The organism is Streptomyces xanthochromogenes, assembly GCF_014650455.1.
GTDB lineage: Bacteria > Actinomycetota > Actinomycetes > Streptomycetales > Streptomycetaceae > Streptomyces > Streptomyces xanthochromogenes.
In genome coordinates this window covers 57209-226357 of sequence record NZ_BMUZ01000016.1, presented here as the reverse complement: position 1 = coordinate 226357, position 169149 = coordinate 57209, and the positions used below count along the sequence as shown (strand labels likewise).

Genomic DNA, 169149 nt, shown 5'->3' with positions numbered 1-169149 from the left:
GGACGGAATGCTGGCCCCTCCCTTATTCGGGAGGGGCGGATCACCCCCGCGTCGGCGGGACGGACGGCCTCGATGTGTTTCTCTCGCTGCTCTTCGACGGATCACCCCCGCGTCGGCGGGACGGACTCCTGGCTCGCTCGCGTACGCACATGCAGGAACGGATCACCCCCGCGTCGGCGGGACGGACAGGCGTTCCTGGTTCGCCGCGCCCGTGATGACCGGATCACCCCCGCGTCGGCGGGACGGACGGACGATGGCCTCGTCTACGGGTTCGACGAGGCGGATCACCCCCGCGTCGGCGGGACGGACGCCGTGACCGCCCTCGACCCCGACGAGCAGGCCGGATCACCCCCGCGTCGGCGGGACGGACCGCCTGATCCCGCTCATGGCCTGGCCGTGGCGCGGATCACCCCCGCGTCGGCGGGACGGACCGTTTCAGCGAGACAATCCGCTCGTGGTCGGCCGGATCACCCCCGCGTCGGCGGGACGGACTCTTCGTGACCTGCACTCTAGCGGGGGCTTTGCCGTTGCTTTAGATGAAGGGATGGGGCGGCTGCTGGGTTCATGGATGCACGGTACAGCGCTGGGCCGGGCGTGTTTGTCGGTGCTGGATGCTTGGCTGGGGGGCCGGGCTGTTGGGCCGGCTGCACGGGGAGGGTGCTGATGATGCGGTGGTTGGGCGAAGAGCCAGATGAGTCGGTGTGGGCGAAGTCGCGGGGGCTGGATCAGGCGTTGCCGTTGTATCCGCTGGTGCGTCATTTGCTGGATACCGCGGCGATGGCGTTGTGCCTGTGGGACCGCTACCTGTCGGAAAGTCAGCGGCGGAGGACATCGACTCCGCCCGCACCAACCACCTGGCGGCGGAGCACCCCCGCGTCAGCGGGGCAGACGCGGGCCACCAGGCCGGCCGCACTGCTGGGCCGAGCCCGCCCCCGCATCGGCGGGGAGGACCCCGAAGCTGGCCGCGCACGTGACGGCGAACACCTTCCACGCGGACACCGGGCAGCCGGACCTGCGCCCGGACTCACCCGCGTACTTCGCAGTTGCGCCTGACGGTTCCCGGATCGTCGCCGCGGCGAAAGACACTGTCGCCACCCAGGCGGTCAGCGCCGTCCGCGTCCTGCCGCGAGCGACTCAGAGGTGAGGTGCCGTACGGCGCTTGGCGCGCCCGCCTGCTGCGGATATCGCTCTCCGGCGTCCCGGTTGCCCTTCGCGCCTCTATTCATCGGCGTCGAGGTCAAGGTAGTTGGGGTTGTCGCCGGTCTCGGCGTGGAGGCGGGTGTTGAGGTCGGCTGTCCAGGCATTGGCCCAGGCCCGCAGGGTATCGAGCTCATCCGGGGTGAGGCCGTAGTCGTAGAATGCCTGGTCGTCCCACCATTCGGCGCCAGCGAGGTGGTCGCGCAGCTCGTGAAGATCGAATTCGGTGCGGGCGTGGCGGCGGCCGAGGGTTTCGAGGTCTGCGGTCGTGCGGTGGCGGGAGGCGGCGTGAACGTCAATGAGGTCACGGACCGCGCTTCGGTCGGCCAGCGCCCGGACCTTGGTGCCGATCACGTCGTCGAGAGAGAGGACCAAGCCGTACTCGGTCGCGGCGGGCGGCGCCCAGAACGCTTCTTTGAGGACGTCGACCTCGCATTCCTGACCAGAGTCGGGGTCGCTAACGATGAGCCGTCCGGACAGCGGGTCGGTCTCGATTTCCCGCACGGTCCAGCCGCGGCCGGTGAGGCCGGCGCTGACCGTGCGGATGATCTCGCCCATGGGGGCGGGATTCTCGGTGGCGACGTCGAGGTCTTGACTGAGGCGCTCGACCAGCCCGTGGGCTTGCACTGCATAGCCGCCGGTGATGACCAGGGGGTAGGGGGTGCCGATGGTGAGCACGTCGGCCAGCAGGCGACGGTGCAGAGCAGTCAGGTTCATACGGCGGTCGCGATCCGGACAGACCTCAGCTCGGGGAAGGCGTCCTCCCACACGTCACGCACCAGGCGGCTGATCAAGGTCCGCAGCACCGGCCACTGGGCGACGAGCAGGTCCCGGTTGAGGAAGTCCACCACGTCCTGCCGCTGCCCCTCGGCGAGGACGGTCCGGTACAGACCCATCCGCGGACGCAAGGCGCTCACGTCGAAGGAGCGCCTGCCCGACCAAACCACATGCAGCGGCAGGTCGACCGTGCCATGTGCAGGACCACGCAGGTCCTCCAGCCGGGCAGGCAGCCGCCGGGTGTACCGGGCGCGCAGGACCTCGCCGGCGTTGGGCACCTGCAAACGGGAGGACGTAACAGCCATACTTCGATTATCGCCTGCCGGACCGAGCCGACCACCACGAACACCAAACTGGTCCGGTGCTCACTCCCCGATCAACTACCGGAGCACCCCCGCGTCGCGGGACGGACACGGTCCGGCGCTGTGTGAGCTGAAGCTGGAACGGATCACCTCCGCGTCGGCGGGACGGACCGGGCCAGGGCGGCGGCCTGCTCCTCGGGTGGCGGATCACCCCCGCGTCGGCGGGACGGACGACCATAGGCGCCTGTGTGCGGCCCTGACGGCCGGATCACCCCCGCGTCGGCGGGACGGACCCGGACGGTTTCGGCGTGGGCTTCGGTGTGGGCGGATCACCCCCGCGTCGGCGGGACGGACGGGTCCCTCGGTTTCTCCACGTGACGAAATGGAGGATCACCCCCGCGTCGGCGGGACGGACGAAGCGGACCAGGTGCTCGGTGCCGTCGCTGACGGATCACCCCCGCGTCGGCGGGACGGACCGGTCTCCGGCGAGCGCCTGTGCCCAGATCTGCGGATCACCCCCGCGTCGGCGGGACGGACGACCCGTTAAGACGGTCGTCCAACGGCGTGAGCGGATCACCCCCGCGTCGGCGGGACGGACCTAGACGGCAGGCCGTTCCACCTCTCGCCGGTCGGATCACCCCCGCGTCGGCGGGACGGACGTGCGCCTCTGGGAACAGAGCGGCATAGCAAGCGGATCACCCCCGCGTCGGCGGGACGGACTGGGGAAGCGCCAACGTTGTCCATGCAGCTGCCGGATCACCCCCGCGTCGGCGGGACGGACACCCGCGGGAGCCGCCCGATGAGCGCCAACGGCGGATCACCCCCGCGTCGGCGGGACGGACTCGCCCATGGCCGGGTTGGCGGCCGCCCAGATCGGATCACCCCCGCGTCGGCGGGACGGACCCGTACGGGCTCGGGTAGCCGCGCCGCGGCGGCGGATCACCCCCGCGTCGGCGGGACGGACACCGGCAGCTTCTACGGCGCGCTCGGAGCGACCGGATCACCCCCGCGTCGGCGGGACGGACCCCGTAGCAGTCGAGGGCGAGGCGGGCCCAGGCGGATCACCCCCGCGTCGGCGGGACGGACTCACCGGGCACATCCTTTGTTTCCTGAGCCATCGGATCACCCCCGCGTCGGCGGGACGGACTGGCCGCAGGATCGGCAGGCTCCACCTTTCGACGGATCACCCCCGCGTCGGCGGGACGGACCTGCGCCGGATCGCTGAGGCGGGTCCGGACCGCGGATCACCCCCGCGTCGGCGGGACGGACCCTTGGACTGTTCCGGCATCACCAAGACCGATCGGATCACCCCCGCGTCGGCGGGACGGACCCGAACAGTCTCGACATCGCCGAGGCCCACAACGGATCACCCCCGCGTCGGCGGGACGGACATCATGATGGTTGAGACATTGCTCTCCAGTGACGGATCACCCCCGCGTCGGCGGGACGGACTCTTCGTGACCTGCACTCTAGCGGGGGCTTTGCCGTTGCTTTAGATGAAGGGATGGGGCGTCTGCTGGGTTCATGGATGCACGGTACAGCGCTGTGCTGGGCGTGTTGTCGGTGCTGGGTGCTTGGCTGGGGGTCCGGGTTGTTGGGCCGGCTGCACGGGGAGGGTGCTGATGATGCGGTGGTTGGGCGAGGAGCCGGATGAGTCGGTGTGGGCGAAGTCGCGGGGGCTGGATCAGGCGTTGCCGTTGTATCCGCTGGTGCGTCATTTGCTGGATACCGCGGCGATGGCGTTGTGCCTGTGGGACCGCTACCTGTCGGAGAGTCAGCGGCGGGTGATCGCTGCGGGTATGGGGTTGGAGGGTGAAGAGGAACGGGCGCGTGCGCTGGTGGGGTTGTGTGGTGGGTTGCATGATCTGGGGAAGCTGTCGGGCTTTCAGTTCTGCGACGCGCGTGGCAGGGATGGGCTCAGTGGTCGGTTGACCGGTGATGTGGGGAAGATCGGTGTGGAGCGGCTGCCGCATGATGTTGCGGGGATGGAGGCGCTTCCTGCGGTGTTGGCTGCGCTCGGTCTGGGTGGTGAGGACGAGCGTGATGTGGTGGGGCGCCTTGCTGAGGTTGTCGGTGGTCATCATGGGCGGTTTTCGTCGCTGGAGTGGGGCCGGTTGGGTGGGTCGGCTCATTCGGAGTTGCTCGGGGGTGTTTCGTGGGCTCGGCAGAGGGTGGTGCATGCGGCTGCGGTGTGTGGTGCGCTAGGTGATCCGCGGTTGCCTGGTGAGTTCAAGGCGTCTGCGGGCGTGCTGGTGACGGGGCTGGTCATTTTGGCGGACTGGCTGGTGAGTCAGGAGCATTACCTGCGGGGGCGTCAGCGGTCTCTGGGTGTCTCGCTTGAGCAGCATTTCGCGGTTTCCTGCCGGGATGCGGAGGGTCTGCTGGAGGAGGCTGGGCTGGCCTGTGTCGATCTTGAGCGCCGGGGGTTCGCTGAGGCGTATGGGATCGGCGGGTCGCCGAATGCGCTGCAGCAGTCGGTGATGGAGGATTTCTCGTCGGTCGTCGGTAGGGGCGCTGGGGCGGGGATCATGCTGGTGACGGCTGCGCCGGGGGATGGGAAGACCGAGAGCGCTCTGGAAGCGGAGCGGGTGCTGTCTGGGCGGTGCAGGACGCGGGGGTTCGCGTTTCTGTTGCCCACGATGGCTACCAGCGATCAGATGCATGAGCGGGTGGCTGGGGTTGTGGCCCGGCAGGGCGGGCGGGGTGCGGGGCTGACTCTGACGCACAGCATGGCCTGGCTCAGCAGCGCGTATGCCGACGCGGAGTTGGCTGTGGGCTCTCCGGTTCTGGTGGGGGATGGTGAGGGGCAGGCGGGTGGGGCGTCGCGGTATCAGGCTGAGATGCGGCCGAGGCGGTGGCTGCGTGGTGCCAAGCGGCCGTTGCTGGCGCAGTATGTGGTGGGGACGATTGATCAGGCGCTGATGGCGGTGTTGCCGGCGCGGCACAATGCGCTGCGGCTTCTGGCGTTGTCTGGGAAGACGTTCATTGTGGATGAGGCTCATGCTTATGACCCTTATATGCAGGTTTTGTTGGGGCGGTTGCTGAACTGGCTGGGGGCGTACGGGGTTCCGGTGATCTTGTTGTCGGCGACGCTGCCGGTGTCGGTGAGTGACCGTCTGATCAAGGAGTATCTGCGCGGTGCCGGTCAGGCTCTCTCTGAGCTGAAGAGGCGGTCGTTCCGGGCGCCGTACCCGGGCTGGCTGTACGTGGACGCGGTCAGCGGTAAGTGTCATGAGATCTCTGAGGGGTCGCGCAGGGCGCAGTCAGCCCAGCGGCGTATGGACCTCGACGTGCGGGTGGAGCCGGTCGGATCGGAGCCCGGCCGGGAACGGCTGGCTGTGATCGAGGGGTTGCTGGAGCCGGTGGTCGAGGACCGGGGCTGTGTTCTGGTGGTGTGCAATACGGTTCCTGAGGCCCAGTCCACCTACCGTCATCTGAAGAAGCGGTTCTTCCCCCGCGGCGTGGAGGATGGGGAGCTGGCGCTGTTGCATGCCCGTTTTCCGGGCGATGTGCGTGAGGCCCGCACGCTGGAGGTGACGCGGGGGATGGGGCGCGGTGGGCCGCGTCCGCGCCGGCGCATTATCGTGGCGACTCAAGTGGTCGAGCAGTCCCTCGATTTGGACGCGGACTTGGTGATCAGTGATCTGGCGCCGCTGGCTTTGTTGCTGCAGCGGGCCGGGCGGTGCTGGCGGCACGAGGATCACTGGGCCAGGCGGGGCCGGCCTGTCGGTGAGCGACCTGCCTGGGCTGTTCGCCACGGGCCGCGCCTGATGGTGCTCGATCCGCTGGCCGGGACGGGCTCGGTGCCGCCTCAATGGGGCACGGTGTATGCGGAGTTCTTGCTGGCGGAAACCTCCGCCCTGCTGGCTGAGCGTGCAGGTGAGCCTGTGGTGATCCCGGACCAGGTGCAGGAACTGGTGGAGGCCGTGCATGGCGATCGCCGGGACTGGTTCGACTGGGATAGACCACCTGCTCGATCGGCGGCGTGGGCAGCGCACGTGGGGGACGCTCTGGCTCAGCGCGGTGTCGCCGACATGGTGGCCATCCCCCGGGCCAGGAGCGTGACCAGCCTTGGCTCTCTGCACCATATGGAGGGCAGCGAGGACGAATGGGAGCTATCCACCCGCCTCGGCGCGGATTCTGTCCGTGTCCTGTGCATCTACCAGCAGGCCGATACAGGCCTCACGTTCGACGCGGAGGGACGGTTGCCGCTGCCGGGCCCTGGACCGGACGGGCGCATGGGCATCCAGGATGTGCGCGCGGTCATGAAACGCACCATCCCCATCAGGGCTGACTGGATTGACCGCAGCAATGAGACCCACCAGGTCCCTCCCGACTGGGCTGACCACCCGCTGCTCGCTGACCTCGCCGTGCTGCGGCAGCCGGTACACGACGGGCAGCCGCAGCCCGTGGTGGTGGGCGGGAAGCAGATCTGGCTGGACGACGAGCTGGGCCTGGTCCGCCGGTGACGCAAAGTGCTGTCCTGATCGATGCCCCTGCGTCGGCAGGGAAGCGGTACCCGCAGGCATAGCCCCGGCGCCGACTCACGAGACACCCTCACAGAGGTGAGGAGGACGGGGGCGGCGTCCACCGGCGACTTGCTGGATGCCGCCCCTGAGCAGCGGGTCAACGTTTGAAGCGGCGATGTGCCTCCGCAGCGCCGACAAGAATCACACCGCACGCGGAGCCCACTACGGGTGCAGGCTGCACGATCACGATCACGATGACGACTACGACCAAGGCGATGAGCACGAACAGATGCCAGGCGGCATCGGAAGGGCACGCCACTAAATCGGAGCGGCCTGAGCGGTCAGTCATAAGACGGTCCTGTCCCATGAGAGATGGCAACCGGGCCTTTGCGAGACCCAACTGCCCTGTGGGTATGCATGGTTGCTGCTACGGCTCTGTGATCACAAGGCGGTATGCGCCTACTCACTTGGAGAGGTGAATCATCGCGATCCGCGCCCGATTGTCAGTGGCGGCTGTTTCACTGTCCTGCACTAGCCCGCCTTGGCGGGAGCTGATGGCCTGTGGGCGGAGAGGGGAGCCGCGGGGTGGGTGTCGGGGCGGGTTTTGATCTGCGGGAGGAGCCGTGGATTCCGGTGCGGGTGGGGGGTGCTTCCTCACGTGTCGGGCTGCGGGAACTGTTCCATCGTGCCGGTGAGGTCGAGGATGTGGAGTTACCGGTGGCGCCTGCTGCCTCGGGGCTGCTGCGGATCCTGGCCGCGATCACGGCACGCATCGCCGGGCACGATGGTGCCCGGATGGACGACGAGGATCTGGCCGAGGACGGCGACGCCTGGTTAGCCCTGAGGAATAAAGTCCTGGCCGGCGGCAGCTTCGACCGCAAGGCGGTGGACTCCTACTTCGACGACGAGGCCCTCGTTGGGCGGTTCGACCTGTTCGACAAGGAGCGGCCGTTTCTGCAGGATCCGCGCCTGCTGCGGGAGTGTGTGGACGGACAGGGCCGGCCCAATCCGTCGGGGGTGAACAAGCTCGTCCTGGGCCGGCCCACCGGCGTCAACGGGGCTGTGCTGTTCGGTCATTTCACTGATACGGATCCGGTGCCGATCGATGCGGCGGAGGCGGCCTGGCATCTGATCGCGCAGTTGTACTACGGGCCGTCCGGGCAGTGCACGCCGCGCAGAATCACGCAGGTGAGGGCGGGCAGCGGGGACGCCGGCCCGCTGCGTAAGACGGTTTCCTTCCATCCGTGGGGGAGGACCTTGTTCACCTCCCTGGTGCTGGCTGTGCCGGTGCCCGGCGGGGGAGATCTGGAGGGGGAGGACCGGTGTCCGTGGGAGGAGGAGCTCCCCGACCCGTTGGGGCCGCCTCCGGTGATGACCTGGCCCGGACGGTTGCTGACGGGGCGAGCGCGCCATGCGGTGCTGCTGGTTCCCTCCGTTGACTGCCGACAGGTCACGGACGCGTACCTCACCTGGGCCACTCACCATCCGCCTCGTGCCGCGCGTGATCCGTTCGTCATCCTGGATATGCCGCGGGCCGGCGGCGAGCCGTTCGCTCGTCCTGCAGACGGGCAGCGTGCCTTGTGGCGTGACATGGATGCTCTGCTGCTGAAGTCTCGTACACCCACGGGGAAGCGGCCTCTGGCCTTGGAGAATCTTCCCCACGCTCTGCTGCCGTCCCTGCGTGTGCGTGCCTACGGGTTTGACCAGGACGGCCAGCAGCGGGACCGCAGCTGGTTTGAGGCCACCACCCCGGCCGTCCTTCAGTGGCAGCAGGAAGTCAACGAGGCGATGGCGTTGCATGTGGGCCGCTGCCGTCAAGCTGCTGAGGACGTCGCCCAGCGCCTGGAGTACGCGGCCCGGCTTGCCTGGAAACTCAGCAATGATCCGCCGGCCGACCTCTCAGCGAAGGTGAAGCTGGACCCGAAGAAGTACGGGCCCTGGGCACGTTCGGCCGCTGCGGCCTATTGGCCGGCCGCCGAGCGTCTCTTCTGGGACCTGGCCGCCCCCGAGCACGTGGACAGCCCGCCCCTGCGCCACTTCGTGGATGCCGGCCTGGACGCGCTTGACCGTGCGCTCGGCGGCGCCCGCGCCGACCTGCGCACCGCCCGCGCCCGCAGCAAGGCCCGCGCCACCCTGCGCGCCCTGCTGCGCAACTCCTGAACCAGTCCACCGCGCAATGGCAAGGACACGTGATGACCACACCCATGCCCCAATCCCCGGCCACTGCCCCCAAGGAGGGTGAGAAGCCGCGTGAGAGCGACACGTTCGTCGCCTCCATCCTGCGGCTGTGCACGAGCAACAACCAGGCCAGGGCCGAGCTGCGCCGGGGGCTGGGCCGCCCCGTCGAGCAGTGCACCTACCTCCACCGCTATCTCGTCCCGCGGATCAGGGAGGGGCTGCACCCCGAGGCCCTCCGGGCCCACTACGCGATCGCCGCACTGATCGCGGCCCGCCCCCGCGACGTCCGCGACCCCGGTCTCGCCGCGCCGGACGAGGACACCGGCACCGGCACCGGACAGGGGGGCGGTCCCGGGCTGTGGTGGAAGCGTCCCAATCTGGGGGCTTCGCTGGCCGAGGCCGTCAGTCAGGGCCTGTTCAAGCCGGACTCGGCCGAGGGCGACCTGCACCTGATGGCCCGCCAGAGCAGCCATTCCATCCACCCGCGGCTGCCGTCGTTGACCCAGCGAATCCTCAAGGGCGGCGTCCCGCTCGACTGGGCGGTGCTGCTGGAGGACCTCGCCTGGTGGAACCGCAGCCACGACAAGATCGCCACGCGGTGGCTGGAGAGCTACTTCCGCGTACGTACCCACGAAGAGCGCAGCGCGCAGCAGAAGGAGTCCAACTGATGTCCCTGTTCCTGGATTTGCATGCCCTGCAGTCGGTCCCGGCCGCGAACCTGAACCGCGATGACCTCGGCTCACCCAAGACCGTCCGCTACGGGAACGCTCCTCGCATCCGGGTCTCCAGCCAGTCCTGGAAGCGGGTCATCCGCCACGGTGTCGAGGAGGAGCTGGGGGAGATCGCGGCGCGGACCCGACGGGTGCCGGCCAAGGTCAAGGAAGCACTTGAGGAGGCCGGGTGGCCGGCCGAGCTGGCTGCGTTCGCCGGCAGCCAGGTCGCGGTGAGCGCCGGGAAGAAGGGGCTGGGTATCGAGGCGGCGGGGCACACGTCGGTCTTGCTGTTCCTTCCCGAGAGCGCGATCGCGGAACTGGCCGCGCTGTGCGCCGAGCACCGCGGCGCCCTGGAGCAGGCGGCAGGCAAGACGAAGCCGGGTCAGATTCTTCCGCCTGCCCAGGTGGAGGAGGTCCTCAAGCGGCGCACCGCCTCCATCAGCCTGCTGGGGCGGATGCTCGCCGAGCTGCCGGGTGCCAACGTCGACGGCGCTGCCCAGGTCGCCCACGCTTTCACCACGCACGCCAGTGAACCGCAGCGGGACTACTTCACCGCGGTCGACGACTGGAGCGGTGCGGCCGACACCGGCAGTGGTCATCTGGACACGGCAGAGTTCAGCGCCGGTGTCTTCTACCGCTTCGCCACCGTCAACATCGCGGACCTGGTCACCAATCTGGACGGCGACACCAAGGCCGCGCACACGGTGCTGGCGTCGTTCGCCGACCAATTCCTGATGTCACTGCCGCAGGCAAAGAAGAACAGCACCGCCCCGCACACCATCCCCGACCTCGCCTACGTTGCGGTGCGCACCCAGCGGCCCCTGTCGCTGGCGGGAGCCTTCGAGGCACCGGTTGCCGCCGACGGCGCGGGCGGCTTCGCGGGCCCCTCCCGCAACGCGCTGGCCGAATACGCCGCTGCCCTGAACCGGCTGACAGGCGAGCGGAACCGGCCCTTCCACGGCCATGCCTCCATCACCCCCCAACCCCTGGAGGGCCTTGGAACCCGTCACGACTCGTTCCCCGGCTTGATCGACGCGGCTCTGCAGGCCGCACCGCTGGAACAGGAGCGGGAGCAGTGAGCGGCCTGGTACTGCGGCTGGCCGGACCGCTGCAGTCCTGGGGCGAACGCTCCGCGTTCGCCCCAGACCGCGACAGCGCTTCCTTCCCCACCCGCTCCGCTCTGATCGGGATGTTCGCCGCCGCCGAAGGGAGAGCCCGCGGCAGCAGCCTGCAGCCGTATGAGGAGCTGGAGTTCACGGTGCGGGTGGACCGCCCCGGAGTGCGGCTGGTCGACTACCACACGGCCGGCGGCGGCTACCCCGACCCCCTCACCCCGGCCACCAGCGGCGGAAAACACAAGGGCGCTGCCGTCATCACCCGCCGCCACTACCTGGCCGACGCAGTGTTCGTCGTCGCCGTCACCGGCCCCGAAGCGGCCACCACCCGCATCAGCGACGCGCTCGCGGCTCCGTATTGGGCTCCGTTCCTCGGACGACGCTCCTGCGTCCCGGACGAACCGCTGCTTCTGCGGACCGGGGTCAGCGACCCGGTGGCCGAACTCCTCGACCAGGTCCCGCTCAGCGCCCCCGAACCAGGCCGCCGCCCATCAGGACCTGCGGATCCCGCAAACGTCGCGGTGGAGTTCGTGTGGGAAAGGCCCCCGAAGCCCCTGCCCGCAGACGCCGTGGAGATGGCCCTCCACGACAACCCGGTCAGCTTCGCCCCCCACAACCGTGTCCACGCCAAGCGCATCGTCCACCGCACCGTGGAACAGCTGCCTGCCCGTCTTTTCGACCTCCACACTCCGCTGCATCAGCAGCTCGTCACCTATGCCACCCAGGAAGAGTCCGTCGCGTGACAACCGCAGCCACTCTCGCCCGTGTCCGACTCAACCCCCACAGCCGCGATGTCCAGCGCGACCTGCGTGACGCCACCCAGATGCACAAAACCCTCATGCGTCTGCTCCCGGACGGCCTCGGCGCCAGCCCCCGTCAGGCCGGCGGGCTCCTCTTCCGCGTCGACCAGACCGATCACGCAACCACCGTCCTGGTCCAGGCCACCCACACCATCGATCCCAGCCGCCTGCCCACGGACTACGGATACACCGAACTCAAAGACCTCACCCCGATGTTCGCCGCCCTGCGTCCCGGCCTCGGCGTCCGCTACCGGATCACCGTCAACCCCAGCAAGACCGAACGCCTGCCCCTGGAACAGAAAGGCCGCCGCGGGAAAATCATCGCCCTAACCGGCGCCGAAGCCGACCAGTGGTGGCACCACCGCGCAACCACCGCCGGCCTGCACCTCAACACCCTCACCCCCACCACCGTCGAACCCGTACGGCCCCGAGGCAAAAACGCATCCCCCATGCGGCAACCACTCACCCGCTACGACGGCACCGCCACCATCACCGACCCAGACACACTCACCCACGCCCTGCTCACAGGCATCGGCCGGGCCAAACCCTACGGAGCAGGCCTGCTCACCCTCGCGCCAGCCTCCACCCGCGGGTGAGCGCCCCGCGCAGAGGCGGCGACCCCCGGGCCCGGCTCGCCGCCCCCACCCTCGCCATGCTGCCCCGCGTCGCGGACTCCCTGTCCTTCCTCTACCTCGACATGGTCCGCATCGTCCAGGACGACACCGGCGTCTGCGCGCAGATCCAGACCGAAGACCACCGCACCGACACCGTCTACATCCCCACCGCCGCCCTGTCCTGCCTCCTGCTCGGCCCCGGCGTATCCATCACCACCCGCGCCCTGGCCACCCTGGCCCGCCACGGCACCAGTGTCGTCTGCACAGGAGCCGGCGGCGTCCGCACCTACGCCGGCATCCTGGCAGACTCCCTCACCACCCACTGGCTCGAACAACACGTCACCGCCTGGGCCGACCCCGACCAGCGCCTCGCCACCGCCATCCGCATGTACCGCATGCGCTTCGACGACGAGGTGCCCAGCGGCACCACCCTGGAGCAACTACGCGGGATGGAAGGCCAGCGCATGAAGGCGCTCTACCGCATCCTCGCCCAACAGCACGGCATCGGACGCTTCCGTCGCAACTACCACCCCACCCAGTGGGACCAGCAAGACCCCGTCAACCTCGCCCTGTCCTCAGCCAACACCTGCCTGTACGGCATCGTCCACGCAGCCCTCCTCGCACTCGGCTGCTCACCCGCCCTCGGCTTCGTGCACACCGGCACTCAACACGCCTTCGTCTACGACATCGCCGACCTCTACAAGGCCAACACCACTCTCCCCGTCGCCTTTTCCCTCCACCAATCACCGAACCCCGAACAAGATGCCCGCCGCAAGTTCCGCGAAGAACTCCGTCTCTTCCGCCTCCTGCCACGCATCATCGGTGACATCCAGCACCTCCTCACCCGGCAAACGGACGGCGCTGATCCGCCCGAGCGGCACGACGTTCCTATGGTCCACCTATGGGATCCCCGCTCCGGTGTTCTCCCCGCCGGTGTCAACTACGGCACCGGGGAAAGCTGATATGCCGTCCATGGTCGTCCTCGCCACCACAGCGGTCCCCGACCACCTCAGAGGCGCCCTCAGCCGATGGACCACCGAAGTCGTCCCTGGAATCTTCGTCGGCAGTGTCTCCGCACGCGTCCGCGACGAACTCTGGGAAGCCACCAGCGCTGTCGTCGGCAACGGCGCAGCCATCCTCATCCACCCAGCCCCCACCGAACAGGGGTACGCCATCCACACAGCAGGGGCCCGGCGACGCGTCCCAACAGACTTTGACGGCCTCACCCTGATGAAAATGACAGCACTCCCAACCCGACACCTAGCAAAGGAATAGCAAAGGCTCCCTAACTGTGCAGGTCAGAAAGAGTTCTCCCCGCCGGTGCGGGGGTGTTCCGCTCCGCGTCCTTCGTTCGGGCGAGCAGTACCCGTTCTCCCCGCCGGTGCGGGGGTGTTCCGGACGAAGACCTCGATTCGCTTGCCGCAGAGGGGTTCTCCCCGCCGGTGCGGGGGTGTTCCGCCGTGGGACGGCGTGGCGGCGGGGGGTTGGGAGTTCTCCCCGCCGGTGCGGGGGTGTTCCGCCGCTTCCGAACGTGCTCAAGGTGGAGCGCGAGTTCTCCCCGCCGGTGCGGGGGTGTTCCGCCGCTTCCGAACGTGCTCAAGGTGGAGCGCGAGTTCTCCCCGCCGGTGCGGGGGTGTTCCGGCGAATTCTGATCTTCCCCGGCCAAGCCACGAGTTCTCCCCGCCGGTGCGGGGGTGTTCCGATCCTCACCCAGCTTCGCGAGCCGTTCGACGAGTTCTCCCCGCCGGTGCGGGGGTGTTCCGCCATCCAGAACCAGCGGGCCGGGGTCAGGAACGTTCTCCCCGCCGGTGCGGGGGTGTTCCGAAACCGGCGGCCGGCCCGCATAGCCGCCTAGGGTTCTCCCCGCCGGTGCGGGGGTGTTCCGGCCAAGATGGGCCCCTCCGGCACGGTGCTGATGTTCTCCCCGCCGGTGCGGGGGTGTTCCTTTGGAGTGCGCGTACCGGCCGCCCACCCGGGAGTTCTCCCCGCCGGTGCGGGGGTGTTCCTCGACCATGACCGGGGAGAGGTTGAACGGCCGAGTTCTCCCCGCCGGTGCGGGGGTGTTCCGAACTGGCTCGACTCGCTCGCCGGCCGCCGCCCGTTCTCCCCGCCGGTGCGGGGGTGTTCCGGTCGGGTACCTCGACCGCGCGGGCGAACTCGAGTTCTCCCCGCCGGTGCGGGGGTGTTCCGGATGTCCTGCGTCTGCAAGCGAAGGCGCCTGGGTTCTCCCCGCCGGTGCGGGGGTGTTCCGGTCCACGACATCGTGCAGAAGCCCGTCCAGTTGTTCTCCCCGCTGGTGCGGGGGTGTTCCGCCCAGCGGGATCGCGCCGGGCATCGAGGTCGCGTTCTCCCCGCCGGTGCGGGAGGAGGCCTCGTTGGCGGGCGACATCGAGCGCGCCCTGCGGGTGTTCCTGGACTCGGCTCTGTTCGGCGAGCTGGACGCCGATCCGATCGGCGCGGCGTCCGTGCTCGCCTTCGGCCCGCTGCGGGCGGTGGAGGAGGCGCTGGTGGAGTTCCGCCGCAGTGCGCTGGGGCGGCTGGCCCGGACGGAGGAAGCCGGCGTTGAGGTCCGGCGGGCCTACAGGACCGAGCAGGGGCGGCGCTGGTTGAGGCATAACCCGACCGGTGCGGACGCCGTCGCCGCGGCGACGAAGGCCGCCGACACCGCCCGCGAGCGCGCTGCCGAGTGCCTGCTCGCGACGCGCCTGCGCCAGCTGCGCGAGCAGGCTGCCGCCCGGACCAGACAGGCCGCCTCCGCGCCGCGGACGGACCGGCTGCCCGAGCTCGCCGCCCGCCCGCTGACCGACGACACTGCGGAAGAAGTGATCGTGTGAGCACCGAGATGAGCGGTGTCGACCTCGCCCGCCAGGCCCTGCTCGCCGCCCAAGAGACGGCGAAGAAGAACGGCGCCTCGGCAAGAGAGCCGAAGCGGCGCACCGGCACGACGGTGCGTCGCGAGGGACGCGAGCCTCTCGGGCTTGGTGCGGCGATCACGACGATGATGACCGAGCGCGGCATGGTCGCCCCGGCCGCCGGCGGCAGCGTCCTCGCCCAGTTCGACGCCATCGTCGCCGCGGCCGCGCCCGAGCTCACCGGACACGTGAAGGCCGTCGCCTTCGCCCCGGACACCGGACGCCTGGACGTCGCTCGCGACAGCCCCGCCTACGGCACTCAACTGCGGTGGAGCGCGCCGAAGCTGCTCGCGGCAGCCCACTCGCGGGTTAACGGTGCGAGGGTCCGCACCGTTCACGTCCTGGCGTCCGCGCGCGTGAAGGCCAGCCTCATCACTTCGGCCGCGCAGCCAACGATGCCCGCTGCCACGGTGGAGCGCCGGGCACCACCCGCGGGCTACCACCGCGCAATCGACGCGCACCACCAGGCATTCTAGCCCCCGCAGCTGGCCCCGACGATCGCGGCAGCCGTGGCGCGGCAAACCAACGCGATGCGCGAGCTGAGCCGCGCCTGCGGTTCCGGAGGGATGAGCCGGACCTGATCCGCCAGGCCCGCGTATAGCGCGCCGTCAAGCCGTCGCAAACGAGCCGCCGCGGTGCGCCGGGCCCGCGCCGAGGGTGCGAAGAGGTGCGGCCCCGCGAGTGCGAGCACTCGGGACTATCCCCACACGCGCGAAGAGCAGTCGTGCCACGGGGTGGGCTACATCCCAACGGTGCGTCCTCCATCCCCGCGTGCGCGGGGAGCAGTCCCGGGACGCTCGCGGCCCGCCGTGCCGGTCGGGCCCATCCCCGCGTGCGCGGGGAGCAGCCGGTGATCCGGATGCGAGCGATATCCCACCTGGGTCCATCCCCGCGCGCGCGGGAAGCAGAAGCGGCCCACGGACATCGCCCGCGCCCCCCCTCGGTCCGCTGTGCTGTTCGGTGTAGTGCCGCAAAGTCCGGGGGAGTTGGTCTGGTCTCGGGAGGTGACCGGCCGGGTTGTGGGTTAGAGGCGCCAGTTGCGGATGGTGTCGGCGCAGGTGAAGACGTCAGCTCCGGCGCGTACGTCGTGGGCGAGTTGGATGAAGCCGCCGTAGGGCTCGGTAAGTGTTTCGCCGGAGGCCTGCATGTAGGAGATGGCGATGAGTGCGGCGAAGGTGGGGTTGCGTGCGGGCAGGGGGCGCACGCTGACGATTTCGTGGAAGAGGGCGGCCGCGCGCCAGGAGGCGTCCGGCAGGTAGCCGAGTCGGGGCGTGTTTACCTTGTGGCGTGCGACCGCTGCGACGAGGCCGGAGAAGTCACTGACCTCCAGGGCCTTGGGCAGGAACTCGGCCTGCTGCTCAAGGAGCCAGGCCACGTCGATGTACAGCTCCACTGGTTCAGGCAGCCTTCGACCCGGATCCCTGGCTGGTGTCGGGTTCCTCCTCGGGGAACGCGGCCGCGAACTCAGCCACCAGGGACGACTTCTGCAGCTCGCGAAAACGCGCTGCCGCCAGCTCCAGCCGGGGGTCACGCTCGGCGACCTCGGTCAACAGCGCGGTGACCGTTGTCTGCTCCGCCTCCGCACGCAGCTTCAGCCGCTCAGCGGTCTCGGCGCTGACCCGAATGGTGATCTTCTCCGTCTTCTCACCCATACACCCCAACGTACAGCACCTGCCGTACGCCAACGAAGGGAATCGACACATCCGCACTTGTCCGTGCCTAGTACGGTGACGGGAAAGGTTCGCCGGGTCTGATGCTGTGCTGGCAGGATCGTTCCGTGGATCTTTCTGAGGGGCTGGCTGAGTGGACGGACTGGGACGGTGCCGCCTTCGGGGTGGGCCGCTCGCTGAGTATCTTCAGCGAGTCCCAGACGTTCACACAGGTCAAAGGAGTGTTCTGGACGGATAACCCGTTGGGGAACGCTCTGCATGAGGTGCTGTTGCAACTGGCTGCCGCGGGAGTGCTGGAGCGGCGGGAGGACCCGGACGAACAGTTCCGGTGGTCCGTGCGGTGAGGTCAGGCCGCTTCAGTACGGGTCCGTCCGCCGAAGCGGACGCCTCTCTCACTACGGATGCGGGCGCGTTCGCGTCGTTGGGCGGCGAGGACGTCGGGGTGGCGTGCGTCTCGGTTGCGCCAGCGCAGGTAGGCGTGCAGGGCCCGGGTCTGAGTGGACGTTAAGTCCGTTTCCGGTAGCGGCCTCGTCCGGGTTGGGTGAGGAAACCTTGGCGGGTGAGTCGTCCGAGGCGGCTGCGGGTGATGTTGACGGATGCTTCGTCGGTGGGCATGTCGAGGAGTTCGTGCAGCTCGCGGGCTCGGAATGCCTGGTCGGGGTGCTGGTTGAAGGCGTCGACGATGGCCTGGTAGGCGGTGCTCGACTCGGGCGGATCGGGGTCGGCCCCGGTAGGTGCGAGTTCGGCAATGACCTTGGCGGTGGTGGCCAGGTCCGCGGGTCGGCCCTCGGTCTCGGTGAGGGCGGCGGTGAAGTGCGCGATCTGACGGCGTAGTTCGTCTGCCCGGGCCGTGGTCTCGTTCTCCCGGAGGTGGAGGTCCACCAAGAGGTCGGTGATGTTCACGCGGCCAGCCCGATGGTGTCGCGCCGGGCCGGTGTGGGCGTGGTGAGGCGCCGGGCCATGTTGGCGGTGGAGGCCCAGTAGACGCGCGAGGCGGAGGTGTCGGGCCGGTGGTCGTACTCACGGGTCAGACGCCGGTGGAGCATCAGCGTGCCGTTCGTCTGCTCGACCACCCACCGCTTGGGCTGCGGGACGAACCCTTTGCCCTGGTCAGCGGGGTTGCGGCGGACGACCTCGACGCCGATGTCCAGCAGTGCGCCGTGAACGATGACCGCTTCCTTGAAGCCTTGGTCGACCAAGGCTTTTCTCCAGGCGCATTCCGCACCGCTCGGCGGCCTGGTCGAGCAAGGCGATGCCGGCGGCGTTGTCGTGCGCCGAGGCAGCCATGACGACGACGCCGATGATCAGCCCCAGCACGTCGACGGCCAGTCCCCGCTTGCGCCCCGAGACCTTCTTGTTCGCGTCCAGCCCCGTCGTGGTTCTGGGGACACCCGCCGCGGCGCGCACGGACTGGGTGTCGATGATCACGAGGGACGGGTCCTCTAATCGGCGGGCCTTCTCCCTGACCTGGCGGCGCAGGAGCTCCTGAATTCGCTGGTCAAGCCCGTCCTCGCGCCACAACCTGAAGTAGTAGAACACCGCCGACCAGGCCGGCAGATCATGGGGCAGCATCTTCCACTGACAACCCGTCCGGTTCTGATAGAAGATCGCGTTCACGACCTCCCTCAGGTCACACGACCCCGGATCCCCGGTCGCCGACCGCGCCACCCGGCCCTGTTTCCAGGCCGTGATCATCGGCTCGATCAACACCCACTGACCATCCGACAAATCGCTGAGATACGGCTCTCTCATCACGCCCCGCATCTCAACATGGACATGCCCATCGAGCAGCCCGGACCGCGATCAGTACCACGATCGAGCGATCACGAACGATGAGAAGTCGGACTTAACGACCACTGAAGGTGCTGATATCTGTTGATATGGAGGGCATCTCGGGGATCGTGCATCCCGCCGAGACGAATCCGGATCACTACGACTACGAGCGAGGCCGTGCGTTGATGACGGCTGAGACGAACTCCGTGATCGCAGGTGTCCTGGCCGCCGAGCCCGCGGCTGAGGTCTGGGTCACCGACGCGCACGGGCCTTTCCGCAACTTGCTGCCGGAGGAGCTTGACCGACGGGCTCGACTCGTTCGTGGAAACCCCGCCCCCTGGGCATGCTCGGTGGGCTCGACGAACACACGGACGCGGTGATGTTCTTGGGCTACCACGCCCGTGCCGGCGCCGGTCCAGCCGTACTGGCACACACCATGAGTGACGCCATCCTGGACGTACGCGTAGGCGGACATTCCATGGGCGAGATCGGCCTCAACGCTGCTATGGCCGGAGATTTGGGTGTGCCGGTGGTGTTGCTCAGTGGCGATGACATTGCCTGCGCCGAACTGAGTGATCTGGTGCTCTCGGCTGTCACGGTCGCGGTCAAACAAGCCCTCGGTCAGACCGCCGCGGTGGCACTTCACCCAGAGGAAGCCCGAGAGCGCCTCCAGCAGGCGGCTGCAGACGGCTATCAAGCAACAGGGGCTGGTCGCTCCTCTCGCCCTCGCCGGACCGCTTGAGGTCGAGGTCGACCTGTACAGCCCATATATGGTTGACCTGACGACACTCGTGCCAGGTGTTGAACGGGCTGAGGGAGCCCGGGCGGTCACCTTCATGGTCGCCGACTTCACCGACGCCTACAGGCTTGTCCTGCTGCTCGTACAGCTTGCGAGCATTAAGCCCAGCTAGTTCGGGGTTAGTGCGTACCACGCAATTTTCACTCGGGTTTGGCTCTTGAACTCGTAATCACTCACGAGCAGACGGAAGCGCTCCGGCCCGGTTCTGAACCCGCGCGTCCAGAGGCGGTCGCACGCCCTGTACCTCCTGGGCCGCCGTACCCTCCGCTCGCCCCGGGTGCGGCATCGGACGAGCGGCGTTCAGCGGAAGCGCGCCAAGAAGGATTCGCCAGCCTCCAGGCCCAGTAGGACGAGGCCACTGCCCAGCCGGGGAACTACGCAGCCAGATCGAAGACCTCACGGCCTCGCTGGCCGAGACCGAGGACCGACTCGCGGACCTGGCCATCAACCGGAAGAGCGCCTCGGAGACCGCACCGGTTGACACTGTCGGTTGGCCCAAAGCGGGCCGGAGTCTGCCATCGCCCGGGCACGTCAGCCACACGCAGTGATGCACCTTTATCAGACACCTGGACACTTCTATCGGACATCACCTGAGAAGCGGAACGAGATCTTCAAGGCGCGGCAATCAGGCCGCCCGGAGGGATGGATTCAACATGCGGATAATTAGGGGAGAGTGGAGGTCAAGTGCCGAGACAGGGGAACGAGGGCAGGAAATCGGGCGCTTGAACCGGACATTCCACCTCTGGATCGACGAGGGGGACTCGGCTTCTGTTTCGGGAGTATTTCAAGCCAACTCCCCTGCCATCCTTGTATGTCGAATCGTTCAATTCGTAGGCTTCTGGGGTCGCCGATGATCAGTCGGCCACTTGGATAGGGAAGGGCTCAAAATGGATAACTTCGTGCTGGACGAGGCCATTGTCTCGCAGTTCTCCTCTCTGCTGCACGATGAGGGCGTCATGCGTGGCGGGATCCAGAACGTGTGCATGTACGCCGGGATCCAGAACGTCTGCCGACACGAGGAGCCGCAGGCCTAACGGCCCCGGCGGTGCCGTGACTGCGGAATCGCAAGACCGCAGTCACGGCACCATCCGCGGTCAGCCTGAACCGAGGTGTTCCCGTAAAAGTGGAGCTCTTAAATGCATCGCATGACCTCAAGCCTCCGTGCCGCAACGCTTTCTGACACGTTGATTTGGGCCAGGGCCATGGCCTCCGAGCTCGGCATCACACGCGTCACCGACACAACGTGGCTGGACTGTGTCGGCATCCCCGTATTCGCCAGTATCCGACCTGGGGCGGCAACGGGCTCCCTGTGCGTCAATGCCGGCAAGGGGGTTCGGGTAGAGGAGGCGCGTGTCGGTGCCTACATGGAGGCCATCGAGTTCGCACTGGCGGAGCCGCGGGCGGGTGGCCCGGAAGTGGAACTCACGAGCCCGCGCAATTTCATCACGCAGCGCGGAGTCGATTTCTCGTTCGTCGATCTGTGTCCGCAGCTCGGGCATCCTGTCGACCCCGATGGTGTACTGGCCTGCGTGGAAGCCGAGGACGTCTCAACGGGGGCAAGCCTGCTGATCCCCGCTGAACTCGTCTTCTTCCCCTATCGGGAGAATCCGGGGCAGCAGATTTTCGGTACCAGCACCACGGGACTCGCTTCAGGAAACACCGTGGAAGAGGCTACAGTGCACGGGATCGCAGAGCTGATCGAGCGGGACATCCAGGCCCGTAACTTCTTCCGCAATACATCCCAGTATGTTCACTTCGATGAACAAGCTCCGGATATTGACCAGCTACGCCAGCGAATCGACGGCGCCGGACTGGATTGTGCCGTTCGGTATACGCCAAACGAGTTCAGCATGCCGTATTTCGAAACGTTCATTTTGGAACGCTCCTCCGACTATCCCGTTTCCATCTCCCAGGGGGCCGGCCTGCACGTCATCAAAAGCATCGCGGCGGTGCGGTCGCTCGCCGAAGCCGCCCAGTCACGACTGTCCTACATTCACGGGGGCCGTGACGACCTGATAGACCGGCACCAGTTCTTTGCCGAAAGGGGGGCCGGTGTGGAGCGCAAGGCCGAAGCCGAGGTACGCAGGCGCGCCAGGGATCAGAGCCGAAGTATCCGCTATTCGCAGATTGGGGACTCCTCCGCGGCAACAACGACCATCCAGGACGCGCTGAAGGCACTCCTCAATTCCCTGCGCGCTCAAGGGATACGCCAGGTTCTGCGGGTCGTACTCTCTCCTGCCGACTCACCGCTGGCAGTCGTGAAGCTTATTGCGCCCAAGCTGGAATCCTTCCAGCCCGGACTCAGGCGTGTGGGCCCGCGGCTGGCCGCACTGGCCACGACGGGGGACGCTTCACTGTGACTGCAACGCCCATCACCCTGTTTCTCGGCCCCACCGCGTACGGGGTGGACAAAGCCCTCCTGCAGCACGAGGACGTGATACTCAAGCCGCCGGCCCGGCGTGGAGACGTCGAGCGGCTCCTGGACGAAGCGCTGGCCCCCGGCGTCCTCGCCATCGCTGATGGCACGTTTCATGCCTTCCCTGCGGTCGGCCATGTCGAGATCCGACACGCCTTGGAGGAAGGCTGGACAGTGTGGGGCCTGTGCTCGATGGGGGCCATCCGGGCCGCCGAGATGCACACGCTGGGAGTCCGGGGATTCGGAGCGGTGTATCAGCACTATGCGGATGACTCCGATCTGGACGACGACGAAGTCGCGCTCATGCACGCTGTCGAGGCACCCCACCGGCCGATGTCCGAACCTCTGATCCATCTTCGGGAGTTCACCGGGTATCTCGTCCAGAAGAGTCACCTGTCCCCGAAGGACAGCGATGAGATCAATGCTTCACTGAAGAGGCGATGGTACGCAGACCGGACTATCCCCCTCATGAGATCTCTGCTGGTGGATTCCTTCGGCTGTGACAAGCAAGTCATCGCGCGCGAGATCGACGAGTTTGACCGGTTCCGCTTGAAGCAGAGCGACCTTATACGATTCTTGGAAGATGCGCCGTGGAAAAATACAACGGGGCACGGCGGAGATTAACATAAGGCGCTCACACGCCGGGACTTCAGAAGCCCATCGACGCGCAGAGCGAATGGAAAGGAATGACCGATGCATCCTGCCCTGTTAATCGGCCGGGGTGGAAGCCGAGGCTTACCCCGAAAAAACACGAGCAAAGTGCTGGACAGGCCCATGATGGTCTATCCACTGCTCGCCGCACAGCACAGCAAAAAAATCGACGAAGTGTACCTCAGCACGGATGACGCGGAGATCGCAGCAATCGGCCGCTCGTTCGGAGCCACGATCATAGATCGGCCGGCTGCGTTGGCCACCAGTGATGCACTGGTCGAAGACGTGGTGGTACATGGGCACCAGGAGATCATCAAGCGCCGTGGGTGTGTGGAGATCTTCGCCCTTCTGCTCTGCAACTCGGCGACGATAACCCCGGGAATCATCGACAGGGGTATCGGCATGCTGGAGGACGATCCGACGCTTGACAGCGCCTTGACTGTTTCCCGCTACAACGAATATTCGCCCGTACGCGCACGGCGTATTGATGGGAGCGGCCTGATCCAGCCGTTCGTGGACGTGAATGCCATTCCGGGAGCTTCGTGCGACCGCGATTCACAGGGCGACGTCTACTTTTGCGACGGGTCGGCCTGGATCCTCAGGGAGCGGTGCACAAATCTTGCTGTCGGCCAGCTGCCATTCCGCTGGACGGGAAACAAAATGGCTCCGCTCTTTCAAACCGGGGGCCTGGACATTGACAACCCGGACGGGGTCGCCCGAACCGAGTGGTGGTTGCGCGAGCACGGGTTCACCGAAACGTCCACGCCGTACGACCTGATGCAGGCGATCGGCGGGACCGGGCAGGGAACTGCCGATAGTCCTTCCATGAGGGGTGAGTGACAGTCATGGAGCACGCCAAGATCCTTGACCGTATCCTTCAGTTCCTGGCAGGCATGCCGGGCTGGCGCGGGGAGGTAGAGGCGGACACCCCTATCCTGGAAAACGGGCAACTTGACTCGCTGGGCATCGTTAGCCTCATGGGCTACATCGAGGAATCACTCGGGGTGGAGATACCCGAGAGCGAGTTCCAGTTCGAGCGATTCGCAACGCCCCGTTCCATCGCTGATCTCGTGCGTGACAGCGCCGATGGATCGGTGGCTGTGTGAGCCAGATAGAGGTGGCCTTCCCTGAGAGGATTCCGGCACGGCTGGGTCCCGAGCTCACTCGCCGGGTCCTCTATCTCGATGAGGACATCGACGACTTCGCGCTGATCGAAGACGGCGACGAGATCACTGGTCTGCGGCTTGTCGGCCCGATCACAAGGACTGCCCGACCGGAGAGTCTGATCGAGACCCTCATGCAGGAGGCGCAGGGGCTGCGGTCGGTAGAGCCCAAACGCGTCTGGAGCTCGCGACGTCCCAGCGGACCGGGCTCCGGGATCCGGGCCGACGACGTGATCCGGGAGCTGATCGACGCCGGCGATGCTCGCGTTCACGGACCAGGCACCATCAGCCTGCGGGGCGCCCACGCCGACCTCCTCACCGTCCTCGACGACATGTTTGCCGCCCTGTCGATGGACGTCGCGGGGGCGGAGCACCACCGCTTTCCGACCCTTCTGGGAACGTCCGTGCTGGAGCGGGGAGGCTACCTGGAGTCGTTTCCCAACCTTCTGCTGACGGTAAATCGCCTGCGCAACACTTCGGCTGACTTTGAGCGATTCCGCGACCACCGTCGCAGCGGCGGCTCGCTGAACGAGCTTGAGTCGGCGACTATCCCGGTGGAGTACTGCCTGCCGCCGACCATGTGCTACTACATCTATGACTCGCACGTCGGCACCCGCTCCGACGAACTGCGGGTCCTCACCGCCGTGGGCAGCTCCTTTCGGTTTGAGCACCGCTACGAGTCGCCCCTGCGCCGGCTGTGGGACTTCACCATCCGCGAGACGGTCTGGATCGGTGAACGCGACGACGTCCGTAGGGGGTTGGAGCGCTACCGGGGGTTGGTGACCGCGCTGTGCGACGAACTGGGCCTGGCCGGGTTGTGCGAGTCTGCCCACGACCCGTTCTTCCTTGCTGACAACGGTGCAGCCAAGGCCGCAGCCCAGCAGATGATCGGCTCGAAGACTGAGCTCCGGCTGTTCCTGGACGATGACGAGACCGTCGCCGCCGCCTCGTTCAACCAGCACGGACAGCATCTGGCCGCCCAGTACGACATTGGGCTGAGCGACGGGGCGCCAGCCTCCACCGCCTGCGTGGGCATCGGGTTGGAGCGCTTCACGCTGGCCTTCCTCGCCCAGCACGGCACCGACCCGAGGCGTTGGCCGAGCATCGTCGCCCGCGCCGTGGCAGCGCAGGCCGATCGGCCGGGCCGAGTGGCGGTGCGGGAGTGGGTGTCCTCGACATGACCATTACCGCACCGCCCGTGGCGTTGCGCACCGAACTACGAGGCGCAGTGGAGAGAATCGCCTCGACGGCACACACGGCTCCGCAACCGCTGCCGGCCGCACTCCTGCGGCAGATGTGGCAGACCGCCGCGCAAAGTGGCTGCCTCACCGCAGCCGCAGACAGCCAGCCGCAAGAGCGCCACCGCTCGCTTGCGATAGCCGAAGAGCTCGGTCGGCAATGGCTTCTCGACCTGCCCTTGTGGATGCAAAGCGATGTCGTGCCCTCGGCGCTGCGCCGCCACGGAACGGCGGACCAGAAGGGACTGCTGCCCGGCTGCGCAAGCGGTTCCACCCTCTTGGCTGTGGCCCTCAGCGAGGCAGAGAGCGCTTCATCACTCACCAATCTGACCACCACCGCCCGTTCCGTCGACGACGGATATGTACTCGACGGAGAGAAGCGTTACGTCACCAATGCGGTGATCGCCGACATCCTGCTGGTATCAGCGGCCGTGGCCACCACCGGTCGCACAAGTGTCGGCCTGTTCCTCGTCTCTGCCGACTCTGCCGGAATCACGGTGGAGCCAACCTCGATGGGGCGTGGGCTTGAACTTCTGGGAAGTGGCACCGTCAACCTGTCCGGGGTGCGGGTGCCTGAGACAGCCCTCCTGGGCGGGCGCCCCTTGGCCTCCTTCCAACTGGGGCCAGTGCTCTCGGTGGAGCGGCTGTTCCTCTCCCTCATGAGTTGTGCCGCCGCCTGGGCGGTGGTGGAGGGCGTGCAGCATGTCGGAAGCGCCCCGCGTCGCGCGGGAAGCCTTCTTAGCCACTCGGCCGTCCAAGTGCAGATGGCCGAGCTGGCAGAACGCCTCACCTGCGTAACCTCACTGGTCCAGAGCCTCTGCTCGACCTATGTGCAGCACGGGACGGTGCCAGCGGATCTCGCTGCGATCGCCAAGCACGAGACGGTCAAGGTGCTGATGGCTGCCCTGGGTGTCGAGCGCTCCCTCAGCGGGGCGGCGGCTCTGACAGCGGCCCAGGACAGCAGCCGACTCGACCTGGAGAACCGGTGCAGGTCGGCTTCAGCACAGGCCTTGGCTGGCGGAGCACCGCATGCCCTGCATGCGATCACGCTCGCCGGACTCGCGGGAAAGGGCGGGCATGTTCAGATCGTTTGACAGCGCGTGGCTGGACGAGCACTTCGGTCCGGTCCGATCGGTCGCGCTCGTCGGCAATGGCCCGTCAGCGGGACGCTCGCGCCTCGGGCCGGCCATCGACGAGTGTGATCTCGTCGTCCGCATGAACTCCTACGCTCTCGGAGGATTTGAGGAGCATGTAGGGCGGCGTACGGACTTATTCGTCACACACCTCCTGCACACCTACCCAGCCGAGCAACTGCGGGCCGACGGAGTCCGCGGCGTGCTGGCGTCACGGCCGGCGGGTACCAGATTCGCTCACAACGCTGCTCTGGGCATCATGCTGCGCCAGCGCCCCCAGCTGAAAGACCTGCCCACCGCGTGGATCGCAGACCGTGACTTCGCGGATCTCTACACGCTGCTGGGGATACCTTTCGACGATGCATCAGGACGAAACCCCTCGTCAGGCCTGGTGGCACTCCGCGTGATCACTCGGATTCCCACCGTCCAGCGACTGGTTCTTGCGGGATTCGACTGTTTTGCAGCAAGTCCGCAGATCCACTACTTCGTGGACCCGGTCTATGACGCGCCCGAGCGGCGTGCCGTCGTCGCCCACAGCCACAATACGCACGCGGAGAGAGCAGCAATCAGAACGCTGCTGGACTCCTTCAGCGGGGCCGTACTCATGCCTGACGAACTTACGGAGGCGCTGGCCGTGAAGAGCCCCGGCGAGATCTCCTAGCAGCTGCTCCCACTCCCAGGAGAGAGATGTCCAACAAACTTGACTTCAGCAACCGACTCCGCGAATTCTTCTACTACCCCAAGCTCAGTCGGCATACCGACCTGGTTTCCGACGTGAACTCCTTCACAGCATTCCTCAACGAGCCCAGCAGCAGGCGCGATCCGTACTCTCTGTACGTTCACGTGCCGTTCTGTGACTACCTGTGTCACTTCTGTCCGTTCATGAAGGTACTCAACCAGGCCACCCCGCCGGAGCTGAAGAAGCGGTTCTTCGATGCCATGGTCCAGGAGCTCCGCATGCTCGGAGAGTCGGCGTACCTTGAAGGACGGACGCTGGAATGGGTCGAATTCGGGGGCGGTACCCCGACCTCGGTGGAGCCGGAGTACATGGAACGAGTACTCCAGACCATCCATGAATCCTTCCCCCTCAAGAAGGACGCCGTCATCACGATGGAAGGGGATGCGCTGACCCTTGCCCGCCGGGAGAAGCTGGAATTGCTCCACTCTCTCGGTGTCAACCGGGTCAGTTACGGTGTGCAGACCTTCAAAGAAGAACTGCGCCGCAAACTCGGGTTGAAACCGACGGTTGAGGACCTACGCCGGGCTGCGGAGATGATCCGTGAGGTCGGGATCGCCGAGTTCGCCATCGACATCCTGTACAACCTCCCCGACCAGTCTCAGGAAACCCTGGACGACGACATTACCAAGGGGCTGGAGCTCGCTCCCGACTACATTGATTTCTATCCGCTGACCCTGTGGGAGAACACCACATTCAAAGCAAGGGTCGAGGAAGGAAGGGCATATACGCACCTGCCATCGAACGAGCAGAACCTCGCGATGTTCCGACAGATCGCATCCCGGATGGCCGACATCGGGTGGCGCCCCGCACGGTCCTACACCTTCGTCGCCCCAGCCCATCACGAGTTCATCGAGGTGAGCCAGAACCGCTTGCGCCAGCGAGGGGAGGCTCTCGGCGTGGGCCCGTCCTCGCGGGCGTTCGTCGGCCGCCGCCACTCCATCAACACCAGCTCCATCACGGACTACGTGAACATGCTGGAAGCTGGCACACTCCCTGTCGAGCTCGGCGCGCTGTGCTCACCGGAAGAAGAGGCCCACCGCCTCATGGTGCTCTTCCCGGCCATGCTGCTGGAGATCGATCTTCAGGACATCCCGTTCTACGAACCGCTCTTCGCCCCCCTCGTGGCTGATCTCGTGGAATCGGGCCACGTGTGGAACAACGGGAAGCGCATCGGCCTCACGGAGTCCGGCATGCTGTGGGCGGGGAACGTCTCACGCGAGTTCTTCAGCCCCGCGCAGAAGGCCCGCATGACGGATTCCTTCCTCTACGCAGTGCGCACCAAGGTCAACCCGTACAACCAGGATGCGACCGGCGTCCGCAAGGGTGCGAAGGCGCACAAGTGAAGCCGGGCACCTGGCAGGCTTTGGCCCTGCGTCAGTTTCAGCGCGCCGGCAGGGAACTCGCCACGGTGCTGGACGGGTTGGATGCCCAGGCGGTCAATATCCGCTCTTCGGAGCTGCCGAACTCCATCGGCTGGACGGCATGGCACCTCACCCGGGGCATCGACCGCAACCTCTCGGAGGCAGCGGGGTGGCCCCAGCTATGGACCACGGACGATTGGGCTAGACAATTCGGTCGGACGAGTGACCCGTCGGATACCGGCTTCGGCCATCGCGAGGAGGACGTCATCGCTTTCCAGTCGCCCTCCCCAAATATTCTTCTCGCCTACCACACGGCAGTTCAGGAGCTGGCGGAGCACTACCTCTCCTCCGCACCCGACACCGACGGGCTGCGTCGCGTCGAGAGTCCCACCTTGGGCAACGTGCACACGGTCGAGGAGCGCCTGGCGGCTCTCCTGGCCGACACATTCGCGCACATGGGACAGCTCACTGTTCTGCGTTCGTTGAACGACAAGGGACCCCGAGCCTCGTGATGGATGACACAGCACACTCCCGAATTACGCTCGGGGTCTCGAGTTACGGCGAGGGCCTGCGCAGCGGAACCATGTCCCGCCTGCAGTTCCTCGACGAGGCCCGGCGACTGGAGTTCCGTGCGGTGGAACTCTGCGACCGGACGGTGCCCTCTCCCTCGCACGCACCCGAAGCCCTGCAGGAGCTGGCCGCGAAGAACCTGACCACCCCGAGCTTCGCTATTCGCAACGACTTCACCGACCCCACCAGGCCGCTGGAGCTGGAGATTGACCGGGCACGGCAGGGGCTGCAGACCGCGAGCCAGCTGGGTGCGCACATCGTACGGATCTGGACCGGAACGGCCTCCCGCACACCAACGGCGCTGACGCGGGTGGAGGCGGCCTTCAACGATCTCGTCGCGTACGCCCATAGGCTCGGGCTGATGCTCGCAGTGGAGACACATGGCGGGCTCTCCAGCGACCTGGACATCCTGCCGAGGCTGCTCGGCCACGTCGGTGCGCCCGGGGTGGGCGTATGCATCGACGGCGGCTACCTTCCCGGCTCCTTGTTCGCCCAGGCCTTTGAAACCCTCGCCGACCGCATTGTCCACCTTCATGTAAAGGTCCACGACAGCGACGGTCCGGGTGGCCCCGACGCCACACGCCACGCGCCCCTGCTCACCTTCGTGCGGGACACGAACTACGGCGGCTACCTCGTGATCGAATACGAAGGATCAGGCCCCCGTGACCTCGGGGTGTCCTGGGCCCGCGACCTCGTGAGCACGGCCTGGACAGCGGGGAGCCTCCACTGACCAGGGAACGCACACTCCAGCCCTCCCCACCAGTCCATCTCCCCGCGCACATCTCCCGAGTCATCGAAACCGGCCCTGCGGCTCAGGCGCCGTCGGTCTACTACCTGGGGATTACCGCGCACGCCTCGGCCGGTGCACGATGCTTCCCGCTGTGGGCGCAAGCCATGGATATCCCGTTGAGGCTCGTCTGTATCGATGCCCCGTCCGGGACCCCCCGCGGGACACTACTGTCGCTGGTCCGCCAAGACCCCCAGGCCGCCGGGGTCTTGACAACCGGCCACAAGACAGAGCTGGGACGGGACCTGACCGGCTATGCCACCGTCACCAAGGACGTCCGCAGACTGCGCGAAGCCGGCACCCTCCGCGTTGACACGGACGGCCTCCACGCCTCAGCTCATGACGTCGCGGCCGGCGGGGACATCGTGCAGGAACTCCTCGCGGACAGCCGCTGGGAGACGGGCGCGCGGCACGCCGTCGTCCTGGGCGCCGGGGGCGCAGGCCTTGCTCTCGCCTGCGTACTCACGGAGGCCAGCGGGGTCCGCCAGGTCATCCTCACCGAACAGTCGTCAGCCCGCCGACGGGAAGTGCGCCACATCCTTGAGGCCGCTGGTCTGGACGGAGGCAGGGTCGCACTCGCACCAGCAACCCAGAACGACTCCCTCGTCGCCGAGGCACCACCGGGAACCCTGCTCGTCAATGCCACCGGACTGGGGAAAGACACCCCTGGATCCCCACTGGCCGATACCACCCCTCTCCCGGCACGCAGCCTCTTCTGGGAGCTGAACTACCGAGGACAACGCCCCTTGCTAGCCCGCGCGCAGGCCACAACCGGGTCGACCGGGGGACGGGCCGTCGACGGCTGGGACTTCTTCGTCCGCAGCTGGTTCGAGGCGCTCAAAACAATCCTGGAGACCAACTGGGGCCGCGACGAGCTGGCCACATTCTTCCGGTGCGCAGGAGAGGTACAAAAGCAGTGGTGACACACGAAACGATTCTGTGGCAGGCGGACCAAGAGCTCTGCAGCACCGCCCGTGCCGTACTCACGGACGACGGTTACGCCGTCCTTGAGGCCGAGCACTCGCAGGACGTACGCCACCCAGACCAGATCATTGGCATCATCGCCGACCATCGCGAACAGTGGGACCGCGAACGCCTCACACGCTTCCCCCAGGTTCGGGCCCTGGTCAGACTCGGCGTCGGCATCGACAACGTCAAGGTAGATGAAATCGAAGGCGCTGGCATCCGCTTCGACTCCGTACCGGCCTACGGCACCACCGATGTCGCCGACCACGCCATGGCCATGATCCTCGACCTCAGTCGCCAGCTCACGGCGCGCTCCGAGCGCCTACGCAAAGGTGGGACACGCGCTTGGCGCGCCGACCTGGAGAACGGCTTCCGGCTGCGGGGGCGCACGCTGGCGGTCGTCGGACTCGGACGCATCGGACTCAGCGTGGCCCGCAGAGCCGCCGCCTTCGGAATCGAGGTCATGTTCTTCGACCCGTTTCTACCCGAGGGAACCGAACTGGCACACGGATGGCCCCGCTTGCAGTCGGTGCGAGAAGTCGCGACTGCCGACATCTGCACCCTGCACTGCCCGGCCACCCCGCTCACCCAGCACATGATCGACCGGCACTACTGGGACGATGTCGCAGCCAGCGGCCCTCCCGACGGACAAATACTGATCAACACCGCACGGGGCAGCCTCGTCGACTGGCAGGCGTTCAATCATGCCTTCGACAAAGGGGTTGCTCGTGCCGCGGGCTTCGACGTCCTTGAGCAGGAACCGTTCCAAGAGGACGACCCGCTGATCAGCCAGTGGTGCAAGGAGGATCCCACCGTTCACGGTCGGCTTCTCCTGACCCCTCACGTCGCGTTCGCCTCTCCCGAGGCCGTGCGTGACCTGCACGAGGGAGCCGCCGCCCGCCTTGTGCGCGCCCTGTCCGAAACTCACGGCAGCCGACGTGGCATCCAGCACCTGGAGCACCTCACATGAAAATAGCCATCGGCTCGGACCACGTAGGGCTGGGTCTGAAGAACTACCTGGTGGAGTGCCTCAAACGCCGGGGTCATGAAGTCGACGACCACGGAACCCATTCGGACCAGCGGACCGACTACCCGCCGATCGTGGAGCAGGTCGCCAGAACCGTCGCCCGAGGAGAAGCCGACCGCGGAATCGTCCTCGGCGGCTCCGGCCAGGGTGAGCAGATCACGGCCAACAAAGTACGCGGAATCCGCGCCGCACTGTGCCACGACGTCTATCTCGCACGCATGAGCCGAGCGCACAACGACGCCAACGTCCTTGCCATGGGAGCGCGGGTGGTCACCCCCACGATCGCGGAGACCGTCCTGACGACATGGCTGGCCGAACCATACGAAGCGGGTCGGCACGCGCGACGAATCGAACAGATCGCCGAGCTGGAAGCGCGTGAGCGCGGCACTGCACCCACGGGTCCGCTCCCCGGTACTCGCCCAGGGGCGTCCCAGCATGCCTGAACACGCCCCGCTCCCCTTGACACTGGGCCAGAAATCAGTGTGGCGTGACATCTCCAGTCTCACCCCCCAGGACCGGTCCGGAGTCACGCTGTCAGCCTCCGTACCGCTTCCCTCCGGGATCGAGGACTCGGACGTCCGCACCGCGCTGTCCTTGATGATGCAGCGGCACGAAGTGCTGCGCACCCGGTTCTCCCCCGAAGGCCAACGCGGCCCAGTGCACCAGACGGTCTGCCCACCAGAAGGGGTGGAGATCCCCCTTACTCATGGCTCGGCCAAGGATGCCTCCGTACCTTCGCCAGCATCAGCTGACATCGAGGTAGTCGGCGGGCTCCCGTGGCGCGCCACCATCAACAGGGATGATCAAGGACAGTCGCACCTTGAACTGAGGATCCACCATCTGGCCACCGACTATCAGGGCCTGACTCTCCTGGCGGACGACGTGCACGACGCCCTGACGAAGCCCGGCGCACAGACCATTCCTTCCACTGGGCCCCGAACAATCCTGGCACTGGAATCCGGGGAACGAGAAAAGAAGATTACTAGCCGTGCGGTCAACAGATGGCAGGACATTCTCACCCGCGCAGTGCCAACACACCGCCTGGTCCGCCAACAGAACGTCCTGGAAGGCAAGCTGCGTTCGGCTCAACTCACGGCCGTCGTTCGCGAACGCTCTGCCAAATGCGGTGCCCCCCCTTCGGTACTGCTGCTCGATGCCTACTGCGCAGCTGTCCTCGAGATGGATGGGCCGGAGGACCGCCTCATCCGCACCATGGTGTCCAACCGCTTCGACCTGCCCCGGCAACGCATCGTCGCGTCTATGAACCAGTGGTCACCGCTACTCGTGAACAGAAACACCCACTCGCTCGCGGAGACAGCCCGGAAGGCCATGTTCGCAGCTCGTTACGGTGTCTACGACGCGGACGAGGTCGAGCGCGTACTCCTGTCCACCGGGCATCAGCGGGACGCGCTCGACCATGCCCCATCGTTCAACTATGTTTCCGCGCCTGTCAGCAGTCGATCAAGAGCCGCAGATGCTACGCCGCGCAGAGAGCTGACATTCACCGCCATTGGCGTGCCCGTGGGGCCAACGCACTATCTGCGTGCCGTGATGACCAGTGAACTGAGCCTCACACTCCGGATTCCCGACTCAGACAGTTCACGAGCAACAGCTGAACAGCTCCTGGAACACATCGAACGGAGAGTGCTTCAGGCATGAACGACGATGCGAGCAGAGCAGCAAAGACAGGCAACGGACGTCTACGAGCCCAAGCGACCCGGGACGAGGGAACCACCGCGCCCGACTCCAAGCTCCGACACAACGCCGATTTCATCAGACTGTGGTCGGGACAGTCGGTCTCCATGGTCGGGACGGTAGTGTCTCAACTTGCCCTCCCACTGGTTTCTGTGACGGTTCTGGGAGCAACCCCCAGCCAGCTGGGGTTGATTTCAGCAATCCAGCTGATCCCCATCCTGGTCATTGGACCGGCCTTGGGCCACCTCGTCGACGCACTGCCGCGCCGCCCCCTGCTGATCTGGGCCAACATCAGCAGATGCGCGGTCCTAGCGGTAGTTGCGACACTCATCTGGTGGGGCTCACTGCAGATATGGAACCTGGCGTTGTGCGCCCTGGCAATGGGCGCCCTTGCCGCAGTATTCGACATCGCGTGGTATGCCTACTTCCCGTCTGTGGTTCCGCAGCGTGATCTCGTGCCCGCAAACGCCCGCATGCAAGCGTCCTACTCAGTTGCCCAGGTTGGAGGGTCCGGGCTGGGAGGACTGCTGCTGAAGGTCGCGACTCCCGCACTCGCGTTCCTCTTCGACATGGCCACCTTCCTGTTCGCCGCAATCGCCTTCGCGCGAATACGTACCCCCGAACGTCGTCAACCACGGGCGGATCACGGCGAGCCGTTTTGGCCCAAGTTTACCTTCGGGTTCCGCGTTTTGTTTCGGGACAAGGTCCTACGCGCGATGCTCATGGAAGGCGCCTGGTTCAACCTTTGCGAGCAAGCTTTTCTCACGGTGTTCATGGTCTTCGCCGTGAGGGAACTGGGCATTCCCACCGACATCATCGGTGTGTGCATCGGCCTTGGCAGCATCGGCGCCGTCGCGGGATCCTTCGCTGCGACCGGCGCCGGCAAGCGGCTGGGTCCTGTCGGCGTGCTGGTGATTGCCATGGGACTGGCGTCCTTCGGTCCATCCCTCGTGCCGTTGGCGACAGGCAACAACCTGTGGTCGGCTGCCCTCATCGTGGCCTCGTTCTGCTTTTACGGCTTCGGACTGACGATCTACAACACACACAGCATCGCCCAACGTCAACTACGCGTCGACTCCACCGCCATCGGGCGTGCCAGTGCCGCGTTCCGGACCATTGCCATGGGAGCCCTGCCTCTAGGAGCAGCGGCCGGTGGGGCCTTGGCTGATATAATCGGATATCGATCTACTCTCTTCCTCATCGCACTCCTCTTAATCGGCGCATGGATCCCTTTCAGCTTGACCGTCAGCAAGGAAATGTGAGGTAGCTCCTGGGCGCCCGATTCCACCACTACCTGGAGATCAATGTAATTAGTCAAGAGGTGGCCGAGGGGCGGGCGAACATGTTTGTGGACCCGGCCGCTGGTTCCTGCGACGCGAGCAACCGCATCGCGGACTGGAGGCCGGAACTGATGACGTCGCATGTGAGGCTTCCAGCTGCGGCTGCCTCCTTCCCCCTCCGAGCTGTCGATGGTCAGCCGTAGGCGCATCGGCGCACCGTAGGCCGTTCAGGTCGCGGACCGGTGGTACCTCTGGCACAACCTGAGCGAGGCCGCCGAACGGGCTGTCGCCCGGCACCGCCAATGCCTGCGAGCCCCTGTCCTGGCGGCCTCCGAAACCCGAGCTGCCCCGGAAGAAGAACCGTCCGGCTCGCCCTGGCCGACAGGGGCATCGGTTCGCTGAGCTGCCACCTCACAGGGCTTTCACCGAGCCCAGAAAACAACTTCGCGATGGCTCTGGCAGGGGTCCCGGCCCATCGGCTACGCGGTCGCGGTGTTGGGTGGGGCGATGAGTTCGATTTCGAAGTGGTCGGTGTTTTCGAGGTAGGCGGCGTGTTGCTGGGTGCCGCCGGCGTGGGGGTGGCGGTCGGGGAAGAGGAGGGTCCAGCCGTTGTCCTGGGCTTTGTTGGTGAGGAGTTCGACGTGGTGGGGGGTGTCGATGTGGAAGGCGAGGTGGTTGAGGCCGGGGGCGAGGCGGTCGTGGCGGGTGTGGGTGAGGGCGGGGGACTGTTCGAAGACGAGGTAGGTGGGGCCGAGTTTCCAGCTGCGGCCGTGTTCCCAGGTCTGGTGGAGGGTGTAGCCGAGGTCTTCCAGGAGCCACTGCCAGTCGTCGATGGCGCGGGTGAGATCGGGGACCCAGATCTCGACGTGATGCAGTGTGCCGGTGGCCGGCGTGCCCATGTCTGTCACGGAGAGTGTGCTCCTTGGGTGAGTTGGGGGCGGCATCCTATACCGGATCGAGAGGGTTTCTACCAGGCTGCACCGTCGGTCATATGCCGTTCAGTTACGGACAGTTGACGGAAAAGGGTCTCTCCCGCTGTGCCGATCCGCTATCACGGAGAAGACGGCCGGGTCCGTGCACTGACGGCGGCCGCTGGGCGGCGTGCATGTCGTGGAGGGGGAGAGGGGGCCGAGGATGGCGGTGTTCGTGGTCTCCGCCGACACCGCGGCGGGCTCCCTCACGGTGACGGAGAAAGCCGGCCCCTCCTCCTACCGGCGGTCCGTATCGGTGGCGACGGGACGGGGACCGCTCGGGGTGGCCCAGTGCACTCCCGGCGGGATGCTGTTCGTGGCACTCGCGGTCTGCGACGAGGTCTTCTCGGTCGACATTCCGGCGGGCCGCGTGGCCGGCAGGATCCGGGTGGGCTGGGCGCCGCGCAGCCTCGCATCGGTCCCCGCCACGCCGTACCTGTTGGTTGCGAACGCGGGTTCGGACACCGTATCGGTTATCGACACCGTAGAAGGCCGAACGGCGGCGTCGATCGATGTGGGGCGGGAACCGGGCGCGATGGCGGTGAGCGCCGACGGGTGCACCGCGCTGGTGTGCGAGCGGGGAGCCGGCACGGTGGCGGCTCTGGACCTGGCGCCGCTGGCGAAGGGCTATCCCGCGCGGATCTCCCTGCGCTGGCGGACCGGAATCGGTCCCCATCCGCACACTCAGCCGCGGGCTGTCGCGCTGTGCGGGGGACGGGCAGTCGTGGCGTGTGCGCGCCGCGACGTTCTGCCTGTGCTGAACGTCGACGATGGTGTTCTGGTCGCGGACGTGGCGCTGCCCCTGCCGGGTGCGGCCCCGGCCGGTGTCGCGGTGACCGGCCGGGATGGCTTCGCCCTGGTGGCGTTGGAGCGCGCCGGGCTGCTCGCGGTGGTGGATCTGCTGGACTGGCGCGTCACCCGCCAGATACCCGTCGGGCCCGGTCCCCGGCACCTCGCGGTCGACGCGGATGACGGGACAGTGTACTGCGCCCTCGCGCAGCACAGCCGTCTGGCCGTGCTGCACCTGGACGGTGTGGACCTGTCCACCACCGACGGCGAGCCGCAGCTGGACACCCTGGCGACCGGGACCCGTCCCAGCGCCGTCGCGGTCGCCCGCACCAACGAGCCCGCACCGGACGGGACCTGACGGCAGATCGAGCAGCGCGGCCGGGCATAGGAGTGGCCGGTGCCCGGCCCCGCCGCACGGTTCGCGCGGGGCCGTCGAGAGGTCGGCCCGGGTTGCGGCGCGGCTGCGGGCGTATCCAGCAATCGCACGTCGGAAGGCCGAGACCATGTCTCCCACCAACGTCCTGTCCACCGGCCGCGGCCGGCCTGCTCCCGGGCCCCGGGCGCTGGCGGCCCTGCTCGGTACGACCCGCTCTCAGGTCCTGCGACAGGTCGCGAACAGAGCCCCTGCCACAACGAATGAGATTGTCGCGGCTCTTGAGGTGAGTGCGGCGACGGTATCGCACCACACCGGCGTCCTGGGCAGGTCGGGGCTGATCACCACACGACGCGACGGCGCCAGCGTCCGCCACACCCTCACGCCCCTGGGCCGCAGCCTCCTGGATGCCCACGGGCTGCCTTCCGCACCTCCCGCGCCCCCCAGACCCTGAGCCCCCTTCTCCCACGGCATCACCCGTGCGAGCGGCGCCCGCGCACGCCCCCTCCTCTCCCTGCCTGTCACCGCGACGGGCGGGGAGAGCGGGACAGACGGCTGCCACCGTGACTGCGGTGTGCAACCCAATGGCCCGTCGTTGACGAACAGGCCGCTCGCCGCACAGGAGTGAGGGTGCACGGCTGGTGCGTGCGCTCTTTTTGAGCAGGATCGAAAAGATTGCCAGGCCATTAATTCCGGGAAACACTGAGGGCTGCTCTCCCCAGAAATCTTCTTCAAATCACCGTGCAATTCGCTGACTTACTGTGGGGGTTACCACGCATGTCGGTATACGAGACAGCCCGCACGCCGCCCCCGCAACCGAGCCCGGATGAGGTCAGTGTGACGACGCGGGCGATGGTGTCGCAGTTGTTCGCGACGCCGGTGGCCCGTGTGCGGTGCCCGTTCGCCGACGTGGTGAACCCGTCACTCGCCGCCGCTGTGAGCGAGCGGGAGGGGGCACGGGTGAAGGACTTCGGCTACAAGCGGGAGACGGCCGGGGAGTTCACCGCCTGGGGTGGCAGTGACGCGGCGCGGCTGAGCGGCTGGGTGTGCTCGGTTGCCGGCAAGTTCGTGGAGTCCCTGACCGGCATGCCCCTGACCAAGGCGTTCACGCATTCCCTGGCCCGCGAGGGCGAACAGCTTGCCGGTGAGGCGTCCGTGTCGGTGGGGGTGACGCGGAGCTGGGCCTCGCTCTACCGGGAGGGTGATCTGCACGAGCCGCACTTCCACCCCAACACGGCGCTGTCCGCGGTCTACTACGTGGCCGCGCCCGGGGTCTGTGAGATCGATCTGTTCGACCCGCGGCCCGCGGTCGACTACTACGACCCGGGGATCTGCCTGGCGGGGGAGAGCCACCGGGTCCGCCTCGCCTGCGCACCGGGGGAGCTGATCGTCTTTCCCGGCTGGCTCAAGCACGCGGTACCCCCCTTCACGGGCGAGGGGACGCGTATCTCCATTGCCTGGAACCTGAACTATTTCACCGGCTGACCAAGCATCCCGTGTCGGCCTGCACGTCCACCCGCGGACCGGAAAAATTCCTGTCCCATTTCCTGGTCTGCTGTCCTCTCGAAAGAAAAGGAAAAAGTCGCCATGCGTAATATCCAGTTCTTCTCGACCGACACCGACGACGGCGTGGTCTCGGTGGTCGCCAAGACCGGTCCGGGCGAGCACCGCACCGTCAAGCAGATCCCGGTGGGCAACGCCCCGCGCGGCGGGGTGAAGTTCACCAAGGACGGCCGCGGCTTCGTCTGCAACACCTCCCAGAACACCATCTCGGAGATCGATGCGGTCGCCCTGGACGAGGTCCGCCGGATCGAGGTCGGTCACGGACCGCGCGGCCAGGGCCTGGTCCCGGGCGACAGGTACCTGCTGGTGTCCAACTCCGGCTCCAACACCATCTCGGTCGTCGATCTCGAACTCAACGTCGAGGTCCATCAGATCTCCACCGGCCGCGATCCCCGACACATGGGCATCAGCAAGGACGGCACCCTCGCCTACGTCTGCATCTGGGGCGGCGGCTACGTCAGCAAGCTCGACATCTCCTCGCTGGCCGACGGCAACCCGTTGGGCGTCTGCGAACTCGCGCAGATCCCCGTCGACCGCGAGGCCCACCCCTACAGCCTGGGCATCGACCCCTCGGGCCGGCGGGTGTTCGTCGCCAACACCCAGGCCGACTACACCACCGTCATCGACACCGCCACCGACCAGACCCATCGCGTGGACGTCGCCTCCACCGGCGGGCGCGGTGTCGCCTTCACCCCCGACGGCCGCCACGCGCTCGTCACGGTCGAAAACTCCTCCACCATCGCTGTCATCGACGTCGACACCCTCGCCGTGACCCGCCAGATCCCCACCGGATCCGGGCCGCGCGGTCTGGTCGTCGACCCCGGCGACCAGACCGTCTACGTCACCAACTTCGCCCGCGCAGGCATGATGGCCGCCCACCCCAACTTCGCCCCCAACAGCCTTACCATGGTCGACCTCACCTCCGCGCCACTGGACCGCGACGAAGGCACCTTCACCTACGAGGAGATCATCGTCGGCTACGGCCCCTGCTCCGTCGTCATGTTCGACCTCGACACCCTCTCCGAGCCCGAGCGCCTGCGCCGCCTCAACCGCGCCGACACCAGCGCCTGACCCCCGGCCGGGCCAGGGATACGCGGCCGTCGCCCCGTTTCCCTGGCCCCTGGCCGTTGCGGGCCCGGCCAGCCGTCGGGCCCGCAACGGCACCCAAACCCCCCTGCACCGCCTGTTTTCTCGTCCGGGAGCAGACCACATTGGCCGAGGTCACCTTTCACCCGCTCCACCCCTGGGCGCTGCTGCCCGAGAAGCCGAAGGCCGGCCGGGCCGAGGCGCGCGCGGAACGCGACGTCTACCGGGACTCGTTCCGCTACCTGCGCATCCCCCGTCTGCCCGCGGACTGCCCTCCCTGGGTCCTGGGCCGGGAACTGGGCTGGTCGCTGCGCTCCCCGCTCACCCTCACGATGCGGCCTTTGGAGGAAATCGGCCTGGCCGTCCCTGACGCCGAAGACCCCCAGCAGGTGGGCCGCCGACTCGGGGGGCAGCGCATGTTCCAGCGCGGCAAGGACTGGATCGCCACCGGGGATGCTTCCTGGCTCCATCTCGGCGACTACCGCACGGCCACCGGCGGTTGGGAAGGCATGTTCATCCCGAACGGGCAGGGCACCGTGGAATGGCGCCTGGGCTTCGCCGCCCGCATCCCGACCGGCACCTTCCTCATGGTCATGCCCCCACCCAGCCCCCGCACTCCGGGCCTGAGCGTGCCACTCGGCGTGATCCCCGCCAAAGCCGTCAACGCGATGGCTGAGCGGGGAGGCATGAGCATCGCCGTCCAGCCCGACCACCCCGTCCCCATCCACCGAGGGCAGGAGATCGCCCGGATCGTGCTCCTGCACCCCGACTCTCTGCGCGCCACCGCACACACCCTTCCCACCGCATCACAGACCACCCCGCCCCGGGCTGCCGCCGAGGCGCACAACGCTCCCGAGGCACCGAACGCTCCGGAGGGCTCGCCGTGACCGCCTCCAGCCCACCCACCGGCATCGACGCGGAACACCCCAGCACGCTGAGCCTGTTGACCGGCCGCCCGGTGCGTGGACTGCTCACGATCGCCTTCCTGACCCGCACCACCGCGGCGACCCTGCCCATCCTGCTGCTGCTGGCCCTCGCTGACGCCCACGGCTACGCCCGGGCCGCGACCGTCGGCGGCACCTACACCCTGGTCCTGGCCCTCTGCGCCCCGCTGCGCGGCCGTCTCCTGGACCGCTGCGGACCGCGCACGCTGCTGGCCATGGCCAGCGCCACCACCCTCCTGCTCGCCCTGGTCACAGCCAGCATCCACTACGCCTGGCCCTGGCCCACCACCCTCCCGCTGGTCATCGCCGCCACCCTCACCAGCCCCCCGCTCAACGCCGCCCTGCGCAGTTCCTGGCGGCGACTGGCCACCGGGGAGGCCCAGCTGAAAGCCGTCCACAGCGCGGACAGCGTGCTGGAGGAGGCCGGATTCGTCCTGGCCCCCCTGATTGCCGGAGCCGCCCTCGTCCTGCTCGGCCCCCGCCACGGCTACGAGACAGCGGCTGCCTGCTTCGTAGCCGTCATGGCCCTCTATCTCGCCGCAGCCCACCGCCACCACCTCACCCCCACCCGTACACCGCCATCGGCCGCCGCACCGCGAAACCGCGGGCGACGCTGGCTCGGGCCACTTGCCCTGCCCGGCATGCCGGCCATCCTGCTGCCGCTCCTGGTCATGGGCGCCCTGTTCGGCGGCACCGGCATCCTGGTCCCCGCCTACACCCAGCACGAACACGCCACCGCCTGGCTCGGCCCCCTCCTTGCCGCGACCAGCACCGGCGGCGTCCTCGGCGGCATCGCCTACGCAGCCCTGCCCTGGCGCAGCGACCTGTGGCATAAATACCGGATCCTCACCCTCGGCCTCACCATCCCCGCACTCCTGCTCTTCCTCGCCCGCCCCCTCTGGCTCCTCGCCACCCTCCTCCTGATCGCGGGCCTGTTCGTCACCCCGCTGTTCATCAACGCCTTCCTGCTGACCGACGCCACCGCCACCGACGACATGCGTATCGAGGCAAACACCTGGATCGGCGCCACCGCCGACGTCGCCAACGGCATCATGGCCACCATCACCGGAACCCTCGTCCAAGCACAGAAATGGGATACCGCCCTGCTCATCCTCACCTGCTGCGCCGCCACAGGAGCCGCCGTAACCCTCCTCCAGATGAGCCGGAACCGAGCTCGGCCCGCCCGGTCCGACGTGGGGGAGGGGCAGCCGGTACCGGCCGCAACAGCCCAGCCCACTGGGGCCGTTGACGCCCGGGCGGCCCAGGCCACGGCAGTGTCGGGTGCGACGGATCACCACCCGTGACCAGAACAGCAGGCGTGAGTGCTTCACCCCGTCCCGAGGCCGAACTCTCGCTTGCACAGGCACGGAACATCGCGGTCGCCGCGGCCTTCCCGCCCGGCGACCGTGCCGACGTCCCGTCGGTACTGGGGCATGTGCATGCGGTGCAGCTCGACAGCATCAGCGTTCTGGCCCGCGCCCACCAGCTCACCCTCGCCACCCGCATCCCCCACGCCACCACCCGTGACGTAGACGCCGCCCTCAACTCGATCAGCCGGCCCGCGGCGTTCGTGTATCCCGCCCACGCCCTCAGCCTGGTGCCCCTTGACGACTGGCCGCTGTGGGCGTTCAGACGCCGCCACACCCGCACCCGTCCCCAATACCCCGACCCCGGGCAGCGCGCAGCGCTCATCGCCCGCATCCGCGCCGACGGGCCCCTGCCGCTGCGCGGCCTGCGCACCGAACAGCCCACGACCACCGGCTGGGGCTGGGGGCCTACGAAGACCGCACTTGAGTTCATGGTCTGGGCCGGCGACCTCGCCTGCACCCGCTACACCTCAGGCCAACGCCTCTTCGACCTCCCCGAACGCTGTATCCCCCACCCGCTCCTCGGCGACGGCCTGGACGACGACACCTGCCAGATCCGGCTCCTCGAACACGCCGCCACCACCCTCGGACTCGGCACCGTCGACGACTATGCCGACTACCTCCGCATCCGCCCCGCAACCGCCGAACGCCTCCTGCCGCGCACGGCGCTCGCTCCGGTTGCCGTCGAGGGATGGGGGAGCGCCTGGGCCGACGCGTCCACGCTCGCCGGACCCGTAGCCGCTCCCCGGGAGCCGGTCTTCCTCGGTCCGTTCGACAACCTCATCTGGCACCGCCCCCGCGTCCAGCGGCTCTTCGGCTTCACTCAGGTCTTCGAGGCGTACAAACCCGTGGCCCGCCGCGAACACGGCTACTACGTCTGCCCCCTGCTGGCCGACGGCCGGCTCATCGCCCGCGCCGACCTCGCCTCCACCCCTGCCGGACTCACCGTCCGCCAAGCCTCGTTCGAGCCGCACGCAGGACCCGAGACTGCCGTCCACTTCGCCGGCGCCTGCCGCAACCTGGCCACCGCCACCGGCACGAACTGCATCAGCATCGAGGCCGACGCCGCCGACCCTCCCACAACAGCCGCATTGCGCAAGGCGCTGCGGTAGACAGGGCCGACCAGGCCACCGGAAGCCGACGCGAGACCGAGAAGCACCTCACGGCCGCGGGAACCTTTCCACCTGCATCGCATGAGCGTGCGCAGCTGACCGACCGCGCACGAAGCCCGCGCATATGAGGACCGTCCCGGAGAGGTGGTCCTCGAAGAGGCACACCCGGCAGGGGTTCGAGACGTCCCTACGGAGGGCCTGGCCCTCCAGGATTGCCAATCCGGGCTGGCGCCACCGGCATGTAGGCAGAGTTCCTCCCTCCGCGTCACCAGCCTCGTCCACGCCCTCCTCAACCGGAACCTGGCCAGCCCAGAGTGAGGAGGGGAAAGGCTCACTGTCACCAAGCTTTGGCCATCGGGCCGTTCGTGGCAGCGCAGTCTGGCCTGGTGAATGTGTCAGGGTGCGTCCGTTGCCTCTGGTTCCGGTCCCGCCTCGGTGTGCCACAGATGAAGCGAGTCGGCGTTGCGGAGTCCTTCGGCGATCTGGTGGCGTTCGGTGTCGTTGATGTCGAGGGCGTTGAGCCGGCGGCGCCATTCGTCGACGTCGGCGGTCTCCTCCAGGGCGGCGGCGAGCTCGATGAGGTGAGCGAGGGCGTGGGCCACCTCCACGGGCGGGGCGGTGGCCCCGTGTCTGCGGAGGGCCGTGGTGATCACGCGCAGGGCGGTGCGGTCGTCGGTCTTGAACTCGGCGAAGATGCGGGCGTGGTCGAGCGCCTTGGCCAGGCCCGTGAGGTGCTTGGAGCCGCCGTATTCCAGCTCGGCGGGTTCGTCCCGCTGGATGAAGATGATCGAGTTCCCGGACGGGTCAATGACGGTGAACCGGCTCGCCCCGGGCCTGTACCGGGTGATGCGCGGCCTGCCCTTGGTCAGGACCTTGCCGTAGGCGGCACGCATGGCCCGGGTGAATTCCGCGTGGTACGGCGCGACCGCGTCGACTATGACCAGGCAGGCGCCGGCGTCCTCCTGGTCCGGGTCGATGGTCTTCGGCGGCGTCCCGAAGTGCAGCGCGAAGCCGCTCCACTCCAGCACGAGGTAGATATAAGGCCGGGCCTGTTGGTAGGTGACCTGAAATCCCAGCGACTGGTAGAACTCCAGCGTCTCCTCCACCGACGCGCACGGCATCACCGGCACTATCGTCTCGTTCGCCCGCACCATCGGTTCTGTCACGCTCGGCACCCCTTCGGTTCCAGTCCCGCCTTAGACCTCCGATCCTGCAGCAGAGCCGATCCCGCCGCCTATGAAGCTTCAGCCGCACCTTTACCAGTGCAGGCCGAGGGGAAGAAAACCGGTCCGGCCGTTCCGACGGGTACCGCTGAGGCCGGCTGCGACGTGCATCACGATCACGGCGTGGTCTTCTCTGCGGACCAGCGCGGCGCGGGCCGGATCCTTGCACCTGGCCAACAACACCGAATTCCCACGCGGGAGTTCGGGATCGCGCGGTAGCCTCACGGTGTCGCCGTCGTGCCGGGGGTCTGCCATGGGTATCCGAGCCGCTGTTGTCCCCGCTGTGTCGCTGCTGCTCACCGTCACGGTGGCGGGCTGTTCGGCCAGCACCTCCTCCGATACCAGTGCCAAGCATCCAGCGGCGCCGACGTCCAGCGTTGCCCAGAGTTCGGTGACCGGGACAGGCGGTGCTCCTGCGTCCCTGCCGTACGGGCCTGGTCCGCAGGCGAAGTACACGGTGCAAAGCCAGCCGCCGACCGGGTCGTGCCACTTCGGATACACGGCGGACAAGCAGCCCCTCGAGGACAAAAAGTGCACGCCCGGTGCCCTCAATCCGAAGGTCACCCCGGCCACGTTGAAGACCACCATCTGCGCATCCGGCTACACCTCGACGATCCGGCCGCCCGAGAGCGTCACCGGGGTGGAGAAGACGGCGAACGCCAAGTCCTACGCCTACACCGGCGCCCTGCACGACGCCGAGTACGACCACCTGGTCAGTCTGGAGTTGGGCGGCGACCCCAACGATTCCCGCAACCTCTGGGTCGAACCGCCTTCCCCGGGTCACAAGGCCGGTGCGGGCCCCAACAACCCCAAGGACAGTGTCGAGTCCAAACTCCACACCGCCGTCTGCTCCGGAAAGGTGCAACTCGCCGCGGCGCAGAAAGCGATCGCGGCCGACTGGACCACCGCACTGGCCACGCTCGGCCTCAGCTGAGGGCTGCGTTTGCCGTCGGCTTCGCCCGCGCTGTCGCTGCTGCTGGAGATAGCCGGCCCCGATGCGGGGCCGTTTCCACGCATGTTCTGTCCTGCTGACCGGCAAGGTGTGGTCAGAAGCCTCCGTTGAAGCCTGTGCAGGGGGAGTGCTGGGACGCCCACTCCGTCCGTGGACTATGGACGGCGCCGTCCTTCCCGCCGGAGGGCTTTGGGCCCCCTCGCGCCGCCGCCCATGTGACGACACGCCCCTCGTCGACCGGACCTGAGCGAAACCGCCCCTTCCTGACAGTAAAACGGCGGCCCGCTCATCCGGCACAACGAGGCCACCCGCAATGCTTCCGTCCTCGCCGCTGCAATTCCGGACGGCACCTGGTCTCGTGCACCGCCTCTTCGGGTCAGGCTGAGGCCACTGACAACCTCGCCATCAACCTCCTGAAGCGGGCCAGCAAACACCTCCTTGCTGAGGGGTGCCATTCGGCCGCCGCTCCCGGCCCTTTGCCAACGGCGATCATCAGCTGCCGCCCATTGGCCTTGCCGCACTCCGCTCGGGGAGCGTGGTCGATCCAGCCTCAACGCCGAGTGGATTACCGTCACCAACACCGGCCGCGGCGGCGTCAACTTGAAGGGCTGGACTCTCACCGACCGGTCCCGCCACACCTACACCTTCCACAACCTGCGCCTGGCTGCCCACCAGTCGGTCCGGGTCCACACCGGCATCGGCCGCGACGTCTACCAATACCGCCGCGACTACGTGTGGAAGAACACGGGTGACACCGCGATCCTGCGCGACAACCACCAGCACATCGTCGCGGCGAAGTCCTGGGGACGCCGCTGAACCAGGGCCCGCATTCGTCGCGACGATGGTGAGCCGTAGAGGCCGGCACCCTTCGGGTGCCGGCCTCGGCCGTCGCCGGGCAGCAGTCCCGGCCTGGGCGGCCGGCGAGCCATCAGACGCAGGCTCCCCGGGACGGCGACAGAGGCGAAGGGCAGGAAGCTGATGCGGGCGTGGCGATGTGCGGTGCGCATGGGCGGGCGGGGCTTCTGGGTATCGTCAGGGCGGATCGCCCAGATTCAGGGCATCGGTTCGGTGTAGGGAGTGGATGGTGGGTCGTCAGCCCAGCGTGGTCACAGGGTGTTTGGCCGTCGTACTCGTTCTGGGAGCGAGCGGGTGCTCTGGAGGGACCGGCGATAGCCGCGCGGCCGACGGCAAGCCGTCACCGTCGGCCTCCGACTCCCGGAGTTCTGGGGCTGGTGCGTTGGGTGCGCCGGGGGACGTGAAGCAGCTGCCGGGCATGCCGACGGTGTCGGTGGCCCGCGCGCAGCTGGCAGGGCTGAAGGTCGCGGCAGCGGGATCGATGGCTGGCTACAGCCGGGAGAAGTTCCCTCACTGGGCCTCCCAGGGCGCTAAGTGCGACACCCGCGAAATCGTCCTGGAGCGGGACGGCACCGACGTGACGAAGGGCGCCGACTGCAAGGCCGTCTCCGGCAGTTGGATCTCCCGCTACGACCACCTCACGTTCACGAGCGCGGCCAAGATGGACATCGACCACACCGTGCCGCTGGCCAACGCCTGGCGCTCCGGCGCCAACACGTGGACGACCGAGCAGCGAAAAGCGCTCGCCAACGACCTCACCCACCCCCAGCTCGTCGCGGTCTCCGCCACCTCGAACCGTGCCAAGGGCGACCAGAGCCCCGACCAATGGGCACCGCCCGCTAAGGACTACTGGTGCGCCTACGCGGAATCGTGGACCACCGTCAAAGCCACCTACCAGCTCACGGTCACCGAAGCGGAGAAAGCCAAGCTGGCCGACATGCTGTCCACCTGTCCGGCCTGACACTGCCCACGACGGCAGTCGGCAGCCACTGAGAAAGCCCGAGCGGTTCGGGGCAGGATGGAGCATATGAACGACACACCACAGCCCGCCTCCCGCGGCACGACCTCGGAGCACTACACCGGACAGGTCACCGCGGGCCCGGGTGGCGCGATGACGGACGAGGTCGGCGTCATCACCGGCGACCTCACCCTCACCACCAGCGTCGAAGATGATGGCTTGGCTCACTCCCGCATCCAGTACACGGACGCGGACGAATGGTACACCCTGACCGGCAGCCCTCAACCTCTGCCCGGCGCTGGGCTGCAGGCTCTGCACGAACAGACACTGGAAGCCGTCCGCTCCGGAGGCGCGGCTGAAGCCCGCACCCCCTCGGCTCCGTAGCCCCGATGCATGCGCAGGTGCGGGAGGGGAGCCCTCCCAGCGCCGGACGTGCACGAACCACCGTCGGCCCGACTCGGCATGCGGTGCCGGACCACCCGCCTCCACCTGCGCTCGGTCGGCCAGTGCACCCGTCCGGCGATCCAGCGTCGTCCAGTTCCGTCCAGTCCTCGCCCAAGTGCTCGCCTACGGACGTGCGGACGCCGTGCCCGTGTTCGTGTAGCGGTCTGAGCCGGCCATCGAACCAAGTCAACGGGTGGGGCATTACGTGATGCCGACGGCCTGGACCGTGGGGAATTGCATCACCGCCGACAGTGCGGGTGCGGTTCATGGGTCCCCCTGCGGTGAGGGGGCTATTGCCCTGCAGAACGGTCGCGCTGGCGAACCGTGTTGCCGAGTCGTGACGCTCGGGCGCGGCTCCTACAGGTCGATCACGGCCCACAGCCGGCGTCCGTCGGAGGCGGTGTCGGCGCCGCAGCTGGATGCGCCAAGGTCTGCAATGTCGTGGAGCAGAGCGTCGCTGGTGACGTCCCGGCGGGGGGTGTGGGAGAGGACCATGACGAGTGCCTGCTGGTCCTGGTCGGCGAGGTGGAGGCTGACGCGTCGGCCGCCGTCGGCGAGGGCAGACCGGGCCAGCAGTTCGGTGATCCCGGTCAGCCGGTCGGCGAGAGAAGCGGGGGTCTGGTAGTGCCAGGCTTCGAGCTGGCCGAGGATGTGGCGGCCGGCTTTGGCTGGGGACCAGGGGGCGTTTTCCAGCGTCCAGTTGGCTGCGCGCCGGTTGCTGATGACCGCCCGCGGTCGTGGCCTGGTCGCAATCGCGGAGTCCGCTTCGGGGCGGGGCGATTCGACGGGCCGCTTTGGCGGGGGCGGGGTTTTCGGCGGGTAGTCCGGGCGGTGAGTCTGGTCTGGGGTCGGCGTCACGGCGGCCTCCCGGCACTGGAGTTGCACTCGCGCGGCCATCGTAGACCTCTGGCCAGGGCGGCGTGCCGGGTTGCGTAACCAGCCCGGGTGGCGCGGAGTTGACCTGTCATGGATGATCTCGCTGCCCCTGTGACGGGTACGTATTCCGACGCCCCGCGCGAACCGTTGATCACTCTGGTGGAGGCGCGGGATGTCGTGCGGCTACTGCGCCACTTCGCCGAAACCCACAGGCAGGGCTCCGACGAAGAGCTCGACGCCTACGCCCTGGCCACCGAGCTGGCAGGCCGGCTCCCGTCAGAGTGAAGTGGGGAAGTCCGCCGGGTCCGCGCGGCGGGCGCCTCTGTCTGGCCTCGCGGACTCCACGCCCGCTGGAGACGAAAGGCCGCGCCGGATGAGCCGTCGAATTCCTCCCCGGGCCACACCGGGCGGAGTTGAGCGCTCCGAGAACAGGCCGCGGCCGGGCCGGCGGGGGCTGTGCGTCCCGGCCCCAGCCCGTGCTGGCCGCAGGCCTGCGGGCTCTGCACGAGCAGACGCTGGAAGCCGTCCACGCGGGCGGCGCCGCCGGAGCCGCTACCACCTGACGGCACCGCTCCGAGCACAGCGCCCCGGAGGCTCGTCGGCCGGCTGTGGTCGCCGCGTGTTGCGGGACCGCGGCGCATCCGGTCGGCGACGCCGTGGACGTCGGCCCGGAACTGCCGGATATCGGTGATCAGGTCGCGCCATGGCTCGTAGGCGGCGGTGACCGTCTCGCCCGACGCCTCCAGGTACGCGATGGCGATGCCGTAGCCGAAGAACTCGTCGTACTCGGGCAGCGGGCGCAGGAGCACCAGGGCGTGCAGGAGCGCGGCGGCCCGCCAGTGAGCGTCGGGCGCGTCAACGTCGAGGCTCGGGGGTATTCACGCGGTGACGTGCCACGGCGGCGACGAGAGCGGAATGGTCTCGCACGGATACGTCCTTGAGTAGTGCCTCCTGCCGTTCCAGTAGCCAGCGGGCATCGACGTGCAGGTCCACCTCGCTCACGTGGCCCGGGTCGTCGCAGAACCCTGCAGGCCGAAGTCGTGCACGAACGCTTCCCTGATACCGGGCGTGCTGGTGACCCGGTCGAAGGCTTGGGCGCCGCGGTCCAGCGCGAGCTGGTTCTCCGCCGTGTCGGAGAGGGCTGCGAGGTAGGCGCTCACCGGTACGTCGCCGGCGAGCGCGATGAGCCGTTCGGCGGTCGCGGTGTCCACTTCGATCTGGGTGGTGTCGACCATGCACCGAGTATCCACCCGCGGGTTCTGCCCAGGGGAGTGTTCGCCGAGGGCGGCGGGGTGTGCACGGGGTCGTGCTCGCCGGCCCAGCCCGGCCTGGCCTCGCCGCCATGCCCCGGGTGCCGCCGTCGCCTCGCTCTGGGCCCGGTCTTCGGGCGAGGTGTTCGGCCTGCGGCCGCGGGGTGCGCCATAGGACGCCACTAGGAGCCACGTTGACGGCACGCACCTTGACCTCATACAACGGTGAGGCGTTCCCGCGCACCGGAATCGACCATATTTACGTACTTGGATTCTTTTGCGATTACACAACGAGGCTTCGTATGTGTCGTGCAGTATGTGTGCCTTGGGCAACACTGCGATGGACAGGGAGCGTTGGTGGTCAAGGAGTTAGCCGGGGTCGGTGGTCTTGATGATGGTGTGGAGCCGTCGGCGGGCCGGCGTGGAGTGGTGCGTTTCCTCCACGAGGAGGCGGCCCCCGCGGCTGCGCGCATGGTGCTGGGCAATGCTCTGCGTCATTTCCGCGCCGATGCCAAGCTAAAACAGGAGACGGTCGCAGCGCTTCTGGGCGGCTCGACGTCGAAGATCAGCCGTATCGAGACCGGTGTTTTCAGGCTGAAGCCGGCTGATCTCGAGACTCTCTTGAGGGTCCTTCAGGTGACGAATCCGGCGGATAAGCGAGTGCTGCGCGAACTTGCCTCTTTCGCCAATGAGCGTGCGTGGTGGCAGCCGTGGTCACCGGTGGCGCAGCCCTACCTGCTGGCCGTGGTCAGCTACGAGGATCTGGCGAAGCGGATCAGGTCGTTCGAGGCGCTGTATCTGCACGGTCTGCTGCAGACCGCCGAGTACGGGCAGGCGTTGATCCGGCGCGGGCGCGGAGGCCCGCTGGACCACGAGCGGCTGCTGGAGTTGCGCGAGGAGCGGCAGAAGCGGTTCGCCGCGGTGCCGGAGAATCGTTTGGTGTGTGTGATCGCCGAGGGCGCTCTGCGCAATCCGGTGGGATCGGGCCTGGTGATGCGCCGCCAGATCGAGCACCTGCTGGACCTCATGAACGATCCGCGCTATCAGCTGCGGATCGCGGCGCAGGGCGACCCGCGTGTACATCTGGAGATCGGCACCACCACGGTCTTCGACTTCAGCGAGAAGATCCTGCCGACCCTGGTCTACGCGGAGTCCTTCGAGGGCGGCCTGATCATCGACGACGAGATGATGGTCGACCGGCGGGTCAAGGCCTTCGACGCGCTGCGGGCGGTTTCGCTGGCTCCGCCGGCGACGCGCCGCAAGCTACAAGATTTGCGCAGCCTCTACCGGTAGGCCACGCCCGCTCGTCCGTCCTCGCGCCGCAGACTCAGGGTTTGCGGCCAATGCCGGCGTAGAGCGAGACCAGGCGGTCGGTGAGGATGCCGGGGCCGCTGCCGGCCTCCGGCTTCCACTGGTGGGCAAGCACCACGCCGGGGTCGACCAGGTCGAGCTGGTCGAAGAAGCGCAGCACCGATTTCCTGTCCCGGACCTGGGCCGGGGTGCCTCGCTGAATGTAGGTGTCGATGATCGCGTTCCAGGCTGCGGGGTCGAAGTCGCCGGTGCAATGGGTGAGGCTGAGGTAGGAACCGGAGGGCAGCTGCTCCATGAACTCCCCGACGACGCGGTAGGGCTCCTGGTCGTCGGGGACGAAGTGCAGCAGGGCGTGCAGGCTGAGCCCCACGGGCTGGGAGAGGTCGAGGATGCCTTCCTCGCGGACGGCGTCCAGGACCTGCTTGGGGCGGGTGGCGTCCGCGTGCACGTAGCTGGTTCGTCCCTGGGGGGAGCCGGCGAGGAGTTCGTCGGCGTAGACGAGGACGATGGGGTCGTTGTCGGCGTAGACGACGCGGGACGCGGGCTCGACGGCCTGGACCACGTCGTGGAGATTGGGCGCCGTGGGGATGCCTGTGCCCACGTCGATGAACTGCCTTACGCCCTGCTGGGCGAGGTAGCGCATGGCCCGCTGCATATATGCACGATTGACGCGGGCGACGGTCTCGATCGCCGGGAACACCTTCATCACTTGCAGGGCGGCTTCCCGGTCGACGGCGTAATTGGTTTTCCCGCCCAGGTAATAGTCGTACATCCTGGCGCTGTGTGCGCGGTCCTGCCGTAAATCGAGGTCGTCGTTTCCGCTGTCGCCGTGCCCCTGCACGGAATCGTCCCCCACTGCGGCTCCTCCAAGGTTGCGTGTCGGCGTCTGCCCACGTCAGGGGCGAGACGCACTTGCATTATCCCTGTCCATACTGGCCGTTCGCCGGTAAATGTCCACCCTGGAGCAGATTTCTCGACATAGCGCCAGGGGCTCCGTATCCACGAGGAAATCGGCAAACGCGCCGGTGTTTCCGCACCTCGCAGAGCCTCTGGTTTGCGGAAGCGGATAGATCATCGGCGGCCACTTAGCTGTGCATGCTCACAGAGTGCCCTGGACCAGTGCGTCCGCGAACAGCTCGACTGCCTGGGCCGCAGCCTCGATCACCGGCCCGCCGACAACCTTGGAGTCGCGGAAGAGGACCCGGCCGCGGCTGGGGCGCGCGATCTCCACGCAGGATCCCTCCGGGAGGCTGTACGAGCTCTTGCGCCATGCCAAGCCGTCACGCGACGGCGCACCGTGCCCCTGAGCCGTGCCATCCACCGCTGAGTCTGCGGGATTTTTCACTGGATGCCCCCTGTGGTGACCAACTCTTTCCTGCCGAAACGCAATTGCGTTTCGGCCCGACCCTGTCAGGATCACCGCCCCTGGCCGGGTCCATGCAGCGAGCACCGACAACGTCTCGTTTTCAACAGACGGGGGCCAGACGCAAGTGCACTTGGCAAGCGGACCGATTCATCACACAGTCCGACCGTCTCCGGTGTCGGCCCCGCACGGGCGCTGGCCATTCGCACTAGCCGCCGCTCTCACGGGCTCTCGCCGCTCACGCGTGGCTCTCATCAGGAGCGTTTCGGGCGCACGCGCCCGCACGAAAGCCGAAGCGTGAATCGAACGCCACCCGCCCGTCGTCCGCGGACGACGGTGAACAAGACGCCTTGAATGAGCCATCTGGCCGACCAGGACCGTCTCAACCGGGCCAATCCGCACACGAGTTGCGCCTACCGTCAGCCTCGCCCGCCCCTGGAGCGGGCAGCACAAGGGCCCCAGCTCACCGATTCCACTCAACGGCTGGGGCCCAAGTCCACGAACACCTCGAAGAGGAGAACGCGATGGCCCCCTCCCCGCACCGGACCCGCCGCAAACCCCGCCACGCTCGCCCCCGCCGACGCCGTCTCCCGCGGCCGTGCACCTGGTGCCTGCACGACGCGGCCGAAACCGCTACCGGCCCGGCCAGCCAAATGCTCCTCAACCCCGTCGGCACTGACTGGCGCGACGCACTGCTCATCCTCGCTCTCACCCTCGCGCACCGTCTCGTCCAGCCGTGCCCCCACACCCTCTCCCCACCCACGGCTGCGCCCACCGTCCACGAACGGCCCTGCGACCTGTGATGCGACGAGAACCCATGCCCCCAGAACCCCGCAATCCCAGCGACGACCCCACCCGCATCGCCCACCTCCTCAATCACATCCGCGTCCACGCCGGCGCCACCGAGATGTCCCTCGCCCGTACCACCGGCGTCGAACTCGGCTACATCCACGACGTCCTGGCCGGCCGCCGCTTTCCCACCCGCTCCTTCACCCACTGCTACGCCAGAGCCTGTGGAGCCGACCCCCAGGTCCTTCTCATGGTGTGGCAGGACGAGCGCGCTCGCCGCCAGCGGCCGCGCCCGTAGCCCAACCCGGACGTGTTGGGGACTGTCCGGTTGAGGAGACCGGGCGCTGAAGGCGAGCCGTCCCGGCAAGTACCGCGCCCTGAACGGCGCGGCCGCAGAATCGGCCGACGGCTTCCGGTGTGCGCTACCCCGGTGCTTGGCAGGTATCGCACGGTGCGCCTCTTTCGGGGGATAGAGGTGCCGGCGCGCGTCGAGGAGGCTCGCGCGGGCAACCGGCCCGGTACGGGGACGTGGTGAACATGAGAGGTGGCCGGGTGCTTAAGGATCAGGACTGTTCCAGCTGCGCGGACCTGCGAAGCGAAGCCGCCGCGAACAGCGCAGATGTAGACGATCTGCTGCTTGCGTGGCACAACCGGGAGCGCCTAGTAGTGCTTCGTTAGGTTCACGGTCTGGGTCTGCTGGTTTCCAGGGGGCGGCCGCAGGTGGTGCAGGTGCCGGTCCAGCACCTCAGCAGGTCTTGTAGTGCGTCGAGGGTCTGGTAGAGGCTCGGGCCGGTGCCTGGACTTTTGGGTCGAGTCTGCGCAGGGTGAGGAAGGCCTGGGCGGCGGTGACGAGGGTGACGTGGTGGTGCCAGCCGCGCCAGGTGCGGCCCTCGAAGTGGTCCAGTCCCAGGCCGTTTTTGAGCTCGCGGTAATCGTGTTCGATCCGCCAGCGCATCTTCGCCCCCCGCACCAGGTCCGCGACCGGCGTGAGGGCGGGCAGGTTACTCATCCAGTAGCCGGTCGGCTCTGCGGCGTCCCAGGGCTGTTCGACGAGCAGGGTCCGTGACGGAAGCTCCCCGTTCCAGCTGCCGTGGCCGCCGGCCTGTTCCTGGCTGGTGCGGGTGGCTTCCTTGCCCGAGGGCCTTATCTCGAGCACCGCGAAACGCGAGGTCATCATCCCCTTGCTGCTACCGGTTTTGCCTGTCCTTGACCTCTCGCTTAGAGTGATCGCCGCGTGACCGGCTTGGCCGGTCTGCCAGGGGGCTCATAAATCAATGGGGGGTTGTTTCGGCATGGCCGACGAAATGGTGCTCAGAGCACAGAGATTCATCAATCTGACCTACAACAACGGTGCGGCACTGGGGATGTCCAAGCTCGCCGAGGATGGCAAAACCGGCTGGCCCGTCATGTACGCCCTGACTCGTGCGTTGCAGTACGAGCTGGGTATCACCAGCCTCTCGGATTCCTTCGGGCCGACCACACTGTCCGCGCTCCAGTCGAAGTACCCGAAGCTGAACGACTCCACGGTGCCATCGGCAAACTTCTGCCGCGTCCTGCAGTCGGCCCTGTACTGCAAGGGGTACGACGGCGGTGAGATCGACGGAACCTACAACGGGCGCGTCAAAAACGCGGTGGCCAAGCTGAAGGCCAACATGGGCGTCGACACGGTCTACGCGGGAAGCTCCTTGGAGCCGAAGGTCGTCAAAGGCCTCCTCAACATGGACGCCTACGTCACCGTCAGCAACGGCTCCAATGAGATCCGCTCGATCCAGCAGTGGCTTAACAGGCGTTACGTGAGCCGTAGGGACTTTTACCTGATCCCATGCGACGGCCATCACTCCCGCGACGTCGCCAAGTCCATGCTCTTCGCGATCCAATACGAGCTCGGCATGGCAGACGGCACCGCCAACGGCGTCTTTGGCCCCGGCACCCAGTCCGGCCTGAAGAACCACACGGTCGCGGCCGGCACCACCGGCACCTGGGCGTCCCTGTTCACCGCAGCATTGATCCTGAACAAGCGGAACGTACCCTTCGGCGACTTCACCAATGACGTCAAGTCTGGCGTTGAGTCGTTCCAGTCGTTCGCCAAGCTCCCGGTTACGGGCGTCGGCGACTTCCAGACTTGGGCGTCCCTGCTCGTCTCCTACGGCGACCAGACCCGCAAGGGCACCGCCTGCGACGGTGTCACCATGGTCACTCCGGCTCGCGCGCAGGCGCTGAAGGCCGCCGGGTACAAGTACATCGGCCGCTATCTGTCCAACCCGTCAAGCACAAGCCTGCCGGAAAAGCAGATCCAGCCCGGCGAGCTCGCGACCATCAAGCAGTACGGTCTGCGCTGCTTCCCGATCTACCAGACCTGGTCCCGCTCGGCCAGCTACTTCAGCTACCCCCAGGGCTGCATCGACGCGACGAACGCCATCGAATGGGCCCAGATCCACGGTTTCAAGCCGGGCACGATCATCTACTTTGCGGTCGACTATGACGCCCAGGACGGCGAAATAACCGACTACGTTCTGAAGCATTTTCGGGGCATCTACCGCACCGTCGGCGAGAACTCCGCCTACGGCGTCGGCGTCTACGGCCCGCGCAACGTCTGCCAGCGTGTCTCCGACGCCGGATACGCCGCCGCCGGCTTCGTCTCCGACATGTCGTCCGGTTTCTCCGGCAACCTGGGCTACCCGCTGCCCACCAACTGGGCGTTCGACCAGATCGCCACCATCAAGGTCGGCTCCGGAGACGGCGCCATCGAAATCGACAACAACATCGCCTCCGGCCGGGACACCGGACAGGGCGACTTCGATCCCGGGGTCCCGGTCAGCTCCGACCTCGACGCCGACTTCAACAAGGCGACGTACCGGGCGGCGGCGCTCAAGGACGTCCAGGCATATCTGACGTCGATCGGTGTCCCGGAGACCGGTGGCGAAGGCTGGACCCTGGACGACGACTGGGTGACGTACGGCGTCGTCTCCACGACAGAGGCATTCAACAAGGTCATGGACGCCGACTGGCTGTTCACCAACCTGGCCAGGACCCTGAAGCTGCGCAAGGCGCTCATCCAGGCACCAGTGCTGTGGGAACTGCGCAAGCTGAACCCGCTCGACGCGGTCGCCGACGAGGCGGTGAAGGCTGGTGCGAAGAACGACTGCAGCACCGGCTGGGGGCAGATATTCGCCTGGGTGACCATCGCCGCCCGCAACTACTGCATGAACCAGGGCATCATCCACGGCACTCCGCTCACCGGCTCGGACACCCGCACGGTGTGGGACAACCTCCAGGACCCCGAGTACAACATCCCCTCGGTGGCCTACCTGACCATCTACAACGCGCAGCAGCTCGGCATAGCCCGCCCGTCGCTGACCACCAGCCAGGCAGACAGCCAGAAGCTGCTGGCCCGCTACAACGGCACCGGCGACAAGGCCGAGAAGTACGGCCGCGAGCTGGTCGGGCTCTACAACGTGCTGGAGAACTACAACAAGCTCAGCCGCGCCAAGTAGACCGGAATGATCGTGAAGAATGAGCGCATGCGGAAGCTCTGTGTCCCCGTCGTCGTGAACCTGCTGCTCGGGGTGCCGGCCATCGTTCCTCTGTTCCTGGCGTGGTACATCCTGGCCAACGGGCCGCTGGCGGCGATCGGCTGGACCATGCAGGACCCGAACGAGAACGACGGGATGCTTCTCTGGCTGGTCATCGCCGCCCCGGTGTTCTGTCTGTTCGGCCTGGTATGGGGGCTCATCAACGCCTGGCTGCGGCGCCGGACGCAGGTACGGGGCTCCCGCTACTGGCCGGTGTGTGCCGCCGCTTCCATCGCGCCATTCCTCATGATCTTCGGTCTGCTCTGACAGCTGATTCAGCTCACAGGGAGACAGGAAACGTGGATCACAACATGACACGGCGTACGGTCGTCCAGGCCTGCGCCGTCATCGGCGGGGCCGCGGCCATCGGGTCGATGCTGCCCGCCACCGCAGCGGTGGCCGGCGAACGGCGCGGGCCCCGGCGTCCGGCAACTTCCGCCAACGGCTGGACGACCCAGCCGAACGCGGACCTTGCTTCACAGGTGTGGACCCGCCCGGTGGCCGGTACGGGACTGGACGTACAGGTATGGATCGGCGATGTGGAGGCGGTGCTCGTACACATCGTGCGCCGCTTCCACTACGAGGTGCAGGAGCTCGCGGCGGTGGACCTGGCCGGCTGGCGCCCGGCCAAGGGCCTGCGACGAGGCCTCCCGGAGTCCAACCTGGCCTCGGGCACGGCTGTTCGTATCCGGCAGGGCGCCGGGGCGAAGGGCTCGCTGTTCCCACTCCAGGTCGCCGCCGTGCGGGACATTCTCGCGGACTGCCAGGGCATCGTCCGCTGGGGCGGCGACGACAAGCCGGTCGACGAATCGCTCTTCTACATCGCGGTCGGCCCGCACGACGAACGATTGCCCCGGCTGGCCACCGCCATCCGCGAGGCGACGTTCCGCTAGGCACGGATCGAAGAGTCTCAGCCGGCACCCGCGTGACGTCGGGGGCCGCGCGGTCGTTGAACAGCGAGAACCCACACCGGGCCCCGGGGATGTCAAGGCTGAATCCCCGGGGCCCGTCGTGCGACCGGGTCACGATCAGGCCGTCCCGGCCCCCGTGGCGGTGAGCCGGTCGACAGCTTCGGCGTCGGTCATGCGCAGCACTCGCACCAGGTGGGCGGTGCCATCCTTCGCGACGTGCGCGCGGCCCGGGGGCGCTCTGCCCTTGGCGACAGGGCCGGCTATCGAAACGAGGCGCTGCCAAGTGCCCACGCCCACCTGGGCGAGGACCCACGGTGACGGACTGCCCGCACGCGGCCGGGCCGAGGCTGCCGCAGGCGCCCCGATGTGAGGCACCTGCGGCGGATCAGTCTCGGTATTCTCGGCGGCCGTAGTTGTCGACGGTCACGGTCGGGTGCGCGGGCACCGACTTACCGGCAACTGCTGTCGACAACTCGGTGGGCCACGACGCACCCGGATAGACACCGACCACGGGGGTGTCGATGTGGAGCACCACGTCGAACCCGTCAGGTCCCGTGACATGGACGTCAGCCCGGTAGAACGCGCGCTCCGCACCGGTGTTGACTATACTCACCGGCACGGTGAGGACAGACCCCTTGTGGACGGGCGGATAGACGGCAACGTCCCCGCGAACCACGAGAGGGGTGCCAAGACCCTCGTTCCGGTCACCCGTACGGCTCTTCGAAGCCATAGGTGTACCCGGAGGAGCGGAGGACAGCGGCGTGGCCGGCTGCGCGCTGGGCATACCAACCGCCCTCGCCCCTTGCCCGCTGCCCTGCTCCTGCCCGCAGCCAACGAGGAGTGACGCCATCAGGGCAGCTATGCCAGCCGCGGCACGCGGTCTCAGCCGCGGCCGGGACGGCTCGCGGTTTCCGTCCATCGTCATGGCGTCACTCTCACTTGCACGGGGGGACGAGCCGCTTGCGGTCGATGACGGCCCACGCGCTTGCCTTGTCAAGCTTCATGATCGCGGTGACTTCGCCACATACGTCTTTGACGCGGAGCGGTCCGGCGTACTGCGTGAAATATCCCTCGTCGGTGACACACGCATCCTGCTTGCCCGTGCTGGTCTCGCACAGCTTGAGCTTCATATACCGCTTCTGGCCCGTGTTGTTGTCGAAGAGAACACACGAGCCCACGCCGTTCTTCCGGTAGTGGAAGAGAGTGCCCTGACGGCTCGCATCGGGAAGCCTCTCGGCAAAGGTCAGCTCATAACCAGTTCCGCACAGCGTGGCGGTCGCTTGAACCGCCCGAGGCGCGGCCAAAGCCACGGCCCGAGTCTCAGCGTCAGCGACAGACGCCACCCGTACACCCCCAACCGTCGAAGGCCCCTCGACGGCAGATGCCTGCGGCGCCGCAAGGCCCACACAGACCAAGGCCAGCGCCGCAACTGACACACGCTTGGCCGAACCCAAAAAAATACCCGACATGACTCTCCTGCATTCCGTTGTGCAGGGTTTTACGGTTCCACAAAACGGCAGCCCGAAAATGCGCACCTCCGCGCATATCCATAAACGCCGTTTCGTTGACAGTCGCAACCCGGTCGCAGGACCGAGAAGCGACACCCCCTAAACCCCCCATATGCAAACTCTTTGCCTCTGGTAAACCCAAGGCGGACCCCATTAGATCATCAATACAGATCTTAAAATGTCACAGACTTGGACAAAAGGTATGATAACAAAATGGATACATTCCACCCGTGCTCTGCACAGCCAGGTGAAATGCGGTAACCCGAGGGCCGGCATGAGGCAGCGTGACCGCAGCATCCCGTGAACGCTGCCCGGATCGCATCCGCGCAGCCGGGGCTCCGGTGCAGGACGACCGGCCCCACGCGGGCCGTCGCGGAGTGCCGTCCGCGGGGCACGGCATCCGCTACTTTGCGTAGAGCTCCCATCGAGGACCGCCGGGCGTGTCCGTCTGAGCGCAGACGAAGTCGACCCAGTGAGCGGAGGCCTGGTGCGCGTTTCCGTAGTCCACGCCGACGACGCCTCGCGCTGACTATGCGAACACAGCGCCGGACGCCGATGGCCGACAGAAGGTCGCACCGGTCGGTGGCTGGCACACAGTCGTCGCCCTGGAACACCCGCTCGTATCGAGCGTGGCGGCCTTCACCTCCGCTTCGGCGTTCTCCTCGGGCGCGGTTGGCAGACGGGCGTGAAGAGAACCGTCGACGGGTGGCGCAGGCACTCTGCCGGATACACGCAGTATGTTCCGAGCCACGCGGGAGAGTCTGGGATAGCCCTGATGTCAGGGACACGGGCGCCAGGGCCGAGAATCACCACTCAAGGCGCCATGGCAACAGGACAGTTACTTGCGCGTTGCTGACCAGGCGGCGCTGAGCTCCGCGAGCTGTCGGCGGAGGTGGCCTCGCTGCTCCTCCAGGTCCAGGGATGTGGGTGACAGGAGGAGAACGTTGTCGCGGTAGGGGCGGAAGCCGATGTGCTGCCATCCCATGCTGATCTTGGCGGTAACACGGTCCCACTCGTCCGACCGCCGGATGTTTGTGCCCAGGTCGGAGATGCCGGGCGCGTTCGCAACAGCCCGGCAGCCAGGCATCAAACGGAAGATGGCCTCGCCAGCCAAGATCGGGCCGAGTCCCTGCCCTCTCCATGCCTCGTGGAGCGTGACACGGTCCATGACGAGCAGAGCGGACCCCGCGTACTCCAGCAGCCCGCTGGCCTCATCCGTGTAGTAGCCCGTAGCGGGGTCGAGGACGGCTTGGGCAATCTCGGAGAGGTCTTCCGACTCCTCCTCCATCGCGGCGAAAGCGTTCCGGCCGCGGTCGAGGTGGACCCTATAAAAGACCATCGACCCGACGTCGGCATCTTCCGTTGTGCACAGCAGGCAGTCGACACCGCAGCAGTCGCCGTTCGCGTCCCCGCGCAGCTCCCTGTCGTGGATGCGCCGGCGGTGGAGGATGGCCACATCCCATCGCTCCAGCGTGTCGGCCTGCCCGGTGTCCCACAGTCCATCGTCGTGGCAGATCCGCAGGTGCAACTCGCTGGGATCACCCGGGAGGCGGTTGAGCTCGATCACCACCGGAGCCTACTCAGTACGCGCCACGACCGTGAACCGCCCGCCTGGACAAGCTGCATGACCGCCACCGTGACATGAACGGGCGCGGGTCGACAGCCCCCTCCCGGGGGCGTCGAGCTGTGCAGGGCCAACTTCCGGGCGGGGCAGGTCGCCCTGCCGGGCCCGGAGGAGCCTTTTGGAAGTCCAGGGATGGTTTCGCAGCCGATCGGGCTCTCGTGGTGGCTTCTGGCGCCTCTGTTGACCGCGGTCGAAGTCGAGTTAGACCTTCGCTGGTTGCTCGGGCTCGAGCTCGAGCTCGGGTGCTGGCACGACTCGCGGAGGAGTGGTTCAAGGCAGGGGGCAGGTGAAGGGGAGGGCGCGTTCGGTGAGGCGTCCGGTCACACGCGTGCTGCTCACGGTGCTGTTGGCAAGCCAGTCTGCGGCGGTCAGTTGGTCGAGCAGTCCGGGCAGTTCACCGGCAGGGATCGCGGTCTGCGGGAGCAGCATCTCCAGGGCAAGGCCTTCGCCGCTGGGACCGAGGCGTCCCTCCAGGCTGGTCCGGGTGGCCAGGACCAGGGCGAGCAGGCGGGCGCTGGCGGTTGCCTTTGTCTTGCGGAGGTTCTTGTCGGTGACGGCTTTCTGGGCCCAGCCGCTGAGCTTCGAGCGCGTCGTCCTGCCGAACCGGAACGGATCGGGGCCCTCCCCGTCAGGAAGGAGGGAAGGGATGGTGACCGGTGTGGGGTTTTCCGGGCGGGACTCGAGAAGGCTCTCGACGCGTGCGGGAAGCGACAGCCAGCCGCAGTCGGCCATTTGCTCCACCACGCCTCTGGGGTCGCTCAGGCCGAGTCCGGTGAGGTCCTGGCCGACCAGGTTGCCGGTCCCGGAATGGGCGGCGCGCAAGGTCAGCAGCACCACCACCAGACGCGCCTCCGGTCCTGGCAGCGGACAGTGTCCGGCGCAGTACTCGAGGGCGGTACGGGCGTGTTCCCACAGCGCGGGACCGGTCAGCACACGGATCACGGCCGGCTCGCCGCTGTCGGTGCAGTGGGTGCGCTGCTGGTGCTGGAGGCGGGCGGTCTGGGCGGCCTGCTCAGCACGACGGGCCTCCCGCCGCAGGTACGGGTCGTCGGTGAGGGCAGACCAGGTGGTAAACGCGGTTGCTTTGCGCGCATGCAGGCCGGCAAGGAAGGCCAAGTCGGGTTCGGTGCGCTGCTGATAGGCGCGGTACAGGTCACCCAGTTCCGTCAGTTCATCGCGCAGCTCGACGGGCCGCAGGCTGTGCGGGACGACCTGCCCGGCAATCCGTCTGTCCCGCGGCGGCCGCGGACGCCGCGGGACAGAACGGGCGGTCGGCACCGTCAGCGAACTACCGGCGGAGGAGGGGTCAGAGAACTGTGGAGCGCACGCAGCCGCAGCGGTCGGGTGAACACAGATGTCGGCGGGAGTGGCTGCGGCCGTGGCGCGGAGGGCGGGAGGAGCGGTGCCGATGGTCCTGGCGCCCGGGGTCGCGGCTGCACAGCGTGAGCAGCATTCCATGACGCGCCACCAGCGGCCCTCCCGGTCGGTGACGACGGCCAGGACCACCGGCCCGCCACACCTCCACGGCTCCCCACGCTCAGGCCGATCGTCGCGCCGGGCGAGGCTGTGGGCCTGACAGTTCTCGACCTTACAGGCGCAGAACGCCTGTGCCCGCGGCCCGGATGCCGCTTTCAGATGGGCCTTCAGGTGAGCCACCGCGGCCACACGGCCAGCCGCCGCGGACGGCAGACGCTCCGTGGGGCAGGCCGGACGGCTGCACGAGACGCGCACGGCCGCACTGCCGCGGCCGGCGGAATCCAAGCGCACCGTCCATGTGCGCCCCAGCACCCGGTCATCAAAGTCGCCCGTGGAGATCTGCGGCATTCAGTCCTCCTGCGCACTCGTCCTCAACTGCCCGCGGCAACCCCGCCATCGAACAGGGAACAGGCGGCGCGGGGAGATCCCACCGTAGGCCTCACCACGGACAAACACCGGTGAACAAGCTCTCTCCACGCCGTACCCGGCCCGCAACGGCCGAGCGCCCACACTCTGGCCGGTGAGCTGTGTCGTCGGCAGCTGGATCATCGGCTGTCCATCCCTGCCGCTGCCGGGAGCACCCAAGATTCAGGAATGGGCCACGGCGTTGGCCCGCAGGTGTGCGAGCAGGGCTTGTACCTCTCGCGGGTCGTCGCCGTCCGTTGTGAACGACAGGAGAGCCCTCATGACCTGACGGGCAAGCTCGCCTGTCGCCCGGACATCGTCACCGGCCGTGTGCGCCCAGCCGGCCATCATGCTCAGGGCGATCGTCGTCATGTGCGAGATGAGACCCTCACGAAACTCGGACAGGGCCTCCTGGAGGTCGGGCCCGTCCAGGCGGACGATGCCGGTGACGACCAAGAGCATGCTCTGCAGCCGGCTGGCGCCGTAATGGGTGATCAGTTGCGCCAGCGGCTGTTCGCGGTGACCACCGCGCACCAGAGCGGCCAGCGCGTCCTCATCACCGCCCCAGGCTGCTTCCAGCGCAGCGACCACGCGCAGGATTTGATCTGGAGTCAGCTCCGCAGACATGGACAACACCTTAGCCACCCCAGCGACCAGGCGGGGCGGGAGATCATGGTGGAGTCCTTCCGCCGAGTCCGCTGGCTGTGTGGTGTCGCGCGTTCTGCTGATCCAAGGCCGGCGCCGCAGTTGATGTCGGTGCAGATCCGGCTACCAGCGGGAAGGCTGGCTCCGATCCGCGTGGGGCCGCCCTCGTTCCGCCCGGCGGACATACGAGCCGGGAAGACTGCTCCCCTGGTGATTCGAGAAGACTTTCAATCAGCGACGCCATGTTGCGTGGCCTGATGGGCACCCGATCGTTACTCTCGAAGCTCCCGCACAATCCTGTGCGGGATGGACCCCGATCCGACTTTTACCCGCAGGGCTCACCTCCCCGCACTCGCGGGATAGTGACCGGGTTCAGGGGCTTATGGCTTCCCATGAGGCAAATGACGGCAAAGGCCCTTCAACACCGCAGGTGAAAAAGGGTCTCGCCCCGCACTGCGGGATGTACGGGCACCGGCCTGGTAGAGCAGGATCTGGACCTTGTCTCGCCCCCGCACCGCGGGATGTACGGTCTCCGGCGTGGAAGTTGCCCGTGGCGCCGCCGTCTCGCCCCCGCACCGCGGGATGTACCGCTGCTCTGAATCGCCTGGGAGAGGCCGCCGCTGTCTCGCCCCCCCACCGCGGGATGTACGGGAGTCGCGATGGACCGCGTCTTCAGCTTCCCCGTCTCGCCCCCCAACCGCGAGATGTAGGGGTAACGCCGAGGTAAGCCCAAAAGCCGCCAGTACTTGATCTTGGCGCCCTGTGCGGTAGCAGCCGTCACCCATTCGGCCCAAGGTCGTTGGTGCTGGTACTGACTGATCTCTGGGCCTGGGGCGGGACTTGTGACCTCGATCGAGCGGACCGCGTATCCGCGGTTCAAGCGGCTGATCACCGCGCATGAGCTGCATCTCTTCTTCGCGCCGACGCGGGAGGAGGCGGTGTGGGCTGCTGAGCGGATGGACTCCGACGGGCATCAGCTCGCGCTGTTGCTGGCGCTGAAGTCGTATCAGCGGATGGGCCGGTTCCCGAAGCCGGACGAGTATCCGGAGATGGTGGTCGACTTCGTCCGCCGTACGGTCGAGCTGCCGGAGGGCACGCTCCCGTTGTACGAAACGGGCCGCACCGCCGAGCGGCAGCGTGCGGAGGTGCGCCAGCGGGTGGGGACGAAGTACCAGCAGTCCCAGGCCCGGCAGATCGCTGAGGTGGCGATCCGCAAGGAGGCCGCTGCGAAGAACCGCCCCGCCGACCTGATCAATATCGCGCTGGAGAGGGTGGTGGCGGCCGGGCTGGAACTGCCGGCGTTCTCCACCTTCGACACGATGGCCTCCACGATCCGCACGGAGGTGAACACCTCGATCTGCTGCGGCATCCATGACCGGATGAGCCTCGCCGAGCAGACGGGGATGCTGCGGCTACTGGAAGAGCGTGACAGTGACGGCACCACGCGGTTCAACCGGCTGAAGCAGACCGCTCAGGGCCCGATCTGGTCGCACGTCAAGCGCCTGTTCACGCACCTGGAGTGGCTGGACGAGCTCGGCGACACCGCGGTGCGGGTGGACGGCGTCGCCGCACCGAAGGTCACCGACTTCGCCGGGGAGGCGGATGCGGCGGACGCCTCCGAGCTGCGGGGCTATGCGGCCATCAAGCGGATCGCGCTGCTGGCCTGCCTCGCCCACAAGTCCCGGATGCGGGTACGGGACGATCTGGCGACGATGCTCTGCAAGCGGGTCGCCATGAAGATCAAGAAGGCCAAGGAGGAGCTGGAGGAGATCCGGCTCGCTGAGCGGGACATCGTCGAGTCCCTGATCGGGAACTACCGCACCGTGCTCAAGAACCTAGACGACGGTGGCCCCGCCCAGGAGGCATTGGCGAAGGCTGCGGCGATGACCGCCGAGGCCGTGAAGGCCCTGGACGGGCTGGACGAGGCGGCGCCGGTGGAGGAGGTCGCCCGGCGCCTGGGCGGGGAAGTCTCCCCGGCCGTGCTCGCCCTGGCGAAGGCCCAGTTGGTGCAGGCCGGTGGCCTGGGGGCGGTCACCAAGGCGGTGGAGGGCTTCGGCGGGTTCGCGGGGCAGTACGAGCAGATCGAGAAGGTCTCCGCGCATCACGGCAACTTCTGGGAGGTGCTGCTGTACGGGCAGCTCGGCCGGGACCGGTCGGTGATGTTCGACCTGGCGGAGAAGCTGGAGTTCACCACGACGTCCGAGGACGGACGGGTGCTGATCGCGCTCGCGCACGCGATGCGCCACGAGAGCGCCCGAGGCGAGTACATCACCGCCCTCGGCGAGGACGGCAGAGCCGTCGACATCTCCTTCGCCACGCAGAACTGGCGCAAGGCTGTGCTCGACAAGACGCGCCCGGGCCGGTTCGTCCGCAAGCACTTCGAGGCGATGGTCTTCACCCACCTCGCCGAAGAGCTACGCACCGGGGACGTCGCCGTGGTCGGCTCGGAGGAGTACGCCGACTGGTCCGAGCAGCTGCTCGCGTGGGAGGACATCCAGGAGAAGCTGGCCGACTACCTGGTGGAGGTCGGGCTGTGCGAGGAGGGCGAGGCCGTTACCTTCGACGCGGCGTCCTTCCGCCGGCAGCTGGAGGACAAGCTGCGCCGCGCCGCCGCCGCGGCCGATGCCGGGTATCCGGACAACGAGGGCCTGGTCATCGACCCAGAGACCGGCATCCCGTCACTCCAGCCGCACCGCTCCGAGGGACAGCGGCCCTCGGCGAAGCGGCTGGAGCAGGAGGTCAAGGCCCGGATGCCGGAGCGCACGCTGATGGGGATCGCGGCCCGCACCGCGTACTGGGTGGAGTGGTGGCGACGCTTCGGCCCGCCCTCGGGCAACGACCCGAAGCTGAAGGACCCGTTCGGCCGGTACGTGCTGACCACGTTCGTCAAGGGCACCAACATGGGGCCGTACGAGGCGGCCAAGCACATCCCCGGGGTATCCGGGCACGAGCTGTCGTGCGTGGCCAACCGGCACTTCTCCATCACGCTGCTGAACGAGGCCGTCGCCGACCTGGTCAACGCGCACGCCCGCCTCGACATCTCCCAGGCGTGGGGCGACGGCACCGCCGTGGCAGCGGACGGCACCCACATGGATACCTACCTCAACAACCTGCTCGCCGAGACGAGCGTGCGGTACGGCAAGGCGGGCGGCATCGCCTACCACCACATCTCCGACACCTACATCGCGTTGTTCACGCACTTCATCCCGTGCGGGGTGTGGGAAGCCGTCTACATCATCGAGGGCCTCCTCAAGAACACCAGCGAGGTCAAGCCGACCACCGTGCACGCCGATACCCAGGGCCATTTAGTTACATGGACACCTTGCCCCTCGTTGAGGGTCGGGGGCGGCCGTCCGGGCTGTCGGGTGCGACGGCTCGGGGAGTGTCTGTGCGGGTTCAGCAGCGGCGGCAGGAGGACGGCTCGACCCTGGTCGAGCTGCTCGACGAGGACGGGACGCCAGTCGAGGTCGTCGCCGGATTCCTACGTTTTCTCGGCGCGCGGGACTGCTCGCCGAACACGCTCATCGCGTACTCCTACGACCTTCGGCACCTGTGGCGCTTCTTCGCGACCAGGGATCTGACCTGGGAGCGGTTCGGGCCTCCGGACGCGATCGCGTTGCTGGAGTACCTGCGGTCGGTACCGTCCTGCCGCCCGCGTCGGCGGATGACGCTGTCGGTGGTGACGATGGCCGCTGACGGTCCGGCGACCAAGCTCGCGGGCAGCACGGTGAACCGGATTCTGGCTGCGGTGTCCTCGTTCTACGAGTACGCGATTTTGTCCGGGCTGCTGGAGCGGGCCAACCCCATCGAGAAGCGTCCGGACCCTGCACTTCTGCACGTCTCCGAGCGGCATCGCCCGTTCATGGGACGGGCCAGCCGCCAACGGCCGGTCCGCCGGGCCGTGCGCGTCAAGACCGTCCAGCGGGTGCCTCGTCCGCTGGACGACGGCCAGGTCGAGTTGCTGCTCGGACAGCTTCGCGGGCTGCGGGACCGGGCGATCGTGTTGCTGATGCTCCACGGCGGGCTGCGGCCCGGCGAAGTGCTCGGCCTGCACCTGGACGACCTGGCCTACGGGCGGCGGCGCGTCGTGGTCCGGCATCGCGACGACCATCCCAAGGGCGTCCGGTCGAAGTCCCGGGTCGAGCGGGTCGTCGACCTGCACGAGACCGCGACTCTGGCGGCGGTCAGTGCCTACGTGATGAACGAACGCCCCGACGACGCCGACACCCGGCTGGTGTTCCTGATCGGCGGCCGCGGAACCAGACGCTTGGAGGCGTTGGGCTACGACGGCCTGGTGCGGATGTTCTCCCGGGCCTGCACCCGCGCTGGCATCCGCGAGCCCTGGGTAACGCCCCACGCGCTGCGTCATACGCACGCGACCGCGATGTGGGAGGGCGGCATGCGTGAACTGACCTTGCAAAAGCGCCTCGGTCACGCCTCGCCCGAGTCCACTCGTCTTTACACCCGGGTCTCCGATCCAGCAGTCGTCGCCGACTACCACCGGGCCCTGGACGTGCTGGGCAAGCCGGCGGAGGGACATTCGTGAGGGGCGTCACGGCTTCGACCGCCGCGCTGGGCGCCGCGCCGGAACCGGTCCGCCGTCAGCGCCCCAGGCACTGCCCCGAGGGGCAATACGTAGCGGCCGTCCGCGGCCAGGACAGCTTCAATCGTCAGTACCTCAACGCGAAACTGCGCTACTACCGCGACTTCCGGACCCGGTGGCCGGACCTGGAAACCTGGTTCGCCGAACCCCTGGTGGAACGGGCGGGCCGGCTACCCGGGGAACCTTTCCACCGTCCGTCGTTCCCCACCTCCCACCGGGCCCGGACCTACCTGACCTATCTGGGCCTGCACGGGTACGCGACATTCGACTACCCGTGGATGTTCGCCGTCGGCCAGCTGCGCGTTCACGACCAGGCCGCCCTGCTGGGAATCGATCCGGGCACCATGACACTGGTCGAGGAAGCCGTCGCGCTCGGCTACAACCGGCTGTCCGCGAAGCAGGCCATGCACTGGTCGGTGGCCCGGATCGCGTTGCGCAACGGTCTGACCGACGTCGCCGACATCACCGGCGATCACGTCGCCGAGGTCCTGGAAGCCATCCGTCTGTTCCCTGAGGACCCGGAGTTCGCGTCCTTCTACCCGTCGGCGCAACAGTTCTACGAGGGCCCGGCAAAGAGCTGGATCACGCACCTGCACCAGCTTGAGGTGGTGCTCTTCCACCGCGGCCAGGTCGCCAAGCAGCCACGCAAGCTCATGCCGTCGTGGAAACCACCGCTGACGCTTCCTCCCCGGATGTTGGCCGTCGCACAGAAGTGGCTGGCGGCCCGCAAACTGACCGACGCTCCCTCGACAGTGGACAAGCTGGAGCTCGCGGTGCGCACGTTCTGCCGGTGGCTTGAGGCCAACCACCCCGGTATCACGACGTTCGCCGATGTCACACGTGACCACTGCCTGGGCTGGATCGGGCACATCGCCGAAGCGCCGACCGAGAAGACCGGCAAGCCGCTCGGTGTCATGTCACGGATTCAGCGGATCTCCGGGCTGTCGCAGTTCTTCCGGGACACCGCGCTCTGGCAATATCCGGACGTGCCCGGCCACACCCTCATCGGCGCCGGTGACGCACCGAAATTCCCGCTGAAAGTGCCCCGCTTCATCCCCGACGACGAACTCGACCAGTTGATGCCGGCCATCGACGCGATCGCCTGCCCGTTCCAACGCGCCGCACTGCTCGTGGCCCGCTGGTCCGGTGCCCGACGCACCGAGATCCAACGTCTGCCCATGGACTGTCTGGACCGCTACCCCGACGGCACCGCACGACTGCGTCTCTCCGGTCGCAAGACCTACAAAGAACGCGTCGTCCCCCTGCACGAGGACGCCGCGACAGCCCTGCAGCACGCCATCGACCTGCGCCGGAACGCACCCGAGAGACCGTTCACCGACGAACGCAGCGGGGAGGAGATCCGCTACCTGTTCATGAGCCACGGCAAGCTCCTGTCAACCTTCTACCTGTTCGAGACGCCGATCCAGGACGCCTGCAAAGCTGCCGGACTGGTCCGCCCGGGCGGTCGCGCTGGCACCGGACGTGGCACCGTCTCGGCCCACCGGTTCCGGCACACCGTCGGCACCCAACTCGCCGAGCGCGGCGCGAAGCTCCACACCATCATGAAGGTGCTCGGCCACACCTCCGTCAGCATGGCCCTGGTCTATGCGCAGATCAGCGACCAGGAAGTACTGCGCGACTACAAGGCCGTGCTCGGCCCCGGCGCCACGATCGCCGGGCCGGCCGCCGACGAACTGCGCAACGGCTCGCTGCCGGACACCGCGGTCGACTGGCTCACGACGAACTTCTTCAAGACCGAACTCGAACTCGGCCGCTGCCTGCGCCTCCCCGCCGAAGGCCCCTGTGAATGCGACCTCTACTTGACCTGCGCGAAGTTCGTCACCACACCCGAGTACGCACCACGTCTGCGGGCCCGACGCGAAGTCGAGCAGACTCTCGCTCTCGATGCCGCCCAACGCGGCTGGGAGCGCGAGGTCGAACGACACCGCTGCACCAGCGACCGCATCGACAAGCTTCTCGCGGACCTCGGTCAACCCGCCCATCCGGAAGAGGAAGCCGAGAGCACCGGTGGCCCGTGACTGCTACCTGGGGGTTATCGGACCGGTCCTTGCTCATCGACCAGCACCGTGGGCGGAGACAAGAACACGTCAGCTTTCACCGGTCCGTAAGCGATGTTGAAGGTGTCGAGCCAGTACGACCAGCCCCGCACTCCCGCCGCGCTGCTGAAACGGTAGTTGAGCTGCCAGCGGACCCACTGTCCGGGAACAAGCCGTACGGCCGGGGGCCGTCGTGGTCGAGGGGGTATGGCAAAGAGGGGCTGGACCCGGGGCAGGACTCGCAACCGACCCTTGTCTTCGCGGAGCTGGACGTCGACCTTGCGCAGGTCTTCCTGGCCGTCGAAGCGGTCGAAACCGTCGCTCTCATGCATGCGAACCACGTGCGCGACCGCGGGCGGCATTGGCGGGACGCGAAAGCCGACCGGGACGGCGTTCCTGCGAGCCGCGGCCTCCCCTCCACGAGACTCCTTCGTCCAGGACGTCCGTATCCATTGAACGGTCACCTCCACAACGCTCCCCCCTGCCACCTCGTCGAGAGCTTCACCCTATGTCCGCACGACCTGACGACACCTCGAAGGGAGATCAACTTGAACTGTCCAGATAAACTCGGACATCGTGTTCGGCCTGTTCAAGATCCTCGGCTACAACTTCAGCCCGCGGTTCCGCGACCTGGACGACCAGCGGTTCTGGCGGGCCACGATGCCCGGCGTCGAGACCGGCACCTACGGCGCGGTGGAGGACCTGGCCCGCAACCGCGTGAACCTGAACAAGGTGATCACGCACTGGCCGGACATGCTGAAGGTCGCCGGTTCCCTGGTCACCAACCAGGTCCGCGCCTACGACCTGCTGCGCATGTTCGGACGTGACGGGCGCCCGACCCCGCTCGGGGCGGCATTCGCGGAGTACGGGCGGATCGCCAAGACCGAGCACCTGCTGCGGGTGGTCGACCCGGTGGACGACACCTACCGCCGGCAGATGAACCGCCAGCTCACCGTTCAGGAGTCCCGCCACAAGCTCGCCCGCGACGTGTGCCACGGCAAGCGCGGCACCATCCACCAGGCGTACCGCGACGGCATGGAAGACCAGCTCGGCGCGCTCGGCCTCGTCCTCAACGCCATCGTGCTGTGGACCACGAAGTACATCGACGCCGCCGTCGCCCAGCTCCGCGCCGAGGGCCACGAGCTGCGGGATGAGGACATCGCTCGGCTCTCCCCGCTCAAGCACGCGAACCTCAACGTGCTCGGCCGCTACAACTTCAGCGCCTCCACCCCGGCCGCTGGCGCCCTGCGCCCGCTGCGTGACCCGGACGCGGCCGGGATCGGGCCCGACGAGGACGACGTCGACCTATGAGCGGCCGGCCGTGAGGGTGTGGGTGGTTCAGGCGCTGTGGCGGCGTACGGCGTCGAGGAGCTGATCGATGTCCTCGGCGCTGTGGGAGAAGGCGGTCACGAAGCGGACGACGCCCGGCTCCCAGCGGTCGTGATAGAAGGCGTAGCCCTCGGCGAGGAGGCCGTCGGTGACGTGCTGGGGCAGGCGGCAGAAGAGGATGTTGGCCTGCGGGACCGCCAGGAGACCGGTGTCGGGGATGGCTTTGAGGCCGTCGCCGAGCCGGGTGGCCATGGCGTTGGCCTGGCGGGCGTTGTCCAGCCACAGGTCATCGGTGAGGTAGGCGTCGAGCTGAGCGGTCTGGAAGCGCATCTTCGAGGTGAGCTGCCCGGCCCGCTTGGTGCGGAAGGCCAGCTCCGTGGAGAGCGCCGGATCGAAGGAGACGATCGCGTCCGCGGTCATCGCGCCGTTCTTCGTGGCGCCGAAGGACAGGACGTCGATGCCCGCCTTCCAGGTCATCTCGGCCGGGGTGGTGTCGAGGTGCACGAGGGCGTTGGCGAAGCGGGCACCGTCCATATGGGTGCGCAGGCCCGCGTCCTTGGCGACGGCGGTCAGTTCGCGGATCTCGGCGACGCTGTAGACGCTGCCGGACTCGGTGGCCTGGCTGATGCTCATCACCGACGGCTGCACGCTGTGCACGTCCCCGGCCCTGCGGCCGGCCGCCGCCCGCAGGGCGGTGGGGTCGAGCTTGCTGTCGTCGCCGTCGAGGCCGACGAGCTTGGCGCCGCCGGTGAAGAACTCCGGTGCCCCGCACTCGTCGTGGTGGATGTGGCTGTCGCGGTGGGCCAGGACACTGCCCCACGGCGGGGTCAGGGCCGCCAGGGCCAGGCCGTTGGCGGCCGAGCCGGTGGTGACCGGGAAGACGTCCACCTCGCGTTCGAAGACCTCGGCGAGCCGCGTGCGGGCGCGTTCAGTGAAGGGGTCGTTGCCGTACGGCAGGACCTGGCCGAGGGCGGCGTCGGCGACAGCTTGGGCTATCTGCGGGGAGGCGCCGGCCATGTTGTCGCTGATGAAGGACAGGCCGGAGGGCGTGGTGGCGGGGGTCGTGCTCATGGGGGGGGGCTTCCTTGCTGGTCAGGTGATGATCGGGGAGGCGAAGACGACCGTGATGTCCACGGGCTCCGCTCCGGTGCGGTAGAAGTGCGGGGCGTCCCCGGCGAAGGCGAGCATGTCGCCGGGCCCGAGGTCCTGGGGTGCGTCGACGGGGCCCGCGGTGACCGAGCCGCTGGAGATGAGCAGGTGCTCGATCGTGCCGGTGGCGTGGGGCACACCGGCCAGCTCCGTCTCGGGCTGAATCCGCAGGCGCCAGATCTCCAGGCTGTTGCCGCTGCTGATGCGCCGCAGCAACTCCCGGGTGACCTCGCCGGGCTCGGCCTCGGTGGCCGGCCGGTAGACCGGTCCCGTGTCCGCGTCCCGGGCCAGGAGGTCGGCGATCGGGATGCGCAAGGCGATCGCGATCGCGTCCAGGGTGTCGATCGTCGGATTGCCCTTGCCGGATTCGAGCTGCGAGAGCGTGGCCTTGCTCAGTCCGGCACGCCGGGCCATCTCGGCCGCGCTCATCCCGCGCTGCTGGCGGCGCAGGCGGATCTTCGCTCCGACCGCGGCCGCGGTACTGCTGACCGGCTGCCGGGCGGGCGGCGGGGGCGTCATCGGCAATCCCCGACAGTGCGTGAATGAACCATACGTTCACTATAACGTACGGGTTGATATGGCGCACTCCGCGTTCATTAAACTGAACGGACTAGGGATTTTGTCCAGGTAGCGGCGGTAACGTCGGGATCATGTTTGCTGCCTACGCTGCCCGAATCGACCGTGACCAGCCGCTGAACGGCCTCGTGCTGGGCGATCTCCCCGCCCCGCAGGCCCGCCCCGGCTGGGTGACCGTGAACGTCAAGGCCGCCTCCCTCAACCACCACGACCTGTGGTCGCTGCGCGGAGTCGGCCTCGGCGAGGACAAGCTCCCCATGATCCTCGGCTGCGACGCCGCCGGGATCGACCAGGACGGCAACGAGGTCGTCCTGCACTCCGTCATCGGCCAGAGCGGCCACGGGGTCGGCCCCGACGAGCCCCGCTCGATCCTGACCGAGCGCTACCAGGGCACCTTCGCCGAGCAGGTCACCGTCCCCGCCTGGAACGTCCTGCGCAAGCCCGCCGAGCTCTCCTTCGAACAGGCCGCCTGCCTGCCCACCGCCTGGCTCACCGCCTACCGCATGCTCTTCACCAACGCCGGCGTCCGCCCCGGGGACTCCGTCCTGGTCCAGGGCGCGGGCGGCGGGGTCGCCACCGCCGCCATCGTCCTCGGCAAGGCGGCCGGCCTGCGGGTCTTCGCGACCAGCCGCGACGAGGCCAAGCGCAAGCGCGCCGTGGAGCTCGGCGCTGTGGACGCGTACGAGCCGGGTGCACGGCTCCCGCAGCGCGTGGACGCCGTGATCGAGACGGTCGGCGCCGCCACCTGGTCACACTCCGTGAAGTCCTTGCGGCCGGGCGGCACCCTGGTGATCTGCGGTACGACGAGCGGGGACCGCCCGGCGCACGCCGAGCTGACCCGGATCTTCTTCCTGGACTCAAGGTCGTCGGCTCGACCATGGGCTCCAAGGACGAGCTGGAGGACCTGCTGTCCTTCTGCGCGGCGACCGGCGTCCGCCCGGTGATCGACGAAACCCTCCCGCTGGACCGCGCCCGCGCGGGCTTCGAGAAGCTCGAATCCGGGAACCTCTTCGGCAAGATCGTGCTCACGACGTAGGCCCTGTCCTCCCGAAGCTGCCGCGAAGTGACAAGTAGCTCTCTGTAGCAAAGCGGGGGTGCGCTTGTCCGGGTTTTCGATCTTCTGGGGTTGTTGAGGGGGCCGTTCCGCGATGTTGGTCCGGTCACGACGACTGGAGGGAGCGCGGGGTGCGGCAGGACTGGGAGCCGGAGGACCTGATCGAGGTCTGGACGCTGCTGGAGGAGGACCAGGAGCGGTTGCGGAACAAGTCGGGGGCGAACCGGCTGGGGTTCGCGTTGTTGCTGAAGTTCTTCGAGGTGGAGGCCCGGTTCCCGGAGGATCACGGGGAGATCCCGGCGCCTGCGGTGTCGTACGTGGCTCAGCAGGTGAAGGTGCCGGCCGAGGAGTGGGCTGCGTACGACTGGTCAGGGCGGGCGATCAAGCGGCACCGGGTGGAGATCCGGGGCGCGTTCGGGTTCCGGGAGTGCACCGCGGAGGACCAGGCCCAGCTCGCCGAGTGGCTGGCGGCGGAGTTGTGCGGGGTGGAGCTGAACCGGGACCGGCTGGCGGAGGCCGTGGTGGTGCGCTGCCGGGGTGAGCGGATGGAGCCGCCGACGCCGGGACGCATCGCCCGCCTGGTCGGGTCGGCGGTCACCACCTTCGAGGAGCGGTTCTGTACGGCCACGGTGGGCCGCCTGTCGGCGGCGACCCGTTCCCGGCTGGACGACCTGGTGGCCGAGGACGCCGGAGGTGAGGAGTCGGCGGGCGGAGGTGTGTCGTTCTTCTCCGAGCTGAAGGCGGACCCGGGCGCGCTGGGCCTGGACAGTCTGCTGGCGGAGGTGAACAAGCTCCAGCGGGTGCGTGCGCTGGAGCTGGCGCCGGAGCTGTTCGGGGACGTGTCGGAGAAGCTGGTGGCGGCGTGGCGGGCGCGGGCGTCGAAGGAGTACCCCTCGGACCTGCGGGCGGCGGCGCCGCCGGTGCGGTACACGCTGCTGGCCGCGCTGTGCCACGTGCGGCAGACGGAGATCACCGATTCGCTGGTCGAGCTGTTCATCCAGCTGGTCCAGCGGATCAACACGCGGGCGGAGAAGAAGGTCGAGGGCGAGTTCACCAAGGACCTCAAACGGGTGCGCGGCAAGGAGGGCATCCTGCTGCGGCTGGCGGAGGCCGCGGTCGCGGAGCCGGGCGGCACGGTCCGCAAGGTGATTTTCCCGGTGGCCGGGGAGTCCACGCTGAAGGCGCTGGCCGCGGAAGCGGCGGCGAACGAGGCCCGCTACCGGGCCCGGGTGCGCACGGTGCTGCGGTCGTCGTACTCGGGGCACTGGCGGCGGATGCTGTCGCCGCTGCTGGGGGCGCTGGAGCTGAAGTGCAACAACACCGCGTACCGGCCGGTGATGGACGCCATCGACCTGCTGAAGCGGTATCTGGACCAGCCCATCGCCAAGGAGGGGGCGTTCTTCGACGAGTCGGAGAGGATCCCGCTGGCCGGAGTGGTGCGCGAGGAGTGGCGCAAGGCGGTGGTGGACGAGCGCGGCCGCGTCGAACGCATCCCGTACGAGCTGTGCGTGCTGGTGTCGCTGCGGGACGCGCTGCGGCGCCGGGAGATCTGGGTGCCGGGCGCGGGCCGGTGGCAGAACCCGGAGGACGACCTGCCCCCGACTTCGAGGACAACCGCGACGTGCACTACGACGCGATCCGCCAGCCGCAGGACCCGGGGGCGTTCATCGGAGCCCTCCAGAAGCGGCTGCGGGAGTCCCTGACCCGGCTCGACACCGCGCTGGAGCTGGGCACGACGGGCGGCGTGGACATCGTCAGGAAGCACGGCGAGCCGTGGATCAAGGTCTCGCCGCTGGGCAAGCAGGTGGAGCCGGAGAACCTGGTGGCGTTGAAGGCGGAGATCGAGCGGCGCTGGGGCACCATCGACCTGATCGACATCCTCAAGGAGGCCGAGTTCGCCACCGGGTTCACCTCGGAGTTCGCCTCGGAGTTCGCCTCGGTCGCCACCAGGGAGGCGGTCCCGAAGGCGAAGCTGCGGCGCCGGCTGCTGCTCGTGCTGTTCGCACTGGGCACGAACATGGGCATCAAGCGGGTCGCGGTCACCGGCAAGCACGGCGAGAGCGAGGCCGTCCTGCGCCGGGTGCGGCACCTATTCGTCACCCGCACCAACCTGCGCGCCGCCCTGGTCCGCCTCGTCAACGCCACCTTCGCCGCCCGCGATCAGGCGTGGTGGGGCGAGGGCACCGCCTGCGCGAGCGACTCCAAGAAGTTCGGGTCCTGGTCCAGCAACTTCATGACCGAGTGGCACCAGCGGTACCGGGGGCCCGGGGTGATGATCTACTGGCACGTGGAGAAGAAGTCGCTGTGTGTCTACTCCCAGCTGAAGTCCTGCTCCGCGTCCGAGGTCGCGGCGATGATCGAGGGTGTGCTGCGGCACTGCACGGACATGGAGATCGACCGCCAGTACACCGACACCCACGGCGCCTCGATCGTCGGGTTCGCCTTCGCCCACATGCTCGGCTTCAACCTGCTGCCGAGGCTGAAGAACGTCGGCTCGGCGCGGCTGTACCGGCCGGCGGCCGGTGAGGACGATACGTGGCCACACCTGGCGCCGGTGCTGTCGACCAAGACAATCGACTGGGACCTGATCGCCCAGCAGTACGACCAGATCGTGAAGTACACCACCGCCCTGCGCCTGGGCACCGCCGAGGCCGAGCAGGTCCTGCGGCGCTTCACCCGAGGCGGGCCCAAGCACCCCACCTACCGGGCGATCGAGGAACTCGGGCGGGCGGTGCGCACGGCGTTCATCTGCGACTACCTCGCCGACGCCGAGCTGCGGCGCGAGATCAACGACGGGCTCCAGGTCGTGGAGAACTGGAACTCCGCCAACCACGACCTGTTCTACGGCAAGGACGGCGACCTGACCGGCTCCGACAAGGAGTCCCAGGAGGTCTCAATGCTCGCCCTGCACCTGCTTCAGTCCGCGCTGGTACACGTCAACACCCTGCTCCTCCAGGACATCCTCGCCGAGGAGAAGTGGCAGAAGAAGCTCACCGACGCCGACTGGCGGGCCCTGTCCCCGCTGTTCTGGACGCACGTGAACCCCTACGGCCGGTTCGAGCTGGACATGAACTCCCACCTCGACCTCGTCGCCGCAGTGGCGGCCTCGGTGCCCGGCCCGCGCAGCAGCGAGCCGGTCACGGCCTGACGGGGTACGCCGGGCCGGCCGTGTCCACGCCCTTCCGGGGCGGCCTCGGGCAGCCCGGGAAGGGCTGGAAGGGCTGAGCGGTGTTCGGCAGCGTCCGCCACAGCAGCGGCATGAGCGGACCTTCGAGCCGGGCGCCCCCGGACTGGATCGTGCCCACCAGACGCCACGCTCGTTGAGTGGACGGCACGCCGGTCGTGCTCTGGTGGAGGTGGTGCCCGCCGCCAGGTCAGCGGCCGTGATCGATGACGTCGTGGAGGTACTGCACGGCGAGTTCCTCGGCATTGCGGTGCCGTTCAACGACCGCTGCGTCAGCATCGGACCATCGGCGGTAGAGATCTACAGTGGCCAGGAGCGCCCGTCCGGCCTCGTGGCGGTCGTAGCCGCACAGCGTCGCCTGAAGCTCGCGCGCCTCGTCGGGCGCGATGGACTCCAAGTGGCGCACACCGCGGGAAGGCGCACCCACCCGTCGGGCGGCCAGTGGGCCGAGCACGCTGTCACGCAGGTAGGCGAGGAAGCCGATGGTCTCGAACAGCTCCCCGCGGCCGAGCTTCGTCGCGCCGTAGTGCACCCAGACCCAGAACCGGTCCTCGATCCACTGGAGGTCGAACGCCGGACTGGCCGGCGGCTGCTGGGCGAGGGCACCCGTCAGCTGGCCGTCGCGGTCCCACAGGATCTCCGGGTCCTCGATCCGCTCGGCGAAATCGGAAGCCCGCACGAACTTGAAGTCCACGTGCAGGAGGGGCGGCCCGACCAGCGTGATGATCACGCGCGGCTCGCCGACATGCTCCCCGGTGAATCCGGCTACCAGGGAAGCCCAGGAACTGATCAGTACGAGCCGCTCCCGCATGACCGCTTCGTACGCCTCGTCATCGATGACCAGGATCAGGTCCACATCCGAGTAGACATCGGGGCGGCCACCTACGAACGACCCGGTGATCGCCACACCGGCCACACGCGCATCCTTTTGGATCCGGGGCAGTACGTCGCTGAGGAACTGGCTGTGCAGGGAGGGGACGTCCATCTGCTTTCCTTCCGGTCGGAGCAAAGCAGATCAAAGTAACACTTAGGCGGGCGAGAATCACAACTCAAATTTCTCACAAACGGTCCTTTGCCCGAGCAAGATCGGAAACGGGCGTCCGGACCGCCGCCGGACCCGGTTTCGTTCTCAGAACCCGTTCTCACGCGAAAGCGGCGCGGACCCCCTTCTGAGACTTGCATTGTGCGAAAATTCGACCTCATGACGGACCCTCAGCAGCCCTCCCCGACCGGCCAGCCGGACGCGAACGACGTCGAAGCGCACGCCTGTCCGAAGTGCGATGCCCAGCCCGGATCACCCTGCCGCTCGCGCGGCGGCGCCGTCGCCTCCGCCTACCACACCCGCCGCTTCACCCTGGTGCCCCGACTGAAGAAGGCACTGCGCGTGCCCACCCCGGCCGACCGCGGGCCCGGACAGCCGTGGCGGGCGGGCACCCCGCCCCCGGCCCCGGTCGACCCGGACTTGCCGGGCGCGGACATCCGCATCGGCTACGCCCGCTGCTCGACCCTCGGCCAGGAACTCGACTCCCAGCTCGACGCGCTCGCCGGACACGGCATCCCCCGGGACAAGATCTTCAGCGAGAAGATCAGCACCCGCGTCCGGGTCCGGCCCCGCTTCGAGGAGGCGCTGCGGACCGCGCGGGAGGTCAAGGCACACGCCCCGCACTGCCGGGTCATCTTCACCGTGTACGAGATGAAGCGGCTCGGCCGCGACGCCGCCGAACTCACCGCGCTCGCCGACCACCTCACCGCCCACGGCCTCATCCTGGAGATGCTCGCCGGACCCCTGCCCGGCCTCTACGACCCCACCGGGCCGGGCAAGCTGCTGTTCGCGTTCTTCGCCGCGATGGCGGAGACCGAGCGGGAGAACATCCGCGAGTCCACCCTGGAGGGCCTCGACACCGCCGCCCGCAAGGGCAAGCACGGCGGCCGGCCCCCGGTCATCACCGACGACATGCTCCACACCGTGCTGCGGCGCCGCGCGGGCGGCGAGTCCGTCGAGCAGATCCAGCCCGACCTGTTCATCCCCACCGGCAAGCGCAAGGGCCACAACCCCTCGGTGGCCAGCGTCTACCGGGCCCTCGCCGAGCACGCCAAGCGCGAGGCGTACCCCGAAGCCGTCGAGCAGGCCCACGCCGACTTCGCCGCCGGCCGGACCGCGACGGTCCCTGAGCCCCGCCCCGCTACCCCTGACCGAGCGTCACTCTGATCACAGAGCGCTACATGTCACTTCGCGGCAGCTTCGGGAGGACAGGGCCACGTAGGCATGGGGATCCGCCACGCGCCGGACGCGCCTGTCGTCAGACGATCGAATGACGACAGGCTCGACGGGCGTCCAATGAACCCGGACTTTCCGCGGCCTCACGGCGGCGAGAATCCAATCGGATCCGATGACGGCTGACGACAGGGTTTTATGACAGTCCGGGTCCGATGCGCCGACAGGAACGAGGAAGAACGTGGCCAACCTGGTCTACAAGCGGGTGTCGACGGACCAGCAGTCGACCGACCGTCAGAACCTCGTCCTGGACGAGGCCGGGAACGAGGAGCCGGTCGTCTTCGAGGAGGAGGGCGGCACCTCCAGCCGTCTCCATCCCCTTGAGCGCCCGAAGTTCGGCGACCTCCTCGTGTACGCGCGGCCGGGCGACACCGTGCACATCTCCGAGATGTTCCGCCTCGTACGGGGCACGGGCCACATTCTCGACGTGCTCGACGTCCTGCACCAGGGCCGCCTCGCCCTGCGCATCCACGACGGCGCGTTCTCCGCGATGGACCTCACCGCCCGCCACCCGCGCACCGGCGAGCTACTGTCCACCGTGAAGTTCACGGTGCAGACCCTCGCCGCCGCAGGCGAACTCCAACGGGATCTACAGCGAGAGCTGACGTACGACGGGCTGCGGGCCGCCGAGGCCAAGGGCAACAAGGGCGGACGCCGCCCCGCCATCCCGGCTGACAAGACCGACGACGTGCGCACCGCCTACCTGGAAGGCCGGTCCATCGCGGCCCTCGCCCGCGAGCACGATGTCAGCCGCGGCGCCATCCGCACCGCCGTCGCCGATCTCCCGCCCGAGTGCACGGCCAGCGACCCGGGCACCCCGGCCCCGGAACTGCCGGTCGTCCTCGACATGCCGGGCAAGGTCGCCGACTTCCTCCACGCCGCCGAGCTGGAGCCCGCCGAGCGCGTCACGCTCGACCAGGGCGTGACCGTACGGCGCGGCCAGGGCTACACCCTTCGCGTCACTGCCGTGCCTGCGGTCCACCGTCAACTCCTCGACCGCTGCCAGCCCCTCGACGGCACCGCCGCGGTCCCGGCCCAGCGCAAGGCCCGCCGCGAGTACGAGAACCGCGTCAACGCACTCCCGGTTGCCAGCCTGCGTTGAGCGGACCGACCACCGCAACCCGCCAAGATCAAGTACTGGCGGCTTTTGGGCTTACCTCGGCGCTACCCCATGTACCGCCGCACAGCATCGCGGCCACGTCCAGCGAGACGTCGCGTCCCCGCCCCGCGGGATGTACGGACCCAGCCCAGGGGAGCGGTCCTCGCCGGTCTGTTTCATCCGCGCCCTGCTGGATGTACCGTCCTCGATGGGGCTGTAGACGAGCGGGTTGGAGTCTCGCTCCCGCACCGCGGGAGTACCGCCGCAGAGCATCGCGGCCACATCCAGCGAGACGTCGCGTCCCAGTCCCGCGGGGTGTACCGATGAGGGTCACCCTGATTGCAGAGGACTGCAAGTCTCGCCCCCGCGCGGCGGGATGTGCCTGCCGCCATGAACCTTGCCGTGGTACAGGAGGGACTTAGGGGGAACCTGAGCGCCGCTCTGTTGTCCCCATCAGCTTCGTAAGTTGCGGGCCGAGCTGTGGTGATGCGCAGCGTGGTGCCCTGGCGGGTACGGGCGGCGCAGGGCCTGTGTCGGCCCCGGCGGAGCCGCTGACCACGCCGCAGGCGAAAGCGACCCCGAACGAGGGGCCAGCCGTTCTGTGTGATTCCGCCCCGCGACCGGTTCGCTTGCGCCAGCGTGGTTCCTGCACACCCGTACCGGCGTGCAGGCGGGGATGATCGAGTGGAGGGGTGTCATGCGCGAGCGGGAGACGTGGACGACGGAGGAGTTCGGTTCCTCGCATACGGGCTGGGTCGGTGTGCTCCTGGCCGACGGCAGCGTCCCGCCCGCGGTCTTCGTGCCCATGATGAGTTCGGGCGACGGGCATCAGGTGTCGCAGTGGAGCATCTACGACGGCGCGGGCCTCGGCCACGGGCCGCGTGCGGCCGTACTGCGCGCGGTGTGTTCCTGCGGCTGGAACGGTCCGGAGCACCAGTTGGACTGGGAGGAGATCGGCGACCAGCCCCTGGCCGAGGCGGCCGAGGCAGTGGCAGAGACGTGCAGCATGGACTGGGACGGACACACGCAGGACGTGGAGCGTTCGGCCATCCCCCTTCCCGAGAGCGTGAGCGCACTGCTGGAGCAGCTGCGGGGCGAACTCGAGAAGCTGGAGAAGACCTCCCCGCTGGCGGCCCTGCGCGCGGCCCGTCGGCTCGAGGTGACGGCGGTCGAGGTCGGCTACTGGTCGGCGCACGCCGGGCAGCGGGACGCGACGGTCGAACAGGCCGCGGCAGCCCTGGGGCTGAGCAAGGACGAAGCTCGCAAGACGCTGGCCCGCTTCGGCCGCTGGAGTCTCTACCGCTGACCACCCCGCATCGGCGGCCATGGAGGGGATCGAAGGCAGGACGGCGCTGGGTTTCTCCAGCGGACCACGGTCGATCCGTGGCCCGCCAGGAATGCCAGATAGGCAAACGAAGGCGCAGGCACGCTTACTTGAGTGTGATGCAGGGCTTGGTGGTGGCGCCGTAGTTGAACTCCACGCAGATCCGGCTGCCTGCGGGAAGGTCGGGTCCCACACGGTCGTGGCGGCCGCGACCCCAGGTGATCTCGGTCCAGGACTCCACTGCTTTGCCTGCCCGCCAGCTTCCGCCGACATGGCGGGGTCCGCCCGGTGTTTGATACCACCAGCGTGCCAGATTGTGGGATCTGACCGGGCTGCGGTTGGCGTAGATCCAGCTCAGGGTGCGCTGCCGGGAGCCGGCCCGGTGCCAGTAGGTGACGACCATGCCGTAAAGGCACGGGTTGCCGGCCTCGGCGTGACAGGTGTTGGCGCGCTCATCGACGTAGGAGTCCGACGAGGCCGGGACTACCGCAACGGCAAGAGCAGCCGCAGCCAACAACCCGGCCCATAACGCATGGACTCGCGGAGCCTTCGGCATGAGTGAACCTCCTGAACGACGGATCATGCTGAGTTCAACCGTGCGCGGGATCGGGCCGTCACCGTGAATGCCGTGCCCCAGCGCCCGTAGACACGTCGGCCCTGACGCCGGCGGGAGGAAGGGGCGTCAGGGCCGGAACACGATCCGCCTCAGGGGGGAGGGCGGGAGTCCCACGTATCGTCCTGCCCAACGGTGAGGCGGCAACAAGGGTCACGCACCTTTGTCACAGGGATCCGGGCGAGCGGTTCATCGGCCGAGCTGTTGACGGCAGGCGCGCACCACGGACGGATCGAAGCCCGTCCCCTGCGCCCAGGAACAGACCGCCCCGGTGTTATACGGCGGAGGGACTTGATGCGGGCGATGCCGTGCAGGGGAGGAGCGCCGGATGACAGCCGGGGGCCGGCCGGTTACGCGGTGAGGGTGCCGTGACGGGGCGACAGCCGGTTCGTGCTGGGGCTGGCCCGGTCCGGGGCGGCGGGCCGCAGGGTGGGAGGTAGCGGCCGAGGTCGCGGTGGCTGGGCCGTAGGCGGGGGCCAGGGTCTCCCGTGCGGGCGGCTGGACGGGGTCCGGCCACCCTGGGCCCGGAGCCACCGTGGCCAGACGCTCCCCCCGGGGAAGTAATCCCCCGGCAGGGGAGGCCGCGTTGGGGGCGATGGTCACACAGCCTGCGCTGAGGACCAGCACGGCCAGCACGGTGGGCAGCAGGAGGGGAGTACGCATCAGGAGGTGCGGGCGAGTGATTCCTTGGCCGTGGAGATCAGGTGCCGCTCCACCCAGCCGTCCACGCCCGACCCCTTCATCGTGATGTGCGCCCAGTTCACGTCACGGGTGTAGCCGTGGAAGCGGCACTTCTGGTCGCGGTACCCGATCCCCATTCTTGCCGCCGTTGTTGAAGGGGCCTGGCGGATGACGGCCGCATCGGTGTCGATCCGGCACGGCTCCTCACCCGACAACGCCGCGACCGACGACGCCATCGGCCCGACAGCAAGGACTCCCAGCACACCGGCAATCCCGACAGCCCACACGGCCCTGGTGCGCACCCGCATCCCTCCAAAGATCACAAACAATGGAGGCACCTTCGTAGCGAGACTGCGGCGGTCAAGTCGAACCAGAAAGCGCGCCGTTCATCCATGGGCGTGGAAACTGCCATCATCACACCGCGCGCTGATCACCGGTGCGGCCGTACCGGCCCCGTGATCTCGAGGTGCCCGGGCCAGAGGCAGAAGGGGACTTCAGTGACCTCCTCGTCCGCAGACCAGGCTCAGGCGCGGGCTGCACGCCGGCCGCCAGATGGACGCGGCTTGTGCGATGACCGCTCTTCTCATCCTCAGGGATGAACTCGACGGGGAACAGCTCGACTTGAATGTCACCGCCCCGATAGGAAGATCACCCGAGACTGTCGATCTTCCCGGGGGATCCCGTGCGCGTACGCCTCACGACGTTCAGCCTGACCACGGCCGCCGCGCTCAGCGCGCTCACGACGCTCCTGGCACCCGCGGCCGCGGCCGCCCCGCAGAGCGGCCCGTTCGGCAGGGCCGGTGACGTCATCACGATGCCGACCCGTGATGCCCTGGCCGCACTGCCGATCCAGGCGAAGGACCGGACCGGCTACCAGCGCACCGCGTTCAAGCACTGGGTCGACGCGGACAAGGACGGCTGCAACACCCGCGCCGAAGTCCTCAAGCGCGACGCCCTCCTCGCTCCCCAGCAAGGCGCCAGGTGCGCACTGTCCGGTGGCCGCTGGTATTCCGCCTACGACGACCAGTACCTCGACGACCCCAAGGCCCTCGACATCGACCACCGCGTCCCCCTCGCCGAAGCCTGGGACTCCGGCGCCGGCCAGTGGACTGCCACCGAGCGCGAGGCCTACGCCAACGACCTCGGCGACCGCCGAGCCCTGGTCGCCGTCTCCGCGAAGTCCAACCGGTCCAAGGCCGACCAGGACCCCGCCACGTGGATGCCCCCGTTCGCCGGCGACACCTGCGAATACGTCACCGACTGGATCGCCATGAAGGTCCGCTGGCAGCTGTCCATCGACCCCACCGAACAAGGCGCGCTGGACGCCAAGTCCGCCGACTGCCCCAACACCCCCCTGCACGTCACCCTCGCACGATGACCACCCCGAGTGCTGAGCGCTGCCTTCCGCGGTGACCCGGGGCGAACGCCTGGCGCTGGGCCGCGCGTACGTCGCCGCGCGGGGGAGCGGGAGCGGCCTTACCGTGAAGCGGAGTGCTCCCGAGGGCGCTTGAGCGGCCGGTCGTCTCCCGCACGTTGGCGACCGGCCGCCTGCACGCCCCGGCAGCCGCCGAACAGCACACGAAGCCAGGCGAGCTTGCCGCATCACCGGCTCACCGAGCTCTGCCTGGGGACGGGGCATCGAAACAGTGTTCCCTTTGTTGCGGTTGGTGAGCTACTGTCCCCAGACGCACCGCAAGGGGGACACCGTATGTATGCCGTTGATGCTGTGACCCGACCCGGTCGCCCGCCCGGCGTTCGTACCGGACCCAACGGACTCACCACCCGCCAGGCCGCGATCGTCGACTTCATCGAGGCGGAGGTCGCCCGGCAGGGATACCCGCCGTCGATGCGCGAGATCGGTCGGGCGGTCAAACTCAAAAGCACCTCGTCGGTCGCGCACCAGATGATGGCCCTGGAAAACAAGGGCGTCCTCTACCGCGATCCGCACCGCCCGCGCGCCTACCGCGTCCGGCACCGCTGGAGCGAGCACCTTCCCCCGGAATCTCCCACCACCACAGCAGACGTGGTCCACGTCCCTCTCGTCGGCCGGATCGCCGCCGGCACCCCGATCCTCGCCGAGGAATCAGTCGAAGACGTGTACGTCCTGCCGCGTCATTTGGTGGGCGAGGGTGAGCTGTTCGCGTTGAAGGTGATCGGCCAGAGCATGGTGGAGGCGGCCATCTGTGACGGCGACACTGTCGTCGTCCGCCGTCAACAAACCGCTCTGCCAGGAGACATCGTCGCTGCCCTTCTCGACGGTGAAGCCACAGTCAAGCGATTCCAACGCGATGCTGCCGGCCACGCCTGGCTTGTCCCTCACAACGCCGAGTTTGAACCCCTGTCGGCCGATGAGGCGGACATCCTCGGCAAGGTAGTCACCGTCCTCCGTGCCCTCTGATGACCTGATGCTGCCGCAGGAGAGCTGGTCGCGTCTGCGCGCGTCCGTGGCTCGTGCATGATGATCGGGAATGTTGCGGGTTCCGGGGGGCGTGTGAGTGAGGACGACGGGGTGGAGCTGATCCATCTGAGCGACCCGGACAGCAGTGTCCGACTGCGTGTACTGGGTCGGAACAGGCCCGGGGGCACGCCGTACAACGACTACCTCGACGCCGAGCTCATCATCACGAGCGCCTTCGCCAACGGACGCCTCGGGCTGTGTCTGTCGCCCGAAGCCATGGATGACTGGTCAATGGCCGTGTCCGAACTCTGCGACGGGCAGGGTGCCCGCTGGACGGCCGTGGGCGGAACCGAGATTCGGATTGAGATCGACAGGCACTTCTCGATGCCCCGTCCCATCGTCACTGTGGACGACAGCGGCACGTCCGGGGTCTCGGTTCGGGTGGTCCTGGATCCGGGGAACGGCTGGGATGACAAGCTACGCGAGCAGCTTGGCCGGGTCCGGCAGGCGTGGCCGAACGAGGTAGTGACGACGCCGCGGTCAAGGAACTTCTGGCAGTGACTTCAGGCGTCGCCAGCACATGAGTGCGCAGGCGAGGGCCAGGAAGGTTCGTGAGTGTCATCGCGGATCTCCCAGCGGATCCGCAGTCGGCGGAACCAGTGGAGATGGGCGAACGCGCGCTCGCCAACACAGCGTTGAGCGCTCAGCCGCGAGCCGTGCCCGGTGCCCCGGCGGGCGATCGACGGCTTCACTCCCAGCCTCCAGACCAAGCGACGGTATTTGTCGTGGTCACAGCCGCGATCGGCGAGGACAACGTCCGGGCGGTGCCGGGGTCGGCCGTGCTTGCCCCGCACTGGAGGGACCGCTTCAAGTAGCGGGATGAGCTGGGTGACGTCGTTGCGGTTACCGCCGGTCAGCGTGACCGCAAGTCCGGATGCCGCTTCCGTCCTGGATGGCGAGGCGAAACTTGAGCGTGCCAGGTCAGAAGCTGCTTTGGAGGCGGAAGGGGCTGCGTCCACGGTCCTGTTCGGCCTTGGCGGTGTGGACGAACGGCAGGTACAGGCGTGCTCCGTTGTGGAGGATGACGCCGAGACCTGGATGCTGGGCGGGCTGGCCGGGTCGGCTGCTGTAGCCGTAGGCCTGGGCGATCTCGGTGCTGTCGGTGTGGGTGAGGGCGGCGGTGAGGTACGCCTCGGCCCGCAGCGGGCTGACCGTGCCCGTCTCGTCGAACAGTGCGGGTAGCGGCACGGGTTCGAGAACTGCTCCGCTCGGGGGTGTGGTGGCCTCGCCGGCTTGTGTTCCGGGCGCCAGGCCTCCGGTGATCTGAAGCCAGAGACGGCTGCCGGACGAGAAGGTAACCGTGATGCCGTACGTCGGGGCGTCGTCGCCCTGCCAGGGTTGGACGGCGGTGATGTCCGGGCCGCTCGAGGGCAGGGCCTGGACGCAGAACTGGGTGAAACGATCCAGCAAAGGATGTCTCCTCAGATGGTTCAGATGGTGCGGTGACGGCCGGCGCCGCGCGCGGTGGCGGGCGGGTCGGCGAGGGTGGCGGGGCGGATGGCGTTGGGGCCGAACTTTTGGCGGGCCGCGTCGGCGACGGCTTCGATGCGGCGTTGCTTGTCGTCGGCGGGGTCCAGGAGCAGCTGGTGGAAGGCCTCGTGGGCGGGGGCGAGGCCTTCGGCGCGCAGCGCGATGTTCTGGACGCGGGCGCGTTGCAGCCCCAGGGACCGGTAGAGGTCGAGGCTGGTGCGGGTGAGCGCGGCGGTGTGGGCGGTTGCTTCGGGCAGGCGTCTGGTGCGCGTTGTGGAGGTCTGGTCGGCGTAGCGGACCACGATCGCCAGGCCCCGGCACACCTCGTGCGAGGCGCGCAGGCGCTGGCCGAGTTCGTCGGCCAGGGCGAGCAGTGCGCGGTGGTGCTGGGCGGGGTCGAGTTCGTCGCTGGTGAAGCGGTGGCTGCAGGTGGTGGAGCGGACGAGGGCTTCGCGCTGGACGGGCCGCTCATCGACACCATGGGCGAGCGTGTGGAGTTCGCGGGCGGGGGTGACGCCGAGGATGCGGGCCAGAGTGGTGGGCGGAGTATCGGCCAGCTCCCCGACAGTCCGGATCCCGAAGCTTTTCAGCGTGCGGGCGGTCGCCGGCCCGACCCCTGGCAGCAGAGCGGTGGGCTGGGGGCGGAGGAACGCTTCGACCGCTACTGGATCGGGGTCTATGACGGTGATGCGGCCGGGCGGCGTGAGCGCGGCCGCCATCGCCGCGACCATCACCGACGGGCCGGCACCGATCGTCGTCGCCACTCCATGGAGCGCAAGCGCCCGCAGCGCCAGGACCTGTCCTGCCTCGTAGGGGGTGCGATCGAGGTAGCGGAGCGCGCCGGTGAGGTCGACGTCGACCGCCAGGTCCTGAGGACGCGGCTGGAAGCGCGGAGTGAAGTCCTCCACCAGCGTCACCAACTGGCCGAACAACGCGTCCTGATCGTCTTGGCACTCGGATCCGGGCTGGAAGAAGACCCGCATGATGCACCGGCCGCCCCTGCTGTGATCGTTCATGGCGCCGGTCACCCCGCGCTGCCCTGGCTGGTGTGGCCAAGGGCTTTCAGGTCGGCCGACCGTGTCCCTGCGGGCTGAAGATCGGCGTAGGGATGCAGCTTCGCTCCCGCTGTTCCGTTGACCAGGGTCCGCTGGCCGCCAGCCTCAGCGTGCTCCCGGTTCTGGCTGTTGGGCTGGGGCTGGGCGGGGGTGGGTTGGGGTGTGGTGGCGCCGATGAGGGCCAGGGCGGCGTCGAGGCCGTTGTCGCGGCGCTCTGCGGCGAGCTCGTCAAGGTCCCAGACCCGGTGGCCGACGACGGTGCGCCGTGGACCGCGCCGCTCCACGGTGCCTTGGATGAGGAGGAGTCCGGAGTGGAAGATCGTGTGGGCGCAGTCGGCGTGGCTGTCTTCGAAGAAGGCGATGTCGACCAGGCCGGTGCCGTCTTCCAGGGTGACGAAGATGACGCGCTTGCCCGAGGCGATCGGCGGTGTCTGTGTCGAGGCCCGCACGCCGGCCACCAGGACCCGTTGGCCTGCGTGCAGCTGGGCCAGGCGCCGGGAGGGGATGGCACCAAGTTCGGACAGCAGCCGGTGGTGGTAGTCCATCAGGTGCCGCGACACATCCATCGACATGATCTCCAGCTCGGCCCCGAGCTGTTCGCGGCCGGTCATCTCGGGCAGGCCGCTCGCGCCCTGGGTCAGCGGGCGGGTGTCCAGGGGCAGTTGTCCGCTGCTGGGGCGGGTGCGGGTCTGGCGGTGCAGTTCGGTGAGCTGGAGCAGCAGGTCGCGCCGGGAGGCGTCGCCGGCGACGGGGGAGAGGGCGCCGATCTGGGCCAGGCGCTGGGCGGTGGGCAGTGTGGGGCGGGCTCGCTGCCACAGGTCGGCCACCGACCCGTAGGGCTGGCCGTCCTTGATGCGGGCGGCTTCGTCGTCGCGGATGCCCTTGACCGCCGACAGCGCCAGGCGCACACCGAACCTGCCGTCGGTGTCGGCGGGTTCGATGCGGTAGCTGGTGTGGGAGTGGTTGATGTCGACGGGCAGGATCGGCACGTCGTGACGGCGGGCGTCGGCGAGGATGACGCGGGCCGGCCACATCCCAGGGTCGTGTTCCAGCAGACCCGCATACAGGGCCGCCGGATGGTGCGCCTTGAGCCACGCGGACTGCAGTGCGGGCACGGCGAACGCCACCGCGTGCGCCCGGCAGAACCCGTAGGCCCCGAACGACTCGACCACTGACCAGACGTCGGCCAGCACCGTGGGGGAGTAGCCGCGGGCGCCTGCTTCCCGCTCGAACCACGCCTTCAGCTTCGGCAGCCGGGCCGGGTCGGCGAGGGCGCGGCGGAAGACTTCGGCCAGGGCCCGGTCGCAGCCGGTGAGGATCGCGACCATGTCGATGATCTGCTCGTGCCAGATCGTCACCCCGTAGGTGTCGGCGAGCACCGGCTCGAGATCGGGGTGCGGGTAGACGGGAGCCGCTCCGTGCCGCGCCGCGATGTAGATCGCCGGCATGCCGCCAGCCACCGGCCCTGGTCTGAACAGGGAGATGTCGGCGATCACGTCCTGGGGGCCGCGAGGCTGGAGACGTCCCAGGAGGTCCTGCTGGCCGGGTGACTCAAGCTGGAACATGCCGACGGTGTCGGAGTTCTGGATCATCTTGAACGCCCAGAAGTCGTCGAGCGGCACCTGGCCGGAATCGTCGAGGTCGATGCTCTGGCCGCTGGTGCGGTGGATCTCTGAGACGGCGTGGGCCATCGCGGACTGCATCCGCACCCCGAGCACGTCGAGCTTGAGCAGGCCCAGATCCTCCACATCCTCCTTGTCACCCTGGACCATGGGGTAGCTGCCGCCCGGGGTTGGCTGCACCGGCAGACGGCCGAGCAGGCTGCGGTCGGAGAGGATCACCCCGCACGGGTGCATGGCGTAGCCGCGGGGGAGCGCGTCCAGCTGCTCGGCCAGCTCGAACAGCGGCCCGTACCGGCCGGCTTCGGCCGCAAGACCCCGCAGCTCGGGCAGCTCGGCGAGCGCGCCGGTGATGTCGCAGGCCCGCAGGTGAGGGAACGACTTCGCGATCCGGTCGACCTCGTGCGGCGCGATGCCCAGGGCCAGGCCGGTGTCGCGCAGCGCGAAGCGGGCCCGGTAGGTCTCCGGCATCCCGGTCACCGCGACCCGCTCCGGCCCGAACCGCTCGAAGATCCGGTCGTAGACCTCCAGCCGGCGCGCGGACTCCACGTCGATGTCGATGTCCGGCAGGCTGGAACGACGGACACTGATGAACCGCTCGAACAACAACGAATGATCAAGTGGATTGGCGGTCGCGATGTCCAGCGCGTGGTTGACCATGCTGCCCGCGCCCGACCCGCGGGCCGCGACCCGGATCCCCATCTCCCGCACATCCGCCACGACCTGCGCCACGGTGAGGAAGTAAGTGCCGAATCCGAGCTTGGCGATGATCGCCAGCTCTTCCTCGAGCCGGTTCATCGCGTCGCTGTCCTTGTCCAGGCGGCGCCGGGCCATGCCGGCGAGCGCATGCTCCCGCAGCAGCCGGTCGACGTCCCCGTCGCCGCGCGCCCCGACCGCCTCCGCTTCCGGGAAATGCGCCCGCCCCAACCCAAGGTCCGCCACGGGGTCGACGCGGCACTCTTCGGCCGTGGTGATGGTGGAGGCCAGCAGGGCGCGGGCCCGCTCCGGGCCGGCGCCGGCGGCCTGGGCGATGCGGTCGGCGGCCGTCGCCATCGCGTCCGGGCCCTTGAGCCAGCGCTCGCCCGGATCCAGGCCATCGGGCCGGCGGAAGGGGATGGGGCGCAGCAGCCGGGCCGCGTCCAGGACGTCGGCGACCCGCGACCGGGCCGGGTCCGCGTAGCGCACGGCATTGGTCAGCACCGTCTCGATGCCGAGTTCGTCGCCGAGCTGCACCGTGCGTCCGGCGAGCCGCAGCGACCCGGGACCCGTGCCGCTCAGCCCGTACCAGAGCGCCTCCAGTCGCAGCGCGGGACCGAAGAGCTCCCGCCATGGCGTCAGCAGGCGGGCTGCGAGGTCCGGGCGGCCGGCCGACAGCGCGCGGACCGGCTCGGAGACCGGACCGAGCAGCACCGTCAGCCCCGCACCGGCGTGAGCATGAAGCATCGGCCACGTCACCACCGGCGGACCGCCGTCAGCGTCGGCGTGTGCGGCGGACACCAGGCGGCACAGACCCGCCCACCCCGCCTTGTCCCGCGCCAGCAGCGTGACCCGCAAATCGGGCTCCTCTACGTGCGCACCCCCGCGGACCGGGGTCCGCCGAGGGGCCGCGGGGGTCTCGGGCCGGGCGCTCCGGTGCGGCGCGACCGCGACGTCGACGCCCAGGACCGGCCGGACACCATGCGTGGCGCAAGCCTTCACGAACCGCACCATTCCAGCCACGGTGTCCCGGTCGGTGAGCGCCAGCGCGGTCATGCCGCGTTCGGCGGCGCGGGCCGCCAGGGCTTGCGGATGAGAGGCGCCGTACCTGGCCGAATAGCCCGACGCAGCATGCAGATGCACGAACCCGCCCATCCGCTCCTCCAGCTCTCGCGCCCCCTTTACCCCTTCTGTCCCAGTGGCCAGATATCCACCATAGCTCAAGCTATCGAAACTCTGTTCGAACAAAACGTAAGGGCTGCTGTCCCTGTCCCGTCCCACGTCACCCTGTCGCTGTCCCAGGTGAAGTTGTTCAGTTCACTCTTCGTCCTGGGGCAGGCTGTCGCTCGCCGCGTACACCGGGGTTCGGTGGCCCGGCGTGTCTTGTCGCTCGCTGTTGTCTGTCCCGCTTCGTTTTCGCTCTCAGGGGCGGTTTGGACGCTGATCCGTTGCCTGCTGGCGGGCCGTGTGGCTCTCTCGTGATCAGGGCTTGTGTGTTCGCTGTGGTGAGAGGGGCGGGTGACTGTCGAAGCGCTCTCCGACGCGACGTTTTCGAGGTCGAGTACGTCGATGAGGGCCGCGTACGCAGGCATGAGCCTCTGGAGGATGTCGCCCGGCTTCGAGGTGCTCGGTTCCGGCAACCGGAAGGTGCTGCCCACGGGGCTGCTGGACCAAGTTCCGGAGGACCAGGCCGAGGAAGCTTTGTGGTGGCACCGGCACATGGTCCGTCGAACGCAGCCATCTGCTGCCCAAAGCTGTGGCTCATCTTCGAGCCCGCAGTCTTCCTGTCGAGTTCGCCGCCGAGTTGACCGCCCTCCACATCAACGAGCCTCCACACTGGCCGACCGTGACCGTGCCCAGCGGCCCGCGCCTTTCTCAGTAGGTGCGCTATCCCGACTGGAATCTCGACGAGCCAAGCCCTCTCCACTTGAACCTGGCAATCCAGGTGAGGTGACGCCGCCCCGTGCGACCTGAGGGGTAGGCATCCGCAATCCGGGCGTCATGCTCGTCCTCCGGGCTGGTCGGGGCCCGAGGTGAGAACGATGTTGCCGGGGCCGCTTCAAGTCTTCGGCGTCCCCGGCAACATAGCGGCGCATGTGTCCGCTAGGGGACAGGCAAAACGGCTTCGATGGCCATCGTGACTTCGTCGGCGTCGGGTTCGGTCTGAGGGGCGAAGCGAGCGGGTGACGGTGCCGTCGGGGCTGATGAGGAACTTTTCGAAGTTCCAGCGCACGTCGCCGGTGTACCCGTCGGTGTCGGGGGTGTCGATCAGCTTGTCGTAGAGGGGGTGGCGGGTCGGGCCGTGGACGTCGGTCTTCTCGGTCATGGGGAAGGTGGCGCCGTAGGTGGCGGAGCAGAACGTGGCGATCTCCTCCGGGGTGCCGGGTTCCTGGCCCATGAACTGGTTGCAGGGCACGCCCAGGACGGTGAAGCCGCGGGCCGCATAAGTCTGCTGGAGCTTTTCCAGGGCGGCGTACTGGGGGGTGAGGCCGCATTGGGAGGCGACGTTGACGATGAGGACGGCCTTGCCCTGGTACTGGTCGAGGTGGGCGGGGCCGCCGCTGAGGGCGCCGATCACGACGTTGAAGACAGTCATGAGATTCCTTGTGTGTGGTGTGCTGCGGGACTACGGATGGGATCAGTGCCGGGCGGCGGGAACCTTGCCCGGCTCGTCCTGCCGGGTGGTACCCGGGTGGGGCCTGGGGTCGTGGGTGATGAGGAGGGTGGCGGCGAGGGCGGCGAGGGTGAGGATGCCGGCGGCCCACCACAAGGCGGTGCTGTAGCCGTGCACGAGGGCCTCGCTCTTCTTGCCGGTATGGCCGGTGAGGTATGTGGTTGTGGAGGTGGCGGCGAGTGTGTTGAGGAGGGCGGTGCCGATCGCGCCGCCGACCTGCTGGGAGGTGTTGACCATGGCGGAGGCGATGCCCGCGTCTTCGGGGCGGGCGCCGAGGGTACCCAGACTGAAGGCGGGCATCAGCGCGGTGCCCAGGCCCAGGCCGGTGATGAGCATGCCGGGCAACACGATCGCCCAGTACGAGCTGTGCGGGGTGATCTGGCTGAGGATCAGCAGTCCGCCGGCGGCGATGAGGAAGCCGGGTCCCATCAGGGCGCGGGCGGGCAGGCGGGGGGCGAGGCGGGGTCCGATCTGGGTGGAGGCGAACACCGAGGCGGCGGCGATCGGCAGGAACCCGGCCCCGGTCTGCACGGGGCTGAGTCCCAGGACGGTCTGCAGGTAGTACGTCAGGAAGAGGTACATGCCGAAGTTGCCGATGACGGCCAGGCCCACGGCGAGGTAGGCGCCGCCGCGGTTGCGGTCGGCCAGGACGCGCAGGGGCAGCAGCGGGGACTTCGCCCGGGTCTGCCATCCGGCGAAGGCGGCCAGCAGGAGCAGTCCGGCGCCGATGGGGCCCAGCGTGGCGGCGGAGGTCCAGCCGTCTTCGGAGGCATGGGAGAGGCCGTAGACGAAGCCGGTCACTCCGGTGGAGGCGAGCAGGACGCCGGGGACGTCGAGGCGGGGGCCGGGGCGGGGCCGATCGGCGGCCGGGGCGGGCAGGGTGCGCAGCGCGCCGAGGGCTGCGGCGAGGCCGATGAAGATGTTGATGAGCAGGGTCCAGCGCCAGTTCAGTGCCTGGGTGAGGAGCCCGCCGAGCATGAGGCCGATGGCCGCGCCGCCGCCGGACAGGGCTCCGAAAACCCCGAATGCTTTGGCGCGTTCCTTGGTGTCGGTGAACATCACCGACATCAGGGAGAGCACAGCGGGCACGAGCATCGCGCCGAAGATGCCCTGCAGAGCGCGGGCGCCGATCAGCATGCCGGTGTTCAAGGCCGCGCCGCCTAGGGCGGAGGCGGCGGCGAAGCCAATGATGCCGGTCAGCAGGGTCCGCTTGTGTCCCCACAGGTCCGCGAGGCGCCCGCCGAGCAGAAGCAGGCCGCCGAAGGTGAGGGAGTAGGCGGTGATCACCCACTGGCGGGAGCCGTCGGAGAAGCCAAGATCGGACTGGACCGAGGGCAGCGCGATGTTCATGACGGTCACGTCGAGGACGACCATCAGCTGGGCCAGGCAGATGAAGAACAGCGCCTCCCAGCGTCTGGGGTCTGCCGGTGCGGGCGTGGGGGTGGACATGGCGGATTCCTGTCGAATCGAAGAACAGAGCAGGTGAGGGCGTGTTCCACCGTCACAACAGGGGAGGGAGATCCCTAAGCCGTACGCTGAAACCCGAAGGAATCCGGCACTCAGGCAGGAAGAACCAATGGTTTCCGGCGGTGTCCCTGACGAGGTCGACCAGCGCCTGGTGCAGGAACTGCTGCGGGATGCTCGGGCGCCTTTCGCCCGTATCGCCGAGGCGATCGGCGTCTCCGAGCACACCGTCGCCCGCCGCTACCGGCGCCTGCACCACATGGGCCTGCGCGTCATCGGAGTCCCCGGCCCCCAGCTCAGCGGACCGACCCGGTGGATGCTGCGCGTGCACTGCGCCCCCGACGCCGCAACCAAGATCGCCGACGCGCTCGCCCGCCGCGACGACACCAGCTGGGTCGTCATCGCCTCCGGCGGCACCGAACTCCACTGCGCCGTCGACACCTACAGCACCCGCGAACGCGACGCCCTCCTCCTGGACAAACTCCCGCACACGCCCCGCGTCGTCTCCGTCCAGGCCCACCTGATCCTGCAGACCTTCGCGGGAACCTCCGACATCTGGTACGCCCCCCTTCCCAGACCCGACATCGCGCCCCCGCATGAGACCCGCGCGGCAGTAACCGTCGAGGCATCGATACCGGATGCCGTGGATGCGCAGCTCATGGCCGAGCTCGCCAAGGACGGACGTACTTCGCTCACCGATCTCGCTCACGCCACCGGGCGCTCACCGGCCAGCATCACCCGGCGCCTGGAACGCCTGCGAGATACCCGGGCTCTGCACCTCGCCGTCGACTACGCCCCCGAATACCTCGGCTTCCACGTCTTGGTCCGGTTCTGGCTGCGGGTGGCACCCGGACAGCTCGGCACGGTCGGCGCCGCCCTCGCTGACCATCCGGAAATCCCCTTCGTGGCCGCCACCACCGGCGCCTCCCACATGGTCGCCATCGGCATGTTCCACGACACCCACGAGCTCTACGAGTACCTCGACCACCGAATCGGCACCCTGCCCGGCGTGGAATCCATCGACACCGCCCCGATCCTCCGCGAAGTCAAACGCCTCACCTACCGACACGCAGCTCGATAGGCGTCACCTTCCGTAGGGCTGTATGGGAACGGGGCCTTGTACGCGGTGCCGCCCGCCGACATGAAGTAGCGGACCAAGGACACATGCCCGCTACGGCCGAGTTGATCTTGTGCGCATCGACGATGGGCTACATGGACTCGCGCCTTGCCGGCCTCCTCTTGCAGGTTCTGCCCGGTGCGCAGCGGCGACGTTCCCGACATGCTGCCGTCCGAAGGCGGCACACCTATCGCCACGCGTGTCGCAGGTCCAGTAATAGGTCTCCGAGCGGGGGCAGGACGGCACCGGGAAAAATTCGAAGGGGCGTGAACCAGCCCCGTAATCTCCTGGCCGACCGTGGTACAGGCGGCGGCCCGTCGGGCAGCGGGGCGGCGCAGGCAGGTCCGGTCATAGGCGGGCGCACGCGTTTGCTTATTCAACGCCTCTCTGCACGCCCGCCGTTCGAGTGTCCTGTCGACTGTCGCGGGCATGGATGTACTCCGCGGCTGCGCGACTTGCCTGTCTCGTTGCCTGGGCACCCAGTGTTCCTTGCGCGATACAGCACGCTCGAGGAGACGAGTCCGGCAGCAGGCCAGGCGATCGCAGCTACGACTCGTCGAAGGCGCGCCACGCTCACACGCCGAAGGCCAGGTACCCCATGTTCCTACGAGGCCGCAGCCTCACCTTCTGGGCCGTCCTCCTCATACTCCTGTACCTCGTTGCGACCAGTCCGCACGAACTCGCCTCCTTCGTCCTGGATTCCATCCACGCCACCATCGGCTTCCTGCGATCCGTCCGGGAAGTCTTCCTCGATCTCCGCACTTGAACGACGGCGCCGACCGCCTCACTTATGAAGGAGCCGAAACGTTGCATCCCATACGCACGGGCCTGCTCGCCCTCCTCACCGCTATCACCGGGGTCTTCACAGCCACTGCTGTCCGCCTCCAGCACCCCGAGCCGGCCCCGCCACCCACCACCACCAACGTCACCATCAACATTCCAACCCCGACATCGCCGCCCGTGCCCGTCGCCACGTCCACGGCACCCCCCGATACGCACGCCCCCTCAGCCCCGCGCACGGCCGCGGCTCGCAGCGAATCCAGTCCCGCGCCCACCTCCACACTCTCCCCAGGGATGGACCCCGTACCCAAATGCCCCGCACCGTCTTCAGCTGGCGGAGTGCAACAGCCCTCACCGTCCGCCTCGCTCATCCCGACGTCCGCCCCTTCCCCATCCGCTGGTCGCGACGGCATCCCTCCGGCCACCACGTCACCCCAGCCGGGGAACATTGACCACCCCGCACTCCCCGCCCCGCCGACCACCGGCGCAGAGCGGACGTGATCGGTGGCCTCGCCTTTCAGGGCGGATCCAGCTCCCGCTTGGTCAGCTGCAGCAGCAGCCCGTCCTCCCGGTGAGCTGCGGCCCGTCCGTACGAGCGTGATCGAGCAGCGTCGCGATCAACTGCTCGCCCGACACCGCCTCCGCAGCCTGACCCTCTACCAAGCCCTCGACAGCATGCAGGACATGCTGCGGTGCTGGACCGGTACCTGTACCGCCTGCGGACAACCCCTCGAACCCGTAGACCCAGTATCTAACGGAGCGCTACCGGGGCAAGCGCCGCAGTGCGGGCCAGTACGACTTCATCGCGCTGGTCGGGGGCATCGACCGGTTCGTTCAGGCGCCGATCGGTGCTGGTGTAGGACCAGTGGGACACCATGCCTCCTATGCCATCAGTGAGTTGATCGTTCTGCGTGAGTGGCTGACGGTGTTCCTGTTGTCGGCCTGCTCACATTCGTGGACCTGGTGGAATGGGTGCGGGCGCAGGTCAAACTCAGCCTGATCAGTCCCGTCGACCGGGCAGACACTCGTCCGCAGCCGGTTCGAACGCCTTCAGTGCCGGGCTGGCATCCTGGGCGGCTTCATCACCGGAACCGGCCTAGCGCTGGACATCCCAGCGTCCCCCCTGGCAAGCCCATGTCAGTAACCGGCCGATCGGCCGAGCGGGTGCCGTTTTCGCTCTCTGCTGTCCCGGGACATCGGCGATCCCACCGTCTGCGGCCAGCACTCATCGCCGTCGAATCCACAGTTCATCGAGCATCGATCGTGCCGCTGGTCATGTGCAGCAGGACGGTGACTTCCGTATATAGCCGACGTGGGTCCGCGACCCTGCCAGCCGCATAGCCGATCTCAGCCGGCGGCCCTATGTGCGCGGGGACTTCGGGGCTGCCGCGCTACCGGGTGGTGCGTCCCAGGTCGTGTCAGGACTCGGACTGAGCATTGGCTCGGCCTACGTCCCAGGAAGACTGATCACCTCGAACACGCGTCACGAGGGCTTCGCGAACTCTCTCTCCGAAACAGCCGCCCGGCCTTGGGCGGCTGCTGGGTCGCAGAGCTGTTACCTCGCCACTCCGCTGTCCCTGGTTCGCCGGTCCCGGCTTCCACGGAACCGGACTCACGTCGCGCAGCGTAAAGCTCTGCGGGAAATACGCGCAGGCCGTTGACCGAACCGAATTGGGCGAAGGAGTTCCGGAGTTTCATCCAGCCGTGCCGTGAAAAGTGGATTCGGCCACGTGCCGCCCAAATCGCGCTGCAGCATAGCTGTACCCTCAAGCGCGTTTGCCCGATGTGTCACGCTCAGACCATGCGCAACATGCATTCCTGCGGGCTGAATTTTAGTCGCCCGAAGTAGGTAATCGAACGCGGCATCAAATTTGTGCGATTTTCCGTGCTTCGGCGCCCTCGTTCGTACCCTTTAGATACCGACGTGGCTTGGTAGGCCAAACGGGATCACGGAGACGCGAGAGATCTCCGTCATTGAGTGGCCGCATTTGGGTCGAAATGAAATGGGAACACTTGCGTCATTCCGGCGGTTTGGCCGAAAAGCGTGGTTGTCGCCCTGCTCGTTCACTTCTAAATTGAAATTGGTGACTGCAATCGACACCAAACCGGCTGATGCTCTGCGGGAAATATCGCACAGCTCGGCATTTTCACACAGGAGGATAGATGTCACAGGAAACTGCCATCGGTGAGGGAAGCGGCCAAATCAGCGGCACGACCGTTCTGCCGCCGAATGGTGCTCACAGCAGGTTCAGGAGCAACTACCAGGGCACTGGGACCCTGGCCGGACACCAGGTGCAGGTGCTGATCACCTACGAGGCCGAGTCGGTGGGCCCGGACGCGTTCGCCGGTACCTCGGATGCCTTGATCACCACGACTGACGGCTCGGACAGCGCTCTGTGGCGCGGCGCCGGCGCCGGCTTCCGCGCCGCGGGAGCCACTCAGGTCGTATGGCGAGGTTATGCCGCGCTGGAAAGCCAGTCCCCGCGGTTCGCCGACCTCAACGGCGCCCTCCTGGACGTCGTAGTCAAGGTGGACGACGACGGAAAGGTGAGCTATCAGGCCACAAAGTGGCGGTAGCGGAACGGTCTGGTGCGGAACGTCGGACCCCGTCGCGCGTCAGCTGGCGAGCGGGCCTCGGCTGCGGTCGTGATTGTCGAGCGGCTGGTGCCGGATGAGAAGCGAGGCGTGTTCCCGTGCGGTCGCGTCGAACTCCTCACGGTCAAGTGACGTCGTTCCGCGCCAGTACAGCATCGCGAGACCGTGGCTGCGATCGTGGTCGTCGCCCCCTTGGACTCTCCCGACACACCAGACGGCAGATGTCCGGGCCACCTCTAGGGGCGATAACCCGGCGTGACACCTCGAACAGGCCCCAGCGGGCGCCGTTGCGCCACCAACAGTGCCAGGACCGGGGCTGACCGGCTGAGCGAGGGTCTCACATCTCGCTGCACCTGCATCGATGGCCTCGCTCCGCCCCGCATCCGAGTTGTCATTCTCCCGCCAGAATCGCGTCGACTGCCCCGCCCCATGGAGTCCGACGGCTCAAGCGTCCACCCCGCCGAGAGAATTCAGCTATAGGGCTCCGACGGATGACCAAACAGTCGCTGCGTAAAATCAACGCAGATCTACATCGCATCGAAATATTGTCCCGCTGGGTAAACGCGAGTGCTCCCCGTAGCTCAGTGATCTCGCGTTTCGATGACCAAGAGGCCAGGCCGGACCCGACAATTCTCGGAATTGCGATTTCCGGTGCTGCCTAACTTCCCTCAATAGTGGCGAGGGAACCACCTGTCTTTTTTGCGTGGCTGTCGCTATGTCATTTCATTGCGGGTATCCGACCCGCCGCTCAGGGACGGCAAGGTCCGTCCTGCTCCGCTAAGAGAGAGTTCAAAGGCAATGAGTGAGACCGTGGACATGCAACTTCCCGAAGGGTGCGCTGAGCCCGTCGCCGTGGTCGGCGCTGCGTGCCGATTGCCTGGCGGCGTCGATTCCCTCGCCGGGTTGTGGCGGCTTCTGGAGGAGGAGCGGGAGACGGTCCGTACTGTTCCCGAGGACCGCTGGGACTTGGAGGTGATTGCGGCGGGGCTTCCCGACGAGGTTGCCCGCCGGCTCCGGTTCGGAGGGTTCCTCGACGGGGATCTCGGCGCCTTCGATGCCCAGGCGTTCGGAATCTCCGGAGCCGAGGCAACCTGGCTCGATCCCCAGCACCGCCTTCTTCTCATGGTGGTCTGGGAGGCGATCGAGCACTCGGGCATCCCGGTCGACCGGCTGCGGGGGACCCAGACAGGCGTATTCAGCGGCATGTACGCGATGGACAACTACCTGCGCGGACACCGCCGGCCACAGGAGTCCGAGGCGTACTGGTACTCCGGTGGCATGCACGGCGTCGGCGTGGGCCGCGTGTCGTACCTTCTCGACCTGCACGGTCCGAGCATCTCCGTCGACACCGCCTGCTCGTCGTCACTGGTCGCAGTGCACCTGGCCTGCCAGGCCCTGCGCGCGCAGGAGTGCCAGACCGCGCTGGCCGGCGGAGTCTCGGCGGGCCTCGGCCCCGAGCTGGGAGCTGCCACATCCCGCTGGGACATGCTGTCCCCGACCGGCCGCTGCCACGCCTTCGGCGCGGACGCGGACGGCTACCTGCGGGCCGAAGGCTGTGGGGTGGTGGTCCTCAAACTCCTCAAGAACGCCGTGCGTGACGGCGACCGGATCCTCGCCGTGCTCCGAGGATCAGCGGTCAACCAGGACGGAAGGTCGATCCGCCTGACCGCTCCGTCCTCACAGGCGCAGGCAGCCGTTTTCTCCGAGGCCCTGCGCGTTTCTGGGGTGCGGGCGGGCCAAGTGGGCATGATCGAGGCCCACGGTGCGGGCACGGCGGTCGGTGATCCGCTGGAGTTCACGGCCGCCAACCAGGTCTACGGCGCCGGCGACCAGCCCTGCGCGCTGGGGTCCATCAAGACCAACATCGGCCACACCGAGCCTGCTTCGGGTGTCGTAGGCCTCCTCAAGGCCATCGTGAGCCTGCGCCAGGGCAAGGTCCCGGCAACGCTGCACTTCAACGGCTGGAACCCGCAGATCGACGCGACCGGGTCCCGGCTGTTCGTGCCGACCTCCCTGCAGCCATGGCCGGTCACGGAGGGCCCCCGGACCGCCGCAGTGTCCTCGTACGGAGTGGGCGGCACCAACGCCCACATGATCGTCGAGGAGGCCCCCGCCCCGAAACCCAGCCCCCCTCGCCCCGTTGGTACGACAGACGACAGCGAGCTGCGCACGTACCTGGTCAGCGCCGGCTCGCCGCAGGCTCTCGCAACGACCGCTGGGCGGATCGCCGACTGGATCGAGGGGGAGGGGCGCGAGGTGCCCCTGGTTGATGTGGCCCACACCCTCGCCACGCGCCGCTCCCACGGACCCAGCCGGGCCGGTGTTGTCGCGGCGTCACGGGACCAGCTCGTCGACCGGCTCCGTGCGTGCGCCGCCGGGGAGACCGGGCCCGGCATCGCCACCGGCACGGTCATCCCCGCCGGACCAGGACCCGTGTTCGTGTATTCGGGCCACGGCTCGCAGTGGTCCGGCATGACGCAAGGACTCCTCGACCACGATGCCGCCTTCACCCGCGTCATCGACGAACTCGAGCCCCTCCTCCAGGCCGAGGGCGGCTTCTCGCTGCGCCAAGTCCTGAAAGCGGACACGGTCGTCACCGGCGTGCAGCGGGTCCAGCCCACTCTGTTCGCCGTGCAACTCGCACTCACCGCCATGTGGAGGGAAGCCGGCGTCGAGCCGAGCGCCGTGATCGGCCATTCCATGGGTGAGGTCGCCGCCGCGGTGACCTGCGGAGCACTCAGCACCAGCGACGGGGTCAAGGTGATCTGCCGCCGCGCCGGCCTGCTGACCCGTGTCGCGGGCGGGGCCATGGCCGCGGTCAGGCTTCCCGCGGAGCAAGTCGGCTCCGCCTTGGCCGAGAGCCGGGCCGACTGCGTGGAAGTAGCCGTCATCGCCGCACCCGCCAGCACCGTCATCTCGGGCGACGCCTCCCAGGTCGAGGACCTGGTCGCGCAGTGGGAACAAGCCGAGGTGCCCGTGGCCCGGGTGCAGGTCGACGTCGCCTCCCACTCACCGCACATGGATCCCATCCTCGACGAACTGCGCGACGCTCTCGCCGAAGTGACCCCCCACAAGCCCCTGTGCCGCTTCTACACCACCGTGTGCGACGACCCTCGCGACGAAGTCGGCCTCGACGCCACCTACTGGGCGTTCAACCAGCGCCGCCCTGTCAAGTTCTCCGCCGCCGTGGCAGCCGCCGCGTCGGACGGCCACACGCAGTTCATCGAGGTCAACGTCCACCCCCTTCTCGCCGGCGCCATCACCGCCACGCTCGGCGACACCCAGGCCGCAGTGGTGCCCACCGTGCGCCGCGACGGCAACGAACGCCTTGACTTCGCCACGCATCTCGCCGCCGCGCACACCACCGGCCTCGCCCTGCCCTGGGACCGCCTCTACCGCAGCGGAACGCTGGCAGACCTTCCCGGCACCTGCTGGGCGCCCGAACACCTGTGGATTCCCAACAACGCTCTGGCCGACCCCACGGGCGGGACGGACACGCCACAGAGCACCGGGCATCCCCTGCTCGGCTACGGCATCGCCGACCCGGCGCAGCAAGGCCGCCGCCTGTGGCAGGCAGAGGTGTCCGCGCCGCTGGCAGCGTGGCTGGCCGAGCACCGCGTCGGCGAGGTGCCCGTGATGCCGGGGGCTGCCTGGTGCGAGATGGCGCTGACCGCGGCGGCGCAGACTCTCACGCCGTCCGCCGGCAGTGTCCGCGTCCAGGACGTCACCTTCGACTCTCTCCTCGTCCTCGATCCGGACCACAGGCCGCAGCTGAACGCACAGACGCAGCTCCAGGGCACCAGCGCGCGCTTCGAAGTCCTTACCCGGACCCCCAACGGCACCGAGACGCACGCGCACGCAACGCTTATCCCTGCGCCCGAACTCCCGCCGGCTGTGCCGCTGGACATCACAGATCTCGACCGGGACTACCCGGTGGAAGTGGACCTCGACAGCCTGCGCACGTCCTGGCAGACCAGCTGCTCCGTCACCTTCGGCCCGGCATTTCGTCCCCTGCGATCGGTATCTCTCCACACGGGATCCGACAAGCCGGACGCGCTCGCCCGCCTCGTCCTCCCCGACACCGTGCGGGCCCTGACTAAACAGTTCACCTGGCACCCGGTGCTCCTCGACGGCTGCCTGCAGACCCTGCTCGTCCAGTGGACCGACACCACGGATCTCCCGGCCGGGCACGCGATGCCCGACGGCATCGGCGCTCTGCAGGTCTACGGCGACACGTCCAAGGGCGTGTACGCCCGCGCCCGGGCGGAGAGCATCGACCGGCGGCACGTCACCGGCACCGTCGACCTCTACGACGCCGACGGGCAGCTCGTCGCCCGCGTGGAAAAGATCCGCTTCACGCACGTGCCCAAACAGATCACTCCCCAGGAACGTCTGGGCAAGTACCTCAACGGCGTGCGATGGGAAGGGCAGCAGCTCGCAGCAGCGCCGCGCACCGAGACCCGATGGCTCGCGGTGACCGAGGGTGCCGAACCTGCCTGGCACGAGCAGGTCCTCGCCGACCTCGCCACCCAGAGCGCGGTCACCCGACTGCCAGTCCCGTTGGGCATGAGCCCGTCGGCGGTGGAGGACACGATCCGCGGCGCCTTCGACACCTCCGAGCCCTTCACCGACATCCTCCTCATGCCGACCGAGGCTCCCGGCCAGGCACTGGCCACGACGGTCCCGGAGACGGCCCAACACCGGGTGGAGCGTGCGCTCACCGCGATCCGCTGCCTGGCCCATCAAGACCAGCCCGCTCGCCTGCACCTCCTCACCTGCTGCGGGCAGGGCACCCAGTCCGCCGAGACCATTGACCTCGCCCAGTCAGGCCTCAGCGGCCTGCTGCGCGTCGCCGCCTACGAACACCCCGACATGCACCCCGCCCTGTGTGACACCGACACCGTCACCGCGCCCGCCGACATCGCCCGCCAACTGCTCGCCGACGACCCCGAGGACCAGGTCGCCTGGCGCAGCGGAACCCGCCACGTCGCGCGCCTGGCTCCGACCCCGCTCTCCCCGGACGACCTTCCCACCACCCTGTGCAGGCCCGACCAGACACCCCTCGCGGCCGACGGAACCCGCTTCACCCGCATCCCCGACCCCGCTTCCACCGCGCATACGGTCGACATCAGCGTCACCGTCACCTGCCCGCCCCCACCTGACCTGCGGATCCCGCTGAGCGCCATCGCCGGCACCACTACAGGATCCGGCGCAGAGCCCCGCACGGTCGCCGCGCTCGTCCCGGCCGGGATGCCGGTCAGCCGGGTCACCGCCGAAAGGCGGTGGACCGTTCCGGTCCCCGCGCCCGAACATGCCACCGCCACCGCCGCGTCCCTGCTGCCCTACCTTGCCGCGCATCTGGCCGTCCACCGCCTCGCGCGGGTCACCTCCGGCGAGAACGTCCTCATCCGCGGCCAGCGCACACCGATTCTGACGGCCCTGCAGTACACCGCCGAAGCCGCCCGCACCCACGTCACCCTTCAGATGCCCGACCAGGAGCAGGCCCCTCGCACGGCATCCCCCGGCCTGTCGTGGGACGTCATCTTCGATGTCAGCAGCGACGGGCCGCCGGACGCGGCCGGACAACCGCTGACACCGGGCGGCCGCCACATCGCTGTCACCGGGACCGGACAGACGGCTGCTCCAGCACCTCACAACGCCCTGGCCTGCCGGCTCGATGTGCCTGCCGTCCTCGAGAGCGACCCCGACTGCGTCGCCGAAGCCCTCACCCGCATCGCCGCCGACCTCGCCGAGCAGCGGCTGCCTTTCCTGCCCCACACCGGCATCGACCTCGCCGAGAGCCTCAGCAACGACAGCAACGACACAGCTGGGGAACAGACTGTCGCCCTGCTCTGGCCCGCCGGCCCCGTCCCTGTCGCCCTGCCCCCGGACGCCGCCCGGCTCATCCGCCCCGACGGTGCCTACCTCGTCACCGGCGGGCTTGGCGGCCTCGGACTGAAAATCGCCGTATGGCTCGCCCGACGCGGCGCGGGCACGATCATCCTCAACAGCCGTTCCCAGCCCACACACGAAGCCACAGCCCTCATCGACAGCCTGCGCCGAGAAGGCCACACCATTGAGGCCATCGCCGCAGACGTCGCCGAACCCGGCACCGCCGAGACGCTGTGCACGGCAGCCGAACGCCACGGCCACCAACTGCGCGGCGTCCTCCACGCCGCGGCCGTCGTCGACGACGCGGCCATCACGAACGTCACCCCCGACCTCCTGAACCGTGTGTGGCGCCCCAAAGCCACCGGAGCCTGGCTCCTCCACCACGCCAGCAAGGCCTACGACCTCGACTGGTGGGTCGCCTTCTCCTCTTTCGTCCCCCAGGCGGGATCGCCCGGACAGAGCGCGTACGCGGCCGCGTCAGCCTGGCTCGACGAACTCGTCACCCACCGCTGGTCCGCGGGCCTCCCCGCCCTCGGCATCAACTGGGGTGCATGGGCGGAAGTCGGAATCGGCGCCCGCACCATCGGATCCCGCGGCTTCGAAACCGTTCCCCTGGACGACGCCTTCGAAGGCCTCGAACTGCTCCTTTGCCACGACCGGCCGCGCAACGGCTTCATCAGCATGGATCTCGCACGATGGCTTGAGCCCTACCCCCAGACAGCCCGCCTCCCCTTCTACACCGACTTCCTGCACGACAACGACCAGCAGGCCGCCCCGGACGGCGGCGACGCCCAAGCCGCCCGGATCATCACCGCCCCCGCCGACCAGCGTTCCGGCCTGCTGACGGACTTCATCACCCAACAGGCCGCCGACGTCCTGCGCTGCAGCCCCGACCGGATCGGCGCGCACGCATCCCTGACCGCACTGGGCATGGACTCCATGATCACCGTGCAGCTGCGCAACCGCCTCCAGAAGGCGTTCGACATCACCATTCCCCGCGTCATCCTGTGGACCAAGCCCACGGTGACCTCGCTGCGGAACTACGTCCTGGAACGCCTCCCCGCCGTCCACACAGCACCCCCCACCACCGAAGACACGACGCGCGGCGACAGTTGATCGTGCAGCGTCAGCCTCACCTGCCGACGTGCCCGAAGGAGGCACCCATGAACGCGCGCCACGTCCTCCTCGAAGGAGGCCCTGCCGACATCCCCGAGCAATACCCCCAGCCCGACGACGACTCAGACCGTCTGAGGGTGCCCCACCTCAACGGCTACGAGCACTACGAGTTCACGGGAACCTACCGCGCCGACACCGCCGGCCCCATCCCCGTCTACCGCTGGATATACACCACCCTCATCGCCGAGTGATCCCCGGCAGCAGCGCATCCACGCACGGCGCGCGGCAATCGCTCCCAACAGTCGACGGTGAGAACCTTCGCCCCGCCGCCAGCCGGTTGTCACTACCAGGGAACTCATCCACCATCCGGACTACCCCGAGGAACGGCATGCCGAAGCTTCCACAATCCACCCGCGGGTGGATCCTCAACCGCCGCCCCGTCGCAAGCCCTTCACCGGACGACGTCACCCTCACTGACCTCCCGCTGCCCGACCTGCAGGACGGACAGGTCCTGGTCCGCAACACCCATATGGCCGTCCTGCCGTCCATGCTCGGGCTGATGCGCGCAGGGCCCCTCGACCAGCGGCTCGGCGTCCACGGCCCCCACAACCCCCACTCCGCCTACCTGCCCTACACGCTCGGTGATCCGATGACCGGGCCCGCCCTCGGCGAAGTCCTCGCCTCCCGCGCCGACACCCTGCAACCCGGCGACACCGTCCGCCACATGCTCGGCTGGCGCGAGCACGCCACCGCCCCCGCCGACACCATGGAACACATCCAGCCCAAAGGCCTGCCGCCCTCCCTGTTCCTCGGCGCGCTCGGTCTCAACGGCCTGACCGCCTACGCCGGACTCACCCTGGCGGCGACCCTACGCACGGGCGACACCGTGTTCGTCTCCGCGGCGGGCGGCTCCGTAGGAAGCCTCGCCGGACAGATCGCCCGCCTCAAAGGCGCAGCGCGCGTCATCGGCAGCGCCGGAACCTCCGGCAAATGCGACCGGCTGAAAGCGGAGTTCGGCTTCGACGCAGCGATCAACTACACCGACGACGACCTCACCAAGCAACTCCACCAGGCGGCACCCGACGGCATCGACGTCTACTTCGACAACGTCGGCGGAGACCACCTGCACGCCGCCATCGAATGCATGCGCCACCACGGCCGCATCGTGCTGTGCGGCATGCTCTCGCAATACCTGTCCGGGGGGGGAGAGGCAGGCGGCCTGCCCGCCAACGTCTCCGCCGCCATCGGCAAAAGCCTGACCCTCACCGGCTTTCACGTCTTCGACCACCTGGACGGCGTCCCCGGCTTCGCCGAGGACATGCCCTCGTGGATCGCCGCCCGCCAGATCACCTGTCCCCAGACCGTCTTCGACGGCATCGACCGAGCACACGAAGCGTTCCAGGCGCTCTTCCACGGCCACACCACCGGCCAGACTCTCGTCCGGCTCTGACACAGGCCCGGGCCGCCCCGGGCCGGCGCCTGCCGAACCAGAACCAACCGTGAGGAACAACCATGTCTCCTCCCCACTCCACACCCCCGACACCGGCCGACCCTGCGCCGCGAACCGAGACAGCGGCACACGACGGGCACCGGAACGCCGTAGCCGAATACCTCGACACGGTCATCCGTCCACTGCGTGACCTGGACCTGGGAGACACCTGGCCCGACGCCACCCCCGGGACCGACCAGGAGGCAGCCCATGGAAGCCTGTGAGCTCACCCTCACCGCGGCCTCCACCGCACTGGCCAAAGGCGAGCTGTCCGCGCACGAGCTGACAGAGTCAGTGCTCAGCCGCATGGCCAGCATCCAAGAACACCTGCACCCCTACGCAACCGTGACCAGCCGGATCGCGCGGAAAGCAGCCGCACAAGCAGACCGGGAGACTGCGGCCGGCCGCCGGCGCGGCCCGCTGCACGGCATCCCCACCGCCTACAAGGACATCATCGACGTCCGGGGGATCCCCACCCTGGCCGGCTCCCACGTCCGGGACGGTCACGTCGCCACAAAGGACAGCACCGTCGCGGCCCGTCTGTCGGATGCCGGCACAGCCCTCCTCGGCAAGACCCATCTCCACGAATTCTCCCTCGGCGTGACGACCCCCCAGACCGCCAACGCCTGGGACTGCGAACGCATCGCCGGAGGCTCCAGTGGCGGCTCGGCCGTCGCGGTGGCCACCGGCGCAGCCACCTTCGCCCTGGGCACCGACACCGGCGGATCGATCCGCATTCCCGCAGCGCTCAACGGGCTGGTGGGACTCAAACCCACCTACGGCCTCATCCCGCGGACCGGAGTCCTCCCAGCAGCCTGGTCCATGGACCACGTCGGCCCCATCACCCGCAACGTGCCCGACATGCATCTCATCCTGCCCACCCTCACCGGATACGACCCCCACGACCCCGCCAGCATCCCCATCACCCCCCGCCCAGAGCCCACCGCTGCAGACAACTCCCTCAAAGGACTGCGCATCGGGGTGCCCACCAACTACTTCTTCGACCGCATCGACGCCGAAGTGGAAACCGCCGTACGCGTCGCAATAGACGACCTCACGGCCCTGGGCGCCCAACCCGTCGAGATCGAGATCCCGATGGCCCGCTACATCCAGGCAACCGCATGGAGCCTGCTGGCGGGAGAATCCGCGGCCTACCACGAAGCAACACTCCGCACCATGCCCCAGCGATACAGCCCGGAAGTACGCCTGTTCCTGGAAGGCAGCCAGACCCTCACAGCCACCGACTACCTGCGCGCCCGGCGGGCACGCACCCTCATCCGGCAAGCCTGGGCCCGCACGCTCAACGCGGTCGACCTCATCGTGACACCCACCGTGCCCCTGACCGCCACCCCGATAGGCCAGGAAACCATCCACTGGCCGGACGGCACAGCAGAGCCCCTCCTCGACGCCTACACACGACTGTGTGTTCCCGCCAACATCACCGGACTTCCGGCACTCACCCTCCCGGTCGGCCGCGACCACGACGGCCTGCCCATCGGCATGCAAATCATCAGCCGCTGGCTGGGAGAAAGCATCATCCTGCAGGCCGCCCACGCCTATGAGACCACCCATGCTGTGGCACATACCTGGCCACTCTGATCGCTAGCTGGCCACATGCTTGGCGCGCGGCCACGACCGAGCGAGACCTTCAGGGAAGCCTGGGAGCTGCTGCACGGCAGCAGGGCTGTCGAGCTCCTCAGGTGCATCTGGGGGTCAGGACCCGGACAGTGGCGTCCCGATTCCGCGGCAGATTCGCAGTTCAGGTGAGGTGTGGAGATACGCAGCTCGGCGACAACATCAAGTGGGACGCTGTCGAGGAAGTCTCGGGGGCTGCGGTTCCCATTGTCGAGATCTCGGTCGGTTGGGACGTTCCCGAGGCCGTGGTAGAGGAACTGCGCGCAGATGGCGCCGACTGACCGGCCTCAAAGGCGGCAGCACGTGGCCGAGTGGGCCACCGGTCGGCCCTTCTCACTTGGCCCGCCACAGCTGTATGCAGGTTGTATGCTGCGGCCATGGCTGACACAACGATCCGTATTCCGGTCGAGGTCCGAGACCATCTGGCCGCGCTGGCCGCGGACCGGGGTACCACGATCGGGCAGCTGGTGGCCGCGCTGGCCCGGCCCGCCCGAACCCGGGAACAGATCCGCGAGTCCTATGAGCACGACCGGGACTACCTTGCCGGGCACCTCGTTCCGGGACTGAGTGACGACGACGCGGAACGCGGCCTCGCAGTCCTCGCCGACATCAAGCGCTCGGCCCGCGCCGCGTGACCTACCTCTTCGACCACACCGCGATCGTCTCCCTGGGCTCCGGCAACCCAGACCTCTCCCGCATCGTCCTGGCAGTCAACCTGGAAGACGACCAGATCCACGTCCCAGCCCTGTCACTGGTCGCCGCATTCCAGGAACGCCCCGGCGCTGCCCACCACGTACTGATGCTGGACGCCTTCGCCGTCACCGCGCTGGACGCCGTCGGGATCGCCGCGGCCGAGGAAGCCATGGCCCAGGGCCGAGACTGGCGATTCGCCCAGGCCCGCGCCCTGGCCACCGACATCACCACACCCCGACCCGTCTTCGTGTTCACCTCAGCCCCCGAAGCCTACGAAGGCACAGCTGCTGTCCCGGTCCCGCTGGGTTCCTAGCCGGCAAGAGCCCGCCACCATTCGATCTGCGCTGAGTCTCCGCCGTTCATGACTTCCGTGTTCGTTTTCATCGAGGCCTCTCCGGCGGAGGAAGTCGATGGGGCCGAGGTCGCAGTGGGCGCCTGGCCGAGGGCCGTGACGTGCCGCCCGCCGGTCGGACCCGGTTCACGATGACCGTCGGATCCGTGGGCCTAGCCTCATCCGGGCGGCCGGGCGGCCGGGCGGCCGGGCAGCGCATGCCAGGCGGTGACGGTGACCGTAGGCTGAATTGTAGGGTCTCCCAGCTCGCGGCATTGGGTGTCCCGTTGACCAGCAGCTCCTCCTCAGTCTGAAGTTGAGGCCACTGACGGCCTGTCTCACGACCGCGTCATTTCCTCGTTCGCTTCGTTGCGCTGGGCGCAGGTCGACCGGGCCCGCGCTGAGTCTGTGCGTGAGGCAGGTAATCCGTTGCTGACCATGGTTGCGTCGGAGGGCTTCGCAGGGTGGCCGTCTCAGGCCCCGGCAGGTTGGTGGCGGTACCGGTCTGCCGGGGGAGCGCTGGCGGTCCGGCGAGGCCGACGGTCGCGGACGGGTGGTTGACCGCCCGGCCGTTCTATCGTCGCCGATATGGAGCGCGTCCTTCGGCAACATCCGTCCGGGAACCTTCCGTCACCGGAGGGCTGGGTCTTGACTTACCCTCGCTTCTTCGACGCGTTGCCCTCGATGGCCTCGACGACCTTCTTTGCTGTGGCCTTGGCCGAGCCTGGGTTCTGGCCGGTGACCAGGTTGCCGTCGGTCACGACGTAGGAGACGAACGGCAGTGTCGCCTTCTCGTAGAGTGCGCCGCGCTGCTTGGCCTTCTCCTCGGCGTTGTAGGGGACCAGTTTGTCGACGCGGGCGAGGACCTCCTCGGTCCAGGCGAATCCCGTCATCTTGCGGCCGGCGATGAGGTATGAGCTGTCGGAGAGCCGGGTGTTGAGCAGGCCGCAGTAGCCGTGGCAGACCGAGGAGACGATGCCGCCGCGCTCGTAGATCTCGCGGGTGATGCGCTGCAGGCCCTCGCTGTCGGGGAAGTCGTACATCACCGCGTGACCGCCGGTGAAGTAGATCGCGTCGTACGCGGACGGGTCGATCTGGTCCGGGCTCGCCGTGTTCTCGAGGATGGCCATCTTTCCGGGGTCGGCGTGCCATGCCTTGGCGGTCTTGTCGTAGTTCGGGAATTTCAGTGCACGCGGTTCGAGCGGCACAGGGCCGCCGGCCGGGCTGACGAGCGTCTGCTCGTAGCCGTGCTCCTCGAAGATGTGCCAGGCGTGCGTGAGCTCGGAGAGCCACAGGCCGGTGGTGTGGGACGGGTCGTCGTAGTGGCCGACGTTGGTGACGACGTTGAGGACGCGCTTGGTCATGGCTGATCTTCCCTCGTGCGGACCGGGATGGCGTGGAGGCGGGCCGTCGTAGCCGGAGCCAGTGGTCGGTCAGCGGACGCCCAGGGCACGCAGCGTCTTGAACGCCCGGGTCAGGATCCGCGCCCACTGCTCGTGCTCGACTCTGCTGGGCGGGGTGAAACCCTGGAGGCGCTGGTGGGCGACCGTCTGGGCTTCGGTGTACTTGAGCAGCCCGTCGGCGCCGTGACGGCGGCCGAGGCCCGAGTCGCCCATGCCGCCCATGGGGGCGTCGATGCTGCCCCAGGCGGCGGCGAACGCCTCGTTGACGTTGACGGTGCCGGCGTGCAGCCGTGCCGCGACCTTGCGGGCCTCGGTGCCGTTGCAGCCCCAGACGCTTGCGTTGAGGCCATACGGCGTGGCATTGGCCATCGCCACCGCCTCGTCGGCCGACCGGTAGCGGTAGACCGACACCACGGGGCCGAACGTCTCGTGGTCGAACAGCGTCATCTCAGGGGTCACATCGGTCAGGATCGTCGGCTCGTAGAACAGGGGCCCGAGGTCGGGTCGGGCTTTGCCTCCGGCCAGTACGGTCGCGCCCTTCGATACCGCGTCGTCGACGTGCGAGCTGACGGTCTCGAGCTGCGAGGGGGTGGTCAGCGAGCCCATGTCCATCGAGAAGTCGTAGGCCGCACCCAGGCGCATGGCCCGGGCACGGTCGGCGAACGCGGTGACGAACGCGTCGTGGATCTCATCGGCGACGTAGAGCCGTTCGATGGACACGCACAGCTGGCCGGCCGAGGGGAAGCAGGCGGCGACCGCACCGGCGGCGGCCTTCTCGATGTCGGCGTCGGCGAGGACGACCATGGCGTTCTTGCCGCCGAGCTCCAGGGACGCGCCGATCAGCCGCTCACCCGCGTCGCGCGCGATCTGGCGCCCGCTGGCGGTGGAGCCGGTGAACATCATGTAGTCCCCGCTGGCCATGAGCGCGTCTCCGATGGAGCTGCCACGGCCGACCACCATCTGCCAGACGTCGGGTGGCAGGCCGGCCTCGCGCATCAGGGCCAGTGCCCACAGCGCGGTCAGGGCGGTCTGGGTGTCGGGCTTCTGGACGACGGCGTTGCCCGCCATCAGGGCCGGGATGGCGTCGCCGGCGGCCATGCTGAGCGGGTAGTTCCAGGGCGATATGACGGTGACGACGCCCTTGGGGTGGTGCAGCTCGGTGGTGTGGGTCAGCATCGGGATCGCGCCCTTGCGGCGCTTGGGTGAGAGCAGCCGCCGTGCGCTGCGCGCGTAGTAGCGGGCGGTGATCGCGATGTCGCTCACCTCGAGGAACGCGTCGCGACGGGTCTTGCCGCTCTCGGCCTGCATCAGGTCGAGGGCTTCCTCCTGCCGCTGGAGGACGAGGTCGTGGAAGCGCAGCATGATGCGCTTGCGGTCGGCCACCGGGGTGGCCGCCCAGCCGGCCTGCGCGGCGCGTGCCCGGGCGAAGGCGTCCTGGACGTCGCCGGGGGTGGAGATGGGCAGGTCCGCGAGCGGTGCGCCGGTGTACGGGGAGGTCGTGGTGACCCGCTGGGCGCGAGTACCGGCGGCCACCTGGGCGGCCAGGCGGGCGAGACGGGCCGGCGTCAGCGATGTCGGGAGGCCGGCCTGGAGATGGCTGGTGTTCGTGGTGGTCATCCTGTCCTCAGCTCCGGTCCTGGATGGAGGTGGGCACGGGCATGTGCAGCGCCAGCTGTCCCTCGGTGGTGACGTCCAGCTGGATCGTCCGGAGCGGCTTCAGCGAGCGCAGGTCGTCGCTCATCCGTCCCTCACCGAGCCGCAGGTCCAGGCCACGGGGGAACCGCGTGGTTCCCGAGGAGAGCATGTTGATCTGGCTGGTCGTGGAGTGCCAGGCGCCGTCGATCGTGGTGTAGGAGGTCAGGGTCGAGACGTGTGCGCCGGTGGGCCGCGCGGTCTGCTTCGGGGTGGGCGCCGACAGAGCGAGGTCAAGGCCGCCCCGCTCGTTGGCGACCCTGGCGGAGGTGCGCGCGGTGTCGATGTTGACGTCGAGCCCGGTGACCCACTTGGGGAACCCGTAGCCGTCGTGGCCACGCACCTGCGCGATCTCGGTGTTGACCGGGAGCGAGAGGACGTAGGAGTGCAGGGAGTCATTCTTGAGCCCGGCGACCAGGTCGAGCAGGCCCAGCCCACCGTGTCGCGCCGGCTTCACGGCGATGCCGACCGCGGCCTCGGTGTAGAAGTCGATGTCGCACACGTCGTACCGGAAGGCCATCACGGAGACGATCCCGAGCCCCGGGGCAAATTCGAGCGGGTCCAGCTCCTGAGGGAGGCGAGCCCGGATCGCCTTGCTCGGCGCGAGCATCGTGAGCCGGGTCGTGGAGATGCGGTAGTAGAAGTTCGGCGTCAGCGTGGGCCCGATGCGGGAGTCCACGCGGCTCTTGGGCATCCGGCGGAAGAAGTCGACACTGCTGACCCGCGGGTCCCGCTCCACCTCGTCGAGGTCGGTGTCCATGCGGAACCGGTCATAGAGGCCGCCTTCGGGGACGGTGATGAGACGCCCTCCGAGAGCGACCTCTACGGTCCGGTCGGTCAGCTTGCCGGTCGATGCCATGAGCCCTCTCCTCCGATGTAAGCGGTGTCAACACCGAGGATCGCACGACATGTGAGCACCGTCAACACTGGAGGGCGCCAGGCGTGCGCCGAGTGAGCGCCATGCGTCAGGGGCCGACCGACGTGATGGCGAGGAAGGCGCTGCGCACCCGGTCGGCGACCTCCTTGCTCGACGCGGCCTGCAGCTTGCCGTCGAGGTAGAGGCAGGCCAGCCCGTGGGCGAGCCCCCAGCCGGCCGTGGCCAGGGCCGAGGCGTCCGCGTCGGGGAGGACGCGGTCGAGCGCGTCGGCCAGCAGCTCGTGCAGGGCGTCCGCGGCCTTGACCCGCTCGTCGGCGGCGTCGTCGCACGGCTTGCCGAACATCACGCGGAACAGGGCCGGGCGCCGCAGCGCGAAGTCGACGTAGGTGACGGCGAACTCGGCCAGGTCCGGGAGTGCGGCGGGCAAATCGCGCCCGCCGCCCAGGTCGGCCAGCAGGTTCCGGAAGCCCTCGACGGCGAGTGCGGACTCCAGGGCGTCGCGGTCCTTGAAATGGCGATACGGCGCGGTCTGCGACACACCGGCCCGGCGTGCGACGGCGCGCAGCGAGAAGGGCTCGCCGCTCTCCAGCATCTCCATCGCGGCCGACAGCAGCGCCGCCCGCAGGTCGCCGTGATGGTAGCCACTCTTTTCCAATGTTGACATTGCTTACTTCGTCCTCCTACGCTGTGTTAGCGCTGTAAACATAGCTGACGTCCGGTGGAACCAGGTGCCCCCCCAGGCTCGATCAACGACCACATCGGCTGGGTTCGCATCCCCGGCCACGTTGGTCGACCGCATCGTCACGTGGCGGTGCGACGCTGCTCGCAGGTGAGCTGTCGCCACCACCCCCGCCATCCACCTCAAGGAGACCCCATGCAGACCGTCCTCGGCGCCGGCGGACCGATCGCCGATGAGCTCGTGAACGAGCTCCACCGCAACCACACCAAGGACATCCGCCTCGTCAGCCGCAAGCCGTCGAAGGTGAACGACACCGACGAGCTCGTGGCCGCAGACCTCACCGACGCCGAGGCCACCAGCCGCGCCGTCGCGGGCAGCGACATCGCCTACCTCACCGTCGGCCTGCCCCTGGACTCGGAACTGTGGGAGCGACAGTTCCCCGTCATGATGCGCAACGTCATCGACGCCTGCGCCGATCACGGCACGAAGCTCGTCTTCTTCGACAACACCTACATGTATCCCGGAACGCCGACGCCCCAGACCGAGACGACAGCATTCGCGCCGGGCGGACGCAAGGGACGGGTCCGCGCAGAGCTCGCCACCATGCTGCTTGAGGCCATGCGGGCCGGACGGGTCGAAGCCCTGATCGGCCGCGCGCCCGAGTTCTACGGTCCCGGCCGGACGAAGAGCTACACGAACTCGCTGGTGTTCGACCGGATCAAGGCGGGCAAGCGGCCGTTCGTCCCCATCGACGCCCAGGCCAAGCGTTCCCTGATCTGGACCCCCGACGCGAGCCGCGCTCTCGCTCTGCTCGGCAACACGCCGGATGCCTACGGCCAGACGTGGCACCTGCCCATCGACCCGGACCGGCAGTCCTACGCCCAGCTCATCAAGACCGCCGGCGAGGTCACCGGCCGCAAGATCGGCTACACGGTGCTGCCGATGCTCGCCTTCGGCCTCGGGCGCCGCTTCGTCAAGCCGCTCGACGAGATGTACGAACTGCTCGTCCGCTACCGCGACGACAACATCTTCGACAGCTCGAAATTCGCGGCCCGTTTTCCCGAATTCCAGGTCACGAGCTATCGGGAGGGAGTGGAGCGGATCCTCGCCGGCTGACCCGCCGACGAGTACTCCCGCCGATCGACGCGCGCCGCGATGCCGAACCGGCGCCGGTACTCCGACGGCGTCACGCCCGTGGCGCGCTGGAAGAGCCGACGGAAGTTCGACACGTCCAGGTAGCCGACGCTGCGGGAGATCTGGGCGACCGGCTCACTGGTCATCTCCAGCAGCTCGCGAGCCTTGGCGATGCGCGCCGCCTGGATGTATTCCGTCGCGGTCAGGCCCGTGGCCTCCTTGAACCGCCGCTGGAAGGTGCGCGGGTGCATGGCCGCGGCCCGTGCGAGGTGTTCGACGGAGTGGGGCTCGCGGAGGCAGGCGTGCAGCCGGGCCTGCACCTCACGGATGTCGGTGTCGCCGTGCTGGAGTCGGGGCGTGAACTCCCGGTAGAGGGACTGCCGCCGGCGCGGCGGGTCGGCGAGGACGAAGCGTGCCGTGTGCAGCATGACGCTGGGGCCGAGCATGCGGTCCACGACGGTGAGGCCCAGGTCGACCCACGCCAGGATCCCCGCGGCCGTCATGATGTCGACGTCATCGATCACCATGCGTGAGGCGTCCACCCGAACCTTCGGGTATCGGCGCGCCAGCTCCTCGGCGAACGCCCAGTGAGTCGTGGCGTCCCGGCAGTCGAGCAGGTGCGTCTCGGCGAGGACGAAGACGCCGGCGCACACGGCACAGAGCGTGGTGCCCTCGGACCGGAGGCCGACGAGCCAATCGGTGAACTCGCCGGCCGACGCCATCAGCTCGGGTACGACGAGGCTCGGCGGGATGACGACGTGGCTGAGCCGGTGCGCGAGCTCAGGATGAGTGTCCGAGGTGCACACCATGACCGGCCCATCGTCGGTGGCAGACACCGCCCAGGTGCTGACCCGGATCACGCTCGGAGGGTCGGCCGACGCCACGGCGAACTCGCTGGCGACACGGAAGATGTCCCTCAGGCCGTGGATCGCCGACTCCTGGCACTCGGCGTACTCCAGCAGACCGACCTCACCGACGACCCGCGCTCCGGTCTCGTCGACGTGCGGACCTGTCGCGGTCGGGCTCATCATGCCCTCTCGAAGTCCGTGGTGGGCACAGCGATGGGCGGCAGACCCTGTCGCGTCTGCCGCCCATGTTCATCGATGCGGTCACTGCTGCTGGAGCGCCTCTCGCAGCGCGTCTACGGACAGCTGGCGCGCGACGTTGGTGGCCGGGGTGTCCCGCAGACTGTCCAGCAGCATGAAGTCGTGGACGGTCCCGCTGATGCGGACGGCCGTCACCTCGACGCCGGCCTCACGGAGCTTGTTGGCGTACAGCTCGCCCCCGTCCCGCAGGACGTCGGCCTCCGCCGTGATGACGAGGGCGGGCGGCAGCCCCTCAAGGTCCTCAAGGGTCGCCCGCAGCGGCGAGGCGTACTTCTCCTCGCGCTTGGTCTCGTCGGTCGTGTACGCGTCCCAGAACCACTTCATCCCGTCGCGGGTGAGGTAGTAGTGCTCCGCGAACTGGTGGTAGGACTGCGTGTCGAAGTCCGGCCCGGTCACGGGGTAGAGCAGGATCTGCGCCTTGAGCGCGAGCCCGCCGCGGTCCTTGTTCATCTGCGCGAAGACCGCGGACATGCATCCGCCGACCGACTCGCCGGCCACCGCGACGCGGGAGATGTCGAGACCATGCTCGGCGCCGTTGTCCCGCAGCCACTGACCGACGGCGTAATTCTGCTCGACCTGCGTGGGGTACCCCTTCTCGGGCGCCCAGTCGTAGACCGGGAAGACGCCGGCGGCACCGGCCCCGACGGTGAGCTCGCGGAAGAGCCGGTCGTGGGTCTTGTCGTCGCCGAAGACCCACCCGGCACCATGGATGTAGAAGACCACGGGCAGCGGGCCCGTGGCGCCCTTGGGCTTGATGATGCGGGTGCGGACAGTGCCCCACTGGCCGGCGTCGACGTCAACCCACTCCTCGTCGACGTCCGGGCGCTCGACGCCTTCGCCGCTCTGCAGGTCGCTGAGGATCTTGCGCCCCTCCTCGGGCGGCACCTCGTAGATCCGCGGGTGCGGGTCGGTGGCGTCGGCGAGCTCCTTGGCCTCGGGCTCCAGGTACGGCGTAGTGGGGGCTGGAAGGTCGGACATCGCTGATCCTCTCCTCGAATGCCGGTTGCTTGCCTCATCGACGCTACGGACGGTTCGCACCCAGGCCGAGTGCCGCGAACGACTCCCTTCGAGGTGATCGCGACACCCACCCCGAGGTGTGATCCGATGAGCGGAAAATCGGGCGAGCCGAGAACAGGAGCCCGCGGAAGGTGGCCCGACGGGGGCTCTATCCTCAGCAAGCCCCATTCCATGCACAAGCAGCGCCCATGGGCGCTGCTTGTGCATGGAATGGCCATGGTGCATTTCCGGTGGAAGGCTCCCCTTCCCTACAGGGTCCGGCTCATCGGCGTTGATCGCATTCGCTGATGCGGGTGGGAGTGGTGTGCCGCATACACACTGAGCAGGGCCGGCCGTGCCGATCCTGAGTCTTCTGTGCACCATCCTCTGTTCACAGTCGGCGCCGGAATCCTCCTGGTGGGCGGATCGGTACATCGTTCTTGAGGAAGGCGAGACGCACGGTAGCCAGGCTATTCCGGGCCGGCGTCAGATGGAGGACCATCGCTCCGCTCTGTCAGTGCGACCCCGGTTCTTGTCACTTTCTCCTGGGGCGGCCCGGATAGAACCCGGCGGGGCGGAGTTGGACGTCATTCTTCAGCAGGGCCAGGCGCACGGTGGCGAGGGTTGTTCCTTCACGGTCGGCGATGTCCTGGAGCGACAGGTGGTCGTGCTCGTACCAGGTACGCCATTGCTTGATGCGGCGGGCGGTTTGCTGGGTTCGGCGAAACCGCGGCGGGCTCCAGTCCACCGGGTGCTCGGCAAGCAGGTAGGTGACGTGCGCGGTGGTGGTCTTCAGCGTGTGGGCGAGCCGGGCGACGGAGAAGTCACCCACGGGCGTTGCCCGGTGGAGCTGGGCGGCGGTGATGCGTGCGGGGTCCGGCCCGGGGAGCACGAGGTGGCGCAGTGCGCGGGCAGGGAGGCACGGTGTCCATTGGAGGGGTTCGTTGATGTTGTGTTCGTCGAGGAGGGTGCGTGCGGTGTGGCGGAGCAGTTCGACTTCGGCGGGCAGGATCCGCCAGCGGAAGCGCTGGTACTGCTGGCGTTGGGAGGCGGTGGCGGGTGCGACGTCCGGGTGGGCGAGGTGTGCGGGGGAGCCGGTCAGGGCCTGGAAGATCCAGCGTTGCGCGTGTGCGGCACTGGGGATGAGGTTGGAGCGGAGTCGGCCCTGTAGTTCTTGCCAGACTTGGGGATCGAGGAAGCGGTCGCAGGTGGTGAACAGGGTGCGGCGGCGGGCGTAGTCGATTGGGGCGCCCTGGGTGTCGAGGTGGTCGGCCAGCAGGATCAGCGCGTTAAGGGCGTCGGTGGAGTCGGTGCGTCGGGTGAGCTCGGCCAGGAGGGTGGACACGTTGTGGCTGCTGACGGTGGTGCCGGTCAGACGGGTGGCGGCGGCGATGGGGGTGGTGTTGCCCACCAGCAGGCAGGCGACGGTGAGGAGTTCGTCGGCGCGTCGTGCCACCGGCTTGCCGTCCAGATGGCGGGGGGAGAGCCGCAGGGCCCAGGCGGGCCACAAGGCGGTGGGCAGCATGCGGGCCCTGGTGTCCTGGTTGGCCGGTGGGCGGGTGGAGTGGACGGCGGTGCGGTGACGCAGGCGGGCGACCGGCATGAGCTGGGCTTCCCGGCTGCAGCGCAGGGCCGCTTCGAGCACCGGGGAGACGGTTCCGCCGAGTGCGGCGAGGTTGGCGGGGTGGAGCTGGCGGCCGGTGGCGGCCACCCGGTCGGTGAGCCACTGCACGGCCCTGCCCGCAGCGCGGATGTTCTCGGCCTGCAGGATACGGACCGCTGCCGTGACCGCGACGGCAGTCGCTGCGGCGTCGGCGGGGGCGAAGTAGCTGTGCTGGTCCATGCGCCGGGTTTCCGGTGTGCGCTGCGATGTCCCGGGCAGCGGGTTGGTGCGGTAGCGCTCTATGCGGTCCAGAACGTCGGCCGGTGCCAGCGCTTGCAGATCACTGGACGTTGCGTGGTTGAGGATCAAGGCTCCCAGGCACTTCGCATCGTGCAGTACCACCCCCAGCGGTGCCCCCGCCCGCCCGTACAGCGGCCAGCGCACCGCACGGTCCGGGTCTGTGAGGAGGCTGTCGATCAGGCGCTGGGTTTCCTCCAGGGGGCTGCCGGGTGCGAGCGCGGTGACCGGGGTGGCGGAGAGGGGGTGGTGGCAGCGGCGGGGGCGTGGTCCGGCGCCCTGGGGTGGGCTCGCGCACAGTCCGGGTCGGGGTGTTTCTGTGCGGGGGTGGGAGCGCAGGCGGGGGATGTGCCCGCAGGCGGGGCAGCGGTCGGCGAGCAGGACGTGGTGGCGGGTGCAGGCGAAGGACCAGCCCAGGCGCCAGGTCACTTGCCAGCGTCCGCCGCTTTCGGCCAGGCAGGCGGGGCAGAACCGGGAGCCGGAGCGCCCCCACAGCAACTGCCGGTGCACATGGCGCCGTTGCGGCACGATCACGACCGCGTGCCCGTCGAAGGGCTGCAGCGTCATCGCGGCGAGAACGTCTGGGGGCACTCCGGTGACCTGAGCGATGGTGGCCAATTCGTCGGGGGTGGCCAGGGTGGTCCAGCGCGGCAGGATGGGGTCGGTCAGGGCCGGGTCGCGGTTCGGCAGGCCCAGGGCGCGGAGCACGTCGGTGAAGGGGCACTTCAGACGGTGGGCGAGGAACTCCTGCCAGGAGTCCAGCGCCTCGCCGGGATGCGGCGGGTACCGCAGCGGCAGGGTCCGTCGCACGGCCGTCACCCGGCGCCCCCCGTCCGGCGGGGTCGGCTGGTGGCCTTCCCCGACTGCAGGGCGTAGGCCAGTTCCTGGCGGGCCTGTTCGGCGGCAGCGTCGTTCTTGACCCGGTCGAGGAGGTCCTGGGTGAGGCGTTCGGTGCCGGTGCGCTGGGCACGCTGGCAGCCGCGGTTGATCAGTGTCATCAGCGAGCCGATGTGTCCGGTGCTGCGGGCGAAGAGGTAGTCCGACAGGTCATCGGCGAGCATGCCCGGGTGGGCGTCGGCCAGGACGATGCGCTGCTCCAGGGCGAGGAGGAGTTGTCGCCAGTGGCGGCGGCCCAGGTCGGTGTCGATGGTGAAAGGCGGCATGTCCAGGCGGGTAGTGCGCCTGCCGGTCTGGGCCAGGACCGTCTCGCCGACGGTCTCGCCCTCGCTGAACAGGCCCTTGTCCGCCAGGCCCACCCCGACCTTCAGGAGGGTGACGGGGAACTCGTTGGCGATCCACTTCAGATGGTTGCTGACCTCGACGCCGCTGGTCTTGTGCCACTTGAGGAAGTGCAGGTCGTCCAGGATGAGCAGCCTGACCTCGCAGGACAGGACACAGTCCAGGGCCTGCAGACCGAGCTGGGCGGCCGTCGAGGTCTGCCGCCCGGGGTGACCGAAGAACTCCAGCATGGCCCGGTTGAGATCCTTCATGCCCGTATTGCCGGTGAGCCCCACCCGGCACACCGGCCACCGCTCGTGCCCCTGCGCGGTGAAGGCTCCCAGCTCGGCGATCTCCCTGCGGTGGAACTCGCGGGCGAAAGCCAAGACCGCGGTCGTCTTCCCCAGACCAGGAAAGGCGTCCACAGCCACGGCTCCCTTGGCCTTGTCACCGTCCTGCACGTTGCTGTCGACGATGTCCCACAAGTCCTCGTGCAACGAGGCCAGTTGCGGGGTCCGCAACGGTCCCAGGTTCGCGTGCCATTCCCGCCGGACACGGTCGTACGCGGACCGCCGCTCGCCGGGGAGTGCGGCCAGCTGAGCCCGGAGGAGAAGGTCCGGTTGTTGACGGCGGGGAGCGTCCACGAATGTCTGGAAGTCCTCCTTCCGCGACAGCGCAAGGTTCTCCAGGCCCCCTCGGGCAGCGGGAACGCTCACACGTCCTCCAGGGCATCGGCGTAGAAGCCGTCCTCACCCAGAAACTCGTCCGCCTCATCATCGTCGCCGCCCTCGACCGGCTCCTCCCTTGCCACCGGTTGTGCCTCGTCGTGGCCCAGGGCGCGGCGTACGGACGGCAGGGAGCAGGGGTCCGGCCCGTTGGTGGGCGGGAGTTCGATGGCGGCCTGTTCACGGGACAGACGCAGGGCCATGCGCCGTTCGGCGAGGGTGGTGCCCAGCCCCAGGTTCCACCGCTCCAGCAGGTCAGCGACGGCGAGCCGGTCGTCAGGGTAGTGGTACTTCGACGCGGCCAGCTTCCGGGCGAAGGCCAGGGCGCCCTCGCTCAGCGGCATCCGCGCCGACGGTGCGTGTTCCCAGACCAGGGTGTGCCACGCGCGGGTGTCGGGGTGGCGGAAGTAGATCCGGGTGACATCGTCCGGGTCGACCTGGAACGGCCAACGGTTCTTCCCCTGCCCGTGGAAGGGACTGCGGGTGCCCGGGGCGGGGAGACCGGGCCCGCTGTAGCGGCGGCGGTCGATCTCGATGCCGTAGTGCTGGATCGTGCGCCACTTCGTGGCCAGGAACTCAAAGGCGAGGTACGGGTCCCGGGGGACTTCAATGTATCCGGCGCGTGCCATGCCGTGCTCGAACATGTGAGCCGGTGACATCCGTAGTCCCGGCACTCCCGGGTCGACCAGTCCGGCATGCGGGCGGCAGTGGTACACCGTCGCGGTCCACTCCCGGATAATCGCCTCCAGCTCGTCGAGGAAGAAGAACGCGTCGCCCTCGGGACACTCGCCGCGGGAGTGGATGTCCGGGCCCTTGTAGCCGGGCAGCGCCTCCAGCAGCCCTTCCCGCAGAGTGCGGAAGAACCGCTCCACCGGCCCTTTGTCCCGGCCCGTGCGCAGCCGGGCCGGCTGCAGGGAGATGCCCATCCGGCGGCACACGCTGGTCAGATGCTCCGAGACGTACACCTTGCCGTGATCGACCACGAGGGTCTCGGGCACCACCGGCGGCGAGGCCAGTCCCGTACCCGTCGCGCCCTCGACGTCGACCAGGACCGTGCGCGGAATGCCGTGCTCGGGCCAGAGCGCACCGCGAGCCCAGTCCCGCCCCGCCGGCCGCGGCCGGAAGCACTGGAACAGCACCGCGCTCACATCCACCGCCTTCGTGGACACCGGCGTCACCCGCAGGCCGGTGATGCAGCGGGTGTACCAGTCCATCGCCACCGTCAGTTCAGCCTGCACCCACCGCAGGGTCAGTGGGTCGAACGCGAACACATCCAGCCGGGTGGTGTCCATCAGCACGTACTCGCCCGGCCGCGTCGGCCGCAGCTTTCCGTACGGGGTCTCCGGACGGTCGGCGATGTCCCGGTTCCGCTTCGCAGCCAGCCGGAACAGTGGATGGCGGCGCTCCAGCTCCGACAGGATCCGGTAAGCCGTTGCCTGGCTCGGAAGGCGCACACCCCCGGGACCGTGGCGGGCGATCACGCGTGCGCGGGTGCGCTCGATCACGATCCTGCGCGTGGGCGTCGACTCGCCAAGGTGCTCGGCCATCACTTCCAGAGCGGTTTCCACCCAACGTTCATCGGCCCTTGCCACAGGCCCTCGGGACTGCTGCTTCTTTGCTACCAGCCCGGCCTCGCCATGCCGCCGGAAGTCCGCCACCCACTGCTTGACGGTGCGCACGTGGACCCCCATTTCCTGCGCCTTGGCCGCGTACTTGGGTCCTACCGGCCCGCCCGGCGCGTACTCGCAACGAGGTTCCCCGTCGCCTGCCAGCTCAGGGCTCCCCGAACGGAACCCCGTCAGCAACTCGCGTACGTGCCCGGCCCGTTCCAGGACATGGCTCCGTTCGCTCGCCCGCAGCTGGTCCAGCACCACCGAGGCGAGCTCTTCGTCATCGTCAGCCGCAGGGCCGGGCTGATCGGTGATCAACGATGCCCGGTCGGAGAACAGGAGCTCCTTCAACGACAAACGCAGCAGCCGCCCACGCCCGTCCTTGAGAACCACCTCGTTACCCGCTGCCGTCGCAGCCATCTCCACCACCTCGACGCTCTCGCCGTCGTAGCGGAAGCGAGTGCCGACCCCCACCCGGGCCCCGGCCCCACTCACGCTGCCCGCCGCAACAGCCGCGAGGGGATCAGCGGTTCGCTGAGGTCTGCCCGCAGGTCATGCGCCCACAACAGGTGGTGGACAGCAGCGTGGACACAGGGCTTCGGCCAGTGCGGCAACTGCTGGATCGCAGCATCCAACGGCAATCCGTCGAGGTCGGCCAGGCGCAGTTCATCGAGCAGTTCAGGACGAAAGAGCCAGTCACGCCGGTAGCCGGCCAGGAAGCGGATGTTCTCCAGCTCAGCTTCTGGCGGTTCGCTCCAGACCTCGTACCGCCAGCCCCGGGCCTCCACCGCCCGCCGGGTCCATTCGAAGGTGATTGCCACCTCTGGCCTGGTCAACTGCCGGTGAGGCTTGACGTCGACCACCACCGGGCCCTGGGCGGTGATCAGCAGATAGTCCGGGATGTGGCTTCGGACCTTGGCCCCTGCCATGGTCTTCATGAGGAGCGGCTGGGCCACGATGCCTTGGACGAGCGGGTCGAAGTCGGCGTGGAGAAGCCTCGTCAGTTCCAGCCGCGACTCGTAGATCACGTGTCCGCGCATGGTCGCTGACCAGTAGCTTCCGGAATAGTGCTTCTGTCCTCTGTGCCATCGGAACGTCCGCCACGGAGTCGCCGACCGCAGCACGCCGACGGACACTGTTGTCCACGGCAGGTCCTCCACGAGCTTGCCGTCGAGGAAACGAACACTGACCACTACGGCGGGATCGTCCATGGTGCACCCTCAGCTCGGGCCGTACCTGCTATTCACATGATCCCGGCCTCGGTGAAGCGGGCAGGAAGAACCGATCTTCACCGCCCGAAAGAGTGAGTCCCCTGAACAGCGATTCTCAGTAGGTCACCACATGTGGCCTCGCTGTGCTGTCGGCGCTGAGAATATGGCGCCGGTTTTGAGAACCCACATGAATGTCCGACATTGGGGGCCTTGGGAGGCCTGCATGCCCCGCCCCATTTGGTCCGGCGCGATCTCATTCGGCCTGGTCACGATACCTATCAAGGTGATCAGTGCGACCGAGAGCCGCAACATCGCCTTCCACCAGGTCCACCTCGCGGACATGGCCCGCGTCCGCACCAAGAAGGTCTGCGACATCGACGGCCAGACGCTGGACTGGGACGACATCGGCCGCGGCTACGAAGTCTCCAAAAACACCGTCGTCGCGATCACGGACGCCGAGCTCGACTCGATGCCGCTGCCCACGGCGAAGGCCATCGAGATCGTTGCGTTCGTTCCCGTCGACAGCATCGACCCGATCAGGGTGGGCGCCGGCTACTACCTCCAGGCCGACGGGCAGGTCGCAGCCAAGCCGTACACGCTGCTGCGCCAGGCCCTGGAACGCTCCAGCAAGGTGGCCGTTGCGAAATTTGCGTGGCACAACCGCGAGCGGCTCGGCTTGCTGCGAGTCGTGGACCGCGCGATCGCGCTCCACGCGATGCACTGGGACGACGAAGTGCGCAGCCCTGAGACGCTGGCGCCGACGACGGTCGAGCTGACGGACGAGGAAGTCGACGCCGCGATCCAGCTGCTGGAGACCATGGCCCGCGATGACATCGACGACTACACCGACTTTTCCGACTGCGCAGATGTCTGTGTCGGCTCCGAACTGGGCTGTCGCGTCACGTAGGTGTCCGTGACGCGACTCGGCACGTCCAGTCTCAGCTCTGGCAGCCGCAGCCAGAAGCCGCCTTGGCTTCGGTGACTGTGGTGGTCGTATCGACGGCGTGTTCGCCGTCGGTGCAGCAGGCGGTGACGCCGCAGCAGCTGCCGTCATCCACGACAGCCGTGTTGGGCGTGATGCTGGGCTTGATGGCGCGGACGATGGCGGAGTGCATGCCGTCGGCGACCGCATGGGTCGGGGTGATCTCGACGTTGGTGAACCCGGCGGCTTCGAGACCCTGGCGGTATTCGGCGAAGGACAGGGCGCCGGCGATGCAACCGACGTAGTCGCCGCGCTCGGCTCGCTGTTCGGGGGTGAGGGTGTCGTCGGCGACAACGTCGGAGATGCCGATCCGGCCGCCCGGGGCGAGGACGCGGTGCATCTCGGCGAACACGGCGGGCTTGTCGGTGGACAGGTTGATGACGCAGTTGGAGATGACCACGTCGATGGTGTTGGCGGGCAGCGGGATGGCTTCGATGGTGCCCTTGAGGAACTCGACGTTGGTGGCGCCGGCCTTCTTCTGGTTGGCCAGGGCAAGGGCGAGCATCTCCTCGGTCATGTCGAGGCCGTAGGCCTTGCCCGTGGGACCGACGCGGCGGGCCGAGAGGAGGACGTCGATGCCACCGCCGGAACCGAGGTCCAGGACGCTTTCGCCTTCGTGGAGGTCGGCGACGGCAGTGGGGTTGCCGCAGCCCAGCGACGCAGCGACGGCCTCAGCGGGCAGCTGATCGCGCTCGCCGGCAGCGTAGAGGGTGCCGCCGAAGTTCTCGTCGACCTCGATCGCGGCCGGTCCGCAACAGGCGGTGCCGCCCTCGGTGACCTGGATGGCGGCCGCGGCGTAACGCTGGCGGACGGTCTCGCGCAGGTCGTCTGTCTGCTCGGTCATGACCTTCACTCCTCGATGGCAGGACCTGGCGGGGCCCGGATCGGGTTGCATTGACGTTTCTCGATGCAACCTTGCGCTCTGGATTGAAAATCGTCAACATAGAAGCATGTCGAAACAAGAGCTGGTGGTACTCGGCCAGGACAGCGCCGAGGGGTGCTGCCCGACCCTGCTGACCGCCCCCATGGCCGAGGACCAGGCCGTCGAGCTGGCGAAGGTGTTCAAGGCCCTGGGCGACCCGGTGCGGCTGCGGCTGCTGTCGATGATCGCCTCGCAGCAAGGCGGAGAGATCTGCGTCTGCGACCTGACCCCGGCCTTCGACCTGTCCCAGCCGACGATCTCCCACCACCTCAAGCTGCTGAAGCAGACTGGTCTGATCGCCTCCGAGAGGCGTGGGACGTGGGTGTACTACCGGCTGCTGCCCGCGATGACTGACCACCTCTCGGCAGTGCTCTCCAACCCGCAGACTGAGCCCCTTCAGCCCCTGGACGTCCCGGCCGGAGCCGCCTCGTGAGCGAGGTGACCACCACGGCCGCCTCGGGACCGGTCTCGGCCCGGCTGTCGTTCCTGGATCGTTTTCTCGCGGTGTGGATCCTCATCGCGATGGGCGTAGGTCTCGGCCTGGGCCGCCTGGTGCCCGGCCTCGGCGACGCGCTGGCCAAGGTCACCGTCACCGGCGTCTCACTGCCGATCGCGCTCGGCCTGCTGGTGATGATGTACCCGGTCCTGGCCAAGGTCCGTTATGACCGGCTCGGCTCCGTCACCCGCGACAAGCGTCTGCTGATCCCCTCCCTGGTCCTGAACTGGGTGCTGGGGCCGGCCCTGATGTTCGCCCTCGCCTGGATCTTCCTTCCGGATCTGCCGCAATACCGGACCGGCCTGATCATCGTCGGGCTCGCCCGCTGCATCGCCATGGTGATCATCTGGAACGACCTGGCCTGTGGCGACCGCGAAGCCGCCGCAATCCTGGTCGCCCTCAACTCCGTCTTCCAGGTCATCGCGTTCAGCCTGCTGGGCTGGTTCTATCTGTCCGTCCTGCCCGGCTGGCTCGGACTGGAGACGACCGGGCTGAACGTGTCGGTGTGGGAGATCGCCCGCAGCGTCCTGATCTTCCTCGGCATCCCCCTCGCCGCCGGGTTCCTCACCCGCAAGCTGGGCGAGAAGGCCAAGGGACGAGCCTGGTATGAGGCGAACCTGCTCCCCAGGATCGGCCCGTTCGCCCTCTATGGCCTGCTGTTCACGATCGTCGTGCTGTTCGCCCTGCAGGGCGATGCGATCACCTCGCAGCCGGTCGACGTGGTGCGGATCGCCCTGCCACTGCTGGTGTACTTCGCCGTCATGTGGGCCGGATCCATGGCGCTGGGCAAGGCCGTCGGCCTCAACTATCCCCGGGCCACCACTCTCGCCTTCACCGCTGCAGGCAACAACTTCGAACTCGCCATCGCGGTCGCCATCGCGACGTTCGGCGCCTCCTCCGGGCAGGCCCTGGCCGGCGTCGTCGGCCCGCTGATCGAGGTGCCGGTGCTGATCGGCCTCGTCTATGTCGCCCTCGCCGCCCGCCGCTACTTTCCCAGCCCTCACCCACTGTCGGCCCCTGCCGCTGCCGCCGAGGAAGGCCCCGCCCATGTCTGAGCCCGTCACCACTAAGCCGTCGGTGCTGTTCGTGTGCGTCCACAACGCCGGACGCTCCCAGATGGCGGCCGCCTTCCTCACTCACCTCTCGCAGGGCCGCATAGAGGTCCGCTCGGCCGGCTCCGCCCCCGCCGACGCAGTCAACCCTGCCGTCATTGAGGCGATGAAAGAGGCCGGAATCGACATCTCCGTCGAGATCCCCAAGGTGCTGACCACCGAGGCCGTGCAGGCATCCGACGTGGTCATCACCATGGGCTGTGGGGACGCCTGCCCTGTCTTCCCCGGCAAGCAGTACTTGGACTGGAAGCTGGAGGACCCCGCTGGACAGGGAATCGACGCAGTCCGGCCGATCCGGGACCAGATAGAGGCCCGAGTCCGGGTCCTGTCCGCCGAACTGCTGTCCCTGTGAACTGACTCGGCCGGCCAGGCAGGGTCACTGTCCATTCAGGCCGCGGGCCTCAAGGAGCTCGTTTTCCAGACCTGCGATGCGTTTGTCCCCGAACCGTAGGTTCGAGCGAGCGCCTTCGAGTCGTTCCTGGAGCTTGCGGTGCTCCTGGGTGAGCTGGTGGACGCGGTGTTTGAGGGTGGTGTTCTCGGTGGTCAGCGCCTGGACGGACTCGCCGGGGACCATCTGGTCGAAGTCACGGATCTGGCCTATGAGCTCGCCGATCTGCTGTCGTTGAGCGAAAACCTCCTTCTGGGTGCGCGTCAGCTCGGCCTCAGCGTTCAGCGCTCGCTCACGCCAGGATGCTTCGACGCGATCATGCTGGTTCTGGCCGTGACGGTCCTGCCGAGCTCGGGTTGCGGCGGCCTCGTCTTTGATCAGGGTGCGGGCGGCTGGGTTCTCATAGAGGAACGTGGCGGACACCCCGGCCCGTTCGGCGACCGCTCGGACGGTTGGCCGGCCTCGTTCGCGGCGGAGCTGGGCGATCGCTTTCTCGACGGCAGCGAGTTTTTGCTCGGTCTGGCGTCGGCGGGCCGCGACGGCGGCCTGGGTTGAGGTGGGGTTTGAACTCATGAGGTCTCCTCGCCAGCGGCGGCTAGGTCGTTGGCGCGGAAGGCAGTGGTCCAGACCTTGCCGAAGTAGTCCTGGGGCCTGCGCAGGTCCAGGGCCAGTGCCTCGTCGAGAAGACCGACGGCGGCCAGGGCCTTCTCCAGTCCGGCGATCGCACGGGAGGTCGGGTCGAAGAGGCCGTGCAGGTAGTCGGCGGCCGCACTGTCGGGTGCTCGTTCGGCGAGCATCCGCCACTGCTCGCGTTTGCGGTGCCAGTAGACGAGGTCGGCGCCGGACATCACGAACTTGTCGCAGCCGTGGCAGTTCAGATTCCAAGGGCAGGTATCGCCGTTGACGACGGGTTGGAAAGTGCAGAAGCCGCCCTCCGCGGGCGTGGACTTGCGGGTCAGATCGACCAGCATGGCCTCGGCTTCCTCCCGCGTCATCGGCTCGCCGCTGGTCAGAGCAAGGCCTGGTTGCGGGGCTCCGGGGCCGGCGACCCAGACTGCGTTGAGGGCGTCGTTGAGCCGCGGGTCGGTGTGAGCGAGGTGGACGTAGTGCTCTGCCATCCTTTCGGAGACCTGGCCGAGGTAGCGCTTGATCTGCGAGAGGTTCGCTCCGGCCTTCAAAAGGTTCGTGGCCAGAGTATGGCGGGCCTGATGGGGGACAGCCGTACCGACGTCGAGCGAGCAGACCCAGGCCTTGAAGTGGGTGTGGAACGCGCAGTAGCTGATGCCCTTGCGCAGTTCCCGGTTACTGACCTTCAAAGCGTGGTGTCGGCAGGGCTGACGGTTCATGATCCCTGCGGTACGCCGGTGGCATGAGGTATGCGCAAGGGGGCGGGCTGACCGACGAACGGCGGGCTTTCCGCGAGAAGTTGAGGATGGAGGCGGCCGAGCGGTTCCGGCAGGGCGACGAGAACCTGGTGATTGCTCACGACCTGCGGGTCAGTGTCCGGTCAGTGCAGCGCTGGCGCAGGGCCTGGTCGCAGAACGGGCCCGGAGCCCTGGCGTCCAAGGGCCCGGCATCGCTGCCGCTGCTCAGTGACGAATTGTTCGCCGTGCTCGAGCGGGAGCTGGCCAAGGGGCCGGTGGCACACGGCTGGCCGGACCAGACCTGGACCCTGTCGCGGATCAAGACGCTGATCGGACGCCGCTTCCACAAGAGCTACACCGTGCAAGGGGTGGCCGCCCTGCTCAAGCGGCACGGCTGGAGCTGCCAGGTCCCCGCCCGGCGTGCGATTGAGCGGGACGAGACCGCGGTGGCCGGCTGGGTGAAGGAGACCTGGCCCCAGGTGGAAGGATCGTGGCGGCGCTCGGGGCCTGGCTCGTCTTCGAGGACGAGGCCGGATTCTCGATGACGCCGCCGACCACCCGCACCTGGTTCCGCCGCGGCCACACCCCGGTGATCCGCGTGCGGGGCCGATCCCGCCGCTTATCCGTCGCCGCCCTGGCCTGCTACAAACCCGGCGAACCCTCCCGGCTGATCTACCGGCCCTGTCCCGATGCCCGGCCCGACGGGCGCAAGAGCTTCTCCTGGAAGGACTACCGCGACCTGATCCAGGCCGCCCACCAGCAGCTCGGCGGCCCGATCGTGCTGGTCTGGGACAATCTCAACACCCACCTGACGGCCAGAATGCGCCGCTACATCGCCGCCCGCGACTGGCTCACCGTCTTCCAGCTACCGCCCTACTCGGTTCAAGGTCAGTAATCTTCAAAGATTAACGCGATCGTGGCGATGGCTCTGGCGCCCATCTGAGCCTGGCTGGAGTAGTCGCCGGTCGGCTGGGGTCGCGCCAACCACGCCGGCCTCGGCGACGGTGATGTCCTCCAGGCCGTCATCGACGAACCGGCCCTGCCCGCCGACAACGAGGCGAACACCGACGGCAACAGCCGCTTCTACGGCACCGAGCTGATCAACTCGGGCGACGCAGCGATCCGTGGCCCGAAGCCCAGGTGGACGCGGCAGCCCGCTGGGCCGCCGCGCTGTGCCGGGCCCACGGCTGGGGCGAGCGGTCCGTGATCGGCCACAAGGAATGGCAGCCCGGCAAGCCCGACCCCTCTATCTCCATGAACGACTTCCGCGCCCGCGTCGCCCGCTACCTCAAGGGCGGCTCCTCGGGCGGAAAGCCGACGCCCCCGAACGTCCCCGCGTTTCCCGGCGCTGCGGCCTTCGGGAACGGGAAGGCCAACGACTCGATCCTCCTCCTCGGCCAGCAGCTCGTACGCAAGGGATACGGCCGCCACTACAAGGTCGGCCCCTCCCGGGACTGGGGTGAGGCCGACCGCCAGAACACCGAGGACTTCCAGCGCGCCCAGGGCTGGACCGGCGCCGACGCCGACGGCCACCCCGGCCCCGAAACCTGGCGCCGACTCTTCACCTGACCCCACCCCCTGAACAAGGAGCACCGCACGAATGTGTACGCCTCACTGCTGCGCACGGGGGTGCCCGTTGCGGTCGGCTGGCTCATCGCCGTGACCCTGCGCTATGGGATCGACCTCGATGAGACGGCCGTGACCGGAGTCCTCACGCCCGTGGCCACCTTCGCCTACTACGCGGTCTTCCGTTTCGCCGAGGAGCACCTGTCGCCGCGCTGCGGCTGGCTCCTCGGCTACGCGCGGCCGCCGAAGTATGAGACGGAACCGTATCCGCTGCCGCGCTGATCAACACAAGAGACGCGACACGATGGGCCTCTTCAGGAAGCGTTTCGTGGTACGCGCGGGAGTAACCGCATACTGCAGGCTCGCTCCCTGCAGCGCCGCGTCGCTCCACTGTTTGAACCGTGATCTCCCCTCAAGCGGCATCCCGACACCTCCTTGGATCTGCCTCTCGCACTCAAATTGATGCTTCTCGCAACTTCATGGAAGTGCGTCAGGAGTTGTCAATAGCGGAGCCTTGAAGAAGATCTCTCGATAGATCCTAAAGCGGCCTGCCAGACTGCAGATATCGATTGAGTCTGGCAGGCCGGGATCAGTTCAGAATAGGAGTTCTGCTTGCGGCAGGATACGTCCGCGCTCGGGGCTGAAGGGCCTCGGCTGGTCGGCCATCCGGCTCTCGGCGGCCGCATGGGAGCACGATGCTGCCACCGATTTGGATCACGGCTCTGCGGCTGCGCTGATGCGGATCGCCTTCAATTCGTAGTGAACGATAGAGCACCGCGTTCGGTGGGGGGCGTGGGAGCCCCGCCCTGACGACCCCTTGGTGCGGCACCCGGTGCGGCCCGGCGCGTCGGAGCAGCCCTGAAACGGCCGGAGCCAGGTCGTCGTGGCTGCTGGCGAAGATCATCTGATCCGAAAAGGTCGGAAAGCGAGCGGACATGCAGATGCCTCCCGCTGGGGAGGGGAGGCATCTGCATGCAATGGCCGTTTCGCGTTCCGCCACTGACTCAACGTCGAGTTCAGCGGAGGCCGAGTCCATACGTCTGCTCAGTTGTCGGCGACTGACGATTCATCCGCGATCTGATTCGCGGCTTTTCTTGGTGACGGACTCTCGGTTCTCTTCACGAGTCGGTAGGCGGCATGTCGAGTTTTCTGAGTCGCCCACTTCGCTTTGGAAAGTTCACGGAGGAGCTCCAAGTGTGCTTTCTGGTTCGTTCGATTCGACAGCCATGAGACTGCGCGTTCTGCCCAATGATCACTCTCGCTTAGAATTGCTATCGTGAGTACTTCATCAACGGGCACGTGCTCCTGAAGCTCGCCTTCCGAGATCCTATGTTGCTGAGCGCCCGCTTTGAGGTTCTGCCGGAATTCTGCTTCATCCACATCAAGGATTGTTACCCAGGAGGTGGGCAAATTCATTGCTGAGGGCTGGACTGGTCCGTCAAGGCGGCCGATCGCCCAACTGCCGTTCCGGTCTACACCAAGCCAGATACCTGTTTCACTGACCTGTGCCAAAGGGAGCCAGGTGATCGTTCCTGGATCCCCCGAGGAGGGAGATGTGAGCCAATTCTTCTCAGGCACAAGAGAAAGTTCGGTAAGCAGGTCTTTGGATGGCATGCGGTTCACCACTCTGCGGTTGGCGTGTGAGTTTGATCGATCCCAAAGCGTTTCATGAAGTTGTCGAAAGATTTCCGATTTGCTTCATTCCAGTTCATTCCGTAGTGGCCCGACCACTCGTTAGTCTCAAGCTTACCGTCAGAGCCGATTCTGAGACGCCCACCGACCATCTCGGTTTTGTCTGATTGAATTGCCCAACCAAGCTGATCATGACCCATAGGCTGCTTGGCGCCTGTCGCGAAACGTTCCGTGAGAGGGTCGTAGACGAAGTCGCGCGCCTCGCCCGGCTTGAAGTTTCGCATTGCCGCTGTTGATTTTACTCGATCACTTACTTCAAGGATTCCCTTCGCGGTTCCGCTTCCCGAAATTACTTTTCCTCCGGCCGGTTCTCCCTCTACCCCGGGCGGCTTACCTACCTCCCCAGGAAGGAACGGAACTACGGCCTCCTTCAGGCCGCACATTTCTCCAGGATCCGCGATTTCGCAAGGAATTTCCGCGTCATCGGTTGTGTGACGGAAAATCTTCTGCCACCAGGCTGCTTTATCCCAGCGGTGCTTGTAGGCCCACCTGAGCTTCTTTCGCCTTATTTCCTTGGCGCTGTCATTCAGGCCCTTGTCGGGATAGTTGTGGAGCGTGTCCGGGTCGTGCGTACTGGCGGTGGTGCCATCGAGCTCTCCGTCGCTGGGCGCTACGTTGTCCTCGTACCACTGCGAAGGCCCGGTGGATTTTCCGGTTTTGGGATCCCGCTTCTCGGAGTGGCCAGTGCCGTCGTCGATCCATAGGCCGGTGGGGTCGGCGTAGGCGAGGGGGTTGTTGTTGCCGTACGTGTAGCCGTGCGCCTGTTGGGGATCCTTCAGGTCCATGACCGGGTCGACGGATATGAAGCGTCCGGTGGCGGGGTCGTATTCACGGGCGCCGAGGTGCGTGAGACCAGAGTCCGTGTCCCGGGTGCCCCCGATGAAGCCCTTGTCTCCGGCCCAGTTGGTGGGCTGGTTGCCGCGGGGGGCGCCGAAGATGGTGGATTTGCGGCGGGTAATGGTCTGGGTAGCGTCGGCGGTGATCTGGGTGCTGGCGGTGCCGTGGGGGTCGTTCAGGAGGTAGGTGAGTTTGGTGCCGGTGCGCATGGCGACGGTTTGGCCACCAGCGGTGTAGTAGCGGGTGCCGGTGACCTGGCCGGCCTTGTCGAGGTGGAGTTCATTGCCGCCGGGGAGGTAGAGGGTGGTGCCGGTGGAGTCGCGTCGGATGAGGCGCTGTCCGTCGGTGTCGTATAGGTAGTTGCTGGTGTTGGTGCCATCGGTGAGGGTTTTGAGGTGGCCCTCGTCGTCCCAGGTCAGGGTCTGGCTGCTGGGTCCGCTGGTGCGGGTTTTGGTGTTGCCGTCCTGGTCGTAGGTGTAGGTCTCGTCGTGGGCGGCGGTGCCGGCCTGGCTGACCTTGGGAAGGTTGTGGGTTCCGGGGGTGGGTGCGGCGTAGGTGCGCGTGGTGTCGATAGCGGGGCCGGCGGGGGTCGTGTGCTGGGTTTCGGTTTTGCGGTTGCCGACCGCGTCGTAGGTGTAGCTGGTCCAGTACGGGTCTTGGCCGCCGACGACCCCACTGGAGGGGGTGATTGCACACTGTTCGCCGGTGTTGGTCCAGGCTTCGGTGATGCGGCGCAGGGCGTCGGTGGTGAAGCACTGGGTGTCGGTGGTGCGAGTGGTGTCCTGGCCGTAGGCGGCTGCGATGGAGCTGATGTTGCCGGCGCCGTCGTAGGTGTAACGGGTGTCGTCGATGCGCTTGGGGCTGGTGTCGCGGTCGTTGGTGACGCGGGTGAGCCTGCCGGTGTGGTCGTCGTATTCGGTGGTGGTCCACACGTGCTGGTTGAACTCGCCGTATTCCTGCCGGACCGGGTTGCCGTAATGGTCGTACGTGCTTGCTGAGATCAGCGCGTTGTTGCCAGCGGTGACAAAGTTGACCATGCCGTGGACCGCGGTGTAGGCCGTGGAGACCTGCTCTTCGGGCAGGTCTCCGAGGGCCGGTTGGTAGACGTATTCCTGCTGCCCGCTGTTGCCGTTGTATCCGGCGAACCACTCGTAGGTGCCCGCGAGTTTGCCTTCACTGGCGGGGACGGTGGCAACAGTGTCGTTCGGGTTGTAGAGGTCGTCGTACCCGGTTATCTCGGTGGTGTAAGCGTCTGATCCGGCGTAGCGGGTCGACTTGGTGAGCTTGCCCTTGGCGACGGTGTCGTAGGTCCAGGAGGCGAGAGTACTCGTACCCTTCTTCAAAGCAGTCTTGCGGCCGAGTGCGTCGTAGTCGGTGTGGAGGGTGATACCGCGGGCGTCGGTGGTATCGGTGACTCGGTCGCCCTGGTCATAGGCGGTGGTGGAGCTGCCCCTGTCCGGGTCGTCGACGTGGGTCTGGCGGCCCCGGGTGTCGTAGGTGTAGGTCCACTTGGCACCGGAGGGGTCAGTGACCTGTTCGAGACGGCCGTATTTGTTGTAGCTGAACAGGGTGGACTGATACGTGGTGCGGTCGGCGTTGGTGTACTGGCGCAGTTCGCTGGTGCGGCCGAGGGCGTCGACTACCGTCGTGGTGCTAGTGCCGCCTTGCGGCGGGATGACGGTGGTGGTGTCACCGGTGTAACTGGTGGTGGCTTTTTCCTTCACGTCGCCGAACCGCTTGCTGAGCAGAGAGGTGGTGCGGCCTGCTCCGTCGAACTGGGTCTCCGTGGACGCGGGGTAGTCGGTGGACTCCGCGCCAGTGACCAGGACAGGTTCTGCCTTCCCGGTGGCGTAGTAGGTGCCGGAAGTGCGGTTGGCTTCGCCGCGGGTGTTGTAGAAGGCCTCGCTGATCAGGCGCCCCGAGCGGTCGGGGGACTCAGACTGGGTCTCCCTAGCCCGCAGCAGGCCGTCGTAGAAGGTGTAGGTGGTGTCGAGCTGGTTGTCATGCGTGAGGGTGGTGCTGGCAATGACGGTCGGCGCGTCGTTACGGATTTGGTATCCGAAGGCGTAGTTCGGCGAGTCCTTGTACGTGACCGCGGACCGTGTGGGAATCCAAACTTTGGAGATCCGGCCGAGCCCGTCGTATGCCGTGGTCGTGACCTTGCCATTGGCGTCAGTGACCTGCGTCGGTTGGCCGCGCAGTGGCTCCAGCACGCTGGTCAAGGTTTGGCCGAGCGGGTTGGTGACGACCGTCTTTGTGGGTGTTTCACCAGTGGCGGGTGTGTAGGCGGTGCTTGTGACTTTGCCGTATGCGTCGGCCGAGGCGAGGTTTCGGCCGTACTGGTCGTAGCAGAGCTGGAGGTTGAGGGGGCCGCACGTACTGGGGACCGAGGAGGTGGTCTCGTAGGCGGTGCCGTCGCCGTTGAGCTTTTCGGTCTTGGTGATGTTGCCCTTGGTGGGTGCTGCCGTTAGGTCGGTGTTGTTGTCGAAGTAGGTGCGGGTGTCATCCGTGATGTAGCCGTGCACGCCGCACGCCGTTGGGATGGTCCGAACCTGCGAGACCTTGTTGAGGAGCCAGATCCCGGTATTGCGCACGTAGGTGGTAGTGGTGCACTGCTCGTCACCGGTCTTGCTGGTGTCGCCGCTCTGGAAGACAGTGTCGACCATGCCGTAGTCGTCGAAATGCCGCGTCAGCTCGGTGGTCCGCGAGCCGCCAGTGATGGTGGTGCGGGTGGATTCCTTCTCGGTCCCGGTCTGGTACGCCTCAAGGTCCGGCAGCCCGGGCCGGGTGCGCGCGGCCCTCTTGTCCGACCGCCACGGAGTGTAGGAGGTGCGCGCGATCAGGTCGCCGCCGTCGCCGTTGAATGTGGCGGTGGAGCGGATCATGCCCCCGAACTGTTCGCGGTCAGTGACCGGGGTGGCGTCGACGTCGTCACTGTCCTTAACCTGCGCCCCGTCGATGCCCCGGAAGTAGCGCGATTCGCTGAGGGTCTTGGAGTCGCTGCCAGTGCCCTTGCGGGTCTGGACGCGTTCATAGCCCCGAGCTATTGAGTAGCTGCGGTCTTCGGACTTAGTGAACTCGTCCGTGCTCTTGGCCCACTTGGCGCCGCCGAGGTAGCTGTACTCGGTGACGGTGTCAGGGGTTCCAGCGAGGTTGTCACCTTCAGTGACCCGCTGGACAACGTAGGAGTTGAACCAGTCCTGCTTGGCCTTATCTCCTTCATAGGCCCACTTCACCGGAAAGCAGCGGGTGGTGTTGGAGCCGTCAGCCGGCGGCAGAGTGGTGGCGGTGCAGTCGGGATCGAGGTAGTCGATACCGATGGTGCCCCCGGACTCGGTGGTGATCTGAAACATGCGCAACCGGATGAATGGGGCCAGGCCGTCGCCGAGTTTGTCGACGCGGTTCGGCTTCTGCTTGCCTGCGAACGTCACCGGAGGCAAGTCCGCCTTCCCCGAGGCGTAGCCTGTCCGGGTGATGGACTGCAGCCACATGGGCGTGGACACGCCGTCACCGGCAGGAGGGAAGCCCTGGACCAGCGCCCAGGAGTCAACATCCTTGTAGGCACCGGAGGTCAGAGCCTTGGTGGTGATGTTGAGTAGGCGCTTGCGGGACCAGAACGTTGGTGAGTACTTGTCCTTGCATTCGGTGGCGCCGTCTTTGCAGTACAGGTCGAACGGGACATCGGGCCAGCTAGTGGCGTGGGTCTCGTCGAAGGTTCCGCATGCGGTCAGGCACCGTTCGGTGACGTCGAACTTGACCTGACCCATGGCCTTGGCGCTGTAGACGGCGTCCGAGCGCAGACCGTAGTCGATGTGGTCGAGCCAGCCGCCCCGGATGTAGGGGGTCACCGTGGACTTGCCGGACGTCTCGGATACGTTGCGGCCGTAGTTGTTGGTCTCGGAGTTCCAGTAATACGCCATGGCGTTTCCGCGGACGTCGACGACGTAGTCGAGCTGCCACCGCCAGGCTTGCTGGCACCAAGCGGAGGAGAAGGTCGCGCTGTAGCAGGGCTCCCCGGACTGGTTGCCGAACACCGGCACGGTCCAGACGGAGTTGGTGGTCGCAGTGGTCGAGTCCTTCCAGCCGGGCAGTCGGTTCAGGCCGAAGTAGTACTGGGTCCCGTCGGTTGTGGTGATTTTCCAGTGCTCTCCGTCGTTGTCACCGTTACTGGCGCCGGTCAGCTTTTCGACCTTCTCACCCGAGTCGGCCGCAGCGTGCCATCCGTTCTTGGCGTCGTGGACCAGTTCGATGCTCTTGCCGTTCAGCGACATCGTGGCGTTGTCGTTGAACCAGCACAAATCACCCACCTTGGTGGTGTTGGTGCTGCCTTCCTTGTCGTCGTTGCATGGCTTGTAGTGGCGTTCGATGAAGCCGGGTTCCATCGACCAGCCATCGCCGAGCCAGCCGGACTGGGTGTTCGACGCGGCCGTCAGGCCATCGACTGACTGGGAGCTGTAGTCCAGAGACAGCTTGGGCTGCATGTTTCCGGGAACGGACGGGACGCCGATCGGGTAGGACCAGTTGAAAGCACCCGTCGAACCGCCGGCATTCCATGACCCGGAAGACTGCATTGGGGTGGCCTTGTAGTCACCCGTGCCGCCGGAGGATCCCGCGGTGGCTGCCAGAACCGTTGCCCCAGTGGTGGCCCGGGCCATCAGCGGTTGAGCTCCTGCCAGAGGAGCGTTTGCGGCCAGTGTTCCCGCCCGCGTGTTGTTTGTGGTCGAAAGAGGCTTCTCCGTATGGCATTTGGCCACCTCGGGGGTGGTCAGTGCGCAGGCCGGGAGTTCGACGAGGTGCAGGCGGGCGGCCCAGTCGCCCCCGTAAGCGCCCTTGAAGGCGGAGTAGTCAACTTGAACCGGGACCGTCCCCGGCTGGGTGGCGCCGTCGGTGCGCCTGAGGGAGAGGAGTAGTCCGTCGACACCGGCCTTCTGGGCGGTAGTCCGGTCGGCGACCGAGACCCTCACCTTGGAAGGCGCGCCACCGGCACGGTCCTTGGCCCCGCCTACCGACACGGGCAGCGAACCCGCCTGCCGCTTACCGGTGACGGAAGTTGACTTGGCAGCCGGCGACGTGCTCGCGAACGTGCTCCCCATCGCCCCGGAGAGGTCGACGTCGACCGAACCCGCTGCCGGCCAGACGACCTTCGGCTGCTTCCAGGGATTGGCGGCTGCGTCGTCCTTCTTCTTCGGCCCGCCAGCTAGGGCCTTCGTCACTGCGACAGCCTTCGGCTGCTTGAGACCGGGCAGTGCCGGCCCTTCGCTGCCGGCTGCCACTGATACGGCGGGTAGCAACCCCACCGTGACCATAGCGGCTATGGAAGCCGCCAATCCACGCATGCCGAAACGGCTCACGCCCCACCCCTCGCCCATTCTAAAAATGACCGCCGGAGCGTAACAGGGCTTGTAAACGAACTGTCAAGTATTTGTTTTCACAGAACGCTATCAAACGATCCAAATAGCCCCTTACGGTCTGCTGCGACACACCGGAGTGCATCCAACCACTGGACAAGATGCAGGTCAGCTGCTTCCTGTAGGGCCCGGGTAAGTACTTCCTGTGTGTCCGCTTTGGGTGTCAAGTCGCGAAAGTGGCAACTTGGGAATGTAAAGGATATGTGTCTTGGGTCAGATCTCGGGCATCCCCTGAGTCCCAATTCTGGGGCTATAGAGTCACCTGAAATCGCCGAGCGAATAAGATGGAAGAGGCGTACATGAGACGAGATAGAAACTGGCCGCGGGGGCGCTTTCGCGCCAGCGCCACGGCCGCTTTCCTGGCCGGTGTCGTCGTGGCACCGGTCGTCGTGGCCCTGCCTGTGGCAGTGGTCATAGCCGGCGCGGCTCCGGCCGTTGCTTCTCAGCCGCCGTCTGACCCGGTGTCGCGGGGGGTGATGAGCGAGGAGGATTATGCGCTGCAGCAGGCCAAGTCCACTGGAAAACCGTATGAGTTGGTGTCGGCGCGCACGGAGGCGACCGATACGTGGGCGCAGCCAGACGGCCCGTTCACGGTGCGTCAGTACGGGCAAGCCGTACGGGTCTGGCGCGCCGGTGCATGGGTCGCGACCGACCCGACTCTGGTGTTCGCGGCGGACGGTTCGGTGGTGCCGAAGGCCGCCACGGTGCCGGTGAAGTTCTCCGGGGGCGGTACGGGGCCGATGCTGTCGGGCGTCAAGGACGGGCGCACGTTGTCGCTGTCGTGGCCCAAGGCGCTGCCCAAGCCGACCCTCAGCGAGAACATCGCTACCTACCCGGAGGTACTGCCGGGGGTGGACCTGCAGCTGAAGGCCGAGGTGGAGGGCTTCTCACAGCTCCTGGTGGTCAAGTCGGCGCAGGCGGCGCAGAACCCGGAGCTGACGACGCTCAACTTCGCCACCAGCACGGTCGGTCTGGACATCCACAAGGACAGTGACACCGGGACGCTGGTGGCCACCGACCCCGCCGGACAGACCGTCTTCACCAGTCCCGCCCCGATGATGTGGGACTCCACGCCGCAACCGACCGATGCGGGTGCGGCCCCGGCCGCCAAGTCTGCGAAGCGCGCGCTGGCGGCCGGGGAGGACGCCAGCGCACCCACCAACGGCTTCGAGCCCGGCAGCGGCGCCAAGGACGCGGTGATGGGCACGGCGCTGACCTCCAACTCCATTGCCATCACGCCGGACCAGAAGCTGCTGACCGGACCCGACACCACATACCCGGTGTACATCGACCCGAGCTGGGGATATGGCGACCACCAGAAGTGGAGCTGGACCCGCGCCTACGCCAAGTATCCGAACAACTCGTACTGGAACGCCAACGAGGACGTGCGAGTCGGATACGAGAGTGAGACCAACGGCCTGTCGCGTTCCTACTTCCGGCTCGATACGAGCTATGTGAGCGGTGCGCAGATCCAGTCAGCGACCTTCCGTATCCGCAACACCTGGTCCTGGTCCTGCACGAAGGCAGACGTGGTCCTTGGACGCTTCGGCGACATCTCACCGAAGACGACCTGGAACAACAAGCCGTCGCAGATCGGCGGCGATCTTGCGACCGTGCACGATGCGAAGGGCTGGAGCAGCACCGTTCCGGGCTGTGCCGCGGGAAATCTGGAGTTCAACGCCACCTCTGCGCTGCGCGACAGCGTCGCGGCCGGGCAGAAGAGCCTCACCCTCGGCCTCAAGGCGGGTGACGAGACGGACCACGACGGCTGGAAGAGGTTCGACCCCAAGACGGCCGTGCTGGAAGTGCAGTACAACCATCTGCCGGAGAAGCCCGACAAGCTGGGCACCAGCCCTCAGACGAGTTGCGGGGCGGGCGGTGTCATCGGGAACACCCCGATCAGCGTGTATGCCCATGTCAAGGACCTGGACTCCGGCAACCTCACTGCGCACTTCCAGGTCTTCAAGTCCGGCAGCACCCAGCCGGTGGTGGACACCAGCATCCCGGCCCTCAACGACCGCGTTGCGACCCTCGTCCTGCCAGGTACTGCCACCCCCAGCGGCGTCTACACGTGGAAGGTGCAAACCACGGACGAGGATCATGCCACCTCGGACTGGAGTGATACCTGCACTTTCACCACGGACCGTGACCGTCCCAGCCATCCGCCGGCCATCACCTCCACGGTGTTTCCCAACGGGGATCAGGGCTGGCCGGACGAGCCCAACGGCGATGTCAACGACAACGGCCACTTCACCTTCGGGCCCAACGGCGTCATCGACGTCGCCTCCTACAACTGGTGGACCGACTACGACCCGCAGGTCAACCGGTCCGACCCCAGCGCCCCCTTCACCGATGAGATCAGGCCTCCGGTAACGGGCCCGCACATGGTCTACGCGTACAGCGTGGACAAGGCCGGCAACCGCTCCGACACCGCCAGCTATCTCTACTACGCCGACGGAACCGGTCTGCGCGACGGTGCCGGTGACCTCAACGGCGACGGTTTCAAGGACATCTGGAGCGTCGACTCCAACGGCACGCTTCTGACCTACGCCGGGCACGGCAACAAGGAGTTCTCCGTCGCCGCCAACGGCGGCGGCGCCTTCCCCGGCCAACAGGTCGCAACCAGCGGCGACTGGGGCCAGGACGGCAAGAACGACCTGGTCTCCCTCGAGTACAACGACACGGCTCAGCAGAACCTGCTGCGGGTCTATCCCAACAACGGCCGCGGCGTCATAAACCGCGACGGGTACACCTCCTTCGACCTCAAGGTCACCTGCCCCAAGCCCACCACTGGTGGCCTCTGCAAGGGAATCACCGACGACCACTGGTCCAACGCCGACCAGATCCTCACTGGTGACTTCAACGGCGACAGCAAGCCCGACATCCTGGTCAAGCAGGGCAAGCAGCTATGGGCCTACTACGGCGACCGCTCGGACTACCTCACCCGCGGCCGCAGCCACCCCGTCCTCGTCGGCGGCACCGACTGGGACCAGTTCACCCTCATCGGCCCCGGCGACCTCAACCACGACGGCCTGCTTGACCTACTGATGCGCAACAACGAAACCGGCGACATCTACCGCAGCTACGGTGAGGCCGATCCCAACGGAGCGTTGAACGCCGCCACTTTCGGCACCGCGCCGCGCCGCACCAAGCTCGCCGGACTCACCCTGAAGAAGGCCGACTACCCGACCATCGGCTCCTCCGGAGACTTCGACGGCGACGACATCACCGACCTGTGGGGCCGCAAGACCGACAACACCGTGACCGGCTGGCCCGGCCAGGCCACCGGCGGCAACCTCACCGGTTTCGGGCAGCCGTTCACCATCGACGGCTCCGTAGGCGGCCGCCGCATCACCCCCGGCACCCGCCTCACCTCCGGCCAGTCCGTCATCTCCAACTCGGCCAAGCTCACCATGCAGGCCGACGGCAACCTCGTCGTCACCTCCAACGCCAACAAGGTCATCTGGTCCGCCAACACCGGCGGAAACCCCGGCGCCACCGCACTTGTACAGAGCGACGGCAACATCACCGTCAACAAAGCCGGCGACGACTCCACCTCACTGTGGAGCACCAACCAGGCCACCACCGGCAAACCCGAACACCTGGCAGACGGCTACGCCATGCTCCAGGACCGCGGCAACCTCATCATCGACAACGCCAAGGGCCAGACCCTGTGGTCCAGCGGCACAGCGATCCGCCACGACTACAACGGCGACGGGCGCAGCGACATGGCTTCCTGGTACACCTACAGCGACGGACATGCCGCGTTCCAGTCGTTCCTGACCAACTCGGACGGCACGTTCAACGCCCCGTTCGGTTCCTACAGTTCGGGCATCGGCAGCTGGAACGTGAACAAGATGCGGTTCGCGACCGGCGACTACAACGGGGACGGCCGCGGGGACGCGGCGATGACGTACGACTACGGCGGCGGCCTGATGAAGGTGTTCACCGCCTTCGGCAAGCCGGACGGCGGCTTCCAGGCCCCCGTCGTCTCCTACACCTCCGCCAAGGGCAGCTGGTACTCCGAGAGCATGAGCCTTCAGTCGGGAGACTTCAACGGCGACGGCCGCGACGACCTCGCCATCTGGTACTCCTACGCCGACGGATCCGACCGCCTGTTCACCCTCACCGCTGACGTCCGTGGCGGCTTCAACCCGCCCTTCGAAGGCACCGCACTCCCCGCCGGGTGGTGGGACGTGAAGCAGAGCAAGGTCGTCACGGGCGACTTCAACGGCGACGGCCGCGACGACATCGCCGCCCTCTACGGCTACGGTGACGGCACCCTGAAGATGCACACCTTCCTCGCCGGCCCCACCGGAGCCTTCCAGCCGGACCTCACCTCATGGGGCAGCACCATCACCTCCTGGGGCGACTGGAGCCGCACCTACCTCCAGGCCGGCGATTTCAACGGCGACGGCATCGACGACATCATCACCTGGTACGACTACTCCGACGGCAGCGACGCCATGCACACCCTGGTCGCCACCAGCACCCGCGACGGCAAGTTCAACACCCCCACCCAGGCCTGGAAATCCGACCCCGGCAACTGGGACCACAACCACATGATGATCACCACCGGTGACTTCAACGGCGACGGCCGCGACGACGTCGGCGCCATATACGGCTACAGCGACGGCACCAGCCGCATGTTCACCTGGACCACCAAGCCCGACGGCACCCTCAACGGCGCTGCCCCCGGCTACACCTTCAACACCCCAGCCAACTGGAGCTACGCAGCCAACACGATCCTCAGGCCCTACAACTAGCCATCCTCGCAAACTCGGCGGCCCCACCCGGACTCTGCTTCCGGTGTGGGGCCGCCGCGTCGGCGGGTGCGCTTGTCACACAGTCCGGTGCACCCCAGCAAGTGTTCTAGAAAAAGTTAGTGACATCTCCGAAAAAAGTTAGTGACTTTCTACCTGAGTATGTCGACTATTGCTATGGTGATGGGTAGTTGAGGACTTAGGGAGTTGGGTGAGCCAGTCACACGATGCGGCTGTGATGAACGCGACCGACGCTCGCAGGGAGCTCTTCGCTCTGGTGAGACGCGCCGAGAAGGACGGGCTCACCACCCTGATCCACAAGCACGGAGAGCGCGTAGTACTCGCCCCACTCGACCGCCTTCCGGCGGCCCGGAAGGCGGATGCGTTCCCCTCCCACGCACTGAGTGCAGCTCAGAAGGACTTCGGCGAGCTCGTGACGCTGGCAGCTCAGGGACGGCCGCAGGTGCTGAGGCGCAGCAGTACCCCTATTGCCGTACTGCTTCCCGCCGACGCCACGTCGGGTTCCCCGTCATCCGAGACCGCCGCGCCCCCTAGTGCGGTACTCGCAGGAGGTGCAGTGACCAGCAGCAATGATCAAGATCGTAGAAGTGTGCCGCGTCGGCTTGCCTCGCTGGGCGATGCCATTGGTGCTGTCCTCGCGGCCGGGCCGGAGACGGGCCCCACGTTCGGGCTGTCGGGCCTTGATGCGGCCACGGGTGGTCTGCAGTCCGGGCGCCTGACACTGGTGGCGGCCGCCCCGAACGTCGGCGGAAGTCTTCTGGGACTGGCGACCGCGCGGCGGACGGCGCTCGTCGACAACCGCCGTGTCCTGTATGCGGCGTCGGGCCCGAACCAGGCCGACATCATGCGCCGGATCATCTCCGCCGAGACCGGCGGCGACTACCCGCGACTGAAGCAGGGCCGCCTCACCCCGGACGAGCAGCAGGTGGCCCGGGAGCTGGCCCACGCGCCGCTGATGATCGATGACGGCAGCGAACTGACGGCCGAAGCCATCGCGGAGACCGCCCCTTACGTCGAGGACCTGGCCCTGGTCGTGGTCGACCGGCTCCAGGCCGCCCACAACGCGCGGCTTCCGCTCTCCGGTGACCGCCTCCCCAACGCCTCCCAGGCACTGGCCGGCCTCGCCCGCGCGCTGCGGGTCCCGGTGCTCGCCATCGTGGACAGCGCCGACCCCGCACTGCTGAAGCTGCTGGACGCCGATGTCCTGCTGACGCTCGCACCCGCCGACGACCCCGGAATCGTTCAGGTGACGATCGCTGAACGCGACTTCGGCGTGATCGGCACGGCCTGTCTCACTCCCGACCTGCTGCACGCCCGCTTCCTCGACACCCCCGCAGCCACTCACGCGGCCGGCGCGGGTAGTGAGGAGCCCGCGCGGGGGAGCGGCAGCGCCGTGGAGCGGGAGCTGGCCGAAGCGGCCCTTCCCTACACATCCGGCGCCCGACAGGGGCTGCCGGCTTCCCTCACCCATGAACTGGCCGCGCTGCGCAGCACGCTGGCCAGTGGCGACCGGGCGGCCCTTGACGAACTCGCAGCGCCCCTGGCCGAGGCGGCCGCCACATCGCCGCGGCTGCCGGACACTGCCGAGGGACAGCGTCTTGCCGCGGCCCTGCACGCCTACGCCATGGCCGCCGGCCGGCCCGCATCTGCCCAGCACGCCGAGACCGGCGGGCCCGCAGTGTCCGGTAACACGCGAGCAGAGTCTGAACGTGAAGCCGACGCTGAGGCTGAGGTGGAGGTGGAGGTGGAGGGGGAGGTGGAGCTTCAGCCGGGAGATGAGCAGGATGAGCCGGAAGGCGCCCCGTTCCCCGCGTTGAAGCTTCTCAAGGACGCGGTGGGCCGCTCGAAGATGCACCCGATCAAGGTGATCCGCGGTGAAGAGCGGGAGGGCGGGCCGTGGCCTTTGATCAGTGAGCACATGGACGGTGAACCACGCTGGGTCCATCCCGACGTCACCAGCACGCGCGTCCCCTACGACCGGCCGAACGGCAAGCGCGTGCGGCGGGACCAGCTCGACGTCCCGGACACGTTCGGCGACGGTGTGCTATGCCTGATCGACCGCAACGGCAGCTATCCCTCGGCCTGTTCGGCCGTTCCCCTGGCGCCGAACAAACTGCTGCACACCGGCCCCCTCGAGGAATTCGACAGGGCCGGGGCCGGCATCTACCTCATCGACATCCCGCAATGGTCCCGCACGGACATGCCGCACCCGCTCGGCCGGATCACCGACCGGCCCGACGACGCGGGCCGCGTGTGGGTGACCACCCCGCACATCAAGCAACTGGCCCGGCTCGTACGCGACGGCCACCTTCCCGCGATGCCGGCCATCCATGACTCCTGGACCGGCAAGGCCAATGAGTCCCTGTTCAAACCGTTCTACGAAGCGGCCCGCACCGCCCGCGCCGACCTCATCCAGACGGGCGGCGAACCCTACAAGGCCTACAAGACCCGCCTGTCGATCGCGCTGCGCCTGCTGTGGCCCAAACGCCAGGAGCAGAAGTCCCCGTTCTGGCGGCCGGACTGGCGCATGAGCATGGTCGCCGAGGCCTCCGTACGCCACTGGACCGTCGCCTTCAAAGCAGTCCAGGAAGGCCACCGGCTCATCGCCCTGCGCAATGTCGACGCGGCCGTCTTCTGGACACCCCCCGGCACCGCACCGGACACCTACCGGATCGGGACCGGCTTCGGCGAGGTCAAGGCCAAGTTCATCCAGCCCGGCCAGATGATCCCCGAAGGTGACGACTGATGGCCGGCCCCACCGGCCGCGGCCCGTCCCTGGGCGCCGCCCTCAACGACCTCCTGCGCACCCGCGTCACCCCACGCCACCGCCTGTCCTCCTACAGCGCCCAGCACTGGCACGCCCAGCTCAGCCAGCTCACCGGAACTCACCGCGGCTACCAGGCCCTGGAGGAGGCGGGGCTCGAGGTGACGGCCAAGACCCTGGTCAACTGGCTGTCGGATCCCGAGTACAACGTGCGCCGCGGCTACCGCGACCTCATCCACACCGCCTACGAGAACGTCGCCGTCGTCCCCGCCGACCCGATCCCGCGTCAGGTTAAGGACGGACAGTACGAGATCAGCGGTTACGTCACCACCGGCACCGACCGCCGCAACCGGGGAACACCACACGCGGCCCCCCTGCGGATCGACGGAAGCCGTGGCCACTGGACGACGATCGAGGACCTCTGGACGGCCGGCGAGCTCACCGACGACGCGTTCGAGGACCAGTTCATCGACGACGTCATCGTCGAGGACATCGGGGAAGGCACCGACGGCTGGGAATTCGACGGCAGCACCTACTCCGTCGAACTCCGGTAGTAGGGCTCTCCCATGGGAGGCGGCCCCACCAGACCAGGCGGAGCCGCTCTCCGGTCCGGGATTGGGTTGCCATCGTGGCGAGGAACGGCTTTCTGGCTGAAGGTCCGATGGAAGGCCACGACAGCTTCCGGAGGGCCTAACTGCCGTCTTAAACAGCGCTCTTCCAGTTCTCTCGCCATCGTCTCCGTGGTGTCGGGGCTGTGGAGGGCTGGCTGATGTCTCTGAGGCGCTTGGGTTTGGCGATGGCGAACCTTCAGGACACGGATGATCCGCATCTGCGAGGAGCTGCTGCTCCATGCAGGTCCACCGGGTTGATGCCCAGGGCGTAGGCAACGGCCTGGCGCGCCCTGTGGGTCAGGGCTTCCATGCCGCGCCGGCGTAGCACGCGGCTTCGGCGTCGGTGAGGGTGCTGTGGGCCTCGTCGGGGTCGGGGCGCCAGCGCAAGACGGGCTGGAGTCCGGGGTCGAGGAGCTGCCAGCCGTTGAAGAAGCGGGCGATCTGGTCCCGGGTGCGGGCCTGGAGGAGTGTTCCGGCGACCGTTTGCCATCGAAGTTGGTCTGCGCGCAGGCGCTCCTGCGGTGTCTGAGCGGGTAGCCGCTGGATATGGGGCGGTGGTGGAAGCGAATCGGTGCAGCGGTAGCTACTGGAGTCGCCATGAGCGCTGTCATGACGTGGGCGGGCGGCATGGCGTGGGGGTGGGACTTCGTGGCCCGATGCCTGATCATCTCGGCAGTGTGGGCAGTGATGGGCCCCCTGATAGCCCGGTCTCGGCAGCACGCTGAGCAGCGAGACGCCCAACACATGCGCGCCATCCGGGAGGCACGGCGCGGTCGGCGCTGACCACAGAGTGCGCCCCCGAGTCGCTCGATCGATGGCAAACGGTCAAGGTTCAGTGAGACGGGTCGGATGGCGGATGAGCGGGTGAGTTGGTTCTGACCGCGCTTCCGTGATGGCTGCGCCTGCAGGAGGATGCGGGCTCTGAGTAGGGCGAATGAGGCTCTGCCGTACATCTGTCGCTTGATCGTTTTGATCCTGTTGACGTGGCCTTCGACGATGCCGGAGCTGTAAGGCAGGGTGAGGCCGGCAGTGACGGCTTGGAGATCCTGGCGTATGGAGTCGGCGAAGACGCCGATGGCATCTGGGCCTCCCAGCTCGGCCTTCTGAATCCAGTCCCGCAACAGGTGACCGCGGCGTTGGCGAAGCATTCCGGTGAAGTCCCGCGCTAGGTCACAGGCCAGGGCGATCTCCGGGCAGGCACTTCGCACGGCGTCGAGCTGGGCAGCGTCGGAGGTGTTGAGTGACTCCTGGGGGCGCATGATCCATGAGGTGATGTCGCGAGGGCGGGGAGTCGCCGAGCGGGCAGGAACCGCGACGCCGTTCCGGATGGTCACCACGTAGCGGTGCACAACGTGGTAGCCGCCGGTGTAGCCGAGGGCGAGTACCTCGCGATAGAGCTGCATCGAGTTGGTGCAGCCCGCATGGAACCGGTGCTGTACGTGCTCCATGAACGGCTCCAGGACCCCGTGCCCTCGATCCTGAGCCGAAGCGAGAAGCCCTGCCAGATCCTGGTTCCGGTAGCGGCGGATCGTCTTGCGGTCCAGCTGCAGACGGCGGCCAATGGCGCTGAACGACAGGCCGGCGTCAGCCAGCTCGTTGACCTCCGCGTGGCGTCGTCGAACCCGCTGTAGGAGCGGGGTATCCGGCGTGGCCAACGGTGGGTTGGCTTCGGGTCCGGCTGATCGCCGTAGACACTCCCGGTGTCGACGGCAGGTCTTCTCCACGGCCGTCGAGAGGTTTTGGAGGAGGTGCCAGCGATCTGCCACCTCCAGGACGTCCGGGGAGGCCTTCCTGATGGCCTTGGTGAAGGCCATCAGGCGGTCTCGGCAGATGATCTCGGCACCAGGATGCTCCAGGAGCCAGGCAGCGACCGTCCCCGTTTCTCGATCCGGCAGCACGTCTACAGGCTTGGACGACTCGACATCCACGAGGACGGTGCCGTAGGTCCGGCCCTTGCGGAACGCGAATTCGTCGATGCCGAGGATCCTTGGGGCCTGTGCCGGCACAGGCTGAGCGGCCAACTGCTGCAGGAGGGCAGTCCGCCGACCATGCATGCGCAGTCGCGTGCATAGGCGTTGGCCCGGCCGGCCACCGAGCTCCGCGGCGACTGCTCGCATCGCCGACCGGGCCGCCGTCGAGGTACGAAGCCGGGGCTCAGTCAGGCCCGGCACCTGCTCCGCGTACGTCTGGCGTCGACACTGGCTCTGATCACAGAAGAAGCGACGCACGCGGAGACGAACGGTCATCTGACGGCCCCCAACAGGCATCTCGGCGATGTGGCGCCAGTACCGGCTGTGAACGCGTGCGCCAGGGCACTGACACCCAGGACACGGCCCCGGCGGTCCGCAGCCTGCCGCGTCGATCATCAGGTTGGCGTCTACGACCGTGGCCTGGCGCACTACGAGGTTCAAGCCCGGGAACAGGATGTCGCGAAGCGTTTCCGTCTCCATGAGGATGTCATCCCCTGGAGGAACGATCCGGCAGTCCTTGCTCTTGCTGGTATCGGACGGTTACGAGGTGGGCCGACTCGAGACGGGGTCTGCCTCTTCGAGCAACGCCAAAGGCCGTTCAGTCAGGGCACGTGTACGGAATCACTGCGTGCCGAGGCAGGTGCCGATAGTACGGCGGGCCGTTCCTCGCCGGCCGCGCGGCTTTTTGGCCATGCGGTGGTCGTGGTGGCGGGATTCAACGTGTCGCCGTGGTCCCCCAGGCCGGTAGCGTCCAGGCGGGAGGGCGTTTGACCTGGGCAAACCCTAGTTCGAGCGCACTGACGGGGACCTTGTCCGGCCGGTGGAAGGTTCACGGCCATCGGAGCACGTCCCCATTCCAGCCCTCCCAGACCTGATGGAACATCTCCCCAAGGAACCGAAGAAGATGACGGACTCGAACGCCCACCCGCAGTCCCTTCCCGCGCCGTCCATTCCCGACGCACTCCCCCCGGAGGCAGGGGATGCCCCGGTGAGCCTCCTGCGCGCGGCCCAGAGGAACGAGGATCTCCAGGTCCAAATCCCTGTTCCCGACGCCCTCTCCCAGGACCCCGACCTGGTGGACATGTTCCGGCTCCTCCTCGACGGCGAGCCGGGAAGCGACTTCTTCCACGTCAACTGCGTTTCTGGCGAGTCCATCTGGATTCCGATGCGCCCCGTGGTGCGGGAGGAAGAGAAGGTGTACACCCTGGGCTACGAGTACAAGCCAAGCTCGGCGGACAGCCAGTACAGCAAGACCATCCAGTTCGAGACCCGCTTCACGCCGCCCGGCGGCCCTTCCCCGGCCGCGCCTAAGCTCGACGACGACACCGCGAAGAACGGCGTCACCGGCTCCCGCAGCACTCCGGTCACCGTCACCGTCCCGCCCTACACCAGCATGGCCAAGGGCGACGTCATCGCGATCTTCCTCCTTCCCCCGGGCAACGAAGAGAGCATCTTCTTCGAATCAGCGCCCGCCGTGTCCGTCGCTGTGAGCGCCGGCGACGTCGGGAAGGCGGTCAGCGTGAAGCTGCCCGCCGAGGCGATCACCGGGGCACCCGCCGGACCGCTGGAGGTGCGTTACGTCCTCGTTGACCGTGCGGGGAACCCGGCCCTGCCGTCCCCGGCGGCAAGGCTCACCAAGGCCAACTGACGCGGTCTCGCAGCACCCGATTGACGACGATGGTGTCCGGCCCTGCCGTGGGGGTACCGGGCACCCTCGCGTTGCGGTGGCATGCCCGACGTCTCCAGATCTGCGGGGTTGTGCCCGACTCCGCTCGTCCGGGTCGGCTGCGAAGTGGGCCTTGCGGGCCGGTGGGGCCGTTCTTTCTGTCCCGGTGCGCTGACACGGAAAGTTGGTGGCGGAGACGTTGGACAGGCCGAAGAGCTCCCTCAGTCGGACGGCATCTGCGCTGCTGGGGTGTCTCGCCGTAGCGTGCTCGGGGCCGAACCTGCGGAGGCACCTCATTGTTCTGGCGTAGCCATCACGGAAGCGCGGTCAGAACCCTTCGGTTGGCGTATGCGGCTGTCCTGGGGAGCTGCACCAGGCGGCCGGTGAAGGGGCGGATCCTGTGACGGTGGGAAGCGGTGACTCGGCAGCCATGAACCGGACCGAGATCCGGGAGTAGGTTTCGGCGGCTGCTCAGGCCCTGGGTGATACGGGCGTTGCGCGAGGAGAGCGGTGGGACGAGGCCGGGGGAACAGCGCTCTACTGGAGGAAGGGCGACCCGGCTCTGGGGTCGGGGCCCTGGGCGTACGGTCTCCTGGTGTTCTGGGGGACGAGAGGGGGCGCCACGGTTGGGGATGTGCACCTCTGGACGCCGCCGGCGACCCCACGCTCGACGCGGTGACCTGGCTTCCGGTCACTCCCATCCTTGCGCCCGCTCTGCTGGTCGCGCATGTTCAGCGGCTTCTCGCTGAAGGTCCGCGCGCCCTCGGGGGAGACCATGGCCTACCTGTTGCGCCATCTCCTGCGCTGTCTGTTGCGCCCTGGATCTGGTGGTGGGCATGAGCGATCACGAGCAGCAGCCGGCTTTGAGCCGCAGCAAGGTCCTGGATGCCCTCGCGCGGGCGGAGCGGAAGGGTTTCACCCGGCCCGCGCCGAAATCAGCCAAGGCGCAGATGAAATTCCTCCTCACGCGCGCGAAGGGATCGACCCAGGCCGTGGCGGAGCGGCTCGGCGTCTCGCGCCGGACCGTGGAGCGCTACCGGGCCGGGAAGCTGACGACCCCGCAGAAGCGCCTCCAAACCGCCTTGGTGGAGGAGACCGGATCCGACTGGCAACCGCAGGTCAGAGCACAGGTGCGCGCGGCGGCGGCCACGCCCAGGGGGACGATGGTGGAGGTGACGGCATACTTCGGATTCACGTGCACGGGCAGCTCGGACGACGGCCGCGAACGCCAGATCACCACGGACATCTCACCCACCTACGTGAAGCAGATCCTGGAGCTCCAGGAAGCCGGTGCGACAGAGGAAGATCTGCATCCGATCGTCGCGGAGGCCATCACCGAGTCGTATTTCACGGAATGGGGCACACGGGCCGACGGGCTGCAGGATTTCACGTCCGTGTCGTCAATATCCTTCCGGTACTGACCCGGCTGAATTATCGCCTGCTATAAAACGTATCGGTGAGCCGCAGCACGATAGCTCTCACAGAGGCGGAGCATGTTGTCACCGGGATTTTCTCCAGCTACGGCAGGCTCACCGCGCATACCACTCCGGAGTGCGAACCTACGGCGCGCCCCCGGAGGATCGCGATCCTCCGGGGGCGCGCCTATGTGACGCCCTGTCAATTCGGCTCCAGCTACTCAGCAACGTAGCCACGGGTGCTGGGAGCACGCTCAAGTCAGTTGCCGTCGAAGTGAATCAAGTTCAGCCGTTCCCCCTGAGTGGCTGTGCACCAGTTTCGGGAGATGGGGTACTTGGTTCCCGAAGTGCCCCGCACCCATCCCGTGTAGCTGTTCGAGCACACCCTGGTGGAGCCCTGGATGTCCATCCAGCCTTCGTTGGCGGGCCCGCCATCCCAGACATAGCAGTAGGTATGGTCAGTCGGGCTGCCGTAATGGACCGTGACGACTGACGACAGGTTGCATGTGGAGTTCACGACCGTGGCGCTGGCCGGGGTCGCAGCGAGGATGGCAGCGGTGGTGAAGCCGGCCGCCATGGCTCCGGCTGCCAGCTTGCGGGTGAGATTCATGTAGTACCCCCTGAGGTCCGTGCCTGGCGGGTTGTTTCTCATGCGAGCAGTGCCGCCGAGAGAAGCGCGAGCTCCGTGATGCGCTCTACGTATGACGGGTTGTGCGAGCTCGTGGTGCAAGATCGACGCTAAGGCCTGCTGTCCTAGGTCCGTCCTAGATCTGTCCTTGCTGGTTCCGCTCGGGCATGTGACAAGTCGAATGCCGTGTGGGTGACAACCAGACTGCTTCGAGCGATCCCAATCGCCAGCTCAGCACTCTCAGCTGGTGGCAAAGCGGCCCGGCGGAACTCGCGGAGTGGGAGCGCATCGAGCAGCTGCTCGCCGCCGCGCCTGCGGGCGCCGTCTACGACCCGGACACCGATCCCGTCGTCCGGGCGGAGTTCGAAGCCGACGCCGCGGCCGCCGCCGCCCGGGAGGCCGAACTGCGCGAGCTCGGCACGCTGGAGCAGGCCGAGCCCCGCGCCGGGGACGAAGCCGTCCGTGACGAGCTGACCCGGTGAGCCGGCGGCTACGTCCAGGCCGACGTCGACGGCTGGCTCGCCCGCGCCTTGGCCGCGCATCGCGGGCACGCCCGCGACCCGGCCGCCCGCGAGGAAGCCGCCAACCTTCTCACCGCACCGGTCTTCGCGCACGCCGCCCATGACGCGCCCTCCTCGGCCTATATGCATGCCCCCAACCTCGGCTGGGCCGCCTACCTGTTCCCCGACTTCAAGTGCGGCTTCGACGGAGACCGGGAAGCAGAGGCCGTCTCCTTCCGGCGCAACGACGCGTACAACGACCTCAACGGTCACAGCGGCCGGGCAAAGCGGTACGGCTACTTCTGGAACAAGGGCAAGTGGACGAGGGACAAGCGCTGGGGTGTGACCGAGCAGACGCTGTACCTCAACGACCGGGCTGGCTGCGTATCCGTCGGATCCTTCCAGAACATCGGCGGGCTGCGCCCCCACATCGACGGCGACATGTAACCGACCGGATGGGCGCGGGACAGCGGACAGTACCGCCCCGCACCCAGCCGCGGTGACGGCCTCGGCTTCAACCGAGGCAACCTGTTCCTGTGCCGGTAGCCGGCGGGTCATGAGCGTGATGTAGGCCCATTGGTTCGGTGGGTGTGGTCGCGGTGTCGCGGGAGAAGTTTTCCCGCTGTTTCCGGTGAGCGGTCACCGCCTGTGCGGCGCGGGATTGTTATCGCGCGATCATCGCCGCCAGGCTGCCGCCGATCAGGAATGGGCCGTAGGGGATGGCGGTTTTCGGGTGGGCTTTGCGCAGGGCTATCAGTCCCAGGCCGTAGGCGGCGGCGAGGAGTTGGCCGGTGATGGTGCCGAGGGCGAGTGTGGGCCAGCCGTGCCAGCCGAGTATGGCGCCGAGCGTGACGGCGAGTTTGACGTCGCCGAATCCCAGGCTTCTGGGACTGATCAGGAACAGCATGAAGTAGCCGCCTCCTAGGGCGAGAGCGCCACTGAGTGCGGTCGGCCAGGATCCGTCTGCGTTCGGGAAGAGGGCTGCGGTGCCGAGCAGGGGCAGGGTGGCGGCTGTGAGGGGGAGGGTCAGGACGTCGGGCAGCCGGTGCACGGTGGCATCGACCCAGGCGAGGAGGACCAGGATCGGTGTGAGGAGCAGCCAGATGGCCAGTTCGGGACGGGGCCCTGTTCTGTGGGCCAGGATGCCGCACACCAGGGCGGTGATCAGTGCGGCGACTGGGGTGGAGGGCCCGTACCAGCCCCGGGTGCCTAGGGTGTTCTGCTTCTCGGTGGAGCAGGGCTTGCAGTGGGGGAGTCCGAGCCATGCCTGGGCTGGGTGTCCGGCTGGGCAGCGCGACCGCCAGCTTTCGTTTGCGGGTACGGCCAGCTTGTACACGGCGCGTGGCAGAAGCAGACCGGCAAGAGCACCGTAGGCGGTGGAGAAGGTCACGAGCATGTGCACTGGCCGGCCTCGCGGGTTGCGCTGATGGCACAGGCGCCGCAGCTCCCGTGGGCAGCGGACCTGCGCAAGGCCTCGATATCTGGATCAGGGGTCGTTGGAAGACTGCGCAGGTCCTGGCCGGCCGGACGAGTACGGCGCACGTGCGACTGCGCACCGACGGATCGGGCTGCGCACTCGCTCGCGGCGCACTGACGCCCCCCACCGTCCGTCGAGGGCGCCAGCGGGCCGGCTTGTGGCCGCCGGATGTTCCCGGTTGTCCTAGAACCCCTGTGCACGCTGACCTGCTCCGAGAAGGCTGTCGATGAGGTGTTCGGTCTCGGGGTCCAGGGGGATGCGGTTGTGCCGGCTGATCTGCTGGACGCGGGTGGAGGCGGTGAACAGGCCGGGACGGTTTCCCGCGGCATGCTCGATGCGCAACCACGCGCGATAAATGATCTCTGCCCCCTCGTCTACCTCGAGCCCCGTGGCGACAGCCTGCCGGGCGGCGGCGAGGTCGTGGTGGGGGCCGGGGGCCAGTCGCCAGGTGGCGATGGTGTGGGCGACGTCGACGATCCGGGTGCTCATCTCCTGCTGGTGTGGCAGGGCCCAGGGCAGGGGGTTGTGGCCGAAGGGCCTGCCGCGGACCAGGCGGAGGGCGCCTTCCAGGTCACCCACGCAGGCGGGTCCGCCTGCCAGGGCCCGTTCGGCGAGCTGTGTGAACCGGGTCCAGTCGCAGTGCACGTGGGGGGAGAGGCTATAGGGGTCGTCGCGGGCGGTGCGGCGCGGTACGTAGGGGGTGCCGTGGGCGTCGTCGCCGAACCCCCTGCGGAGATCACCCAACCGGGAGTCGAGGGTCTTCTTCGACCAGGGATTGAGGGGGTCCATGTCGACGCAGAGGGTGTCGGCGCTGCGGCCCGGCTTGAAGAACAGCAGAGCGGCGAGCTGGGCGGTGCGCGGGCCGTGGCCGGAGCTGGAGAGGCCGGCGACGTGTACGGGGCCAAGGACGCTGATCTCGGGCGCGTTCGGATCGCGGTCGACCTCTTCGTCTTCCGCAGCCGGTGCGGCATTCACGGTGGAGGGAGCCGGATCGGATCCCGGTTCGGGGTCGGAGACGTCGGCGTTCTGGGGCCTGGCCGCCAAGGGTTCTAGGGGCACGAGGTGGAGGGCGGCGGGGTCAGTGCCGGCGCTCACCAGTGCGGGGTACGCTCCGAGGCCGGTGGGGGCAGGGGCCTGCTGCGCGGCCTCGTTGTCCGGGGCGGCGGAGGGGGAGTCGGTCGCGGCAGACATAGGCGTGGCGGGTGAGATTTCGGGTTCGGCCGGCACGTTCTGCCAGGCACCTTCAGCGGGGATGGGTGGCTGACCGGAGATCCGGAGTTCGGTTGCGATCTGCTGGAAGGCCTCGTCGTCGAGGCGCTGGAGCCGGATCGGCCCGAGGGTGTCCATCTCCTGGAGCTCGCAGGAGGAGGCGTCGAGGATCTCGGCGTCGGGGAAGTGGTGTCTGGTTCGGGCGGCGGATGCGACCAGGGCCACCGGGAGGTCGCCGGCTTTGTCGAGGGCTTCGGCGAGCTGCCAGGCGGTGTCGCTGTCCAGGTCTGTGGCACACAGCAGGAGGTAGGGCTGTGCGGCATCTTCGGCTTGTTGGTAGGCGGTGAGCATCCATTCGCCGAGGTCGCGCACGGCGTGGGCGGGCTCGCGCTTGTGCGCGATGCGCGAGGTGGGCAGCAGGTGTGGCAGTTCGTCACCGAACCCGAGTGTCACGATCTCCACATGCTCGGCCCAGGGGCTCATCCCGAGTTCCAGCGCGATGGAGGTGCATGTTTCCCTGATGTGTTCCGCGGTCCCCTCCAGGAGGACAGCGCGCGAGCGGGCCAGGTTCAGGAGCACAACGCTGTTGTCTGCGGCGGCGCCGATGGTGGTCAGCAGCGGGTAGGGGGCCGCGACGGACGCGGCCTCGTCAGCGCGGAGCAGCGCCGCGCCGGTGGGCAGCGCCCACCAGCCGTCCGCTCCTTGCACGAAGGGGCGTTGGGGGGCGTGGTCCGCAGTGTCTGGCAGAACCTCGATGTCCTGCTCGCTGAGGCGGGCGGCCTGGATCACCGGGAGTGGGAGGTTGTCGGCCTGGGCGTGGTGGGCCAGGGTGCGTAGCGCGACGTCGAGTTCGTCGACGAGGGTGGGCGTGGAGGCTTCGGACAGTTGGGCCGGGGCTTGCGAGGTTTCCTCGGCGATGGCGATCGTTTCGCCGGGTGCGCGGCGCCGCTGTTGGAGGGTGCGGCGCAGCGTGAGGGCACCGGTGACGGCGGCGGCCAGGAGCGCGAGGGCTCCGGCCACGGTGGTGAGCTGGATGGGCTGGCGTGCTGCGGGGGCGGGCTGCGCGGCCGGGTTAGTTGGCGGGTTGGAGGGGCCCGTGGAGGGGGTCGAGCTGGCTGGACTGCTGGTGGAGGCAGTGGCAGGTGCTGGAGCGGAGGGGGCCTTCTGCGTTGGTGGGGTGATCGGGACTGCGGGTGCGGCCGAAGGGGCCTGCGGCCGGGGGGTGTCGTGCGGTGGGGCGGGGGCCGGCACGGCGGGGGCCGGGTTGTCTTTGGCGGGCGGTGCGGCAGTGTCCCCGGGGCCTGCGGGCGCGGCAGCCGCGGGGATGTCGAGGCTCCAGCCGACTTCGAGTTCGTCGGGGTGGGTCAGGGAACCGCCGGTGGGTTGGGGCTTGTTCCGGTTCGCGTCGAAGATCTCCTGGTAGCGGGCGCCGTCGTGGTACTCGCGTTCAGCGATCGTCCAGAGACTGTCGCCGGCGCGGACGGTGTCGCGGTGCGGCGCGCCTGCCGGATTAGCGGGGGCGGTCTGCGCGGTCTGGGTGTGGAGGGCGGGGTCGAGTAGCGGCAGGTCGGTGGGCAACTGCAGGATCCAGCCGGGCTGGATGGGAGCGTTGGTGCGGAAGGTCGTGCCGTCGGCCATGGTGCGGCCCTCGTTTGCGGTGGCGATCTTGGTGTAGAGCTCGCCGTGGCCGGTGAGGTGTTCGGCGATGCTCCACAGGCTCTCCGCGGGACGCACCGCACGCACGGTGTAGGTGTGCTGGGCCGTGGGCGCCTGGGAGGTGCCGGTGGCTGGTGCTGCGGAGGGTGCAGGCCCGGTGGAAGGTGCGGTGGCTGCGGGGGTGGCCTGGCCGGGTAGACGGGCTGCCGTGACGGCGTGCGCGGTGGCTGGGGCGGCCAGGGCGGTGCTGGTGGGCAGCAGTACCAGGATGCTGCCCACCAGTGTGGCCGCAGCACGCTGGCTCAGGTGCAGCCCCGGCAGTTGGGGCGTGGTGCGGCCCCTGAGCCGGGCCGGGATCTCCACGAGGAGCGAGATGACGAAGGACAGCCAGCCGGTCCAGCCGATGATGGCGACGGCCAGCAGTGCCACGCTGGTGGTGTCGGTGCGGGTGAACAGGTGACGCAGCCCGTCCAGACCGCCGGGTAGAAGCGCGGCGGTGGCCTGCCACAGCAGCCAGGGCAGGCCCGCGAGGAGGGCTGCCAGCGCAAGGAGCGCGGCCAGGGCGCGCAGGGCGGCGGACAGCGTGCGCCGACGGCGAACAGGGCGGGGGAGGGCCATGTGCAGTCCCTATCGGTCCGGTTGGGTGATGCCGTGGAGCAGAGCGGCCGAGCTGGTGGAGTGCACCAGGAATGTCGTGGGCCAGAACACGGCGGGGTAGCGGCCGGTGACGGTGACCGTGACGGTGCGCCCGCTGTCGGTGACGTGGACGACTCCGGTGTCTCCGGTCTTGGCGAGGTAGGCCCGGGCGGCTGCCGAGGCGCCGGCGGGGTCGGCGACGAAGGCCTTGCCGGGGATCGCCTGAGCGGGGTCGATGGCCTGTTGGGCGGCACGTGCCGCCTCCACGGAGAGATCGTCGGCGTGCTGTTTGGCGCGCAGAACCCCGAACGCGTCGATGGTGAGCAGCCCGCACAACAGGAGCAGGGGTCCGATGACGAGGGCGACGAAGACCGGCACGGCACCGCGGTCATCCCACCGGGAGGCTCCAGCCGGTGCGCGGGGCCGCAGGATGGGGCTCATGCGCGCCCCCGGTAGGCGTCGACGATCGAGGTGAAGGTGGAGCGGACGGTGCGCATGCCGGGCCCGCCGCCGATGAGGACCAGGTCACCGATCGGCACGGTGCAGGACACGGTGACTGTCACCGTGGCCACCTGCCCGACCGGCACGGCAAGGCCCTCCACCTGAGCCTGGACATTGGTGTGGCCGCAGACCTGGCCACTGGAGGCAAGCGCGTCGGCGGCCGCGGTCTTGGCATCAGTGCCTGCGGCGGCGGGAGTTCGCGCCAGGGATGCGGCGCGGGCGGCGGCCTGGGCGGCAGCGTCCGTCTTCTGCCCGGCCAGAGAGAGACGGGCGCCGGCGACGAACAGCAGCACGAGCACGATCAGGACCGGGACGATGATGGCGGCTTCGACGGCGACGCTGCCCTCGTCCGCCGGGCGCCCTGGCCGGGGTGCAAGGGCCATCAGGGTGCTCCCGCCGTGGTCCACCGTTCGATGGGCCCGGACACGGTGGCCTGGACATGGATCCCCGGTATGCCCGGAATCATCGACAGGGCCCGTGCATCGACGCGGACCCGCAGCCGCTCGGGTGTACTGCCGTCGGTGGACACCGCCCGGTCGGTGAGCAGGCTGGAGCCCACATCGTCGAGTACGTGCTTCGCCTTGGCTGCACCGTCGCCGGGGGTGGAGCCGTACAGCCGCCCGGCCGCCACGCCGGCCCGGGCGGAGCTGTAGGCGACGTTACGGGCATAGGCCCACATGATTCCCTGCAGAAGGATGAGAATCAGGATGATCACGAAGGGGTAGATGACGGCCATCTGGATCGGGTTCGAGCCCCGGTCCGAACCCCAGGGCAGGCGGGATGCGTTCACTTGCCGTCGAGGTCCACGTTGTCCACCTTGGTGGACGCCTTCGTGCCGAGCGCGACCAGCGCCGCCACGATGCTGAGGGCGATGCCGATACCCGCAACCCACAACAGCACCGTCACGACCGGGTTGTCGCCGCGCTCACCGCGCTCGCTCATCTCCTCGTACGCGTCAGCGATGTGGGCGCGAGCCTTGCCCGCCAGCAGCGACAGGCCGATGCCGGCCTTCAAGTAGGCGTCCTTCACGGCCTTTTCTCCTTACACGATGGGGGTCGGCGGGCTGAGCTGGCCCTGCGTTCAGGACAGCGCGAACAGTTTCAGCACCACGGGGAAGCCGAGCAGGCACATGATGAGGACACACATCACGGCGCCGGGGATGTGCATCTTCTCGCTGTCGGCGTTTGCCTTGGCCACGGCCGTGGCCAGTTGCTCATCGCGGGTGCTCTTGGCACGGGCCCGGACGGGCGCGTAGATGGAGGCGCCGTCCTTTCCGGACATCTGAGCGAAGTCCGCGACGTCCCGCAGGACGGGGATCCTCAGCTGGGCACCGAGGCCCTCGAGGACCTGCCAGGCAGAGGCCCTCTCCATCCGGGCGCGCAGCAGGGCTTCCTGCAGACGCACGAACGACCAACTGCTGCCCACCTGGGCTGCTTCCTCCAGCGCCTGGTCGACGGCGATGTTGGAGGCCAGGCGCAGGGCAACCAGCTCAAGGTAGACGGTGACGGCGTGCGTGAACTCCTCCCGTGCGCGGCCCGCATCGCGGCGCACCATGAGGTCGGGCACGAACCACAGGACGAACGCGGTCAGCACGCCGGCCACCGCGGGCACGAACAGGGGCAGCGTGATGCCGAGCAGGATCCACGCCGCGCTCAGCACGGAAGGCAGGACCAGCCCGACGAAGGCGAGCAGCACCTTGTTCAGCAGGAACTGTTCGACCGGCTGGTGCAGCAGGTCCAGGTCGGCCCGGGGGAGCGGCGCCGGGATCCGGGCCACCAGCCACGCGCCCATGAGATTGTCCGCACGCTGTTCCGGCAGGGCGGTTCCGGCCGTGGGAGCGGGTGGGCTGAGGCGCTTGAGGGCCGGACCCAACTTGGGCGGCGCGGGAGCGAGTTCCCACACCACCAGGGCCAGGCCCGCGCCGATCAGGCAGCCGAAGAGCACCACAACCACTGTGGTCGTCACCGTGAGGCCTCCACCCGGACAGGGGCCTTGACGGGGCTGCGCCCGTCCGGAACCAGCACCCGGGCAGTGCGGCCGCGGGTGGCGTAACTGCGCGACCACACCAGCACGGCGACGAACGCCGCCGAGAGCAGCCCCAGGACCAGCTGGCCGAGCAGCGTGGTGAAGACATTGGTGATCTGGGGGACAGTGAAGCCCAGCGGCACCAGGGCCAGAGTGATGAAGGTGAGCGTGCGCACGACGGTGCGGGACTTCTCCCGCTCCGCCTCAATTTTCTGACGCGCACTCACCTCGTCCCGCAGGGAAGCGGACATGTCCTGCATCGCCTGCGCGAGCCCCGGCCCTGGGTCGGTGACCGACAGCCTCAGCGCGGCACACACCTTGTCCGCGGTCGGATCATCCAGCGCGTGCCCGAAGTCCTCCACCGCCTCACCGAGGGGCCACCCGGCATCCACCTTGTCCACCAGCTCCTCGATCTCCAACTCCAGTGCCTGGGGGGCATGACGGCGGCTGGTCTTCAACGCCTGCTCGATCGCGACGCCCAGGCGCAGTACCTCCGCCAGGCGCTGCGTCCACTCGGCGAGCGCATCCCGCTTGGCCATCTGCTCCTTGGCCGCCGCCACCGGCGCGGTCAGCCACGGCACGCCCACCACCGCGGCCGCCGCGATCAACGCGACCACGAACACCCCGCTCACCAGCCACACCCCAACCCCGGCCACCAGCGCCGCGCCGAACAGGACACGCCGCCGGGCCGCTGTGCGGGACGTGCGCCCCGACCGGGACCGCTGGCGCCAACCAACCAAGAATCCGGGCCCCTTGGGCGTAGTCGTACCGGCCAGCCCGGCCACCAGGGCGCCGAGACCGCCGCCGAGCAGCGCCCCGGACAGCGCCCACCACCATCCGGTGATCATGCGCCCACCTCGTGCGGCCAGCCAGAAGGCTGCGCCACCAGGTCCGCGCGCAGGCCGGCGGCCTCCAGCTTCTGCCGGTTGCGGACCGACAGCGAGGCGTAGGGCACTGCCCGCTGGTCCCACTCGCTGGCCGGCCGGTAGATCTCGTTGTAGGTGGGGCGGCCGTCCGGACCCACGGGCTTGATCTCCCAGATGTGAGAGACGAAGCGCCGCTTGACGGGCCCGGATTCATCGACCGACAAGAACACCACGAAGTGCAGACCGTTGGCGATCTGGCGGTAGGCCAGCTCTGGGGTGAAGTTGGACTGTGCCAGCAGGTACAGCTCCGCGATCCGGTCGAAGATCGCTTCAGGCTCGGAGGCATGGATGGTGCACATGTTGCCGGGCCTGTCCGACGTCATCGCCTGCATCATCGCGGTGATCTCCGGGCCACGGACCTCTCCGACCACGACGCGGGTCAGCGACATGCGCTTCGCGCTCTTGAGCAAGTCCAGCAGCGTGATCTCGCCCGCCGCCCGGCCATCCACCCGCTCGCCGTTCGACGCGCGGGCTTCCATCGGCACCACATGCTGGTGATAGCCGTTCTTGTGGGCCCACAGCTCGAACGTCGTCTCGAGGGTGCCGAACCGCTCATGGGCAGGGATCTCCCGCAGCGTCGCCCGCAGCATCGATGTCTTTCCCGCGGACTGCTCCCCGGCGAACATGATGTTGCGCCGCGCCCGGACACAGGCCCGCAGGAAGTCGGCCATGTGCTCGTCGAGGGCGCCCAGGCGGACCATCATGTCCAAGTCGGCGTGCTGGATGCGGTGACGGCGGATGGTGATGTGCGTGAACTCGCCGGTGACCTGCGGGCCCAGGGCCTGGACGCGGGAGCCGTCCTTGAGCCGCAGCTCGACATCCGGGCTGAACGTGGAAAACGTCCGGCCGCTCTGCCCGCTGGCCCGGATCAAGTCTCTGACGAGCTCTTGCAGTTCTTCCTCGGAATCGGCGACCGGTGCGACCTGGACCGCTTCCGTATCGTCGCTGTACTTGAGGAACACCCGGTGCGGGCCCTCGATCCAGATGTCCTCCACCAGATCGTCGTCCAGATAGCGCTGCAGCCGCCCGGCCCGAAAGCACATGTCGAAGGCGAGCGCGGCCACCTCCCCCTCCTCGACCGCTGAATATCCGCCGCCGCGGCCGGTTGCGTCCGACCAGATCGCCACCTGCTCATTGATCAGTGCGCGGCCACGCTGCTCTTCCGCTTCCCCGGTCAGCGACGGGGCGTTCTTCTTCTCTTTCAGCAGCTGTTCAACGACGATCCGCTTGATCTCCTGCGCCGCCCGGTAGTCGATCCGCACCTGCGGGACCGCTCCCTGGCCCACCATGCGCGGCAGGGCTGCGCCCGCCGGCCCGCCGGACCGTGTTGACGTTCCGGCCGGGGCCACTGGCCGACGCGAGGGGTAGAGCTCGCCGTTGTAGACCGGTTCAGCGTGCATCGGTGCCTCCCATCATTCGCTGGTGCAGGGGCGAGGCGACCCGGGCGCGCTGGCTGGCCACCCGCTGCCGGATCGGGGTCGAGGCGTCCAGGACGGCCCGCATCAGCCTGCTCTCACGGAACCGCTTGCTCTCCGCGGCGCCATCGGACAGCACGGCGGCCTCCTGCGGCCGAAACGGCAGGCTCGCCACCACCGGTACCTGCAAGTACTCCTCCACCTCACGTGCCGCGTAGGGCCCCTCGGTAATCAGCAGGACTCCCAGACGTCCGGAGCGCCGGCCCTCGCCGTCCAGCAGCGCAGCGAGCATCCTGGCGCGTGCGGAGGCCATGTGCAGGCTGCGCAAGGTACTGCGCATCACCAGCAGCACCAGGTCAGCCCGCTGGGCCAGGACGCGGGCCGGACCGAAGGCTCCGTTGCGCCCCAGGTCAAGCAGCACGTCGTGACCGTGCTGCTCGATGCGGTCGATCCCCACGAACAGATCCGCGATGGCCCCCCACTCCGGTGCGAGCCCGGCCGCCTCCGAGGGACTGGTCAGGCCGGGCAGCAGCATCCTGGCAGGGTCATCACGCCGGTCCTCGTCGGAAATCCGCACGAGCTGGGTCCAGAAAGCATCCTGCAGGCTGACCGTGCGGCGGGAGGCCGCCAGATTATGAAGACCACGGTCGGCTGTCAGCCTGCTCTGCAACGCTCCCGCCAGCACGGCGCCCCCGTCCGGGCAGCACTCGGCCAAAAGCACCCGCCGGCCGTGCTCCACTGGCCACATCCGCAGCAGCGCCAGTGCCGTTGACGTCACCCCGGGTGCCCCCGGAACCCCCACCAGAGCGATCACGGCCATCAGGAACCGGCCCCGCTCGCCGCCTTCACAGCCAGCGCGACATTCCCGGCCGCAGCCTGAGCTGCCAGCCGCGGTCCGTCCGCCGACTTGACCGCTACGTCGATCACTTGCTGGCCTGTGCTGTCCTGCTTGGCGCCCACACGGACGATCCGCGCATCCACGGTGACAGGGCCACCGTCCTGGCCCGGCCTGCCGTTCCTACCGGGGGCTGTGACCGTACTGTCGCCGGTGAACACGACCTGGACCTGATCCTCCGGTTTCAACGGAGAGTCCGGCAACTGCCCCGGCTTCAGGTTCAGCCCGACCAACTGCTCGTCCTGGTGCACAAGCGTGCGGCTGGTGATCTGACCTGGAGCCAGCAGCGCACCGGGCAGCAGCTCGACAGCGGCGCGCTTGCCGACTACCTGCGTGCGCTGCCCGGTCCCGATCGCCTTGAGCGCCGGATCCAGCGCCACCGAAGCCTCCGCCAGGTCGGCGTCCTGGATCACCGTGCCTGCTGCCACATCCCGGGCCACCACCAGGACGGGGGTGCGCTGGCCGTTCTGCGTCCAGTACCAGTAGTTGCCCACCGCTCCGGCTGCGATCAGTGCCGCAGCCAGGGCGAGCACCCCCGGACGCCGGCGTCGTGCCTGCCACCGCAGGGACGGCGGGCCAGGCTGTGCCGGAATCTGATCCGCCACTGAGGCGGGCGCTGCCGTCTTGCTCACGCTGTCACGCCTTTCGCTCTCATGCTCAATTGCCGACGGCCTGGAGTTCCCCGACTCCGATCTGAGTCTGGGACTGTCGGATCTCCGTGAACTGGCCCGTGTCCCGGGCGCCGGCCGTGACCGTCCAGTCGACCTGCCATGTCGCCGTGGCCGTCAGCGCGAACCTCTGACCGGACTGCCCCGCCGAGGACTTCGCGAACGTGTGACCACACGTCGGCGACGGCTTCATACCGGACGACGCCTGGTACACAGTGCCGGGACCATTGCAGATCAGAGTGGCGCCGTCGCCGAACTTCCAAGTGATGGAGGCGACCTTGGCCGTCGCTGACACTGCTACCGCGCCTTCGGAGGCCGTGGCGGTGTTCGGGCCGAAGGTGGTGGGGGACTGGTCCACCCACAACCACATCGGCACCCCGACCGCGTAGGTGCTCTCCGAGTGAGGGCTGGCGATGTCCGGCCCTACGAGCTTCATCGAGTCGACAGCACGATGGGCCACGACTTCTGGATCGACAGGGGATGTCGCTGGGCCACCATCTGGGATCCACTGCAGCGACAGCCTGTCAGTGTCTGGGCAGAACACCTGGAACACTGCACCCTTGGTTGTCTGGCCGTCCCAACCAATTCCGGTTCCGGAGTTGACAGACTCCGGTGGCGGCTGCGGTTCCAGCTTCGTGTAGGTGCATGGCGATGGAGCGCTGCCCCCATGGGCGCTTGATGGGGCAGACGCCCGTTGAGCGCTTCCTCCTGGAGCTGATGGAACTCGGTGTGTGTCCAGGGCGCACGTTGTCACTGCCATCCATTGACCCCGGCAATTGGGGTCGTTGCCGATGGGATCCTCGGCCGCCAGCGCGACAGCGGTGAGCGCCCAGGCCAGCAGCATCGCAATAGGTGTCGCTCTGAGGAGCCTTCTCAGCACCTTCGGCTCCCGGTGGGAATGAACTTGGTGATCATCCAGCCTGACGGCCATTTCTCAGCTGTGGCTGTGGCGATGTATCGCATGGGTTGTGCGGTCGGGTACGGGATCACCTTGTTGCCAGCCCGGGTGTCAATGGTCTGCGACTCGGAGAGATCCATGCAGTCGCTGAGCTCCGCCGTCGGAGTCTGCGTCGTGAGATTGAGAGAGGTCACTACAGGCGTGTGGCCGAGCTCTCCCATCACCGCAGTGCCGGCCTTCTTCATCTGTGCCAGGTCGATGCGGAACTTGCCCAGTGCATCCAGCGAGGCGTACTTCTCGAGTTCGGTACCCGCCGCATCCGCTTTGCGGTATGCCTTCATCTGTTCCACCCACATCGCGTTGTACGACGCGAGGACGGCCGCTTTCTCGGCGGCATCCGCGGACGGGGTCTGCGGTGTCTTGCGGGGCGCGGTCGACGGTGTGACGGCAGTGGTGGGGTTCTTGTCCCCGCTCTGGTCGGTCTTGTTGTCGCTGCAGGCGCTCAGCAGGACCAAGGCTGCGGCTGAGGCGGCGGCGGCCCGCCGGCGCAGGGCCGTGTGACGGTGACGTCGTGGTGCGAGGGTCAACTGGTCCTCCCCGTAAGGTTCTTTGGGATCCACTGGGGTTCTGGGGCTGGGCTCGGAGCGTGAGTCAAAGCGATTCCGGCTTTGCTGTAGACGGCACCGTAGCGCCACTCTCCGTAGATGAGCCAAGTGCTATGCGTATGGACGTGGGGTGCGTTTGTGCATGTTCGTGCCGATTTCCGCGCAGGTCGTGTGGTCGAAACTGTCGTGATGAGGCCGAAACCCTTCACTGTCCCTGCTGTTGTCGGCGTCACGGTCCGTGATGGTGGATTTGCATGTGGAATCTGATGCATATGCGCCAAGTCCCTGTTCTGTGGCACGAGTGGCGTTGGTTGCGGAGCCGGGCCGGCTTGGTGAGGGTGGCCGGAACGCCCGAACCCTCACCCTCTATGGGGAGAGGTGGAGTGGGCTTGTGTGAGAGATCCGGCCAACCTTGGTCCCGTGGGGCTGCTGGAGCGGCCGCACATTGACGCCGCCGGGGAAGCCGGGTCTCACTGCCGGGGCAGCGTGGAGACGCGAGCGTTGTTCGCCGGGTTTCTCGCGCGGTTGAGGCGGCGGGGCGGGTTCAGTGGCTGGCACTTTCACAGTTCGGTCCAGGAGCGGCGTTCGCCCTGTCCGTTGAGAGGGGTCCAGAGGGGTCCGGTGGGGCCGTGCTGTTCGAGGTCGTGCAGGACGGCGGCGCCGAGTGGCACCGTGCGTGCGAGGTGAGCGACGGCTGGGTGTTCGGCGGTCATGGCTTGGAGGTCTTCGATGCGGTGGGTGAGGGTGACGGGGCTGGCGCCGGTGAGGATGAACAGGACGCGGGGGAAGACGGGGTACCAGCGCTGCCAGGCCGGGCCGGAGTTCGCCTGGGAGGCGCGGCGTCCGGGCGGGGCGGGGGTGTAGGTGTGCAGGCGGGCATAGTCGATGAGCTTGGTGGCCAGGCGCTCGCTGCTGGTGGTGGCGCGGTCGACCTCGACCAGGGACCGGAACTTGGTGCGGCTGCCGTCGTCGTTGTGCCGGACGTAGTACATCAGCGCGTCCGCGATGACGCGCTCACTGTCCCCGAGCGCGTGGGCGACCTCGGGGGTCCAGTCGAGGTAGCCGTGTTCGTCGCCGCGCCGTCGCGCGTCAGCTACGAAGGCCAGGTGGGAGCGGACCACGGTCAGGACGTGTGGCGTCTTCAGGGAGGCGGCTGAGGCCGACGTGAGGGGGTATGGGGGGCGGCCGCGCAGCTGGGGCCAGTCGCGGGTGATGCGGGCCCCGTCCGGGGTGAGGTACCAGGCGCGTTTGCCGTGCGAGTGGGGCAGGGCCGTGTAGCCGATCAGCCCTTGCTTGTGGAGCCGGTTCAGCGGTCGGGAGATGGTCTGGCGGGCCGCCTGCGGGCGCAGCAGGTCCTGGAGTTGCTGCGTGGTGGCCATGCGGTGCTGGGCCACGGCCGCGAGCAGCTGGTGGGGCAGGGGCTCGTGGGGGCTGGGCGTGAAGGGACGCGCGGTCGTCTGGTCGGAGGTAGGCGGCAGGTGGGTCACTGGAACTCCTTGGTGGACTTGGTGAGGGGGGAGGCACTGGGCGTGTGCTTGAGGAGGAAGGCCTGGATGCGCTGCTGCTGGGCGGCGGCGCGCGCGGTCAGTTCGGACAGTGGCCGTGCCCCTGCCGTCTTGTCGGCGGCCGCCTCCAGGGCCCGACGGTTGCCGGGCTCGTAGAGGTCGGCGAAGACGTCCTCCAGCACCGGGCCGTGGACCAGGACGGGGCCGACGCGCCGGCCGCCGACGGTGAACTGGGCGTAGTGGTCGTAGCGGTCCAGGTGGGCGACGTGCGTGGCGCTGGGCTGGTCGCCCCATTCCTCGGTGATGGCCGAGACGGCCCCTCTGGAGCCGGTGGTCGTCGACAGTGTCGATGCGTTCTGGAGCAGCGACTGGCGTACGGAGACCGGGAGCCGGGCCAGGAGCTGGGTCATGCCATGGATCTGTACCTTGAACTTCCGCAGGTCTTCGAACATCGAGGCGATCGAGTCGGCGGCGGTGCCGGTCAGGGTGATCAGCTCGTCGAGGTAGACCCGGAAGAGAACACGCTGGTCCTCGGGGACATCGGTGCGGGAGCGGCCGGCCCGCAACAGGTCGCGGGCGAGGAGGGCCACCAGCAGTTTGTCGCTCGGGCCGTTGCCCGCCGTGCACACCCACACGATCATGCGGCGGTCCATGGCGGCGCGGATGTTGTAGATGCCCTGGCCCTGGCCGAGGAAAGCACGGGTGACCGGGTTCGCGGCAAGCCGGGCGAGCGGGTTGATCAGGATGTTGAACGAGTCGGCCGGGAAGGTGGGGAACACGCTCTGCCACCAGGCCGCCGACTCCTCGCCCAGGCGCTCGCGTACGGCAGCCAGCGCGCAGGTGCGGAATCCGGCATCGGTGAGCAGGCTGCGGACCTGAAAGACCGTCGCTTGGTCGTCGGGGCGTCCTGCCTGACAGGCCAGTTCATTGGCCGCCGTCAGAGCGGTGAGTGCCTCGGTGAAGATGGCAATGGCGCGCGGGGCGTTGGCGTCCTCCCAGCCGAAGGCGCTTGCGAAGGCATCGACGGTGTCCTCGACCACTTCGTGTCGGGGCCGTCCGTGGTCCATGCCGATCAGGTTCCAGGAACTGATCAGCGACTGGGGGCCGGTGGCTTTCAGGTCGATGCGGGCGATGCGGCCCATGAGGTGGTCGTGCGCGAGGTAAGGGGCTGCGCGCTGCCAGGAGTCACGGTGCGGGTCGACGAACAGGAAACCGCCGCCCGCATGGGCGTATCCGACCGATTGGACCAGGGCGCGTTCGGTCTTGCCGCCGCCCGCCTTGCCGACACCGACCTCGAAGAGGGTCTCTGCCGTAGGGGTGGCCACCAGGCGGCGCCG

Annotated in this window: 136 protein-coding genes, 12 pseudogenes and 3 CRISPR repeat arrays (1 of these 151 running past the window's edge); of the genes and pseudogenes, 83 read left to right on the top strand and 65 right to left on the bottom strand. The window is 68.0% G+C overall.

Features of this window, described 5'->3' with window-relative positions; genetic code table 11:
- Positions 1-36 precede the first annotated feature (36 nt).
- A CRISPR array of direct repeats spans positions 37-492; the repeat unit is 29 nt; unit sequence CGGATCACCCCCGCGTCGGCGGGACGGAC.
- A gap of 72 nt (positions 493-564) precedes the next feature.
- Positions 565-1053 carry an HD domain-containing protein gene (locus tag IE267_RS40535; RefSeq protein WP_373304627.1) on the top strand — a complete coding sequence of 163 codons (489 nt, stop codon included), beginning with the start codon at positions 565-567 and terminating at the stop codon, positions 1051-1053.
- Positions 1054-1218: 165 nt separating this feature from the next.
- Here the strand turns inward: IE267_RS40535 and IE267_RS34660 are convergent, their stop codons facing one another.
- Both IE267_RS34660 and IE267_RS34655 read right to left on the bottom strand, forming a co-directional pair.
- A complete protein-coding gene (locus IE267_RS34660) occupies positions 1219-1914 on the bottom strand; it encodes a nucleotidyl transferase AbiEii/AbiGii toxin family protein (protein WP_189765907.1) in 696 nt (231 codons plus the stop codon).
- Positions 1911-2279 (bottom strand): hypothetical protein, encoded by a 369-nt coding sequence (locus tag IE267_RS34655; protein WP_189765905.1) that lies wholly within the window; start codon positions 2277-2279, stop codon positions 1911-1913. The genes IE267_RS34660 and IE267_RS34655 overlap by 4 nt, the downstream gene beginning before the upstream one ends.
- Positions 2280-2418: 139 nt before the next feature.
- A CRISPR array of direct repeats spans positions 2419-3728; the repeat unit is 29 nt; unit sequence CGGATCACCCCCGCGTCGGCGGGACGGAC.
- 170 nt (positions 3729-3898) lie between these two features.
- Between IE267_RS34655 and cas3 the strand changes: the two genes are divergently transcribed.
- Positions 3899-6745, top strand: a complete 2847-nt coding sequence (gene cas3 / locus IE267_RS34650; protein ID WP_229861592.1) for a CRISPR-associated helicase Cas3' — start codon at positions 3899-3901, stop codon at positions 6743-6745.
- A gap of 157 nt (positions 6746-6902) precedes the next feature.
- Here the strand turns inward: cas3 and IE267_RS34645 are convergent, their stop codons facing one another.
- The gene (locus tag IE267_RS34645) at positions 6903-7094 is read right to left on the bottom strand and encodes a hypothetical protein (protein WP_189765903.1); all 192 of its coding nucleotides are present in this window, start codon (positions 7092-7094) and stop codon (positions 6903-6905) included.
- A gap of 236 nt (positions 7095-7330) precedes the next feature.
- On the opposite strand from IE267_RS34645, the gene casA reads away from it, so the two are divergent.
- The 9 genes from casA to IE267_RS34600 all read left to right on the top strand — a co-directional run bounded on the left by casA (position 7331) and on the right by IE267_RS34600 (position 15553).
- Positions 7331-8905, top strand: a complete 1575-nt coding sequence (casA, locus tag IE267_RS34640) for a type I-E CRISPR-associated protein Cse1/CasA (RefSeq protein WP_189765901.1) — start codon at positions 7331-7333, stop codon at positions 8903-8905.
- Between the two features lie 32 nt (positions 8906-8937).
- A complete protein-coding gene (gene casB, locus IE267_RS34635; RefSeq protein WP_229861591.1) occupies positions 8938-9591 on the top strand; it encodes a type I-E CRISPR-associated protein Cse2/CasB in 654 nt (217 codons plus the stop codon).
- Positions 9591-10715, top strand: a complete 1125-nt coding sequence (gene cas7e, locus IE267_RS34630) for a type I-E CRISPR-associated protein Cas7/Cse4/CasC (RefSeq protein WP_189765900.1) — start codon at positions 9591-9593, stop codon at positions 10713-10715. Before casB ends, cas7e begins: the two co-directional genes overlap by 1 nt.
- Positions 10712-11494, top strand: a complete 783-nt coding sequence (gene cas5e, locus IE267_RS34625) for a type I-E CRISPR-associated protein Cas5/CasD (RefSeq protein ID WP_189765899.1) — start codon at positions 10712-10714, stop codon at positions 11492-11494. The genes cas7e and cas5e overlap by 4 nt, the downstream gene beginning before the upstream one ends.
- Entirely contained in the window at positions 11491-12147 is a 657-nt protein-coding gene (locus tag IE267_RS34620; protein WP_189765898.1) for a type I-E CRISPR-associated protein Cas6/Cse3/CasE, read from the top strand. The genes cas5e and IE267_RS34620 overlap by 4 nt, the downstream gene beginning before the upstream one ends.
- A gap of 56 nt (positions 12148-12203) precedes the next feature.
- Positions 12204-13127, top strand: a complete 924-nt coding sequence (gene cas1e / locus IE267_RS34615) for a type I-E CRISPR-associated endonuclease Cas1e (RefSeq protein WP_189765936.1) — start codon at positions 12204-12206, stop codon at positions 13125-13127.
- A gap of 1 nt (position 13128) precedes the next feature.
- Entirely contained in the window at positions 13129-13440 is a 312-nt protein-coding gene (cas2e, locus tag IE267_RS34610; RefSeq protein ID WP_189765897.1) for a type I-E CRISPR-associated endoribonuclease Cas2e, read from the top strand.
- 32 nt (positions 13441-13472) lie between these two features.
- A CRISPR array of direct repeats spans positions 13473-14477; the repeat unit is 29 nt; unit sequence GTTCTCCCCGCCGGTGCGGGGGTGTTCCG.
- Positions 14478-14540: 63 nt separating this feature from the next.
- A complete protein-coding gene (locus IE267_RS34605) occupies positions 14541-14999 on the top strand; it encodes a hypothetical protein (RefSeq protein ID WP_229861590.1) in 459 nt (152 codons plus the stop codon).
- Positions 14996-15553, top strand: coding sequence for a DciA family protein (locus tag IE267_RS34600; RefSeq protein WP_229861589.1), 558 nt, complete (start codon positions 14996-14998; stop codon positions 15551-15553). The genes IE267_RS34605 and IE267_RS34600 overlap by 4 nt, the downstream gene beginning before the upstream one ends.
- A 548-nt stretch (positions 15554-16101) precedes the next feature.
- Here IE267_RS34600 and IE267_RS34595 read toward each other — a convergent pair.
- Both IE267_RS34595 and IE267_RS34590 read right to left on the bottom strand, forming a co-directional pair.
- Positions 16102-16470, bottom strand: coding sequence for a toxin Doc (locus tag IE267_RS34595; protein ID WP_189765896.1), 369 nt, complete (start codon positions 16468-16470; stop codon positions 16102-16104).
- A 4-nt stretch (positions 16471-16474) separates the two neighbouring features.
- The gene (locus tag IE267_RS34590) at positions 16475-16729 is read right to left on the bottom strand and encodes a hypothetical protein (protein ID WP_189765895.1); all 255 of its coding nucleotides are present in this window, start codon (positions 16727-16729) and stop codon (positions 16475-16477) included.
- A 125-nt stretch (positions 16730-16854) separates the two neighbouring features.
- On the opposite strand from IE267_RS34590, the gene IE267_RS34585 reads away from it, so the two are divergent.
- The gene (locus IE267_RS34585; RefSeq protein WP_189765894.1) at positions 16855-17091 is read left to right on the top strand and encodes a hypothetical protein; all 237 of its coding nucleotides are present in this window, start codon (positions 16855-16857) and stop codon (positions 17089-17091) included.
- Positions 17092-17093: 2 nt separating this feature from the next.
- Here IE267_RS34585 and IE267_RS39950 read toward each other — a convergent pair.
- From IE267_RS39950 to IE267_RS34575, 3 genes and pseudogenes are all read right to left on the bottom strand, one after another.
- Positions 17094-17246 (bottom strand): annotated as a pseudogene (locus tag IE267_RS39950) (IS630 family transposase); the annotation flags it as partial.
- A gap of 5 nt (positions 17247-17251) precedes the next feature.
- Positions 17252-17650 carry a hypothetical protein gene (locus IE267_RS34580; protein WP_189765893.1) on the bottom strand — a complete coding sequence of 133 codons (399 nt, stop codon included), beginning with the start codon at positions 17648-17650 and terminating at the stop codon, positions 17252-17254.
- Positions 17647-18511, bottom strand: a pseudogene (locus IE267_RS34575) (IS5 family transposase). The gene IE267_RS34580 and the pseudogene IE267_RS34575 overlap by 4 nt, the downstream one beginning before the upstream one ends.
- Before the next feature lie 116 nt (positions 18512-18627).
- Between IE267_RS34575 and IE267_RS34570 the strand changes: the two are divergent.
- The 17 genes and pseudogenes from IE267_RS34570 to IE267_RS34490 all read left to right on the top strand — a co-directional run bounded on the left by IE267_RS34570 (position 18628) and on the right by IE267_RS34490 (position 34327).
- A pseudogene (locus tag IE267_RS34570) lies at positions 18628-19431 on the top strand (M55 family metallopeptidase).
- Positions 19432-20206: 775 nt separating this feature from the next.
- Complete coding sequence (locus IE267_RS34565) at positions 20207-20353, top strand: hypothetical protein (protein WP_189765892.1); 147 nt, start codon at positions 20207-20209, stop codon at positions 20351-20353.
- A 111-nt stretch (positions 20354-20464) separates the two neighbouring features.
- Complete coding sequence (locus IE267_RS34560; protein WP_189765891.1) at positions 20465-21679, top strand: YcaO-like family protein; 1215 nt, start codon at positions 20465-20467, stop codon at positions 21677-21679.
- The gene (locus tag IE267_RS34555; protein WP_189765890.1) at positions 21676-22359 is read left to right on the top strand and encodes a TfuA-like protein; all 684 of its coding nucleotides are present in this window, start codon (positions 21676-21678) and stop codon (positions 22357-22359) included. Before IE267_RS34560 ends, IE267_RS34555 begins: the two co-directional genes overlap by 4 nt.
- A 69-nt stretch (positions 22360-22428) precedes the next feature.
- Positions 22429-23226, top strand: a complete 798-nt coding sequence (locus IE267_RS34550) for an acylneuraminate cytidylyltransferase family protein (protein ID WP_189765889.1) — start codon at positions 22429-22431, stop codon at positions 23224-23226.
- 5 nt (positions 23227-23231) lie between these two features.
- Positions 23232-23492: an acyl carrier protein gene (locus tag IE267_RS34545; RefSeq protein ID WP_189765888.1), complete on the top strand. Its 261-nt coding sequence runs from the start codon at positions 23232-23234 to the stop codon at positions 23490-23492.
- Positions 23489-24730, top strand: a complete 1242-nt coding sequence (locus tag IE267_RS34540) for a class-II aminoacyl-tRNA synthetase family protein (RefSeq protein ID WP_189765887.1) — start codon at positions 23489-23491, stop codon at positions 24728-24730. The genes IE267_RS34545 and IE267_RS34540 overlap by 4 nt, the downstream gene beginning before the upstream one ends.
- Positions 24727-25881 carry an acyl-CoA dehydrogenase family protein gene (locus IE267_RS34535; RefSeq protein ID WP_189765886.1) on the top strand — a complete coding sequence of 385 codons (1155 nt, stop codon included), beginning with the start codon at positions 24727-24729 and terminating at the stop codon, positions 25879-25881. The genes IE267_RS34540 and IE267_RS34535 overlap by 4 nt, the downstream gene beginning before the upstream one ends.
- Positions 25865-26581 carry a glycosyltransferase family 29 protein gene (locus IE267_RS34530; RefSeq protein WP_189765885.1) on the top strand — a complete coding sequence of 239 codons (717 nt, stop codon included), beginning with the start codon at positions 25865-25867 and terminating at the stop codon, positions 26579-26581. The genes IE267_RS34535 and IE267_RS34530 overlap by 17 nt, the downstream gene beginning before the upstream one ends.
- 26 nt (positions 26582-26607) lie before the next feature.
- Positions 26608-28002 (top strand): coproporphyrinogen-III oxidase family protein, encoded by a 1395-nt coding sequence (locus IE267_RS34525; protein ID WP_189765884.1) that lies wholly within the window; start codon positions 26608-26610, stop codon positions 28000-28002.
- Positions 27999-28532, top strand: a complete 534-nt coding sequence (locus IE267_RS34520; RefSeq protein WP_189765883.1) for a DinB family protein — start codon at positions 27999-28001, stop codon at positions 28530-28532. The genes IE267_RS34525 and IE267_RS34520 overlap by 4 nt, the downstream gene beginning before the upstream one ends.
- Before the next feature lie 71 nt (positions 28533-28603).
- Positions 28604-29320 (top strand): sugar phosphate isomerase/epimerase family protein, encoded by a 717-nt coding sequence (locus IE267_RS34515; RefSeq protein WP_189765882.1) that lies wholly within the window; start codon positions 28604-28606, stop codon positions 29318-29320.
- 266 nt (positions 29321-29586) lie between these two features.
- Entirely contained in the window at positions 29587-30300 is a 714-nt protein-coding gene (locus IE267_RS34510; protein ID WP_189765881.1) for a hypothetical protein, read from the top strand.
- Positions 30270-31313 carry an NAD(P)-dependent oxidoreductase gene (locus IE267_RS34505; protein ID WP_189765880.1) on the top strand — a complete coding sequence of 348 codons (1044 nt, stop codon included), beginning with the start codon at positions 30270-30272 and terminating at the stop codon, positions 31311-31313. The genes IE267_RS34510 and IE267_RS34505 overlap by 31 nt, the downstream gene beginning before the upstream one ends.
- Entirely contained in the window at positions 31310-31813 is a 504-nt protein-coding gene (rpiB, locus tag IE267_RS34500) for a ribose 5-phosphate isomerase B (RefSeq protein ID WP_189765879.1), read from the top strand. Before IE267_RS34505 ends, rpiB begins: the two co-directional genes overlap by 4 nt.
- The gene (locus IE267_RS34495) at positions 31806-33029 is read left to right on the top strand and encodes a condensation domain-containing protein (RefSeq protein WP_189765878.1); all 1224 of its coding nucleotides are present in this window, start codon (positions 31806-31808) and stop codon (positions 33027-33029) included. The genes rpiB and IE267_RS34495 overlap by 8 nt, the downstream gene beginning before the upstream one ends.
- The gene (locus IE267_RS34490; RefSeq protein ID WP_268251619.1) at positions 33026-34327 is read left to right on the top strand and encodes an MFS transporter; all 1302 of its coding nucleotides are present in this window, start codon (positions 33026-33028) and stop codon (positions 34325-34327) included. Before IE267_RS34495 ends, IE267_RS34490 begins: the two co-directional genes overlap by 4 nt.
- Before the next feature lie 497 nt (positions 34328-34824).
- Here IE267_RS34490 and IE267_RS34485 read toward each other — a convergent pair whose 3' ends face one another.
- The gene (locus tag IE267_RS34485; protein WP_189765934.1) at positions 34825-35244 is read right to left on the bottom strand and encodes a VOC family protein; all 420 of its coding nucleotides are present in this window, start codon (positions 35242-35244) and stop codon (positions 34825-34827) included.
- A gap of 235 nt (positions 35245-35479) precedes the next feature.
- Between IE267_RS34485 and IE267_RS34480 the strand changes: the two genes are divergently transcribed.
- The 7 genes from IE267_RS34480 to IE267_RS34450 all read left to right on the top strand — a co-directional run bounded on the left by IE267_RS34480 (position 35480) and on the right by IE267_RS34450 (position 42550).
- A complete protein-coding gene (locus IE267_RS34480) occupies positions 35480-36463 on the top strand; it encodes a YncE family protein (RefSeq protein WP_189765876.1) in 984 nt (327 codons plus the stop codon).
- Positions 36464-36608: 145 nt separating this feature from the next.
- Complete coding sequence (locus IE267_RS40530) at positions 36609-36932, top strand: ArsR/SmtB family transcription factor (protein ID WP_189765875.1); 324 nt, start codon at positions 36609-36611, stop codon at positions 36930-36932.
- Between the two features lie 383 nt (positions 36933-37315).
- Positions 37316-37963, top strand: a complete 648-nt coding sequence (locus tag IE267_RS34470; protein ID WP_189765874.1) for a TIGR02466 family protein — start codon at positions 37316-37318, stop codon at positions 37961-37963.
- Positions 37964-38065: 102 nt separating this feature from the next.
- A complete protein-coding gene (locus IE267_RS34465) occupies positions 38066-39112 on the top strand; it encodes a beta-propeller fold lactonase family protein (RefSeq protein WP_189765873.1) in 1047 nt (348 codons plus the stop codon).
- Positions 39113-39252: 140 nt separating this feature from the next.
- A complete protein-coding gene (locus IE267_RS34460; RefSeq protein ID WP_189765872.1) occupies positions 39253-40014 on the top strand; it encodes a hypothetical protein in 762 nt (253 codons plus the stop codon).
- Positions 40011-41375, top strand: coding sequence for an MFS transporter (locus IE267_RS34455; RefSeq protein WP_229861587.1), 1365 nt, complete (start codon positions 40011-40013; stop codon positions 41373-41375). The genes IE267_RS34460 and IE267_RS34455 overlap by 4 nt, the downstream gene beginning before the upstream one ends.
- A gap of 14 nt (positions 41376-41389) precedes the next feature.
- The gene (locus IE267_RS34450; RefSeq protein WP_189765871.1) at positions 41390-42550 is read left to right on the top strand and encodes a DNA glycosylase AlkZ-like family protein; all 1161 of its coding nucleotides are present in this window, start codon (positions 41390-41392) and stop codon (positions 42548-42550) included.
- 395 nt (positions 42551-42945) lie between these two features.
- On the opposite strand, the gene IE267_RS34445 is transcribed toward IE267_RS34450, so the two are convergent.
- Positions 42946-43716: a DUF8817 family protein gene (locus tag IE267_RS34445; protein ID WP_229861586.1), complete on the bottom strand. Its 771-nt coding sequence runs from the start codon at positions 43714-43716 to the stop codon at positions 42946-42948.
- Positions 43717-44347: 631 nt separating this feature from the next.
- Between IE267_RS34445 and IE267_RS40325 the strand changes: the two genes are divergently transcribed.
- The 4 genes from IE267_RS40325 to IE267_RS34425 all read left to right on the top strand — a co-directional run bounded on the left by IE267_RS40325 (position 44348) and on the right by IE267_RS34425 (position 46922).
- Entirely contained in the window at positions 44348-44707 is a 360-nt protein-coding gene (locus IE267_RS40325) for a hypothetical protein (RefSeq protein ID WP_308428874.1), read from the top strand.
- 618 nt (positions 44708-45325) lie between these two features.
- Complete coding sequence (locus IE267_RS40525) at positions 45326-45541, top strand: lamin tail domain-containing protein (RefSeq protein ID WP_373304626.1); 216 nt, start codon at positions 45326-45328, stop codon at positions 45539-45541.
- Positions 45542-45980: 439 nt separating this feature from the next.
- Positions 45981-46541: an HNH endonuclease family protein gene (locus tag IE267_RS34430; RefSeq protein ID WP_308428873.1), complete on the top strand. Its 561-nt coding sequence runs from the start codon at positions 45981-45983 to the stop codon at positions 46539-46541.
- 66 nt (positions 46542-46607) lie between these two features.
- The gene (locus tag IE267_RS34425) at positions 46608-46922 is read left to right on the top strand and encodes a hypothetical protein (protein ID WP_189765867.1); all 315 of its coding nucleotides are present in this window, start codon (positions 46608-46610) and stop codon (positions 46920-46922) included.
- A gap of 417 nt (positions 46923-47339) precedes the next feature.
- Here IE267_RS34425 and IE267_RS39945 read toward each other — a convergent pair whose 3' ends face one another.
- Entirely contained in the window at positions 47340-47840 is a 501-nt protein-coding gene (locus IE267_RS39945) for a hypothetical protein (RefSeq protein ID WP_229861584.1), read from the bottom strand.
- A gap of 108 nt (positions 47841-47948) precedes the next feature.
- Between IE267_RS39945 and IE267_RS34415 the strand changes: the two genes are divergently transcribed.
- Positions 47949-48143, top strand: a complete 195-nt coding sequence (locus tag IE267_RS34415; RefSeq protein WP_189765866.1) for a hypothetical protein — start codon at positions 47949-47951, stop codon at positions 48141-48143.
- A gap of 713 nt (positions 48144-48856) precedes the next feature.
- Here IE267_RS34415 and IE267_RS34410 read toward each other — a convergent pair.
- Positions 48857-49093 (bottom strand): antitoxin MazE7, encoded by a 237-nt coding sequence (locus tag IE267_RS34410; RefSeq protein WP_189765865.1) that lies wholly within the window; start codon positions 49091-49093, stop codon positions 48857-48859.
- A gap of 372 nt (positions 49094-49465) precedes the next feature.
- On the opposite strand from IE267_RS34410, the gene IE267_RS34405 reads away from it, so the two are divergent.
- Positions 49466-50401 (top strand): helix-turn-helix domain-containing protein, encoded by a 936-nt coding sequence (locus tag IE267_RS34405; protein ID WP_229861583.1) that lies wholly within the window; start codon positions 49466-49468, stop codon positions 50399-50401.
- Positions 50402-50435: 34 nt separating this feature from the next.
- Here IE267_RS34405 and IE267_RS34400 read toward each other — a convergent pair whose 3' ends face one another.
- Both IE267_RS34400 and IE267_RS34395 read right to left on the bottom strand, forming a co-directional pair.
- Positions 50436-51275: an SAM-dependent methyltransferase gene (locus IE267_RS34400; protein ID WP_373304625.1), complete on the bottom strand. Its 840-nt coding sequence runs from the start codon at positions 51273-51275 to the stop codon at positions 50436-50438.
- Positions 51276-51518: 243 nt separating this feature from the next.
- Positions 51519-51740, bottom strand: coding sequence for a DUF397 domain-containing protein (locus tag IE267_RS34395; protein ID WP_308428876.1), 222 nt, complete (start codon positions 51738-51740; stop codon positions 51519-51521).
- Positions 51741-52599: 859 nt separating this feature from the next.
- Here IE267_RS34395 and IE267_RS34385 point away from each other — a divergent pair.
- Positions 52600-52869 carry a helix-turn-helix domain-containing protein gene (locus IE267_RS34385; protein ID WP_189765861.1) on the top strand — a complete coding sequence of 90 codons (270 nt, stop codon included), beginning with the start codon at positions 52600-52602 and terminating at the stop codon, positions 52867-52869.
- A 447-nt stretch (positions 52870-53316) separates the two neighbouring features.
- On the opposite strand, the pseudogene IE267_RS34380 reads toward IE267_RS34385, so the two are convergent.
- A pseudogene (locus tag IE267_RS34380) lies at positions 53317-53757 on the bottom strand (transposase); the annotation flags it as partial.
- Between the two features lie 106 nt (positions 53758-53863).
- Here IE267_RS34380 and IE267_RS34375 point away from each other — a divergent pair.
- From IE267_RS34375 to IE267_RS34365, 3 genes are read left to right on the top strand one after another with little or no spacing between them, the layout of a single operon-like run.
- On the top strand, positions 53864-56065 hold the full coding sequence (locus IE267_RS34375; RefSeq protein ID WP_189765860.1) for a glycoside hydrolase domain-containing protein: 2202 nt from the start codon (positions 53864-53866) through the stop codon (positions 56063-56065).
- A gap of 6 nt (positions 56066-56071) precedes the next feature.
- Positions 56072-56410, top strand: a complete 339-nt coding sequence (locus tag IE267_RS34370; RefSeq protein ID WP_229861582.1) for a hypothetical protein — start codon at positions 56072-56074, stop codon at positions 56408-56410.
- Between the two features lie 44 nt (positions 56411-56454).
- A complete protein-coding gene (locus IE267_RS34365; RefSeq protein WP_229861581.1) occupies positions 56455-57036 on the top strand; it encodes a twin-arginine translocation signal domain-containing protein in 582 nt (193 codons plus the stop codon).
- 403 nt (positions 57037-57439) lie between these two features.
- Here IE267_RS34365 and IE267_RS34360 read toward each other — a convergent pair whose 3' ends face one another.
- The 5 genes from IE267_RS34360 to IE267_RS34340 all read right to left on the bottom strand — a co-directional run bounded on the left by IE267_RS34360 (position 57440) and on the right by IE267_RS34340 (position 62694).
- Positions 57440-57784 carry a hypothetical protein gene (locus IE267_RS34360; RefSeq protein WP_189765858.1) on the bottom strand — a complete coding sequence of 115 codons (345 nt, stop codon included), beginning with the start codon at positions 57782-57784 and terminating at the stop codon, positions 57440-57442.
- A gap of 205 nt (positions 57785-57989) precedes the next feature.
- Entirely contained in the window at positions 57990-58364 is a 375-nt protein-coding gene (locus IE267_RS34355; RefSeq protein ID WP_229861580.1) for a hypothetical protein, read from the bottom strand.
- 1036 nt (positions 58365-59400) lie between these two features.
- Positions 59401-60129 carry a hypothetical protein gene (locus tag IE267_RS34350; protein WP_189765857.1) on the bottom strand — a complete coding sequence of 243 codons (729 nt, stop codon included), beginning with the start codon at positions 60127-60129 and terminating at the stop codon, positions 59401-59403.
- Positions 60130-60456: 327 nt separating this feature from the next.
- Positions 60457-62010: a hypothetical protein gene (locus tag IE267_RS34345; RefSeq protein ID WP_189765856.1), complete on the bottom strand. Its 1554-nt coding sequence runs from the start codon at positions 62008-62010 to the stop codon at positions 60457-60459.
- Positions 62011-62250: 240 nt separating this feature from the next.
- Positions 62251-62694, bottom strand: coding sequence for a hypothetical protein (locus IE267_RS34340; RefSeq protein WP_189765855.1), 444 nt, complete (start codon positions 62692-62694; stop codon positions 62251-62253).
- An 860-nt stretch (positions 62695-63554) separates the two neighbouring features.
- On the opposite strand from IE267_RS34340, the pseudogene IE267_RS40220 reads away from it, so the two are divergent.
- The 3 genes and pseudogenes from IE267_RS40220 to IE267_RS34330 form a co-directional block, all read left to right on the top strand.
- Positions 63555-66002 (top strand): annotated as a pseudogene (locus tag IE267_RS40220) (Tn3 family transposase); the annotation flags it as partial.
- Positions 66003-66100: 98 nt separating this feature from the next.
- The gene (locus IE267_RS39925; RefSeq protein WP_229861579.1) at positions 66101-67258 is read left to right on the top strand and encodes a tyrosine-type recombinase/integrase; all 1158 of its coding nucleotides are present in this window, start codon (positions 66101-66103) and stop codon (positions 67256-67258) included.
- The gene (locus tag IE267_RS34330) at positions 67255-69354 is read left to right on the top strand and encodes a tyrosine-type recombinase/integrase (RefSeq protein WP_229861578.1); all 2100 of its coding nucleotides are present in this window, start codon (positions 67255-67257) and stop codon (positions 69352-69354) included. Before IE267_RS39925 ends, IE267_RS34330 begins: the two co-directional genes overlap by 4 nt.
- A gap of 14 nt (positions 69355-69368) precedes the next feature.
- Here IE267_RS34330 and IE267_RS34325 read toward each other — a convergent pair whose 3' ends face one another.
- Positions 69369-69842, bottom strand: coding sequence for a hypothetical protein (locus tag IE267_RS34325; RefSeq protein WP_189765853.1), 474 nt, complete (start codon positions 69840-69842; stop codon positions 69369-69371).
- 97 nt (positions 69843-69939) lie between these two features.
- On the opposite strand from IE267_RS34325, the pseudogene IE267_RS34320 reads away from it, so the two are divergent.
- Positions 69940-70683: pseudogene (locus IE267_RS34320) on the top strand (Tn3 family transposase); the annotation flags it as partial.
- A gap of 27 nt (positions 70684-70710) precedes the next feature.
- Here IE267_RS34320 and IE267_RS34315 read toward each other — a convergent pair.
- Positions 70711-71772: a threonine aldolase family protein gene (locus IE267_RS34315; RefSeq protein WP_189765852.1), complete on the bottom strand. Its 1062-nt coding sequence runs from the start codon at positions 71770-71772 to the stop codon at positions 70711-70713.
- Positions 71773-71793: 21 nt separating this feature from the next.
- Positions 71794-72369 carry a helix-turn-helix domain-containing protein gene (locus IE267_RS34310; protein WP_189765851.1) on the bottom strand — a complete coding sequence of 192 codons (576 nt, stop codon included), beginning with the start codon at positions 72367-72369 and terminating at the stop codon, positions 71794-71796.
- Between the two features lie 131 nt (positions 72370-72500).
- On the opposite strand from IE267_RS34310, the pseudogene IE267_RS34305 reads away from it, so the two are divergent.
- The 3 genes and pseudogenes from IE267_RS34305 (at position 72501) to IE267_RS39915 (ending at position 76628) form a co-directional block, all read left to right on the top strand.
- Positions 72501-73462: pseudogene (locus IE267_RS34305) on the top strand (zinc-binding dehydrogenase).
- Between the two features lie 149 nt (positions 73463-73611).
- The gene (locus IE267_RS39920; protein WP_229861577.1) at positions 73612-75183 is read left to right on the top strand and encodes a DUF4158 domain-containing protein; all 1572 of its coding nucleotides are present in this window, start codon (positions 73612-73614) and stop codon (positions 75181-75183) included.
- Entirely contained in the window at positions 75102-76628 is a 1527-nt protein-coding gene (locus tag IE267_RS39915) for a Tn3 family transposase (RefSeq protein ID WP_308428875.1), read from the top strand. The genes IE267_RS39920 and IE267_RS39915 overlap by 82 nt, the downstream gene beginning before the upstream one ends.
- Positions 76629-76854: 226 nt before the next feature.
- Here IE267_RS39915 and IE267_RS34295 read toward each other — a convergent pair whose 3' ends face one another.
- Positions 76855-77649: a nucleotidyltransferase domain-containing protein gene (locus IE267_RS34295; protein ID WP_189765850.1), complete on the bottom strand. Its 795-nt coding sequence runs from the start codon at positions 77647-77649 to the stop codon at positions 76855-76857.
- Positions 77650-77865: 216 nt separating this feature from the next.
- On the opposite strand from IE267_RS34295, the gene IE267_RS34290 reads away from it, so the two are divergent.
- The 3 genes from IE267_RS34290 (at position 77866) to IE267_RS34280 (ending at position 81344) form a co-directional block, all read left to right on the top strand.
- Positions 77866-78873: a recombinase family protein gene (locus IE267_RS34290; RefSeq protein WP_189765849.1), complete on the top strand. Its 1008-nt coding sequence runs from the start codon at positions 77866-77868 to the stop codon at positions 78871-78873.
- A 247-nt stretch (positions 78874-79120) separates the two neighbouring features.
- Positions 79121-80041 carry a recombinase family protein gene (locus tag IE267_RS34285; protein ID WP_189765848.1) on the top strand — a complete coding sequence of 307 codons (921 nt, stop codon included), beginning with the start codon at positions 79121-79123 and terminating at the stop codon, positions 80039-80041.
- Between the two features lie 694 nt (positions 80042-80735).
- Positions 80736-81344: a hypothetical protein gene (locus IE267_RS34280; RefSeq protein WP_189765847.1), complete on the top strand. Its 609-nt coding sequence runs from the start codon at positions 80736-80738 to the stop codon at positions 81342-81344.
- A 124-nt stretch (positions 81345-81468) separates the two neighbouring features.
- On the opposite strand, the gene IE267_RS34275 is transcribed toward IE267_RS34280, so the two are convergent.
- On the bottom strand, positions 81469-81918 hold the full coding sequence (locus IE267_RS34275; protein ID WP_189765846.1) for a hypothetical protein: 450 nt from the start codon (positions 81916-81918) through the stop codon (positions 81469-81471).
- Between the two features lie 719 nt (positions 81919-82637).
- Entirely contained in the window at positions 82638-82964 is a 327-nt protein-coding gene (locus tag IE267_RS39910; RefSeq protein WP_229861576.1) for a hypothetical protein, read from the bottom strand.
- A gap of 374 nt (positions 82965-83338) precedes the next feature.
- On the opposite strand from IE267_RS39910, the gene IE267_RS34265 reads away from it, so the two are divergent.
- From IE267_RS34265 to IE267_RS34255, 3 genes are all read left to right on the top strand, one after another.
- Positions 83339-84034 (top strand): HNH endonuclease family protein, encoded by a 696-nt coding sequence (locus IE267_RS34265; RefSeq protein ID WP_229861575.1) that lies wholly within the window; start codon positions 83339-83341, stop codon positions 84032-84034.
- Between the two features lie 330 nt (positions 84035-84364).
- Positions 84365-85054, top strand: coding sequence for a transcriptional repressor LexA (lexA, locus tag IE267_RS34260; RefSeq protein ID WP_189765844.1), 690 nt, complete (start codon positions 84365-84367; stop codon positions 85052-85054).
- 93 nt (positions 85055-85147) lie between these two features.
- The gene (locus tag IE267_RS34255; protein ID WP_189765843.1) at positions 85148-85615 is read left to right on the top strand and encodes a DUF5959 family protein; all 468 of its coding nucleotides are present in this window, start codon (positions 85148-85150) and stop codon (positions 85613-85615) included.
- Here IE267_RS34255 and IE267_RS34250 read toward each other — a convergent pair.
- The 6 genes and pseudogenes from IE267_RS34250 to IE267_RS34225 form a co-directional block, all read right to left on the bottom strand.
- Positions 85595-85983: pseudogene (locus IE267_RS34250) on the bottom strand (transposase); the annotation flags it as partial. The gene IE267_RS34255 and the pseudogene IE267_RS34250 sit on opposite strands and share 21 nt — an antisense overlap.
- Positions 85984-86035: 52 nt before the next feature.
- Entirely contained in the window at positions 86036-86524 is a 489-nt protein-coding gene (locus IE267_RS34245; RefSeq protein ID WP_189765841.1) for a hypothetical protein, read from the bottom strand.
- Between the two features lie 20 nt (positions 86525-86544).
- Positions 86545-87600: a DNA polymerase Y family protein gene (locus tag IE267_RS34240; protein ID WP_189765840.1), complete on the bottom strand. Its 1056-nt coding sequence runs from the start codon at positions 87598-87600 to the stop codon at positions 86545-86547.
- A gap of 8 nt (positions 87601-87608) precedes the next feature.
- Positions 87609-91109 carry a DNA polymerase III subunit alpha gene (locus IE267_RS34235; RefSeq protein ID WP_189765839.1) on the bottom strand — a complete coding sequence of 1167 codons (3501 nt, stop codon included), beginning with the start codon at positions 91107-91109 and terminating at the stop codon, positions 87609-87611.
- Between the two features lie 948 nt (positions 91110-92057).
- A pseudogene (locus IE267_RS34230) lies at positions 92058-92550 on the bottom strand (glutathione peroxidase).
- A gap of 42 nt (positions 92551-92592) precedes the next feature.
- Positions 92593-94077: an MFS transporter gene (locus IE267_RS34225; RefSeq protein ID WP_189765838.1), complete on the bottom strand. Its 1485-nt coding sequence runs from the start codon at positions 94075-94077 to the stop codon at positions 92593-92595.
- A 127-nt stretch (positions 94078-94204) separates the two neighbouring features.
- On the opposite strand from IE267_RS34225, the gene IE267_RS34220 reads away from it, so the two are divergent.
- From IE267_RS34220 to IE267_RS34180, 9 genes are all read left to right on the top strand, one after another.
- Positions 94205-95173 (top strand): Lrp/AsnC family transcriptional regulator, encoded by a 969-nt coding sequence (locus tag IE267_RS34220; protein WP_189765837.1) that lies wholly within the window; start codon positions 94205-94207, stop codon positions 95171-95173.
- Between the two features lie 634 nt (positions 95174-95807).
- Positions 95808-95975: a hypothetical protein gene (locus tag IE267_RS34215; protein WP_189765836.1), complete on the top strand. Its 168-nt coding sequence runs from the start codon at positions 95808-95810 to the stop codon at positions 95973-95975.
- 2177 nt (positions 95976-98152) lie between these two features.
- Positions 98153-98566, top strand: a complete 414-nt coding sequence (locus IE267_RS34210) for a hypothetical protein (protein ID WP_189765835.1) — start codon at positions 98153-98155, stop codon at positions 98564-98566.
- Between the two features lie 816 nt (positions 98567-99382).
- Positions 99383-105592, top strand: a complete 6210-nt coding sequence (locus tag IE267_RS34205) for a type I polyketide synthase (protein WP_189765834.1) — start codon at positions 99383-99385, stop codon at positions 105590-105592.
- A gap of 47 nt (positions 105593-105639) precedes the next feature.
- Entirely contained in the window at positions 105640-105843 is a 204-nt protein-coding gene (locus tag IE267_RS34200; RefSeq protein WP_189765941.1) for a DUF5988 family protein, read from the top strand.
- 137 nt (positions 105844-105980) lie between these two features.
- Positions 105981-107042, top strand: a complete 1062-nt coding sequence (locus IE267_RS34195) for an NADP-dependent oxidoreductase (protein ID WP_189765833.1) — start codon at positions 105981-105983, stop codon at positions 107040-107042.
- 249 nt (positions 107043-107291) lie between these two features.
- Complete coding sequence (locus tag IE267_RS34190; protein WP_189765832.1) at positions 107292-108680, top strand: amidase; 1389 nt, start codon at positions 107292-107294, stop codon at positions 108678-108680.
- Positions 108681-109093: 413 nt separating this feature from the next.
- The gene (locus IE267_RS34185) at positions 109094-109351 is read left to right on the top strand and encodes a hypothetical protein (RefSeq protein WP_189765831.1); all 258 of its coding nucleotides are present in this window, start codon (positions 109094-109096) and stop codon (positions 109349-109351) included.
- Positions 109348-109722: a PIN domain-containing protein gene (locus IE267_RS34180; RefSeq protein WP_189765830.1), complete on the top strand. Its 375-nt coding sequence runs from the start codon at positions 109348-109350 to the stop codon at positions 109720-109722. The genes IE267_RS34185 and IE267_RS34180 overlap by 4 nt, the downstream gene beginning before the upstream one ends.
- Before the next feature lie 671 nt (positions 109723-110393).
- Here the strand turns inward: IE267_RS34180 and IE267_RS34175 are convergent.
- The 4 genes from IE267_RS34175 to IE267_RS34160 form a co-directional block, all read right to left on the bottom strand.
- The gene (locus IE267_RS34175) at positions 110394-111104 is read right to left on the bottom strand and encodes a type 1 glutamine amidotransferase domain-containing protein (protein ID WP_189765829.1); all 711 of its coding nucleotides are present in this window, start codon (positions 111102-111104) and stop codon (positions 110394-110396) included.
- 69 nt (positions 111105-111173) lie between these two features.
- The gene (locus IE267_RS34170; RefSeq protein ID WP_189765828.1) at positions 111174-112760 is read right to left on the bottom strand and encodes a succinic semialdehyde dehydrogenase; all 1587 of its coding nucleotides are present in this window, start codon (positions 112758-112760) and stop codon (positions 111174-111176) included.
- Positions 112761-112767: 7 nt separating this feature from the next.
- Positions 112768-113694 carry an acetoacetate decarboxylase family protein gene (locus tag IE267_RS34165; RefSeq protein ID WP_189765827.1) on the bottom strand — a complete coding sequence of 309 codons (927 nt, stop codon included), beginning with the start codon at positions 113692-113694 and terminating at the stop codon, positions 112768-112770.
- Positions 113695-113800: 106 nt separating this feature from the next.
- On the bottom strand, positions 113801-114376 hold the full coding sequence (locus tag IE267_RS34160) for a TetR/AcrR family transcriptional regulator (RefSeq protein WP_189765826.1): 576 nt from the start codon (positions 114374-114376) through the stop codon (positions 113801-113803).
- Positions 114377-114586: 210 nt separating this feature from the next.
- Between IE267_RS34160 and IE267_RS34155 the strand changes: the two genes are divergently transcribed.
- Positions 114587-115507: an NAD-dependent epimerase/dehydratase family protein gene (locus IE267_RS34155; protein ID WP_189765825.1), complete on the top strand. Its 921-nt coding sequence runs from the start codon at positions 114587-114589 to the stop codon at positions 115505-115507.
- Here the strand turns inward: IE267_RS34155 and IE267_RS34150 are convergent.
- The 6 genes from IE267_RS34150 to IE267_RS34125 all read right to left on the bottom strand — a co-directional run bounded on the left by IE267_RS34150 (position 115471) and on the right by IE267_RS34125 (position 124291).
- On the bottom strand, positions 115471-116556 hold the full coding sequence (locus IE267_RS34150; protein WP_229861574.1) for a GlxA family transcriptional regulator: 1086 nt from the start codon (positions 116554-116556) through the stop codon (positions 115471-115473). The two genes, IE267_RS34155 and IE267_RS34150, sit on opposite strands and share 37 nt — an antisense overlap.
- A 78-nt stretch (positions 116557-116634) precedes the next feature.
- A complete protein-coding gene (locus IE267_RS34145; RefSeq protein ID WP_189765824.1) occupies positions 116635-117609 on the bottom strand; it encodes an alpha/beta hydrolase in 975 nt (324 codons plus the stop codon).
- A gap of 553 nt (positions 117610-118162) precedes the next feature.
- Positions 118163-120337, bottom strand: coding sequence for a TniQ family protein (locus IE267_RS40215; RefSeq protein WP_189765823.1), 2175 nt, complete (start codon positions 120335-120337; stop codon positions 118163-118165).
- A gap of 5 nt (positions 120338-120342) precedes the next feature.
- Positions 120343-121266 carry an AAA family ATPase gene (locus tag IE267_RS34135; protein ID WP_229861573.1) on the bottom strand — a complete coding sequence of 308 codons (924 nt, stop codon included), beginning with the start codon at positions 121264-121266 and terminating at the stop codon, positions 120343-120345.
- 191 nt (positions 121267-121457) lie between these two features.
- Complete coding sequence (locus IE267_RS34130) at positions 121458-123554, bottom strand: TnsB C-terminal domain-containing protein (RefSeq protein WP_506417460.1); 2097 nt, start codon at positions 123552-123554, stop codon at positions 121458-121460.
- Positions 123555-123571: 17 nt separating this feature from the next.
- Complete coding sequence (locus tag IE267_RS34125; protein WP_229861572.1) at positions 123572-124291, bottom strand: TnsA-like heteromeric transposase endonuclease subunit; 720 nt, start codon at positions 124289-124291, stop codon at positions 123572-123574.
- A 223-nt stretch (positions 124292-124514) separates the two neighbouring features.
- Between IE267_RS34125 and ku the strand changes: the two are divergent.
- Positions 124515-125141, top strand: a pseudogene (gene ku, locus IE267_RS34120) (non-homologous end joining protein Ku); the annotation flags it as partial.
- 88 nt (positions 125142-125229) lie between these two features.
- On the opposite strand, the gene arsM reads toward ku, so the two are convergent.
- Positions 125230-126117, bottom strand: coding sequence for an arsenite methyltransferase (arsM, locus tag IE267_RS34115; protein ID WP_189765819.1), 888 nt, complete (start codon positions 126115-126117; stop codon positions 125230-125232).
- A gap of 106 nt (positions 126118-126223) precedes the next feature.
- Between arsM and IE267_RS34110 the strand changes: the two genes are divergently transcribed.
- From IE267_RS34110 to IE267_RS34100, 3 genes are read left to right on the top strand one after another with little or no spacing between them, the layout of a single operon-like run.
- Positions 126224-126628 carry an ArsR/SmtB family transcription factor gene (locus IE267_RS34110; protein WP_189765818.1) on the top strand — a complete coding sequence of 135 codons (405 nt, stop codon included), beginning with the start codon at positions 126224-126226 and terminating at the stop codon, positions 126626-126628.
- A 5-nt stretch (positions 126629-126633) separates the two neighbouring features.
- Positions 126634-127746: an ACR3 family arsenite efflux transporter gene (gene arsB / locus IE267_RS34105; RefSeq protein ID WP_189765923.1), complete on the top strand. Its 1113-nt coding sequence runs from the start codon at positions 126634-126636 to the stop codon at positions 127744-127746.
- Complete coding sequence (locus IE267_RS34100; protein ID WP_189765817.1) at positions 127739-128155, top strand: arsenate reductase ArsC; 417 nt, start codon at positions 127739-127741, stop codon at positions 128153-128155. The genes arsB and IE267_RS34100 overlap by 8 nt, the downstream gene beginning before the upstream one ends.
- Before the next feature lie 24 nt (positions 128156-128179).
- Here IE267_RS34100 and IE267_RS39900 read toward each other — a convergent pair whose 3' ends face one another.
- Positions 128180-128764, bottom strand: coding sequence for a DUF6262 family protein (locus tag IE267_RS39900; RefSeq protein WP_229861571.1), 585 nt, complete (start codon positions 128762-128764; stop codon positions 128180-128182).
- Positions 128761-129537, bottom strand: coding sequence for a tyrosine-type recombinase/integrase (locus tag IE267_RS34090; RefSeq protein WP_189765815.1), 777 nt, complete (start codon positions 129535-129537; stop codon positions 128761-128763). Before IE267_RS34090 ends, IE267_RS39900 begins: the two co-directional genes overlap by 4 nt.
- Before the next feature lie 23 nt (positions 129538-129560).
- Here IE267_RS34090 and IE267_RS40595 point away from each other — a divergent pair.
- From IE267_RS40595 to IE267_RS34065, 3 genes and pseudogenes are all read left to right on the top strand, one after another.
- Positions 129561-130435: pseudogene (locus IE267_RS40595) on the top strand (IS630 family transposase); the annotation flags it as partial.
- Positions 130436-130695: 260 nt separating this feature from the next.
- Entirely contained in the window at positions 130696-131124 is a 429-nt protein-coding gene (locus IE267_RS34070) for a peptidoglycan-binding protein (RefSeq protein WP_308428872.1), read from the top strand.
- A 33-nt stretch (positions 131125-131157) separates the two neighbouring features.
- Positions 131158-131403: a hypothetical protein gene (locus IE267_RS34065; RefSeq protein WP_189765812.1), complete on the top strand. Its 246-nt coding sequence runs from the start codon at positions 131158-131160 to the stop codon at positions 131401-131403.
- Positions 131404-132165: 762 nt separating this feature from the next.
- Here the strand turns inward: IE267_RS34065 and IE267_RS34060 are convergent.
- On the bottom strand, positions 132166-132735 hold the full coding sequence (locus tag IE267_RS34060; protein ID WP_189765811.1) for a hypothetical protein: 570 nt from the start codon (positions 132733-132735) through the stop codon (positions 132166-132168).
- A gap of 5 nt (positions 132736-132740) precedes the next feature.
- A complete protein-coding gene (locus IE267_RS40210; protein WP_189765810.1) occupies positions 132741-139001 on the bottom strand; it encodes a polymorphic toxin type 43 domain-containing protein in 6261 nt (2086 codons plus the stop codon).
- A 533-nt stretch (positions 139002-139534) separates the two neighbouring features.
- Between IE267_RS40210 and IE267_RS34050 the strand changes: the two genes are divergently transcribed.
- From IE267_RS34050 to IE267_RS34040, 3 genes are all read left to right on the top strand, one after another.
- Positions 139535-143824 (top strand): FG-GAP-like repeat-containing protein, encoded by a 4290-nt coding sequence (locus IE267_RS34050; RefSeq protein ID WP_189765809.1) that lies wholly within the window; start codon positions 139535-139537, stop codon positions 143822-143824.
- A gap of 235 nt (positions 143825-144059) precedes the next feature.
- A complete protein-coding gene (locus IE267_RS34045) occupies positions 144060-146588 on the top strand; it encodes a DnaB-like helicase C-terminal domain-containing protein (RefSeq protein ID WP_189765808.1) in 2529 nt (842 codons plus the stop codon).
- A complete protein-coding gene (locus tag IE267_RS34040; RefSeq protein WP_189765807.1) occupies positions 146588-147160 on the top strand; it encodes a hypothetical protein in 573 nt (190 codons plus the stop codon). The genes IE267_RS34045 and IE267_RS34040 overlap by 1 nt, the downstream gene beginning before the upstream one ends.
- Positions 147161-147514: 354 nt before the next feature.
- On the opposite strand, the gene IE267_RS34035 is transcribed toward IE267_RS34040, so the two are convergent.
- Both IE267_RS34035 and IE267_RS40520 read right to left on the bottom strand, forming a co-directional pair.
- On the bottom strand, positions 147515-147937 hold the full coding sequence (locus tag IE267_RS34035; protein ID WP_229861595.1) for an SAM-dependent methyltransferase: 423 nt from the start codon (positions 147935-147937) through the stop codon (positions 147515-147517).
- A gap of 245 nt (positions 147938-148182) precedes the next feature.
- Positions 148183-149583, bottom strand: a pseudogene (locus tag IE267_RS40520) (ISL3 family transposase); the annotation flags it as partial.
- Between the two features lie 508 nt (positions 149584-150091).
- Here IE267_RS40520 and IE267_RS34020 point away from each other — a divergent pair.
- Positions 150092-150835 (top strand): hypothetical protein, encoded by a 744-nt coding sequence (locus tag IE267_RS34020; protein WP_189765806.1) that lies wholly within the window; start codon positions 150092-150094, stop codon positions 150833-150835.
- Between the two features lie 854 nt (positions 150836-151689).
- Entirely contained in the window at positions 151690-152274 is a 585-nt protein-coding gene (gene tpg, locus IE267_RS34015) for a telomere-protecting terminal protein Tpg (RefSeq protein ID WP_189765805.1), read from the top strand.
- A 253-nt stretch (positions 152275-152527) separates the two neighbouring features.
- Here tpg and IE267_RS34010 read toward each other — a convergent pair whose 3' ends face one another.
- Positions 152528-152878, bottom strand: a complete 351-nt coding sequence (locus tag IE267_RS34010) for a hypothetical protein (protein WP_189765804.1) — start codon at positions 152876-152878, stop codon at positions 152528-152530.
- 206 nt (positions 152879-153084) lie between these two features.
- Here IE267_RS34010 and IE267_RS39880 point away from each other — a divergent pair, with 206 nt between their 5' ends.
- The gene (locus IE267_RS39880) at positions 153085-153378 is read left to right on the top strand and encodes a hypothetical protein (RefSeq protein WP_229861569.1); all 294 of its coding nucleotides are present in this window, start codon (positions 153085-153087) and stop codon (positions 153376-153378) included.
- A gap of 48 nt (positions 153379-153426) precedes the next feature.
- Positions 153427-153843, top strand: a complete 417-nt coding sequence (locus IE267_RS39875) for a hypothetical protein (protein WP_229861568.1) — start codon at positions 153427-153429, stop codon at positions 153841-153843.
- A gap of 217 nt (positions 153844-154060) precedes the next feature.
- Here IE267_RS39875 and IE267_RS34000 read toward each other — a convergent pair whose 3' ends face one another.
- The 15 genes from IE267_RS34000 to IE267_RS33930 all read right to left on the bottom strand — a co-directional run.
- Positions 154061-154792 (bottom strand): prepilin peptidase, encoded by a 732-nt coding sequence (locus tag IE267_RS34000; RefSeq protein WP_189765803.1) that lies wholly within the window; start codon positions 154790-154792, stop codon positions 154061-154063.
- A 264-nt stretch (positions 154793-155056) separates the two neighbouring features.
- Complete coding sequence (locus IE267_RS33995) at positions 155057-158356, bottom strand: LysM peptidoglycan-binding domain-containing protein (RefSeq protein WP_189765802.1); 3300 nt, start codon at positions 158354-158356, stop codon at positions 155057-155059.
- 9 nt (positions 158357-158365) lie between these two features.
- Positions 158366-158752, bottom strand: a complete 387-nt coding sequence (locus IE267_RS33990; protein WP_229861567.1) for a hypothetical protein — start codon at positions 158750-158752, stop codon at positions 158366-158368.
- A gap of 59 nt (positions 158753-158811) precedes the next feature.
- The gene (locus IE267_RS33985; protein WP_189765800.1) at positions 158812-159258 is read right to left on the bottom strand and encodes a TadE/TadG family type IV pilus assembly protein; all 447 of its coding nucleotides are present in this window, start codon (positions 159256-159258) and stop codon (positions 158812-158814) included.
- Positions 159258-159665 carry a pilus assembly protein gene (locus IE267_RS33980; protein WP_229861566.1) on the bottom strand — a complete coding sequence of 136 codons (408 nt, stop codon included), beginning with the start codon at positions 159663-159665 and terminating at the stop codon, positions 159258-159260. Before IE267_RS33980 ends, IE267_RS33985 begins: the two co-directional genes overlap by 1 nt.
- Positions 159662-159904, bottom strand: coding sequence for a hypothetical protein (locus IE267_RS33975; protein WP_189765799.1), 243 nt, complete (start codon positions 159902-159904; stop codon positions 159662-159664). The genes IE267_RS33980 and IE267_RS33975 overlap by 4 nt, the downstream gene beginning before the upstream one ends.
- Before the next feature lie 51 nt (positions 159905-159955).
- Positions 159956-160840, bottom strand: a complete 885-nt coding sequence (locus IE267_RS33970) for a type II secretion system F family protein (RefSeq protein WP_189765798.1) — start codon at positions 160838-160840, stop codon at positions 159956-159958.
- On the bottom strand, positions 160837-161748 hold the full coding sequence (locus IE267_RS33965; RefSeq protein WP_189765797.1) for a type II secretion system F family protein: 912 nt from the start codon (positions 161746-161748) through the stop codon (positions 160837-160839). The genes IE267_RS33970 and IE267_RS33965 overlap by 4 nt, the downstream gene beginning before the upstream one ends.
- Entirely contained in the window at positions 161745-163226 is a 1482-nt protein-coding gene (locus tag IE267_RS33960; RefSeq protein WP_189765796.1) for a TadA family conjugal transfer-associated ATPase, read from the bottom strand. Before IE267_RS33960 ends, IE267_RS33965 begins: the two co-directional genes overlap by 4 nt.
- Complete coding sequence (locus IE267_RS33955; RefSeq protein ID WP_189765795.1) at positions 163216-164061, bottom strand: CpaE/TadZ family protein; 846 nt, start codon at positions 164059-164061, stop codon at positions 163216-163218. Before IE267_RS33955 ends, IE267_RS33960 begins: the two co-directional genes overlap by 11 nt.
- Positions 164061-164768 (bottom strand): SAF domain-containing protein, encoded by a 708-nt coding sequence (locus IE267_RS33950; protein ID WP_189765794.1) that lies wholly within the window; start codon positions 164766-164768, stop codon positions 164061-164063. Before IE267_RS33950 ends, IE267_RS33955 begins: the two co-directional genes overlap by 1 nt.
- Positions 164769-164793: 25 nt before the next feature.
- Entirely contained in the window at positions 164794-165264 is a 471-nt protein-coding gene (locus IE267_RS33945) for an ATP/GTP-binding protein (protein WP_229861565.1), read from the bottom strand.
- Positions 165265-165677: 413 nt separating this feature from the next.
- Complete coding sequence (locus IE267_RS33940; RefSeq protein ID WP_189765793.1) at positions 165678-166289, bottom strand: hypothetical protein; 612 nt, start codon at positions 166287-166289, stop codon at positions 165678-165680.
- A gap of 578 nt (positions 166290-166867) precedes the next feature.
- Positions 166868-167785 (bottom strand): replication-relaxation family protein, encoded by a 918-nt coding sequence (locus IE267_RS33935; protein WP_229861594.1) that lies wholly within the window; start codon positions 167783-167785, stop codon positions 166868-166870.
- A 5-nt stretch (positions 167786-167790) separates the two neighbouring features.
- Positions 167791-169149, bottom strand: partial view of a type IV secretory system conjugative DNA transfer family protein gene (locus IE267_RS33930; RefSeq protein WP_189765792.1) — the 3' portion only. It continues 1269 nt past the right edge of the window; the window shows 1359 of its 2628 coding nt (coding positions 1270-2628); the start codon falls outside the window, past its right edge; its stop codon occupies positions 167791-167793.

Excerpts from the sequence above, each read along its gene's own strand:
- IE267_RS34490 (WP_268251619.1), top strand. The coding sequence starts at position 33,026 with ATGAACGACGATGCGAGCAGAGCAGCAAAGACAGGCAACGGACGTCTA.
- IE267_RS34425 (WP_189765867.1), top strand. The coding sequence starts at position 46,608 with ATGAACGACACACCACAGCCCGCCTCCCGCGGCACGACCTCGGAGCAC.
- IE267_RS33995 (WP_189765802.1), bottom strand. The coding sequence starts at position 158,356 with ATGGCCCTCCCCCGCCCTGTTCGCCGTCGGCGCACGCTGTCCGCCGCC.
- IE267_RS34185 (WP_189765831.1), top strand. The coding sequence starts at position 109,094 with ATGGCTGACACAACGATCCGTATTCCGGTCGAGGTCCGAGACCATCTG.
- IE267_RS34155 (WP_189765825.1), top strand. The coding sequence starts at position 114,587 with ATGCAGACCGTCCTCGGCGCCGGCGGACCGATCGCCGATGAGCTCGTG.
- IE267_RS34240 (WP_189765840.1), bottom strand. The coding sequence starts at position 87,600 with ATGAACGATCACAGCAGGGGCGGCCGGTGCATCATGCGGGTCTTCTTC.
- IE267_RS34060 (WP_189765811.1), bottom strand. The coding sequence starts at position 132,735 with ATGCCATCCAAAGACCTGCTTACCGAACTTTCTCTTGTGCCTGAGAAG.
- IE267_RS40530 (WP_189765875.1), top strand. The coding sequence starts at position 36,609 with ATGTCTCCCACCAACGTCCTGTCCACCGGCCGCGGCCGGCCTGCTCCC.
- IE267_RS34550 (WP_189765889.1), top strand. The coding sequence starts at position 22,429 with ATGCATCCTGCCCTGTTAATCGGCCGGGGTGGAAGCCGAGGCTTACCC.
- cas1e (WP_189765936.1), top strand. The coding sequence starts at position 12,204 with ATGCTGCCCCGCGTCGCGGACTCCCTGTCCTTCCTCTACCTCGACATG.
- IE267_RS34050 (WP_189765809.1), top strand. The coding sequence starts at position 139,535 with ATGAGCGAGGAGGATTATGCGCTGCAGCAGGCCAAGTCCACTGGAAAA.
- IE267_RS34415 (WP_189765866.1), top strand. The coding sequence starts at position 47,949 with ATGGATGATCTCGCTGCCCCTGTGACGGGTACGTATTCCGACGCCCCG.
- IE267_RS34090 (WP_189765815.1), bottom strand. The coding sequence starts at position 129,537 with ATGAACCGTCAGCCCTGCCGACACCACGCTTTGAAGGTCAGTAACCGG.
- IE267_RS39910 (WP_229861576.1), bottom strand. The coding sequence starts at position 82,964 with ATGCGGGTGCGCACCAGGGCCGTGTGGGCTGTCGGGATTGCCGGTGTG.
- lexA (WP_189765844.1), top strand. The coding sequence starts at position 84,365 with ATGTATGCCGTTGATGCTGTGACCCGACCCGGTCGCCCGCCCGGCGTT.
- IE267_RS34125 (WP_229861572.1), bottom strand. The coding sequence starts at position 124,291 with ATGGACGATCCCGCCGTAGTGGTCAGTGTTCGTTTCCTCGACGGCAAG.
- IE267_RS34200 (WP_189765941.1), top strand. The coding sequence starts at position 105,640 with ATGAACGCGCGCCACGTCCTCCTCGAAGGAGGCCCTGCCGACATCCCC.
- IE267_RS34190 (WP_189765832.1), top strand. The coding sequence starts at position 107,292 with ATGGAAGCCTGTGAGCTCACCCTCACCGCGGCCTCCACCGCACTGGCC.
- IE267_RS33965 (WP_189765797.1), bottom strand. The coding sequence starts at position 161,748 with ATGATCACCGGATGGTGGTGGGCGCTGTCCGGGGCGCTGCTCGGCGGC.
- cas7e (WP_189765900.1), top strand. The coding sequence starts at position 9,591 with ATGTCCCTGTTCCTGGATTTGCATGCCCTGCAGTCGGTCCCGGCCGCG.
- IE267_RS34110 (WP_189765818.1), top strand. The coding sequence starts at position 126,224 with ATGTCGAAACAAGAGCTGGTGGTACTCGGCCAGGACAGCGCCGAGGGG.
- IE267_RS34360 (WP_189765858.1), bottom strand. The coding sequence starts at position 57,784 with ATGGCTTCGAAGAGCCGTACGGGTGACCGGAACGAGGGTCTTGGCACC.
- casB (WP_229861591.1), top strand. The coding sequence starts at position 8,938 with ATGACCACACCCATGCCCCAATCCCCGGCCACTGCCCCCAAGGAGGGT.
- IE267_RS34020 (WP_189765806.1), top strand. The coding sequence starts at position 150,092 with ATGACGGACTCGAACGCCCACCCGCAGTCCCTTCCCGCGCCGTCCATT.
- IE267_RS34165 (WP_189765827.1), bottom strand. The coding sequence starts at position 113,694 with ATGGCATCGACCGGCAAGCTGACCGACCGGACCGTAGAGGTCGCTCTC.
- IE267_RS34195 (WP_189765833.1), top strand. The coding sequence starts at position 105,981 with ATGCCGAAGCTTCCACAATCCACCCGCGGGTGGATCCTCAACCGCCGC.
- IE267_RS34565 (WP_189765892.1), top strand. The coding sequence starts at position 20,207 with ATGGATAACTTCGTGCTGGACGAGGCCATTGTCTCGCAGTTCTCCTCT.
- IE267_RS34175 (WP_189765829.1), bottom strand. The coding sequence starts at position 111,104 with ATGACCAAGCGCGTCCTCAACGTCGTCACCAACGTCGGCCACTACGAC.
- rpiB (WP_189765879.1), top strand. The coding sequence starts at position 31,310 with ATGAAAATAGCCATCGGCTCGGACCACGTAGGGCTGGGTCTGAAGAAC.
- IE267_RS34295 (WP_189765850.1), bottom strand. The coding sequence starts at position 77,649 with ATGGACGTCCCCTCCCTGCACAGCCAGTTCCTCAGCGACGTACTGCCC.
- IE267_RS34040 (WP_189765807.1), top strand. The coding sequence starts at position 146,588 with ATGGCCGGCCCCACCGGCCGCGGCCCGTCCCTGGGCGCCGCCCTCAAC.
- IE267_RS34145 (WP_189765824.1), bottom strand. The coding sequence starts at position 117,609 with ATGTCCGACCTTCCAGCCCCCACTACGCCGTACCTGGAGCCCGAGGCC.
- IE267_RS34480 (WP_189765876.1), top strand. The coding sequence starts at position 35,480 with ATGGCGGTGTTCGTGGTCTCCGCCGACACCGCGGCGGGCTCCCTCACG.
- IE267_RS34100 (WP_189765817.1), top strand. The coding sequence starts at position 127,739 with ATGTCTGAGCCCGTCACCACTAAGCCGTCGGTGCTGTTCGTGTGCGTC.
- IE267_RS34205 (WP_189765834.1), top strand. The coding sequence starts at position 99,383 with ATGAGTGAGACCGTGGACATGCAACTTCCCGAAGGGTGCGCTGAGCCC.
- IE267_RS34225 (WP_189765838.1), bottom strand. The coding sequence starts at position 94,077 with ATGTCCACCCCCACGCCCGCACCGGCAGACCCCAGACGCTGGGAGGCG.
- IE267_RS34160 (WP_189765826.1), bottom strand. The coding sequence starts at position 114,376 with ATGTCAACATTGGAAAAGAGTGGCTACCATCACGGCGACCTGCGGGCG.
- IE267_RS34410 (WP_189765865.1), bottom strand. The coding sequence starts at position 49,093 with ATGGTCGACACCACCCAGATCGAAGTGGACACCGCGACCGCCGAACGG.
- IE267_RS34215 (WP_189765836.1), top strand. The coding sequence starts at position 95,808 with ATGTTCCTACGAGGCCGCAGCCTCACCTTCTGGGCCGTCCTCCTCATA.
- IE267_RS34000 (WP_189765803.1), bottom strand. The coding sequence starts at position 154,792 with ATGCTCGTGACCTTCTCCACCGCCTACGGTGCTCTTGCCGGTCTGCTT.
- IE267_RS34485 (WP_189765934.1), bottom strand. The coding sequence starts at position 35,244 with ATGGGCACGCCGGCCACCGGCACACTGCATCACGTCGAGATCTGGGTC.
- IE267_RS34525 (WP_189765884.1), top strand. The coding sequence starts at position 26,608 with ATGTCCAACAAACTTGACTTCAGCAACCGACTCCGCGAATTCTTCTAC.
- IE267_RS39900 (WP_229861571.1), bottom strand. The coding sequence starts at position 128,764 with ATGAGTTCAAACCCCACCTCAACCCAGGCCGCCGTCGCGGCCCGCCGA.
- IE267_RS34235 (WP_189765839.1), bottom strand. The coding sequence starts at position 91,109 with ATGGGCGGGTTCGTGCATCTGCATGCTGCGTCGGGCTATTCGGCCAGG.
- IE267_RS34280 (WP_189765847.1), top strand. The coding sequence starts at position 80,736 with ATGCGCGAGCGGGAGACGTGGACGACGGAGGAGTTCGGTTCCTCGCAT.
- IE267_RS34370 (WP_229861582.1), top strand. The coding sequence starts at position 56,072 with ATGATCGTGAAGAATGAGCGCATGCGGAAGCTCTGTGTCCCCGTCGTC.
- IE267_RS34560 (WP_189765891.1), top strand. The coding sequence starts at position 20,465 with ATGACCTCAAGCCTCCGTGCCGCAACGCTTTCTGACACGTTGATTTGG.
- IE267_RS34590 (WP_189765895.1), bottom strand. The coding sequence starts at position 16,729 with ATGGGTGAGAAGACGGAGAAGATCACCATTCGGGTCAGCGCCGAGACC.
- IE267_RS34170 (WP_189765828.1), bottom strand. The coding sequence starts at position 112,760 with ATGACCACCACGAACACCAGCCATCTCCAGGCCGGCCTCCCGACATCG.
- IE267_RS34275 (WP_189765846.1), bottom strand. The coding sequence starts at position 81,918 with ATGCCGAAGGCTCCGCGAGTCCATGCGTTATGGGCCGGGTTGTTGGCT.
- IE267_RS34290 (WP_189765849.1), top strand. The coding sequence starts at position 77,866 with ATGACGGACCCTCAGCAGCCCTCCCCGACCGGCCAGCCGGACGCGAAC.
- IE267_RS33960 (WP_189765796.1), bottom strand. The coding sequence starts at position 163,226 with ATGCACGCTGAACCGGTCTACAACGGCGAGCTCTACCCCTCGCGTCGG.
- tpg (WP_189765805.1), top strand. The coding sequence starts at position 151,690 with ATGAGCGATCACGAGCAGCAGCCGGCTTTGAGCCGCAGCAAGGTCCTG.
- cas2e (WP_189765897.1), top strand. The coding sequence starts at position 13,129 with ATGCCGTCCATGGTCGTCCTCGCCACCACAGCGGTCCCCGACCACCTC.
- IE267_RS34045 (WP_189765808.1), top strand. The coding sequence starts at position 144,060 with ATGAACGCGACCGACGCTCGCAGGGAGCTCTTCGCTCTGGTGAGACGC.
- IE267_RS34340 (WP_189765855.1), bottom strand. The coding sequence starts at position 62,694 with ATGTCTGCGGAGCTGACTCCAGATCAAATCCTGCGCGTGGTCGCTGCG.
- IE267_RS34345 (WP_189765856.1), bottom strand. The coding sequence starts at position 62,010 with ATGCCGCAGATCTCCACGGGCGACTTTGATGACCGGGTGCTGGGGCGC.
- IE267_RS34530 (WP_189765885.1), top strand. The coding sequence starts at position 25,865 with ATGTTCAGATCGTTTGACAGCGCGTGGCTGGACGAGCACTTCGGTCCG.
- IE267_RS34535 (WP_189765886.1), top strand. The coding sequence starts at position 24,727 with ATGACCATTACCGCACCGCCCGTGGCGTTGCGCACCGAACTACGAGGC.
- IE267_RS33955 (WP_189765795.1), bottom strand. The coding sequence starts at position 164,061 with ATGGCCGTGATCGCTCTGGTGGGGGTTCCGGGGGCACCCGGGGTGACG.
- IE267_RS34010 (WP_189765804.1), bottom strand. The coding sequence starts at position 152,878 with ATGAATCTCACCCGCAAGCTGGCAGCCGGAGCCATGGCGGCCGGCTTC.
- IE267_RS34465 (WP_189765873.1), top strand. The coding sequence starts at position 38,066 with ATGCGTAATATCCAGTTCTTCTCGACCGACACCGACGACGGCGTGGTC.
- IE267_RS34220 (WP_189765837.1), top strand. The coding sequence starts at position 94,205 with ATGGTTTCCGGCGGTGTCCCTGACGAGGTCGACCAGCGCCTGGTGCAG.
- IE267_RS34315 (WP_189765852.1), bottom strand. The coding sequence starts at position 71,772 with ATGAGCACGACCCCCGCCACCACGCCCTCCGGCCTGTCCTTCATCAGC.
- IE267_RS34660 (WP_189765907.1), bottom strand. The coding sequence starts at position 1,914 with ATGAACCTGACTGCTCTGCACCGTCGCCTGCTGGCCGACGTGCTCACC.
- IE267_RS34365 (WP_229861581.1), top strand. The coding sequence starts at position 56,455 with ATGACACGGCGTACGGTCGTCCAGGCCTGCGCCGTCATCGGCGGGGCC.
- IE267_RS33985 (WP_189765800.1), bottom strand. The coding sequence starts at position 159,258 with ATGGCCCTTGCACCCCGGCCAGGGCGCCCGGCGGACGAGGGCAGCGTC.
- IE267_RS34375 (WP_189765860.1), top strand. The coding sequence starts at position 53,864 with ATGGCCGACGAAATGGTGCTCAGAGCACAGAGATTCATCAATCTGACC.
- arsM (WP_189765819.1), bottom strand. The coding sequence starts at position 126,117 with ATGACCGAGCAGACAGACGACCTGCGCGAGACCGTCCGCCAGCGTTAC.
- IE267_RS34545 (WP_189765888.1), top strand. The coding sequence starts at position 23,232 with ATGGAGCACGCCAAGATCCTTGACCGTATCCTTCAGTTCCTGGCAGGC.
- cas3 (WP_229861592.1), top strand. The coding sequence starts at position 3,899 with ATGATGCGGTGGTTGGGCGAGGAGCCGGATGAGTCGGTGTGGGCGAAG.
- IE267_RS34385 (WP_189765861.1), top strand. The coding sequence starts at position 52,600 with ATGCCCCCAGAACCCCGCAATCCCAGCGACGACCCCACCCGCATCGCC.
- IE267_RS34310 (WP_189765851.1), bottom strand. The coding sequence starts at position 72,369 with ATGACGCCCCCGCCGCCCGCCCGGCAGCCGGTCAGCAGTACCGCGGCC.
- IE267_RS34515 (WP_189765882.1), top strand. The coding sequence starts at position 28,604 with ATGTCCCGCCTGCAGTTCCTCGACGAGGCCCGGCGACTGGAGTTCCGT.
- IE267_RS34655 (WP_189765905.1), bottom strand. The coding sequence starts at position 2,279 with ATGGCTGTTACGTCCTCCCGTTTGCAGGTGCCCAACGCCGGCGAGGTC.
- IE267_RS34150 (WP_229861574.1), bottom strand. The coding sequence starts at position 116,556 with ATGATGAGCCCGACCGCGACAGGTCCGCACGTCGACGAGACCGGAGCG.
- IE267_RS34210 (WP_189765835.1), top strand. The coding sequence starts at position 98,153 with ATGTCACAGGAAACTGCCATCGGTGAGGGAAGCGGCCAAATCAGCGGC.
- IE267_RS34495 (WP_189765878.1), top strand. The coding sequence starts at position 31,806 with ATGCCTGAACACGCCCCGCTCCCCTTGACACTGGGCCAGAAATCAGTG.
- IE267_RS40535 (WP_373304627.1), top strand. The coding sequence starts at position 565 with ATGGATGCACGGTACAGCGCTGGGCCGGGCGTGTTTGTCGGTGCTGGA.
- IE267_RS34645 (WP_189765903.1), bottom strand. The coding sequence starts at position 7,094 with ATGACTGACCGCTCAGGCCGCTCCGATTTAGTGGCGTGCCCTTCCGAT.